At 71.6% G+C, this 224,266-nt stretch carries 232 protein-coding genes, 1 tRNA gene and 1 riboswitch (1 of these 234 cut by a window edge); of the genes, 100 read left to right on the top strand and 133 right to left on the bottom strand.

Going from position 1 to position 224,266, the window contains the following annotated elements:
* Positions 1-102: 102 nt before the first annotated feature.
* The 4 genes from ACAX67_RS12400 to groES all read right to left on the bottom strand — a co-directional run bounded on the left by ACAX67_RS12400 (position 103) and on the right by groES (position 3,889).
* Entirely contained in the window at positions 103-969 is an 867-nt protein-coding gene (locus ACAX67_RS12400; RefSeq protein ID WP_370704154.1) for a GNAT family N-acetyltransferase, read from the bottom strand.
* A gap of 4 nt (positions 970-973) precedes the next feature.
* Positions 974-1,765 (bottom strand): DUF1684 domain-containing protein, encoded by a 792-nt coding sequence (locus tag ACAX67_RS12405; RefSeq protein ID WP_370704155.1) that lies wholly within the window; start codon positions 1,763-1,765, stop codon positions 974-976.
* Between the two features lie 65 nt (positions 1,766-1,830).
* Positions 1,831-3,459, bottom strand: a complete 1,629-nt coding sequence (groL, locus tag ACAX67_RS12410) for a chaperonin GroEL (RefSeq protein WP_370704156.1) — start codon at positions 3,457-3,459, stop codon at positions 1,831-1,833.
* Between the two features lie 136 nt (positions 3,460-3,595).
* Entirely contained in the window at positions 3,596-3,889 is a 294-nt protein-coding gene (gene groES / locus ACAX67_RS12415; protein ID WP_370704157.1) for a co-chaperone GroES, read from the bottom strand.
* 312 nt (positions 3,890-4,201) lie between these two features.
* Here groES and ACAX67_RS12420 point away from each other — a divergent pair, with 312 nt between their 5' ends.
* The 4 genes from ACAX67_RS12420 to ACAX67_RS12435 all read left to right on the top strand — a co-directional run bounded on the left by ACAX67_RS12420 (position 4,202) and on the right by ACAX67_RS12435 (position 8,926).
* On the top strand, positions 4,202-6,346 hold the full coding sequence (locus ACAX67_RS12420; RefSeq protein ID WP_370704158.1) for an MMPL family transporter: 2,145 nt from the start codon (positions 4,202-4,204) through the stop codon (positions 6,344-6,346).
* A 12-nt stretch (positions 6,347-6,358) separates the two neighbouring features.
* Positions 6,359-7,528, top strand: coding sequence for a class I SAM-dependent methyltransferase (locus tag ACAX67_RS12425; protein ID WP_370704159.1), 1,170 nt, complete (start codon positions 6,359-6,361; stop codon positions 7,526-7,528).
* 85 nt (positions 7,529-7,613) lie between these two features.
* Complete coding sequence (locus tag ACAX67_RS12430; RefSeq protein ID WP_370704160.1) at positions 7,614-7,781, top strand: hypothetical protein; 168 nt, start codon at positions 7,614-7,616, stop codon at positions 7,779-7,781.
* A gap of 53 nt (positions 7,782-7,834) precedes the next feature.
* The gene (locus ACAX67_RS12435; RefSeq protein WP_370704161.1) at positions 7,835-8,926 is read left to right on the top strand and encodes a WD40 repeat domain-containing protein; all 1,092 of its coding nucleotides are present in this window, start codon (positions 7,835-7,837) and stop codon (positions 8,924-8,926) included.
* A 76-nt stretch (positions 8,927-9,002) separates the two neighbouring features.
* Here the strand turns inward: ACAX67_RS12435 and ACAX67_RS12440 are convergent, their stop codons facing one another.
* From ACAX67_RS12440 to ACAX67_RS12450, 3 genes are read right to left on the bottom strand one after another with little or no spacing between them, the layout of a single operon-like run.
* Positions 9,003-9,599 (bottom strand): DUF3618 domain-containing protein, encoded by a 597-nt coding sequence (locus tag ACAX67_RS12440; protein ID WP_370704162.1) that lies wholly within the window; start codon positions 9,597-9,599, stop codon positions 9,003-9,005.
* Positions 9,572-10,027, bottom strand: coding sequence for a phage holin family protein (locus ACAX67_RS12445; protein ID WP_370704163.1), 456 nt, complete (start codon positions 10,025-10,027; stop codon positions 9,572-9,574). The genes ACAX67_RS12440 and ACAX67_RS12445 overlap by 28 nt, the downstream gene beginning before the upstream one ends.
* On the bottom strand, positions 10,024-10,791 hold the full coding sequence (locus ACAX67_RS12450) for a hypothetical protein (RefSeq protein WP_370704164.1): 768 nt from the start codon (positions 10,789-10,791) through the stop codon (positions 10,024-10,026). Before ACAX67_RS12450 ends, ACAX67_RS12445 begins: the two co-directional genes overlap by 4 nt.
* Before the next feature lie 138 nt (positions 10,792-10,929).
* Between ACAX67_RS12450 and ACAX67_RS12455 the strand changes: the two genes are divergently transcribed.
* From ACAX67_RS12455 to ACAX67_RS12475, 5 genes are all read left to right on the top strand, one after another.
* Complete coding sequence (locus ACAX67_RS12455) at positions 10,930-11,361, top strand: Fur family transcriptional regulator (RefSeq protein WP_370704165.1); 432 nt, start codon at positions 10,930-10,932, stop codon at positions 11,359-11,361.
* Positions 11,362-11,457: 96 nt separating this feature from the next.
* Positions 11,458-11,997 (top strand): SigE family RNA polymerase sigma factor, encoded by a 540-nt coding sequence (locus tag ACAX67_RS12460; RefSeq protein ID WP_370704166.1) that lies wholly within the window; start codon positions 11,458-11,460, stop codon positions 11,995-11,997.
* Positions 11,994-13,232: a hypothetical protein gene (locus ACAX67_RS12465; RefSeq protein ID WP_370704167.1), complete on the top strand. Its 1,239-nt coding sequence runs from the start codon at positions 11,994-11,996 to the stop codon at positions 13,230-13,232. The genes ACAX67_RS12460 and ACAX67_RS12465 overlap by 4 nt, the downstream gene beginning before the upstream one ends.
* Before the next feature lie 69 nt (positions 13,233-13,301).
* A complete protein-coding gene (locus ACAX67_RS12470) occupies positions 13,302-14,534 on the top strand; it encodes an MFS transporter (RefSeq protein WP_370704168.1) in 1,233 nt (410 codons plus the stop codon).
* 89 nt (positions 14,535-14,623) lie between these two features.
* On the top strand, positions 14,624-15,742 hold the full coding sequence (locus ACAX67_RS12475; RefSeq protein WP_370704169.1) for a hypothetical protein: 1,119 nt from the start codon (positions 14,624-14,626) through the stop codon (positions 15,740-15,742).
* Positions 15,743-15,745: 3 nt separating this feature from the next.
* Here ACAX67_RS12475 and ACAX67_RS12480 read toward each other — a convergent pair whose 3' ends face one another.
* Positions 15,746-16,231, bottom strand: coding sequence for an anthrone oxygenase family protein (locus ACAX67_RS12480; RefSeq protein WP_370704170.1), 486 nt, complete (start codon positions 16,229-16,231; stop codon positions 15,746-15,748).
* A gap of 81 nt (positions 16,232-16,312) precedes the next feature.
* Between ACAX67_RS12480 and ACAX67_RS12485 the strand changes: the two genes are divergently transcribed.
* Positions 16,313-17,245: an AraC family transcriptional regulator gene (locus ACAX67_RS12485; protein ID WP_370704171.1), complete on the top strand. Its 933-nt coding sequence runs from the start codon at positions 16,313-16,315 to the stop codon at positions 17,243-17,245.
* 29 nt (positions 17,246-17,274) lie between these two features.
* Here ACAX67_RS12485 and tsaD read toward each other — a convergent pair whose 3' ends face one another.
* From tsaD to ACAX67_RS12525, 8 genes are all read right to left on the bottom strand, one after another.
* A complete protein-coding gene (gene tsaD, locus ACAX67_RS12490) occupies positions 17,275-18,324 on the bottom strand; it encodes a tRNA (adenosine(37)-N6)-threonylcarbamoyltransferase complex transferase subunit TsaD (RefSeq protein ID WP_370704172.1) in 1,050 nt (349 codons plus the stop codon).
* Positions 18,321-18,779: a ribosomal protein S18-alanine N-acetyltransferase gene (rimI, locus tag ACAX67_RS12495; RefSeq protein WP_370704173.1), complete on the bottom strand. Its 459-nt coding sequence runs from the start codon at positions 18,777-18,779 to the stop codon at positions 18,321-18,323. The genes tsaD and rimI overlap by 4 nt, the downstream gene beginning before the upstream one ends.
* Positions 18,776-19,414, bottom strand: a complete 639-nt coding sequence (gene tsaB, locus ACAX67_RS12500) for a tRNA (adenosine(37)-N6)-threonylcarbamoyltransferase complex dimerization subunit type 1 TsaB (protein WP_370704174.1) — start codon at positions 19,412-19,414, stop codon at positions 18,776-18,778. Before tsaB ends, rimI begins: the two co-directional genes overlap by 4 nt.
* A 41-nt stretch (positions 19,415-19,455) precedes the next feature.
* Positions 19,456-20,379 carry a glycoside hydrolase family 16 protein gene (locus ACAX67_RS12505; protein WP_370704175.1) on the bottom strand — a complete coding sequence of 308 codons (924 nt, stop codon included), beginning with the start codon at positions 20,377-20,379 and terminating at the stop codon, positions 19,456-19,458.
* A gap of 162 nt (positions 20,380-20,541) precedes the next feature.
* A complete protein-coding gene (tsaE, locus tag ACAX67_RS12510; protein ID WP_370704176.1) occupies positions 20,542-21,498 on the bottom strand; it encodes a tRNA (adenosine(37)-N6)-threonylcarbamoyltransferase complex ATPase subunit type 1 TsaE in 957 nt (318 codons plus the stop codon).
* A gap of 8 nt (positions 21,499-21,506) precedes the next feature.
* Positions 21,507-22,592 (bottom strand): alpha/beta fold hydrolase, encoded by a 1,086-nt coding sequence (locus ACAX67_RS12515; RefSeq protein ID WP_370704177.1) that lies wholly within the window; start codon positions 22,590-22,592, stop codon positions 21,507-21,509.
* Positions 22,589-23,770 (bottom strand): alanine racemase, encoded by a 1,182-nt coding sequence (alr, locus tag ACAX67_RS12520; RefSeq protein ID WP_370704178.1) that lies wholly within the window; start codon positions 23,768-23,770, stop codon positions 22,589-22,591. The genes ACAX67_RS12515 and alr overlap by 4 nt, the downstream gene beginning before the upstream one ends.
* Before the next feature lie 16 nt (positions 23,771-23,786).
* Positions 23,787-25,175, bottom strand: coding sequence for a bifunctional ADP-dependent NAD(P)H-hydrate dehydratase/NAD(P)H-hydrate epimerase (locus ACAX67_RS12525; protein ID WP_370704179.1), 1,389 nt, complete (start codon positions 25,173-25,175; stop codon positions 23,787-23,789).
* A 397-nt stretch (positions 25,176-25,572) separates the two neighbouring features.
* On the opposite strand from ACAX67_RS12525, the gene ACAX67_RS12530 reads away from it, so the two are divergent.
* Complete coding sequence (locus ACAX67_RS12530) at positions 25,573-26,499, top strand: hypothetical protein (RefSeq protein WP_370704180.1); 927 nt, start codon at positions 25,573-25,575, stop codon at positions 26,497-26,499.
* A 210-nt stretch (positions 26,500-26,709) separates the two neighbouring features.
* Here ACAX67_RS12530 and ACAX67_RS12535 read toward each other — a convergent pair whose 3' ends face one another.
* Both ACAX67_RS12535 and glmS read right to left on the bottom strand, forming a co-directional pair.
* Positions 26,710-27,063 carry a holo-ACP synthase gene (locus ACAX67_RS12535; protein ID WP_370704181.1) on the bottom strand — a complete coding sequence of 118 codons (354 nt, stop codon included), beginning with the start codon at positions 27,061-27,063 and terminating at the stop codon, positions 26,710-26,712.
* 3 nt (positions 27,064-27,066) lie between these two features.
* Positions 27,067-28,911: a glutamine--fructose-6-phosphate transaminase (isomerizing) gene (gene glmS, locus ACAX67_RS12540; RefSeq protein WP_370704182.1), complete on the bottom strand. Its 1,845-nt coding sequence runs from the start codon at positions 28,909-28,911 to the stop codon at positions 27,067-27,069.
* A 43-nt stretch (positions 28,912-28,954) separates the two neighbouring features.
* Here glmS and coaA point away from each other — a divergent pair, with 43 nt between their 5' ends.
* Positions 28,955-29,914 carry a type I pantothenate kinase gene (gene coaA, locus ACAX67_RS12545; RefSeq protein WP_370704183.1) on the top strand — a complete coding sequence of 320 codons (960 nt, stop codon included), beginning with the start codon at positions 28,955-28,957 and terminating at the stop codon, positions 29,912-29,914.
* A 21-nt stretch (positions 29,915-29,935) separates the two neighbouring features.
* Here the strand turns inward: coaA and glmM are convergent, their stop codons facing one another.
* From glmM to rplM, 3 genes are read right to left on the bottom strand one after another with little or no spacing between them, the layout of a single operon-like run.
* Positions 29,936-31,300, bottom strand: a complete 1,365-nt coding sequence (glmM, locus tag ACAX67_RS12550; RefSeq protein WP_370704184.1) for a phosphoglucosamine mutase — start codon at positions 31,298-31,300, stop codon at positions 29,936-29,938.
* Positions 31,301-31,313: 13 nt separating this feature from the next.
* On the bottom strand, positions 31,314-31,814 hold the full coding sequence (gene rpsI / locus ACAX67_RS12555) for a 30S ribosomal protein S9 (protein ID WP_370704185.1): 501 nt from the start codon (positions 31,812-31,814) through the stop codon (positions 31,314-31,316).
* 35 nt (positions 31,815-31,849) lie between these two features.
* Entirely contained in the window at positions 31,850-32,293 is a 444-nt protein-coding gene (gene rplM, locus ACAX67_RS12560) for a 50S ribosomal protein L13 (RefSeq protein ID WP_370704186.1), read from the bottom strand.
* A gap of 244 nt (positions 32,294-32,537) precedes the next feature.
* Here rplM and ACAX67_RS12565 point away from each other — a divergent pair, with 244 nt between their 5' ends.
* Positions 32,538-33,827, top strand: coding sequence for a citrate synthase (locus ACAX67_RS12565; protein WP_370704187.1), 1,290 nt, complete (start codon positions 32,538-32,540; stop codon positions 33,825-33,827).
* Positions 33,828-33,845: 18 nt separating this feature from the next.
* On the opposite strand, the gene ACAX67_RS12570 is transcribed toward ACAX67_RS12565, so the two are convergent.
* Positions 33,846-34,625, bottom strand: a complete 780-nt coding sequence (locus tag ACAX67_RS12570) for a DUF2127 domain-containing protein (RefSeq protein WP_370704188.1) — start codon at positions 34,623-34,625, stop codon at positions 33,846-33,848.
* Between the two features lie 64 nt (positions 34,626-34,689).
* Between ACAX67_RS12570 and ACAX67_RS12575 the strand changes: the two genes are divergently transcribed.
* The 5 genes from ACAX67_RS12575 (at position 34,690) to ACAX67_RS12595 (ending at position 39,430) form a co-directional block, all read left to right on the top strand.
* The gene (locus ACAX67_RS12575; protein WP_370704189.1) at positions 34,690-35,292 is read left to right on the top strand and encodes an HAD family hydrolase; all 603 of its coding nucleotides are present in this window, start codon (positions 34,690-34,692) and stop codon (positions 35,290-35,292) included.
* A gap of 95 nt (positions 35,293-35,387) precedes the next feature.
* Positions 35,388-37,019: a long-chain-fatty-acid--CoA ligase gene (locus ACAX67_RS12580; protein WP_370704190.1), complete on the top strand. Its 1,632-nt coding sequence runs from the start codon at positions 35,388-35,390 to the stop codon at positions 37,017-37,019.
* A gap of 75 nt (positions 37,020-37,094) precedes the next feature.
* On the top strand, positions 37,095-38,267 hold the full coding sequence (locus ACAX67_RS12585) for a S1C family serine protease (protein ID WP_370704191.1): 1,173 nt from the start codon (positions 37,095-37,097) through the stop codon (positions 38,265-38,267).
* A 210-nt stretch (positions 38,268-38,477) separates the two neighbouring features.
* Complete coding sequence (locus ACAX67_RS12590) at positions 38,478-38,702, top strand: type IV toxin-antitoxin system AbiEi family antitoxin domain-containing protein (protein ID WP_370704192.1); 225 nt, start codon at positions 38,478-38,480, stop codon at positions 38,700-38,702.
* Between the two features lie 59 nt (positions 38,703-38,761).
* Positions 38,762-39,430, top strand: a complete 669-nt coding sequence (locus ACAX67_RS12595) for a putative endonuclease domain-containing protein (protein WP_370704193.1) — start codon at positions 38,762-38,764, stop codon at positions 39,428-39,430.
* A gap of 57 nt (positions 39,431-39,487) precedes the next feature.
* Here the strand turns inward: ACAX67_RS12595 and ACAX67_RS12600 are convergent, their stop codons facing one another.
* The 5 genes from ACAX67_RS12600 to ACAX67_RS12620 are packed head-to-tail and all read right to left on the bottom strand — an operon-like array spanning position 39,488 to position 44,381.
* Positions 39,488-40,522 carry a GNAT family N-acetyltransferase gene (locus tag ACAX67_RS12600; RefSeq protein WP_370704194.1) on the bottom strand — a complete coding sequence of 345 codons (1,035 nt, stop codon included), beginning with the start codon at positions 40,520-40,522 and terminating at the stop codon, positions 39,488-39,490.
* Positions 40,519-42,213, bottom strand: a complete 1,695-nt coding sequence (locus ACAX67_RS12605; RefSeq protein ID WP_370704195.1) for an ABC-F family ATP-binding cassette domain-containing protein — start codon at positions 42,211-42,213, stop codon at positions 40,519-40,521. The genes ACAX67_RS12600 and ACAX67_RS12605 overlap by 4 nt, the downstream gene beginning before the upstream one ends.
* Positions 42,214-42,262: 49 nt before the next feature.
* The gene (locus tag ACAX67_RS12610; protein ID WP_370704196.1) at positions 42,263-43,153 is read right to left on the bottom strand and encodes a hypothetical protein; all 891 of its coding nucleotides are present in this window, start codon (positions 43,151-43,153) and stop codon (positions 42,263-42,265) included.
* The gene (locus ACAX67_RS12615) at positions 43,146-43,661 is read right to left on the bottom strand and encodes a SigE family RNA polymerase sigma factor (protein WP_370704197.1); all 516 of its coding nucleotides are present in this window, start codon (positions 43,659-43,661) and stop codon (positions 43,146-43,148) included. The genes ACAX67_RS12610 and ACAX67_RS12615 overlap by 8 nt, the downstream gene beginning before the upstream one ends.
* A gap of 54 nt (positions 43,662-43,715) precedes the next feature.
* On the bottom strand, positions 43,716-44,381 hold the full coding sequence (locus tag ACAX67_RS12620; RefSeq protein WP_370704198.1) for an SIMPL domain-containing protein: 666 nt from the start codon (positions 44,379-44,381) through the stop codon (positions 43,716-43,718).
* 43 nt (positions 44,382-44,424) lie between these two features.
* On the opposite strand from ACAX67_RS12620, the gene ACAX67_RS12625 reads away from it, so the two are divergent.
* Positions 44,425-45,096 carry a maleylpyruvate isomerase family mycothiol-dependent enzyme gene (locus tag ACAX67_RS12625; RefSeq protein WP_370704199.1) on the top strand — a complete coding sequence of 224 codons (672 nt, stop codon included), beginning with the start codon at positions 44,425-44,427 and terminating at the stop codon, positions 45,094-45,096.
* Here the strand turns inward: ACAX67_RS12625 and ACAX67_RS12630 are convergent.
* From ACAX67_RS12630 to ACAX67_RS12645, 4 genes are read right to left on the bottom strand one after another with little or no spacing between them, the layout of a single operon-like run.
* Positions 45,086-45,688 (bottom strand): class I SAM-dependent methyltransferase, encoded by a 603-nt coding sequence (locus ACAX67_RS12630; protein ID WP_370704200.1) that lies wholly within the window; start codon positions 45,686-45,688, stop codon positions 45,086-45,088. The two genes, ACAX67_RS12625 and ACAX67_RS12630, sit on opposite strands and share 11 nt — an antisense overlap.
* Positions 45,685-46,509, bottom strand: coding sequence for a tRNA pseudouridine(38-40) synthase TruA (gene truA / locus ACAX67_RS12635; protein ID WP_370704201.1), 825 nt, complete (start codon positions 46,507-46,509; stop codon positions 45,685-45,687). The genes ACAX67_RS12630 and truA overlap by 4 nt, the downstream gene beginning before the upstream one ends.
* 4 nt (positions 46,510-46,513) lie before the next feature.
* Positions 46,514-46,879, bottom strand: coding sequence for an MmcQ/YjbR family DNA-binding protein (locus ACAX67_RS12640; RefSeq protein ID WP_370704202.1), 366 nt, complete (start codon positions 46,877-46,879; stop codon positions 46,514-46,516).
* A 9-nt stretch (positions 46,880-46,888) separates the two neighbouring features.
* A complete protein-coding gene (locus tag ACAX67_RS12645; RefSeq protein WP_370704203.1) occupies positions 46,889-47,782 on the bottom strand; it encodes a PfkB family carbohydrate kinase in 894 nt (297 codons plus the stop codon).
* Positions 47,783-47,828: 46 nt separating this feature from the next.
* Between ACAX67_RS12645 and ACAX67_RS12650 the strand changes: the two genes are divergently transcribed.
* The 3 genes from ACAX67_RS12650 to ACAX67_RS12660 all read left to right on the top strand — a co-directional run bounded on the left by ACAX67_RS12650 (position 47,829) and on the right by ACAX67_RS12660 (position 51,094).
* On the top strand, positions 47,829-49,532 hold the full coding sequence (locus ACAX67_RS12650; protein WP_370704204.1) for an NAD(P)/FAD-dependent oxidoreductase: 1,704 nt from the start codon (positions 47,829-47,831) through the stop codon (positions 49,530-49,532).
* Between the two features lie 114 nt (positions 49,533-49,646).
* Positions 49,647-50,879, top strand: a complete 1,233-nt coding sequence (xseA, locus tag ACAX67_RS12655; RefSeq protein ID WP_370704205.1) for an exodeoxyribonuclease VII large subunit — start codon at positions 49,647-49,649, stop codon at positions 50,877-50,879.
* The gene (locus ACAX67_RS12660; RefSeq protein WP_370704206.1) at positions 50,876-51,094 is read left to right on the top strand and encodes an exodeoxyribonuclease VII small subunit; all 219 of its coding nucleotides are present in this window, start codon (positions 50,876-50,878) and stop codon (positions 51,092-51,094) included. Before xseA ends, ACAX67_RS12660 begins: the two co-directional genes overlap by 4 nt.
* A gap of 8 nt (positions 51,095-51,102) precedes the next feature.
* Here the strand turns inward: ACAX67_RS12660 and ACAX67_RS12665 are convergent, their stop codons facing one another.
* Entirely contained in the window at positions 51,103-51,669 is a 567-nt protein-coding gene (locus ACAX67_RS12665; RefSeq protein WP_370704207.1) for a DUF4245 family protein, read from the bottom strand.
* Positions 51,670-51,780: 111 nt separating this feature from the next.
* On the opposite strand from ACAX67_RS12665, the gene ACAX67_RS12670 reads away from it, so the two are divergent.
* The 5 genes from ACAX67_RS12670 (at position 51,781) to glpX (ending at position 55,777) form a co-directional block, all read left to right on the top strand.
* Positions 51,781-52,194: a TOBE domain-containing protein gene (locus ACAX67_RS12670; protein WP_370704208.1), complete on the top strand. Its 414-nt coding sequence runs from the start codon at positions 51,781-51,783 to the stop codon at positions 52,192-52,194.
* Positions 52,191-52,949 carry a molybdate ABC transporter substrate-binding protein gene (modA, locus tag ACAX67_RS12675; protein ID WP_370704209.1) on the top strand — a complete coding sequence of 253 codons (759 nt, stop codon included), beginning with the start codon at positions 52,191-52,193 and terminating at the stop codon, positions 52,947-52,949. The genes ACAX67_RS12670 and modA overlap by 4 nt, the downstream gene beginning before the upstream one ends.
* Positions 52,946-53,740 (top strand): ABC transporter permease, encoded by a 795-nt coding sequence (locus ACAX67_RS12680; protein ID WP_370704210.1) that lies wholly within the window; start codon positions 52,946-52,948, stop codon positions 53,738-53,740. Before modA ends, ACAX67_RS12680 begins: the two co-directional genes overlap by 4 nt.
* Positions 53,737-54,702 (top strand): ABC transporter ATP-binding protein, encoded by a 966-nt coding sequence (locus tag ACAX67_RS12685; RefSeq protein WP_370704211.1) that lies wholly within the window; start codon positions 53,737-53,739, stop codon positions 54,700-54,702. Before ACAX67_RS12680 ends, ACAX67_RS12685 begins: the two co-directional genes overlap by 4 nt.
* Before the next feature lie 64 nt (positions 54,703-54,766).
* Positions 54,767-55,777 (top strand): class II fructose-bisphosphatase, encoded by a 1,011-nt coding sequence (glpX, locus tag ACAX67_RS12690; protein WP_370704212.1) that lies wholly within the window; start codon positions 54,767-54,769, stop codon positions 55,775-55,777.
* Positions 55,778-55,891: 114 nt separating this feature from the next.
* On the opposite strand, the gene ACAX67_RS12695 is transcribed toward glpX, so the two are convergent.
* Positions 55,892-56,725: an esterase/lipase family protein gene (locus ACAX67_RS12695; RefSeq protein ID WP_370704213.1), complete on the bottom strand. Its 834-nt coding sequence runs from the start codon at positions 56,723-56,725 to the stop codon at positions 55,892-55,894.
* 59 nt (positions 56,726-56,784) lie between these two features.
* Here ACAX67_RS12695 and ACAX67_RS12700 point away from each other — a divergent pair, with 59 nt between their 5' ends.
* From ACAX67_RS12700 to ACAX67_RS12720, 5 genes are all read left to right on the top strand, one after another.
* A complete protein-coding gene (locus tag ACAX67_RS12700) occupies positions 56,785-57,720 on the top strand; it encodes an alpha/beta fold hydrolase (protein WP_370704214.1) in 936 nt (311 codons plus the stop codon).
* Between the two features lie 69 nt (positions 57,721-57,789).
* Positions 57,790-59,046: an extracellular solute-binding protein gene (locus ACAX67_RS12705; protein ID WP_370704215.1), complete on the top strand. Its 1,257-nt coding sequence runs from the start codon at positions 57,790-57,792 to the stop codon at positions 59,044-59,046.
* Positions 59,043-59,996, top strand: a complete 954-nt coding sequence (locus ACAX67_RS12710; RefSeq protein ID WP_370704216.1) for a carbohydrate ABC transporter permease — start codon at positions 59,043-59,045, stop codon at positions 59,994-59,996. Before ACAX67_RS12705 ends, ACAX67_RS12710 begins: the two co-directional genes overlap by 4 nt.
* A complete protein-coding gene (locus ACAX67_RS12715) occupies positions 59,996-60,880 on the top strand; it encodes a carbohydrate ABC transporter permease (protein ID WP_370704217.1) in 885 nt (294 codons plus the stop codon). Before ACAX67_RS12710 ends, ACAX67_RS12715 begins: the two co-directional genes overlap by 1 nt.
* 4 nt (positions 60,881-60,884) lie before the next feature.
* A complete protein-coding gene (locus ACAX67_RS12720) occupies positions 60,885-62,084 on the top strand; it encodes an ABC transporter ATP-binding protein (protein WP_370704218.1) in 1,200 nt (399 codons plus the stop codon).
* Positions 62,085-62,232: 148 nt separating this feature from the next.
* Here the strand turns inward: ACAX67_RS12720 and ACAX67_RS12725 are convergent, their stop codons facing one another.
* Positions 62,233-62,823 (bottom strand): TetR/AcrR family transcriptional regulator, encoded by a 591-nt coding sequence (locus tag ACAX67_RS12725; protein ID WP_370704219.1) that lies wholly within the window; start codon positions 62,821-62,823, stop codon positions 62,233-62,235.
* A gap of 87 nt (positions 62,824-62,910) precedes the next feature.
* Between ACAX67_RS12725 and ACAX67_RS12730 the strand changes: the two genes are divergently transcribed.
* A complete protein-coding gene (locus ACAX67_RS12730; protein WP_370704220.1) occupies positions 62,911-63,399 on the top strand; it encodes a glycosyltransferase family protein in 489 nt (162 codons plus the stop codon).
* Positions 63,400-63,405: 6 nt separating this feature from the next.
* Positions 63,406-64,170 (top strand): glycosyltransferase, encoded by a 765-nt coding sequence (locus ACAX67_RS12735; protein WP_370704221.1) that lies wholly within the window; start codon positions 63,406-63,408, stop codon positions 64,168-64,170.
* On the opposite strand, the gene ACAX67_RS12740 is transcribed toward ACAX67_RS12735, so the two are convergent.
* Positions 64,142-64,969, bottom strand: coding sequence for an arylamine N-acetyltransferase family protein (locus ACAX67_RS12740; RefSeq protein WP_370704222.1), 828 nt, complete (start codon positions 64,967-64,969; stop codon positions 64,142-64,144). The genes ACAX67_RS12735 and ACAX67_RS12740 overlap by 29 nt on opposite strands.
* Before the next feature lie 23 nt (positions 64,970-64,992).
* Here ACAX67_RS12740 and ACAX67_RS12745 point away from each other — a divergent pair, with 23 nt between their 5' ends.
* Positions 64,993-65,382, top strand: a complete 390-nt coding sequence (locus tag ACAX67_RS12745) for a VOC family protein (RefSeq protein ID WP_370704223.1) — start codon at positions 64,993-64,995, stop codon at positions 65,380-65,382.
* On the opposite strand, the gene ACAX67_RS12750 is transcribed toward ACAX67_RS12745, so the two are convergent.
* The gene (locus tag ACAX67_RS12750) at positions 65,383-65,706 is read right to left on the bottom strand and encodes a DUF1905 domain-containing protein (RefSeq protein WP_370704224.1); all 324 of its coding nucleotides are present in this window, start codon (positions 65,704-65,706) and stop codon (positions 65,383-65,385) included.
* Positions 65,707-65,770: 64 nt separating this feature from the next.
* Here ACAX67_RS12750 and ACAX67_RS12755 point away from each other — a divergent pair, with 64 nt between their 5' ends.
* Entirely contained in the window at positions 65,771-66,574 is an 804-nt protein-coding gene (locus ACAX67_RS12755; RefSeq protein ID WP_370704225.1) for an enoyl-CoA hydratase, read from the top strand.
* Here the strand turns inward: ACAX67_RS12755 and thiC are convergent.
* The 8 genes from thiC to ACAX67_RS12795 all read right to left on the bottom strand — a co-directional run bounded on the left by thiC (position 66,560) and on the right by ACAX67_RS12795 (position 73,192).
* Entirely contained in the window at positions 66,560-68,230 is a 1,671-nt protein-coding gene (gene thiC / locus ACAX67_RS12760; protein WP_370704226.1) for a phosphomethylpyrimidine synthase ThiC, read from the bottom strand. The two genes, ACAX67_RS12755 and thiC, sit on opposite strands and share 15 nt — an antisense overlap.
* The gene (locus ACAX67_RS12765; RefSeq protein ID WP_370704227.1) at positions 68,227-68,919 is read right to left on the bottom strand and encodes a hydroxymethylpyrimidine/phosphomethylpyrimidine kinase; all 693 of its coding nucleotides are present in this window, start codon (positions 68,917-68,919) and stop codon (positions 68,227-68,229) included. The genes thiC and ACAX67_RS12765 overlap by 4 nt, the downstream gene beginning before the upstream one ends.
* The gene (locus tag ACAX67_RS12770; protein WP_370704228.1) at positions 68,916-69,470 is read right to left on the bottom strand and encodes a thiamine phosphate synthase; all 555 of its coding nucleotides are present in this window, start codon (positions 69,468-69,470) and stop codon (positions 68,916-68,918) included. The genes ACAX67_RS12765 and ACAX67_RS12770 overlap by 4 nt, the downstream gene beginning before the upstream one ends.
* Complete coding sequence (locus tag ACAX67_RS12775; RefSeq protein ID WP_370704229.1) at positions 69,467-70,231, bottom strand: thiazole synthase; 765 nt, start codon at positions 70,229-70,231, stop codon at positions 69,467-69,469. The genes ACAX67_RS12770 and ACAX67_RS12775 overlap by 4 nt, the downstream gene beginning before the upstream one ends.
* On the bottom strand, positions 70,228-70,428 hold the full coding sequence (gene thiS / locus ACAX67_RS12780; protein WP_370704230.1) for a sulfur carrier protein ThiS: 201 nt from the start codon (positions 70,426-70,428) through the stop codon (positions 70,228-70,230). The genes ACAX67_RS12775 and thiS overlap by 4 nt, the downstream gene beginning before the upstream one ends.
* Positions 70,425-71,381 (bottom strand): FAD-dependent oxidoreductase, encoded by a 957-nt coding sequence (locus ACAX67_RS12785; RefSeq protein WP_370704231.1) that lies wholly within the window; start codon positions 71,379-71,381, stop codon positions 70,425-70,427. The genes thiS and ACAX67_RS12785 overlap by 4 nt, the downstream gene beginning before the upstream one ends.
* A gap of 1 nt (position 71,382) precedes the next feature.
* Positions 71,383-71,991 carry a thiamine phosphate synthase gene (gene thiE, locus ACAX67_RS12790; protein WP_370704232.1) on the bottom strand — a complete coding sequence of 203 codons (609 nt, stop codon included), beginning with the start codon at positions 71,989-71,991 and terminating at the stop codon, positions 71,383-71,385.
* A riboswitch (TPP riboswitch) is annotated at positions 71,989-72,100 on the bottom strand. Its footprint overlaps the gene before it by 3 nt.
* An 18-nt stretch (positions 72,101-72,118) precedes the next feature.
* Complete coding sequence (locus ACAX67_RS12795; RefSeq protein WP_370704233.1) at positions 72,119-73,192, bottom strand: NAD(P)-binding domain-containing protein; 1,074 nt, start codon at positions 73,190-73,192, stop codon at positions 72,119-72,121.
* A gap of 65 nt (positions 73,193-73,257) precedes the next feature.
* Between ACAX67_RS12795 and ACAX67_RS12800 the strand changes: the two genes are divergently transcribed.
* The gene (locus ACAX67_RS12800) at positions 73,258-74,943 is read left to right on the top strand and encodes a FumA C-terminus/TtdB family hydratase beta subunit (RefSeq protein WP_527891020.1); all 1,686 of its coding nucleotides are present in this window, start codon (positions 73,258-73,260) and stop codon (positions 74,941-74,943) included.
* 50 nt (positions 74,944-74,993) lie between these two features.
* Here the strand turns inward: ACAX67_RS12800 and ACAX67_RS12805 are convergent, their stop codons facing one another.
* Positions 74,994-75,953: a DUF559 domain-containing protein gene (locus tag ACAX67_RS12805; protein ID WP_370704235.1), complete on the bottom strand. Its 960-nt coding sequence runs from the start codon at positions 75,951-75,953 to the stop codon at positions 74,994-74,996.
* A 135-nt stretch (positions 75,954-76,088) separates the two neighbouring features.
* Here ACAX67_RS12805 and ACAX67_RS12810 point away from each other — a divergent pair, with 135 nt between their 5' ends.
* Both ACAX67_RS12810 and ACAX67_RS12815 read left to right on the top strand, forming a co-directional pair.
* Positions 76,089-76,748, top strand: coding sequence for a spermidine synthase (locus ACAX67_RS12810; RefSeq protein WP_370704236.1), 660 nt, complete (start codon positions 76,089-76,091; stop codon positions 76,746-76,748).
* Between the two features lie 33 nt (positions 76,749-76,781).
* Positions 76,782-78,188: a class II fumarate hydratase gene (locus ACAX67_RS12815; protein ID WP_370704237.1), complete on the top strand. Its 1,407-nt coding sequence runs from the start codon at positions 76,782-76,784 to the stop codon at positions 78,186-78,188.
* On the opposite strand, the gene ACAX67_RS12820 is transcribed toward ACAX67_RS12815, so the two are convergent.
* The 3 genes from ACAX67_RS12820 to phoH2 form a co-directional block, all read right to left on the bottom strand.
* Positions 78,133-78,669 (bottom strand): HIT family protein, encoded by a 537-nt coding sequence (locus ACAX67_RS12820; protein WP_370704238.1) that lies wholly within the window; start codon positions 78,667-78,669, stop codon positions 78,133-78,135. The genes ACAX67_RS12815 and ACAX67_RS12820 overlap by 56 nt on opposite strands.
* A gap of 6 nt (positions 78,670-78,675) precedes the next feature.
* Positions 78,676-79,344 (bottom strand): aggregation-promoting factor C-terminal-like domain-containing protein, encoded by a 669-nt coding sequence (locus ACAX67_RS12825; protein WP_370704239.1) that lies wholly within the window; start codon positions 79,342-79,344, stop codon positions 78,676-78,678.
* 206 nt (positions 79,345-79,550) lie between these two features.
* Complete coding sequence (phoH2, locus tag ACAX67_RS12830; protein ID WP_370704240.1) at positions 79,551-80,909, bottom strand: RNA 5'-3' helicase PhoH2; 1,359 nt, start codon at positions 80,907-80,909, stop codon at positions 79,551-79,553.
* A 193-nt stretch (positions 80,910-81,102) separates the two neighbouring features.
* Here phoH2 and ACAX67_RS12835 point away from each other — a divergent pair, with 193 nt between their 5' ends.
* Positions 81,103-81,855, top strand: coding sequence for a tetratricopeptide repeat protein (locus ACAX67_RS12835; protein WP_370704241.1), 753 nt, complete (start codon positions 81,103-81,105; stop codon positions 81,853-81,855).
* Here the strand turns inward: ACAX67_RS12835 and trmB are convergent.
* The 9 genes from trmB to ACAX67_RS12880 form a co-directional block, all read right to left on the bottom strand.
* A complete protein-coding gene (gene trmB / locus ACAX67_RS12840; protein WP_370704242.1) occupies positions 81,827-82,570 on the bottom strand; it encodes a tRNA (guanosine(46)-N7)-methyltransferase TrmB in 744 nt (247 codons plus the stop codon). The two genes, ACAX67_RS12835 and trmB, sit on opposite strands and share 29 nt — an antisense overlap.
* Positions 82,567-82,935, bottom strand: coding sequence for a hypothetical protein (locus tag ACAX67_RS12845; protein WP_370704243.1), 369 nt, complete (start codon positions 82,933-82,935; stop codon positions 82,567-82,569). The genes trmB and ACAX67_RS12845 overlap by 4 nt, the downstream gene beginning before the upstream one ends.
* A gap of 101 nt (positions 82,936-83,036) precedes the next feature.
* A complete protein-coding gene (tuf, locus tag ACAX67_RS12850; protein ID WP_370704244.1) occupies positions 83,037-84,230 on the bottom strand; it encodes an elongation factor Tu in 1,194 nt (397 codons plus the stop codon).
* Between the two features lie 80 nt (positions 84,231-84,310).
* Positions 84,311-86,425, bottom strand: coding sequence for an elongation factor G (fusA, locus tag ACAX67_RS12855; RefSeq protein ID WP_370704245.1), 2,115 nt, complete (start codon positions 86,423-86,425; stop codon positions 84,311-84,313).
* Between the two features lie 79 nt (positions 86,426-86,504).
* Positions 86,505-86,975 (bottom strand): 30S ribosomal protein S7, encoded by a 471-nt coding sequence (gene rpsG / locus ACAX67_RS12860; protein WP_370704246.1) that lies wholly within the window; start codon positions 86,973-86,975, stop codon positions 86,505-86,507.
* 1 nt (position 86,976) lies between these two features.
* The gene (gene rpsL / locus ACAX67_RS12865) at positions 86,977-87,351 is read right to left on the bottom strand and encodes a 30S ribosomal protein S12 (protein WP_109692297.1); all 375 of its coding nucleotides are present in this window, start codon (positions 87,349-87,351) and stop codon (positions 86,977-86,979) included.
* Between the two features lie 202 nt (positions 87,352-87,553).
* A complete protein-coding gene (locus tag ACAX67_RS12870; RefSeq protein WP_370704247.1) occupies positions 87,554-89,008 on the bottom strand; it encodes an NCS2 family permease in 1,455 nt (484 codons plus the stop codon).
* A complete protein-coding gene (locus ACAX67_RS12875; protein WP_370704543.1) occupies positions 89,005-90,246 on the bottom strand; it encodes an MFS transporter in 1,242 nt (413 codons plus the stop codon). The genes ACAX67_RS12870 and ACAX67_RS12875 overlap by 4 nt, the downstream gene beginning before the upstream one ends.
* Before the next feature lie 48 nt (positions 90,247-90,294).
* On the bottom strand, positions 90,295-90,744 hold the full coding sequence (locus tag ACAX67_RS12880) for a MarR family winged helix-turn-helix transcriptional regulator (protein WP_370704248.1): 450 nt from the start codon (positions 90,742-90,744) through the stop codon (positions 90,295-90,297).
* Positions 90,745-90,813: 69 nt separating this feature from the next.
* On the opposite strand from ACAX67_RS12880, the gene ACAX67_RS12885 reads away from it, so the two are divergent.
* Both ACAX67_RS12885 and ACAX67_RS12890 read left to right on the top strand, forming a co-directional pair.
* Positions 90,814-91,104: a DUF2530 domain-containing protein gene (locus ACAX67_RS12885; RefSeq protein ID WP_370704249.1), complete on the top strand. Its 291-nt coding sequence runs from the start codon at positions 90,814-90,816 to the stop codon at positions 91,102-91,104.
* Positions 91,105-91,108: 4 nt separating this feature from the next.
* On the top strand, positions 91,109-91,717 hold the full coding sequence (locus ACAX67_RS12890) for a SecDF P1 head subdomain-containing protein (protein ID WP_370704250.1): 609 nt from the start codon (positions 91,109-91,111) through the stop codon (positions 91,715-91,717).
* 9 nt (positions 91,718-91,726) lie between these two features.
* On the opposite strand, the gene ACAX67_RS12895 is transcribed toward ACAX67_RS12890, so the two are convergent.
* Positions 91,727-92,503: a DUF3027 domain-containing protein gene (locus ACAX67_RS12895; RefSeq protein WP_370704251.1), complete on the bottom strand. Its 777-nt coding sequence runs from the start codon at positions 92,501-92,503 to the stop codon at positions 91,727-91,729.
* Between the two features lie 63 nt (positions 92,504-92,566).
* On the opposite strand from ACAX67_RS12895, the gene ACAX67_RS12900 reads away from it, so the two are divergent.
* Complete coding sequence (locus ACAX67_RS12900; RefSeq protein ID WP_370704252.1) at positions 92,567-94,024, top strand: MFS transporter; 1,458 nt, start codon at positions 92,567-92,569, stop codon at positions 94,022-94,024.
* Here ACAX67_RS12900 and ACAX67_RS12905 read toward each other — a convergent pair.
* Positions 94,021-94,416, bottom strand: coding sequence for a cold-shock protein (locus ACAX67_RS12905; RefSeq protein ID WP_370704253.1), 396 nt, complete (start codon positions 94,414-94,416; stop codon positions 94,021-94,023). The two genes, ACAX67_RS12900 and ACAX67_RS12905, sit on opposite strands and share 4 nt — an antisense overlap.
* Positions 94,417-94,531: 115 nt before the next feature.
* Here ACAX67_RS12905 and ACAX67_RS12910 point away from each other — a divergent pair, with 115 nt between their 5' ends.
* A complete protein-coding gene (locus ACAX67_RS12910) occupies positions 94,532-95,122 on the top strand; it encodes a GNAT family N-acetyltransferase (RefSeq protein WP_370704254.1) in 591 nt (196 codons plus the stop codon).
* Between the two features lie 31 nt (positions 95,123-95,153).
* On the opposite strand, the gene ACAX67_RS12915 is transcribed toward ACAX67_RS12910, so the two are convergent.
* Positions 95,154-96,680 carry an FHA domain-containing protein gene (locus ACAX67_RS12915; protein WP_370704255.1) on the bottom strand — a complete coding sequence of 509 codons (1,527 nt, stop codon included), beginning with the start codon at positions 96,678-96,680 and terminating at the stop codon, positions 95,154-95,156.
* A gap of 107 nt (positions 96,681-96,787) precedes the next feature.
* On the opposite strand from ACAX67_RS12915, the gene ACAX67_RS12920 reads away from it, so the two are divergent.
* Positions 96,788-99,049: a helicase-associated domain-containing protein gene (locus tag ACAX67_RS12920; RefSeq protein ID WP_370704256.1), complete on the top strand. Its 2,262-nt coding sequence runs from the start codon at positions 96,788-96,790 to the stop codon at positions 99,047-99,049.
* A 35-nt stretch (positions 99,050-99,084) separates the two neighbouring features.
* Complete coding sequence (locus ACAX67_RS12925; protein WP_370704257.1) at positions 99,085-100,743, top strand: DNA repair helicase XPB; 1,659 nt, start codon at positions 99,085-99,087, stop codon at positions 100,741-100,743.
* Between the two features lie 52 nt (positions 100,744-100,795).
* Here ACAX67_RS12925 and ACAX67_RS12930 read toward each other — a convergent pair whose 3' ends face one another.
* Complete coding sequence (locus tag ACAX67_RS12930) at positions 100,796-101,089, bottom strand: chorismate mutase (RefSeq protein WP_370704258.1); 294 nt, start codon at positions 101,087-101,089, stop codon at positions 100,796-100,798.
* A 59-nt stretch (positions 101,090-101,148) separates the two neighbouring features.
* Here ACAX67_RS12930 and ACAX67_RS12935 point away from each other — a divergent pair, with 59 nt between their 5' ends.
* Positions 101,149-101,766, top strand: coding sequence for an HD domain-containing protein (locus ACAX67_RS12935; RefSeq protein WP_370704259.1), 618 nt, complete (start codon positions 101,149-101,151; stop codon positions 101,764-101,766).
* On the opposite strand, the gene ACAX67_RS12940 is transcribed toward ACAX67_RS12935, so the two are convergent.
* The 3 genes from ACAX67_RS12940 to ACAX67_RS12950 are packed head-to-tail and all read right to left on the bottom strand — an operon-like array spanning position 101,749 to position 103,154.
* The gene (locus ACAX67_RS12940; RefSeq protein ID WP_370704260.1) at positions 101,749-102,033 is read right to left on the bottom strand and encodes a DUF4031 domain-containing protein; all 285 of its coding nucleotides are present in this window, start codon (positions 102,031-102,033) and stop codon (positions 101,749-101,751) included. The genes ACAX67_RS12935 and ACAX67_RS12940 overlap by 18 nt on opposite strands.
* Before the next feature lie 25 nt (positions 102,034-102,058).
* Positions 102,059-102,835 (bottom strand): hypothetical protein, encoded by a 777-nt coding sequence (locus tag ACAX67_RS12945; RefSeq protein WP_370704261.1) that lies wholly within the window; start codon positions 102,833-102,835, stop codon positions 102,059-102,061.
* A gap of 1 nt (position 102,836) precedes the next feature.
* The gene (locus ACAX67_RS12950) at positions 102,837-103,154 is read right to left on the bottom strand and encodes a hypothetical protein (RefSeq protein WP_370704262.1); all 318 of its coding nucleotides are present in this window, start codon (positions 103,152-103,154) and stop codon (positions 102,837-102,839) included.
* A 94-nt stretch (positions 103,155-103,248) separates the two neighbouring features.
* Here ACAX67_RS12950 and ACAX67_RS12955 point away from each other — a divergent pair, with 94 nt between their 5' ends.
* The gene (locus tag ACAX67_RS12955; RefSeq protein WP_370704263.1) at positions 103,249-103,623 is read left to right on the top strand and encodes a DUF8819 family protein; all 375 of its coding nucleotides are present in this window, start codon (positions 103,249-103,251) and stop codon (positions 103,621-103,623) included.
* Positions 103,624-103,654: 31 nt separating this feature from the next.
* Here the strand turns inward: ACAX67_RS12955 and ACAX67_RS12960 are convergent, their stop codons facing one another.
* The gene (locus tag ACAX67_RS12960; protein ID WP_370704544.1) at positions 103,655-104,329 is read right to left on the bottom strand and encodes a GntR family transcriptional regulator; all 675 of its coding nucleotides are present in this window, start codon (positions 104,327-104,329) and stop codon (positions 103,655-103,657) included.
* A 171-nt stretch (positions 104,330-104,500) separates the two neighbouring features.
* Here ACAX67_RS12960 and ACAX67_RS12965 point away from each other — a divergent pair, with 171 nt between their 5' ends.
* Entirely contained in the window at positions 104,501-105,124 is a 624-nt protein-coding gene (locus ACAX67_RS12965; protein ID WP_370704264.1) for an alpha-ketoglutarate-dependent dioxygenase AlkB, read from the top strand.
* A gap of 4 nt (positions 105,125-105,128) precedes the next feature.
* Here the strand turns inward: ACAX67_RS12965 and ACAX67_RS12970 are convergent, their stop codons facing one another.
* The 6 genes from ACAX67_RS12970 to ACAX67_RS12995 all read right to left on the bottom strand — a co-directional run bounded on the left by ACAX67_RS12970 (position 105,129) and on the right by ACAX67_RS12995 (position 111,005).
* Complete coding sequence (locus ACAX67_RS12970; RefSeq protein ID WP_370704265.1) at positions 105,129-105,689, bottom strand: LemA family protein; 561 nt, start codon at positions 105,687-105,689, stop codon at positions 105,129-105,131.
* 42 nt (positions 105,690-105,731) lie between these two features.
* Positions 105,732-107,504: a DUF2207 domain-containing protein gene (locus ACAX67_RS12975; RefSeq protein ID WP_370704266.1), complete on the bottom strand. Its 1,773-nt coding sequence runs from the start codon at positions 107,502-107,504 to the stop codon at positions 105,732-105,734.
* Positions 107,505-107,553: 49 nt separating this feature from the next.
* A complete protein-coding gene (locus ACAX67_RS12980) occupies positions 107,554-108,333 on the bottom strand; it encodes a 3'(2'),5'-bisphosphate nucleotidase CysQ (RefSeq protein ID WP_370704267.1) in 780 nt (259 codons plus the stop codon).
* Positions 108,334-108,457: 124 nt separating this feature from the next.
* Entirely contained in the window at positions 108,458-109,054 is a 597-nt protein-coding gene (gene pth / locus ACAX67_RS12985) for an aminoacyl-tRNA hydrolase (RefSeq protein ID WP_370704268.1), read from the bottom strand.
* A gap of 89 nt (positions 109,055-109,143) precedes the next feature.
* Positions 109,144-109,797 (bottom strand): 50S ribosomal protein L25/general stress protein Ctc, encoded by a 654-nt coding sequence (locus ACAX67_RS12990; RefSeq protein WP_370704269.1) that lies wholly within the window; start codon positions 109,795-109,797, stop codon positions 109,144-109,146.
* A 227-nt stretch (positions 109,798-110,024) separates the two neighbouring features.
* Positions 110,025-111,005, bottom strand: a complete 981-nt coding sequence (locus ACAX67_RS12995) for a ribose-phosphate diphosphokinase (RefSeq protein ID WP_370704270.1) — start codon at positions 111,003-111,005, stop codon at positions 110,025-110,027.
* Between the two features lie 201 nt (positions 111,006-111,206).
* Here ACAX67_RS12995 and ACAX67_RS13000 point away from each other — a divergent pair, with 201 nt between their 5' ends.
* Positions 111,207-111,710, top strand: coding sequence for an LppU/SCO3897 family protein (locus ACAX67_RS13000; protein ID WP_370704271.1), 504 nt, complete (start codon positions 111,207-111,209; stop codon positions 111,708-111,710).
* 15 nt (positions 111,711-111,725) lie between these two features.
* Here the strand turns inward: ACAX67_RS13000 and glmU are convergent, their stop codons facing one another.
* Together glmU and ACAX67_RS13010 are read right to left on the bottom strand one after the other, a co-directional pair.
* Positions 111,726-113,165, bottom strand: a complete 1,440-nt coding sequence (gene glmU / locus ACAX67_RS13005; protein ID WP_370704272.1) for a bifunctional UDP-N-acetylglucosamine diphosphorylase/glucosamine-1-phosphate N-acetyltransferase GlmU — start codon at positions 113,163-113,165, stop codon at positions 111,726-111,728.
* Between the two features lie 38 nt (positions 113,166-113,203).
* On the bottom strand, positions 113,204-114,547 hold the full coding sequence (locus tag ACAX67_RS13010) for a lipase family protein (RefSeq protein WP_370704273.1): 1,344 nt from the start codon (positions 114,545-114,547) through the stop codon (positions 113,204-113,206).
* A gap of 138 nt (positions 114,548-114,685) precedes the next feature.
* Between ACAX67_RS13010 and ACAX67_RS13015 the strand changes: the two genes are divergently transcribed.
* Both ACAX67_RS13015 and ACAX67_RS13020 read left to right on the top strand, forming a co-directional pair.
* Positions 114,686-115,795: a saccharopine dehydrogenase family protein gene (locus ACAX67_RS13015; RefSeq protein ID WP_370704274.1), complete on the top strand. Its 1,110-nt coding sequence runs from the start codon at positions 114,686-114,688 to the stop codon at positions 115,793-115,795.
* 79 nt (positions 115,796-115,874) lie between these two features.
* Positions 115,875-116,540, top strand: a complete 666-nt coding sequence (locus tag ACAX67_RS13020) for a Type 1 glutamine amidotransferase-like domain-containing protein (protein WP_370704275.1) — start codon at positions 115,875-115,877, stop codon at positions 116,538-116,540.
* Positions 116,541-116,566: 26 nt separating this feature from the next.
* Here ACAX67_RS13020 and ACAX67_RS13025 read toward each other — a convergent pair whose 3' ends face one another.
* Positions 116,567-117,910: a hypothetical protein gene (locus tag ACAX67_RS13025; RefSeq protein ID WP_370704276.1), complete on the bottom strand. Its 1,344-nt coding sequence runs from the start codon at positions 117,908-117,910 to the stop codon at positions 116,567-116,569.
* A 153-nt stretch (positions 117,911-118,063) separates the two neighbouring features.
* Here ACAX67_RS13025 and ACAX67_RS13030 point away from each other — a divergent pair, with 153 nt between their 5' ends.
* From ACAX67_RS13030 to ACAX67_RS13040, 3 genes are all read left to right on the top strand, one after another.
* Entirely contained in the window at positions 118,064-118,507 is a 444-nt protein-coding gene (locus ACAX67_RS13030) for a hypothetical protein (RefSeq protein ID WP_370704277.1), read from the top strand.
* Positions 118,508-118,668: 161 nt separating this feature from the next.
* Complete coding sequence (locus ACAX67_RS13035) at positions 118,669-121,368, top strand: NIDO-like domain-containing protein (RefSeq protein WP_370704278.1); 2,700 nt, start codon at positions 118,669-118,671, stop codon at positions 121,366-121,368.
* An 82-nt stretch (positions 121,369-121,450) separates the two neighbouring features.
* Positions 121,451-122,896 carry a serine/threonine-protein kinase gene (locus ACAX67_RS13040; RefSeq protein ID WP_370704279.1) on the top strand — a complete coding sequence of 482 codons (1,446 nt, stop codon included), beginning with the start codon at positions 121,451-121,453 and terminating at the stop codon, positions 122,894-122,896.
* Between the two features lie 4 nt (positions 122,897-122,900).
* On the opposite strand, the gene ACAX67_RS13045 is transcribed toward ACAX67_RS13040, so the two are convergent.
* The 3 genes from ACAX67_RS13045 to ACAX67_RS13055 all read right to left on the bottom strand — a co-directional run bounded on the left by ACAX67_RS13045 (position 122,901) and on the right by ACAX67_RS13055 (position 127,836).
* Entirely contained in the window at positions 122,901-124,145 is a 1,245-nt protein-coding gene (locus ACAX67_RS13045) for an HNH endonuclease signature motif containing protein (protein WP_370704280.1), read from the bottom strand.
* A 148-nt stretch (positions 124,146-124,293) separates the two neighbouring features.
* The gene (locus ACAX67_RS13050; protein ID WP_370704281.1) at positions 124,294-126,312 is read right to left on the bottom strand and encodes a sialidase family protein; all 2,019 of its coding nucleotides are present in this window, start codon (positions 126,310-126,312) and stop codon (positions 124,294-124,296) included.
* A 378-nt stretch (positions 126,313-126,690) separates the two neighbouring features.
* Positions 126,691-127,836 carry an IS110 family RNA-guided transposase gene (locus tag ACAX67_RS13055; protein WP_370704545.1) on the bottom strand — a complete coding sequence of 382 codons (1,146 nt, stop codon included), beginning with the start codon at positions 127,834-127,836 and terminating at the stop codon, positions 126,691-126,693.
* Positions 127,837-128,160: 324 nt separating this feature from the next.
* On the opposite strand from ACAX67_RS13055, the gene ACAX67_RS13060 reads away from it, so the two are divergent.
* Together ACAX67_RS13060 and ACAX67_RS13065 are read left to right on the top strand one after the other, a co-directional pair.
* The gene (locus ACAX67_RS13060) at positions 128,161-129,339 is read left to right on the top strand and encodes a calcium-binding protein (protein WP_370704282.1); all 1,179 of its coding nucleotides are present in this window, start codon (positions 128,161-128,163) and stop codon (positions 129,337-129,339) included.
* Positions 129,340-129,459: 120 nt separating this feature from the next.
* Positions 129,460-129,990: a calcium-binding protein gene (locus ACAX67_RS13065; protein ID WP_370704283.1), complete on the top strand. Its 531-nt coding sequence runs from the start codon at positions 129,460-129,462 to the stop codon at positions 129,988-129,990.
* Between the two features lie 80 nt (positions 129,991-130,070).
* Here ACAX67_RS13065 and ACAX67_RS13070 read toward each other — a convergent pair whose 3' ends face one another.
* Both ACAX67_RS13070 and ACAX67_RS13075 read right to left on the bottom strand, forming a co-directional pair.
* A complete protein-coding gene (locus ACAX67_RS13070; protein ID WP_370704284.1) occupies positions 130,071-130,283 on the bottom strand; it encodes a hypothetical protein in 213 nt (70 codons plus the stop codon).
* A gap of 187 nt (positions 130,284-130,470) precedes the next feature.
* Positions 130,471-130,908: an NUDIX hydrolase gene (locus ACAX67_RS13075; protein WP_370704285.1), complete on the bottom strand. Its 438-nt coding sequence runs from the start codon at positions 130,906-130,908 to the stop codon at positions 130,471-130,473.
* 126 nt (positions 130,909-131,034) lie between these two features.
* On the opposite strand from ACAX67_RS13075, the gene ACAX67_RS13080 reads away from it, so the two are divergent.
* Positions 131,035-131,385, top strand: a complete 351-nt coding sequence (locus ACAX67_RS13080; protein WP_370704286.1) for a hypothetical protein — start codon at positions 131,035-131,037, stop codon at positions 131,383-131,385.
* 70 nt (positions 131,386-131,455) lie between these two features.
* Here the strand turns inward: ACAX67_RS13080 and ACAX67_RS13085 are convergent, their stop codons facing one another.
* The 7 genes from ACAX67_RS13085 to cysS form a co-directional block, all read right to left on the bottom strand.
* Complete coding sequence (locus ACAX67_RS13085; protein ID WP_370704287.1) at positions 131,456-132,634, bottom strand: IS110 family RNA-guided transposase; 1,179 nt, start codon at positions 132,632-132,634, stop codon at positions 131,456-131,458.
* 1,101 nt (positions 132,635-133,735) lie between these two features.
* Positions 133,736-133,814 (bottom strand) — tRNA-Gln (locus ACAX67_RS13090).
* A gap of 69 nt (positions 133,815-133,883) precedes the next feature.
* Positions 133,884-135,209 (bottom strand): GDSL-type esterase/lipase family protein, encoded by a 1,326-nt coding sequence (locus ACAX67_RS13095; protein WP_370704288.1) that lies wholly within the window; start codon positions 135,207-135,209, stop codon positions 133,884-133,886.
* Positions 135,210-135,252: 43 nt separating this feature from the next.
* Positions 135,253-136,395, bottom strand: coding sequence for an acyl-CoA dehydrogenase family protein (locus ACAX67_RS13100; protein WP_370704289.1), 1,143 nt, complete (start codon positions 136,393-136,395; stop codon positions 135,253-135,255).
* Between the two features lie 17 nt (positions 136,396-136,412).
* Complete coding sequence (locus ACAX67_RS13105) at positions 136,413-137,924, bottom strand: metallophosphoesterase family protein (RefSeq protein WP_370704290.1); 1,512 nt, start codon at positions 137,922-137,924, stop codon at positions 136,413-136,415.
* 8 nt (positions 137,925-137,932) lie between these two features.
* Positions 137,933-138,907, bottom strand: a complete 975-nt coding sequence (gene rlmB / locus ACAX67_RS13110) for a 23S rRNA (guanosine(2251)-2'-O)-methyltransferase RlmB (protein WP_370704291.1) — start codon at positions 138,905-138,907, stop codon at positions 137,933-137,935.
* Between the two features lie 63 nt (positions 138,908-138,970).
* Positions 138,971-140,395 carry a cysteine--tRNA ligase gene (gene cysS / locus ACAX67_RS13115; RefSeq protein WP_370704292.1) on the bottom strand — a complete coding sequence of 475 codons (1,425 nt, stop codon included), beginning with the start codon at positions 140,393-140,395 and terminating at the stop codon, positions 138,971-138,973.
* Positions 140,396-140,477: 82 nt separating this feature from the next.
* Between cysS and ACAX67_RS13120 the strand changes: the two genes are divergently transcribed.
* Positions 140,478-141,734 carry a C39 family peptidase gene (locus ACAX67_RS13120; protein WP_370704293.1) on the top strand — a complete coding sequence of 419 codons (1,257 nt, stop codon included), beginning with the start codon at positions 140,478-140,480 and terminating at the stop codon, positions 141,732-141,734.
* Positions 141,735-141,736: 2 nt separating this feature from the next.
* On the opposite strand, the gene ACAX67_RS13125 is transcribed toward ACAX67_RS13120, so the two are convergent.
* Positions 141,737-142,492, bottom strand: coding sequence for an SDR family NAD(P)-dependent oxidoreductase (locus ACAX67_RS13125; protein ID WP_370704294.1), 756 nt, complete (start codon positions 142,490-142,492; stop codon positions 141,737-141,739).
* Complete coding sequence (locus ACAX67_RS13130) at positions 142,489-144,024, bottom strand: molybdopterin-dependent oxidoreductase (RefSeq protein WP_370704295.1); 1,536 nt, start codon at positions 144,022-144,024, stop codon at positions 142,489-142,491. The genes ACAX67_RS13125 and ACAX67_RS13130 overlap by 4 nt, the downstream gene beginning before the upstream one ends.
* Positions 144,025-144,055: 31 nt before the next feature.
* On the opposite strand from ACAX67_RS13130, the gene ispF reads away from it, so the two are divergent.
* Both ispF and ACAX67_RS13140 read left to right on the top strand, forming a co-directional pair.
* Positions 144,056-144,586, top strand: a complete 531-nt coding sequence (gene ispF, locus ACAX67_RS13135) for a 2-C-methyl-D-erythritol 2,4-cyclodiphosphate synthase (protein ID WP_370704296.1) — start codon at positions 144,056-144,058, stop codon at positions 144,584-144,586.
* Entirely contained in the window at positions 144,583-145,500 is a 918-nt protein-coding gene (locus tag ACAX67_RS13140) for an alpha/beta fold hydrolase (RefSeq protein ID WP_370704297.1), read from the top strand. Before ispF ends, ACAX67_RS13140 begins: the two co-directional genes overlap by 4 nt.
* Positions 145,501-145,518: 18 nt before the next feature.
* On the opposite strand, the gene nirD is transcribed toward ACAX67_RS13140, so the two are convergent.
* Positions 145,519-145,884 carry a nitrite reductase small subunit NirD gene (gene nirD / locus ACAX67_RS13145; RefSeq protein ID WP_370704298.1) on the bottom strand — a complete coding sequence of 122 codons (366 nt, stop codon included), beginning with the start codon at positions 145,882-145,884 and terminating at the stop codon, positions 145,519-145,521.
* A 93-nt stretch (positions 145,885-145,977) separates the two neighbouring features.
* Between nirD and ACAX67_RS13150 the strand changes: the two genes are divergently transcribed.
* Positions 145,978-146,655 (top strand): IspD/TarI family cytidylyltransferase, encoded by a 678-nt coding sequence (locus tag ACAX67_RS13150; protein WP_370704299.1) that lies wholly within the window; start codon positions 145,978-145,980, stop codon positions 146,653-146,655.
* A gap of 4 nt (positions 146,656-146,659) precedes the next feature.
* On the opposite strand, the gene ACAX67_RS13155 is transcribed toward ACAX67_RS13150, so the two are convergent.
* Both ACAX67_RS13155 and ACAX67_RS13160 read right to left on the bottom strand, forming a co-directional pair.
* Entirely contained in the window at positions 146,660-147,238 is a 579-nt protein-coding gene (locus ACAX67_RS13155; protein ID WP_370704300.1) for a 2-C-methyl-D-erythritol 4-phosphate cytidylyltransferase, read from the bottom strand.
* Between the two features lie 87 nt (positions 147,239-147,325).
* Positions 147,326-147,811 carry a CarD family transcriptional regulator gene (locus ACAX67_RS13160; protein ID WP_109692364.1) on the bottom strand — a complete coding sequence of 162 codons (486 nt, stop codon included), beginning with the start codon at positions 147,809-147,811 and terminating at the stop codon, positions 147,326-147,328.
* Between the two features lie 223 nt (positions 147,812-148,034).
* On the opposite strand from ACAX67_RS13160, the gene ACAX67_RS13165 reads away from it, so the two are divergent.
* The 3 genes from ACAX67_RS13165 to ACAX67_RS13175 all read left to right on the top strand — a co-directional run bounded on the left by ACAX67_RS13165 (position 148,035) and on the right by ACAX67_RS13175 (position 150,413).
* Positions 148,035-148,922: a UbiA family prenyltransferase gene (locus tag ACAX67_RS13165; RefSeq protein WP_370704301.1), complete on the top strand. Its 888-nt coding sequence runs from the start codon at positions 148,035-148,037 to the stop codon at positions 148,920-148,922.
* A gap of 130 nt (positions 148,923-149,052) precedes the next feature.
* Positions 149,053-149,670, top strand: a complete 618-nt coding sequence (locus tag ACAX67_RS13170; protein WP_370704302.1) for a copper chaperone PCu(A)C — start codon at positions 149,053-149,055, stop codon at positions 149,668-149,670.
* Positions 149,667-150,413 carry a phosphoglyceromutase gene (locus tag ACAX67_RS13175; protein WP_370704303.1) on the top strand — a complete coding sequence of 249 codons (747 nt, stop codon included), beginning with the start codon at positions 149,667-149,669 and terminating at the stop codon, positions 150,411-150,413. The genes ACAX67_RS13170 and ACAX67_RS13175 overlap by 4 nt, the downstream gene beginning before the upstream one ends.
* 4 nt (positions 150,414-150,417) lie before the next feature.
* Here the strand turns inward: ACAX67_RS13175 and ACAX67_RS13180 are convergent, their stop codons facing one another.
* A complete protein-coding gene (locus ACAX67_RS13180) occupies positions 150,418-150,972 on the bottom strand; it encodes a TetR/AcrR family transcriptional regulator (protein ID WP_370704304.1) in 555 nt (184 codons plus the stop codon).
* 116 nt (positions 150,973-151,088) lie between these two features.
* Between ACAX67_RS13180 and ACAX67_RS13185 the strand changes: the two genes are divergently transcribed.
* The gene (locus ACAX67_RS13185) at positions 151,089-152,606 is read left to right on the top strand and encodes an MFS transporter (protein WP_370704305.1); all 1,518 of its coding nucleotides are present in this window, start codon (positions 151,089-151,091) and stop codon (positions 152,604-152,606) included.
* Here ACAX67_RS13185 and phoU read toward each other — a convergent pair.
* A complete protein-coding gene (gene phoU, locus ACAX67_RS13190) occupies positions 152,499-153,158 on the bottom strand; it encodes a phosphate signaling complex protein PhoU (protein ID WP_370704306.1) in 660 nt (219 codons plus the stop codon). The two genes, ACAX67_RS13185 and phoU, sit on opposite strands and share 108 nt — an antisense overlap.
* A gap of 123 nt (positions 153,159-153,281) precedes the next feature.
* Between phoU and ACAX67_RS13195 the strand changes: the two genes are divergently transcribed.
* The 5 genes from ACAX67_RS13195 to ACAX67_RS13215 all read left to right on the top strand — a co-directional run bounded on the left by ACAX67_RS13195 (position 153,282) and on the right by ACAX67_RS13215 (position 158,662).
* A complete protein-coding gene (locus ACAX67_RS13195; protein WP_370704307.1) occupies positions 153,282-154,454 on the top strand; it encodes a sensor histidine kinase in 1,173 nt (390 codons plus the stop codon).
* Positions 154,451-155,128: a response regulator gene (locus ACAX67_RS13200; protein ID WP_370704308.1), complete on the top strand. Its 678-nt coding sequence runs from the start codon at positions 154,451-154,453 to the stop codon at positions 155,126-155,128. The genes ACAX67_RS13195 and ACAX67_RS13200 overlap by 4 nt, the downstream gene beginning before the upstream one ends.
* Before the next feature lie 58 nt (positions 155,129-155,186).
* Positions 155,187-156,146: a DMT family transporter gene (locus ACAX67_RS13205; protein ID WP_370704309.1), complete on the top strand. Its 960-nt coding sequence runs from the start codon at positions 155,187-155,189 to the stop codon at positions 156,144-156,146.
* Between the two features lie 158 nt (positions 156,147-156,304).
* Positions 156,305-157,378: a trypsin-like serine peptidase gene (locus tag ACAX67_RS13210; RefSeq protein ID WP_370704310.1), complete on the top strand. Its 1,074-nt coding sequence runs from the start codon at positions 156,305-156,307 to the stop codon at positions 157,376-157,378.
* A gap of 204 nt (positions 157,379-157,582) precedes the next feature.
* Positions 157,583-158,662, top strand: coding sequence for a trypsin-like serine peptidase (locus ACAX67_RS13215; RefSeq protein ID WP_370704311.1), 1,080 nt, complete (start codon positions 157,583-157,585; stop codon positions 158,660-158,662).
* Between the two features lie 39 nt (positions 158,663-158,701).
* Here the strand turns inward: ACAX67_RS13215 and ACAX67_RS13220 are convergent, their stop codons facing one another.
* A complete protein-coding gene (locus tag ACAX67_RS13220; protein WP_370704312.1) occupies positions 158,702-159,220 on the bottom strand; it encodes a type III secretion system chaperone family protein in 519 nt (172 codons plus the stop codon).
* Between the two features lie 4 nt (positions 159,221-159,224).
* Positions 159,225-160,484, bottom strand: a complete 1,260-nt coding sequence (mshA, locus tag ACAX67_RS13225; RefSeq protein ID WP_370704313.1) for a D-inositol-3-phosphate glycosyltransferase — start codon at positions 160,482-160,484, stop codon at positions 159,225-159,227.
* Between the two features lie 89 nt (positions 160,485-160,573).
* Here mshA and ACAX67_RS13230 point away from each other — a divergent pair, with 89 nt between their 5' ends.
* Positions 160,574-161,326 carry an SDR family NAD(P)-dependent oxidoreductase gene (locus ACAX67_RS13230; RefSeq protein WP_370704314.1) on the top strand — a complete coding sequence of 251 codons (753 nt, stop codon included), beginning with the start codon at positions 160,574-160,576 and terminating at the stop codon, positions 161,324-161,326.
* 3 nt (positions 161,327-161,329) lie between these two features.
* On the opposite strand, the gene ACAX67_RS13235 is transcribed toward ACAX67_RS13230, so the two are convergent.
* Positions 161,330-162,019, bottom strand: a complete 690-nt coding sequence (locus ACAX67_RS13235; protein WP_370704315.1) for an aspartate/glutamate racemase family protein — start codon at positions 162,017-162,019, stop codon at positions 161,330-161,332.
* 67 nt (positions 162,020-162,086) lie between these two features.
* On the opposite strand from ACAX67_RS13235, the gene typA reads away from it, so the two are divergent.
* On the top strand, positions 162,087-163,982 hold the full coding sequence (typA, locus tag ACAX67_RS13240; protein ID WP_370704546.1) for a translational GTPase TypA: 1,896 nt from the start codon (positions 162,087-162,089) through the stop codon (positions 163,980-163,982).
* A 22-nt stretch (positions 163,983-164,004) separates the two neighbouring features.
* Here the strand turns inward: typA and ACAX67_RS13245 are convergent, their stop codons facing one another.
* Genes ACAX67_RS13245 through ACAX67_RS13265 form a run of 5 tightly spaced genes read right to left on the bottom strand, consistent with a single transcriptional unit; the run spans position 164,005 to position 167,622 of the window.
* The gene (locus ACAX67_RS13245; RefSeq protein WP_370704316.1) at positions 164,005-164,778 is read right to left on the bottom strand and encodes an enoyl-CoA hydratase-related protein; all 774 of its coding nucleotides are present in this window, start codon (positions 164,776-164,778) and stop codon (positions 164,005-164,007) included.
* On the bottom strand, positions 164,775-165,362 hold the full coding sequence (locus ACAX67_RS13250) for a rhomboid family intramembrane serine protease (protein ID WP_370704317.1): 588 nt from the start codon (positions 165,360-165,362) through the stop codon (positions 164,775-164,777). Before ACAX67_RS13250 ends, ACAX67_RS13245 begins: the two co-directional genes overlap by 4 nt.
* A 27-nt stretch (positions 165,363-165,389) precedes the next feature.
* Positions 165,390-165,878, bottom strand: a complete 489-nt coding sequence (locus tag ACAX67_RS13255) for a class III extradiol ring-cleavage dioxygenase family protein (protein WP_370704318.1) — start codon at positions 165,876-165,878, stop codon at positions 165,390-165,392.
* A complete protein-coding gene (folP, locus tag ACAX67_RS13260; protein ID WP_370704319.1) occupies positions 165,875-166,735 on the bottom strand; it encodes a dihydropteroate synthase in 861 nt (286 codons plus the stop codon). Before folP ends, ACAX67_RS13255 begins: the two co-directional genes overlap by 4 nt.
* A complete protein-coding gene (locus ACAX67_RS13265; protein ID WP_370704320.1) occupies positions 166,735-167,622 on the bottom strand; it encodes a glucosyl-3-phosphoglycerate synthase in 888 nt (295 codons plus the stop codon). Before ACAX67_RS13265 ends, folP begins: the two co-directional genes overlap by 1 nt.
* Positions 167,623-167,846: 224 nt before the next feature.
* Between ACAX67_RS13265 and ACAX67_RS13270 the strand changes: the two genes are divergently transcribed.
* Complete coding sequence (locus ACAX67_RS13270) at positions 167,847-168,008, top strand: hypothetical protein (RefSeq protein WP_370704321.1); 162 nt, start codon at positions 167,847-167,849, stop codon at positions 168,006-168,008.
* Here ACAX67_RS13270 and ACAX67_RS13275 read toward each other — a convergent pair.
* On the bottom strand, positions 167,960-168,796 hold the full coding sequence (locus ACAX67_RS13275) for an N-acetylmuramoyl-L-alanine amidase family protein (RefSeq protein ID WP_370704322.1): 837 nt from the start codon (positions 168,794-168,796) through the stop codon (positions 167,960-167,962). The genes ACAX67_RS13270 and ACAX67_RS13275 overlap by 49 nt on opposite strands.
* Before the next feature lie 259 nt (positions 168,797-169,055).
* On the opposite strand from ACAX67_RS13275, the gene ACAX67_RS13280 reads away from it, so the two are divergent.
* Positions 169,056-170,510: a sugar transferase gene (locus ACAX67_RS13280; protein ID WP_370704323.1), complete on the top strand. Its 1,455-nt coding sequence runs from the start codon at positions 169,056-169,058 to the stop codon at positions 170,508-170,510.
* Between the two features lie 110 nt (positions 170,511-170,620).
* Here ACAX67_RS13280 and galE read toward each other — a convergent pair whose 3' ends face one another.
* From galE to ACAX67_RS13310, 6 genes are all read right to left on the bottom strand, one after another.
* Entirely contained in the window at positions 170,621-171,625 is a 1,005-nt protein-coding gene (gene galE, locus ACAX67_RS13285) for a UDP-glucose 4-epimerase GalE (RefSeq protein WP_370704324.1), read from the bottom strand.
* A 39-nt stretch (positions 171,626-171,664) separates the two neighbouring features.
* On the bottom strand, positions 171,665-173,488 hold the full coding sequence (locus tag ACAX67_RS13290; RefSeq protein ID WP_370704325.1) for a hypothetical protein: 1,824 nt from the start codon (positions 173,486-173,488) through the stop codon (positions 171,665-171,667).
* Between the two features lie 83 nt (positions 173,489-173,571).
* A complete protein-coding gene (locus ACAX67_RS13295; protein WP_370704326.1) occupies positions 173,572-173,931 on the bottom strand; it encodes a phosphomannose isomerase type II C-terminal cupin domain in 360 nt (119 codons plus the stop codon).
* A 121-nt stretch (positions 173,932-174,052) separates the two neighbouring features.
* Positions 174,053-174,352, bottom strand: a complete 300-nt coding sequence (locus tag ACAX67_RS13300) for a DUF2516 family protein (protein WP_370704327.1) — start codon at positions 174,350-174,352, stop codon at positions 174,053-174,055.
* A gap of 77 nt (positions 174,353-174,429) precedes the next feature.
* On the bottom strand, positions 174,430-175,020 hold the full coding sequence (locus ACAX67_RS13305; RefSeq protein WP_370704328.1) for a hypothetical protein: 591 nt from the start codon (positions 175,018-175,020) through the stop codon (positions 174,430-174,432).
* A 44-nt stretch (positions 175,021-175,064) separates the two neighbouring features.
* Positions 175,065-175,496, bottom strand: a complete 432-nt coding sequence (locus ACAX67_RS13310) for a helix-turn-helix domain-containing protein (protein ID WP_370704329.1) — start codon at positions 175,494-175,496, stop codon at positions 175,065-175,067.
* Between the two features lie 118 nt (positions 175,497-175,614).
* Between ACAX67_RS13310 and cysC the strand changes: the two genes are divergently transcribed.
* Positions 175,615-177,501 (top strand): adenylyl-sulfate kinase, encoded by a 1,887-nt coding sequence (cysC, locus tag ACAX67_RS13315; RefSeq protein ID WP_370704330.1) that lies wholly within the window; start codon positions 175,615-175,617, stop codon positions 177,499-177,501.
* Positions 177,498-178,562, top strand: coding sequence for a sulfite exporter TauE/SafE family protein (locus tag ACAX67_RS13320; protein WP_370704331.1), 1,065 nt, complete (start codon positions 177,498-177,500; stop codon positions 178,560-178,562). The genes cysC and ACAX67_RS13320 overlap by 4 nt, the downstream gene beginning before the upstream one ends.
* A gap of 24 nt (positions 178,563-178,586) precedes the next feature.
* On the opposite strand, the gene ACAX67_RS13325 is transcribed toward ACAX67_RS13320, so the two are convergent.
* Complete coding sequence (locus tag ACAX67_RS13325) at positions 178,587-179,363, bottom strand: DUF4143 domain-containing protein (RefSeq protein ID WP_370704332.1); 777 nt, start codon at positions 179,361-179,363, stop codon at positions 178,587-178,589.
* 82 nt (positions 179,364-179,445) lie between these two features.
* Here ACAX67_RS13325 and cysD point away from each other — a divergent pair, with 82 nt between their 5' ends.
* Both cysD and cysN read left to right on the top strand, forming a co-directional pair.
* Positions 179,446-180,360 (top strand): sulfate adenylyltransferase subunit CysD, encoded by a 915-nt coding sequence (gene cysD, locus ACAX67_RS13330; protein ID WP_370704333.1) that lies wholly within the window; start codon positions 179,446-179,448, stop codon positions 180,358-180,360.
* Complete coding sequence (gene cysN, locus ACAX67_RS13335) at positions 180,360-181,640, top strand: sulfate adenylyltransferase subunit CysN (RefSeq protein ID WP_370704334.1); 1,281 nt, start codon at positions 180,360-180,362, stop codon at positions 181,638-181,640. Before cysD ends, cysN begins: the two co-directional genes overlap by 1 nt.
* Positions 181,641-181,696: 56 nt before the next feature.
* Here the strand turns inward: cysN and ACAX67_RS13340 are convergent, their stop codons facing one another.
* The 3 genes from ACAX67_RS13340 to ACAX67_RS13350 are packed head-to-tail and all read right to left on the bottom strand — an operon-like array spanning position 181,697 to position 186,547.
* Entirely contained in the window at positions 181,697-182,380 is a 684-nt protein-coding gene (locus tag ACAX67_RS13340; protein ID WP_370704335.1) for a hypothetical protein, read from the bottom strand.
* A gap of 31 nt (positions 182,381-182,411) precedes the next feature.
* Entirely contained in the window at positions 182,412-183,461 is a 1,050-nt protein-coding gene (locus ACAX67_RS13345) for a class I SAM-dependent methyltransferase (RefSeq protein ID WP_370704336.1), read from the bottom strand.
* Complete coding sequence (locus ACAX67_RS13350; RefSeq protein ID WP_370704337.1) at positions 183,458-186,547, bottom strand: glycosyltransferase family 4 protein; 3,090 nt, start codon at positions 186,545-186,547, stop codon at positions 183,458-183,460. Before ACAX67_RS13350 ends, ACAX67_RS13345 begins: the two co-directional genes overlap by 4 nt.
* A 134-nt stretch (positions 186,548-186,681) precedes the next feature.
* Between ACAX67_RS13350 and ACAX67_RS13355 the strand changes: the two genes are divergently transcribed.
* The 3 genes from ACAX67_RS13355 to ACAX67_RS13365 are packed head-to-tail and all read left to right on the top strand — an operon-like array spanning position 186,682 to position 189,514.
* Complete coding sequence (locus ACAX67_RS13355; protein ID WP_370704338.1) at positions 186,682-187,725, top strand: LCP family protein; 1,044 nt, start codon at positions 186,682-186,684, stop codon at positions 187,723-187,725.
* A 35-nt stretch (positions 187,726-187,760) separates the two neighbouring features.
* A complete protein-coding gene (locus tag ACAX67_RS13360; protein ID WP_370704339.1) occupies positions 187,761-189,260 on the top strand; it encodes an MFS transporter in 1,500 nt (499 codons plus the stop codon).
* Positions 189,261-189,274: 14 nt separating this feature from the next.
* On the top strand, positions 189,275-189,514 hold the full coding sequence (locus tag ACAX67_RS13365) for a hypothetical protein (protein WP_370704340.1): 240 nt from the start codon (positions 189,275-189,277) through the stop codon (positions 189,512-189,514).
* Here ACAX67_RS13365 and ACAX67_RS13370 read toward each other — a convergent pair.
* The 5 genes from ACAX67_RS13370 to ACAX67_RS13390 form a co-directional block, all read right to left on the bottom strand.
* Positions 189,471-190,205: a class I SAM-dependent methyltransferase gene (locus ACAX67_RS13370; protein WP_370704341.1), complete on the bottom strand. Its 735-nt coding sequence runs from the start codon at positions 190,203-190,205 to the stop codon at positions 189,471-189,473. The genes ACAX67_RS13365 and ACAX67_RS13370 overlap by 44 nt on opposite strands.
* Before the next feature lie 160 nt (positions 190,206-190,365).
* Positions 190,366-191,718: an HNH endonuclease signature motif containing protein gene (locus ACAX67_RS13375; RefSeq protein ID WP_370704342.1), complete on the bottom strand. Its 1,353-nt coding sequence runs from the start codon at positions 191,716-191,718 to the stop codon at positions 190,366-190,368.
* 328 nt (positions 191,719-192,046) lie between these two features.
* Positions 192,047-193,009: a CAF17-like 4Fe-4S cluster assembly/insertion protein YgfZ gene (ygfZ, locus tag ACAX67_RS13380; protein ID WP_370704343.1), complete on the bottom strand. Its 963-nt coding sequence runs from the start codon at positions 193,007-193,009 to the stop codon at positions 192,047-192,049.
* Entirely contained in the window at positions 193,009-193,431 is a 423-nt protein-coding gene (locus ACAX67_RS13385; protein WP_370704344.1) for a Fur family transcriptional regulator, read from the bottom strand. The genes ygfZ and ACAX67_RS13385 overlap by 1 nt, the downstream gene beginning before the upstream one ends.
* On the bottom strand, positions 193,424-193,918 hold the full coding sequence (locus ACAX67_RS13390) for a heme-binding beta-barrel domain-containing protein (RefSeq protein WP_370704345.1): 495 nt from the start codon (positions 193,916-193,918) through the stop codon (positions 193,424-193,426). Before ACAX67_RS13390 ends, ACAX67_RS13385 begins: the two co-directional genes overlap by 8 nt.
* Before the next feature lie 57 nt (positions 193,919-193,975).
* Between ACAX67_RS13390 and ACAX67_RS13395 the strand changes: the two genes are divergently transcribed.
* Genes ACAX67_RS13395 through ACAX67_RS13405 form a run of 3 tightly spaced genes read left to right on the top strand, consistent with a single transcriptional unit; the run spans position 193,976 to position 196,172 of the window.
* A complete protein-coding gene (locus tag ACAX67_RS13395) occupies positions 193,976-194,338 on the top strand; it encodes a DsrE family protein (protein WP_370704346.1) in 363 nt (120 codons plus the stop codon).
* 41 nt (positions 194,339-194,379) lie between these two features.
* Positions 194,380-195,276 (top strand): SGNH/GDSL hydrolase family protein, encoded by an 897-nt coding sequence (locus ACAX67_RS13400; protein ID WP_370704347.1) that lies wholly within the window; start codon positions 194,380-194,382, stop codon positions 195,274-195,276.
* Positions 195,277-195,287: 11 nt separating this feature from the next.
* Positions 195,288-196,172: an SGNH/GDSL hydrolase family protein gene (locus tag ACAX67_RS13405; protein ID WP_370704348.1), complete on the top strand. Its 885-nt coding sequence runs from the start codon at positions 195,288-195,290 to the stop codon at positions 196,170-196,172.
* 3 nt (positions 196,173-196,175) lie between these two features.
* Here the strand turns inward: ACAX67_RS13405 and ACAX67_RS13410 are convergent, their stop codons facing one another.
* Positions 196,176-197,360 (bottom strand): glycosyltransferase family 4 protein, encoded by a 1,185-nt coding sequence (locus ACAX67_RS13410; protein ID WP_370704349.1) that lies wholly within the window; start codon positions 197,358-197,360, stop codon positions 196,176-196,178.
* Positions 197,361-197,434: 74 nt separating this feature from the next.
* Positions 197,435-198,295, bottom strand: a complete 861-nt coding sequence (locus tag ACAX67_RS13415; protein WP_370704350.1) for a beta-keto acid cleavage family enzyme — start codon at positions 198,293-198,295, stop codon at positions 197,435-197,437.
* 60 nt (positions 198,296-198,355) lie between these two features.
* On the opposite strand from ACAX67_RS13415, the gene dtd reads away from it, so the two are divergent.
* The 3 genes from dtd to ACAX67_RS13430 are packed head-to-tail and all read left to right on the top strand — an operon-like array spanning position 198,356 to position 201,571.
* Complete coding sequence (dtd, locus tag ACAX67_RS13420) at positions 198,356-198,793, top strand: D-aminoacyl-tRNA deacylase (RefSeq protein WP_370704351.1); 438 nt, start codon at positions 198,356-198,358, stop codon at positions 198,791-198,793.
* A gap of 4 nt (positions 198,794-198,797) precedes the next feature.
* Complete coding sequence (locus tag ACAX67_RS13425) at positions 198,798-199,916, top strand: nucleotidyltransferase family protein (protein WP_370704352.1); 1,119 nt, start codon at positions 198,798-198,800, stop codon at positions 199,914-199,916.
* On the top strand, positions 199,913-201,571 hold the full coding sequence (locus tag ACAX67_RS13430; RefSeq protein ID WP_370704353.1) for an ATP-binding cassette domain-containing protein: 1,659 nt from the start codon (positions 199,913-199,915) through the stop codon (positions 201,569-201,571). The genes ACAX67_RS13425 and ACAX67_RS13430 overlap by 4 nt, the downstream gene beginning before the upstream one ends.
* Here the strand turns inward: ACAX67_RS13430 and ACAX67_RS13435 are convergent.
* From ACAX67_RS13435 to ACAX67_RS13445, 3 genes are read right to left on the bottom strand one after another with little or no spacing between them, the layout of a single operon-like run.
* Entirely contained in the window at positions 201,561-202,409 is an 849-nt protein-coding gene (locus ACAX67_RS13435) for a phosphoenolpyruvate carboxykinase (ATP) (RefSeq protein WP_370704354.1), read from the bottom strand. The two genes, ACAX67_RS13430 and ACAX67_RS13435, sit on opposite strands and share 11 nt — an antisense overlap.
* Positions 202,406-202,678 carry a PqqD family peptide modification chaperone gene (locus ACAX67_RS13440; protein ID WP_370704355.1) on the bottom strand — a complete coding sequence of 91 codons (273 nt, stop codon included), beginning with the start codon at positions 202,676-202,678 and terminating at the stop codon, positions 202,406-202,408. The genes ACAX67_RS13435 and ACAX67_RS13440 overlap by 4 nt, the downstream gene beginning before the upstream one ends.
* A 10-nt stretch (positions 202,679-202,688) precedes the next feature.
* On the bottom strand, positions 202,689-203,108 hold the full coding sequence (locus tag ACAX67_RS13445; RefSeq protein WP_370704356.1) for a lasso peptide biosynthesis B2 protein: 420 nt from the start codon (positions 203,106-203,108) through the stop codon (positions 202,689-202,691).
* 496 nt (positions 203,109-203,604) lie between these two features.
* On the opposite strand from ACAX67_RS13445, the gene ACAX67_RS13450 reads away from it, so the two are divergent.
* Positions 203,605-205,125 carry an asparagine synthase-related protein gene (locus ACAX67_RS13450; RefSeq protein ID WP_370704357.1) on the top strand — a complete coding sequence of 507 codons (1,521 nt, stop codon included), beginning with the start codon at positions 203,605-203,607 and terminating at the stop codon, positions 205,123-205,125.
* Positions 205,126-205,134: 9 nt separating this feature from the next.
* Here the strand turns inward: ACAX67_RS13450 and ACAX67_RS13455 are convergent, their stop codons facing one another.
* The 6 genes from ACAX67_RS13455 to ACAX67_RS13480 all read right to left on the bottom strand — a co-directional run bounded on the left by ACAX67_RS13455 (position 205,135) and on the right by ACAX67_RS13480 (position 209,392).
* Positions 205,135-205,560: a DUF4395 domain-containing protein gene (locus tag ACAX67_RS13455; RefSeq protein ID WP_370704358.1), complete on the bottom strand. Its 426-nt coding sequence runs from the start codon at positions 205,558-205,560 to the stop codon at positions 205,135-205,137.
* The gene (locus tag ACAX67_RS13460) at positions 205,557-205,979 is read right to left on the bottom strand and encodes a thioredoxin family protein (protein ID WP_370704359.1); all 423 of its coding nucleotides are present in this window, start codon (positions 205,977-205,979) and stop codon (positions 205,557-205,559) included. Before ACAX67_RS13460 ends, ACAX67_RS13455 begins: the two co-directional genes overlap by 4 nt.
* A gap of 88 nt (positions 205,980-206,067) precedes the next feature.
* Positions 206,068-206,364, bottom strand: a complete 297-nt coding sequence (locus tag ACAX67_RS13465) for a DUF1416 domain-containing protein (RefSeq protein ID WP_370704360.1) — start codon at positions 206,362-206,364, stop codon at positions 206,068-206,070.
* 1 nt (position 206,365) lies between these two features.
* Positions 206,366-207,226 (bottom strand): sulfurtransferase, encoded by an 861-nt coding sequence (locus ACAX67_RS13470; RefSeq protein ID WP_370704361.1) that lies wholly within the window; start codon positions 207,224-207,226, stop codon positions 206,366-206,368.
* Positions 207,227-207,396: 170 nt separating this feature from the next.
* Positions 207,397-207,543, bottom strand: a complete 147-nt coding sequence (locus tag ACAX67_RS13475) for a putative leader peptide (protein WP_370704362.1) — start codon at positions 207,541-207,543, stop codon at positions 207,397-207,399.
* Positions 207,544-207,571: 28 nt separating this feature from the next.
* Entirely contained in the window at positions 207,572-209,392 is a 1,821-nt protein-coding gene (locus ACAX67_RS13480; RefSeq protein WP_370704547.1) for a DUF4012 domain-containing protein, read from the bottom strand.
* Positions 209,393-209,565: 173 nt separating this feature from the next.
* Here ACAX67_RS13480 and ACAX67_RS13485 point away from each other — a divergent pair, with 173 nt between their 5' ends.
* Complete coding sequence (locus ACAX67_RS13485; protein WP_370704363.1) at positions 209,566-211,059, top strand: tyrosine-protein kinase domain-containing protein; 1,494 nt, start codon at positions 209,566-209,568, stop codon at positions 211,057-211,059.
* A gap of 14 nt (positions 211,060-211,073) precedes the next feature.
* Entirely contained in the window at positions 211,074-211,655 is a 582-nt protein-coding gene (locus tag ACAX67_RS13490) for a serine O-acetyltransferase (RefSeq protein WP_370704364.1), read from the top strand.
* Between the two features lies 1 nt (position 211,656).
* On the opposite strand, the gene ACAX67_RS13495 is transcribed toward ACAX67_RS13490, so the two are convergent.
* The 3 genes from ACAX67_RS13495 to ACAX67_RS13505 are packed head-to-tail and all read right to left on the bottom strand — an operon-like array spanning position 211,657 to position 214,897.
* On the bottom strand, positions 211,657-212,859 hold the full coding sequence (locus ACAX67_RS13495; protein ID WP_370704365.1) for a glycosyltransferase family 61 protein: 1,203 nt from the start codon (positions 212,857-212,859) through the stop codon (positions 211,657-211,659).
* On the bottom strand, positions 212,856-213,875 hold the full coding sequence (locus tag ACAX67_RS13500; protein WP_370704366.1) for a glycosyltransferase family protein: 1,020 nt from the start codon (positions 213,873-213,875) through the stop codon (positions 212,856-212,858). Before ACAX67_RS13500 ends, ACAX67_RS13495 begins: the two co-directional genes overlap by 4 nt.
* A gap of 2 nt (positions 213,876-213,877) precedes the next feature.
* A complete protein-coding gene (locus ACAX67_RS13505) occupies positions 213,878-214,897 on the bottom strand; it encodes a glycosyltransferase family protein (protein ID WP_370704367.1) in 1,020 nt (339 codons plus the stop codon).
* A gap of 86 nt (positions 214,898-214,983) precedes the next feature.
* Here ACAX67_RS13505 and ACAX67_RS13510 point away from each other — a divergent pair, with 86 nt between their 5' ends.
* Positions 214,984-216,060: a class I SAM-dependent methyltransferase gene (locus ACAX67_RS13510; protein ID WP_370704368.1), complete on the top strand. Its 1,077-nt coding sequence runs from the start codon at positions 214,984-214,986 to the stop codon at positions 216,058-216,060.
* Positions 216,057-216,923, top strand: coding sequence for a sulfotransferase domain-containing protein (locus ACAX67_RS13515; RefSeq protein WP_370704369.1), 867 nt, complete (start codon positions 216,057-216,059; stop codon positions 216,921-216,923). The genes ACAX67_RS13510 and ACAX67_RS13515 overlap by 4 nt, the downstream gene beginning before the upstream one ends.
* Here the strand turns inward: ACAX67_RS13515 and ACAX67_RS13520 are convergent.
* Together ACAX67_RS13520 and ACAX67_RS13525 are read right to left on the bottom strand one after the other, a co-directional pair.
* Complete coding sequence (locus ACAX67_RS13520) at positions 216,920-217,555, bottom strand: CatB-related O-acetyltransferase (protein ID WP_370704370.1); 636 nt, start codon at positions 217,553-217,555, stop codon at positions 216,920-216,922. The two genes, ACAX67_RS13515 and ACAX67_RS13520, sit on opposite strands and share 4 nt — an antisense overlap.
* A 61-nt stretch (positions 217,556-217,616) precedes the next feature.
* Positions 217,617-219,011, bottom strand: a complete 1,395-nt coding sequence (locus ACAX67_RS13525) for an MATE family efflux transporter (protein WP_370704371.1) — start codon at positions 219,009-219,011, stop codon at positions 217,617-217,619.
* 106 nt (positions 219,012-219,117) lie between these two features.
* On the opposite strand from ACAX67_RS13525, the gene ACAX67_RS13530 reads away from it, so the two are divergent.
* The 7 genes from ACAX67_RS13530 to ACAX67_RS13560 form a co-directional block, all read left to right on the top strand.
* Positions 219,118-220,044 (top strand): hypothetical protein, encoded by a 927-nt coding sequence (locus tag ACAX67_RS13530; RefSeq protein WP_370704372.1) that lies wholly within the window; start codon positions 219,118-219,120, stop codon positions 220,042-220,044.
* Complete coding sequence (locus tag ACAX67_RS13535) at positions 220,044-220,823, top strand: hypothetical protein (protein ID WP_370704373.1); 780 nt, start codon at positions 220,044-220,046, stop codon at positions 220,821-220,823. The genes ACAX67_RS13530 and ACAX67_RS13535 overlap by 1 nt, the downstream gene beginning before the upstream one ends.
* Positions 220,820-221,725, top strand: a complete 906-nt coding sequence (locus ACAX67_RS13540) for a class I SAM-dependent methyltransferase (RefSeq protein ID WP_370704374.1) — start codon at positions 220,820-220,822, stop codon at positions 221,723-221,725. Before ACAX67_RS13535 ends, ACAX67_RS13540 begins: the two co-directional genes overlap by 4 nt.
* 9 nt (positions 221,726-221,734) lie before the next feature.
* Positions 221,735-222,397 (top strand): acyltransferase, encoded by a 663-nt coding sequence (locus ACAX67_RS13545; protein ID WP_370704375.1) that lies wholly within the window; start codon positions 221,735-221,737, stop codon positions 222,395-222,397.
* Positions 222,398-222,460: 63 nt separating this feature from the next.
* Positions 222,461-222,715 carry a phosphopantetheine-binding protein gene (locus tag ACAX67_RS13550; protein WP_370704376.1) on the top strand — a complete coding sequence of 85 codons (255 nt, stop codon included), beginning with the start codon at positions 222,461-222,463 and terminating at the stop codon, positions 222,713-222,715.
* Positions 222,712-223,446, top strand: a complete 735-nt coding sequence (locus ACAX67_RS13555; RefSeq protein ID WP_370704377.1) for a 3-oxoacyl-ACP reductase family protein — start codon at positions 222,712-222,714, stop codon at positions 223,444-223,446. The genes ACAX67_RS13550 and ACAX67_RS13555 overlap by 4 nt, the downstream gene beginning before the upstream one ends.
* A gap of 7 nt (positions 223,447-223,453) precedes the next feature.
* A protein-coding gene (locus ACAX67_RS13560; RefSeq protein WP_370704378.1) for a phthiocerol/phthiodiolone dimycocerosyl transferase family protein crosses the window boundary here: on the top strand, positions 223,454-224,266 show its 5' portion. Its footprint extends 471 nt past the window's final position; only the first 813 of its 1,284 coding nucleotides appear in the window; the start codon lies at positions 223,454-223,456; the stop codon falls past the right edge of the window.

The raw sequence follows: 224,266 nt of genomic DNA on the forward strand, positions 1-224,266 counted from the left end.
ATCGCTCATGGGGGAGCCTTCCGGGGAGCTGAAAGGTGAGGACCGATGCTCTCTCCGGCTGCGCTGGAGCGTCAATGACGCGAAATGACTAGCGAAAGACCCCTACACCCTGAGCTCGCCCACCGCGATCCGCACGGTGAGTGAGTCTCCCGCCATCCGGATGCGACCGCGCAGACCCGCGGAGAGCACCATGGGGAGCACGGACTGGCTGTCGGCGGGGGCGGTCAGCACGATCTCGTCCGCACCGCGGGCGCGCGCCATCCGGGCGACGTCGGAGAGCAGCTTGGTGCCGAGCCCGCGGCGCTGCCAGGCCGGCTCGACCCACATGTCGACCGGCCAGGGGGCGTCGGACTCGGCCGGCGTCTCGTGCCAGGCGCGGCCGACGACCCGGCCGCCGACGAGGCAGGACACCTCGGCCTCGCCCGTGACGTAGGTCGGCTCGGAGGCGTCGGCCGTGGCCGGCGCGGCGGGCGCCTGCCGGCTCAGCACGTCACCGACGAGCTCGGCCAGCGCCGAGCCGCGGGCGCGCTCGGCGGGGGTGAAGGGCGCGTCGCGCCGGACCTGGATGACCGCGGTGCCGACCGTCATCTCCAGAACGTCCTCCGAGCCGTGGCTCGGCTCGATGTCGGCGTCGAAGAGGTGGGCGACCACGTCGGGGAAGGAGGCGGGGTGGTCGAGGATCTTCTGCGCCGCACGCACGTAGCGGGTCGGTTGGTCGTCGAGCGCATGCTCGTTGACCGACTGCGCCACGACGGACTCGCCACCGGAGCGACTGACGACGTCGACGACCTCGGCCTCGCCCCAGTCCGCTGGGCTGTCGAGCACCACCTCGACGGTCGCGATGCTCGGATCGTCACCGCCGAAGACCTGGATCGCGCCGATGTTCACCCCCGCGGTGCCGCACTCCTGCGCCAGGGCAGCGAACTTGCCCGGGCGGTTCGGCAGGTCGGCGCGCACCCTCCACAGCATGGGTTCAGCATGCCTCATCGGACGGGACCTGTTCGCCCGCCGCGACCGGGATCTTCATCCGGTTCTGAGGCGGCGGGATCGGGCACGTCGTGAAGGCGGTGTAGGCGCACGGCAGGTTGGTGGCCCGGTTGAAGTCGAGCACGACAGTCCCGTCAGGCCCCGGCGGCGGGGCGGAGAGCTGGCGCCCGGCGCCGTACGTCGTGCGGCCCGATGTCGCGTCGGAGAAGAGCAGCCACAACCCGCCCTCGTCGTCGAGGGCCACGAGGCGCTGCTCCTCCCCGTCGATCCGGAAGGTCACCTCCCCGACCGCGTCCTCGACGACGGCGTCGGGAAGGTTCTGGATCTCGATGTCGGTGGGCGCCACCGCCGCGTAGGGGTGGAACGTCGCGGCCACCTGCCAGTGCCGGGAGGGCGGGTAGGTCGGGGTCTCCCGGTGCTCCGTGCGCAGCGCGTGCGCGGGATCGCGGGGCCGGAGCAGCACGGCACCGCCGCGGCGCGCGACCTCGATCCGCAGGTCACCCGACTCCGCGAGGATCCCGCTCTCGTCCACCTCTCCGATCACGGCCCGGCCCGCCAGGTCACGCCCGTCGAGGCTCAGCCGCTCGTCCTCGCCGAGCTCGACGACGACGCCGTCCGGCCCGAAGGACCACGCGCCGGGCACGCCGGGGATCCGTGCTGGTGCGTCGTCGAGCCAGTGCAGGCCGGTGATGGCCAGGAAGCCGTGCGGCGAGACCAGCCGCTGCTCGCGGGCCTCGTGCCAGTCGCGCCACTCCCCGAGAAAGGTCGCATCGTCCACCGGGGAAAAAATGCACCGAGTCGGCTCCTTTGACAAGAGCCGACCCGGTGGACGTGCGGGATCGATCAGTGACCGTGGCCGTGACCGTGCCCGTGGCCGGTGCCTGCGTCGGGCTCCTCCTCCTCGGGCTTGTCGACCACGAGGGTCTCGGTCGTCAGCAGCATCGCGGCGATCGAGGCCGCATTGACCAGCGCCGAGCGGGTCACCTTGACCGGGTCGAGGACGCCCTGGGCGACCAGGTCGCCGTACTCGCCGGTGGCGGCGTTGTAGCCGTTGCCGACACCGAGCTCGCGGACCTTGGTGGTGACGACGTAGCCGTTCTCACCGCCGTTCTCGGCGATCCAGCGCAGGGGCTCCTCGGCGGACTTGCGCACGATGCGCACGCCGATCGCCTCGTCGCCCGTGAGGCCGAGGTCCTTGTCGAGCACCGACACCGCGTGGATGAGCGCGGAGCCACCGCCGGGGACGATGCCCTCCTCGATCGCGGCGCGCGTCGCGGAGACGGCGTCCTCGATGCGGTGCTTCCGCTCCTTGAGCTCCACCTCGGTGGCCGCGCCGACCTTGATCACGCAGACGCCGCCGGCGAGCTTGGCGAGACGCTCCTGGAGCTTCTCCTCGTCCCAGTCGCTGTCGGCGGCCTCGATCTCCTTGCGGATCTGCGCCACCCGGCCCTCGACCTGCGCGGAGTCACCGGCGCCGTCGACGATCGTGGTGCTGTCCTTGGTGACGACGACGCGACGGGCCTGGCCGAGCGACTCGAGACCGATCTGGTCGAGCTTGAGGCCGACCTCGGGCGCGATGACCTGACCACCGGTCAGGATCGCGATGTCCTGCATCATCGCCTTGCGGCGGTCGCCGAAGGCAGGGCTCTTGACCGCGACGGCGGTGAAGGTGCCGCGGATCTTGTTGACGACGAGCGTCGAGAGGGCCTCACCGTCGACGTCCTCGGCGAGGATGAAGAGCGACTTGCCGGCCTGGATGACCTTCTCCAGCAGGGGCAGCAGGTCGGCGATCGCCGAGATCTTGCCCTGGTGCAGGAGGATGTACGGGTCTTCGAGGACGGCCTCCATGCGCTCCGTGTCGGTCACGAAGTAGGCGGAGATGTAGCCCTTGTCGAACTGCATGCCCTCCGTGAACTCGAGCTCGGTGCCCATGGTGTTGGACTCCTCGACGGTGATGACACCGTCCTTGCCCACCTTGTCGAACGCCTCGGCGAGCAGGTCGCCGATGTGGCTGTCGCGGCTGGAGATCGTGGCCACGTTGGCCATGTCGTCCTTCGACTCCACCTCGCGGGCCGACGCGAGCAGCGCGTCGGACACGGCCTGCGCCGCGGCGTCCATGCCGCGCTTGATGCCCATCGGGTTGACACCCGCGGCCACGGCGCGCAGGCCCTCGTGGACCATCGCTTGCGCCAGCACGGTGGCGGTCGTCGTACCGTCGCCGGCGACGTCGTTGGTCTTGGTCGCGACCTCCTTGGTGAGCTGCGCACCGAGGTTCTCGAACGGGTCGTCGAGCTCGATCTCACGCGCGACCGTCACGCCGTCGTTGGTGATGGTGGGGGCTCCCCACTTCTTGTCGAGGACGACGTAGCGGCCCTTCGGGCCCAGCGTCACCTTGACCGCGTTGGCGAGGGCGTCAACGCCCCGCTCGAGGGCGCGGCGGGCGCCCTCGTCGAACTCCAGGATCTTCGGCATTCGTCTACTCCTAGTAGAGAGGGTCCGAGCCCGGGAGCGGCGAGCTTGCGAGCCGGTCCCGAAAGGCGAGGAGATTGAGGAGGCCGAGGCACACCGGCGCGTCAGCGCCGGTGTGCCTCGGCCGTCTCGAAATCAATCAGGAAACGACGGCGAGGATGTCGCGCGCCGAGAGGATGAGCAGCTCCTGGCCGGAGTACTTCACCTCGGTGCCGCCGTACTTGCTGTAGATGACCTTGTCACCGACAGCGACGTCGAGCGGGACGCGGTTGCCGTTGTCGTCCACCCGGCCGGGGCCGATCGCGAGGACCTCGCCCTCCTGGGGCTTCTCCTTCGCGGTGTCCGGGATGACCAGGCCGGAGGCGGTGGTCTGCTCGGCCTCGAGCGGCTTGACGACGATGCGGTCCTCGAGCGGCTTGATGTTGATCGACACGTCGATCGACCTCTTTCTCACTTCGATATCTGGTGTGCAGGTCCGACGGGCTGACGCCCGCCCACGTTTGGTGCTTGCCTCCAGGAGTACGCCGTCGCGGGGGTCGCACTCTCATCGGCAAGCGCTGGCACACTCATGACGAGAGTGCCAACGCCGAAACTAGCACTCACGGCCAACGAGTGCCAGAGGGACCCCTGGGTCCTCGGCCCCGCACGCTGCCCGGCGCTGACGACGGAGGACCCGCCGGCGCCGCGACAACACCGACCAAAGTCGGTTGACCGTGCCGCACCGTCAACCACTAGCGTCGGGGCCATGTTCGGTGCGCTCGGAGCTTTCGTCACCCGTTTCCGCTGGTACGTCATCGCCGCGTGGGTCGTGATCGCCGTCCTCGTCGGCGCGTTCGCGCCCGCCCTGGAGTCGACGCAGGACAACTCGGAGTTCCTGCCCGACCACTACGAGTCGATCAAGGCGATGAACCTCCAGAGCGACGAGTTCGCCCAGGCATCGGCGCCCGGCGCGATCCTCATCGTCGAGCGCGACGGTGGCGGCAAGCTGTCGGGCGACGACCAGAAGGCCGCGATGGACATCGCCGGCAAGCTCGGGCCCGAGCTGTCGAAGAAGACCTTCCAGCAGACCGTCGTGATGACCGACGAGAAGGGCAACCCGAACCTGTCGGCGGACGGGACGGTCCTCCTGGGTGTCATCCCGCTGGCCGAGGACGCGAGCGGCTACGACCCGCAGAACATCGACGACGGCAAGGACCTGCGCGACGACATCGAGAGCCTGACCGACGGCACCGACCTCGAGATCCGCACGACGGGCACCGTCCCGCAGAGCCTCGACTCCCAGGAGTCCGGCGACAAGACCCTGCTCATCGTCGGCATCGCGACCGTCGTCCTCATCATCGGCCTGCTCGCGCTCATCTTCCGCAGCGTGCTGATCTGCCTCCTGCCGATCGTGACGGTCGCACTCGTGTCGGTGATCGCGACGGGTGCGATCGGGTGGGCCAACAAGGTCTTCGACCTCAAGGCCGACTCGTCGGTCGAGCAGATCCTCGTCGTGGTCCTCTACGGCGTCGGCACCGACTACATCCTCTTCTTCCTCTTCCGGCACCGGGAGCGGCTGCGCCAGGGAGCGGCCGTGAAGGACTCGGTGATCCACAGCCTCGACCGCGCCGGCGAGGCGATCGCCTCCGCCGGTGGCGCGGTGATCGTGTCGTTCATGGCGCTGATCCTCAGCTCGCTCAGCATCTTCCGGGCGATCGGCCCGGCCCTCGCGATCGCCGTCTTCGTCACGCTGCTCGCGGCGCTGACGCTGGTGCCCGCGATCGTCTCGCTGCTCGGCAAGGCGCTCTTCTGGCCCTCGAAGTCCTGGCAGCGCGAGCCGCAGCACGGCACGTTCAAGAAGTTCGGCGACACGGTCGGGAAGCGGCCCGGCATGATCGCCCTCGCCTCCGGTGGCGTCATGACCGTGATCGCGCTGGCGGCGCTCGGCTTCAACCCGTCCTTCGACTTCGCCTCCAGCCTGCCCAAGGGCGTGGAGTCGACCGAGGCGCAGCACACCCTCGAGGACCACTTCTCGAAGGGCGCCGCCGATCCCGTCCCGGTGCTGGTCGACACCCAGGGCGAGGACGTGACCGCGGAGGACCTCGCACCGCTCAAGACCGCGCTCGGCGAGGCCGATGGCGTCGACAAGGTGAGCGACCCGGTCGCCTCGAAGGACGGATCGGCCTACCAGCTCTACGTGACCCTGACCGACGACCCGACGTCCGACGCGGCCCAGGACAACGTCGCGGGCCCGATCCGCGACGCGGCCCACAAGTACACGCCCGACGGCACCGAGGCGTACGTCGGCGGCACGCCCGGCATCTTCGCCGACATGTCGAAGGCGATGGCACGCGACTACAAGGTCGTCTTCCCGGTCGCGGCGATCGTCATCATGCTGATCCTCGCGCTGCTGCTGCGCAGCCTCGTGGCCCCGTGGTACCTCATGGCCGCGGTCGGTCTCGGCTTCGCGGCGACCCTCGGCGCCACGGTGATCGCGTTCCAGCACATCGGCGGCGAGCCCGGCCTGATCTTCATGCTGCCGATCTACATCTACCTGTTCGTCACGGCCCTCGGCACCGACTACAACATCTTGATGATCGCGCGACTACGCGAGGAGGCCCGCGAGGGCCGGGAGCCCCGCGCCGCTGCCGCGTTCGCGGTCAAGGAGGCCGGCCCCACCATCGCGTCGGCCGGTGTCATCCTCGCCGGCACGTTCGGCTCGCTGATGCTCGGCGGCAACACGCTGATCGTCTCGATGGGCTTCGCCCTCGCCATCGGCATCCTGCTCGCCGCCTTCGTGATGGCGATGTTCTTCACGCCGTCGCTGACCGCGCTCATCGGGCACGCCGCCTGGTGGCCCGGCCACGGCGACGAGGAGCGCCCGCACCGCGAGGTCGAGACCACCACCTGACAGGATCGGCGGGTGGACCTGGAGTCTTTCCGCTGGCTGCTCACCGACGAGGGGCAGGCGCTCCTCGCTCGGGCGACCGAGCTCGTGGACGTCCCCGAGCTCCGGGCGCAGGCCGAGCTCCGTCGTACTGCTCCGCCGGAGGCGGTGGCGACCGCCCTGACCCAGGTCGAGCTGCGCGCCAAGGCGGAGGCGAAGTTCGGCGACCTTGCCGCCCGGCTCTACTTCACCCCTGACGCGTTGGAGCAGGCGACCCGCCTCCCGGTGTCCACGCACCGCGCGGGGCGCTACGGCGCCTTCGGCGCGACCACGTTGATCGACCTCGGGTGCGGGATCGGCGGCGACCTGATCGCCGCGGCGCGCACCGGGATGGTCTGCGCCGGTGTCGACCGCGACCCCGTGCGGGTCGCCGTCGCCGAGGCCAACCTCGCGGCGCTCGGACTTCCCGGCGCGGTCCAGGTCGCCGACGCGACGACCGTCAACCACGCCCCCTTCGACATCGCCTTCGCCGACCCTGCGCGCCGCACCGGAGCCGGCCGCAGCTTCGACGTCGACGACTGGGTGCCGCCGTGGTCGTGGGTCACCGAGCTGCTGCGCCGCGACGCCTGCGTCAAGGTCGCCCCCGGCATCCCCCACGACCTGGTGCCCGCCGGCGTCGAGGCCGAGTGGGTCAGCGACGGCGGCGAGGTCAAGGAGGCCGCGCTCTGGTCCGGGCGTACGGCGACCGCCGACCGTCGCGCCACCGTGATCGGCCCCGGCGGGCTGGCATCGATCACCGACGAGGACGACCCGGGCGTCGACGAGGTCGGGGTCGGTCCCGTCGGCGACTACCTCTACGAGCCGGACGGCGCGGTCATCCGCGCCGGCCTGGTCACCGCGGTCGCTGCCGGGGTGGCGGGCCGCCTCCTCGACGCGAAGATCGCCTACGTCACCTCCGACCAGTCCTTCCGCACCCCGTTCGCGCGCGGCTACCGGGTGGTCGAGCACCTCCCCTACCGCGAGAAGCAGCTCAAGGCGGCGCTGCGCGAGCGCGGGATCGGCCGGCTGACGATCAAGAAGCGCGGCGTGGACGTGACCCCGGAGGCGCTGCGCAAGCGGCTGGCGCTGGTGGGCGACGAGGAGGCGACCCTCGTGCTGACCCGGGTCGAGGGGCACGGCACCGCGCTCCTCGTGACGCCCTTCTGAGCCTTTTCTCCGAAATCGCGTGATGTTCGGGCAGGGTGCCTCGTCCGGATCGGTGTAAGGATCCCGATCTCGGAGGTATCCACCGATGAGCACCACCAAGAAGCACCGCGCGACCGAGCCCGTCACGGCCGGCGCCCGCACCGACGGCGCAGGCGGAGCCCACCGCTCCTCACGCACCGGCGAGACCGTGCTGCTGCTGTCGCTCGGCACGGTCCTGATCGTCATCGCGATGGTGATGACGGTGCACAGCTGACCGGCCCGCATCCGGGGCGCCAACCTGCAGCCGGGGTCGTGCGTCCTACGGGCATGGCCCCGTCCCGACAGCTCCTTGCCGCCGCGGTCGCTGCCGCCGTACTCCTGAGCGGGTGCGGTGGCGGCGGCCCGTCGGCGGGACCGTCGTCACCCACCACGCCGTCGAGCCCGACGACCGCGGTGACGACCGCGGCGCCCACGGGCCTCGACGCCACCGCCTGGCTCGCGGGACTGCGGGTCGGCCGCCCGCCGGCGATCGGCTACGTCATCGGGCACCGCTACCACGCTCCCGACGGCCACATCGTCCGCGTGCTGCCCGATCACGGCACCACCTCGATCGCCCGGCTCGGTGACGACTTCCTCGCCACCAGCGACCAGTACTTCGAGGGCACGACCGCGATCTACCGGCTCGACCGGAGCGGACGCGTCCTTGCGTCCGGGACGGTCAGCTCGCCCCCTGTCCTGAGCGCGGACGGGCGGACCCTCCACTGGCTGACGTTCACGCCGCCGGAGACCGGTCTGGAGCGCCCCACCCGCCTGCACCGGGCCGACGTCACGACGGGCGGGACGTCGTGGGTCGCACTGCACGTCGCGCCGGCCTTCCTGACCTCCGTCGTCGGCGTGGTCGACGGCACCGCGGTGCTGACGACCGGCTGGGGCGGACGCACCGACACCTGGCTCGCGCCGGCTTCTGGCGCCCCGCGCAGGGTCCGATCCCTCGACGGGGCCACCGCGGTCGCCCCGAGCGCCCGCCTGGTCGCGCTCCGCACTGGCAAGGACCACAACGCGCTCGAGGTCGTCGACCTCGCCAGCCGCGACCCGTTGTGGCACGCGGAGGGCACCTATCCCGTCGCCTTCAGCCCGTCGGGACGCCGGCTGCTCGCCTTCGAGGGGCGCCGGCTCGTGGTGCTCGACGCGCGGACCGGCGACCTCAGCCGAGTGCTCCCGCGGCCGTCGTACCGGCGCGGCGCCTGGCTCTCCGAGCAGCTCGCCTGGGAGGACGAGCGCCACCTGCTGGCCGGGGTCGACCTGCCGCACCGCACCGCCGTCGTGCGCATCGACGTGGCGACCGGCGAGCTCTCCACCGCCATCGACTGGACCCCGTCGGAGGGCACCTACGGGGTGGCGTTCGAGACGTCCCGCTGATCAGCCGGAGCGCTCCGGGAGCACGACGATGCCGCCCACCGGTGACCGGTGGACGGCGTCGCTCGTGGACCTGCCGTCAGGTGCCGGGCGCCTCTTCCTTGACGGCCTGCACGGCCGACTGGCCCTCGTCCTTGAGGTTCGCTGCGCTGTCCTCGGCGCTTGCACGCACCTCCTGCACCGCATCGGTGGCGGACTCCTTGAGGTGCTGACCGACCTCCTGCCCGACGGCCTTCGCCTGGTCCGCGATCGGTGAGTCCTTCACCGCCTCGGTGAGCAGCTGAGCGGCCTGCGCCTCCTTCTCGGAGGCGGGGAGCAGCGCCGAGATCACCATGCCGGCACCGAACGCCACGAGGCCGGCCGCGAGCGGCGACCCCTGGGTCTGCCGTTCGATCACGTCGACCGCCGACTGGGCGCCGTCCGTGACCGTGCCGACGGCGCCGGAGGCGGCGTCCCTGGCCGAGCCCGCAGCGCCCTGCGTCGTACCGCTGGCGCTCTGCGCGGTGCCCATGACCGAGCCCTTGAGGGACGACAGCCGACCGCGCACCGCTTCCTTGCGCCGTTCGACGATCCGCCCGGGGCTGACCTTGTCGTAGAGCGCGTCGACGTCACGGGTCAGGTGCTCCCGTGTGTCGGCGATCCCCGTCGTCATCCGTTCTTCAGCTGCTTGGCCCATGCCGCGTCCTCCTTGAGGGTCCTCTGCGTTGTCTCGAGCTTGGGGTTCATCGACTTCAGCTCCTTGCGCCCGACGACCGCCATCAGGGCTGCTGCACCCAGCCACAGCACCGTCACGATCAGTGCCGCGAGCGCGGTGTGCATCCACTCGTCGAGCAGGAACATCACCGTCAGGGACAGGAAGATCAGGGCCAGGTGCCCGGCGATGCCGGCGCCGCCGAAGAGGCCGGCGCCCTTGCCCGCCTTCGCCGCCTCGGCCTTCGCCTCGGTCTTGGCGAGCTCGATCTCCTGCTTCACCAAGGTGGTCAGGTCGTTGGCGATGTCGCCGACGATCTCGCCCAGGGAGCGCCCGTCCGCGGTGGTCGTGGTGCCACCGGGCCCGGTCTGCTGACCACCGGGGGCGTACGTCGTTCCCGGCTGCTCGGTCACAGTGCGCCTCCGGGCGTCGGACCGTCAGCGGGGTAGACCGGCGTCCCGGTCGGCGAACCGGTGCCGGCGAGCGGGTCGTCGGTGGCGGTGCCCGACGGCCAGGCCGCGGGTGCCGGGGAGGCCGGGACCTCCTGGGTCGGCGGGGCGGGCGGCGCGGGCGGGGCGGGCGACATCGAGGCCGTGCTCGTCCCGACGGGGTCGGGCGCAGGGCTGCCCGCCGCGGTCGATGGCGCAGGCGTCGTACCCGGGTCGCCCTGGGCGTCCTTCGCCCCGCGCGCCAGTCGGCCGGCCACCACTCCCGCCGCCAGGGCGCCGAGGAGGAACGTCCCGGGACGCCGTCGCGCGAAGGAACGCGCCTGGTCGAGCAGCTCGGCCGGCTCCCGGCCCTCGAGGTGCGAGGTCAGCGTCCGTGCGTGGTCGCCCACCTGGCTCACCAGGTCCTGCGCGAGCCCGCCCTCGACGGCCTCGCCCCGCGTCATCCGCGCCAGGTCGTCGGCGAAGGACTGCAAGGTCGAGCGCAGGCTGTCGAGCTGGCCGCGGGACTGCTCCTCGAGCTGGGTCCTCGCGTCGTCGAGGAGGTTGCGCGCCTGCTCCTGCGCGTCGCTCGCGACGGACCTCGCCTCGTCCTTGGCGACGTCGGCCACCCTCGTGCCCTCGTCGGCCGCGGTGCTCGCGGCCTGCTGGGCCTGTTGCTGGACGTGCTCCCGCGTGCCTTCCGGGCCGGTCTGCGGCGGGGCGCCTGTTCCGTAGTCGTAGGTCGTCATCGAAATCCCTTCCGTGGAGAGGGAGCGCAATACCCCGACCTCCTCCCCCGACCCCCGACCTGCGCGAAGTGCGCATGATCTGCGCGCCCTGCGGGCGTGTTCGCGAATCGTTCGCGTTCGTGGGGGTACTTCCCGCGCGTGCTGGACCTGGGGGCGTTGGAGGCTCGGCTGCGGCGGGCCGGGCTCCGGGTGACGCAGCCGCGGCTCGGCGTGCTCCTGGTCCTCGAGCGGGCGCGGAGCGACCAGGCTCACCTGTCGGTGGCCGAGACGGTCGAGCGCACCCGGGAGATCGTGGCCGGCCTGTCACCGCAGACCGTGTACCGCTGCCTCGACGCGCTCGTCTCGGCCGGCCTCGCGCGCCGGGTCGACCTCCCCGGGGCGCCGGCGCGCTTCGAGACGGGCGGCGACCACCACGACCACCTGGTCTGCGACCGGTGCGGCTCGATCACCAACGTCGCGCGCACCGAGCCCGCGGGCGAGCGGCTCGAGGTCGCGGAGCGGCACCGCTTCCAGGTGCTCCAGACGGAGGTCGTCTTCCACGGCCTGTGCGCCGCCTGCAGCACCGCCTGAGAGCGACACGAGGGCAATTGCAACCATTCTCCGACGGGTTGCGTCCTCCACCCGACAGAGTTCCACCCGGGGACCAGGATCGAAGGAGGGCAGCCGATGAGCCGGAGGACCCGCGAAGCAGAGCGGGACGCCGAGTTCACCGAGTACCTCGCGGTCCGGCAGCCCAGCCTGCTGCGCACGGCGTACCTGCTCACCGGCGATCGCCACCAGGCCGAGGACGTCCTCCAGACGTCGCTCGCCAAGCTGTACCTGGCGTGGGACAAGGTCCATGACCGCGGCGCCGTCGACGCGTACGTGCGCCGCATCATGGTCAACGAGAACAACTCGCTGTGGCGCCGCGCGTGGAAGAAGCGCGAGTGGGCCACCGACGAGGTCCCCGAGGGTGCTCCGCACCACGACCAGTACGACGACGGCACCAACGACCAGCTGTGGGCCGTCGTCCAGACCCTGCCTCCGAAGGCGCGGTCGGTGGTCGTGCTCCGCTACTACGAGCAGATGTCCGAGGCCGAGGTCGCCGACGCACTCGGCATCTCCGTCGGCACCGTCAAGTCCCAGTGCAGCCGGGCGTTGTCCGCTCTCCGCGAGCGGGTGCCCGCCGAGCTCCACCCCCGCTACGGCGAGGAGTCCACGTCATGAACCAGACCCCGAACGACCCCACCAGCTCCAGCAGCTCCGACACCCCTTGGGAGGAAGCGATGTCCCGCGACTTCGACGCGCGCGTCCGCGACCTCCACGAGGCTCCGCTCGACTTCGACTCCGTCAAGGGCAAGGCGCACAAGATCCGCCGCAACCGGCGCGCCGCCGTCGCCGGCGGCGTCCTCGGCGTCGCCGCCGTGATCACGCCGATCGCGGTGATCGCGGGCGGCCACGGGACCGGCAAGGCCGACCAGCAGCCGTACGTCGGCCGCAGCGACCAGCCGACGTCCCAGACGTCCGATCCGGCGAACGACGACGTGGCGGTCGACTACCTGTCCCGCGGCGAGTGGCACCAGGCCGACGGTGACACCGTGGAGCTGCCGAAGAACGACCAGCCCTACCGGGCCGCCGTGCTCTGGGACGGCCAGCTGGTCGCCACGCGCTACGACGGCGAGGTCTACGACGTCGCCGACGTCATCGCGGACGACGGCACGGTGGTCGACTCGTTCTCCACCACGAGTCCTGTCGCCGTCAACGACGGCGGCACGACGATCGCGTGGATCGGTACCGACGGCAAGGTCATGACGGCGTGGGACGGCGACGAGGTCGACCTCGGCACCGTGGACCTCGCGGCCGCGGGCGAAGGCGTCGCGTGGACGGTGGCCGCCGTCACCGGGGGGCCCGACTGCCACGAGGCGGTCGACGGCTGCATGGTCTTCGCCAACAGCAACCTCGGCGACGAACCGACGACGTACTCCTCCCACGGGATCGTCGACAACCCCATCCCCGGCGCGAAGAGCTATGCGGACGCCGGCACGGTCGGCGGGTTCCGTGCGACCTACATCGACACCTACAACCAGGACACCTCGGTCTGCGGTGGCCTGTACGACCTCGAGAAGGGCAAGCCCGCCTGGCAGACCTGCGACTTCGACCCAGGGGCGATCTCGCCCGACGGCAAGTACGTCGCCGGCGCTCCGTCGTACGGCGACGGGCTGGGCGACTCCCAGGTCAACATCCTGAAGGCCACCGACGGGGCCTCGACCGGCCAGTTCGCTCCCGAGGGAGGCTTCGTGTCCACGGACTACGCCTGGTCGGAGTCGAACACCCTGGTCTTCTCGACCTACGACGGCGCGACGTGGCACCTGATGTCCATGGAGCCCAGCGGCTCGCTCACCGAGCTGACCGACGCCAAGGGGCCGGCCGAGGACAGCCCGTTCGTCATCGTCCAGCACTGATGCCGCGGTCCGTCCGGGCGCGGAGGAGCTCGCCCGACACTGGGGACGCCCACCGGTAGCCTCCGGCGGGTGAGGTCCCGCGGTCACCTGTCCCCCCTGCGGGTCGCGAACTTCCGCTGGTTCTTCCTCGGGGAGACCATCAACAGCGCGGGGTCCTCGATGTCGGGGATCGCGCTGGCCTTCGCCGTGCTGGCGATCAGCGACTCGGTGTCGGCGCTCGGGTGGGTCGTGGCGGCGTGGACGGTGCCGATGGTGGCGCTCATGCTGCTGGGCGGCGCGATCGCCGACCGCCTGCCGCGGGCGCTGGTGCTGCGCGGGTGCAACCTGGTCCAGGGCATCGTCCAGGCCTGCACGGCCGCGCTCGTGCTGACCGGCACCGCCGAGATCTGGCACCTCGTGGTGCTGCAGCTCGTCAGCGGCACGGTGTTCGCGGTGAGCTATCCCGCGTTCCACGGGATGGTGCCCGTGCTGCTGCCGAAGGAGGAGCGCAAGGCGGCGTTCCTGCTGATGGGCCAGGCCGAGAGCGGCCTGAGCATCATCGGCCCCGCACTCTCGGGCGTGCTCGTCGCGACCGTGGGGCCCGGCTGGGCGCTGGCAGCCGACGCGGCGACGTACGTCGTCGCAGCCGGGTTCCTCTCCGCCGTACGACTGCCGCTCGGTGCGCGGCCCGACCGCCAGCAGAGCGTGCTCGGCGACTTCGCGGCGGGGTGGTCCTACGTGCGGTCGCTGGGGTGGGTGATCCCCGTCGCCTCCTGCTCGCTCGTCTTCAACGCGCTGATCAGCGGATCACTCGGCGTGCTCGGTCCGTCGATCGCCAACGACACGATCGGCGGCGACGGCTGGGGCTTCGCGCGGGCCGGGCAGGCCGTCGGGGTGTTCGTGTCGGCCTTCTTCCTCGCCCGCCTCACGATGCGGCGCTCCCTGCGCGCGTGCGTGCTCGGCTTCACCGCCTCGGCCGTGCCCATGCTGCTGCTCGGCACCTGGGTCAACACCGTCGCGCTCGCCGTGGGCTTCCTCATCGCCGGTGCGGGACTGGCGGTCGTCAACCTCTCCTGGAGCCTGACGGTGCAGGAGAAGGTTCCTGAGCACATGCTGTCGCGGGTGATGGCGATCGACGGGTTCTTCTCGTTCGTGGCGATGCCGATCGGGCAGCTCGTCGTCGGTCCGCTCGCGATCGCGTTCGGCACCCGTGACGTGATGCTCGGGAGCGCTGTCCTCTGCGTCGTGGTCGGCGCGATCGGCGCCACCAGGCCCGCGATCCGCAACCTCGAGCTCGACGGCTCGAGCCCGGATCCCCCCTAGGGATCGACGGATTGCAACCGTTCGGCCCCGATCGGCGTCCTCCTGCCAGACGGGCGCACCAGCGCCTCGACCATCGGGCAAGGACCATCATGACCATCAAGCTGCACTCCCGGATCGCCGTCGCGGCGGTGATCGCCCCTCTCGCCGTGCTCGCGACCGCGTGCGGCAACGGCGACGACTCGCCCGCCAAGGCGGCCGACGACTCGACCACCTCGTCCTCCGCGACGACCACGCCGGCCGCCGACGACACCACCACCACGACCGACCCGACCGACACCTCGGACACGCCGGCCGACCCCGCCGGCATCGACTACGTCGAGGGCGGCACCTGGCACCGGGCCGACGGCACCACCGTCGAGCTCCCGGCCAAGGACTACGACGGCGCGGTCATCTGGGACGGCCGGCTCGTCGTCACCAAGTGGGACGGCGAGATCTACTCCGATGCCGACGTGATCGCGGCCGACGGCACCGTCGTCGACACGTTCCGCACGACGGCCCCCGTGGTCGTCAACGACGCCGGCACCACCATCGCCTGGATCGACCCCGAGAGCGGCGACGTGATGACCGCCTGGGAGGGCGGCCAGGTCCAGCTGGGCCACGTCGACCTCGCCGCCCCCGGCGAGACGATCGCCTACTCCGCCGTGGCCGTCATCGGCGGTCCCAACTGCTACGAGGTGCACGACGGCTGCCAGGTCTTCGTCAACTCCGGCGTCGGCCAGCCGCAGGAGTTCGACTCCCACGGCGTCAACGACAACCCGATCCCCTCGGCGATCGACTTCAACGACGTCACCGCCGACGGCCTGGTCACCTACGTCGACAGGGTCGAGGACGACGGCTCCTGCAGTGCGCTCGTCGACCTCACGAAGAACAGCACCAAGCCCAGGTGGCGGACCTGCGACTTCGAGGCCAACCTGATCGCGCCCGACGGCCAGCACGTGCTCGCTCTGCCGGCGTACTACGACGGGCTCGGCGTCTCCGACCTCGCGATCGTCGACGCGCAGACCATGGAGGAGACGGGTCGCTACGGCGTCGAGGGCGGCTTCAGCTCCAACTGGGCCTGGTCGGCCGACGGCCGCCTCGTCCTCGACTCGTACGACGGCGCGCAGTGGCACCTCTTCGCGATGACGACCGACGGGGCCACCGAGGAGATCGCCGACCCGGTGAAGGGCTCGGAGGAGAACAGCCCCTACACGATGATCCTGCACTGATCCTCAACGCTCCGTGACCACCAGCGCCCACGCCAGCAGGCCGAAGGCGCCGGTGGTCAAGATCGTGCGGACGACGTTCGACACGACCCACCGGGTCTCGTGGAAGGCCGCTCGGGCGGCTGCCACGTCGATCCTGCCGGGGTCGCCGGCGGCCTTGAGGGCGTCGTTGAGCGGCACGTTGACCGCGACCGTCAGCACCACCGCCACCAGGTAGAGGCCGAAGGCGACGGCGATCCAGACGAAGGCGCCGGTCCGCAGGGCCGCCACCCCGGCCAGCGCCGTCAGCAGCAGCGCACCGAAGAAGCAGCAGCCGATGAACCACGGGTTCATGATCGCCCGGTCCATCGCCTGGAAGGACCCGACGAACGTCCGGTCGTCGGTCCTCCCCAGTCCCGGCATGATCGTGTGGGCGTAGAGGGCGAAAGCGCCCGCGGTCAGGCCCATCGTGAGGGTCGCGGCCATCAGGGTGAGGATGCGGAGTGCGGTCATGGCTCCATCCCATCCGCTCCGGGCGAGACGCGACATCGCCGAGACGCTCGATCCCATACGCGATCGTCTTAGGCTTCCGCCATGGACGCACTCGGTGCACTGCTCAGCGGGCCACGGGCCCAGGACGCCTTCCTGCTCCGCGCCGTGCTCGAGCCGCCCTGGTCGATCCGCATCGAGGACGAGGCCCCGCTCACGGTCGTGACCATGGTCAGCGGCACCGCCTGGCTCGCTCCCGAGGGTGGGGAGCCGACCTCGCTCGGCCCCGGCGACGTGCTCGTCGCGCTCGGGCCCGAGCCCTACACGATGGCCGACTCCCCGGACACGCCCGTGCAGACGATCATCCATCCCGACCAGCGCTGCACCACGTTGTACGGCGAGGAGCTGGCCGACAAGCTGAGCCTCGGCGTCCGCAGCTGGGGCAACGGTGCGGACGGCGGCACGGTGATGCTGATCGGCACCTACCAGCTGGCCGGGGAGGTGAGCCGGCGGCTGCTCGCGGCACTCCCGCGCTGCCTCGTGCTCCACGCCGACGAGTGGGACTGTCCCGTCACCGGACTGCTCACGAGCGAGATCGGCCGTGACGAGCCGGGCCAGGAGGCGGTGCTCGACCGGATGCTCGACCTGCTGCTGATCTCAGCCCTGCGCGCGTGGTTCGCGCGCCCCGGCACCGCGGCGCCGAGCTGGTACCGCGCCAACGCCGACCCCGTCGTCGGCCGCGCCCTCCGGCTGATCCACAACAACCCCGAGCACCCGTGGACGGTCGCCGAGCTCGCCGCGACCACCGGCCTGTCGCGGGCAGCGCTCGCGCGCCGGTTCGCCGCCTTGGTCGGCGAGCCACCGATGGCGTACCTGACCGGCTGGCGCATCGCCCTCGCCGCCGACCTGCTCCACGAGCCGGGCGCGACGCTCGAGTCCGTCGCCCGCCAGGTCGGCTACAGCACGCCGTTCGCCCTCAGCACCGCCTTCAAGCGGATCCGCGGCGTCTCCCCCGCCGAGCACCGCAGGGCGTCCTAGGGAGCGGACGGTCCTGGCGCGTCACCCGGTCAGGTGGCGAGGACGGAGGTGACGGGGAGGCTGGAGTCGGCGGGGAGGTCGTACGACGACGGGGGCAGCCCCTTGGCGACGATGGTCGAGCCGAGGGCGGCCACCATGGCGCCGTTGTCGGTGCAGAGGCCGGGGCGGGGCACGCGCACGCGGATGCCGAGCTTCGAGGCGCGCTCCTCGGCGAGCGCCCGCAGACGCGAGTTGGCGGCGACGCCGCCGCCGATGAGCAGGTCCTCGATGCCCTCGCTGGACGCGGCGTCGAGCGCCTTGCGCACGAGCACGTCGCACACGGCCTCCTGGAACGAGGCCGCGACGTCGGCGACGGGCACCGGCTCGCCGGAGCGCTCCCGCGCCTCGACCCACCGGGCGACCGAGGTCTTCAGGCCCGAGAAGGAGAAGTCGAAGCGGTGCCGCTCGAGGTCGCGCCTGCTCGACAGGCCACGCGGGAAGTCGATGGCGACCGACGAGCCGGAGCGCGCCTGCCGGTCGATGTGGGGACCGCCGGGGAACGGCAGTCCGAGGAGCCGCGCCACCTTGTCGAAGGCCTCCCCTGCGGCGTCGTCGATCGTGGCGCCGAGCGGGTCGATCGAGCCCGTCACGTCCTCCACGCGCAGCAGGCTCGAGTGCCCGCCGGAGACGAGCAGCGCCAGGCACGGCTCGGGCAGCGGCCCGTGCTCGAGCTGGTCGACGGCGACGTGGGCGGCGAGGTGGTTGACGCCGTACAACGGCTTGCCGAGCGAGAGGGCGAGCGACTTCGCCGCGGCGACGCCGACGAGCAGCGCGCCGGCGAGGCCCGGGCCGCTCGTCACGGCCACCGCGTCGACGTCGTGCAGCGCGATGCCGGCCGTCTCGCAGGCACGCTCGATCGTCGGCACCATCGCCTCGAGGTGCGCGCGACTGGCGACCTCCGGCACGACCCCGCCGAAGCGGGCGTGCTCCTCGACGCTGCTCGCGACCGCGTCGGCCAGCAGCGTGTGCCCGCGGACGATGCCGACACCCGTCTCGTCGCAGGAGGTCTCGATGCCGAGCACGAGCGGTTCGTCGGTCACGGCGTCATTCTCACAAATCGTTCCAGGACGACGGCGTCGGTCCCGTCGCGGTAGTAGCGCGCCCGGCGCGAGATCTCGGTGAACCCGGTGCCGGCGTAGAAGGCCCGCGCCGGCGCGTTGTCCTCCCGCACCTCGAGCAGGATCCGCTCCGCTCCCCCCGCCCGCGCGTGCGCGTCGACCGCGTCGAGCAACGCGGACGCGACCCCGGTGCGCCGCTCGTCCGCCTCGGTCGCGATCCGCTGCAGCTCGGCGAGGTCCTGCACGACGCAGACCACGGCATAGCCGACGACGCGGGAGTCGCGGTCGGCGACGAGGTACGACGTCGTCGGCACCAGTCCGGCGACCGCCTCCTCCACGAGCACCGGCGACCACGGGTCGGCCGGGAAGGAGACGGTCTCCAGGTCGCAGATCGCGTCGACGTCGCCCAGGCGCGCCGCCCGGACCGTCACGCTCACGAGACCGGCTTGGGCGCGCGCGGGATCTCGGCGTCCGGGCGGCGCAGGTAGAGCGGCTCCGGGTCGCGCAGCTCGGCCCGCTCCTCGACGACGCAGCGCGCGAGCCAGCCGGCCGAGGGCCGCAGCGGCGCGCGTCCCGACGGGAACGCGTCGGGGTAGAGCGAGCCGCCCTCCCCCACGACGGCCACCTCGGTGGCCACGTCCGCGGGTCGCTGGACGTCGGGTCCGGAGGTGCGTGCGCCCCCGTCGTCGTACGTCGCCAGGTAGACCTCCCGGCGGCGCGCGTCGCTCGCCACCACGAACGGTCCCTCGACGGTGCCGGTCTCCACCGCCTCGACGGCGAGCACGTCGAGGGAGCAGACGCCGTAGACCGGGATCTCCAACACGTAGGCCATGGTGCGGGCCGAGACGAGCCCCACGCGCAGACCGGTGAACGGGCCGGGGCCGACGCCGACGGCGATCGCGGTCAGGTCCCGCGGGCTGATGCCGGCCCGGCGCAGGGCCTGGTCGACGAGCGGGGTCAGCTGCTCGCCGTGACGCATCGTCTCCGAGGAGGTCAGCTCGACCACCACGTCGCTGCCGTCGTGGACGGCCACGGTGACGGTCGGCGAGGACGTGTCGAAGGCGAGCAGCACGTGCCCGAGGCTAGCGCGCGCCGCACTGCCCGCGGCAGCCGCTACTGCCAGACCTTCACCCAGTCGACGAGCAGCGTGAACCGGTCGGGGGTGTCGGCGGTGGCGGCGTTCCAGAGCCCGCCCCACGCCTGGGTGAGCACCACGTTGAAGGGCTGGTCGAACGGTTGCGAGGCGACGAGCGGCGCCAGCGGCGACCAGGAGTGCTGGTAGGTGAGGACGTCGTCGTAGTAGAAGCGCATCGTGGTCGGCGTCCACTCGACCGCGTAGGTGTGGAACCGGTCGGCCGCGGCGAACGCGGTGTCCTCGCCGGTCTGCACGTTCCTGAGACCGTCGACGTAGTGCAGCGACGGGTAGACCTGGTCCGACAGCGCGCTGTACCACTCGGCGACGTCGATCTCCCCCGACTGCGGCCACGCCCCGTAGGTGTTGCGGTTCGGGTAGAGCCACAGCGCGGCGTGGGCGCCCGACACGGTGACGTCGGGCATCCGGGCGCGGAAGGCGAACCGGCCGTAGGCCTGGGCGAACTTCCCTCGTGTCGACACCGTCGCCGCGGCGAGGTTCGTGCGGAAGTCGCCGAGCGGGTTGCGGCACAGGAACGTGTGGAGTGTGCGCTTCGCGCTGAGCCGCAGCAGGCCGCCGTCCACCGCGAGCGTCCAGGGCTTGCGGAGGTAGCAGCTCGCGCCGCCGTTCGTCACACCGCTGACCGCGGTCTCCCCTGCCGACCACTTGGTGCCGTCGAGCTCGGTGCCGTCGAAGTCGTCGACGAAGCTGCACTCCCACCATCCGCCCTCGGCCTTGCGCAGCCGTCGACCGCAGTCGTCCGGCCCGCTCACCAGAGGAGCCGCGGCAGCGGCCCGGCCGGCGACCGCGACCGTCGCCGCGTCGGACGCCGGCACCGGGACGACCACGGCCGCCACCACGGCGAGCGAGGCCAGCAGCAGGAAAAAAGCGCGCGCGAACCGCATGTGCGGAGATCCCCTCCCAAGGACTTCCCGAGATCTCCGCGGCCACCCTCATAGCCGCGGAGCAAGGTCAAGACTTGAACTACTCAGGAGACTACGGAACCCCGCGCCACGACCCATCGGTCGAAGGTGGGCCGGTGCGATGACCCGAACAGGCCATGCCGGTCAGCGACCGGCAGCGGGGGATCCCGGAAGCGGGACACCCAGCCACCGCAGGCCCAGCGGGTCGAGCTCGACCGTGCGCGGATCGGTGTCGTCGGCCTCGGGATCGGTGCCGACCGCGCGCGTGATCCGGATCTCCAGCGGAGACTCGGCCAGGTCCTCGGCGAGCCCCTCGCCCCACTCCACCACGGTGACGGCGCGGTCGAGGTCGGTGTCGAGGTCGAGGTCGTCGAGCTCGGCGGCACCCCCCAGCCGATAGGCGTCGACGTGCACGAGGTCCGGTCCCCCGACGAGCGAGGGGTGCACCCGCGAGATGACGAACGTCGGCGAGGTGATCCCGCCGCGCACCTGCAGGGCGGCGCCCAGTCCCTGGGTGAACGTCGTCTTCCCCGCACCGAGGTCGCCGCTCAGGACGAGCACGTCGCCGGCCTCGACCACCGCGGCGATGCCGGTCGCGAGCGCCCGCATGTCGTCGGGGGTCGGCACGTCGAGCCGGCGCGGAAGCGCACGGGCCAGCTCGACGTACGGCGGCGTGCGGCCGGTCTCCGCGAAGCCCTGCTGCCGCCAGAAGCGCGCCGTGTGCGGGAGCTCCTCGCGGGAGAACACCACCGCCCGCTCCGCGCGCCCGTCACCGAGGTCGGCCGCGGCGTGCAGCGCCTCCCGGACCAGCGCCACGGCGACCCCGCGCCCGCGCGCGGCCGGCGTCAGGCCGAAGCGGCGCAGGTGGACGGTGCGTCCGTCCGCCTCCGCGTCCAGGAGCACGGCGCCCGCGAGCTCCCCGTCGACGTGCGCGACCAGGCCGGCGCCCCCTGCCAGGCGCGCGGCGATGGTCTCCTCGGTCTCGGCGAGGGCGTCGGTCGGCGGGTCGAGGGGGGCGCGGTCCGCGAAGGCGGCGCGCACGACCTCCAGGACGGCGCCGGCCGCCTCCGGCCCGACGACCTCGATCGTCGGTGCGCTCACATCGGTCTTCACCGGCTGCGCGCTCCCGTGGTGGCCGCGGTGATCAGCTGGTCGAGCTCGGCGTTGACCTGGTCGTGCCGCTCGAAGGTGACCATGTGTCCGGCGCCGTCGCACTCGAGGAGGCGGGAGCCCGGGATCCGCTCGTGCAGCTTGCGGGAGTGGCCGATCGAGGTGAGCCGGTCGTGGGTGCCGCAGATGATCGACGTCGGGATCGCACCGAGTGCCTCGACGGTGTGGAACTTGTCGAGGGTCGCGAAGTGCGGGAAGAAGTCGGCCACCACCTCGAACGGGGTCGAGGAGAGCATCTGGTCGACGAACTCGACGTAGCCCTTCGGCACCTCTCCCCCGAAGGCGTAGCGGTCGGTGGCGACCGTGGCGAACGTGCGACCGAGCCGGCGCACGCCGTCGACGGCCCGGTGCCCGCGGTGCAGGGTGCGCACCGCGCGGCTGGTGATCGGCCCGCCGAGCCGGGCCGGCAGCATGGGGAGCAGCATCCGGCCGACGTCGAGGCCGCCCGCGGTCGTGGAGATCAGCCCGGCGCCGATCACCTTGCCGCCCACGAGGTCGGGGTACTGCTCGACGAGCGCGACGATCGACATCCCGCCCATCGAGTGGCCGACGAGGACCACCGGGCCGTCGGTCGTCGCGTCGATGACCGCGCGGAGGTCGCGGCCCAGCTGGTCGATCGTGGAGTGCTCACGGTCGGACCGACCCGATCGCCCGTGGGAGCGCTGGTCGTAGAAGACGGTGCGCACCAGGTTGCGGTAGGCCGCGCGCTGGAAGTGCCAGCAGTCGAGCTCGAGGCAGAAGCCGTGCACGAAGACCACGGTCACATCGGGGCTGGCTGCGCGGGCGAAGGCCCGGCTGCCGAGAAGCTTGGCGTCGACGACGTCGTCGATCTCCACGTGCAGCGGCACGCCGTCGTCGGCGACCACGGTCACCGCGTGGGAACGCAGCGAGCCGAAGGCGACCTCCTCGCCCGCGCGGCGGCTGATCGACCGCTGCTGGCGCAGCAACCCGACCGCTCCGCTGGCAGCGGCCAGGCCGAGCGCCCCGGCGACCGATCCGACGACGCGGCGACGCGTGCGGCTCACGACGGCTCCTCGCCGGCCGGGGCCTCGCTGTCGACGTACGTCCGGGTCATCCGGCCTCCGATCCTGGTGACGATCTCGTAGTTGATGGTGCCGCACGCCTCGGCCCAGTCCTGGGCGGTCGGCGTGTCGGCGCCCGGGCCGAAGAGCACCACCTCGTCGCCGATCTCCGCCCGGTCGCCGTCGAGGTCGACCACGAACTGGTCCATGCACACGGTGCCGCGGATCGGGCGCCGCTTGCCGCCCACCGCGACCTCGGCGCTCCCGCCCTCGTGGAACGCGTGGCGCGGGATGCCGTCGCCGTAGCCCACCGGGACCAGCCCGACCGTGGTCGGCCGGTCGGCGGTCCAGCGCTGGCCGTAGGACACCGCGTCGCCCGGCGCGAGCTCCTTCACCATCGCGAGCTCGCTGCGCACGGTCATCGCCGGCACCAGCCCGATGTCGGGCGTGCGGCCCGGGGCGGGGTCGAGCCCGTAGATCGCGATGCCGCACCGGACGGCGTCGAAGCGCGCCGAGGGCCGCAGCACCGCCGCCGCCGAGTTGGCCAGGTGCACCAGTCCCGGCTGCAGGCCGTTGTCGGCCGCGAGGGCGAGCGCCGCCCGGAACGCCTGCTCCTGGCGGTCGTTCGCCGGATGCTCCGGCTCGTCGCTGCAGGCGAAGTGCGACCACAGGCCGGTGATCTTCCAGCTCCCGGCCAGCTCACCGGCCCGGGCCCGGGCGAACACCTCCGCCCAGGTCGCCCGCGGTGCCCCGCCCCGGTGCAGGCCGGTGTCGACCTTGATCTGCACCCGGGCCCGGCGTCCGACGGCCTCGGCCGCCGCGGCGATGTCGTCGAGCTCGGCGACGGAGTACGCCGTCAGGTCGATGCCCTCCTCGACGGCTCGCCCGAGGTCGACGCCGGGCAGCGTCAACCAGCAGAGCAGCGGGCCGTCGTACTCCGCCGAGCGGAGCTCGAGCGCCTCCTGGACCGTGACGACCGCGATCCACGTCGCGCCGCCGGCGCGCGCGGCCCGGGCCGACTCGACCATGCCGTGGCCGTAGCCGTCGGCCTTGACCACTGCGATGACCGGGACGCCGGTCAGCTCGCGGAGCGTGCGCACGTTGTGCCGGATCGCCGCGACGTCGACGACGATCTCAGCGAGATCGCCGCGATGGTCCGAGGCTGCGGGCGGCGCGGGCACGGGATCGATTGTCCCATCAGGACGTCAGCGCGGCGACGACCCCCGGCACTGCGCGCGCCACCTCGGTGGCCACGACCGGTCCGCCGCGCGAGGCGGAGGTCGCCGCCGCGCCGTGCAGCCAGGACCCCACCGAGGCGGCGTCGTACGGCGTCAGGCCCGCCGCGAGGAGCGCCCCGACGAGCCCGCCGAGCACGTCGCCGGCACCCGCGGTCGCGAGCCACGGCGTGCCCGTCGTGGTCACGCGCACGGCACGGCCGGCCTCGGCGACGAGCGTGCGGCGGCCCTTGAGGAGCACGGTGGTGCGGTAGGCGTCGGCGGCGACACGGGCGAAGTGGAGCGGCCGGGCCTCGACCTCGTGACGGTCGACGCCGAGCATCCCGGCGAGCTCGCCCGCGTGCGGGGTCAGCACCGCAGGGCGGCCGGCGACCATGTCGGCGTGCTCGAGCGCGTCGGCGTCGACCACGACCGGCACGCCGTCGTCGAGCGTGGCCGCGAGCTGCGCCTCGGCGGTGTCGGCGCTGCCCGACCCGATCACCCACGCCTGGACCCGTCCGTCGCCGACGACCTCGGGATGGGCTTCGCGGACGCGGTCGGCCACCGCAGCGTCACCCACGTAGCGGACCATGCCCGCGAGCCCGCACGCAGCGCCGGCGACGCTGAGCAGGGCTGCCCCGGGATAGGTGGTCGAGCCGGCCCTCACCCCCACCACGCCCCGCGTGTACTTGTGCGCGTCCGGGGTCGGTCGCGGGAGCAGACGGGCGACATCGTCCGGCTGCAGCGCCTCGAGAGCCGGTGCGGGCAGGTCGAGCCCGATGTCGACGAGGTGCACGGCGCCGCTGGCCCGCGCGGCGGGGTCGACCAGGTGCGCGACCTTGTGCGTGCCGAAGGTGACCGTGACGTCGGCCGTAACGTGCGCACCGGCGAGCTCGCCGGTGTCCACGTCGACCCCCGACGGCGTGTCGACCGCGACGACCGGGACGCCCGACAGCGCCTCGAGCGCAGCCGCGGCGTCGGCCCGCAGCGGCGGTCGTCCGCCGATCCCCACGATCCCGTCGACCACCACGTCGAACCGGCCGCCCGTCGGCGGCGCGTCGGGACGCCGCGCCCGGCCCCCGGCCTCCCGCAGCGCCGCCAGCCCGCCCTCGTGGACCCGGTCCGAGAGCAGCCACGCCTCGACCTGCACGCCGCGCCGGGCGAGCACCACGCCGGCGTACAACGCATCACCGCCGTTGTCCCCCGAGCCGACGAGCAGCAGCACCCGCCGTCCGTAGCCGCCACCGAGGAGGTCCAGCACGGCGTGCGCCAGCCCGTACGCCGCCCGCTGCATCAGCGCGCCCTCGGGGAGCGTCGCCATCAGCGCCGCCTCGGCTGCCCGCACCTGCTCGACGGTGTGCGCCCGGATCATGTGTCCACGCTATCGGCACCCCTCCCTCCCCCCGCCCACCCCGAGTCGCGCGCCCACTCGAGTCGTGTGCCTGACAACGCGCCATGGGCCGGTCTCAGGCACACGACTCCACGCGACCCCTGCGCCCACTCGAGTCGTGTGCCTGACAACCCGCCCTAGGTCGGTCTCAGGCACACGACTCCATGCCACCCATGCCCCCACTCGACTCGTGTGCCTGACAACCCGCCCTAGGTCGGTCTCAGACACACGACTCCGTGCGACGTGGTCACGTCTGAGGCACACGACTCCGTGCGACGTGGCCAGGCCTCAGGCACACGACCTCATGGACGGCGGGACAGTGCTGTGGAGAACTCAGGAGGCTGATGCGCGAGGGGTGCGACCGAGCACACGATCAGGCATGGACCAACGCATCCGCGAGCTCATCGGTGCACAGGAGGGCGTCCTCGCGCGACGGCAGCTGACCGCGCTGGGAGTCAGCTGGGACCACGTGCACCACCACGTGGTGGCCGGGCGCTGGGCCGTCCGGACGCCGCGGGTGGTCAGCACCTTCACGGGCGCACTCACCATCGAGCAGCGGCGCTGGGTCGCTGTGCTCCACGCCGGCCCGCGCAGCATGCTCGGCGGGCTCACCGCAGGTGCCCGGCACGGTCTCATCGGCTGGGAGCGTCCGGAAGTCACCGTCCTGGTCGATGACGAGCTCAGCTTCGAGCCGGTCGCCGGCGTGCGGTTCTTCCGCTCGCGACGGCCGTTCCACCTGCTCCTGAGCCCGAAGGCCGGCATCCCGTCCTGCCGGCTCGAATCCGCCCTCCTCCTCTGGGCCGGGTACGACGCTGCGCTGCGTCCGGCCCACGGTGTCCTCGCCGCTGCCGCCCAGCAACGCCTCACGACGCCCGCACTCCTCCGCGAGTCGCTCGACGGTCTCAAGCCGCTGCGCCGGGCGGCTGGCTTCCGTCGGCTGCTCGGCGACCTCGACGGAGGCACCCATTCCGGGGCCGAGCGCGACGTCGCCGCCATGTGCCGCAGCTTCGGGATGCCCCTGCCTGACCGACAGGTCGTCCGGCTGGACGCCGGCGGCCGACGACGGTGGACCGATTGCGAGTGGCCGCTTCCCGGGGGCCGGGTCCTGGTGCTCGAGGTCGACGGCTCCTTCCACATGGAGGTCTCCCACTGGGCCGCGGACAAGCGGCGCGCTCGGCGCATCGCCGCACCGGACCGCATCGTCGTCGGCGCGACCGCCGTCGAGCTACGTCACGAACCAGCGGAGGTCGCCCGGGACCTCATCGCCCTCGGCGTCCGCGGTCGGCTGCCGAGGTCTGCCGCCTGACGGCCCGCTCGTCGACGCACCCGAGTCGTGTGCCTGACGACCGGCCATGCGTCGTACTCAGGCACACGACTCCACGCCTCCCACCCACCGACCCGAGTCGTGTGCCCGACAACGAGCCATGGGTCGGTCTCAGGCACACGACCCCCGTTGCGCCGGGCGCGCCGGGCGGGGCGGGGCGGCCCCGGGGCGGGGCGGGATTGCACGAGGGGCTCAGCCCTCGAGGACCACCATGGCCGAGGCGATGCCGGCGTCGTGGGAGAGCGAGAGGTGGACGTGGCGCACCCCGAGCGCGTCCGCCTGGGCGAGCACGGTGCCGCGGATCTCGAAGACCGGGCGACCGGACTCCTCGCGGATCACCTCGGCGTCGTGCCAGTCCATGCCTCGCGGCGCGCCGAGGGCCTTGGCGAGCGCCTCCTTGGCCGCGAACCGGGCCGCGAGGGAGGCGACGGGGAGCGTCCGCTCGGCCTCGGTGAAGAGGCGTACGGCGAGTGCCGGCGTGCGCTCGATCGACGCCGCGAAGCGGTCGAGCTCGCAGACGTCGATGCCGACGCCGATCACGGCCATCGCCTACTCGACCGTGACCGACTTGGCGAGGTTGCGCGGTTGGTCGACGTCGTGGCCCAGCGCGGTGGCCAGCTCGCAGGCGAAGAGCTGCAGCGGCACGATCGCGACGAGGGGCTGGAGCAGCACCGGCACCCGTGGGAGGCGCACCAGGTCGTCGGCGTACGGGGCGATGGCCTCGTCGCCCTCCTCGGCGAGGCAGATCGTGCGGGCCCCGCGCGCCCGGACCTCCTGGATGCCGCTCAGCATCTTGCCGTGCAGCTGGTCGCGACCGCGGGGAGGTACGACGCACAGCACGGGCAGCCCTTCCTCGATGAGCGCGATCGGTCCGTGCTTCAGCTCGCCGGCGGCGAAGCCCTCGGCGTGCAGGTAGGCCAGCTCCTTGAGCTTCAGCGCTCCCTCGAGGGCCACGGGATAGCCGGCATGGCGGCCGAGGAAGAGCACCGAGCGGGTCCCGGTGAGCGAGCGCGCGAGCGCGTAGACCTGCTCGGCCGACTCCAGCACGGTGTCGATCTGGTCCGGGATGGCCTCGAGCTGGCCCATGATCTCGTCGATCTCGTCGCCGAAGCGGGTGCCCTTGACCTGCGCGACGTAGAGGGCGAGCAGGTAGCAGGCGACCAGCTGGGTCAGGAAGCCCTTGGTCGACGCGACGCCGATCTCCGGTCCGGCGTGCGTGTAGATGACGGCGTCTGACTCGCGGGGGATCGAGGAGCCGTTGGTGTTGCAGATGGCGAGCACCTTCGCGCCCTGGCTCTTGGCGTGGCGGATCGCCTGGAGCGTGTCCGCGGTCTCCCCCGACTGGCTGATCGCGACCACCAGGGTGGTGTTGTCGACGATCGGGTCGCGGTAGCGGAACTCCGAGGCGAGCTCGACCTCGACCGGGGTGCGGGTCCAGTGCTCGACGGCGTACTTGGCCACCATGCCGGCGTAGAACGACGTGCCGCACGCGATCACGATGATCTTGTCGAGGTCGCGGATCTCCTCGTCGGCCAGCCGCATCTCGTCGAGGTGGAGCAGCCCCCCGACGCCGCGCCGGCCGATCAGCGAGTCGGCGACGGCGCGCGGCTGCTCGAAGATCTCCTTGCGCATGAACCAGTCGTGGCCGTCCTTCTCGGCGGCCGAGAGGTCCCAGTCGACGTGGAAGCGCTCCGCCTCGGCCGGGTTTCCCCAGAAGTCGGTGACCGTGACCGCGTCGCGGGTGATCGTGACGATCTGGTCCTGCCCGAGCTCGAGCGCCTCGCGGGTGTGCTCGATGAACGCGGCGACGTCGGAGCCGAGGAAGTTCTCCCCCTCGCCGAGCCCGACCACGAGCGGGCTGTTGCGACGCGCCGCGACGACCCGGTCGGGGTCCTCGGCGTCGACCGCGACGAGGGTGAAGGCCCCGTCGAGCTGCTGGCAGACGCGCTGCATCGCCGTGGGCAGGTCGACCCCGGACTGCACCTGCAGCTCGACGAGGTGCGCGGCGATCTCCGTGTCGGTCTCGGAGAGGAAGACGTGGTCGTCGGCCTCGATCCGCGCGCGCAGCTCCGCGAAGTTCTCGATGATCCCGTTGTGCACGAGTGCGATCCGCCGGGCACCGCCGGTGTGGGGATGCGCGTTGGCGTCGTTGGGCGGTCCGTGGGTGGCCCACCGGGTGTGGCCGATGCCGGTGTGGGCGGACGGCAGCGGATGGTCGGCGAGGACCTTCTCGAGGTTCGCCAGCTTGCCCGAGCGCTTGGCGACGGCGAGCTCGCCGTCGTGGACGATCGCCACGCCTGCGGAGTCGTAGCCGCGGTACTCCAGCCGCCGGAGGCCGTCGATCACGACGTCCTGAGCGCGCTGGGGTCCGACGTAACCGACGATCCCGCACATAGCCGGCAACTCTAGTGCCCGGCGCGGATGGAACAATCGCGCCATGCAGGTCGACGAGTCACCGCGCGAGTCCTCGCCGTACCTCGAGCTCGACCGCTCCACCTGGGCCGCGCTCGCCTCGGAGACGGAGAGCCCGCTCACCCTCAGCGAGATCCTCGCGCTGCGTGGACTGGGCGACCAGCTCGACATCGACGAGGTGGTGCAGGTCTACCTGCCGCTCTCCCGCTTGCTGAGCCTCCGGGTCGAGGCGGCCGGGGCGCTGCACCGCACCCAGGAGGAGTTCCTCCACCGCACCACGCCGCCGCGCACGCCGTTCGTCATCGGCCTCGCTGGGTCGGTCGCCGCCGGCAAGTCGACGGCGGCCCGCGTCCTGCAGCAGATGCTCGCCCGCTGGCCCGCGCACCCCAACGTGGCGCTCGTGACCACCGACGGGTTCCTCTACCCCAACGCCGAGCTGGAGCGCCGCGGCCTGCTGGAGCGCAAGGGCTTCCCGGAGTCCTACGACCGCCGTGCGCTGATGAAGTTCGTCGTCGACATCAAGTCCGGCAAGGACGAGGTCCTCGCGCCGAAGTACTCCCACCTCATCTACGACGTCGTGCCCGACGAGAAGATCGCGGTGAAGCGGCCCGACATCCTCATCCTCGAGGGACTCAACGTCCTGCAGCCCGCGCGGGTGCGCCCCGACGGTCGCACCAGCCTGGGCCTGTCGGACTTCTTCGACTTCTCGATCTTCGTCGACGCGGCGGTGGCCCACATCCGGCACTGGTACGTCGACCGCTTCCTCCGCCTCCGCGAGACCGCCTTCCGCGACCCCGACAGCTACTTCGCGAAGTACGCCCAGCTCACCCACGACGTGGCCGTCGACGAGGCGCGCCGGATCTGGGACACGATCAACGGCCCGAACCTGGAGCAGAACGTGCTTCCCACGCGCTCCCGGGCGACCCTCGTGCTCCGCAAGGACGCCGACCACTCGGTCCGCTACGTGCGGCTCAGGAAGATCTGAGCGCGCCGGCACCGAGCTTGCCTACAGGGCCAGCCGAGCGCGTACGACGTCCGCCAGCCCGCCGGCGACCGACTCGGCCTGCTGGGCCGTGGGGGCCTCGACCATGACGCGCACGAGCGGCTCGGTGCCGGACGGCCGCAGCAGCACCCGGCCGGCGTCGCCGAGCTCGGCCTCGGCGACCGCGACGGCCGCCAGCAGCTCGGGGTCGTCGCAGCGGTCCTTGTCGACGCCGGGCACGTTGACGAGCACCTGCGGGAGGCGGGTCATGACGCCGGCCAGCTCGCGGAGGGTGCTGCCGGTGCGCACCATCCGCTGCATCACGTGCAGGGCGGTCAACACCCCGTCGCCGGTGGTGGCGTGGTCGCGCATGATGACGTGGCCGGACTGCTCACCGCCGAGGGAGTAGCCGCCCGCGCGCATGTCCTCCAGGACGTAGCGATCGCCCACGGCCGTCTGCCGCACGGTGATGCCGGCGGCGGTCAGTGCCTGCACGAGACCGAGGTTGCTCATCACCGTGGCGACGAGGGTGTCGTCGGCGAGCGTGCCCTCGTCCTTCATGGCGAGCGCGAGGATCGCCATGATCTGGTCGCCGTCGACGACGGCGCCGGTGTGGTCGACGGCCAGGCAGCGGTCGGCGTCGCCGTCGAGCGCGAAGCCGGCGTCGGCGCCGTGCTCCACGACCGCGCGCTGCAGGGGCTCGAGGTGGGTCGACCCGCAGCCGTCGTTGATGTTGAGCCCGTCGGGTTCGGCGCCGATCGCGATCACCTCGGCGCCGGCGTCGGTCAGCGCCTTCGGACCGACCTCGCTGGCTGCGCCGTTGGCGCAGTCGAGCACGACCTTGAGACCGACCAGGGGCTTGTCGAGCGTCGCGACGAGGTGGGCGGCGTACTCCTTCACCGTCGGTCCGTACGGCGTCACCCGGCCCACGTCGGCACCGACGGGGCGGACCCACTCGCGCCCCAGGTGGTCCTCGATCTCCCGCTCGATCGCGTCGTCGAGCTTCACGCCGCCGCGCGCGAGGAACTTGATGCCGTTGTCGGGCATCGGGTTGTGCGAGGCGGAGATGACCACGCCGACGTCAGCACCGAGGGCGTCGGTGAAGTAGGCGACGCCGGGGGTCGGCAGGACCCGCAGCCGGAGCACGTCGACCCCGGCCGACGCGAGCCCCGCCACGACGGCGTGCTCGAGGAACTGGCCGGAGATCCGGGTGTCGCGCCCCACGACCGCGAGCGGTCGGGCGCGACCGCTGCCGAGCCCGCCGTGCTCGACGAGCACCTGGGCAGCAGCAGCACCGAGGCCCAGGGCCAGCTCCCCCGTCAGTGACGAGTTCGCCAGGCCCCGGACCCCGTCCGTGCCGAAGATCCGGGTCTCGACTGGCTCGACCAACGGATCGCTCGAATCAGCGCTTCGAGTACTGCGGCGCCTTGCGCGCCTTCTTGAGACCGGCCTTCTTGCGCTCGGTGGCCCGCGCGTCGCGGGTGAGCAGACCGGCCTTCTTCAGGGTCGGGCGGTTGGCGTCGATGTCGATCGCGTTGAGCGAGCGGGCCACACCGAGGCGCAGCGCACCGGCCTGGCCGGTGATGCCGCCGCCGTGGATGCGGGCGATGACGTCGAAGCGGCCCTCGAGGCCGAGAGCCGCGAAGGGCTCGTTGACGACCTGCTGGTGCAGCTTGTTGGGGAAGTACGACTCGAGCGTGCGGCCGTTGATCGTCCAGACGCCGGTGCCCGGGACGATCCGGACGCGGGCCACGGCCTCCTTGCGACGGCCGGTGGCCGCGCCGGGGGCGATGGTGGCGGGGGCGCTCGAAACGGCGGCCGACGGGGAGGTCTCGCTGGTGTAGGCGAGGCCCTGCTCGTCGGACTCGAAGGTCTCCTCGACCTCGGTGTTCTCGGTGGTCATGTCAGCCACGGTGTTCCTCAGATCCTTCGCGTCAGTCACTGGGAGATCTTGGTGATCTCGTAGGGCACGGCCTGCTGGGCCTGGTGCGGGTGGGCCGGGCCGGAGTAGACCTTCAGCTTCTTCAGGATCTGACGGCCGAGCTTGTTCTTCGGGAGCATGCCCCAGACGGCCTTCTCGATGGCCTTGCGGGAGTCCTTGTCGATGACCTCGCCGATGGGCGTGGCGGTGAGACCGCCCGGGAAGCCCGAGTGGCGGTAGACCATCTTGTTGGTCCGCTTGTTGCCGCTGAGCGCGATCTTGTCGGCGTTGACGATGATGACGTAGTCACCGGTGTCGGCGTTGGGCGCGAAGATCGGCTTGTGCTTGCCGCGCAGCAGGTTGGCCGTGGTGGTCGCGAGGCGACCGAGCACGACGTCGGTCGCGTCGATCACGAGCCACTGGCGCTCGATGTCGCCGGGCTTCGGAGCATAGGTGCGCATGGCTGCGTCACTTTCTGTTCGTGTGGACACGGCCGAAGGCTCCGGCCGCGGCGCCTTCTGACGAACACTGGACCCCCCGTCGGCGTACCTCCGGGTGAGCCTCTGCCTCCGCATGCGGAAGCGGCAGAAGACGCGATCGACAAGGTTACGGGCAGGGCGGGAGGGGGTCAAAACGCCGGGGCACCGCGCCAGTGACCGGACACTGCCTTACGTGCGCGTGGGCGCGAGGGCTACGGTGCAGGACGTGACTGACTCTCTCACCGTACGCGACAACCGCACCGGCGCGGAGTACGAGATCCCGATCACCGACGGCACCATCAAGGCCGCGGACCTCGGGCAGATCAAGCTCGACGACGACACCCCGGGCCTCGCCACCTACGACCCCGGCTTCGTCAACACCGCCTCGTGCCGCAGCTCCGTGACCTACATCGACGGAGAGGCCGGGATCCTCGAGTACCGCGGCTATCCCATCGAGCAGCTGGCGGAGAAGTCCAGCTTCCTCGAGGTCTCCTACCTGCTGGTCCACGGCGAGCTGCCGACCAAGGAGCAGTACGACAGCTGGGTCCACCACATCACGTACCACACGTTCGTCCACGAGAACGTGAAGGCCTTCATGCAGGGCTTCCGCTACGACGCCCACCCGATGGGGATGCTGATGGCCTCCATCGGCGCGCTGTCGACGTTCTACCCCGAGGCCGCGAACATCTCCGACCCGGACAACCGGCAGATCCAGATCGTCCGGATGATCGCGAAGATGCCGACCCTCGGCGCGTGGGCGTTCCGGCACGCCCAGGGCAAGCCGTACGTCTACCCCGACAACGACCTGTCCTACTCCGAGAACTTCCTCTCGATGCTCTTCAAGATGAGCGAGGTGAAGTACGAGCCCGACCCGCGCATCGCCAAGGCGCTCGACACCCTCTTCATCCTGCACGCCGACCACGAGCAGAACTGCTCCACCAACGCGGTGCGGTCGGTGGGCTCCTCGCAGGTCGACCCCTACTCGGCCGTCGCCGCGGGCATCGGCGCGCTCTTCGGCCCCCTGCACGGCGGCGCCAACGAGGCCGTGCTGAAGATGCTGCGCCGGATCGGCAGCAAGTCCGAGATCCCCGCGTTCATCGAGGGCGTCAAGAACGGCAACGAGCGCCTCATGGGCTTCGGCCACCGGGTCTACAAGAACTACGACCCGCGGGCGAAGATCATCAAGAAGGCGTGCGACGACGTCTTCGAGGTCACCGGCGTCAACCCGCTCCTCGAGGTCGCGCAGGAGCTGGAGAAGATCGCGCTCGAGGACGAGTACTTCGTCAAGCGCAAGCTCTACCCCAACGTCGACTTCTACTCCGGCCTCATCTACGAGGCGCTGGAGTTCCCGCCCGAGATGTTCACGGTCCTCTTCGCGATCGGCCGCACCCCGGGCTGGCTGGCCCAGTGGCTGGAGCTGACCCAGGACAAGGAGCAGAAGATCGCCCGGCCCAAGCAGATCTACACCGGCGACCGCAAGCTCACCTTCGTGCCTGCCGAGGAGCGCTGGGCCTGAGCCGGTGGCGGCGCTGGCTCAGGCCAGCGCCGCGGCGTGCTCGACCGCGAGCAGCGACTCCGCGTGACGTTCGGCCTCGAACGCGGCGTGGCCACCCCGGATCCCGAAGAGCCGCTTGGACCACACCAGGTAGACGACGGCCGCGAGGTTGACCACGAGGGCGCCGACCTTCAGCCAGGTGAAGCCCTCGACGAGCTCGTAGACCTCCAGCGGCACGAAGATCGACGTGCCCACCACGGCGACGTACTCCCCCCACCGCTTCATCAGCCAGAGGCCGACGGCCTCGGTGAGCTGCAGGATCCCGTAGGCCAGCACGCCGGCGGAGACGAGCAGCAGGGTGCTGTGCTTGAGCGTGAGGGCGTGCTCGATGAGCCGCACCGGCCCGGCGTGCTCGAGATCCACGCCGGCCTTCATGGCGGCCGGCTTCAGCAGCGGTAGGTAGTCGTCGAGCGTCTTGCGGAGCGCCTGGCGCGACCCGTCGAACCGGTAGATGCCGTAGGCGAGCAGGAGCAGCAGCAGGCCGCGGATCCCGCGCTCGGCGGCCAGGAGCCGCAGGATCACGGCGTCGCGCAGGGCCCGGCCGCGCAGCACCAGGGGTGCCTCGTCGGCGGGTCCGGCCGCGGCAGGAGCGCCCAGGGCGAAGGTGCCGCAGCGCAGGCAGCGCCAGGCCTCCCCCACGGGCGTCGACGTGTGGAGCCGCTCGGCGAGCGGCTCCTCGTCGGGCCGGTAGGTGACGTGCCCGTGCAACCCGCAGGAGCGGAGGTTCCAGTCGAAGGCGCGGAACGGCGTGAGTCTCACGGGCGCCAGTGTGACGGCCGGGCGGGGTGCAGGCGAGCGAAATGGGATCAGGCAGGATCGGGTCGTGCGCAACGGAGTCGTCTGGGACCTGGGCAACGTGCTCATCGACTGGGACCCGCGCGCGGCCGTGGCCGCCGGGCTGGGCGAGGCGGAGGCCGACCGGTTCTTCGCCGGCTTCGACTTCGGCACCTGGAACCACGCGTGCGACGCGGGGCGGACCTGGGCCGAGGCGCTCGCGGAGCTCGAGCGCGACCACCCGGGCTGGGCCGCCCACGGGCACGCCTACCACGACCACTTCGCCGCGTCGCTCGTCGGCGACCACCCCGGCACGGTCGCGCTCGTGCGCGAGCTGCACGCGGCCGGCGTACGGCAGGTCGGGCTCACCAACTTCTCCGCCGAGCTCTACCCGCACGCCCCGGCACTCTTCCCGTTCCTCGACCTGCTCGACGACGTCGTCGTCTCCGGCCGCGAGCGGATCGCGAAGCCCGACCCTGCCATCTACCGGCTCGCCGCGGAGCGCGCCGGCCTCCACCCCGCCGAGCTGGTGTTCGTCGACGACAAGCAGGTCAACGTCGATGCCGCCGCGGCGGTGGGCATGCACGGCATCCGGTACGACGACGCCGACCGCCTCCGGCTCGACCTGCGCGGCGCCGGCCTCCCCGTCTGACGCACCACGGCATCCCGCTCCGGATCCCCGCTCGCACGACGAGATTCCCGGTGCGTCCGTTGTGCCGAGGTGTGGCGTAGGACACAATCCCGCGAATGAGCACCTCCGCCGGCACCGTCACAGACGCACCCCACCGCCGCTCCTGGCCGCCGGCCACGCCCCCCGAGCCGACCTACGTCCACGACCGCCTCAACTACTGGGCCGACGCCAACCCGGACGGCGAGGCGATGACCTACCTGGAGCGCACCTGGACCTGGGCGCAGCTCCACGACCGGGTGCACCGCGCCGCCTGTGGGCTGCGCGAGCTCGGTGTCGCGCGCGGCGACGTCGTGGGCTTCCTCGACAAGAACCACCCGGCGTGCGTCGAGATCAGCATGGCCGCCGGGTCGATCGGCGCGGCCAACGCGGTCGTCAACTGGCGGATGGCCGGCGACGAGGTCGACTACGTCGTCAACGACTCGGGGGCGAAGGTGCTCTTCGTCGGCGCGGAGCTGATGCCGACCATCGAGGCGATCCGCGACCGGCTGCCGAACGTCGAGCGGATCATCTCGGTGACGCCCGACGGCGCGGAGGGCGACGAGTACGAAGCCTTCCTCGCGGCCTCGGGGTCGTGCGAGGACGGGCCCGACGTGCTCGAGGACGACGTCTGCCTGATCCTCTACTCCTCCGGCACGACCGGGCATCCCAAGGGCGTGATGCTCACCCACCGCAACATGGTCAGCCACACCGTGTTGTCGCACGACGGCTGGGACTTCGGCGAGGGCAACAAGTCGCTGGTGGCCATGCCGCTCTTCCACGTGGGCGGGTCGTCGTACGTCCTCTTCGGCATCCACGACGGCGTCCCCAGCGTGATGACCCGCGAGCCCGACGCGGCCTCGCTGGCCGGGGCGATCCTCGCCGGTGCCAACTGCACCTTCCTGGTGCCGGCCGTGCTCGCCCAGGTGCTGCAGGCGGGACCGGACGCGGTGAAGCTGTTCGGCGCGCTGAAGGTCTACACGTACGGCGCCTCGCCGATGCCGCCGCCGCTCCTGCGTGCCGCGATGGAGGCCTGGCCCGACACCGACTTCATGCAGGTCTACGGCCTCACCGAGGTCTCCGGCGTGGCCACCCACCTGCTGCCGGAGGAGCACCGCGAGGCGGAGGCGCAGGGCCACCCCGAGCGGCTGCTCTCCGCCGGACGCGCCATCCCCGGCTGCGAGCTGCGCATCGTCGGCAGCGACGGCGCGGACCTGCCCACCGGCGAGGCGGGCGAGATCTGGATGCGGACGCCGCAGCTGATGAAGGGCTACCTCAACAAGCCCGAGGCGACCGCCGAGGTGATCACCGAGGACGGCTGGTTCCGCACCGGCGACATCGGGCACCTGGACGCCGACGGCTTCCTCTACGTCTCCGACCGGCTCAAGGACATGATCATCAGCGGCGGCGAGAACATCTACTCCCCCGAGGTCGAGCGGGTGCTCGCCGAGCACCCCGCGGTGCTGGAGGTCGCGATCGTCGGCGTGCCCGACGAGAGGTGGGGCGAGTCGGTCAAGGCGTTCGTCGCGCTGAAGGAGGGCGCCGACGCGACGCCGGAGGAGATCATCGAGTACGCGCGGCAGCGGCTCGCCCACTACAAGTGCCCCAAGAGCGTCGACATCGTGGCGGCGCTGCCGCGCAACCCGACGGGCAAGGTGCTCAAGCGCGAGCTGCGGGCGCCGTACTGGGAAGGACGCGACCGCCAGGTCTGAGCAGCTCCTCGAGGTCTGAGGAAATCTCAATCTCCGTCTCAGCCCTCTCACAGGGACGGGTCGCACGCTAGGGGCATGTCGAGCTCCGCACCGCCGCCGTACAACCAGTGGCCGCCGCCTTCGAGCCCACCGCCGCCGCCCCCGGGAGCCCCGCGTCCGCGTCGCGGCGGGTTCGCGGCAGCGGTGCTCGCGGGCGCCCTGGTGGTCGGCGGCGGTGCGGGTCTGGGCGGCGCCGCGCTGTGGTCGGCCCTCGACGACAGCGGCAGCGCCCCCGGGAGCAGCACGTCGTCCGCCCCCCTGCAGGTGTCGAGCAACGCCGACACCCCCGCCCCCGACGGCAGCGTCGAGGCGGTCGCGAAGAAGGTGCTGCCCTCCGTGGTGGCCCTCGACGTGACCGCCGGCCAGGCGGGCGGCAGTGGGTCGGGCGTCGTGCTGACCCAGGACGGGCTGATCCTCACCAACAACCACGTGGTGACGCTGGCGGGCGAGACCGACGCCGGCTCGGCCCAGATCACGGTGTCGTTCTCCGACGGCACCCGCGTCAAGGGCACCGTCGTCGGCACCGACCCGTTGACCGACAGCGCCCTCGTGCAGGCGCAGGGCGTGACGGGCCGGACGCCGATCACGATCGGCAAGTCGGGCGTCCTCGACGTCGGCGAGCAGGTCGTGGCGATCGGCTCGCCCTACGGCCTCGACTCCACCGTGACCAGCGGCATCGTGAGCGCGCTCGACCGTCCCGTCGAGGTCGGCCGCGACAGCCAGGGCAACACCACCGCCTACCCGGCCATCCAGACTGACGCGGCGATCAACCACGGCAACAGCGGGGGCGCCCTGGTCGACATGGACGGTCAGCTGGTCGGCATCAACGCCTCGATCCAGACGGCCGACGACGGCAACCCCGAGAGCGGCTCCATCGGCATCGGCTTCGCCATCCCGATCGACGAGCTGGTCCCGATCATCCAGCAGCTCCGCGACGGCGACACCCCGACCCACGCCCGTCTCGGCATCGAGGTCGGCGACGCCCAGGACGGCGCCGTCGTCCGCACCGTCGACGACGGCTCGGCCGCGGCCGACGCCGGGCTGCAGGAGGGCGACGTGATCACCAAGGTCGACGACCACCTCGTCGACAGCTCCGGCTCGCTGGTCGCCACCGTGCGGTCCTACCGTCCCAACGACAAGGTCACCGTGACCTACCTCCGTGACGGCCAGACCAAGACGACCGAGCTCGAGCTCGGCTCCGACGCCTGAGCATCCCCTGACGGGGCGCCGCGCATCCAGCCGCGCGGACGCCCGCCCCGGCCGCCGACCCCACAGAGGCAGCCGGGACCCGGGGCGAAGTGGGGAGGATCCGATGCACCAGGGGCGTCAGATCCTCCCCACTTCGTCATCCTGGGCGGTTGTCCACAGCGGCGAGGAGACCTCTGCCCACGGGTCGCCCCCACGAGGCACGATCACGGCGTGGACGAGGTCTCGGCTCAGCTGTCGCTCCAGGACGGCGTGATCTCCCGCCAGCAGGCCCTGGCCGCCGGGCTTGCGCCGCATGCCATCGCGCGCCTGCTGCGCCGCCGCGAGTGGGCCCCTGTGCACCCGGGGGTCTACGTCGACCACACCGGCCCGCTCTCGTGGAGACAACGGGCCTGGGCCGCCGTCCTGGCGTGCTGGCCGGCCGCGCTCGACGGATAGTCAGCGCTCCGTGCGCACGAGGTCCCGGTCGCCGGGGTCGTGCTGACGAGCCGATCGCGGTGCTGGTCGCCCACCACCGCCGCGTCGCGGCTCCCGCGGGGGTGATCGCGAGGCGGAGCCGGCGGTTCGACGAGCAGGTGTCGTGGAACCTGAGCCCGCCGCGGATGACGTACGACGACACCGTCATCGAGATCGCCGACACGGCCGAGCGCGAGCTGGACCTGATCGCCGCGCTCGCCGATGCGTGCGGAGGCCGCCGTACGACGGCCGCCCGGCTGCGCGCCCGGATCGACACGATCCCGCGCCTCCACCGGCGCGCGTTGCTGACGAGCGTGCTCGACGACGTCGCCGTCGGGACGTGCTCGGTGCTCGAGCACCGTTACCTCACCGACGTCGAGCGCCGGCACGGCCTGCCGCGCGGCACTCGTCAGGACCGCGTCGTCCGGTCGGACCGCCGGATGTTTCGCGACGTGGTCTACCGCGACCCGCGCCGGTCATGGGTCCAGGTCGTCGAGCTCGACGGGAGGCTCGACCACGACAGCGCGACCGCGCGCGACCGGGACATGGAGCGCGACCTCGACGCTGCCATCGAGCGCGAGCACACGGTTCGTCTCGGCTACGGGCAGGTCCTCGGCCGGCCGTGCCGGACGGCGGCCAAGATCGGGCGGTTGCTCAACCTCCGCGGCTGGAACGGGACCGTCCAACGGTGTCCGGACTGCCCGGACTGAGGCAGTGGGGAGGATCCGATGCACCAGGGGCGTCAGATCCTCCCCACTTCGCTCGCCTCACACCTTCTTCTGGAGCTCCCCCGCGCGCGCGACGGGCACGAACCCCATCCGCTCGTTGATGCCGATCATGTGCTCGTTGACCTCGGCGTTCCAGGTGACCAGGCGGCGGCCGTCGTACTGGTGGGTCGCCTGGAGGGCGCGGAGGTTCGCGATCTTCACCGCGAGACCGAGCCGGTGACCGCGATGGGCGCGGCCGGCGAGCGTGCCCCACTGGTAGACGCACCGGGTGTCGTGGGAGGGCGCCATCAGGTCGGTGTAGGCAGCCACCGTGCCGTCGGGCGCGAGCGCGACGGTCGTGAAGGTGGTGCGGCCCTGGCGCTCGACCATCTGCTCGTGGACGCGATGAGCCTCGACGTCGACAGCCTCGTCCTCGTAGTCGTTGTCGCCCATGGGCGCCTCGGTCATCAGCTTCGAGGCGAGCTCGAGGTAGCTGAGCAGCAGGTCGTCGTCGGGGAACGGACCCGCCCACGAGCGCAGCTCGTAGCTGCCGGCACGCTCGGCGGCCTCGGCGGCGAGCTCGGCCAGGACGGCGTCGTCCACCGGCAGCACCACCTCCCGCTGCACGTCGCCGAGCCCGAAGACGTAGCCGTGGACCTTCCCGAACTCGACACCCGAGGTGCCGGCGCCGTCGGGCGGGCCGTCGTACGTCCACGACGTCATCGCGTCGAAGCGGGTGCGGCCGTGCTCCCGGGCGAGACCCTCGCACCGCGCGAGGACCTGCGAGCCGAGGCCGCGGCGGCGGTGCTCGGGGAGCACGGAGACCTCGAGGTCCACCGCGGACAGGTTGTCGAGCAGGGGCAGCCGCACCTGGCCGGCGGCGACGGGCGCACCGTCGACGGTGCCGAGCAGCCGGACCACCAGCTGGTGCTTGGACGGGTGCCGCGCTCCGGCGACCAGCTCGGGCAGGGTCCACGTGGTCGACGCCGCGCCGCGCTCGTGCTCGTCGACGGTGTTCATGACCTCCAGCCACGCCGCCAGGTCGTCGTCGACGAACGGGTCGACCTCGGTGATCTCCATCGAGCTGAGGCTCATCGGACTCGCGCCACCCTTCCCTCGTCCCAGACGGGATCGTCGGACTCATAGACTTCACCATCGGCGCCGAACACCATGAAGCGGTCGAAGCCGCGCGCGAACCACCGGTCGTGGGTCACCGCGAGCACCGTGCCGGCAAACGCCTCGAGCCCCTCCTCGAGCGCCTCGGCGGACGCGACGTCGAGGTTGTCGGTCGGCTCGTCGAGGAGCAGCAGCGTCGCCCCCGACAGCTCCAGCAGCAGGATCTGGAAGCGCGCCTGCTGCCCGCCGCTCAGTGACTCGAAGCGCTGCTCGGAGGCCGCGCTGAGCTCGTAGCGGTCGAGCACGCGGCTCGCCTGCTCGCGGCCCATCCCCTGCCGTCCGTTGGGGCCGCCGTCGCCACGGTGCAGGATCTCCAGCAGCGTGCGGCCGATCAGCTCGGGGTGCTCGTGGGTCTGCACGAACCAGCCGGGCCGCACCCGCGCCCCGAGCTTGGCGAGGCCCGTGTGCCGTACCGGTCGTACGACGACCTCACCCACCGGTCGGTGCTCGACATCGGGATCGCTGCCTCCCGCAGCCAGCAGGCGCAGGAAGTGCGACTTGCCGGAGCCGTTGGACCCGAGGACGGCGACGCGCTCGCCGTACCAGACCTCGAGGTCGAAGGGGCGCATCAGCCCCGTGAGCTCGAGCCCCTCGCAGACGACCGCGCGCTTGCCGGTGCGGCCGCCGGAGAGTCGCATGGTGACCGACTGCTCGCGCGGCTGCTCGGTCGGCGGACCGGCCTCCTCGAACTTCCGCAGACGGGTCTGGGCGGCCTTGTACTGGCTGGCCAGGCCGTCGTTGTACTCCGCCTTGATCTTGTAGCGCAGCACGAGGGCCTTGAGCTTCGCGTGCTCCTCGTCCCACCGCCGACGCATCTCCTCGAACCGGAGGAAGCGGTCGCGGCGGGCCTCGTGATAGCTGGCGAAGCCGCCCGGATGGGTCCACGCGGAGTTGCCCGCCGCTCCGAGCTCGACCGTCACGACGCGGGTCGCGGTGTTGGCGAGCAGCTCCCGGTCGTGGCTGATGAACAGGATCGTCTTGTCCGAGCTCGCGATGCGCTCCTCGAGCCAGATCTTGCCGGGCACGTCGAGGTAGTTGTCGGGCTCGTCCAGCAGCAGCACCTCGTCGGGGCCGGCGAGGAGGTACTCCAGCACGATCCGCTTCTGCTCACCGCCGGAGAGGGTGCTGAGCTCGCGATACTTCGCCCGGTCGTAGGGAAGGGCCAGCGCCTTGACCGTGCACACGTCCCAGGTGACCTCGAGGTCGTAGCCGCCGGCGTCGGAGTAGTCCGACAGCGCATGGGCGTAGGCGAGCTGGGTCGCCTCGTCGTCGACGTCCATCAGCGCCCGCTCCCAGCGGTCGACCTCGGCCGCCGCCGCGCGGACCCGCTCGGGGCTGATCGAGAGCAGCAGGTCGCCGACGGTCGGCTCGGCGCCGAGCCCCGCGCCCACCATCTGGCGCATGATGCCCAGCCCGCCGGACCGCGTGACCGCTCCCGCGTGCGGCACCAGCTCGCCGGTGATGATCTTAAGCACGGTCGTCTTCCCGGCGCCGTTCGCACCGACGAGCGCGACCTTCGCGCCGTCGCCCACCCGGAACGAGATGTCGTCGAGCAGCACCCGTCCGTCGGGGAGCTCGAAACGCACACCGGCGACCTCTACGTGACCCACGAGGGTCGATTCTCGGTGCTGGGCGCGAGATCCGCAGCCGGTTTACGGCTCAGCCGGCCACCTGGGGAGCGCACTCCGACTCGTCGCGGTGCCCGGGGGCCGAGTTCGCGGAGGCGACGACGAGGTCCGCGAGCGCCTGGGTCGGGGCCGAGACCTTGATCCAGCGGCCGCCGTCGTACCTCAGCGACTGGAAGACCGTGGTGGCGTTGCCGGGCAGGATCGCGTGCGGCGGGTCGTCCTCGTCGCCGGGCGTCGCGCAGACCCGGTAGTCCCCCAGGTCGGCACCGACCCCGAGGCCCCAGCGGGCCGGGATCTCGGCGCGCAGGCCGTCGCCCTCGAGCCCCCACCACTCGGTGACGTCGATGGACGGCTGCCCCGCGACCCGAGCGGTGGCGAGGACGTGCCGGGTGAGGTCCTGGTCAACGGTCGCGACCGAGACGGCGTACTCACCGGCGTAGACGTAGCCCTGTGCCCGAGCGGCCGCGCCACCGGTGCCGGCGGTGACGAACCCCGGCGAGCTCACGGCGTCGTAGGTCGCGCTGCCGTAGAACGCCAGGTAGGTCCTGAACGAGCACGCGTCGTGCTCGGTCGGGCCGTAGACGTCGGAGGTGAAGCCGTCGAAGTCGCAGGTGAACCTCTGCCAGTCGCCCGGCATCTCGACGCGGACGTCGTCGCGCTCGACCGTGCGCCAACCGCCGGGGTCGACGGTCGTCGTGGGGTCGCCGGCGCTCCGGTCGACGTCCGCCCCGCCCCCACCGGCGGCCACGGCCAGGCCGACCGGTACCGCGAGGACGATCGCGGCCGCCGTACCGACCGCGACCCGGGCCGTGCGGCGGCGCGCGTGCCGGTGGCGGGCCGCGTCGGCAAGACCGGTCGCAACCGGTGCGGTGTCGGCCTGCTCGGTGAGCACCGCGCTCAGCCGCTCGTCGAAATCACTCATCACGCTCACCCATCTTCTCCCGCAGCACGGCGATCCCGCGGGACACCCGCGACCGCACCGTGCCCTCGCGGACACCGGTCAGCGCCGCGATCTCGTCGTAGTCGAGCTGTTCGTAGTAGCGGAGCACCACCGCGGTGCGTTGGTCGGCGGGCAGGTCCTGGCAGGCCGCCCAGAGGCGGCGACGCTCGTCGGAGGGCATCCCCTCGTCGGGGCCGGCGACGACCCCGTCGGGCCGCACCTCGGCGGCCGGCGACTCGCGGCGGCGGAACTTCCGCCACCACGAGGTGTGCGCGTTGACGACCATCCGCCGCACGTAGGCATCGACGTCGTCGGCCCGGGAGATGCGCTCCCACCGCGGCAGCGCGCGCGACAGTGCGTCCTGCACCACGTCCTCCGCGTCGGCTGCGTTGCCGGTCAGCACGTAGGCCAACCGCAGCAGCGCAGGTCCCCGGGCTGCGACCCAGTCGTCGAACGACACCGGCCCGGCCCTGCGACCCACCGCGTCCATCGTTGTCTCCACGCCCTACAGACGCTCGCCGCCCGGATCCTGTTGCGAGCGGCCTCAGCCGGCCACGAAGCGGGCATCGACGACCGCGGCGACCTCGATGTCCTCGGGCGACAGGACCAGCTCGCCCCCGCTGTCCTTGGCCATGGCGCGGGCGAAGGCGACCTCGCCGCGCGCGGTGGGCTGCAGACCCTCGCCGAGCATGCCGGCGTCGGCCAGGGCGACGGGCCGCACGGGGCCCAGGCCGAGCGCGTCGGCGTACTCCTGGGCGCGCGTGGCGGCGTCGCGGACCGCGCGCGTCCGGGCGTCGGCCGCGAGCTGGGCGCGTCGGGCCTCGGTCAGGGCCCACTCGACGCCGTCGAGCGTGAAGCCCTGCGTCGACTCGACGTGGCGCCCCACCCACCGGCCGAGCGCGCCGAAGTCGCGGAACTTCACCTCGATCCCGACGCCGGCGTGGTGCACGAGCGGGAGCTGCTTGCCGTCCTGGTTCCACGGCCGGCGCGACCACGTCGCGACGTGCTGGGTGGACCACCAGGTGACCGGGCCACGCTCGGGGTCGTGCAGCTCGGCGATCGACGCCTTCACCGTCTCCAGGTCGCGGACGACGCGCTCGTAGACCGGCTGCATCTTCGGACCCTCGAAGCCCAGCGTGGCGCGGACCGTGCCGCGCTCGGGCGGCTGGAAGGCGGAGAAGGAGCCACGCACGGTGATCTCGGTGGTCATGCAGCGACGGTAGCGGGCATGCGGGACTGGGACGATGGCGCGCATGGACTGGATCTCCCTGCTGCGCACCTCGACGGGAGGTGTCGCAGACCTGCTCGCCGAGGGCGATCTCGAGGCGCCCGTCCCGGCCTGTCCCGGCTGGACGCTCGCCGACCTCGCGGACCACCTCGGCGGCGTCCACCAGTGGGCGACCCACGCCGTCGTCGTCGGCGACGCGAAGGGCGCCCCGACCTCGGCTCCGCGGGAGCGCAGCGACCTCGTGCGGTGGTACCGCGAGTCCGCGCGCAACCTCGTCGACGTGCTCGCCGGCACCCCGCCGGAGGCCACCGCGTGGACCTTCGGCCCCGAGCAGGTCGCGGGCTTCTGGCACCGGCGGCAGGTGCACGAGACCCTCGTCCACCTGTACGACGGCCTCGCCTCCCAGCAGCGCGGACGGGAGTGGGTCGTCGCCCCCGACCTCGCCTGGGACGGCGTCGACGAGGTGGCGACGGTCTTCTACCCGCGGCAGGTGCGCATGCGACGGACCTCGCCCCTCGACGGCACCCTCCGGCTCGTCGCGTCGGACCTCGACGCCGACCCCGTGGAGATCGGGACTCAGGAGCCGGTGACGGAGCTGGCCGGCTCGTCGGCGTACCTGCTGCTGGCGCTGTGGAAGCGCGTCGTCGTCGACGACCCTGCGGCCGCCGGCCTGCTGGCGACCGCGATCACGCCGTAGGGCGGGACTCCAGGACGCGGAAGCCCTTGGCGCTCGCGAGTCGCTCGGTCGGGTAGCCCTGCTCGCCGAGCCAGCGCTGGAGCGAGTCGGCGCCGAGGTTCTTGCCGACGACCAGCACGGCGCGGCCGCCCGGCGCGAGGCGCGGCAGCCAGGTGAGCAAGAGCTCGTGCAGCGCCGCCTTGCCGATGCGGATCGGCGGGTTGGACCAGATCTCGTCGAACGTCGCGTCAGCCGGCACCTCCTCGGGCGTCAGCGCGCGGTAGCGGTCGGCGACGCCGATCGACGCGGCGTTCTCGCCGGCCAGGAGGACCGCGCGCCGGTTCACGTCGACCGCGGTCACCCGGGCGTCGGGGGCTGCCGCGCAGATCGCGAGGCCGATCACGCCGTAGCCGCAGCCGAGGTCGAGGATCCGCCCACCCGTGGGCGGCTCGGTCTCGCGGAAGAGCACCGAGGTGCCGATGTCGACCCGGCCCTGGGCGAAGACACCCGACCCGCTGGACAGCTCGAGCCGGTGTCCCCAGACGTCCGCGCTGACGGCCGCCCGCTGGAACGGGGCGGCCGGGTCGGCGGTGAAGTAGTGGTCGTCGCTCATCCCTCGACCTCGATCGCCTGTCTGCGGGCGGAGGTCTGCTCGACCCTCGCGGCGAGCTCGGCGTCGGGCGGGTAGCCGACCTCCTCGAGGGTGAGGCCGTGCGCGTGCAGCACGACCACGCCGGGGTCGCGGCGTCGTCCCTCCAGCATCTCCAGCGCCCACTCCGGCGACTTGCGACCCTCGCCGACCGCCACCAGGCAGCCGACGAGCGCACGCACCATCGAGTGGCAGAACGCGTCGGCGACGACGCGCCCGACGAGCACCCCGTCGGGGTCGCGCGCCCACGACAGCTCCTGCAGGGTGCGGATCGTGGTGGCGCCGGGACGCTGCTTGCAGAACGCCGCGAAGTCGTGCAGACCCACCAGGTGGAGCGACGCCGCGTTCATCGCGTCGAGGTCGAGGGCTCGCGGCCAGGCCAGGACGTGGCGCCGGTGCAACGGGTCCACCAGCGTCGGGTCGTCGGCGATCCGGTAGGCGTAGCGGCGCCACAGCGCGGCGAACCGCGCGTCGAAGCCCGGCGCCGCCGCGACCACCCGGTGCAGACGTACGTCGGCCGGCAGCACCCCGTTGACCCGCCGGGCCAGCCTCGCGAGGTCGCCGGGGTCGAGATCGTCGGGGAGGTCGAGGTGGGCGACCTGGCCGCGCGCATGGACGCCCGCGTCGGTGCGGCCCGCACAGACCACCTGCAGCTCGCCGTCCGGTCGGCGCAGCACCGTCGTCAGGGCCGCCGTGAGCTCCCCCTGGACCGTCCGCAGCGCCGGCTGTGCCGCCCACCCGTGGAAGTCGGTGCCGTCGTAGGCGAGGTCGATCCGGAGCCGCACGGGATCAATCCTCCCAGCCCTCCGGCCGCAGCTTCTTGGGGAGCCCCTCCACCACGAGCCGGTAGGACTCGTCGACCGCCTCCAGCAGCTCCTCGTCGGGGATCGCGCCACCGAAGGCGAGGTCGTTCCAGCCCGAGCGGCCGATGTAGCGCATCACCGAGGCGTCGTCGGGGAATCGCTGCAACCACTCGTCAGCCACCTCCCGGGTGCGGCCGGCCTTCACGCCGACGCCGGTCTCGCCGAGGAAGGCGAAGATCTTGCCGCGCTCCCCCGGTCCGACCTTGATGACCGGGTGCTGGTGGTCCCACGGGTTGTCCGCCCACGCCCCGGGCTTGGCGAGGCAGTGGGCCCGCATGCGCTCGACGTCCACGCCCCTAACCTAGAGCTCGGAGCGCCACGGCGGGTCGGCTCCCTCGCGGGACACCGTGATCGCGGCGCAGCGGGCGGCGTGCGCCAGGACGCGGTCCCACTCGTCGTCGGGGACGGCTGCCAGGTCGCGGTCGCGCAGCCGCTCCCAGAGCCCGTCCAGCAGGGCGGCGCCGAAGGTGTCCCCGGCGCCGATCGTGTCGACGACGTGGACCGGTTCGGCCGGTACGGCGCCCGCCCGCCCGTCCGACAGGTGCCAGGTCGCGCCCGCCCCACCCCGGGTGACGACGACCGCGCCCGCGCCGGTCGCCAGCAGGTGGTCGACCGCGTGGTCGAGGTCGAGCGCCGGCCAGACCGCGGCGAGGTCCTCGTCGGAGGCCTTCACGAGGTCGGCCCGGGCGACCGTCCGCTCGACCCGCTCGACGACATCGGGCCCGGTGCCGGTGATGGCCGGACGGATGTTGAGGTCGTAGCTCACTGCCGCGGTCGGCGCGAGCCGGCCGACCAGCTCGTCGACGACGAGGGCCCCAGGAGCCAGCAGCGGGGCGAGCGAGCAGACGTGGAGCACGTGCACGTCGGTGACGGCGACCGGCCCCAGCTCCCACCGCACGTCGAACTCGTAGGTCGCGGCGCCGTCACCGCCGATCCGGGCGCGCGCCACCGAGGTGTGCTGCACGACGTGCGGGTCGCGCGCGAGCGGCACCTCGCTCGCGGCGAGGTGCTCGGCGATCAGGCGACCGTGGGCGTCCGGCCCGTAGGATGTCGCGAGCAGGACCGGCCGCACGAGGCGGCTCAGCGCGACCGCGGCGTTGGCGGCCGATCCGCCGGGCAGCGAGTCGACCTCGCCGTCCGCTCGCTCAACCACGTCGACGAGCGACTCCCCCACCACGAGCGCGACACCGTCCACGGCCAACACTGTGCCCGGTCAGCCGTGGCCGGGCCATACTTCACGCGTGTCCGAGCCGTCCGTGCACCCGCACCCCGCGATCATCCTCGTCTCCGCGTCGCGTGCCGACTTCCTGCTCGACGAGTTCGGCCGCTACACCCGCGACTACACCGTGCTCTGCGCGTCCTCGGCCGCCGAGGCCGAGGCGATCGCGCAGAAGATCGTCGACGACGGCGCCCAGGTCGCCCTCTTCGTGAGCGAGGCCCGGCTCCCCGACGCGCCCATGCTGGTGGCGCTGCACCGCTGGCGGGTCGTGGTGCCGACGGCGCGGCGGATGATCGCCGCCCACTGGGAGGACTTCCTCGTCGAGGCCGAGGCGCTGCGGCCGGGCCTGGCGACGGGCAAGTACGACGCCTTCCTGCTCATGCCGCGCGGGGCGCGCGACGAGGAGTTCCACACGGCGGTGTGCGAGCTGCTCTCCGACTGGGGCTCGACCGTCGCCGCACCGGAGGTCACCACGGCCGAGGTCATCGCCGAGCCCGGCAACCCGTTGGCCGTCGCGGTCCGGGAGTTCTTCTCCCGGATGGGCATGCCCAGCGCCACCTTCGCGCCCGACTCGCCCACCGGGCAGGCCGCGCTCGCCGAGTGGCGGGCCGACCACCCGGAGCCGGCCGACCCGCCGTCGTACCCGCTCGTGCGGAGCATGCGCGGCGGCGTCATCGCGCCGAGCACCGTGCGCGAGGTGGCGGCCGAGATCTACGGCCGGCCGGACTCGATCGACCCCGAGGGCGCCAACGCGATCGTCGACCTCTGCATCGTCGGCGCCGGGCCGGCGGGCCTCGCGGCAGCGGTGTACGGCGCCTCCGAGGGACTCTCGACGGTCGCCGTCGAGGCCGAGGCGATCGGCGGCCAGGCCGGCACCAGCTCGATGATCCGCAACTACCTCGGCTTCCCCCGCGGCGTCTCCGGGATGCGGCTGGCGCAGCGCGCGCGGAGCCAGGCGATCCGGTTCGGCACGCGCTTCTTCACCGGCTGGGAGGTCAGCGGCCTCACGCCGGGCGTCGATGGCGCCCCGCACGTGCTGCACACCGACGGGGGCGACCTCCACGCGCGCAGCGTGGTCCTCGCGACCGGGGTGACCTACCGCAAGCTCGGCGTCGAGGCGATCGAGGCGCTGGTCGGCCTCGGTGTCCACTACGGCAGCGCGATGTCGGTCGCCCGCGAGATGGAGGGTGCCGACGTCGTGGTCGTCGGCGGCGGCAACTCCGCCGGCCAGGCCGCGCTGCACCTCGCGCGGTTCGCCCGGTCCGTCACCATCGTGGTGCGGCGCGAGAGCCTCGAGGCCACCATGTCGTCGTACCTCATCAAGGAGATCAGCTACCACCACCGGCTGACCGTGCGGCCCTTCACCGAGGTCGTCGACGGCGGGGGCGGCGGGCGGCTCGAGTGGCTGACCCTGCGCGACAGCCGCGACGGCACCACCGACACGGTCCCTGCGGGCGGTCTCTTCCTGCTGCTCGGCGCCGAGCCGCACAGCGGCTGGTTGCCGGAGGCGATCGCGCGCGACGACAAAGGTTTCCTCCTCACCGGCCGTGACGTGCCGGCGCAGACGTGGAGCGACGGGGTGCCGCCACCCAGCCTCGGTACGACGGTGCCTGGCATCTTCGCCGTCGGTGACATCCGCTCCGGGTCGATGAAGCGGGTCGCGGCCGCGAGCGGCGAGGGGTCGTCCGTCGTACCGCTCGTGCACGCTTACCTCGGCGGTCTCTGACCTCCTCAGCCGACCACCACGTTCGGCGACTGCCGGCGACGGTACGCCGACTGCACGGCGCCGTCCCGGGGTTCGGTCGACCTCTTCGTCGGCCCCATGAAATAGGGTCGGGCCGTGGCCCTGGAGACGTCGTTGGAGAAGCCGGCTCCGGTCCGGTCGATCGCCAACGCGGTCGCGGGCTGGATCGACCGGCTCGGCGTGGTGTGGGTGGAGGGCCAGGTGGCCCAGGTGAGCCGCCGACCGGGCGTCGGCACCGTCTTCCTGACCCTGCGCGACTCGGTCGCCGACATCTCCGTGCCAGTGACCTGCTCGCGGGTGCTCTTCGACGGGCTGCAGCCACCCCTGGTCGAGGGCGCGAGCGTGGTGATCCAGGCGAAGCCGTCCTACTACGCCAACCGCGGCACGTTCTCCCTCTACGCGCGCGACATCCGGATGGTCGGCCTCGGCGAGCTGCTCGCGCGGCTCGAGCAGCGCCGCCAGCTGCTGGCCGCCGAGGGCCTCTTCGCCCTGGAGCGCAAGCGCCGACTGCCCTTCCTTCCGGGCCGGGTCGGGTTGGTCACCGCGCCGCGGTCGGCCGCGGAGAAGGACGTCCTCGAGCACGCCACCCGGCGCTGGCCCGGCGTGCAGTTCGAGACGGTCTACGCCGCCATGCAGGGCCCGCGGTCGGCGCTGGAGGTCATCGAGGCCGTCGAGCGGCTCGACGCGCGGACCGACGTCGACGTGATCGTGATCGCGCGCGGCGGGGGGTCGGTCGAGGACCTGCTCCCCTTCTCCGACGAGGGTCTCGTCCGCGCGGTGGCGAAGGCCCGCACCCCTGTCGTCTCCGCCATCGGGCACGAGCCCGACACGCCGTTGCTCGACCTGGTCGCCGACGTGCGCGCCTCCACCCCGACCGACGCGGCCAAGCTCGTCGTGCCCGACGTGGCGACGGAGGCCACCGGCATCGCGCACGCCCGCGACCGGCTGCGCCGTGGCCTCGACACCCGCCTCGCGCGCGAGCAGTCCGCGCTCGACGCGCTGCGCTCCCGGCCGGCGCTCGCCGACCCGCGCTCACTGGTCGACCAGCGCATCGACGAGCTCGACGGCCTGCGCGAGCGGATCCGGCGCTGTCTCGACAACCGGCTCGACCGGGCGGCCGACGACATCGGCCACCACCGCGCGCGGGCCCGGGCGCTCTCGCCGCTCGCGACCCTGGAGCGCGGCTACTCCGTGCTCCAGGACGAGGCGGGCCACGTCGTCACCTCTGCAGCGCACGTCGCCGACGGCGTGCCGATGAGCGTCCGCGTCGCCGACGGCCGCATCCACGTGACCACCACCAGCACCGAGCTGCTCGAGGAGAGCCCATGACCGACGATGCCGGCACCGATGACCGCCCCTCCTACGAGGAGGCGCGCGAGGAGCTCGTCGAGGTGGTCCGCCGCCTCGAGGCCGGCGGCACCACGCTCGAGGAGTCGCTCGCCCTCTGGGAGCGGGGGGAGGCGCTCGCCACGATCTGCCAGGAGTGGCTCGACGGTGCGCGGGCCCGGCTCGACGCCGTGCTCGAGGCCGACGACGAGGAGTAGCGGCCCGGCTACCGCGTGACCGGCGCGGTCGTGAGCCGGTCGATCACGTCCTGCAGCACTCCGGGCGCGACATCGCCGTACACGAGCACGGTCTGGCCGTGCACGGTCGAGGCGTACGCCGCGTCGCCGCCGGCGTCCTCGTAGCCCTGCCAGGCGTCGGCGACCGACCCGTCGGCGCGGAAGATGTCGGTGGTGGTGGCGTCCTTGTCGACATAGCTGTCGAGCAGGCTGTCCACGGTGGCGGTCTGTTGCTCGATGCCGACGAACTTCTCGTCGTCGGTGAACAGCCCGGTCGCGAAGGCGGAGTCCTCGCCGGCCGGCTCGACGTCGAACTTCGTGGCGATCCAGCCATCGGGGAGGGAGCCGAGGTACACCGGGTCGAGCCTGCCCTCCTGCGCGTCGTCGATGCTCGACCGGTAGTCGATCGGCTCGGGCCGGTTGTCGACGTCGGCCCGGAAGAGTCCGAGGAACCACAGCAGACCCCCGACGGCGACCACCGTGATCACCAGGGCGGCGATCAGGCCGCCGGCCGATCGCTGGTACTTGCCCGGGCGGCCCACGCTCGTCGTACTCATAGCGGACCCATCCTCCCAGCCCGCTCCTCCGACCACGGAGGGCGGCCAGGCATGTTCCGCATCTGCGGACCAAATATGTCGATATCCCCGCAGATGCGGAATACTCCTCGCGTGACCACTTACCGGATCGCGGAGGCCGCCGAGGTGCTCGGCCTCAGCGACGACACCGTGCGCAGGTGGATCGACGCCGGCCGGCTGCCGGGCTCGACCGAGGCCGGACCGACGGTGATCCCCGGCCCCGCCCTCGCCGCGCTCGCGGCGACGCTCGTCGACGACGCCGAGCGCGACCGCACCCGCGCGGGCTCGGTGAGCGCCCGCAACCGGATGACGGGGATCGTCACGCGCGTCGTGAAGGACGCCGTCATGGCGCAGATCGAGATGGTCTGCGGCCCCTACCGCGTGGTCTCCCTGATGAGTGCCGAGGCGGCCACCGAGCTCGGCCTCGAGCCGGGCGTGCGCGCCATCGCGTCGGTCAAGTCCACCAACGTGGTCGTCGAGAGGCCCGTCGCCAGGAGGGACGCGTGAGCCGCACCCGTCGTCGTACGGCGACCCTCCCCCTCCTGCTCGCCCTCACCCTTCCGCTCGCGGCGTGCGGCGACGACGGCGACGGCGGCGACCAGAAGCTGCAGGTGCTGGCCGCCTCCTCGCTGACCGACGTCTTCACCGAGCTGGGCCGGCAGTTCGAGGCCGACCACGACGGCGTCGACGTCGCGTTCTCCTTCGGGTCGAGCACCGACCTCGCCGAGCAAGCCGCCGACGGCGCACCGGGCGACGTGCTGGCCACCGCCGACCGGACGTCGATGTCGGTGGCGCAGGACGCCGGCGCCGTCACCGACCCGGCGACCTTCGCGACCAACGTGCTCGTCATCGTGACGCCACCCGACAACCCTGCGGGGATCACGTCGCTGGCCGACCTCGACGGCGCGACGTGGGTGCGCTGCGCCGACGAGGTGCCGTGCGGCCGGGTCGCGCTCGCGGTCCTCGACGACGCGGGCATCGACGCCCAGCCCGCCAGCCTCGAGGAGGACGTGCGGTCCACCCTCGACAAGGTCACCTCGGGCGAGGCGGACGCCGGCCTGGTCTACGCCAGCGACGCGGTGGCGGCCGGCGACGCCGTCGAGACGATCCCGATCGACGGCGCGGAGAGCGAGCCGACGTCGTACTCCATCGCGGCGCTCGACCAGTCCGAGGACGCCTCCCTCGCGCAGGAGTGGGTCGACCTCGTCACGGGCGCCGAGGGCCGGGCCGCGTTGAAGGACGCCGGGTTCTCCCTGCCATGACGCGCGACCCGCTCGGCCGCGCGCCGCTGGCACTGCTCGTGCCGGCGGCGGTGGCCGTGCTGCTCCTCCTCGTGCCGATCGGGGCGATGGTCGTCGCGACCGATCCGGGGAGCCTCGTCGACGCGCTCGGCACCGAGGCCCTGCAGCAGGCGCTGTGGCTCTCGCTGCTGACCTCCACGATCGCCATGGTCGTCTGCCTCGTGCTCGGCCTCCCGCTCGCCTGGCTCCTGGCGCGCGTCGACTTCCGCGGCCGGCGCGCGGTCCGCGCGCTGGTGACGGTGCCGATGGTGCTGCCCCCGGTCGTCGCCGGCATCGCCCTGCGCTCGGCCTTCGGCCGCAGCGGGCTGCTCGGTGAGCCGCTGCTCCACGCGACCGGGTTCGCGTTCCCCTACACGACCTGGGGCGTCGTGCTCGCGCACGTCTTCGTCTCGCTCCCGTTCGTCACGATCGCGATCGAGGGCGGGCTGCGCACCGCCGGGACGGCGTACGACGACGCGGCCGCCACCCTCGGCGCGACCCGCTGGACCACCTTCCGGCGGGTCACCGTGCCGTTGGCCCTGCCCGGGATCGCCGCCGGCATGGTGCTGGGCTGGGCGCGGTCCCTGGGCGAGTTCGGCGCGACCATCACCTTCAACGGCAACTACCCCGGCACGACCCAGACGATGCCCACCCTGATCTACGTGGCGCGGCAGTCCGACGCCGACGCCGCCCTCGCGCTCAGCCTGGTGATGCTGGCGGTGTCGATCACCGTGCTGGTCGCGCTGCGCGACCGCTGGCTGGTGCCGGCGTGAACGACCTCGAGGCGCACCTGGTCGTGCCGGGGCGGCTCGACGCGTCGCTCACCGCCCAGCGGGGCGACGTCGTCGCCGTCGTCGGGCCCAACGGCGCGGGCAAGAGCACGCTGGTGCACGCCCTCTCCGGGCTGGTGGCCGCCGGCGGGCACGCCACGCTCGTCGGCGACGACCTCCTCGCCCGCACCCCGCGCGACCGCGACGTCGGGGTGGTCTTCCAGGACCAGCGCCTCTTCCCGCACCTCTCCGCGCTCGACAACGTCGCCTTCGGGCTCGTGGCCCGCGGCACCGCGAAGGCTGCCGCGCGGTCGGCAGCCCGCGACTGGCTCGAGCGCCTCGGGATCGCCGACCTGGCCGGGCGGCGGCCCGCGAAGCTGTCCGGCGGGCAGGCGCAGCGGGTGGCGATCGCGCGGGCGCTCGTCACCGCACCCGACCTGCTGCTCCTCGACGAGCCGTTCACCGGTCTCGACGTCGGGGTCGCCGCGACGCTGCGCATCGAGCTCGGGCGCCACCTCGCGGACTTCCGCGGCATCACCGTCCTCGTCACGCACGACGCGCTCGACGCCCTGACCCTCGCGACCACCGTCGCCGTCCTCGACGCGGGCCGGGTCGCCCAGGTCGGGCCGCCGGCCGAGGTAGCGGCCCGCCCCCTGACCGAGCACGTGGCGCGCCTCGTCGGCCTCAACGTGATCCGCGAGGGCGACCGGCTCCGCGCGTTCTCGCCGGCCGCGGTCACCGTGTCGGTGCACGCGCCCGACGACTCCGCGCGCAACCGGTGGCAGGGCGTCGTACGCGGTGCCGCGCCGCACGGCGACGCGATCCGGCTGCAGGTCGAGGGCGAGCGCCCCCTCATCGCCGACGTCACCCCGGCGGCGTCCCGCGAGCTGGCCCTGGCGCCCGGCCGCGAGGTGTGGCTGTCGGTGAAGGAGACCGCGGTGACGACGTACGACGCCCGCGGCTGAATTCACCGTCCGGGCCCTGTTCCCGTGACACGGGCGTCACGCGGCGGACGATAAGGTTCGGCTCATGAGCTCCCTCGCCGTGCCGCCGCCGGCCCCCGACCGCAACCTCGCGCTCGAGCTGGTGCGCGTGACCGAAGCCGCCGCGATGGCCGCCGGCCGCTGGGTGGGCCGTGGCGACAAGAACGGCGCCGACGGCGTGGCCGTCAACGCCATGCGCGTGATGATCTCGACCATCGGCATGAACGGCGTCGTCGTGATCGGCGAGGGCGAGAAGGACCAGGCGCCGATGCTCTACAACGGCGAGGCGGTCGGTGACGGCACCGGCCCCGAGTGCGACGTCGCGGTCGACCCGATCGACGGCACCACGCTGACGGCCAAGGGCATGAGCAACGCGATCTCCGTGCTCGCTGTCGCCCCGCGCGGGTCCATGTACGACCCGTCGGCCGTCTTCTACATGGAGAAGCTCGTCACCGGGCCCGAGGCCGCCGACGTCGTCGACATCCGCAACCCCGTCGCCGAGAACATCAACCAGGTCGCCAAGGCCAAGGGCGCCACCGCCTCCGACGTCACCGTCGTGCTGCTCGACCGGCCCCGCCACGCCTCGCTCGTCGACGAGATCCGGGCGACGGGCGCGCGCATCAAGTTCATCACCGACGGCGACGTGGCCGGCGCCATCTCCGCCGCACGTCCGAACTCCGGCGTCGACCTCCTGCTCGGCATCGGCGGCACCCCCGAGGGCATCATCACCGCCTGCGCGATCAAGGCGATGGGCGGCACGATCCAGGGACGGCTGTGGCCGACCGACGACGAGGAGCGCCAGCGCGCCATCGACGCCGGCCACAACCTCGACCCCGACCACGTGCTCGGCACCGACACCCTGGTCACCGGCGACGACTGCTTCTTCGTCGCCACCGGCATCACCGACGGCGAGCTCCTGCGCGGCGTCCGCTACCGCGCCGGCGGTTGCACCACCGAGTCCCTGGTCATGCGCTCCCGGTCCGGCACGATCCGCACGATCACCTCCGAGCACCAGCTCCAGAAGCTCCGCAAGTTCAGCTCCATCGACTTCGACTGAGTCACACGGGTCACAGGAATCCCCGGTCGACCGGGGATTCCCTCACTTGTCGGGGTTTGCAAACCCCGACAAGTGGCAGTTTCCCCGGTCGACCGGGGATTCCTGACGCGCCGACTACGCCGTGCCGGCGATCGAGAGGGTCGCGACGCCGGCGGAGGACTGACGCAGGAGCGCGTCGCCCACGACCCGGATGACGCGCGGGTCGAGGGCCAGGCCGATGTGGGAGGCACGCATCTCGACGGCGACGCCCTGCGGGTCGATGCAGGCCTTCCAGTCGACGATGCCGTCGCGGCGCGAGTAGACGTTGGTCATCGCGACGCCGGCGGGCAGCGGCTGGCACACCTCGTTGAAGCTGGTCTCGGCGCACGGGCCCGCGACGCAGTCGACGGACATGACGCCGGGCAGACCGGCCCGCGAGAGCCGGTTGAGCACGGTCACGCCGCCGCTGAGCAGGCGGTGGTGGGCACCGGGCGCGAGCATCGGGCTGCCCATCGTGACGATGCCGGCGACCAGGTCGGGGCGGCGCACGGCGATGCCGCGCGCGATCATGCCGCCCAGGCTGTGGCCGACGATCTGCACGCGTGAGCCGCGACGCTCGGCGATCCGCTCCAGCCGGGCCTCGACGAGTGCGGCGGCGGTGAGCGTGCAGCCGACGTTGGCGTGGATCGAGGAGCGGTAGGTGCGGAAGCCGCGCTCCCTCAGGCCCGCGGCCATCTGGGTGAGCGTCCAGTCGCCGGCGAGGAAGCCCGGCACCAGGAGCACCGGCTCGGCTGCGCGCACGGCCGAGCGGCCGGCGTACGGCGTCCTCCTGCGCGTACGGCGGGCAGCGGACCGGTGCACGGCCAGCCGGCCGGCCTCGGTGACGACGCTGCCCTCACGCAGCAGGGACGCGAGCGGCGGACGGCCGAAGCCGTCCGGCATCAGGTAGGGCGCCAGCACGCTGCTCATATCACCGACCCTAACTTGGTTGAAACCTGAACTGGTGGCCATTCGGCAGACTGGGATCCATGAGCGCGTCACCCGACCAGACCAACGTCGCGGTCTCCGAAGAGTTATTCGCCCCCCTCCCCGGTGGGGTCGAGCTGTGCTACCAGACGTTCGGCGAGCGCGACGACGACCCGCTGCTGCTCGTGATGGGCCTCGGGGGGCCGATGACCTGGTGGGACGCGGAGCTCTGCGTCCTGCTGGCGCAGCAGGGCTTCTTCGTGATCCGCTACGACAACCGCGACACCGGGCGCTCGTCGCGCGACCCTCACCGGGTACGCAGGATCGACCTGGTGCGCGCGTTCCTCGGGCGGCCGGTCACGCCGCCGTACACGCTCGGCGACCTCGCCGGCGACGGGTTCGGCCTCCTGGACCACCTCGACATCCCCGCGGCGCACGTCGCCGGCGTGTCGATGGGCGGCATGATCGCCCAGACGATGGCGCTCGACGCCCCGGAGCGGGTGCTCTCCTTGACGAGCATCATGTCGACGACGGGGCAGCGCACGGCAGGGTGGCAGAGCCCGACCCTCATCCCGACCCTGCTGTCGGGCCGCGGCCCGACGCGCGAGGACTACCTCGCCGGCGCTCTCAAGGTGTGGGCACTCATCGGCTCCCCCGGCTACCCGCCCGCCGAGGGCACGCTGGAGAGCCGCGCCGGTGAGACCTTCGACCGGGGCGTGAGCCGGTCGGGGGTGCTGCGGCAGATGATGGCGGTCATCACCCAGCCCGACCGCACCGCTGACCTGGCCCGGATCTCCGTGCCGACCACCGTGATCCACGGGCTGCGGGACCGGATGGTCCACGTGTCCGGCGGCCGCGCGACCGCAGCGGCGATCCCGGGGGCCGAGCTGCTGCTCATCGACGGCATGGGCCACGACCTCCCACCCGTCCTCTTCGAGACCTTCGCAGCCGCGATCCGCAGGACGGCCACAAGTGCTACCCGGAAACGAAAGGCTTAATCGGTCTAGACAAGAACCTCCCTCCCGGTGGAATGTGTGTCGGGGGTCACACATCGGGAGGGCTCAATGGTGAAACGCTCGGGAGTGCTCGCTACCGCTGCATCGCTAGGTCTCGTCGCCACGCTGCTGTCGTCCTGCGGCGGGTCCGACGACGCGCTCGTCTGGTACACCAACCCGGACACCGGCGGCCAGGCGGCGGTCGCGGCGGCCTGCAGCAAGAAGCTCGGGTTCGAGATCGACACCCAGGTCCTCCCCCAGGACGCCGGCCAGCAGCGGATCCAGCTCGCCCGACGACTGGCGGCCGAGGACCCGGCGATCGACCTCATGAGCATCGACCCGCCCTACACCGCGGAGTTCGCCAACGCCGGCTACCTGGCCCCGATCCCCGACGACATGCAGCAGCGCTTCCGCGACCAGGCTTTCGACGGAGCGGTCGAGGCGGCCACGTGGGACGACCAGCTGGTCGTCGCGCCCTTCTGGTCCAACACCCAGGTGCTCTGGTACCGCAAGTCGTTCGCGGACAAGGCCGGGATCGACATGTCGCAGCCCGTCACCTGGGACCAGATCATCCAAGCCGCCTCCAAGAACGGCGGCACGGTCGCCGTCCAGTCCAACAAGTACGAGGGGTACGCCGTCTGGATCAACGCCCTGATCTCAGGAGCGGGAGGAGAGATCGCGACGGACACGGAGAAGGGGGCCGACGCCACCATCGAGGTGGACTCCCCGGCGGGCGAGGACGCTGCGGGCGTCATCGCCGAGCTCGCCAGGTCGAAGGCAGCGCCGCCGGACATGTCGATCGCCCAGGAGGGCCAGGCCGGCACCACCTTCGGGGGCGACACCGGTGCGTTCATGGTCAACTGGACCTACGTGCTGACCGGCGCCGGCTACCCGGAGGACGTCGTCAAGGACATCGGCTACACCCGCTACCCGCAGACGGTGGCCGGCGAGGAGTCGCGGCCGCCGTACGGCGGGATCGGGATCGGGGTGAGCGCGTACTCCGACCACGAGGACGAGGCGATCAAGGCCCTCGAGTGCATCACCAGCCCTGACAACCAGGGCCTCAACGCGGAGCTGACCGGCAACATGCCGTCGAGCCCGGAGGGCTACAAGTGGCCCGCGCTGAAGAAGATCTACCCTCAGGACCTGCTCGACCTCTTCCAGCAGAGCCTCGACGCAGCGGCGCCGCGCACCGTGACGCCGTACTGGAGCGACATCTCCGGTGCTCTGATCAGCCGCTTCCACCCACCGTCCTCGGTCGACAAGGACACACCGGCTGACGCGCAGAAGTTCATCGAGGACGTGCTGCAGCAAAGGAGCCTCCTGTGACAACGACTGCGCAGGCCCCCGTCGGCGCCCCCGTGCCGGCCAAGAAGGCCGTCGCGAGCGACCGCTCGTCGGCTGAGAACAAGCTGGGCATCAGACTCGTGGCGCCAGCCGTGGTCGTCATGCTCCTGGTCACGGCGTGGCCGATGATCCAGGCCCTCTACCTGTCGCTCTTCCGCTACCGGCTCACGACTCCCGACGAGAAGGAGTTCGTCGGCATCGGCAACTACGCGACGGTGCTCGGTGACGGCCTGTTCTGGAAGGACACCGTCAACACGGTCATCATCATGGTGGTCACCGTCGCGGTCGAGCTCGTCATCGGCTTCGTCTTCGCGATGGTGATGCACAAGGTGATCTTCGCCCGCGGTGCGATCCGCACGTCGATCCTCATCCCCTACGGGATCATCACCGTCGTCTCTGCCTTCGCCTGGCAGTTCACCTTCAGCCTCAACAACGGATGGGTGAACAGCTGGTTCTCCTGGTTGCCGTGGATCAGCGACAACACGAACTGGTTCGGCGACCACTGGCCCGCGATGTTCGCGATCATGGTGTCCGAGATCTGGAAGACGACGCCGTTCATGTCGCTGCTGCTCCTCGCCGGGCTCTCCCAGGTCAGCGAGGACATGCTCGAGGCGGCCCAGGTCGACGGCGCGACCTGGTGGCAACGGCTGTTCAAGGTGATCCTCCCGAACATGCGGGCCGCGATCATGGTCGCCGTGCTGTTCCGGGCACTCGACGCCTTCCGGATCTTCGACAACATCTTCGTGATGACCCGCGGCGCCCAGGACACCGAGTCGTCGTCGTTCCTGACCTATCGGCAGGTGATCGAGCAGTTCCAGCTCGGGTTGGGCTCGGCGCTGTCGGTCCTGCTGTTCCTCACGGTGCTGCTGCTGGCTTTCCTGATCGTCAAGCTGTTCCGGGTCGACCTGGCCCAGGCAAGGGGTGAGGGCTGATGTCGAGCAAGTCCCGAGCCGGCTCCCTGGCCGGCACGTCGGTCGGCTTCGTGGTGATCCTGGTGTGGTGCCTGCTGCCGGTCGCATGGATCATCTCGCTGTCCTTCAAGTCGGCAGCGGAGACCGGGGCCGGAAGTCCGCACTTCCTGCCGCAGGACGCGACGCTGGACAACTACAAGACCATCCTCGGCTTCGGCACCCTCAGCGACGGGTCGACGCCCGACCCGACGGTGTCCGACGCGTTCCTCCGCGCGCTGCTGAACTCGTTCGGCGTCGCGCTGATCGCCACCGCGCTGAGCGTCGTCTTCGCCACGCTCGCCGCCTATGCCATCGCCCGCCTGGAGTTCCGGGGCAAGCGTCTCGTGCTCTCGCTCGCGCTGGCGATCGCGATGTTCCCCGTGGTGTCGCTGGTCGGGCCGCTCTTCGACATGTGGCGCACGTTCCACCTGTTCAACACCTGGCCGGGCCTGATCATCCCCTACATGACGTTCACGCTGCCGTTGGCGATCTGGACGCTGTCCGCCTTCTTCCGCGAGATCCCGTGGGAGATGGAGCAGGCCGCGCAGGTCGACGGGGCGACGTCGTGGCAGGCCTTCCGCAAGGTGATCGTGCCGCTCGCCGCTCCCGGTGTCTTCACCGCGGCGATCCTGACCTTCTTCTTCGCGTGGAACGAGTTCGTCCTCGCCATCTCGCTGACCTCGACGACCAGCTCGCGCACGGTGCCGGCCCAGATGTCGTTCTTCGTCGGCGCCGACCCGTTCAACCCACCCTACGGACAGCTCGCGACCGCGTCGGTCGTGGTCACCGTCCCGATCATCGTCATCGTGCTGCTGTTCCAGCGAAAGATCGTCGCAGGGCTCACCTCCGGCGCAGTGAAGGGATAGACCCATGGCCTCGATCACCATCAACCACCTCGTCAAGAAGTACGGCGACGGCTTCCCCGCCGTCAACGACGTGTCGATCGACATCGCCGACGGCGAGTTCATGATCCTCGTCGGCCCATCAGGCTGCGGGAAGTCGACGCTGCTGCGGATGATCGTCGGCCTCGAGGACATCACCTCCGGCGATCTCAAGATCGGCGACCGACGGGTCAACGACCTCGCGCCGCGCGACCGCAACCTGGCGATGGTCTTCCAGAACTACGCGCTCTACCCGCACCTCACCGTCTACGAGAACATCGCCTTCCCGCTGCGCCTGGCCAAGATGGACAACGCCGAGGTCGACCGCCTGGTGAAGGACGCGGCCTCGACGCTGGAGCTCGAGGAGCACCTGCAGCGCAAGCCGGGCAACCTCTCCGGCGGCCAGCGCCAGAGGGTCGCGATGGGGCGCGCGATCGTGCGCCAGGCGGACGCGTTCCTCTTCGACGAGCCGCTGTCCAACCTCGACGCCAAGCTGCGCGGGCAGATGCGCACCGAGATCGCCCGCCTGCAGAAGCGGCTCGGCATCACGACCGTCTACGTCACGCACGACCAGACCGAGGCGATGACGCTCGGCGACCGGGTGGCCGTGCTCAAGCGCGGTGTGCTGCAGCAGCTCGCCACCCCGCGCGAGCTCTACGAGAACCCCGGCAACCTGTTCGTCGCCGGCTTCATCGGGTCACCGCCGATGAACTTCCTGCCGGCCGAGGTGTCCGGCAACCAGGTGAAGCTGCCGTTCGGCACCGTCGAGCTGCCCGACTCGTCCCGACTCGCGCGCGCAGCCGACCGCGGTCTCCTGATCGCCGGCATCCGTCCCGAGCACTTCGAGGACGCCACCATCGCCGGCAAGAGCGGCTCCGGGTCGACCTTCCGGGCGACCGTCGACGTGGTGGAGTGGCTCGGCAACGAGACCTACGCCTACCTGCCGTTCGAGGCGCCGCCCGAGGTCGCCGCGCAGCTGCAGCAGCTCGAGAAGGACCTCGACGGCGAGGCGATGCGCACCCAGCTCGTCATCAACCTCGACGGTGCCAGCCGGATCACCGAGGGCTCGGAGGCCGAGATCTGGATCGACGCCAGCAAGATGCACCTCTTCGACCCCAGCACCGGCGAGAACCTCACCGTCGACCACGACAACGCAGGCGAGATCCCGGGAGCGGTCGCGACGGTCTGAGGCGACGTACGGCCGCGATCGCGAGCGAGTGAGTCGTTTCCCCTTACCTACCGGTCGAGAATTCGCGATTTCTCGACCCGTAGGTCAGGGGAAACGCGTCAAGCGAGCTCGCGAGCGCCGGCCGGGTCTTCTCGCCGCCCGACAGCGGTCATCCCGCCTGCAGCACCCCTTCGACCAGCACGCGCAGGTGGTCGGCGGCAGCGCCGGCATCGAGCCCCTGGTCCCGGCGCAGGTGCTTCCAGGTGGTGACGTCGAGGACCGTCGCGAGGAGCACGGCGAGCCGCTCGCGCCGCGCGCCCCGGCGTCGCGCCAACGCAGGGGCGAACGCCCTCTCGACCCAGGCGCGGTGCCAGGCGCGCCCGCCCTCGGCGGTGTCCGCGAGGTCGGGCTCGCGCGCGGCGACCACCAGCATCCGCCAGGTGCCGTCGCCGGTCAGCTCGTAGTCGCGCAGGACGGCGGCCACCGCCTGGCTGACGTCGCCGGGGTCCACCTCCCCGCGGAGCTCCGTGAGCCGGGGCACCACGCGCTCGGCCAGGCCGGCGCGGTAGAGGCCGATCTTGCTGCCGAAGTGGTTGACGACCGTCTGCTGCGAGACGCCGGCGGCACGAGCGACGTCACCCAGGGTCACCTCGTCGAACCATGCGGGCGTGAACATCTCAGCCGCCGCGTCGAGGATCGACTCCCGGGTCCGCTGCATCGCTGCGGAGCGGCCGGACATCTCGTAACGTCGTGGTGACACCCGCCCATCCTTTCATTTGGACTTGACACAAACGATTTGGCTCCCATACTAACCAATATCAGTTCCCCCGCACCACCGGAGCCCCCCATGTCCCGATTCCTCGCCTACCTGACCCCCGCCGTCGGCCACACGCTGCCCTACGTGCCCGGGCTGCTGGAGCTCCAGCGGCGCGGGCACGAGGTGCACGTCCGCGCGCTGCCGTCCCTGGTCGAGGCGCTCCGCGCCGCCGGCCTCACCACCGAGCCGCTGCCCGCCGAGGTGCTCGAGGTGGAGGTGACCGACTACCTCGCGACCACCGACAGCGACCGGCTCCACGCCGGCCAGGTCGACCTCATGCGTCGCGGTCGGTTCAACGGACCCGACCTCGCGAGGGCCGTGGCGGACCTCGCACCGGACGCCCTCCTCGTCGACTCGATCGCGTACGGCGCGATGGCCCGTGCCGCTGCGTCCGGCCTGCCGTGGGCCATGCTGATCCCGTCGGTGCTGCCGTGGCCCGGGCGGGGCGTGCCGCCGTACGGGCTCGGCCTGCCGCCGCGGCGCGGACCGGTCGGCCGGTTGCGCGACGCCGTGCTGTAGAAGGCCGTGGAACGGGCCTTCGGCAAGGCGATGATGCCCGGCTTCAACGAGCTGCGTCGCGACGCCGGGCTGCCCGAGCAGCGCTCGGTGCTCGAGGTCTACACCGAGGCGACGGCGGTCATCACGCTGACGGCCGAGCCGCTCGAGTACCCGCGGACCGACCTCCCGCCCCACATGCACCTCGTCGGCACCCAGCCCTGGGACGTCCCGACCGCCCGGCCCGACTACCTCGACGAGCCCGGCGACCCCTGGGTGCTGGTCACCTGCTCGACCGAGTACCAGGGTGACCAGGACCTCGCCCGGGTGGCGGTCGAGGCGCTGCGCGACGAGCCGGTGCGGGTGCTGGTCACCCTCGCCGACGCCTTCGAGGACACGACGCTCCCCGACGCGGCGAACGTGCGGGTCGAGCGGTTCGTGCCGCACGGGCACGTGCTGCCCGAGGCCGCCGTCGTCGTGTGCCACGGCGGCATGGGCATCGTGACGAAGGCGGCCTCGGCGGGCGTGCCGATGGTCGTCGTGCCGTTCGGTCGCGACCAGCCCGAGGTCGCGAGGCGCGTCACGGAGGCCGGGGCCGGCATCAGCCTGAAGCCGAAGCAGCTCACCGCGGAACGGTTGCGCGACGCCGTACGGCAGGCGCGGGCCCTCGCGCCCGCGGCGCGTGCCGTCGCCGAGCAGCTCGACCCGGCCGGCTCGCCGGCGCGGTTCGCCGATGCCGCGGAGACGCTGCTGCCCGTCGAGCGGCTCAGGCCGACAGGCCGGCCACGCGGCTGAGGAGCCGCTGCTCCTCGTCCTCCGTGAGCGGTACGGCGAGCGCTGCCAGCCACACGCGCAGCTCACCGGGGCGCAGGTCCCTGTGCTCGGTGGGGGCGCCCGGCCGTCGTACGGTCACGTGGGTGGCGGTCACCGTGACGTGCCGGCCCTCCTCGTGCCGGGTGATCATCAAGGTGCTGCGGAAGTGCGAGGCCGGGAAGGTGCTCGTGTAGTGGTGGCCGATGACCACGTCGACCGGTCGCACGGGCAGCTCGTCGGTGGTGTGGGTGACCTCCCAGTCGCCGTCGCGCAGCCGCAGCAGCTGCCAGCCGCCCTCCTCGTCGAGACGCACGCGGTAGGGCCAACCGCGCTGGTCGCTCTCGGCGCCGTCGACCAGCGGCACGGGACGCAGCAGGCTCATGCCGAAGCCCGGGTCGCAGAGCAGCCGCTCGCCGTCGAGGAGCACCTCGACGGTCATGTGGGTGCGACCCTGCACGCTGCCCGTGGCGGGGTCGCCGACCCGGCCCAGGTGACGGCGCACCTCGTAGCCGAGTCGCTCGAGCGCCGCCGCGAACACCGTCGAGTGCTCGAAGCAGTAGCCGCCGCGCCCCCGGCCGACGAACTTCTCGTTCAGCACGGCGAGGGTGACGCCGGGATGGGCGTCCAGCAGCACGTCGATGTTGTCGAAGGTGAAGGTGCGCACGTGAGCCTCGTGCAACGCGTCGAGCCCGGCCCGGCCCGGCGGCTCGGCGGCCACGCCGAGCCGGGCCAGGTAGCCGTCGAGGTCGAGCTCGTCGATCTGCCACGGGCTCTCGGTCATGCGGCGATCGTAGGGTGCGGTGCATGACTGTCCGCCAGCTCCGCCTCGTCGTCCACGCCTCCGACTACGAAGGCGCCCTCGCCTTCTTCCGCGACTCCCTCGGCATGCCGCAGGCCGAGGCCTTCTCCGGCCCCGGCGGCGCCGAGGTCACGATCCTCGACGCCGGACGCGCGACGCTGGAGCTCTGCAACGACGCCCAGATCGACTACATCGACGAGGTCGAGGTCGGCAGCCGGGTCGCTCCGCACTTCCGGGTCGCCCTGGAGGTCGACGACTGCGAGGCCGCGACCGCGGCGGCGCTCGAGGGTGGGGCGATGCCGGTAGCGCCGCCCACCCTCACGCCGTGGCAGTCGCTCAACGCCCGCTTCGACGCACCCGGAGAGGTGCACCTGACGCTCTTCCAGGGCGACTGATCAGCCCAGGTTGCGGCGGGTCACGTCGGGGCGGGTGCCCTCGCGGTTGAGGTCCATCCCCACCTCGACCGTCATCCCGAGCTCGATGCCCTCGGCCCGCCGTACGTCCGTGCGGAGCGGCAGCAGGTAGCGGCCGTCCTTCGGGAAGAGCGCGGTCGTGAAGCGCGTGTCGCCGATGACGACGACGACCGGCACCTGGCCCCAGTACTCCAGGCCCTTCGCGGCGTCCTTGACGTCGTCGCTGTCGTCGGCCGGGATGTCGGCGTAGAAGAACGGCGCGGGCCCCCGCCACTCGATCACGCTCGCCGAGAACTCGAACTCCACGCGCCGAGCGTAGTTGACCGCGCCGACGGTGACACGCGACCGTGACAGCACTACTGTCACGGTCATGACCGACCTCGTCCTGGCCGAGACCGCTGAGCGCATCGCGACCATCACCCTCAACCGACCCGAGGCGCGCAACGCCATCGACGGCGACCTCCTCGAGCAGCTCGTGGCCGCCGCCGCGTCCGCCGAGGCCGACGACGAGGTGGACGTGCTGGTGCTCACCGGCGCCGACCCGGCCTTCTGCGCCGGCCTCGACCTCAAGGCCGTGGGCTCCGGCGACCCCCGCCTCTTCGACACCCGGCCGCGACCGGACCAGGCCGTGCGCGACCGCGGACCGCTCCCGCGCCTCACCAAGCCGGTCATCGGCGCGATCAACGGTGCGGCGATCACCGGCGGCTTCGAGCTCGCGCTGGCCTGCGACTTCCTCGTCGCCTCGGAGCGGGCGCGCTTCGCCGACACCCACGCCCGGGTCGGGCTGCAGCCCTGGTGGGGCCTGAGCGTGCTGCTGCCCCAGGCGGTGGGAGTACGGCGGGCCCGCGAGCTCAGCGCGACCGGCAACTTCCTCGACGCGCAGACCGCGCAGGCCTGGGGCCTGGTCAACCACGTGGTGCCGCACGACGACCTCCTGCCCGCGGCGCGCCGGCTGGCCGCCGACATCGTGTCGAGCGACCAGTCGGCCGTGCGCCGCCTCTTCGACACCTACGCCGACGGTGCCCTGCTCGCCGGCGGCGACGCATGGCTCCTCGAGGCGCAGGTGGCCGAGTCGTGGAGCGCCGGCGTCGACCCGTCCGGCTTCGAGCAGCGCCGGCAGGCCGTCACCGACCGCGGCCGCACCCAGGCGCAGGCCGCCTCACCGCGGGACTGACGCCTCCTCGACGTAGACCGTGCCCCCGAGGGCGAGGAACTCCGCCGACTTCTGCTCCATCTCCGCCCCGAACCGCTCGCGCACATCCTGGCTGATCCGCATCGAGCAGAACTTCGGGCCGCACATCGAGCAGAAGTGCGCCGTCTTGGCCCCCTCCGCCGGCAGCGTCTCGTCGTGGAACGACTCCGCCGTCACGGGGTCGAGGGAGAGCGCGAACTGGTCGTGCCAGCGGAACTCGAACCGCGCCCGCGACAGTGCGTCGTCCCAGTCGCGCGCGCCCGGGTGGCCCTTGGCGACGTCGGCCGCGTGGGCAGCGAGCTTGTAGGTGATCACGCCCGTCTTCACGTCGTCGCGGTCGGGCAGGCCGAGGTGCTCCTTGGGCGTGACGTAGCAGAGCATCGCGGTGCCGTGCATCGCGATCGTCGCCGCACCGATGGCGCTGGTGATGTGGTCGTAGCCGGGCGCGACGTCGGTCGCGAGCGGGCCGAGCGTGTAGAACGGCGCACCGTGGCACCAGTCCTGCTGGAGCCGGACGTTCTCCTCGACCAGGTGCAGCGGCACGTGGCCGGGCCCCTCGACCATCACCTGCACGTCGTGATCCCAGGCGCGACCGGTCAGCTCGGCGAGGGTGCGCAGCTCGGCGAGCTGCGCGGCGTCGTTGGCGTCGGCGGTGCTGCCCGGACGGAGCCCGTCGCCGAGGGAGAAGCTGACGTCGTACTGCCGGAAGATCGCGCACAGGTCGTCGAAGTGCGTGTAGAGGAAGTTCTCCTCGTGGTGCGCGAGGCACCACCCGGCCATGATCGAGCCGCCACGGGAGACGATGCCCGTGACGCGGTTCGCGGTGAGCGGCACGTGCGCGAGGAGCACGCCGGCATGGATCGTCATGTAGTCGACCCCCTGCTCGCACTGCTCGATCACGGTGTCACGGAAGATCTCCCAGGTGAGCCGGTCGGCCTCGCCGTCGACCTTCTCGAGCGCCTGGTAGATCGGAACGGTGCCGATCGGGACCGGGCTGTTGCGCACGATCCACTCGCGCGTGGTGTGGATGTCGTCGCCGGTGCTGAGGTCCATGACGGTGTCGGCGCCCCAGGTGATCGCGTGGGTGAGCTTGTCGACCTCCTCGGCGATGGAGGAGGTGACGGCGCTGTTGCCGATGTTGGCGTTGATCTTCACCAGGAAGCGCCGGCCGATCACCATCGGCTCGCACTCCGGGTGGTTGACGTTGGCCGGGATGATCGCGCGCCCGGCGGCCACCTCGCTGCGCACCAGCTCCACGTCGCAGCACTCGCGAGCGGCGACGTAGCGCATCTCCTCGGTGACGATGCCGGCGCGCGCGTAGGCGAGCTGGGTGACCGCCCGCCCGGTGGACCGGCGGGGCGGGCGCTGCGCGCCGCGCCACTCACCGCGGGCCTCGCCGCGGCGGACGGCCGCGCGGCCGTTGTCGACGAGGCGGGTCTCCCGGCCGTCGTACTCCTCGGTGTCGGCGCGGCCCGCGATCCACGGGGCCCGCAGCGGCGGGAGGCCCTGCTGGGGATCGCTGCCCGGGCCCTCGGTGCAGTAGCGGTCGAACGTCTCACCGTTGGTGAGCGCGACCCGCGTGAACGGGACGCGCAGGTCGCCGACCTCGATGCGGGTGTGGGCGGGGTGGACGGTCACGGGCGTGCTCCTTCGGGGATGGTGTGGGCGACGGGCCCTCGGCCACGGCCGAGCTGCCAGTCCTGGCTGACGAGCAGCTGCTGGGCGACGAAGGCCGCCGCCGCGTCAGCTGCGGTGCCGAGGTCGGCACCGTGGGCGAGGTGGGCCGCGAGGGCGCTGCTGTAGGTGCAGCCGGTGCCGTGGTCGTTGGTGGTCACGACGGCACCGCCGCGGGTGACGAGCAGGCCGGGGTGGTCCGGGCGACCGAGCGCCTCGAGCTCGTCCTCGTTGGGCGTGACCACGTCGGCGATCGGAAACAGGTGCTCCTCGTAGGCGGCGATCATCGCCGGGCCGGCGAGGGTGGCGCCGGTGGAGGCGCGGAGCACCGGGTCCACCACGAGGAGGGGTCGTGTGCCTGAGCACGACCTCAGGCGGGTGCTCAGGCACACGACCGCGGCGGGGGTGGCCAGCACCCCCGTCTTGACCACCGCGACCGGCAGGTCGTCGAGCACCGCGTCGAGCTGGGCCGCCACCACCTCCGCCGGCACCGGGTGGATCGCCCGGATGCCGCGGGTGTCCTGGGCGGTCACGGCCGTGACCACGCACGCGCCGTGCACGCCGAGCGCGGCGAACGTGGCCAGGTCGGCGGCGATCCCTGCCCCGCCCCCGGAGTCGGTCGCGGCGACGGTGAGCACCACGGGCGGGGTCACCGGAGCACCTCGAGGAGCCGTCGCACGACGCCGGCCGGATCGGGCGCGCGCATGACCTCACCCATCACGGCGACCCCGCGGGCGCCGGCGCCGACCGCCTCCGCTGCGTTGGCAGCGGTGACGCCGCCGAGCGCGTAGGTCGGCAGGGGCAGGCCGGCGTACTCCTCGATCGGGAGGGGTGGGCCGTAGCCGGGCTTGCTCCCGCTGAGGGCGTACGGCGACAGCGTGGCCCAGCGCGCGCCCTCCTCCGCCGCGCGGGCGACCTCGGCCCGGCTGTGGCAGGAGCGCCCGAACCGGCCGACGACCACCGGCTGGTGCGCCGCGAGGTGGACGCCGTGCGCGGCGGGGTCGTCGAGACGGCTCGAGACCACGGTCAGGCCCTCGATCGCGGCCAGCGCCGCCACCAGCGCGTGCCGCCGCGCTGGCGGGAGGTCGTGCTCGCGCACGAGGACCGCCCCCAGCCCGGCTTCGACACACTCGCGGACGGTCCGCAGCAGACCTCGCCCGAGGGCCAGCTGGGCCCGGTCGGTCACCACCACGAGGCGGGTCACGAGATCCGCCCGGACATCGGGGAGGAGGCACGGGCGGTGGAACGGCGCGGGATCCGGCCGGCCCCACGGGCGGCGTGGCCCGCAGCCACCGCCAGCCGCAGGGCGCCGGCCATCGCCACCGGGTCGTCGGCACGGGTGATCGCCGTGGCGACCAGGACCGCGTCGCAGCCCAGCTCCATCGCGAGCGCGGCGTCGCTGGCGGTGCCGACGCCGGCGTCGAGCACGACCGGCACCGCGACCGCGGCCCGGACCGTCTCGATGGCGTGCGGGTTGAGGACCCCGAGCCCGGACCCGATCGGCGACCCGAGCGGCATGACGGCCGCACAGCCGACGTCCGCCAGCCGGCGGGCCAGCACCGGGTCGTCGGTGGTGTAGGGCAGCACGGTGAACCCGCGTCGGACCAGCTGGTCGGCCGCGTCCAGCAGGCCGACCGCGTCGGGGAGCAACGACGCCTCGTCGCCGACCACCTCGAGCTTGACCCAGTCGGTCTCCAGCGCCTCGCGCGCCAGCTCGGCGGTCAGCACCGCCTCACGTGCGGAGAGACACCCGGCGGTGTTGGGCAGGACCGGCACGCCGTAGCGCCGGAGCACCGAGAGCAAGCCGCCGTCACGGGTCGACGAGGTGCGGCGCACCGAGACGGTGACCAGCCCGGGCTCGGCCGCCGCGAGCACCGGCTCCAGGAGCGCGAGGCTCGGCAGCCCGCCCGTGCCCAGGAGGAGCCGCGAGGAGAGGGCGCGCCCGGCGATCGTGAGCGGCGTCATCCTCCTTGCACCGCCGTCACGACCTCGACGACGTCGCCCTCCACGAGCCGCCGCCGCGGCCAGTCGGCGCGCGGGACGACCACCCCGCCGACGGCCACGGCGACGCCGCGCGGGCACGGGTCGGCGAGACGGGTGGCGAGCAGGTCGGCGATCGTCCCGCGGTGGGTCTCGGTCTCGCCGTTGACGGTGATGCTCATCGGGCTCCTTCCAGGAGTCGGCGGGGGTCGAGCGGCGCCCGGACGGCGCCGGTCTCGAGGTGGTCGGCCACGAGCCGTGCGGTGAGCGGCGCGAGCAGGACGCCGTGGCGGTAGTGGCCGGCAGCGAGCACGACGCCGTCGGCGACCGGTCCGACGAGCGGCAGGTTGTCCGGCGTCCCCGGCCGGTCGCGGGCGACCGCCTCGACCAGCTCGGCGCGGTCGAGCGCCGGCCAGAGCAGCCGGGCCGCCGCGAGCAGCCGCGCCACCCCTCCCGCCGTGACGACCGGCGCCGCGTCGTGCTCCTCGCTGGTCGCGCCGACGACGACCTCACCCGTCGGCCGCGGCACCAGGTAGACCGGTTCGCCGTAGACCCAGCCGCGCACGGTGCGCCGCGGCGGGTCGTCGGAGCGCAGCCGCAGGATCTCGCCGCGGACACCCCGCACCATCGAGGAGTACGGCGGCGGCAGCCACGCGCCCGTCGCGAGGACCGTGACGTCGTGGTGGCCCCCGGGGTCGGCCGGGACGACCGGCACCCGGTCCAGGAGCGCGGCCACCACGGCACGCGCGTCGACGCTGGCCTCGTCGGGGAGCAGCGCCACACCCTCCTCGCGCCACTCGACCGCGGCACCGTGCCGCTCGAGCAGCGCGACCTGCCGGGCGACCTGCTGGCGGTCGCCGGCGTCATGACCGACGAGCAGGGTGCCGGTGGCGTGCAGGGGCACGCCGAGGGCGTCGGCGAGGTCCGGCCAGAGCGCGAGGGACTCCCGTCCCAGCTCCAGCAGCGCCGCCTCGCCGTGCCACAGCTCGGCCGACGGGCTGAGCATCCCCGCCGCGGCGAAGGAGGCACCGCTCCCCGGCGCGGGGTCGATCACGGTCACCTCGTGCCCGCGGCGCCGCAGCTCGGCGGCGACCGCCAGGCCCACGATCCCGGCGCCCAGGATCCTGGCGCGCACCTCAGGCTCCGAGGGCCGCGGCCAGCTCCTTCGCTGCTGCGACCGGGTCCGGATGTCGCCAGATCCCGCCGATGACGGCGACCCCGTGCGCGCCCGCGAGGAGGACCCGCGGCGCACGCTCCGCATCGATGCCACCGATGGCGACCAGCGGCAGGACGCCGGCCGCGGCGGCGACCGCGGCCGGGCCGATCGGCGCGGGCAGGCCGGCCTTGCTCGTCGTCGCGAAGACCGGCCCGATCCCGGCGTAGTCGGCGCCGTCGAGCGCCGCGCGCACGACCGCTTCACGCGTCCGGCAGGTCGCGCCCACGATCAGGTCGGGTGCGACCCGCCGCGCGTCGGCGACGGGCAGGTCGGTCGCGCCGAGGTGCACGCCGTGCGCCCCCGATGCAAGCGCCACGTCGAGGCGGTCGTTGACGATCACGCGCGCGCCGCTGCCGGCGACGGCCCCGAGCACCCGTTCGGTCAGGGCGAGGAGGGCGCGGCCGCCGTACTCCTTGGCGCGCACCTGGAAGCCGTCGACCCCGGCCTCCGCCAACGCCGACAGCAACGAGTGGTCGTCCTTGTCGGAGACCAGGCAGGTGAGGCGCGGGACCTCGACGACACGACGCATGGGACTGCTCCTTCGCTTCCTGCGCCGGCATGACCCGGATCAGGTTCGACGGTCGGAGCGGCTCCAGCTCCCTCTCAGCCCGCTGCCGCGGACTCCCGTGGTGGATGTGCCTCCACGCTAGCGCAGGTCATGCGGAGAGCGTCGACCGCTCCCGGAGGTGACGCCGTACGGCGAGCGCCGCGGCCCGTCCCGCGCGGTTGCCGCCGATCGTGCTCGCGGACGGTCCGTAACCGACCAGCTGGACACGCGGGTCGACCACGGAGGTGACCGCGGTCTGCACGTCCTTGCCGACCATCTCCAGCGCGATCCCGCCGAGCGGGCTCCGCAGGCGGAGCGGCGCCAGGTGCGTCACGGCCGGGCGGAAGCCCGTCGCCCAGAGGATCACGTCGACGGGTTCGAACGACCCATCGGCCCAGCGCACCCCGTCCGGCTCGATCCGCTCGAACATCGGCCGCCGGGCGTCGTACACCCCGAGGCGCGCGGCCTCCTGCTCCTGCGGGCGCAGGCCCAGCCCGGTCACGCTGACGACGCTCGCGGGCGGCAGGCCGGCGGCGACCCGTTGCTGCACCAGGGTGATCGCGTCACGACCCGCGTGCTCGCCCCACTCCTCGCGCCACACGGGCGGGCGGCGGGTCACCCAGAGCACGTCGGTCAGCGGCGCGAGCTCGCCGAGGAACTGCACGGCCGACGCGCCTCCGCCGACGACCAGGACCCGCTTGCCCGCGAAGTGCTCCGGGCCCGGGTAGTCGACCGTGTGGAGCTGCTCGCCGAGGAACGTCTCCGCGCCCGGGTACGACGGCACGAAGGGCCGCGTCCAGGTGCCGGTCGCGTTGACGAGGGTGCGCGTGGTCCAGGTGCGCGCGTCCGCCCGGACGACGAGGAGGTCGCCCGCGCTCTCGACGCGGTCGACCCGGACCGGCCGCAGGACCGGCAGGTCGAACGCACGCTCGTAGGCGCCGAACCAGCCGGGGATCACGACGTTGGCCCGGTCGCCGCCGCGGCCGGGGGCGGGACCGTCGGGCAGGTCGGCCACGCCGTGCACGTCGTCCATCGACAGCGAGTCCCAGCGGTGCTGCCACGCGCCGCCCGGCCCCTCGTCGGCGTCGAGCACGACGTGGTCGATGCCGAGGCGACGGAGGTGGAAGGACGCCGACAGGCCGGCCTGCCCTGCGCCGATCACGAGGGAGTCGGACACGTGCATGACACGTCAACCAACGCCGGACGCGGCGTATGCCCGACCCGCGGGCGCGCGTATCCTCGCTGACCGTGGCTGAAGCAGAGTTCCGTTACTCCGACCTCCTCCCGACCGGCAAGGACGACACCCCTTACCGCCTCGTGACCACCGAGGGCGTCTCGACGTTCGAGGCCGACGGGCAGACGTTCCTGAAGGTCGACCCGGCGGCGATCCAGCGGCTCACCGCCGAGGCGATGCACGACATCAGCCATTACCTGCGGCCCGCGCACCTGGCGCAGCTGCGCAAGATCATCGACGACCCGGAGGCGTCCGGAAACGACCGCTTCGTCGCTCTCGACCTGCTCAAGAACGTCAACATCTCGGCCGGCGGCGTGCTGCCCATGTGCCAGGACACCGGCACCGCGATCGTGATGGGCAAGAAGTCCGAGGGCGTGCTCACCGGCGCCGACGACGCCGAGGCGATCAGCCGGGGCGTGTTCGACGCCTACACCCGGCTCAACCTCCGCTACAGCCAGCTCGCACCGCTGACCACCTACGAGGAGAAGAACACCGGCACCAACCTGCCGGCGCAGATCGAGCTCTACTCGACCGCGCAGGGCGAGAAGGGACCGGAGTACAAGTTCCTCTTCATGGCCAAGGGCGGCGGCTCGGCCAACAAGTCCTTCCTCTTCCAGGAGACCAAGGCGATCCTCAATCCGAAGCGGATGCTGAGCTTCCTCGACGAGAAGATCCGCTCCCTCGGCACAGCGGCCTGCCCGCCGTACCACCTCGCGATCGTGATCGGCGGCACCAGCGCGGAGTTCGCCCTCAAGACCGCCAAGTACGCCAGCGCGCACTACCTCGACAACCTCCCCACCGAAGGCTCCATGAGCGCCCACGGGTTCCGCGACAAGGAGCTCGAGGAGGAGGTCTTCAAGCTGACCCAGTCCTTCGGCATCGGCGCGCAGTTCGGCGGCAAGTACTTCTGCCACGACGTCCGCGTGGTGCGCCTGCCCCGCCACGGCGCGAGCTGCCCGGTCGCCATCGCCGTCTCGTGCTCCGCCGACCGCCAGGCGCTCGGCAAGATCACCGCCGAGGGCGTCTTCCTCGAGCAGCTCGAGACCGACCCGGCGCAGTACCTCCCCGACACCGAGGAGCAGCACCTCATCCAGGGCGGCGAGGTCGTGAAGATCGACCTCACCCAGCCGATGAGCGACATCCTCGCGACGCTCGCGCAGCACCCGGTCAAGACCCGGCTCTCGCTGACCGGCCCGCTCGTCGTCGCGCGCGACATCGCGCACGCCAAGATCCAGGAGCGCCTCGACGCGGGCGAGGACATGCCGCAGTACCTCAAGGACCACCCGGTCTACTACGCCGGCCCTGCCAAGACGCCCGAGGGCTTCGCGTCCGGATCGTTCGGCCCGACCACGGCCGGCCGGATGGACTCCTACGTGAAGTCCTTCCAGGCCGCGGGAGGCTCGATGGTGATGCTCGCCAAGGGCAACCGGAGCAAGCAGGTCACCGAGGCGTGCGCCGAGTACGGCGGCTTCTACCTCGGCTCCATCGGCGGCCCCGCCGCGCGGCTGGCCCAGGACTGCATCAAGTCGGTCGAGGTGCTGGAGTATCCCGAGCTCGGCATGGAGGCCGTCTGGAAGATCGAGGTCGAGGACTTCCCCGCCTTCATCGTCGTCGACGACAAGGGCAACGACTTCTTCACCGATCCCTCCGGCGCCGTCACCGTCCCCATCAGCGGCATCCGAGTGCGCTCCGCGGAGTAGCCCGGACGTCATACGCCCGTCGACCTGTACGTCGATGCACGTATGACGTCTCACGCGGCCAACCCGGGTGCCCAGCCTGCGCGCCGCAACGCGTCCTCGATCTGCTGGAAGAACGCGTCCGGGCACAGCCGCAGCCCGAGGACCGGGAGCCGCAGCACGGTGTCGCCGTCGAGGGCGACGGTGTTGTGGCGCAGCGCGTCCGCGACGAGGTGCTGCGCCCAGGCGTGGTGTATGCCGTCGACCTCGACCACGGTCCTCCACCGCCGCCACCGGAAGTCGAGGTAGTAGGAGCCGCCGGGAGTGCGCCGCAGCGCCTGCTGCCCGGGCTCGGGGAGCCCGCGCTCACGGCAGCCCCGGAGCACGTCGAGCTCGCCGAGCGATCCGGCACCTCCCGACAGGTCGACGAGCACCGTCCCGAGCAGCGTCCGTCGCCGGTCGCGCTTGACGAGCATCGCCGCCTCGGCGATCTCCTCCACCCGCGCGAGCCCCTGCTGCACGGTCATGGTGACCAGCAACTGTGCCTGCCGGTCGGAGCGCGCCCAGAGGCACGCGCGCACGGCCGCCACCGGTGTGCGCGAGCGTGGCACGGGCGTGAGCACGACGTCCTGCGGGTCCCACCGCCGCGTCTGGCGGATGTCGATGCCTGTCCCACGGTGCCGCACGCGGGCGCCGCGCGGCACGCTCAGCCGGATCGCATGCGGCGTGTAGTGCTGCAGGCCGGCAGCGACGAGCGACGACTCACCGTCGACGTACGCCCTCGGGCCCGCCTCGAGCACCGCGGCCCAGAGACGGGTGAGGTCGGACAGCGGTCCGGTGTGGAGCACGACGCAGTGCACGCCCAACGACTGCCATCGCCGGGCGTCGAGGTTGGCGCCGATGTGTGCCGCGGTCAGTCCGAGCGCGTGCAGCTGCTCGCGGGTGACGACGTGGCCCTGCTCCGCGGCCTTCTCGGCAGCACTCCGGGCCACGGCCAGACGGCGCTCGCGGGTGCCCCTCCTCGCCTCTTCCATGCGCTCACGATCCGCGAAGCGGTCGACGATCGACCCCGCGTCGTACCTCTGCTGTGGACGGCGGGGCTCACGAGCCGGCCCTGTGGACGTCCGACGGCCCCGCCCGCTCAGGACGGACCGTGGTTGGGTGACCCCATGGAGCCCGTCGCCCGAGACGTCACCGACCGCGGCGAGCTGGTGCTGCGACGCCGCGACGACGGGCACCTCGAGCTGCGGGCCAACGGGGTGTTCGTGATGGACACCCTCGAGCACACCTCCGAGGACGCCCTCGCCGCACGTGCCCTCGCTGTGGCGGGTCCCGGGTCGCTCTCCGTCCTCGTCGGCGGGCTCGGCCTCGGCTACACCCTGGCCGCCACGCTGGCGAACGACCGCGTGACCCGCTGCGTCGTCGCGGAGATCGAGCCCGCCCTGGTCGGGTGGCTCCGCGACGGCACCGTCCCCCACGGACCCGGCCTCCTGGCCGACCCGCGCGTCGAGGTGGTCGTCGGCGACGTGGCCGACGCGCTGCGCTCGGCGCGCGAGGAGTACGACGTCGTGCTGCTCGACGTCGACAACGGCCCCGCTTTCCTGGTGCACGACGACAACGCGAGGCTCTACGGCGTGCCGTTGCTCACCGCCGCCCGGGACGCCTTGCGACCCGGCGGCACCCTCGTCGTGTGGTCGGCCGCAGCAGCGCCCGATCTCGAGGCTGCCCTGCGGCACGTGCTCGGCAACGCGGCCGAGGAGCGCTGTCCCGTGCCCGCGCACGGCCGGGTCGGCGACTACTTCCTCTACCTGGCCCGTCGTCCGGCCTGAGAGGGAGGCCCGCCCCTGGGTACTGTCGAGCGCATGAGCGACCCCGACAGCAGTGACGGCAGCGACTTCCGCGTCGAGCACGACTCCATGGGCGAGGTCCGGGTGCCGGCCGCGGCACTCTGGAAGGCGCAGACCCAGCGCGCGGTGGAGAACTTCCCCATCAGCGGCACGCCGATCGAGCCGGCGCTCGTCCACGCGCTGGGCGAGGTCAAAGCCGCGGCAGCCGTCGCCAACGGGCGGCTCGGGGTGCTGCCGGCCGAGACCGCCCATGCGATCGCGTCCGCGGCGCGGGAGGTCGCCGAAGGACGCCACGACGCCCAGTTCCCCATCGACGTCTTCCAGACCGGCTCGGGCACGAGCTCCAACATGAACGCCAACGAGGTGATCGCCTCGCTCTGCGCGGCGGCCGGTGTCGAGGTGCACCCCAACGACCACGTCAACGCGAGCCAGTCGAGCAACGACACGTTCCCGACGGCGATCCACGTGGCCGCGACGCTCGCCGTCGCCGACGACCTGCAGCCCGCCCTCGACGTGCTCGCGACGTCACTGGAGGCGAAGGCCGAGGAGTTCGCCGGGCTCGTGAAGTCGGGCCGCACCCACCTGATGGACGCCACCCCGGTGATGCTGGGCCAGGAGCTCGGCGGCTACGCCGCCACGATCCGGTACGCCGGCGAGCGGCTCGACGCCGTACTCCCCCGGGTGCGGGAGCTCCCCCTGGGCGGCACGGCGGTCGGCACCGGGATCAACACCCCCGACGGCTTCCCGCAGGCCGCGATCGAGGCGCTGGGCGAGGCGACGGGGCAGCCCTTCACCGAGGCGCGCAACCACTTCGAGGCGCAGGGCACGCGCGACTCGCTCGTCGAGCTGAGCGGTGTGTTGAGGACGATCGCCGTCGGCCTCACGAAGATCTGCAACGACCTGCGCTGGCTGAGCTCCGGCCCGACGACGGGCCTGGCCGAGATCCACCTGCCCGACCTGCAGCCGGGCTCCTCGATCATGCCGGGCAAGGTCAACCCGGTGCTGCCCGAGGCCACGCTGATGGTCTGCATGCAGGTGATCGGCAACGACGCGGCCGTGACCGCGGCGGGCGCCAGCGGCAGCTTCGAGCTCAACGTCGCCATGCCCGTGCTGGCCCGCAACCTGCTGGAGTCGGTGCGGCTCCTCGCCGCGTCCACGCGCACGCTGGCGGCCCGCTGCGTCGACGGCATCACGGCCGACGCCGACCGGATGCGCCGCTACGCGGAGTCCTCGCCCTCGGTCGTCACGCCCCTCAACCGGCACCTCGGCTACGAGACGGCCGCCAAGATCGCCAAACAGGCCCTCGCCGACGGCGCCACCATCCGGGAGACCGTCGTCGCGATGGGGTTCGTCGAGCGCGGCGAGATCACCGAGGAGCAGCTGGACGCGGCGCTCGACGTGGAGTCGATGACGCATCCCTGACCTGGCGGTCGATCTCCTCGCCGAGGTCGCGGCGCAGCTGGTCGTGCTCGGGGCCGAGCGGCACCGGCGACCCACCCGTCATCAGCCCCGTCCAGTGGTGCAGGGCGGCCGGCCAGCCCACGATCTCCGCCGGCTCCCACTCGTAGCGCGGGGTCACGTGCGCGTGCAGGAAGGCGTCGGTGTTGCCCTGGATCTCCAGGTTGATCCGACGGAACCGCGGGTCGCGCGCCGAGCACACCGCCGAGACGGCGCGTCCGAGGATCGCCATGTCCTCGAGGAACTCCATCTGCCGCGCCGGCGGGAGGTCGGTGAGCTGGTCGATGCCCGGGGTGTCGGTGATGAGCACGCAGTAGCCCGGCAGGTGCTGCACGTCGCCGATCACGGCGAAGCCGGCGCGCATCCGGCGCAGCACGGTCGGGTTGGTGCCCGCGAGGGCGGTGCCGACCCGGTCGGCCCGGAAGTCGTCCGGGTCAGGAGCCACGGGCACTCAGTACCAACCGGTGCCCTGGGAGTGACCCCAGGCCGAGCACGGGCTGCCGTAGCGGTCCTGGATGTAGCCCAGTCCCCACGTGATCTGGGTGACCGGGTTGGAGTACCAGTCCGGGCCGGCCGAGGCCATCTTCGAGCCCGGCAGCGACTGCGGGATGCCGTGGGCGCCGGAGGATGCGTTGTGGGCGAGCGGGTTCCAGTTGGACTCCCGCGTCCAGAGCAGGTCGAGGCAGCCGAACTGGTCCTGGCTCCACCCGTAGTCGCCGAGGAGCGCCCGGGCGATGTCCTTCGGGTCGGAGTCGGAGAGCCGCTCGGACTCGGTGACCGCCGACGTCCGGGCCGGCGCCATCACGGCCTGCTTGGTCGGGTCGGCCGCGCCGCGGCGGTCGTTGCGCGAGACGACGGGCAGCCGCGCGGGCGTGCCGCCGGTGTCGGCCTGGGCCCGGAGGCTGCCGATCGTGCTGTCGAGGTCGGCGCTCGCGTCCGCAGCTGCCGGCTGCGGGGCGTGCTTGCCGAGGAGTCCTCCGCCGATGGTGATGCCGGTGACGGCGACCGCGACACCGGAGAGCACGACGGTGTTGCGGACCGCCTTCTTCGGGGCTTCGGCGAGGTGGGCATGTCGGGGGGCGCCGCGGTGCTTGGGGGCAGCCTTCGCGTTTTTCGACAAGTCAGAGTTCCGTGATCGACAACAGATGAGGTCGCCCTCCGAGGCGGTCCGCGACCGAGCTCGCGAACCAGGGCAACCTCGGACACCCTGCCTGACTTCACTCCCCCTCGCAAACCGAACCGCGCATGTCGTGGAGGAAGTCCCGGCAACCTTCGCCCCATCCGTCACACCAGACCCAGGCATCCCGGTGCGGTGTGTTCAATTCCCTACACGACGACGTTCTCCAGCATCTCCGTCACCAGCGCGGCGATCGGCGAGCGCTCCGAGCGGGTCAGGGTCACGTGCGCGAAGAGCGGGTGGCCCTTGAGCTTCTCGACGACCGCGACGACACCGTCGTGGCGCCCGACCCGCAGGTTGTCGCGCTGGGCGACGTCGTGGGTCAGCACCACCTTGGAGTTGGCCCCGATCCGCGAGAGCACGGTCAGCAGCACGTTGCGCTCCAGCGACTGCGCCTCGTCGACGATCACGAAGGAGTCGTGCAGCGAGCGCCCGCGGATGTGGGTGAGCGGGAGCACCTCGAGCATGCCGCGGTCGAGGACCTCCTCGATCACGTCGCGCGAGGTGAGCGCGCCGAGGGTGTCGAAGACGGCCTGCGCCCAGGGCGACATCTTCTCCGACTCCGAGCCCGGCAGGTAGCCGAGCTCCTGGCCACCGACGGCGAAGAGCGGACGGAAGACGACGACCTTCTTGTGCTGCCGCCGCTCCATGACCGCCTCGAGGCCCGCACACAGCGCGAGCGCCGACTTGCCCGTGCCGGCGCGGCCGCCGAGCGAGACGATGCCGACCTCGGGGTCGAGCAGCATCTCCAGGGCGATCCGCTGCTCGGCGGAGCGCCCGTGGATCCCGAAGGCCTCCCGGTCGCCGCGCACGAGGTGCACCTGCTTGTCTGCGCCGACACGACCGAGCGCCGTGCCGCGGTCGGAGAGCAGCACCAGGCCCTGGTGGCAGGGCAGGTCGCGAGCCTCCTCGAGGTCGAGCGTGCCGTCGTCGTACAGCTCGTCGAGGTCCTCGGCGGCCACCTCCAGCTCGGCCATCCCGGAGTAGCCGGTGTCGGAGTCGCCGATGCGCTCGCCGCGGTACTCCTCGGCCTGCAGGCCGACCGCCGATGCCTTGATCCGCAGCGGCAGGTCCTTGGAGACGAGCGTGACGTCGTGGCCCTCGTCCGCCAGGTTGCGCGCGACGGCGAGGATGCGGGTGTCGTTATCGCCCAGCCGGAAGCCCGACGGGAGCGACGCGACGTCGGTGTGGTTGAGCTCGACCCGGACCGACCCACCCTCCTCGCCCACGGGGACGGGCGTGTCGAGGCGGCCGTGGCTGATGCGCATCTCGTCGAGCATGCGCAGCGCGCTGCGCGCGAAGTACCCGAGCTCGGGATGGTGCCGTTTCCCCTCCAGCTCGGTGATGACGACCACCGGGAGGACGACCTCGTGCTCGGCGAACCTGCGCAGGGCCGTCGGATCGGCCAGCAGGACGCTCGTGTCGAGCACGTAGGTACGGCGACCCGGGACGGGCTCGACCTTGGCGCGATCGGGGCTGGAAGCGGCGCGCGACTTCGGATTGGGCACTTCGCACCTCACCGGACCGCACGCGTCTGTCGCGCCCGGCCCTATTCGTTGAAGAGGGACCGGGTTGCGCAACCGTGGTGGATCACGTCGAGCCTCCCGATGTGGCGGGCTTCCCCACCCGCCACTGCTGCGAAAGTACGCCCGCCGCACGTCTCCGGCAGGCGACACGCCCTAACGGGTGCATGAACCTTGCGTGTCGCGCCAGACTGGCTCCGTGCACCCGCTCGACCTCTGGGACTTCGACGACCCGAGCGGCTCCGAGGCCCGCTTCCGCGAGGCGGCGGGACGCGCCGAGGGCATGCAGCAGGCCGTCCTGATGACCCAGGTCGCCCGCGCGCTCGGCCTCCAGCAGGAGTACGACGCCGCGCACGACGTGCTCGACGAGCTCATGCCCGACGGCGCCCCCGAGGTCGAGGCCCGGCTGCTGCTCGAGCGGGGCAGGATCTACCGCTCCTCCGGCGACGCCGGGCACGCGCGGCCCTTCTTCGAGACGGCCGCCACCGTCGCCCGGGGCGCGGGGCTCGAGGAGCTGTGGGTCGACGCGCTGCACATGGTCGCACTCGTCGCACCTCCGGAGGAGCAGCTCGACGCCCAGCTCGCCGCACTGGCGGGCGCGGAGTCGGCGACCGACCCGCGAGCACGCCGCTGGCGGGCGTCGCTGCTCAACAACATCGGCATGGTGCACGCCGACGCGGAGCGCTGGGAGGAGGCACTGACGGCGTTCGAGGACGCCCGCGCGGCCCGCGAGGCGACCGACGGCACCCCGGGCGAGATCGGCGTCGCGCGCTGGATGATCGCCTGGGCGCTGCGCAACCTCGGTCGCGCCGACGAGGCCCTCGCGATGCAGCGAGCGCTCAAGGCCGACCTCGAGGCGCGGGGCGCGGAGGACCCCTACGTCGACGAGGAGATCGCGATCCTCACGTCCGGAGGTAGCGCAGGTCGGTGATCTCGCGGCCGGCGGCGATGCCCTTGCGCTCGAACTTCGTGACCGGCCGCTCCGCCCAGCGCTCGACGATGCCGCCCTCCAGCCCGGGCGCGGCGTCGAGCACCTCGACCATCTGCTCCGCGTAGTCGCCCCAGTCCGTCGCGAGCCGCCAGACGCCTCCCGGTCGCAGCCTCCCGGCCACCAGCGCCGCGAAGTCCGGGTTCACCAGGCGCCGTTTGTGGTGCCGGGTCTTGTGCCACGGGTCCGGGAAGAACGTCCACAGCTCCGCGATGCTGGCGGGTGCCAGCAGGTGCTCGACCGACCAGACCGCGTCGACGCCGCACAGCCGCACGTTGCGGGCGCCGGCCTCCTCGAGCCGCGCGAGCGTCGAGGCCACGCCCGGCTTCCAGACCTCGAACGCCACGACGTCGTACGACGGCCTGGTCGCCGCCAGCGCCGCCGTCGCCTCCCCCACGCCCGAACCGATCTCCACCACCAGGCCGTCGCGCTCGTCCGGGCCCCGGCCGAACCAGGTGTCGAAGGAGAACCCCTGCTGGTCGACCGCCTCGTCGGGCACCACCCACTCCTGGGCATGCGCCTCCCACGCGAGCGCCTGCTGGGGGGTGAAGCGGCTCCCTCGGCGGCTGTAGGTCAGCACCTCCCGCATCCGCCGCCCGTCCTCGGTCAGCTTCTGGTGCGGTCGCGCGGGGCTGACGCCCGAGCGGTCGTCGGTCACGCGGTGCCCGCCGCGACGAGGATGACCACGAACACGATGTAGAGCACGAAGCCCACGACGTAGAGCCCGAGGATGCAGCTGCCGACGATGCCGAGGACGTAGCCGATCTGCACCTGGCTGGAGCCGCCGTAGCGACCTCCGGCCGCCGCCATCTCCTGCTTCACGCGCCGGCCCTTGACCCACGCGAACGGAGCGACGAGCTGGCAGACGGCGAGCCCCACGATCCCCAGGATGAGCACCATCGTGGCGTCCGGGTGGTCCGGCGCCCACTGCGGCGCCCCGCCCGGTCCGTAGCCCGGTCCGTAGCCCGGCCCGGGAGCGCCGTAGGGCTGGTAGGGGTTGTGCGGAGGCTGCTGCTCGCTCATGCCCGGAATCCTCCCATCCCGGGGACGGGGGAAGACCACGACGGCCCCGGACCTTGCGGTCCGGGGCCGTCGAGTGACTGTCAGGTCAGATCAGAAGTGGTTCACTTCGTGATCTTGGTGACCCGGCCGGCGCCGACGGTGCGGCCACCCTCACGGATGGCGAACCGCAGGCCCTCGTCCATGGCGATGGGCTGGATCAGCTCAACGGCCATCTCGGTGTTGTCGCCCGGCATGACCATCTCGGTGCCCTCGGGGAGGGTCACGACGCCGGTCACGTCCGTGGTACGGAAGTAGAACTGCGGGCGGTAGTTGTTGAAGAACGGCGTGTGACGGCCGCCCTCCTCCTTCGAGAGGATGTAGACCGAGGCCTCGAAGTTGGTGTGCGGGGTCGTCGTGCCGGGCTTGATCACGACCATGCCGCGCTCGACGTCCTCGCGCTTGGTGCCACGGAGGAGCAGACCGACGTTCTCACCGGCCTGGCCCTCGTCGAGCAGCTTGCGGAACATCTCGACACCGGTGACGGTGCTCTTCTGCGAGCCCTCGCGGATGCCGATGATCTCGACCTCCTCGTTGACCTTCACGATGCCCCGCTCGATGCGGCCGGTGATGACCGTGCCGCGACCGGTGATGGTGAAGACGTCCTCGACGGGCATGAGGAACGGCTTGTCCGTGTCACGCGCCGGGGTCGGGATGTACTCGTCGACCGCGGACATGAGCTCGGCAACCGACTCGGCCCACTTGGCGTCGCCGTTGAGGGCCGGGAAGGCCGCAACGCGCACGACCGGAACGTCGTCGCCCGGGAACTCGTACTCGGAGAGGAGCTCGCGCACCTCCATCTCGACGAGCTCGATGAGCTCCTCGTCGTCGACCATGTCGCACTTGTTGAGCGCCACGACCAGGGCCGGCACGCCGACCTGGCGGGCGAGCAGCACGTGCTCACGCGTCTGCGGCATCGGGCCGTCGGTGGCGGCGACCACGAGGATCGCGCCGTCCATCTGCGCCGCGCCGGTGATCATGTTCTTGATGTAGTCGGCGTGACCGGGGCAGTCGACGTGGGCGTAGTGACGCGCCTCGGTCTGGTACTCGATGTGCGCGATCGAGATCGTGATGCCGCGCTGCCGCTCCTCGGGAGCCTTGTCGATCTGGTCGAACGGCGAGGCCTCGTTGAGGTCCGGGTACTTGTCGTGCAGCACCTTCGAGATCGCCGCGGTCAGCGTCGTCTTCCCGTGGTCGATGTGACCGATCGTGCCGATGTTCACGTGCGGCTTGGTCCGCTCGAACTTCGCCTTAGCCACTGGGGGCTCCTCCTGGTTTGTTTGTTACTTGACTCGTACTAATGGGTGGTGCCGAGGGCCGGGTCTGCAGTTCTGACGAACTACTCGCCACGAGCCTTCTTGATGATCTCGTCGGCGATGTTCGTGGGAACCTCGGCGTACGAGTCGAACTCCATCGAGTACGAAGCCTGGCCGGAGGTCTTGGACCTCAGGTCGCCAACGTACCCGAACATCTCGGACAGCGGCACGAGGGCGCTCACGACGATGTCGCCGTGACGCTCCTCCTGCGCGCGGATCTGGCCGCGACGGCTGTTGATGTCACCGATCACCGTGCCGAGGAAGCTCTCGGGCGTGGTGACCTCGACGGCGAACATCGGCTCGAGCAGGCAGGGACGCGCCTGGCGCGCGGCCTCCTTGAACGCCTGCAGACCGGCGATCTTGAACGCCAGCTCGGAGGAGTCGACGTCGTGGTAGGCGCCGTCCTCGAGGGTGAACTTCACGTCGACCATCGGGTAGCCGGCGAGCACGCCGAACTCCATGGCCTCCTGGCCACCGTGGTCGACCGAGGGGATGTACTCCTTCGGCACGCGACCACCGGACACGTTGTTCACGAACTCGTAGCCAGCACCGAGGCCCGTCTCCGGGTCGGTGTTGGGCTCCATCGAGATGACGACCTTCGCGAACTGTCCCGAGCCACCCGTCTGCTTCTTGTGGGTGTAGGAGTGGTTCGTGACGGCGCTGCGGATGGTCTCGCGGTAGGCGACCTGGGGCTTGCCGACGGTCGCCTCGACCTTGAACTCGCGCTTCATCCGGTCGACCAGGATCTCCAGGTGGAGCTCGCCCATGCCGGCGATGATGGTCTGGCCGGTCTCCTCGTCGGTCTTGACGACGAAGGTCGGGTCCTCGTCGGACAGCCGCTGGATCGCGGTGCCGAGCTTCTCCTGGTCGCTCTTGGTCTTCGGCTCGATGGCGACCTCGATCACCGGGGCCGGGAACGTCATCGACTCCAGGACGACCTGGTTGTTGGGGTCGCTCAGCGTGTGGCCGGTCTTGGTGTCCTTCAGACCCATGACCGCCACGATCTGGCCGGCGCCGACCGACGCGATCTCCTCACGCTTGTTGGCGTGCATCTGGTAGACCTTGCCGATCCGCTCCTTGCGGCCGTTGACCGAGTTGACCACGGTCGAGCCCGCCTCGAGCTTGCCCGAGTAGACGCGGACGTAGATCAGCTTGCCGAGGTGCGGGTCCGTGGCGATCTTGTAGGCCAGGCCGGAGAACGGCTCGTCGTCGGACGGCTGACGGGTGATCTCCTTCTCCTCGTTGCGCGGGTCGTGACCCACGATGCCGTCGATGTCGAGCGGCGAGGGGAGGTAGTCGACGACCGCGTCGAGCAGGGGCTGGACGCCCTTGTTCTTGAACGCGGTGCCGCAGAGGACCGGGTTGAGCTTGTCGGCGAGCGTCGCACGACGGATGGCGGCCTTCAGGGTCGGCACGTCGAAGACGTCACCGTCCTCGAGGTAGACCTCCATGATGTCGTCGTCGGCCTCGGCGAGGGTCTCCACGAGCTTCTCGCGGTACTCCTCGGCCTGCGCCTGCAGCTCGGCCGGGATCTCCTCGACGGCGTAGTCCTCGCCCATCTGGGTCTCGCCGCGCCAGACCTTGGCCTTCATCTCGACCAGGTCGACGACGCCGATGAAGTCGGACTCGGCACCGATCGGCAGCTGGAGGACCAGGGTGGTGGAGTTGAGGCGCTCGACCATCATGTCGACGCAGCGGAAGAAGTCGGCACCCGTGCGGTCGAGCTTGTTGACGAAGCACATCCGGGGCACGGAGTACTTGTTGGCCTGACGCCACACCGTCATGGTCTGGGGCTCGACACCGGCGACACCGTCGAAGACCGCGACCGCACCGTCGAGCACGCGCAGCGAGCGCTCCACCTCGGCCGTGAAGTCCACGTGGCCGGGGGTGTCGATGATGTTGATCTGGTGCTTCTTCCACCAGCAGGTCGTCGCGGCGGACGTGATGGTGATGCCGCGCTCCTGCTCCTGCTCCATCCAGTCCATCGTCGCGGCACCCTCGTGGACCTCACCGATCTTGTAGGTGATGCCGGTGTAGAAGAGGATGCGCTCGGTGGTGGTGGTCTTGCCGGCGTCGATGTGCGCCATGATGCCGATGTTGCGGACGACGTTCAGGTCCGTCGTGATGTCGACTGCCACGTGAGTCAGCGTTCCTTAGGAAGTAGTGGGCAGGTGAGTGCGGGACGGGCCTCCCTGTGGGGCGCCCGTCCCGACCACGTCACCAGCGGTAGTGGGCGAAGGCCTTGTTGGACTCGGCCATCTTGTGCGTGTCCTCGCGCTTCTTCACCGCGGCACCGAGGCCGTTGGAGGCGTCGAGGATCTCGTTCATGAGGCGCTCGCTCATCGTCTTCTCGCGACGGTCCTGGGCGTAGCCCACGAGCCAGCGCAGCGCGAGCGTGGTGCCGCGGGTGCCCTTGACCTCGATCGGGACCTGGTAGGTCGCACCACCGACACGGCGGGACTTGACCTCGATGGCGGGGCGCACGTTGTCGAGCGCACGCTTCAGCGTGATGACCGGGTCGACGCCCGTCTTCTCACGCGTGCCCTCGAGAGCGGTGTAGACGATGCGCTGCGCAACCTGCTTCTTGCCGTCCATCAGCACCTTCGACACGAGCTGGGTGACCAGCTGCGAGCCGTAGACGGGGTCGACGTCGAGGGGACGCTTCGGCGCGGGGCCCTTGCGCGGCATGTCAGCTCTTCTCCTTCTTGGCACCGTAGCGGCTGCGAGCCTGCTTACGGTTCTTCACGGCCTGGGTGTCCAGGGCGCCACGGATGACCTTGTAACGGACACCGGGCAGGTCCTTCACACGACCGCCGCGGACGAGCACGATCGAGTGCTCCTGCAGGTTGTGACCCTCACCCGGGATGTAGGCGGTGACCTCGACGCCGCTGCTCAGGCGCACACGGGCGACCTTGCGGAGGGCGGAGTTCGGCTTCTTCGGGGTGGTGGTGTAGACGCGGGTGCACACACCGCGTCGCTGGGGCGAACCCTTCAGGGCAGGCGTCTTGTTCTTCGACACCTTGTCCTGGCGGCCCTTGCGGACCAACTGGTTGATGGTGGGCACCTGGTGGTTCCCTTTCCTTGTCTGCTGTCACGGTCCGGCGACCTGCCGGGCACGGGAGTACTGCGTTGCTGCTCGTGCCGTTGAGACGGTCCTCGGATCCGATGGAGTGAGGGCACGCTCGACGCGTCTGGGCGTGCCAGACACAAGGAACGAGATTACCGGCCGCCCCTGACCGGCGCAAAATGCGGAACGGACCCTGCGATCAGGTGAGCCAGCCGGTGATCGGGTCGATCGCGAAGTAGACCACGAACAGCAGCGCGACGACCGCCAGCAGCGGGTGCACCTCGGCGGCCTTGCCGCGCACCAGCTTGAGGAACACGTAGGCGATGAAGCCGGCGCCGATCCCGACCGAGATCGAGTAGGTGAACGGCATCAGCACGATGGTCAGGAACGCCGGGAGCGCGATCTCGATGTCGTCCCAGGCGATGCCCTTGACCTGCTGCATCATCAGGAAGCCGACGAGGACCAGCGCCGGCACGGCGGCCTCGCTCGGGATCACCTCGACCACCGGCGCGATGAACATCGCGATCAGGAAGAGCAGGCCCGTCACCACGCTCGCCAGCCCGGTGCGCGCGCCCTCCGCCACGCCCGACGCCGACTCGATGTAGGAGGTGTTCGACGAGATGCCCGCGGCGCCGCCCGCAGCGGCGGCGAGCGAGTCGACGACCAGGATCCGCTGCATGTTCGGCGGGACGCCCTCCTCGTCGAGCAGGCCGGCCTCCTCGCCGATCGCCGTCATCGTGCCGACCGTGTCGAAGAAGTCGGAGATGAGGAGGGTGAAGATCAGCAGGCAGACCGCGACGACGCCGGCCTCGCCCCACGACCCGAAGAGGTTGAACTCACCGAGCAGCCCGAGGTCGGGCTTGGCGAAGACGTCGTCGGGCCACGCCGGGACGTTCAGGTTCCACCCCACCGGGTTGACCGTGTCGGGATCGACGAAGGTGGCACCGACGTCGGCGACCGACTCCACGATGATCGCGATCACCGTGGTCACCAGGATCGCGATGAGGATCGCACCCGGGATCCGGCGCGCGTAGAGCGCGACCATCAGCGCCAGCCCGATGCAGAAGACGAGGACCGGCCAGCCCTGCAGCTTGTTGTCGATGCCGATCTGCACGGGCGGTGCGGCGATGCCGGTGCTGCGCACGAAGCCGGCGTCGACCAGGCCGATGAGGGTCAGGAAGAGCCCGATGCCGACGGCGATGGCGACCTTCAGCTGCGCGGGGACCGCGTTGAACACGGCCTTGCGGAAGCCGGTGAGGACGAGCACCAGGATGATCAGGCCCTCGATGACGACCAGACCCATGGCGTCGGCCCAGGTCATCTGGCTCGCCACGGAGTAGGTGACGAACGCGTTGAGCCCGAGACCGGTCGCCAGCGCGATCGGGAAGTTGGCGACGACACCCATCAGGATCGTGATGACGCCCGCGACCAGAGCCGTGGCGGCGGCGATCTGCGCCCCGTCACCGCCGGCCAGCTGCTTCCCGTCGACGTCGATGCCGCCGAGCAGGATGATCGGGTTCAGCACGATGATGTAGGCCATCGTGAGGAAGGTGACGACGCCACCGCGGATCTCGCGCCCGACGCTGGAGCCGCGCTCGGAGATGTGGAAGAAACGGTCGATGCCAGATGTGCCCGAGGCCAGCTCAGTGCTCATGAGGGCAGCATGGCAGAACTGCGACCTCCTGGAGCGGCAACGGCTCGGCGTGGTGCCGTGCGCAGGACGACCAGCGCGAGCCCGACACCGACCAGCACCAGGACCCCTCCGACGATGAGGGTCCAGCGGGCGCCGTACGTCTCCCCGATCCAGCCGATCACCGGAGCACCGAGCGGAGTGCCGCCCATGACGATGGTCATGTAGAGCGCCATCACCCGACCGCGGAACTCGGGGTCGGACTCGACCTGCAGGGTCGCGTTGGCCGAGTTGAGCAGGGTGATGGTCGAGAGGCCGATGAGCGGGGCGAACAGCGCGAACGAGGCGTACGACGGCAGCGACCCCGCGATGATCTCCGCGACGCCGAAGCCGACCGCTGCCAGGACCAGGAGGCGGATCCGGATCCGCGGCCGTCGCGCCGCGAGCAGCGCGCCGCTCAGGGAGCCGACCGCGAGGGCCGACCCGAGCAGGCCGAACTCCCCCGCGCCCTTGCCGAAGACCTCGGTCGCCATCAGGGCGGAGGTCATCTGGAAGTTCATGCCGAACGTGCCGGCGAAGAAGACCAGCACCATGATCATCAGCATCTTGGGCTGGTCACGCAGGTAGCGCACGCCCTCGAGCAGCATCCCCGGCCGCCGGGCGGCCGGCTTGGGCGAGTGCAGGGCGCGGGTGTCCATGCGCTCCAGCTGCCAGATCACCGCGAGGTAGGACGCGGCGTTGACCAGGATGACCCACCCGGTCGCCCGCATGCCGCCCCCCAGCAGGCCGATCAGCACGCCGGCGAGGGCCGGGCCCACGATGCGCGCGGTGTTGAAGGCGGCGGAGTTGAGCCCCACCGCGTTAGTGACGTCGTCGGGGCCGACCATCTCGGAGACGAAGGCCTGGCGCGCGGGCGCGTCGAACGCGGCGCCGACACCGAACGCGACGGCGATGACGTAGACGTGCCAGGTCTCCGCGACCCCGCACGCGGCGATCACGCCGAGCATCAGCGCGGCCACGGCCATCGTGGCCTGGGTGATCTGCAGGAGGCGGCGCTTCGGGAAGCGGTCGGCGATCACGCCGGCGTACGGCGAGAGCAGGAGGACCGGCAGGAACTGCAGGCCGGTCGTGATGCCGAGCGCGGCACCGCCGTTGCCCGGGATGCTCAGCACCAGCCAGTCCTGGGCGACCCGCTGCATCCAGGTGCCGGTGTTGGAGACGACGCTGCCGGCGAGGTAGCGGCGGTAGTTCTGGTGGGACAGGGAGCGGAACGTGGGACTCGTGGGGTCCTCCTTCGAGGTGGATCGGGGTCAGTCGGCCTGGGCCAGGCGCTGGAGGATCGGCGTGGCGCGGCGCAAGGCGTCGCGCTCGTCGGGGGTGAGCTCCGCCAGGCGCCGGTTGAGCCACTCGTCGCGCCGGGCCCGGTCGGCGAGGAGGACGGTGCGGCCGGTCTCGGTGAGCGCCACGACCACCTGGCGGCCGTCGGACTCGTGCGGACGCCGGACGACGTAGCCACCGTCGGCGAGGCAGTTGACCGTGCGGGTCATGCTCGGCGGCTGCACCCGCTCGTGGACGGCCAGCGCGCCGACGCTCAGGTCACCGTTGCGGTGGAGCGCGCCGAGCACCGCCATCTGGCCCACGCTCAGCGGGTTGCTGGGGTGCCGCTCGTTGGCCAGTCGGCGGCGCAGGCGCATGACGGAGATCCGGAGCTCGCTGGCGAGCCCGGCGTCGGTGCGGACGACCTTCTCAGCGGTGGGCATGTCCTTAGCATAAGTCATTACCCTTGCTAACCATTCCTCGGGCTCGGCGCGGCCGTCTACGATCGAGCCGTGGACCTGCGCGACGAGCAACCGACCCAGCACGAGATCGGAAGCCGCACCTACCTGATCGCTCCCGTCGAACCCCTCGACGTCGACGGCGTGCGGACGGTCCAGGTGGGCACGGGGCTGTTCCTGCTGGGCTTTCTGGGACTGATCCCGTTCTGGGCCCGCCTGCAGGAGTCCGACGACACCTGGCTGCTCTGGATGTGCCTGACGGGGGTCGGGCTCGGCCTGCTCGGCATGGAGTACTGCAAGCGACGTCGCCGCTTCCGCACCGAGCGCGACGCGGGCGAGGCCTGATCGCGTGGGCGCATCACTCCGGCTCCCCGCGGCCCTCGTCGCGCTGGTCGCCGCCACCACCCTGACCGCGTGCTCGGGCGACGACGAGCCGAAGAGCAAGGACGACCCCGCCGCGGCGGCCGCCGCCGACTCCTCCGTCGAGTTCCGGCGGGTGGTCTCCACGACCATCAGCGAGCAGGGCTGCACGTCGGCGCCCGAGAAGCCCGCGGCCGACGACTGCGCCGCGCTCACCGCCTTCACGTGCCCTGCGGACGCCCAGGACCTCGCCGACAGCTTCGTGATCGCCTGCGGCACCGGCGCCTACCAGCACGAGGCCTACCTGCTCGGCGAGCCCGAGATCACCCACGGGATCGCCTCCGCCGAGGCGGGCCGGCCGGAGAGCGCCGGCGGCTGGGTGATCGACCTCCAGCTGACCGACGACGCCGGCGACAAGCTCGCCTCCCTCACCAAGGAGCTGTCCGGCACCGGCCGGCAGATCGCGCTGGTGCAGGACGGTCAGGTGGTCACGGCCGTGGCGCCGTACGCCACCATCGAGGGCGGCCGGCTCCAGATCAGCCTCGGCGACACGACCGCGAAGGCGGCCGCAGCCCTGGCCGACCGACTGGCCGGGTAGCGCGCCGGATCAGAACTGCTCGAGGTCGGTGCGCGACAGGGTGTCGACCACCGGAGGCGCCGGCGGCACCGGTGCGTGGCGCTTGCTGAGGTGCACCTCGGAGTGCGCGCCGCAGCCGTGGTTGAAGGTGACCACCCGGCCGTCGTCGTTGGCGTCGCCGTTGGCGCAGACACCGAAGGTGTCGGCCAGAGGGCCGGCCAGCCGCACGAGGAAGCCGCAGCTGTAGCAGCTGTCGGGAGCCGACTTGGCCAGCGGGGAGTCGGGGCCGCCGTCGCCGTCGTACCACCGCTCGGCGGCCGCGTCGCGGCCCTCCGGCGAGAGCGTGCGCACCCGCCCCAGGCCGAGGTCCTTGGCGACCTGACGGATCTGCGCCTTCTCGTCGGTGTCGAGCGGGTCGTCGCCGAAGGAGTACGTCGGCACCAGTCGGGGGTCGTCGTCGGAGACCGGGAGGAGGTCGCCGGGCGAGAGGTCGCCGGGCTGGATGCGCTCGCGGTAGGGCACCCACGCAGGCGCGACGATCGCGTCGGAGCCCGGCAGGAGCACGACCTCGTCGACCGTGACGCGCTTCTGTCGCGACGCGCGGGTGAGCGTGACGGCCCAGTGCCAGCCGACGTAGCCGCGGCGGGTGCAGGCGAAGAGGTGGGTGACGACACGCTGCCCGTCGACCTGGTGACCGAGGTGGTCGCCGACATCGGCGGCGTCGACGTCGTCGAGCAGCGCGGCACGCGCCAGGTCGACGGCACCGGCCGTGACGGCGTCGTTGGCCTTGCGCTCCAGAGTGGTCACCGGGCAAGTGTTGCTCATCGGGGAGGCGGGCGTCACGTCGGGGGGAACGGGCAAGATAGGCCCATGACGTCGCGGCCCCCGGAGCACCTGCCCCCGCGCGACCCCGGCGCGCCCGGCCACGACACCACCCGCTCGGTCGGTCAGAACGTCAGCACCGGTGCGCGAGCGACCGCTCGCGGCCTGCGCGGGTTCGCCCGTGGTACCGGCCGGTTCGGCCGGGCGACGTTCCGGCGGGCGCGCCGGGCGGCCGGCGCGCAGGGCGCCGAGAAGTCCGGCCTCAACCGGCTGATCGAGCTGGCCGCCTGCAACGCGGCGGGCGACTCCGCCTTCGCGATCGCGCTGGCCGGCACCATCTTCTTCGCCGGCGCCACCAGCGGCGAGCGGGGCCCGGTCCTGCTGTTCCTCGGCCTGACCATGGTGCCGTTCGCGATCGTCGCGCCCCTGATCGGACCGTTCCTCGACCGGTTCAGCCACGGCCGCCGGTGGGCGATCGGCGGCACCTTCGCGATGCGCGCGTTCCTCTGCTGGGTCCTGGCCGGGACCCTGACCAGCGGGTCGCCCTGGTTCTACGTCGCCGCGCTCGGCGTCCTCGTGTCCTCGAAGGCCTACGGCGTGGCCAAGGCCGCGGCGGTGCCCCGCCTCCTCCCGCCCGAGATCACGCTCGTGAAGGCGAACGGCCGGGTCTCGCTCGCCGGTGTCGTCGGTGCCGCGGTCTCGGCCCCGCTGGCGGGCTTCTCCTACTGGCTCGGTCCGGAGTGGGCCTGCCGCTACGCCTTCCTCGTGTTCGTGCTCGGCACCGTCGCCGCGATCATGCTGCCGGCTAAGGTCGACTCCACCGAGGGCGAGGCCGCGATCCAGAGCAGCCGCGGCGGGCCGCCCAGCGCCCGACCGGGCTCCGGCGTGCCGCCGCGGGTCGCCTTCGCGCTCCGGGCCAACTGCGGCCCGCGCCTGCTGTCGGGGTTTATGGTCATGTTCCTGACCTTCGTGCTGTCCTCCGAGCCGCTCGACGGCTGGGAGAGCACGACCCGGGCGACCCTGCTGGTCGGCCTGGTGGTCGGCGCGGCCGGGCTCGGCAACACCCTCGGCATCGTCGTCGCGTCGGTCGCCCGCAAGATCAACCCTGCGGCGATGGTGGTGGTCGCGCTGTTCGCCGACATCGCCGCCGTCGTCTTCGCGGCGGTCGCCTACAGCCTGGTGCCCTTGATCGTGCTCGGCCTCACCGCCGGCCTGATGCAGTTCCTCGCCAAGGTGTCGCTCGACTCCACGATCCAGAGCGACGTCCCGGTGCGGGCCCACTCCAGCGCCTTCGCGAAGGGTGACACCACCCTCCAGCTGGCATGGGTGGTCGGCGGCTTCCTCGGCGTGGTGCTCTCCTACCCCGCCGTCAACGGCATCGGGCTGCCCTTCGCGGCGGTGGTGCTCGCCGCCTGGACGTTCTTCGTGTTCACCAGCCGGTCCGACAAGGCCAGGCCTGGGAGCCCCCGCGCGGCCGGCGGCCCGGTGCCGCGCACCGTCGGCTAGCCCTCGAGCTCGTCGGCGAGGGCACGCAGCAGCTTGGCGACCGGCTGCGCCGTCCGGCGGTCGGGGTGCCGGCCGTGGCGGTAGGCCTCGCCGACGCCGTCGAGCAGCCGGATGAGGTCCTCGACGATCGGGACCATCTCCTCGGGCTTGCGCCGCTTGGCCTCCGACTGGTTGCGCGTGACGGAGGCGGGCGCGTCGAGCACCTTGACCTGCAGCGCCTGGTCGCCGCGGCGGCCCTGCGCGATGCCGAACTCGACACGCGTCCCGGCCTTGAGGGTCGTGATGCCTTCGGGCAGCGCGTCGGAACGGACGTAGACGTCCGGCCCGTCGGACTGGGAGAGGAAGCCGAAGCCCTTCTCCGCGTCGTACCACTTCACCTTGCCAGTCGGCACGGTCTCGACCCTTCTCTCACGGCACGCTGCGGCGATTTCCGGAGCGCGGCCCGAAATCGTAGGACATCGGGCCCGGCGGCCTCGAACGGATACTCCCGCTTGCGATGATCGGCAGGTGACCGAGACGAGCGCACCCCGCCTCCCCGCTCCCCCGCTGCCCCTCATCACCGAGCGCCTCGTGCTGCGCCACGTGCGCGCCGAAGACCTCGACGCGCTGCGCTACTACACCGATCCGGAGGTGTGCCGCTACCTGCCGTTCGACGCCCTCGACGACGCCGGCCTCGCGAAGCGGGTGACCACGATGACCGAGCGGCTGGCACCCTCCCTGCCCGACGAGGTGCTCGCCCTGGCGGTCGAGCACGAGGGCGAGGTCGTCGGCGACGTGATGCTCCGGCTCGGCGCGCGCGCCGACGACACCAGCGCGCCGTCGGTGGGCGAGATCGGCTGGGCGTTCGGGCCGTCGTACGCCGGCCGCGGCTTCGCCACCGAGGCCGCGACCGCCCTCGTCGGCCTGGCCTTCGACCACTACCCGCTGCACCGGCTCATCGCGCACCTCGACCCGCGCAACACGCGGTCGGCGGCCCTGTGCGAACGGCTCGGGATGACCCGCGAGGCCCTCCTGCGCCGCAACTGGCCCGAGCGCGACGGCACCTGGACCGACGACGCGATCTACGGCCTGCTCCGCGAGGAGTGGCCGCCGTCCTGAGGGGTCTGCCCGGGTCGGCCCGGGGCGCGGCTCAGGGCCGGGTCACCTGGATGGTGATGCCGTCGCCGAGGTTGATGATCGCGCCCGGTTGCAGCTGCACCGCGATGCCCGGCTTGAGGTCCTCCGGCTGGAGGCCGGGCTGCACGAGCACCGTGCCGTTGGTGGAGCCCATGTCGGTCACCACCGCGGCGCCCTGGTCGGCTCCACTGCCGGGACGGATCTCGATGTGGGTCGAGGAGATCTCGTGGAGCCTGCTCGGCACGGTGATCAGGGTGGGCTGCTCGGTGGTGTCGAACCGCCGCGCTTCGGGCGCCCGGCCGATCAGGATCACGCCGTCGACGAGGAGCTGCTGGCCGTCGCTGATCATCAGCTTGGCGACCGCGTCGGATCCGGTCGTGCCGGTGCCGCCGGCGTCGGAGGACTGCTCGAACGCGGGTGCCGGAGGAGCCGGCGGCGGCGGGGGTACGGCGCCACCGATCGGCTCCCACGACCCGATGCCGAGCGGCGGGGGCGGCAGGTCGACCGAGGGCGCGTCGATCGGCGGCGGCGGGGGCGCGAACGCGGGCGGTGCGTACTCGGTCTCCGGGGTCGGCGCGCTCAGCGGGTTCACCGGGGTCGACTCCGGGGCGAGCTCGCCGCTCATGTCCATGACCTCGGTCGCAGGGCCGTCCTCGGCCGCGGGGGCCTCGTCCGCGGCGGGCTGCTCGTCCGGGGCAGGGACCTCGTCGACCGCGGGCACCGGCGGCGGGGAGTCCCAAGGGGTCACCCAGTCGCTGGGGGCGGGTGTCGGGGGCATCGGGTCGGTCAGCGGGTCGCCCAGGGGCGGCGGATCGAGTGGCGCGGGCTCCTCGAGCGGCGCGGGCTCCTCCAACGGCGCGGGCTCCTCCAACGGAGCGGGCTCGTCGAAGGGAGCGGGCTCGTCGAGGGAGGCGGCGGCGAGGTCGCCGCCCGGCGGCACCTCCTCGGACGGCACCTCCTCGAACGGCACCTCCTCGGACGGGGCCTCCTCGGTCGGCACGTCCTCGACCTCGTCGACCGGAGTGGGCACGACGGACGCGTCCTCGGGCGCCTCGTCGGCGGCGGCGACCGGCTCGACGTACGGCGGCCGGTCGATCCGGGACACCCTCACGAGCCCGGTGACGATCCCGAAGTCGCGCTGGGCCTCCGTGTCCTCGGGGTCGGGCTCGGCGAGCAGGACCGTCAAGGTGGTGACGTCATCGATGGTGCGCTCGACCCAGGTGCCGCTCGCGCTGCCGTCGAGGGTGACGTCCTCACCGCCGGCCGAGAGGGTCGCGCTGACCCCGGCGCCGCGCAGCAGCACGCGGGTCGGGCCTTCGTCGGTGCTGACCAGCACGAAGCCGGGCAGCTTGCTCAGACCCGACGCCAGCAGGGCGTCGAGCACCTCGTCGAAGGCGGCGCCGCCGTCGACCAGCGACCAGACGCCGATGACGTGCCCTCGCTGCGACTCGGGCAGCAGCACCGCGACCCTCGGGCCGAAGGCCGCGAACCAGGGCCCGGTGCGGTAGGACCACGCGCCAGCCGTGCCGTCAAAGCTCATCGCACTCACGTCTCCTGCTCCGTCATCGACTGCTGCACGCGAGGCCGTGCGGCTCCTGCGGGACCCATCCCACCACATCACCACCGGCCGCGGTTAGCGTTGCCCGGGTGGGTAGTCCAGCAGGAGGATCGGCGGGGCACCGGTCGCTCGCCGACCAGCTGCGGTCGTGGTCCGACGACGAGGTGAGCCGGCTGCTCGCCGACCGTCCGGACCTCACCACACCCGCCCCCCACGACTTCTCCCAGCTGGCCTCACGGGCTGCGGTGCGCAGCTCCCTCGCACGGGCCCTCGACTCGCTCACCCGCGGTGAGCTCTCGGTCATCGATGCCCTCGTCGTCGCCGGCCAAACCACCGACAGCGAGCTGATCGCGATGGTCCGGGCGGAGCCGTCGTACGTCGTCTCCGCGCTCGCTCGGCTGCGCGCCCTCGCCCTCGCCTGGGACTCCCCCGAGGGCCTGCGGCCGCTCTCCGGCGTCGCGGACTGCCTGACCGGCGGGCCGGAGACCGGGCGCAGCGGGCTGCGGCCGCGTTCGGCGGACGCCCCGCCGCTCGACGTGCTGCGCACCCGCATCGACGAGCTGTCGGAGCCGGCCCGCGCGATGCTCGAGCACGTGCTGGAGCAGGGTGGGGAGGCGACGGCCGGCTCGGCGCGACGGACGGTGCGCCCCGAGGACGCGGCCACCCCGGCCGAGGAGCTGCTCTCGCGGGCCCTGCTGGTGCCCGGTCGCGACGACGTCCTCGTGCTGCCGGGCGAGGTCGGCGTGGCCCTGCGCGACGGGTGTACGACGACCGAGCCCGTCGACGCCGAGCCGACGCTCGCCACCGCGGAGCGCCCGACGCGGCTGACGGAGGGCGCGGCTGCCGGCGCGGCGCTGGAGTTCTGCCGGCGCACCGAGCTGCTCCTGGAGTGGTGGAGCACCCGCCCGGCGGCCGCCCTGCGGACCGGCGGCCTCGGCGTGCGGGAGCTGAAGGCCGCCTCGGCGCACCTGCAGCTGAGCGAGGTCGAGACCGCACTGGTGGTCGAGACCGCCCACGCCGCCGGCCTGATCGCCACCCGGGCCGACGGCGACGGCAACCCCGTGTGGGTGCCGACGGATGCGTTCGACGCCTGGCTCGCCACCGACGTCGCGGCGCGGTGGGTCGTGCTCGCGCGCGCCTGGGCGGCCAGCGCCCGGCTGCCCTCGCTCGTCGGCGGACGCGGCGCGGACGACAAGCCCTGGGCCGCGCTCGGCCCGGAGCTGGCCTCGGCCCTGATGCCCGAGACGCGGGCGATGACGCTCGCCGCCCTCGGCGAGGTCCCGCCCGGCCATGCCCTCGCCTCCGGCACCGGGCTGCCCTCGCTCGTCGCGCTGCTGGCCTGGCGACGACCGCGCCGGCCGCGCTCGCGGGCCGACCAGGTCGCCTGGACGGTGGCCGAGGCGGCGGCGATCGGCGTCACGGGGCTGGACGCCCTGTCGCCGTACGGCCGGGCGCTGGCCGCCGGCGAGGACCCGGTTCCGCTGCTGGCCGCGCTGCTCCCCGAGCCCGTCGACCACGTGCTGATCCAGGCCGACCTGACGGCCGTCGCACCCGGGCCGCTCGAGCCCGACGTGGCCCGTTCGCTCCAGCTGGTCGCCGACGTCGAGTCGCGGGGCGCGGCGACCGTCTACCGGTTCAGCGCCTCGTCGCTCCGTCGCGCGCTCGACGCCGGGTGGACGGCGAGGGAGGTGCACGCCTTCCTGGCCGCGGTGTCGCGCACCCCGGTGCCGCAGCCGCTGACCTACCTGGTCGACGACGCGGTGCGGACGTTCGGCCAGGTGCGGGTCGGCTTCGCGGAGGCGTTCGTGCGGTCCGACGACGAGGCGGCGCTCGCCGCGCTCGTGCACCACCCGAAGGCCGCGTCGCTCGGGCTGCGGCTGATCGCCCCGACCGTGCTGGTCAGCACGACGCCCGTCGACCTGTTGCTGGTCCGGCTCCGCGAGCTCGGCGTCGCCCCCGTCGTCGAGGGCCCCGACGGCACGGTCCGGGTCGGGCGGCCCGACGAGTTGCGGGCCCGCACGCCGAAGCCGCGGGGGGCCGGCCAGCAGGAGGCGCGGCTCGCGGTGCAGGTGGCGGCCGCCGTACGCGCCCTGCGGGCGGGGGACCAGGCCGCCCAGGTGCGTCCCGCCGCCGCCGTCTCCCCCGCCGGCGCCCTCTCGGCGCTGCGCGACGCCATCGAGCGCCGCGCCGCCGTCGTCATCGGCTTCACCGACAACCAGGGCGTCGTCGGTGAGCGGGTCGTCGAGCCGCTCTCGGTCGAGGGCGGTCAGCTCACCGCCCACGACCGCACCGCCGACGACGTGCGCACGTTCGCCGTCCACCGGATCTCGCGGGTCACTCCCCTGCCCTGACGCCCCCCGTAAACTCGTGCGGTGGTGTGTGAGCGATGAACGGCCCCCTGATCGTGCAGTCCGACAAGTCGCTGCTGCTCGAGGTGGACCACGAGCAGGCGGCGGAGTGTCGCCGGGCGATCGCCCCGTTCGCCGAGCTCGAGCGCAGCCCGGAGCACATCCACACCTACCGCCTGACGCCGCTCGGCCTGTGGAACGCGCGCGCGGCCGGGCACGACGCCGAGCAGGTCGTCGACACGCTGCTGGCCTACAGCCGCTACGCGGTGCCGCACTCGCTGCTCGTCGACGTCGCCGAGACGATGGCGCGCTACGGGCGGCTGCGGCTGGAGAAGCATCCCGTCCACGGCCTGGTGCTGGCGACCACCGACCGGCCCGTGCTCGAGGAGGTGCTGCGCGCCAAGAAGATCGCCGGCATGCTCGGCAGCCGCATCGACGAGGACACGGTCGCCGTGCATCCCTCCGAGCGCGGCAACCTCAAGCAGGCGCTCCTCAAGCTGGGCTGGCCGGCCGAGGACTTCGCGGGCTACGTCGACGGCGAGGCGCACGCGATCGACCTGACCCCCGACGGCTGGGAGCTGCGGACCTACCAGGAGGAGGCCGCGGAGTCCTTCTGGCACGGCGGGTCCGGCGTCGTCGTCCTCCCCTGCGGCGCCGGCAAGACGATCGTCGGCGCGGCCGCCATGGCGCACGCCCGGGCGACCACGCTGATCCTGGTCACCAACACCGTCAGCGCGCGGCAGTGGAAGGACGAGCTCGTACGACGGACGTCCCTGACCGCCGACGAGATCGGTGAGTACTCGGGGGCCGTCAAGGAGATCAGGCCGGTCACCATCGCGACCTACCAGGTCATGACGACCCGCAGGAAGGGCGTCTACCCCCACCTGGAGCTCTTCGACGCCCGCGACTGGGGGCTCATCGTCTACGACGAGGTGCACCTCCTGCCGGCCCCGATCTTCCGGATGACCGCCGACCTCCAGGCCCGGCGCCGCATCGGCCTCACCGCCACCCTGGTCCGCGAGGACGGCCGCGAGGGCGACGTCTTCTCACTCATCGGCCCGAAGCGCTACGACGCGCCGTGGAAGGACATCGAGGCGCAGGGCTGGATCGCGCCCGCGGACTGCGTCGAGGTGCGCGTGACGCTGCCCGACGCCGTACGCCTGGCCTATGCGACCGCCGAGCCGGAGGAGCGCTACCGGCTCGCGGCGTGCACACGGGAGAAGGTCGCCGTCACGCGCGAGCTCGTCGAGCGGCACCGCGGGCAGCCGACGCTGGTGATCGGGCAGTACCTCGAGCAGCTCGAGGAGCTCGCGGAGGCGCTCGACGCGCCCGTCATCACCGGTGCCACCACCGTCAAGGAGCGCCAGCGGCTCTACGCGGCCTTCCGCCACGGCGAGATCGACCTGCTGGTCGTCTCCAAGGTCGCCAACTTCTCGATCGACCTGCCCTCCGCGGAGGTCGCGATCCAGGTGTCGGGCTCGTTCGGCTCGCGCCAGGAGGAGGCCCAGCGCCTCGGACGGCTGCTCCGGCCCGGCGACCCGGGTCCGCACGGCGAGCGCAAGGTCGCGCGGTTCTACACGCTCGTCTCGCGCGACACCGTCGACGCCGAGTTCGCCCAGAACCGCCAGCGCTTCCTCGCCGAGCAGGGCTACGCCTACCGGATCGTCGATGCCGACGACATCGGCGCCCTGAGCTAGAGCGCGAACGTCCCGACGCAGCGTCTCGGCGGGGTCGGGCTCGCTCATCGGCTCACTCGTCGAGGAACTGCCGGTGGTTGCGGATCACCTCGGCGATGATCACGTTGAGGAACTTCTCGGCGAAGTGCGGGTCGAGCCCGGAGCTCTCCGAGAGCGCGCGCAGCCGCTCGATCTGCACGGCCTCGCGATCGGGGTCGGCGGGCGGCATGCCGGCGTGGGCCTTGAGCCGGCCGACCTGCTCGGTGCACTTGAACCGCTCCGCCAGCAGGTGCACCAGCGCGGCGTCGAGATTGTCGATGCTGGAGCGCAGCCGGAGCAGCTCCTCGTGGGCCTCGTCGGGTGTCACGAGGTCCATCCTCTCCGACCCCTCCCGATCCGCGGGAACTTGGACCACAATCGGGGACGATGCCTGACAGACCGAGTGACCCGACCACCCCGACGTGGCCCCTGACGGACGGCCTGGCCCTGCGCGACGCGCTCCTCGCGGCCTACGCCGAGCCGACCCGTGGCTACCACGACGAGCGGCACCTCGCCGAGGTGCTCGACCGCCTGGCCGAGCTCGCCTCGTCGGGCGCGACCTTCGACCGCACGTCCGTCGTGCTCGCGGCGTGGTTCCACGACGCGGTCTACGACGGGGAGCGCGACGCCGAGGAGCGCTCGGCCGCCTGGGCCGAGGAGGCGCTGCCGGGCCTGGTCGACGCCGCGACCGTGGCCGAGGTGGCGCGTCTGGTGCGGCTGACCGAGTCGCACCGCCCCGAGGAGGGCGACGCCAACGGGTGCGCCCTCTCCGACGCCGACCTCGGCGTGCTCGCGGCGCCCGAGGCGCGCTACGACGAGTACGTCGCCGCGGTCCGCACCGAGTACGCCCACCTGCCCGACGAGGTCTTCGCCGCCGGACGCGCCGACGTGCTGCGGGAGCTGACGTCCAAGCCGCGCCTCTTCCACACCGCCTTCGCGCTCGCCCACTGGGAGGAGCCGGCCCGGCGCAACGTCGAGCGCGAGCTGTCAGTCCTCGCCGCCTGAGCGCGCCGGGCGGCGGGCACGACGGCGGCGGAGACCCGCGGCCCTCAGCCGCCCGACGAGCTCGCGCGAGCTGACCGGCTCGGCCCCCAGAGCGACCACGTCGTCGTACCACTCCGACGGGACGTCGTAGTGGTCCCGGTCGAAGCCCCGCTCGGGGATCCCTGCGGTCCGCGCGAAGGCGTGCAGCTCGTCGTACGACGCATCGCTCGCCAGGTGGGACCACAACCGCCCGTGCCCGGCGGCGTTGGGCGGGTCGATGAGGATCACCCGGCGAGCGTACGACGTCACCTGCTCACCACGTCCCGCCACCGCCGTGCCCGGCGAGCTCGCGGTGGGCGAGGTCGACGAGCTCCTTCAGCGAGGAGAGCCGCTCACGCTGCTCGGCGACCCACGAGGTGACCTCGCCCTTCATGTCGAGCAGCCGGTCGATGATCCAGAGGATCCGCTCGACGTCCTCGATGATGTCGGTGACGGCGTCGAAGCCCTTGAGGGCGAGCTCGGCGCCCCAGGCCGCCCACCCGGCGGGACCGGAGACCCGCTCGAGGAGCTTGCGCACCAGGTGCTCGCCGCGCTCGACCAACTCCATGATCAGCTTCTCCACCTCGACCGCGAGGTGCTCGCACTGGTCGGCGACGAGGTCGAAGGCGGGGGCGGCCTCGGCGACGAGCAGCCCGAGCCCGCGCGCGGCGAGGGCGTGGCCGTTGAGACGCAGCAGGAAGGCCGCAGCCGCCTCCCCGCCCCACTGCGGCGAGGTGGCGAGCGAGAGCCGGCTGGCATTGCCGGCGTAGACGTCGAGCGCGTCGCGCACCCGGCCCGTCGCGGTCGCGTTCTGGCGGATCCGCCGGTAGTCGCCGGTCAGCGGGATGACGAGCAGCTCCTCGAGGCTGCCCTCGGGCAGCTTGCGCAGCCCCAGGCCGGCGTGGTTGAGCGCGTCGATGCCCTTGTTCACCACGTCGCGGATGCGGCACAGGGTGTCGTCGAGCGCCTCGAACTCCTCGTCGTGCTCGATCGTCTCCCCGCCGAGGTCGGGGGCGGCCAGGTCGAGGGGCTCGGCCTGCAGGAGCGCCATCTCAGGCCACCTCGGGCATCTGCTCGGCGACGCGGTCGTCGGCGGACCGGAGGTCGGCGGTCGCGGCGACCACCGCCGAGCGGATCGACGCCCAGTCCTGCACGGCCAGTCGCTCGACCTCGTCGAAGCCCTGGGCGAAGACGTCCATCAGGTCCGCCAGCGGCGAGAGCAGGCAGAGCGGGCTGGGCTCGAACCCCGCCCGCTGGCACACCCAGGTCCGGGCGTAGTCGAAGACCTGGTGCGCCTCCCCCGCCAGCTCGTCGAGGTCCCCCGGCAACCCCTCCAGATCGGCCCACGCCCTGATGTCGATGTCGGTCATGTGCGGCTCCTTCCGCTCCGCCCCGCGCGGGTGGCGGGGTCGGCGAGCGGGTGCCCGGGGCGTCGCAGTTGCCAAACCCCCGCACAATGGGGCTGTGGATGACCGCGTGATCTACGACGCCCGCGCGGCGGTCCTGGCCGACCTCGAGGCTCGCGGGGTAGCGACGGCCGGCACCGTCTCGGTGCTCGACGAGGCCTGCTCGCAGCGCCGCTGGTGGATCGAGCAGTGGCCCGAGGGAGCGGCGTACGTCGCCGGGCTGATCGCCCAGGACGTGCAGGACGCCCTCGTCGACGAGCACGGCCGCACCGACCGCACGGGCCTGTGGCCGCTGTGCCGGCACTGCGGGGACCTGCCGCTGCATGCCCTGCACATCGAGCCCGACCTCGGCGGACCGGACCCGGCCTGGGTGTGCGACGAGTCGGGCACGGCCGTGGCGGCCCTGGGCCGGCTCGGCGGAGAGCCGGGCTAGCCGGCGCCGGTCGGTGCCCGCCGGTGAGCTGTCAGCTGCCGACCTGGAACGACAGCGTGTGCTGGTCGGCGCGATAGACGCTCCGCGCGACCTCCACCGGCCGGTCCTCCCAGAGCGCGCGCCGGGTCAGGCGGATGACGACGGCGCCCGCGCTGCACTCCAGCAACGTCGCCTCCTCCTCGGTGGCGATCCCGGCCGAGAGCGAGTCCTCCGCCCAGGTGGGGCGACGGCCGCGCGCGGCGAGCTCGTCGTACAGGCTCGCCGGCAGGTCGGGGCCGTCGAGCAGTCCCGGCGCGAGCGCGGCGTTGATGTAGGCGTCGGAGAGACAGACGGGGCTGCCGTCGGCCAGGCGCAGCCGGCGCCAGCGCAGCACCGGCTCCCGCGGCCCGAGGCCGAGGGCCCGGGCGACGCCCGCCGGCGCCCGGACCTTCTCGGCTGCCAGGGTGCGGCTCTCCGCGACGGTGCCGCGGGTCGCCATGTCCTCGGTGAAGCTGGCGACACGGCTGGGTTTGCGCCGGGGCGGCGCGACGAAGGTGCCGCGGCCCGGGAAGCGCTGCAGCACGCCCTCCGCGACCAGGGCGTCGAGTGCCTGGCGCACGGTCATCCGTGCCACGCCGAAGCGCTCGACCAGGTCTCTCTCGGAGGGGGCGGCCGTACCGGGCGCGCATCCCGAGACCAGGTCCCGCACGTACTCCCGGATCGCCACGTGCTTCAATGCGCGACGGTCAGCCGTCCCCCTGTCGACTGTCTCCACAGGGGAAGGTTAGGGCCGCATACACCACCCGTCCCGGGAACGCCGAAACCTGCCGTGCACCGGACGTGCCACACCGTCACGCGATCCGAACAGATGTTCGAAGATTCGGGTATCCTCGTCGTCGTGGACTTCCAGAGCGCGCTCTTCGCCCCGGCTGCGGGCGGCGACCTGGACCTCACCCGGCTCGAGCGCCACGAGCTCAGCGCCGGCGCGTGGGTCGACGTCGCCCGAGGCTGGCTGACCGACCCCGACGACGTCTTCAGCACCCTCGTCGGCGAGGTGCCGTGGCGCGCCGAGCGCCGCAAGATGTACGACCGCGTCGTCGACGTGCCCCGGCTCGTCTACACCTACATGATCGGCGAGGACCTCCCCCACCCTGTGCTGACCGCTGCCCGCGACGCGCTCAGCGCGCACTACCTGCCGACGCTCGGCGAGCCGTTCCGGACGGCCGGCTGCTGCTACTACCGCGACGGCCGCGACAGCGTCGCCTGGCACGGCGACACGATCGGGCGCGGCTCCACCGACGACACCATGGTCGCGATCGTGTCGATCGGCGACCCGCGGCGGCTGGCGCTGCGCCCGCGCGACCGGTCCGACGGCACGGGGTCGCTCTCCTTCGAGATGGGCCACGGCGACCTGCTCGTCATGGGCGGCAGCTGCCAGCGCACGTGGGAGCATGCCGTGCCGAAGGTCGCCTCGGCCGGCCCGAGGATCTCGGTCCAGTTCCGGCCGTTGAACGTCTTCTGACCGGTCAGAACTCCACGCCCGGCGCGGCCGTGTGCGCCTCAGGTGCGTCGTAGAAGTCGCGCTGCCTCACCCCGGCCACGCCGGAGAAGAACATCCACGGGATGGTGCGGACCGACTGGTTGAGCTGGGCGGTGGCGTCGTTGTAGTACTGCCGGGCGAAGGCGATCTGGTCCTCGGTCTTGGCCAGCTGGGCCTGCAGGTCGCGGAAGTTGGCGTCGGCCTTGAGGTCCGGGTAGGCCTCCGCCACCGCGTTCACCTTCACCAGCGCCTGCTGCAGGGCCGCGTCGGCGGCGGCCTTCGCCGGTACGTCGTCGCCGGCCGCGGCGGCCGTCACCCCCGCGCGCGCCCGGGTCACCTCGTCGAAGACGCCGGACTCGTGGGCGGCGTACCCCTTGACCGTCTGCACGAGGTTGGGGATGAGCTCCGCCCGCCGGGTGAGCTGCACGTCGATCCCGCCGAGCGCCTCCTGGGCACCGACGTCCTGCTTGCGCAGCCGGTTGAAGCCGACCACGAAGAACACGACGAGGAGCACGAGCACGACGACGGCGATGATGGCGAAGAGCATGCTGAGGATCCTTCGGTCGGAGTTGCTGGCGAATCTAGGCGGTCACCACGAGCCGCCGCCACCACCGCCACCGCCGCCACCGCCGGAGAAGCCGCCGCCCCCGCCCGAGGACGACGAGCTCTGCGTGGCCTCGTAGGAGGAGATGGCGCTGCTGAGGGTGCTGTCGAAGTCGCCGACCATGGTGTCGACGAAACCGGTGGCGCCGTAGGTGTAGCCGTAGCCGGCGAAGTACGACGGAGCCGGCGGTTCGGCGCCCACCTCGACCCGGTACTTCTCCGCCCATGCATCGGCGCAGTCGAAGGCCACTGCGTAGGGAAGGTAGGCGGTGTAGAGCTCCTGGCGGCCCGAGAAGTCGAACCGGTCCTTGGCCGAGGGCGTCGACAGGATCCGCTTGAACCCGCCGATCCGCGACCACAGCTCGCGACCCGCCGGGGTGCGCTTGGTGGACGCCCCGGGCTGCATCAGGACGATCGCGGCGGCTGCGAAGGCCGCGAACGGCAGGCCCAGCACCGAGGCGTTCAGCGGCCTCCAGAACGTGAGGACACCGGTGACGACGATCGCGCCGAGCACGAGCAGCCCGCCCATGCCCCCGACGCCCGCCCGCGTGAGCAGCCCGTTGGCGACGGCCCAGGTCTTGGTGTCGGTGGTGAACCTGGACAGCTGCGACTGGAGCAGCTTGCCGGCCCCGACGTCCTTGCGGCTCGCGACGAAGTGGGAGCCCGGCCCCGACAGCAGGCCCGCGACGCTCGTGGTGACCGGGTCGAGCCCGGCCCAGCCCTGGGGACCGGCCTTGTCGCTGATCGTCCAGCTGTTCTCACCGCGCTGGAGGTCGATCGCGCCGTGCTCGGCGGCGTGCATCAGGCTCGCGACGAACGCGCGCCGGTCCACCGACTCGTTGAGGATGAACTGCGCCTGGGCCGGGCCGATGCCCTCCGGCGGTCCGTACATCAGCGGGAATCGAGGTTCGCGCTCGAAGGCGAGCCAGTTGAGCAGCAGGCCGAGTGCACCGAGGACCACCGCGAGCAGCACGAAGATGCCGAGTCGCGAGGTGTCGGTGCCGAGCACGTTGTCCAGGCGCGGCGCCCACGGCAGGGTCGCCTGGTCGGGCGGGGACACGTCCTGGCCGGCGATGAGCGTCACCGGGGTGTGCGGCCCGAGGTCACGGGCCCTGATCGTGAGGTCGGTGGTGCCGGCGCCCTTGACGTCGCAGGGTTCCGCGCCGCTCTCGTCGGTGCCCGACCCGACCAGGCACTGCACGTCCTGCGCCGGCTCCGGCAGGTGCACCGTGAGCAGCGCCTTGTCGATGTCCTGCTGCCAGCCCTGGGGGATCAGGTTCCAGTAGAACTGCGAGTCGGTCGAGACGTCCTTGCCGCCGGGCGTGAGCGCGGCGTCCATGTGGTACTTCAGCACGTAGACGTGCTCGCCGTACGACAGCGTCACGTCGGCGTCGCCGATGCGGTAGTTGTCGTAGCGGCCCTGCTCCACCGTGTGCTTGACGTCCACGTCCACCCCGTCGGCGGTGACCTCGAGGTCCTCGGGGATGCGCCGGACGTCGGGATCGGTGGGGTCGACGCGGTCGAAGAAGCGGTAGATCCCGTGCCGGTCGCTCACCGGGAAGTCGACGGTGAGGGTCTCGACGACGTCGAGGTCGCCGTCGTCGTCGACGGTGAAGTCGGCCCGGTAGTCGGTGATCGTCGTCGGGTCGGACGTGGTCATGTCGGACGACTCGAAGTCGACGTCGTAGAACAGGGCCGGGATGCAGAGGATCCCGACCAGCACCAGGAAGGTGATGACCGACGCCAGCAGACGCTTCATGGCCGCCACGCTAGGGGTTGGCGGGCCCCCAGCGCGTCATCCCTACGGGTTAGTCGGTGCCGTGCTCCGCGATGAAGGCCAGGATGTCCTCGGCGAGCTCGGGACGGCACACGATCACGTCGGGGAGGTAGACGTCGTCCTGGTTGTAGACCAGCTCGCTCCCGTCGACCCGGCTGGTGAACAGGCCGGCCGCCCGGGCGACCGCGACGGGTGCCGCGGAGTCCCACTCGTACTGGCCGCCCGCGTGCACGTAGGCGTCGGCGACGTCGCGCACGACCGACATCATCTTCACGCCGGCCGAGCCCATCGGCACCAGCTCGGCGTCGAGGCTCTCGGCGAGCGCGGACACGAAGGCCGGCGGCCGGCTGCGGCTGACGGCGATGCGGGGGCGCTCCGACGTGCGCGGCGGTACGACGGGCGGGTTGCCCGTGTTGAAGGTCTCGCCGAGCTCGGGCTGCGCCACGGCGCCGGCAGTGAGGGTGCCGCCCTCCCAGACCGCGACGTGGACGGCCCAGTCGTCGCGCGGGACCTCGCTGAACTCACGGGTGCCGTCGAGCGGGTCGACGATCCACACCTTGGCCGCCTCCAGACGCGCCTTGTCGTCCTTCCCCTCCTCGGAGAGGACCGCGTCGTCGGGCCGGTACTCGGCCAGCAGCGTCATCAGCAGCTCGTGGGCGGCGGCGTCGCCGGCGTCCTTGAGCTCCTTGCCCTCCAGTCCCTCCCCGCGCACCTGCAGCAGCCGGCGGCCGGCGGCCTCGGCGAGCCAGGCGGCGAGCAGGTGGTCGTCCGCGACGACCTCGGGAGCGGGGGTACCGGCATCGAAAGTCACGGCGTCAGGGTAGTGGGCGCCGCCGGAGCGCCGTTCATCACGGTCTGCAGGCGAACGATTGCTTCCCCGTGCGAATCGGAGCTGGGAAGCAGTCGTCCGGCTCCATCGCTTGGGAAGCGAACGCCTACGAGTTGAACTTCTGCTGGGCGCGCTCGAGGCCCTCGACGACGAGCGTCTCGACGGCATCGGCGGCGGTGTCGACCTGGAACGGGAGCTCCTTGCGCTCGACCGTGGAGTAGTTCGACAGCACGAAGTCGGCGACCTCCTGGCGGCCGGGCGGACGGCCGATGCCGGCCCGCACGCGGTGGAAGTCGCCGGTGCCGAAGGAGGAGCGCATCGACTTCAGGCCGTTGTGGCCGTTGTCGCCACCGCCGAGCTTCGCCCGCAGGGTGCCGAACGGGATGTCGAGCTCGTCGTGGATCGCGACGACCCGCTCGGGCGGCACCTTGTAGAAGGTGGCGAGGGCCTTGACCGGCCCGCCGACCTCGTTCATGTAGGACCGCGCCTTCGCGAGGACCACCCGCGGTCCGGGCGTGCCCGGGGCGCCGAAGCGACCCTCGACCACGTCGGCTCGGCCGGACTTGTGGGCACGGAAGCCGCTGCCCATCCGCCGCGCCAGCTCGTCGACGACGAGGTAGCCGATGTTGTGCCGGTGCCCGGCGTACGACGGCCCGGGGTTGCCGAGGCCGACGACCAGCCACACCTCGGTCGGTTCGGCCATCGGATCCTCCGCGGGGTTCGTGCTCCCCGGCGCGACACCGCGCACCGGGGAGATCAGCCGGCCCAGGAACCACCTGAGCCGAGTGAAGGTCACTCCTCGTCGCCGCCCTCGGCGGCGTCGTCGCCCGCGCCCTCGCCCGAGTCGGCGTCGCCCTCGGCGGCCTCGTCGCCCTCAGCGGCCTCGGGCTCCTCGCCCAGGTCCTGCTCGACCTGAGCGGTCACGTTGACCAGCAGGGTCTCGGGGTCGGTGAGCAGCGTGGTGCCCTTCGGGAGGTCGAGCCCGCCCGCGAGGAACTGGGTGCCGGCCTCGGCGTCGGTGACGTCGACCTCGAAGGACTCGGGGATGTGGGTGGCCTCGGCCTCGACCTGGACGGTGGAGGTGTCGCTGACGACGAGGGTCTCGCGGGCGGCCTCGCCGACCACCAGCACGGGGACGTCCACGGTGACCTTCTCGCCGCGACGCACCGCGACGAAGTCGACGTGCTCGAGGACGCGGCGGATCGGGTCGACCTGGACCTGCTTGGTCAGCGCGAGCTGCGACGTGCCGTCGATGTCGAGCTCGAGCAGCGCGTTGGCGCCGAGGTGCTTGATCGCCATCATCGTGTCGTGGCCCGGGAGGGTGAGGTGGATCGGGTCGTTGCCGTGGCCGTAGACGACCGCGGGGACCTTGTCGGCACGACGGATGCGACGCGCGGCGCCCTTGCCGAACTCGGTGCGCAGCTCAGCGGTGATCTTCTCGCTCATGGGTGTCTCCTCTGGTGGTGGCATGGACCCCAGCGAGAGCGAGAGCCGCCTGCCCGGGAATCGGGCACTGTGCTCACCCGGTGACCGGTGGGCGCGCGGCGTCGTGGAACGTGCCGGCCCAGTCGATCACGGAGTCACAGAAGCGGGTGCTCCCTCGCCGAGGCAACCTGACGATGCTAGACGGCGGGCGGGCCGTCGTACAAAACGAGGCGGCGTGGGCGGGACGCTCAGGCGTGGCCGTCGAACATCGAGGTGACCGAGCCGTCCTCGAAGACCTCGCGGATGGCGCGGGCGAGCATGGGCGCGATCGAGAGCGTGGTGAGCTTGTCGAACTGCTTCTCCGGGCCCACAGGCAGGGTGTTGGTGACCACGATCTCGACGGCGCTGCAGTTCTTGAGCCGGTCGACCGCGGGGTCGGAGAGGATCGCGTGGGTCGCGGCGATGACGACGCCGGACGCACCGTCGGCCATGAGGGCCTCGGCGGCCTTCACGATCGTGCCGCCGGTGTCGATCATGTCGTCGGTCAGCACGCACACCCGGCCGGCGACGTCGCCGACGACCCGGTTGGCGACGACCTCGTTGGCGACGTCGGTGCGACGGGTCTTGTGGATGAACGCCAGGGGTGCACCGCCGAGGCGGGCCGACCAGCGCTCGGCGACCTTGATGCGACCGGCATCGGGCGACACGATGGCGAGGGGCTGGCCGCCGTACTGCGCCTTGATGTAGTCGGTGAGGATCGGCAGCGCCATCAGGTGGTCGACCGGGCCGTTGAAGAAGCCCTGCAGCTGGTCGGCGTGGAGGTCGACGGTGATGATCCGGTCGGCCCCGGCCGTCTTGAACATGTCGGCCATCAGTCGCGCGGAGATCGGCTCGCGGCCGCGGTGCTTCTTGTCCTGCCGGCTGTAGCCCCAGAACGGCATGACCACGGTGATCCGCTTGGCCGAGGCGCGCTTGAGCGCGTCGACCATGATCAGCTGCTCCATGATCCACTCGTTGATCGGAGCGGTGTGGCTCTGGATCACGAACGCGTCGCAGCCGCGGACGCTCTCCTCGAACCGGACGTAGATCTCGCCGTTGGCGAACTCGTAGGCCTGCGTCGGCACGAGCGAGATCCCCAGGATCTCGGCGACCTCCTCGGAGAGCTCCAGGTGCGCCCGACCGCTGAAGACCATCAGGTTCTTCTCAGTGGTCTTCTGGATTCCGGTCACGCGCAACTCCTGTGGGTCGCCAGCGGCAGATGCTCCGATTGTGCCGGTTCCGCGTAGCCAGCCCCAAGTCCCCACCCGTTTTCGGACAGTTCACGTTGCCGGATCTGGTCATTCGGCTGAGGGCGACCTCTTGTATGCCCTACCTTGACGCCCACCCGGCAGGCTCTTCGACGTCCTGCCCGCTCCTGGGGGGACGTTCCCATGCTCAAGAAATTCGGCGGTCTCGGCGTGGCCCTGGTGGTCGGTCTCGTCATCCTGGCGCTCAAGCTCGGCGCCGGCTTCGGGATCGGCTTCCTGTCGGCGAAGGCGTCCGCCCCGGACGTGGGCGACTGCGTGACCGTCGGCGGCACCGCCACCGACGCCGACGTCGACAAGGCCGACTGCGACGACGACGACGTCCTCTACAAGGTGGTCGGTGACGACGGCGACTGCGACAGCTACGAGGTCGAGTACACCGTCGAGGTGACCGGCGCCGATGCCGCCGACCTCTGCCTCTACCTCAACGTCGAGGCGGGCGACTGCATCCGCGTGCCGACCGACGACATCATCGATGCCGAGCTGGTCGACTGCACCTCGACCAAGGGCGAGAAGCGGGTCCTGAGGATCGACTCCTTCGGCAAGAGCGCCGATGCGACGTGCAAGCCGCGCCAGGCGCTGGTCGACAAGAAGCGCGACCTCGCGCTCTGCGCCAGCCCGAACGCCTGACCCCGAACGGCGGGCTCAGTCCTCGTCGTCGGCCGCCTCGGCGGCCGCGGCCTGGGGCGTGCCCGACCGCCTCGTCTGCGCCCAGCCCGGAAGGTTGCGCTGCGGGCCGGCGCTGACGGCGAGCGCGCCGGGCGGCACGTCCTTGCGTACGACGGTCCCCGCGCCGGTGCCCGCACCGTCGCCGACGTGGACGGGAGCGACGAAGGTGTTGTTGGAGCCGGTGCGCGCGTGGCGGCCGACGACCGAGCGGTGCTTCTCCACGCCGTCGTAGTTGGCGAAGATCGTGCCGGCGCCGATGTTGGTGCCCTCACCGATCTCGGCGTCGCCGACGTAGGACAGGTGCGGCACCTTCGCGCCGTGGCCGATCTGCGCGTTCTTGGTCTCGACGAACGCGCCGATCTTCCCGTCGGCCCCGAGTGCGGTGCCGGGCCGGAGGTAGGAGAAGGGTCCGACCGTCGCGCCGTCGCCGATGACGGCGAGCTGGCCGTGCGTGCGGACGACGCGCGCACCCGCCCCGATCTCGCAGTCCTCCAGCGTGGTGTCCGGGCCGATCACGGCGTCCTCGGCGACCACGGTGGCGCCCAGGAGCTGGGTGCCGGCGAGGATCGTGACGTCGGGTGCGAGCACCACGTCGGCGTCGATCCAGGTGGTCTCGGGGTCCATCACCGTGACGCCGTCCTTCATCCACCGCGTGAGCGTGCGGCGGTTGAGCTCGCGGCCGAGCACGGCGAGCTGGGCGCGGTCGTTGGCGCCCTCGGTCTGCCAGACGTCGTCGACGGGGAAGGCGGTCACCGTCAGCCCGGCGTCGCGCGCCAGCTGCACGGTGTCGGTCAGGTAGTACTCGCCCTTGGCGTTGTCGTTGCCGATCCGGCCGACCGCGTCGGTCAGGAAGTCGGCGTCGAAGGCGAGGATCCCGGAGTTGATCTCCTGGATCTCGCGCTGCTCGGCGCTCGCGTCCTTCTCCTCCACGATGGCTAGCACGTCACCCTCGTCGTCGCGGACGATGCGGCCGTAGCCGGCCGGCGTCTCCACCACGCCGGACAGGATGCTCACGGCCGCCTGGGCCGCCTGGTGCTCGGCGGCGAACCACCGCAGCGTGCGGCCCTCGAGCAGGGGCGTGTCGCCGTACGCGATCAGGACGGTGCCCCCGTCGGGAGCCTGCCCGTCGCCGGCCATCGTCTCGAGCGCGACGCGCACCGCGTGGCCGGTGCCGAGCTGCTGGTCCTGCACGGCGAGCACCGCCTCGGGCAGCAGCTCCTGGATGTGCGGGCCGACCTGCTCGCGCTGGTGGCCGACGACGGCGCACACGCGGGTCGGCTCGAGCGCACCCACCGCGCCCAGCACGTGACCGATCATGCTGCGCCCACCGATGCGGTGGAGCACCTTCATCGTCTTGGACTTCATCCGGGTGCCGCCACCGGCGGCGAGGACGATCACGGTGAGCTGGTCGGCCATGGGCCCGAGCCTACGGGTGTTCGTGCGCGTCGGCCCCGTCAGCCGACGTACTTCAGCGGCGCCAGCGAGTTGCCCGGCTTGATGTCACCGCAGCTGCTCGGCGCCTCGGTGTCGCCGAAACGACCCAGCAGCCACGCGTAGGCCTGCGGCGCCCAGACGGCGGCGGCGGTGACGTGGGAGAGCGGGTACTGCTTGTAGGACACGGACACCCCGCGCCGGCAGTAGCGCCGGGCGAGCGCCCGCACGTCGCCGGCGACCATGACACCGTCGCCGTTGCCGAGCTTCTCGTCCGGGCTGGTGCCCTCGAGCACGCCGCCGGTGCCCTGGCCGATGAACATCGGCGCGGTCGGCGTGTGGAAGCGCCCCATGATCAGCTTGTTGGCGATCGTCACCAACGGCCGCACCGACTCAGGTGTGGAGTAGCGCGGCTTCACGATGCTCGCCCAGGTCAGCCCTGGGTGCGTGCCCAGCGCCGACGTGATCGACGCCGACCGCATCTTCTGTAGGAGGGCCTTGCCCTTGGCGTTCGCGTACCGCGCCAGGTCGACGTGGTAGCTCCTGGAGAGCCCGATCAGCGCCATCGGCAGGACGCCGGCCCACACCAGGGACCCGTCGACGTAGTGCAGGTTGTGGCCGGGGTGGACGAACACCCCGCCGATCGCAGTGCCGACGATGCGTCGGGCCACGTCGGGCGCGTAGTCGTGGGCCAGCTCGGCCGCCCACTCGCTCGCGATGGCGCCTCCGGAGTAGCCGATCAGGCCGACGGGGGCACGCCGCCCGACGCCGGTCGCGGGAGCCTGCGCGATCGCGCGCAGCGAGTCGAGCGTGGTGTAGCCGTACTCGGTGCTGGAGGCGAAGTCGGCCCGCTGACCCTCGGTGTCGGCGATGTTGATCGTGTAGCCCGCCAGGAGCATCGGCGCGAAGAGCGCCGTCTCGACGTTCGCGATGGACGGCCCGATGCCGGACCCCCCGGCGATCGCCGCGGACGGCTGGTCCGCAGGGTTCAGCGAGTCGTAGAACGACTGGTAGGAGATCACCTTCGGATCGCCGAGCGGCACCACCGGGCGGACCACGGAGGTGACGTTGACAGCCGGCCGGCCGATCGTGTTGCGGGTGCGGTAGAGGATCTGGACCGCCTCGAGCGGCAGGTCGACTCCCTGCACGCTGTAGGGCACGGTGCGGGTCTTGAGCACCGTGCCGGGCGGGACGTCGCGCAGCGGGGTGGCCCCGCTGTAGTCGTAGAACGGGTCGTCGAGCGGGCCGGCCTGGGCGACGGCGGTCGCCGCCGTCGTACTCACTGCCTCGGCGGGTACGACGGCCGTGCCCGCGCCGAGCGCGGTGACGGCGAGTGCGCTGACGAGCGCTCCCAGGCGACGGTTCATCGGCTCCCTCTCGTCGGTGGTCCCGAGTCATTCAACGCCACGTGAGGCACACCGTCACCAGACGGCCCCGGACGTCCGGATGCCGGTCTCGTTGACAGCGGTACTGTCATGGTCGTCCCTCAGCGAAAGCGAGTTCCCGTGCCCGACCCCACCGACCCCCGCCGCATCCTGGTCTTCGGCGCCACCGGCTACACCGGCGACCTCACCGCCCGCGCCCTCGTGGCTCGAGGCGCCCGGCCGGTCCTGGTGGCGCGGAACCGTGAACGGGTCACCGCGCTCGCCGACGAGCTCGGCGGGCTCGAGGTCGCGGTCGCGGACGCGACCGACGCCGGCGCCCTGCGCTCGGTCGTCCGGAAGGGGGACGTGCTCGTGAGCACCGTCGGGCCCTTTCTCAAGTACGGCGAGGCCGCCGTGCGCGTCGCCGCCGAGACCGGTGCGCACTACCTCGACTCGACCGGGGAGGGCACGTTCCTCCGGTCGGTCTTCGAGCGGTGGGGTCCCGTCGCAGCCGGCAACGACGCAGCGCTGATGACGGCCTTCGGCTTCGACTTCGTGCCCGGCAGCCTGGCCGGCGCCCTCGCCCTCGAGGAGGCCGGACCGACCGCGACGAGGCTCGACGTGGCCTACTTCGTCAAGGGCTTCGGCACCAGCGGGGGCACCAAGGCGTCCATCGCCGGGATGACGATGGAGGAGGGCTTCGCGTACGTCGACGGCGCCGTGCGCCGGGTGCGCGCCGGCCGCCGGACCGAGACGTTCGAGGTCGGCGGCCGACGACTCACGGCCGCCTCCGTGCCGGGCTCCGAGCACTTCGCGCTGCCGGCCGCCTACCCGCAGCTGCGCGACGTCGACTCCTTCCTCGGCGTGCCGCCCGGGATCGCGCGTGGCATGTCCGCGACCACGTTGCTGACCACGCCCGTACGGCGGGTCGCCCCCGCCAAGAGGGCCGCCCTCGCGGTGGCCGGTCGCCTGGTGAAGGGCTCGACCGGCGGGCCGTCCGCGGAGCTGCGCGCGCGGGCCCGCTGCACGATCGTGGCCGTGGCGCGGGCCGCCACGGGCGAGGCGCTGGCGACCGTCACGCTCGCCGGGCCCGACCCCTACGACTTCACCGCCGACATCCTCGCGTGGGGCGCGGTCTCCGCCGCGGAGGGCGACCTCCTGGGCGTCGGCGCCCTGGGTCCGGTCGGCGCCTTCGGCCTCGACCGGCTCACCGCGGGCTGCGCGGCCGCAGGACTCGCGCCGCTCGCGTAGCCCGGACGCCGATGAGTCTCACCGAGACGCCGGGTCTGCATGCCCGAACGATCCGTCGCGACCCCGTCCGGGAGGAACCTTGAAGCTGCTGCTCACATCCGGAGGCGTCACCAACCCCAGCATCCGCGACGCGCTCGTGGGCCTGCTCGGCAAGCCGATCGCCGAGTCGAGCGCGCTCTGCATCCCCACCGCGATGTACGGGCACCCGGCGGTGGGTCCCGGCGGACGGGCATGGCAGTTCATCAGCGGCACCTCCGAGAACCCCATGGTCGAGCTCGGCTGGAGGTCGGTCGGGGTGCTCGAGCTCACCGCGCTGCCCAGCATCGACGCCGAGCGCTGGGTGCCGCTCGTGCAGGAGACCGACGTGCTCCTCGCGGCCGGGGGCGACGTCCTCTACCTGTGCCACTGGATGCGGCGGTCCGGACTTGCCGACCTGCTCCCGTCGCTGAGCGAGACGGTGTGGGTGGGGCTGAGCGCCGGGAGCATGGTGATGACGCCCGAGGTGGGCGAGGACTTCATCCAGTGGAGGTCACCGGAGGGTGATGACTCCACGCTGGGGCTCGTCGACTTCTCGATCTGCCCGCACCTGGCGTCCGAGGGCCGGCCCGGCAACTCGATGGCCGAGGCGATGCAGTGGGCGGCGAGCATCAGCCACCCCGCTTACGCCATCGACGACCAGACCGCCATCACGGTGGTGGACGGCACCGTGGAGGTCGTCTCCGAGGGGAGCTGGGAGCTGCTCTGACGCAGCGGCCCGCACCCTCGTCGGTCTCAGCGGCCGGAGCGCGGAGGGGTGCCGCAGCCTGTCGGCCACGCCGCCTGGATCGTCTTGTCGAAGAGGTTCTGTGTGCCGAGGTCCGCCGACAGCCCGAAGAAGCTGGCACTGGCGCCGGTCGTGCCGAGGATGCGCATCTTGCGGGTGTCGCAGCCGGGACCGGTGGTCGAGATCTGGGTGGTCCCGACCAGCGTGACGTTGCCCGCGACGTTGAAGCCCTTGATCCCCATGCCGAGCTGCAGCTGGGGCATCTGGGCACCGAAGACGAAGCTGAGGGGACCCTGGTTCACCGCGTTCGCCGCGCCGAGGATGATCTTCGCCAGCCCGTCGAGGGCGCCCGCCGGTGAGGTGGCGCCGTCGCTGCTCGTGGTGATGCCACCGGCGCCGTCGTACTTCATCGTCCACTCGCCGCTGAGCTCCTGGTCGAAGTTCGAGAAGCCGGCGCTCGCGAAGAACGCGACCCGCACCCCGACGAAGAACGGCACCGGACCGACGGTGAACGGCACCAGGATCTCGGCGGGCAGCTCGACCTTGATGCCACCTGCGTCGCCCAGGCCGAACTGGTTGAGGGGCTTGGCGGCGTACTTCAGGGAGAACGAGCCCTGGATGTTCTTCGCGACCATCGACGCCTTGGAGAGCTCGCCGCCGTCGACCGCGATGCTGCCACCGGTCTTCAGGTCGTCGAGCGTGCCCTTGATGGTCACCGACAGCTCGACGTCGCTGGAGCGGGTGATGGTCACCTCGACCCCGACGCCCGTCTTCGACGGCGTGAAGACGGCCTTCCAGGCGTAGCCCTTCACCTTGCCCTTGACCGTGAGGGCGGCGCGATGCTCGAGGGGCTGGAGCCCGAACCGTTCCGGCAGCGACCGACGGAGGGCGCTGCGCTCGGGCGGTACGGCGGCCCCACCTGCCACGAGGCCCTTGCTGAAGTCGATCGAGTGCGCGAGGGAGAGCGTGCCGTCCTTGACGACGTCCGTCAGCTGCGCCGGCGTCGTGACCACGGTCAGGTGGCCGCGCTTCTTGGTGACCTTGGTGACGTCACGGGCGGCCAGGCCGGTGATGAGCAGGACCTTGCCCGCGCGCAGCTTGCCCAGCGGCCCGACCGCCGACCGGAACTTGTAGGTGCCCCCGTCCTTCGACACCGACGTCAGCTGCTGGCGGGCCACCTTGCGGGAGACCACCACTGTCTTCGACGTCAGGTGCACCGTCGACCCACGCGTGGACACGTGCTCCGCGGTGGCGCTCCGGTCCGGCGCGGCGTGAGCGCTCGGGTCCATCGCGGTCGCTCCGAGAGCGACCGCTGCGCAGAGGGAGGCGACCGCCAGCTTGCGTGCCCGCATGATGTTCTTCCTTTACCTTGGCAGCAGCCCGACGTTAGCCCGGTCGCGGCCCCCGCGCAGGACAATCCGTTCCATTCACGGCCCACGCGGGCGCTGACCGTGTGATGATTTCTCGCGAATCGACGAGGGATAGAACTGAGGGACCTGAGTCCAATGGCCGACTACCGGACGCGCAAGTTTCAGAAGCAGCAGAACGCCTATGCGGCACAGTCCGCAGCGGCTGCCGTGGCCTCCGCCGCTACTGCCGCCTCTCAAGCGTTCCACGCATCGCTGACGCCCCTCCCGCCGGGCCTGGCGCTCAGCCCGTCGGGCCAGCACGCCTACATCCAGGGCGAGTGGCGGCCCTTCGCCAGGAACCAGATGGGCAACTTCTGGTACGACGGGTCCGCGTGGGTGACCGCGGCGGGGCAGACGCCCGAGGTCGTGGTGAACGTGTCGGCGTCCTCCGAGGACGCCACCGCCGAGCAGGTCAAGGCCGTCGCCAGCGGGAGCCTCGCCGACGCGCTCCGCGAGCTGAACAAGCTCCGCTACGACCGTCTCCTCAGTGACGAGGAGTTCACGGTGCTCAAGTCCAAGCTGATGACCGACTACTCCTAGGCAGGACCGGCCCCTCCCCCGGCTGGAGCCCGGCTGACGTCGCGACCACCTACTTCGCCGATTCCGCTCCGTCGGAGCGCACCCGCGTGGTAAGCAGAGCCCGAAGTGCCCCGGGCGCTGGATGACCCTCCCCGGGGAGCGAGCACCGGATGGAGCAGACAATGGCTCGCCTTCGCAAGCTCTCCGCGGCCTGGGCCGCCATCGTCATCGCCGCACTGTTCACCCCGTCCGGCGGAGCTCACGGCTCTCCCGCCGACACCGCCCCGGCCGTCGTCACGCCGATCGTGCGGCAGGCGGCTGCGTTCGGCGAGACCCCGAGGCTGCGTCGTCTCCACGTGGATCCCGACGAGGCGAGCAGGACGGCGCACCCCGCCCGCCCGACCCGCGACCGGCCGGCCCGACCGGACGCGCCTGGCTCGCGCGCGCCGGACGGTGCGCTGGTGACCGCGACGGGGCCTGCCGCTCTCACGGGGCCGGCGACCAGCTTCGACGGGCTCGACAGCACGGATGGCGGAGGCATCTACCCGCCGGACAGCAACATCGCCGTCGGCCCCCATCACGTCGTGGAGATGGTCAACGCAGCGCTCCGGGTCTGGGACAAGGCGGGCGCCCCGCTCACCGGACCGACGAAGCCGTCGGACCTGTTCAGCTCCCTGCCCGCCGGGAACCTCTGCCGCACGCACAACGACGGTGACCCGCAGGTCCTCTACGACCAACTCGCGGACCGATGGCTGATCAGCCAGTTCGCGTTCGTGAGCGAGTTCTCGCCGCCGTACCACCAGTGCGTCGCGGTCTCCAGGAGCGGCGATCCCACCGGCGGCTACTACGCCTACGACTTCGTGATGCCCGGCAACAACTTCAACGACTACGCGAAGTTCGGCGTCTGGCCGGACGGCTACTACATGACCGACCAGCAGTTCGTGAACGGGAGCTCCTGGGGCGGCGACGGGGCGTTCGCGTTCGACCGGTTCAAGCTGCTGACCGGCGACCCGACTGCCGCCTACCTCTACTTCAACCTCGCGGGCCACGCCGAGGTCCGCGGCATGCTGCCGTCGGACCTCGAAGGGCGGCCGCCCGCCGTCGGGACGCCCAACACGTTCGCGAGCTTCACAGCGACCGAGAAGGGGGACCCGGCCGACGCGCTGGAGACCTGGGCGTTCCATGCCGACTTCGCCAGCCCGGCGAGCTCGACGTTCACGCCCACCTCCACCGTGGCCGTCGCCCCGTTCGACCCGATCGACACCAACGACGTGCCGCAACCCGGCACGACCGTCGGGCTCGACGTCCTCAGCGACCGGCTGATGCAGCACCTGCAGTACCGCGTCGTGGGCGGCATCGCGCACCTGACCACCAACCACACCGTCAACGTGTCCGGGAGCCCGGACCCGGCGGCCTTCCGGGCCGGCGTCCGGGTGGAGGAGCTCACGAGCAGCGGGTCGGGTTGGGTCGTCAAGAACAGCATGTCGTTCGCCCCGGACGCGACCAACCGCTGGATGGGCAGCGCGGCGCTCGACCGGCAGGGCAACCTCGCCGTCGGCTACAGCGTGTCCTCCTCCTCGACCTTCCCGTCGATCCGGTACACCGGTCGGGCGGCCGGCGCCCCGGCGAACACGCTCGGCGCCGAGCAGACGATCTTCAACGGCTCGGGGTCCCAGACCGCGGACGAGTCGCGCTGGGGCGACTACACCGGGATGGTCGTTGACCCGAGCGACAACTGCACCTTCTGGTACGTCAACGAGTACTACCCGACGACTGCCTCCATCGGCTGGCACACCCGGATCGCGAAGTTCAAGTTCAGCCAGTGCACGGCCGCTCAGACGGTCCAGGCGATCACCGGCACGGTGACCGGTGCCAGCACCAGCGCGCCGGTCGCCGGCGCGATGGTGCGCACCACCAACGGGTATGCGGCCGTGACCGACGCCGCAGGTCACTACACGCTGCCGACGACCGCCGGCACCTACGCCCTCAGGGCGGGTGCTCCCGGCTACCTGACCACGACCCGGACCGGCGTCACGGCACCCTCGACGCAGGACTTCATCCTCACTCCGGGCCGCCACCACTCCGTGAGCGGCACGGTCACCCAGGGCGGCGGGCCCGCGCAGGGCTCGACGGTGACGATCGGCACGCTGACCACGACCACTGACGCCGCCGGCCACTACGCGTTCCCCGTCGTGCCGGTCGGGCAGCAGACGGTCGAGGCGACGGCCCTGGACCTCTGTCACGACGACGCGTCCCGGACGGTCGGCGTCAACGTCGACAAGACCGTCGACCTGGTGCTGCCGGCCAGGAAGGACGGCTTCGGCCACACCTGCCAGGTCGTCAGCGCGCCGTACCTCCAGGGCACGACCGTGTTCCCGCTCACGGGCGACGACAACGACACGAGCGTCGCGCTGCCCTTCGCGTTCTCCTTCTACGGCACGAGCTACAGCACCGCGAACGTCGACACGAACGGGTACCTCAGCTTCGCGACCACCTCGTCGCGCGGCAGCAACACAGCCCTCCCGAACGCCGTCGAACCGAACGGCGCCGTCTACGCCTTCTGGGACGACCTGTACGTCGACAGCCCGACCGCGCAGATCCTCACCCGGACCCTGGGCACCGCCCCGAACCGCTCCTTCGTCGTCGAGTGGCGCAACGTCCGCCTCTACAGCGACGCCACCAAGCGGATGGACGTCGAGGTGGTCCTGAAGGAGAGCGGGCAGCTCGACCTCCGCTACCGCCACCTCGATCCCGCCCTGCCCCTCGAGCAAGGCTCGGGTGCGACCGTCGGCATCGAGAACGCGACCGGCGACGACGCGCTGCAGTACTCCGTCGATGCGGCGACGCTGTCCGACGCCGCCACGATCCGCTTCATCCCCTGACTCCCGCGGTCTCGGCTCGGCCGCGGGTCGCGTGAGGGCCCCGTTCGCGGGTAACGCCCCTCGGGCGATGCGAGGAGGAGACATGTCACCCGAGGTGATCGCGGGCCGTTACGAGGTGCTGCGGGAGATCGGCCGCGGCGGCATGGGCGCCGTCTGGCTCTGCCGCGACAAGGTCCTCGGCCGGGAGGTCGCGGTCAAGCAGGTCGGCGGCCTGCCGGGTGAGTCGGCGCCTCACCTGGCGCGAGCCCTGCGGGAGGCCCGAGCCTCCGCTGCGCTCAACCTCCCCCAGGTGGTCTCGATCTACGACGCCGTGGAAGACGGCGAGCACGTGTGGCTGGTGATGGAGTACGTCCCGTCGAGGACGCTCTCCACCCTCCTGGCCGACGAGGGGCCGCTCCCCGCCCGGCGAGCGGCGTTCGTCGGAGCCCAGGTCGCCGACGGGCTCGCGGCCGCTCACGCCGGTGGCACGGTCCACCGCGACGTCAAGCCGGGCAACATCCTCGTCGGCGACGGCGACCTCGCGAAGATCTCCGACTTCGGCATCGCGCGGCACGACAGCGACGACACGCTGACCCAGACCGGCATGGTCACGGGAACGCCGATGTTCTTCTCACCCCAGCTCGCGCGCGGTGTCCGGGCGACACCGGCGGACGACGTCTGGGCGCTCGGCGCGACGCTCTTCACCGCGGTCGAGGGGCGACCGCCGTGGCCGCCCGAGCCGAACGCTCTCGCCATGCTGGTCCACATCGCGGAGAACGCTCCGCCGCGACCGGCTTCCGCCGGCCCCCTCACCACCCTCATCGGCCAGATGATGGACCCCGATCCGGCGGCGCGGCCGGACATGGCTGCCGTGGCGAGCGTCCTGCACACCGTCGCGGCCGGCGATGTCGAGGACCCCGACGAGACCGAGCACCCGACCGTCGCCTTCACCAACGGTCCGCCGACCGTGGAGCGGGAGATCCGCGCCGCGGACCCACCACCCGTGCCGGTCCAGCGGAGGTGGTTGCTCCCGGCCGCCATCGTCCTCGTGCTCGTCCTCGTCGCGGTCGGCGCACTGCTGCTCCTCAGCGACGGCGGCGACGACTCCTCCACGACGGCCGGCGACAGCCCCAGCGGGTCGGCCGACGGCAAGGGGGCCGAACCGGCCGCCTCCAGCGCAGCGCCGGACCAGCAGTCGACGGCATCCACGCCGACCCCGACGGAGACGACGGAGACGACGGACGAGTCGTCGACGGACGCCGCACAGTTCGTGACCGACTACTACGCACTCCTCCCGACCGACACCAAGTCGGCCTGGGCGCTGCTCTCCGACGACCTGCAGGACCAGGTGGGCAGCTACGGCTCCTACCGGGGCTTCTGGAGCACCATCGACTCCGTGTCGGTCGACAGCGCGACCGAGAGCAGCGACGGCGCCGTGACCGTCGACCTCACCTACGTCTCCGACGCCGGCACGGAGTCCGAGACGCGGCTGATCACGGTCGAGGACACCGGCGAGGGGATGCAGATCGTGGGCGATCAGGTCACCTGACGGCCTATCTCTTGCGGTGGAAGCGGATGGTGCCGTTGGGCAGGGTGTGGTGGGTGTAGGTGGGGTCGTGGATGAGGTGGTGGTGGTGGTTGCAGGCGGGTCGGGCGTCTTTGAGGTCGGTGTGGCCGCCTTGTGACCAGGGTTTGAGGTGGTGGGCTTCGCACTCTCGTGCTGGGACGGCGCAGTGTTCTTCGATGCAGGTGGGGTGGAGGAGTGCCATGGCTCGGCGCTGGGCGGTGGTGAAGAGTCTGCGTCGGCGGCCGAGGTCGAGGACCTCGCCGTTGCCGCCGAGGACGGCGGGGATGATGTCGGCGGTGCAGGCCAGGCGGCGGATCGCGGTGGCGGAGAGGGGTTGGCCGCCGAGGATGGTGCCGGTGCCGAGGTCCTTGACCAGGCAGGCGAGCGGGATGGTGACCAACAGCGTGGTGGTGTCGCCGCCGTGGGTGGGGAGCTGGGTGGGGTCGAGGTGCTCCAGGAGCGCGCAGAAGGCGTGGGCGAGCCGACGGCGGTAGGGGATCCGGTCCTCCTCCCCACCGACCGCGGAAGCGTGTTTGCGGGGGTTGGTGTAGGCGTGCAGATAGGCCAGGAGCCGCTGCGCTGACTCGTCGGGAAGCACGCCGGTGATGCGGGTGGTGCCATCACCCAGAGGCTTCAGGGAGAGACGGGCGTCCTCGCGGGCGCGTCTCTCTTCTTCTTCGAGGCGGCGGGCTTCTTCGTCCTCGGCGATCTCGGGTGCGGCGACCTCCAGGATCCGTCGGGCCAGGATGCGCAGCTCTTGGGGGTTGTGGTCGGCGGCGAGGTCGACCAGGTGCGCTTCGGCGGCGTGGAGGACCTCGGCGCCGATCCGGTCGGGCAGGTCTTCCAGGCCACGCACGATCACCTGTGCCTGCTCCATTGAGCACCGGCCTTCGGTGATGGCGGCGGCGACCTGCAGCCACCGTTCGTCCAACGCGGTCGCGAGCCTCTGCTGGGCGCGCAGGGGTGCGGGCTCGGCCTGGGTGCGCGCCGCGATCCACGCCGCGACATCGCGGGCACCGTCCTCATCGGCCACATCGGCTGCGGCCGGCAGCACCCGCAGCTTCAACCCCGCCACCCGGCGTTCGAGCTGGGCGATCGCCAACAGCGCAGCACGCTTGTCGCCCGTCGACATGAACACCGGCTCATAGGCGGCGGAGTCCTCCAACACTGCGATCGCCCGTTCGGCGCAGGAGGTGATCGGGTGCGGCTGCTGGACGAGCTCTGCGACCACGATCCGACCTTCCCCCGAGTTGATAGCTCAATCGTACATGTGTTCGATCCCAAATGCAACACTCTGGCGCCGGTTCGGCATTCGCCGCGCGATGCCGTTCGGCCGCTCAGCGTCGAGGGGCAGACCTTCGGAGCGAGCCTTCAGCAGCTCACGGCGCCGGCGGGTTGACGACCTTCGCGGACTTGTCCGACAACACCGTCTCCGTGCGGTTCTGGAACTCGTCGGTCACGGTCGCGGTGACCTCCACCTTGAAGGTGTAGCCGCGGTCGGCGCTCGTCACCTTGTAGGTCGAGGTCGTGACGACCGGGCTCGTGAGGTTGCACTGCGTGCCGTCGGCGGCGCACCGGAACCAGCGGCGCGTGTACGTCGGGTTGGTGCCGGTCCACGTCCCTGACGTCGACTGGAGGGTCGTGCCGACGTACGCCGAACCGATGATCTTGGGCTTCGCGGTGTTGACCGGCTTGCGCTCGTAGACGGAGCCCGAGATGCCGGCCAGGCGCTCCGGCGACTTAGTGGTCCCGATCTTCCCGACGACCGTGGCCTGGATGACCGACCCGACGTCGTCGACCGTGCTGGTGTAGGAGATCCCGGTCTCGTCCGTCAGCTGCACGCAGGGGCTCAGGTCCTGGTCGCAGCGGTACCAGCGGTACTCGAACGTCGTCGGCATGGGCGTGCCGTTGGCCTTCCACTGGTCCGAGGGGAGGTCGCTCGGATCGATCGTGAAGGTCGCGCCCCACGGGGCCGAGGCGCCGTTGAGCAGCTTCGGGTAGTTCGTCGGCGGAGTCGGCACCGGTCCCGAAGGCGCGGTGATCGGTCCGACCGGGCCGGACAGCACCTCGCTGGAGTACACCGGTGTCACCAGGTTGATGGCGCGCACGCCGACCCGGACGTACTTGCCGACGTCCGCAGCGGTCGTGAGGTAGGCGCGGCCCGTCTTGCCCCCGATGTTGGCGCAGCTGCCGGGCGCCGTGGTGGTGCAGCGCTTCCACTGGTAGCGGTAGCGGAACGGCCCGGTGCCGGCCCAGACACCGGTACGGGCGGTCAGCGTGTTGCCCCTCACGCTGCTGCCGGTCGGCGCGGCGATGGCACTCGGTGCCTGCAGCGCGGAGAGCGGGAGCGCGAAGATGCCGTGCCCCTGCGTGCCGGCGATGAGGCTGCCGGGCGCGCCGAAGCCGATGTTGAGCGACCAGACCGACTCGCTCCCCATGCCGATCTCCCCCGGCGCGTTGACCTTGGTGTCGGACATCTTGCTCCAGTGCTCACCACCGTCCACGGTGGCCCACACCCCGTTGTTGGTGCCCACGACGATGCGCGGCTCGCCACCACCCCAGTAGGCGGACGGGACCAGCTGGAACGCACGGACCTGCGTCGCGAGGAGGGCGCCGGAACCCGAGCCGGTGGCGTCGTACCAGGTCACGCCGCCGTTGTCCGAACGGTAGACGCTGCCCGTCGTCGCAGCGATCAGCTCGGTCGGGTCGAGCGGGGACACGGCGAGCCGCAGCGCCGACTCGCCGGGCGGGATGCCGTCGGACGACAACGTCCAGCTCTTGCCGGCGTCCGTGGAGATGTAGAAGCCGGTGGCAGACGCTGCGTACATCAGGCTGCCGGCACCCTTGGTCAGGGAGAACGCCCCGCCGACGACGCCGGTCGCCGCGGTCCACTTCACGCCGCCGTCGGAGGAGTAGAAGATGCCGTCACGACCCGACCCAGCGGTGCTCACCACGATCTGGGTGGTGCCGGCGCTCGGGAAGACCACGGACTGCACGCCACCCTGGTCGAGCCGCATCGGCTGCGGGGTCGACGCGGCGACGCCGAGCTTGGTCCATGTGCCGTTGCCGGTGCCGCGGTAGAGGCCGTCGCTCGTCGCCAGGAAGATCTGACCGGCCTGGCCCTTGGCCTGGTGCACCTGCTTGCCGAGCGTGCTCAGGTTGCCGCTGATGTCGGTCCACGGACCCACGGCATTGGAGGAGGTGAAGACACCGTCGGTCTCCGAGCCGGCGACGAGCTGCCCGGGCGTCACGTAGTCGAGCGACCGGATCCAGTGGTCACCCAGGTTCCACTTCACCCACTTGTCCGGCACCGCCGCTCGCGCGGGCGACACCGTGGAGGCGACGAGCACCATGGGCAAGAGGGTCAGTGGCAGCAGGAAGAGCAGGATGCGTCGCACGCTCGGGACACTAGGTGAACCGGCCGCCCCGCGAGGCGAGTCGCGGAAATTGGTTGGAGCTGCCCACGACTCGCGACCCTGCTCCCCGGGTAGGAGTCGAACCTACGTCGCTTGTCCTGATTCAAAGGCGAGAGCGAGGGTGCTGCTCGGTGATCGGAGGTGACGCCCCGTCCGCCTGAGAGCGGGAGATCCCGGCCAACGGTGCCGGGGCGTGTCGGCTGGCTTCAGGCCGTCTGTGAGAACGACGGCCCCCGGTCACCCGATTCCCCGGCACGCCGCCTCGCGCGGTTCGCTAGGCGTGGTCGCAGATGGACCGCACGGATGTGCAGCGTTTTCGTGAACCGTCTCGGCCCCATCCGCTAATGGCTCCCTTCTGTGTCAAGACACCTTCGGGAGCGCGGGTTTAGGGTGCTGGGTGGCGGGTCCGTGGAGTGGCTTGTCCGAAGAGCCGGCGTTGGGATGTAGGCCGGTCGCGCTGGAGTCAGAGTCGCGTCCCTGTTGCCCTCCCGGGCCCGTCGCTGTGTGCGCGGCGAGGTCGGCGATGAGGGTTCGGTAGATGGTGTCGGAGAGTCGTCGTTTGAGGCAGCGCATGGCCTCACCGGAGGTCTTGCCGGCTGCTTTCTTGCGGTCGTAGTAGGCGCGGCCTTCGGTGGGGTTGCGGAGCTGGACCGTGGCCATGATGTGCAGTGCTCTGTTGATCTGCCGGTTCCCGCCGCGAGACAGCCGGTGCCGGACGTTGTCGCCAGAAGAGGCGTCGATCGGGGCGGTGCCGGTCCAGGAAGCGAAGTGGTTGCGGTCGGGAAAGCGGGTCACGTCGCCAACCTCGACCAGCAACCGAGCCGCGCCGGCGGGGCCGATGCCGTGCAGATCGAGCAGTCCGGTGCGGGTTGCTCGGACCAGCTCGGCGAGTTCCTTATCTGCGGCCTTCTTGCGCTGATAGATCCGCTCCAGGTCAGTGACCAGCTCGGCGGCCACGCGCTTGCGGGTCTTGCCGACGATGTCGCGGGGTCGCACACCGGTGAGGAGTCGCCTGGCTTGAGCTGCGGAGAGATCCTTCTTCGCGCCGCCGGGGATCAGTTCGAGCAGCAGAGCGTGCAACTGGCTGATCTTGCGCGTGTGTTCCTCGCCGAGGGATCGTCGGCGATCCACGAGCAGGCGGAGGACCTCGAGCTCTTCGTTACGCACGACGGGTCGCAGTCCGCTCATCCTGGTGCCGACCAGTGCGACGGAGTGGGCGTCGGTGGCGTCGGTCTTGCGTCCCTGACCGGTCGCGAACACGCGTGTGCGGGCCGAGAGCTTGGGTGGCACGTCGATGACTTTTTCACCGTCGGCGACCAGCCGCATGGCGATGTGGCGGCCGATCCCGTTGCAGCCCTCGATCGCCCAGACCCTGTCTTTCCACTGGCTGACCGCGGCCAGCATCGAGCGGTAGCCGGTCGTGTCGGTGGCGAACCGTTCACCGCCAACAACGGCCTCATCGGCCGTCATCACCTCGATGGTCACCGACCGTTTGTGCGGGTCCATCCCGATCACGACCCGCTGCTCAACTTCCGACATTAATGTCCTCCGTCCTGAGATCCGACTAGGTCGGGTCAGGAGGGCACCGCTGCTTCGAGCAGAGCAATCCCTTCTTGAGCCACTCCCGCCCTTGCGGTGGTCGGGGATGCGCAGGCCATTAGAGAGCCACACCCCGAAGGTGGGCAGCCGAATAGAGAGCGACAAGCCCGACCACCTCGACCGAGCCTCGTCAGCCCCGGTCGTGCGGTCAATGAAACAAGCAGCCGAGTAGCGGTCGCGTCGATCAGCTGAAACCGGGGCGCTGAGTTCGATGGCGCCTATCGTTGGGACATGGTGCGCCTCCTGGTTGTCCTCATGTTGACCGCCGCTGGGTCGCTCGTTCCGGCGCTCGCTGCGCCCACCGCCGAGGCCGGCACGGCGATGTGCGGAGGCGCCGTCGTGACCATTGACCTGAACCAGCCGGGAGCGCCCGATCCGGAGCGGGACGCACGTGACGTCGTGCTGGGCACCCCGGGCGGCGACCGCATCGAAACCGGTGCGGGGGCGGACGTGGTCTGTGCTGGTGCCGGCGGGGACGTGGTGCGGGGCGGCCGCGGCAACGACACGCTGTACGGAGAGGCTGGCGCCGACCTGATCGACGGGGCGGCTGGCTTCGACCACCTTTACGGGAACGCGGGGGCGGACACACTGCGAGGCGGCCGTCTTCAGGACGACCTCTATCCCGGCGGAGGAGCGCCGAGCGGTCGGCGGGACAGATCCTACGGCGGCGCTGACATCGACCTCCTCCACAGCAGCAGCGGCAACGACCTACTCGCGGGCGGCAGCGGCCCGGACGTCGTCTTGTACGACCTGGTCAGTGACGCGACCGAAGGTGTCATCGTCGACCTCATGGTGGCTGGACGACAGGACACCGGAGCTGGCGGGCTGGATGAGATCGTCGATATCACCAATCTCGACGGCGGCGCGGGCGACGACATCCTGTCCGGGGACAGGAGGCGCAACAGGATTCACAGCGGGGGCGGGGCCGACGTGCTCAAGGGCCGAGACGGCAACGACGTCCTCGAGGGCGGCGCCGTTGCTCGCGGCGGCAAGGGCACAGACTGGATCGCCGGCGCAGAGCGCGCCTATGGCGGACCGGGCGCGGATCAGCTCACCTCCAGCGCCGCCGACCAGGTCCTGGTCGGTGGCCCCGGCAGCGATACCGTCAGATTCCCCGGCGACGGGTGCCGGTGCACCGACCCAGCGGACGGCGTGATGATCGACCTCGCGCTGGACGGACCTCAAGACACTCAAAGCGCGGGCTGGGACGAGGTCGTCGGCATCGAGAACGTGCTCACCGCCCGCGGCGACGACGTCGTGTCAGGCAACAGCGCATCCAACCGGCTGGAGAGCCAGTCGGGGGACGACATCCTCAACGGTCGCGAAGGCACCGACTGGCTAGACGGCGGGTCGGACCACGACACCTGCAACGGCGGCCCCGGCCACGACCACATCGAAGACTGCGAATAATGCGCGGTGCCGCCCGCTGCTGCCGCGCGGTGGGCGCACTCATGCCGAGTAAAGGGTATGAGCAGGGCAGGTGCCGGGAACGGGTGCGCGTGACGGCCTTGTGGAGCGATGCTAGGGCGCGTGAGAACTCTCTCGTTGGCCATGCTGTGCCTCGTCTTAACGGTCGCCGCGCTTAGTCCGTCGATGAGCGCCGCGCCGGTTGCACACGCCCGTGGCGACGTAGCGGAGTGTCTCGGGTATCCGGTGTCGATCTTCTGGGGTCCTGATGCGGTGGCAACTGAGGGCGACGACGTGATCATGGGCACCCCGGGTCCCGATGTGATCCACGGCCTCGGTCAGGACGACGTGATCTGCGGGGCTGGGGGCGACGATGTCATCTACGGCGACCGTGGATATGAGTCCATCAAGGGAGGGGCAGGTCGCGACCGCATCTACGGCGGCAAGGGCAACGACGGCGCGTATGGAGGCCCCGGCCGGGACGTGCTCGTGGGCGGTCCGATGTATGACTACCTCCTGGGGCAGGGAGGGAACGATCGTCTGCGCGGTGGGGCCAGGCCCGATCATCTGTATGGCGGTCCGGGCCACGACGTCTGTGATGGCGGTAAGGCCAGAGACGACAGACGGAGCTGCGAGGTGTGGCGGCCTCGCTGAACGCGGTTTCGCACGCTGCCGCATCGTGCGCGGCTCGGGGTGCGGACGGGCAAGATGACAGGTGAGGTCCAAGAGTTGGCCTAACGGCGGCGTCGCAGCATCCACAGACGCACTTCCCAAGCGCTGGCGGCGAGCACGCACAGCACGAAGGCGTAGAAACTCCATATGATTAAGGCGAGCCCTGCCATGTCGTTCCGCCCGGTGTCGCCGATCAGCTCCACTGGGAAAAAGGCTTCGCCGGTGATGCCGGCTAGCGCACAGATCCCAAGAGTGCCGATGCCGTAGAGCGCCACTCGCACACCTAAGGGCGAGGGGGTCTTCGACGCTCTCATTGCCACGTATCGATGGTAGAGCGACGTCAAGGTTCATCCCGCGGGTTCGCTCAACGCTCGCAAGTGCCGCCGCTGCGTGCTCGCTACTTCCGCTCGGTGGCGCGCTCATGCCGATAAGCGTGTGCACGGCAATTCTTGCGGGCGGCTCTCAAGGGACCAGATGAGTGCTTGCGATATCCCTAAGCCATGGAATGAGCGGAAGATCGCAGACGTGCTCGATCGCGACCCACAGCACGGCGTCCGTGGAGCCACCGACTTCTGGGCGAGCGGAGCCGGTCGAGACCTCCACCTCAAAAATCAGCCGGATGGAGTGAAGGCGCACTGGCTCGTGAACCATGTCGCTGACGTCTGAAACAACATCTAGGACGCCACCCACTCGCGCGTGTAGGCCCGTCTCTTCCAGGAACTCCCGCGCCAAACAATCTCTGGGGTTCTCACCGAACTCGACGCCACCACCCGGTAGCCACCATGTGCCGGGGACACCTGAATCAAGTGAAGCTTGCGTGAGAAGGACTGTTCCCTCCCGCCGCGCCACGCCGTAGGCAGCAACCCGTTGCCGGACACTCGTTGCACCCATGCAGTGCATCTTGCCGTGACTGCGAAACGCACGCTTTGGCGCGACCGGTGCGTGGTGTGCCGATGAGCGGTCTCCCTGCCTCACGATCTTTGTCGGGCGTCGTACCCAGCGCCGTTTCGTGATGGGATCTCGCTCATGGACGTGCTCGAGGCCGTGTTGAGTCCGCTGGCGGTGCTCGTGTATCCGTTTCTGTTCCCCATGCCCGGGCTCCTCGTGCTCGGCGGGCTGGCGTGGCGCATGTTGCGATGGTCACGGCGCCGACGTATCGAGAAGTTGCCACCGCCAATGTTCACGCAGCCTTGGGCGTGGATCGGCTGGAGCCTGGTCGGCGTCTACACGTTCCTCATCGGCGGACTGGCCGTCCTCGCGTGGCAACCTGCACTGCTTCTACTCGCGGTGCTTGTCGTTCCGCTGGGCACGATGACCTACGCACTCGTGCGCGCCCACGCGGCGTCGGAAGCACCTGAACGACTTACGATCCCCTAGGTGGCGGCGGTGAGGGCGCATGTCCTCGGGCTTGCTAGGGGCGGACGTCCGCTACTGGCTCCCCTCTGTGTCAAGACGCAGCGGGAAGTGCGGGTCTAGGCTCGGTGGTGGCGGGTTCGGGAAGTGACTGATCCGAAGAGCCGGTGTGGGGTTGTGAGCCGGTCGCGCTGGAGTCAGAGACGTTGCCCCGGTGTCCTCCCGGACCCGTCGCTTTCGCGGTGACGAGGTCGTCGAGCATGGTCTTGAACACGACGTCGGACAGCCTGCGTTTCAGGCAGCGCATCGCTTCGGTGTTGCTCTTCCCGGCAGCGGTCTTGCGGTCGAAGTAGGACCTGCCTTCGCTGGGTCGGCGCAGCTGCACGGTAGCCATGATGTGCAGCGTCTTGTTGATCTGGCGGTTCCCTGCCCGCGACAGCCGATGGCGCACGTGGTCACCGGAGGAGGCGTCGATGGGTGCGGTGCCGTTCCAGGAGGCGAAGTGGCCGCGGTCGGGGAACCGGGTGATGTCGCCGACCTCGACCAGCAGCCGAGCAGCGCCCGAGGGGCCGATCCCGGGAAGGTCGAGCAGACTGCTCCCGCTGGCTCGCACCAGCTCGATGAGCTCCTTGTCCGCGGCCTTCTTCCGCGTGTGGATCCGCTCCAGGTCGCCGACCAGCTCCGCGGCCACGCGGCGTCGGGTCTTTCCGGCCACATCTCGCGGGCGGACCTTGGCCAGCAGAGCTTTGGCCTGGGCGGCGGACAGGTCCTTCTTCGCCCCACCGGGGATGAGTTCCAGCAACAAAGCGTGCAGTTGGCTGACCTTGCGGGTGTGCTCCTCACCCAATGAGCGCCGGCGGTCGACAAGCAGCCGCAGCACCGCCAGGTCCTCGTCGTTGACCACGGGCCGCAGGCCAGTCATCCGGGTCCCGACCAGCGCGATCGAGTGGGCGTCGGTGGCGTCGGTCTTGCGTCCCTGGCCGGTAGCGAAGACCCTCGCCCGGGCGCTGAGCTTGGGCGGAACATCGACCACGTCCTCACCGCGGTCGACCAACCGCACAGCGATATGCCGGCCGATCCCGTTGCAGCCCTCGATCGCCCAGACGCGGTCGTCGAACCGGCTGACGTAATCCATCAACGCGGCGAAACCGGCCTCATCGGTGCCGAACCGGCCACCGTCCAACACCGCCTCATCAGCGGCCATCACCTCGATCGTGACCGACCGTTTGTGCGGGTCCATCCCGATCACGACCCGCCGCGACGTCTTCTGCATTGCTTGTCTCCGATGCTCGAACCGTTGGGTTGTCGAGCCGGGAGGGCAACGCTACTTCGAGCAGGGCAGACCCCTCTTGAGCCTCTCCTGGCCCTGGCGACGCCCGGCCCGCGCATGCCAGTAGAGAGCCACACGACGAATCGTGGGCAGCCGCACAGAGAGCAACGGACCGGACGCCTGGACCGAGCCTGGCCAGACACCGGTCCTAGAGCAATGGAACAAGTAGGCTCGGTGTGCGCGGTGTCGCACGCTGCTGCCGCACGGCGTGCGAGGTTGCCGAGTTGCGGATCTTCAAATCGATGCCACGTCTGGGCATCAACCGTCATTCTTGAGCGATGAGATCGGTCCTCATGCTGCTCGCGCTGACTGCCCCGCTCGCCGCTTGCGACTCGACCGACGCTCCTAGCCCAACAGGTGACGGGCCGCGGCCGTCCGGCAGCATCACCCTCACCTGGACGCAGCGACAGGGGCCGATCGACTACATAGACGGGGCAGTCGCTGACTTTGTTCTTGAGTCGGCTGACGGCACCCGCTTCGAGCCAGAGGGGCGCCACAACCAGCCGCGACGGTGGAGGACCCTGAGGCCAGGACCCTACACACTGACGGCGGGCCTCCGGCCATGTAGCAGTTGGTGCGACGACTCGGACCCGCTGAGAGACACATGCGCGGCGCACCTCGATATCGACGACGCGACTGACGTCAAGGTCCACGTGCGACTCGCCGGGGGACGGCACTGCTCGCTGTCCGTCAGCTGAACCTCCGGACAGTCGCACGCCACTGCCGCGGCGTGGGCGGGATCAGGTCGGCCTGACCAGCACGTCGGCGTTGAGCCCCGCGCTCTTTAACTCTGCGCTCGTGACGTCTGCCTCGAGAACGCTCGGAGGGTACGCACAGGCGTCTATCAGGGCGGCGTAGAGGCCCACGGAGGAGCGGTGCCGAGAGGGCAGATGCCAAGGTCGGCGAGGTGCTGTCCGCAGCCCTGTAGCGGGGCTACCGCGGTGCACCTGGTGAGAGTCCTGCAAGACCGAGGAGAGGAGGGTGGCCGTGATGACCGGTATTCACCGCGGCCACACACTCGCTGAAGCGGATTCCGCGATCTCGCTCCCCGGGTAGGAGTCGAACCTACGTCGCTTGTCCTGATTCAAAGTCAGGCGGGCCCTGCCGGCAGACCAACCGGGGAATGTAGGGAAAGCCTAGAGGCCGCGAGCCGGAGCCGCCGAACAGCACCACCCGAACATCGGCAGCCTGTTCAGCGGCACGCGGGACGCGCCAGCAGGCGCAGGGGTACGGCGGCCGCCATCGCCTTGTAGCCGGCGGGACTGAAGTGCAGGTGGTCGCCGCCGTCGTACGCCGGGCGGATCCGTGACGGGTCCGCGGGGTCGCGGACGGCGCGGTCGAAGTCGACGACGCCGTCGGCGACGTGCTGGCCGCGGATCCACCGGTTGACCTCGACCCGGGTCGGCTCGCCGGGCGCGCCGTAACGGGGCGGCTGGATCGTGCCGTTCTGCGGGGTGAGGGTGCCGAGGAGGACGCGGAGGCCCCGCTCGTGGGCGGCCGCGATCGTCGCGCGGTAGCCGGCGACCAGGTCATCGCGCGAGGCCAGGCCCTGGCCGATGTCGTTGATGCCCTCGAGCAGGATCACGGTGGTCGCACCGGAGCGGGCGAGCGCGTCCACCGGGAAGCGCGACAGGCCGGCCGGGCCGAAGACCGGCACCGCCGCGTCCTTCAGCAGCATGTTGCCCGACAGCCCGGCGTTGGCGACGGCGAACGGCAGGCCGCGGCGCAGGATCCGGCGCGCGAGGTGCTCTGGATAGCTCTGGAACTCGTCGACGTTCGTCGGCGTCAGCAGGACCGGCACGAACGACGCCTGGGTGCCGTCGGTGATCGAGTCGCCGAACGTCACCACGGACCCGACCCGCCGCGGCGCGCGCACGTCCATGCCGGCCAGGTAGGGGATGTTCTCGGGAAGCGACGGCGTCACGCCGGGGAGCGGGAGCGCCACGAACCCATGGGTGCCGTCGTCGGCGGTGTGGTCACCCGAGAGCGGCGGCGTCTGCCACGTCGTCTGCTCGGCGATCGCGTGCTGCGTCGGCGGGCCCGGCGATCCGACGACGTGCACGCTGACCAGCAGCACGTGGAAGGGCCGCACCCGCAGACGAACGGGGTCGCTGACCACCTCCCGGCCCTTCGGGACGGTGACGCTGCGGCTCCCCGCGAAGGTCAGCTGGCGCAGCGTGCCGTCCTCGACGACCGGGCCACCGGCCACCGGGTCCTGCTGGCCGACGGTCGCGGCGCCGAACGTGACCGGCCCGTGCCCGAACCGGTTGGAGAGCCGGAAGCGCGCCACCGACCCACCGTGCGTCGGCGCGACCTGGATCCGGAAGGTCTGCTCGACGGTCGGCTGCGCCAGCAGGGCGTCGCCGGGCGGTGCGTACCAGTCCGCCACCCAGTGGCTGCCGTTGCACCGCGCGCCCTCCGTCGAGGCGGCGGCGGTCGGGGCCGCCGTACGCGACGGAGCGACAGCGCCGAGCGCGGCGACCAGGATCCCGAGGACGATCAGCAGCAGGCGGCGCACGATGACCTCAACGACGCCCGCGGCGACCGGCTACTGCGAGCCGTCAGCGCAACAGGTCGCGCGCGATGACCATCCGCTGGATCTGGTTGGTGCCCTCGAAGATCTGGGTCACCTTGGCGTCGCGGAACAGCCGCTCGACGGGATACTCCCGCGTGTAGCCGTTGCCGCCGAGCACCTGCACCGCGTCGGTCGTGACCCGCATGGCCGCGTCGGTCGCGGTCAGCTTGGCGATCGACGCCTGCCGGGAGAAGGGCAGGCCGGCGTCCTTGAGCCGGGCGGCGTGGAGGTACGACGCCCGCGACCGCTCCACTGCTGCAGCCATGTCCGCGAGCATGAACTGCACGCCCTGGTTGGCGGCGATCGGCCGGTCGAACTGCACCCGCTCCTTGGCGTAGGCGACCGCGTGGTCCAGCGCGGCCTGCCCGATGCCGGTCGCGACCGCGGCGATGCCGAGCCGGCCGGCGTCGAGCGCGGACAGGGCGACCTGCATCCCGCGCCCCTCCTCGCCGATCAGCTGCGCCGCAGGGATCCGGGCGCCGTCGAAGAGCACCTGCGTGGTGACGTCGCAGGCCAGCCCCATCTTCTTCTCAGGAGCGCCGAACCCCATCCCCTCGGTGCCGTCGGGCACGACGAACGCCGACAGCCCCCGCTTCGGGTCGGGGGCGGTGCGCGCGAAGAGGATGTAGTAGTCGGCGCAGGACCCGTTGGAGATCCACTGCTTGGTGCCGTTGACGACGTAGCTGTCGCCATCGAGGACCGCAGCGGTCCGGATCGCGCTCACGTCGGAGCCCGCCTGCGGCTCGGACAGGCAGTACGCACCGAGCCAGTCGCCGCCGAGCATCCGTGGCAGCCACTCCTGCCGGAGCTCCTCGGAGCCGTTGGCGTGCAGCACCGTCGCGGTAAGGCTGTGCACGCTGGTGCCGACGCCGACACTGGGCCACGCCGCGGCGATCTCCTCCACGACCTGGAGGTAGACCTCGTAGGGCTGTCCCCCGCCGCCGTACTCCTCGGGGAAGGGCAGGCTGAGCAGGCCCGAGCGGCCGAGCAGTCGGTAGGCGGCCTCGGGGAAGACCGCAGCCTCCTCCGCCTCGTGCACCTGCGGCGCGAGCTCCTTCGTCGCGATCTCGCGGGTCAGCTCCAGGAGCTCCCGGGCCTCGTCACTGGGCAGCAGCCGCACCACGCTCACCCGGCCACTCTAGGGAGTCAGTAGGTGAGCTCCTGATAGGGGCTGACCGTGAAGCGGCCCGTGGTCTGGATGTCGATCGTCTGGATGCCGACCGGCTCCCCGCCGCGGTAGGTGATCACGGCGAACCCGGCCGGCCGACGCAGCTTGGTGCCGAGCGCGATGGCGTAGGCAGCGCCGCCCGCCGTGCCGACGGTGTAGGTGTAGCCGCGCTGGCCGTCCGGCCCCACGACGAGGGTCGGACCGGACTGCGTGTGGGTGTGACCACCGACCACCAGGTCCACGCAGCCGCGCTCGAGCGCCTCCTTGCCGAGGTTGGTGTCGTGCACGAGCAGGGTGTCGACCCTCTCGCCGTCCTGCTCGGCGTCGCACGCCGCGTCGGCGAGCCGGGAGCGCACCTCGTCGAAGGACAGGCCGGTCTCGTCGCGCCAGTCGCCCAGGCCGCTCGCGCGAGGGTCGTCGACGCCCAGGATGCGGGTGTCGCCCGGACCGTCGACCACGTCGCCGGCGTCGAAGTAGGTCCAGCCGAGGTCGCTCAGGTAGGACCGCACGAACGTGCCGTGGTCGTGGTTGCCGGCCACCGCCCAGCGCCGTCCGTCGAAGCCGTCGTCGAAGGCCTCGGCCAGCGAGTCGAGCGAGAACGCCTCCCACTTCTCCCCGGTCGAGGTGTCGTCGCCGGTGTCGAAGACCGCCGTGGCCCCGCCGGCGTCGGCGATCGCCCGAGCCACCTGGTCCATGCCGACGTTGTCGTGCCGGTCCGACAGCAGGAGTACGGCGGTCTCCCCGTCCTCGGGCTGACGCAGGTCGAGCGTGGAGGCGGTCGCGGCAGCCTCGGCGTAGAACTGCCGGCCCTCCTGGTAGGCGTGGACGGCACTCGCCACCATCTTCTGGGTCCCGCCGGCGTCGCCGCCGAGCACGTCGACACCGGCGAGCTCGTCCGGTAGGTCGATCGAGGGACCGAGGAACTCGGCGAGCGGCACCCAGTGCTCGGGCGGGCCCTTCGACCCGCCCAGACCGCGCCAGGGTGCCGTCAGCCCGACCACCACCAGCGCGACGACGAGCAGACCGGCGACCCCCTTGCGGGTCGGAAGCGCATCCACGACCTCGCGGCGCCGCCGGGCGCCGAGGAGCAGCCAGACGAGCACCGGCACCGCACCCGCGGCGAGGCCCCGCAGCACCGCGTCGATCGCCATGTCGCGGACCGCGTCCTTCACCTTGGCGATCGGCGGGTCCGGGTTGCTGCCGATCGCCGCGTACCGGCTGGCCAGCTGCTCGACGGATTCTGCGTCGGTGTGACCGAGCTCGATCTCGACGCCGATCACGGAGCCCGAGTCGGTCCGCACGTCGGGCAGCACCGGCCCGGTGCGGACGACGACCTGCCCGCTGAAGCTGGGCTGGACCCGAGCCTCGTGGCTCGCCAGCTCGATCGTGCGCTCGCCCGTCAGGAAGAACCCGGTCGCCGCGAGGGCGGACGCAACCAGCCACACGACGACGCAGGTCGCCGCCGGCAGCCAGGCGCGGAGCCGCTCCACGGCCCCGACTACTGCCTCGCGCGGAAGTCGGCGATCGCGTAGAGCGCGACCGAGGCCGCCACACCGGCGTTGAGGGACTCGAGCACCCCGGCCATCGGGATCGACACCAGCCGGTCGCACGTCTCGGCCACGAGACGGTGCAGGCCGTCACCCTCCGAGCCGACCACCACCACGAGCGGGCCGCCCGCGAGGTCGGCGTCGGCGACGAGCTCCGGGAGGGTCAGGTCGCCGTCGGCCGCCAGCCCGACGACGAAGCACCCGGCGTCCTGGTAGGCCTTGAGCTGACGGGTCAGGTTGACCGTCTGCGCCACCGGGATGCGGGCCGCGGCGCCGGCGGAGGTCTTCCAGGCCGACGCCGTCATCGAGGCCGCGCGCCGCTCGGGGATGACCACGCCGTGCGCGCCGAACCCGGCCGCGCTGCGCACGACCGCACCCAGGTTGCGCGGGTCGGTCACCGCGTCGAGCACCACGATCAGTGGCTTCTCGCCCATCTCCTCGGCCGCGGCGATCAGGTCGTCGGGGTGGGCGTACTCGTAGGGCGGGATCTTGGCCGCGAGCCCCTGGTGCACCGCACCCTGGGTCTGCCGGTCGAGCTCGCTGCGGCTCACCTCGAGCAGCGCGACACCGTGGTCGGCGCAGAGCTTGAACGCCTCGCGCAGGCGGCCGTCGCGATCGGTCCCCTCAGCCACGTAGACGGCGCTGATCGGGACCCGTTCGCGCAGCGCCTCGACCACCGAGTTGCGTCCGGCGATCCACTCCGCGTCGCCCGGCCGACGACGGGGGCCCCCGCGTCGGGCGGCGGTCTTCTTGGCCGCCGCCTCCTTGGCCTGCTTGGCCTTGTGCGCCTTGTGGTACTCCCGGTCCTCGGCCCGAGGGGTCGCCTTCTTGCCCTCGAGGCCGCGTCGCACCCGCCCGCCGGAGCCGGCCGTGGGCTTCTTGCTGGTCTTGCGGATCGCGCCCTTGCGGGACGAATTTCCGGGCACGTCAGTGTCCTCTTCCTCGTTGGTCGAGGAGGTCGCGCAGCGACCGTCTCGAGACGCCTGGCATCAGCTCACTGTCCACTTCGGACCGTCGGGGGTGTCCTCCACCTCGATGCCAGCCTGCTTGATCTGGTCGCGGATCGCGTCCGCGCGCGCCCAGTCCTTCGCCTCGCGCGCGGCGGCGCGCTCCTCGAGGAGGCCGGCGACGAGGACGTCGACGGCTCCCTTCAGCTTGTCGTCGCCCGACCCGGCGCCGCCGTCGGTCCAGGCGGGGTCGCTCGGGTCGAGCCCGAGCACGTCGAGCATCCGGCGCACCTCTGCGCGACGTACGAACGCCTCTTCGGCGTCGCCGGCGTCCAGCAAGCGATTGCCCTCGCGCACGGTGTCGTGCAGGACAGCGACGGCTCCCGGGGTGCCGAGGTCGTCGTCCATCGCATCCGCGAACGCCCGCGGCAGGGCGTAGCTGACGCCGTGCTCGCCCGGCGTCATCGCGCGCGCCGAGCGCTCCAGGAAGTTCTCGATCCGCCGGAACCCGACGGCCGCCTCGTCGAGCGCGTCGAAGGAGAACTCCACGTGGCTGCGGTAGTGCGCGGCCACGAGGTAGTAGCGCAGCTCGATGCCGCGGTACTTCTCCAGCACGTTGGGGATGGTCAGCGAGTTGCCGAGCGACTTGCTCATCTTCTCGCCGGCGGTGGTGATCCAGGCGTTGTGCATCCAGTACGTCGCGAACGGGCGCCCTGCTGCGCGCGACTGGGCCTGCTCGTTCTCGTGGTGGGGGAAGCGCAGGTCGACGCCGCCGCCGTGGATGTCGAACGCCGGACCAAGGTACTTGCCGGCCATCGCGGAGCACTCGATGTGCCAGCCGGGACGACCCGGACCCCACGGGGACGGCCAGGCCGCGGTCTCCGGCTCGGAGTCCTTCTTCCAGCCCTTCCATAGCGCGAAGTCGCGCGGGTCCCGCTTGCCGCGCGGGTCGGCGTCGCCGGCGGGCTCCATGTCGTCGATGCCCTGGTGGGTCAGCTCGCCGTACGACGGCCACGACCTCACGTCGAAGTAGACGTCGCCGGAGCCGTCCTCGGCCGGGTAGGCGTGGCCCTTGCCGATCAGGTCGCTGATCAGCTCGACCATCTCCGGCACGTGCCCGGTCGCGGCCGGCTCGTAGGTCGGCGGCGCGACGTTGAGCGCGGCGTAGGCCTTGTCCAGCTCCCGGTGCATCGCGTAGGCGAGGTTGTACCAGGGACGTCCCTGCTCGGCCGACTTCGTCAGGATCTTGTCGTCGATGTCGGTCACGTTGCGGATGAACGTGACGTCGTACCCCTGGTGGCGCAGCCAGCGCTGGAGCACGTCGAAGTTCACACCGGAGCGCACGTGGCCCACGTGCGGCTCGCTCTGGACCGTCAGACCGCAGACGTAGAGACCCGCTTTGCCCTCCTCGAGGGGCACGAAGTCACGGACTTCGCGGGTCGCGGTGTCGTAGAGCCTGAAGGTCACCCGGCCAGTCTAGGGACGAGCGGCCGGTCCACCCGAATCCAGCGTGTGACAGGAGTGACGGGTGTGACTTACCGTGGAGCTCATGCGCCGTTCCCTCGCCGCGGGCCTCGCCAGCGTCCTCCCCCTTGCCGGGCTGACCGCCTGCAGTGCGACCGACGCGCCCGACGGCTCCGCGGTGGTCCTGGCCGCCACCAGCGACCGGCAGATCGAGCTCTCGCGCTGGGACACCGCACGCCAGTGGCGCAAGGGCGAGACGGCGGGCACCGCCGTCGACGGGGGCGACCTCGTCTTCGACTCGGCGGTCAGGAGCGCGACGGCCGCCGGGCGCAGCTACGACGTCGCCCGCTGGACCTCGCCGTGGGTGACGACGGGCTTCGACTACACCGAGCTGGTCGCGTCGTGGTCGGCGACCACGCCGAAGGACAGCTGGATCGAGATCGAGGTCCGCGGCCGCGACGGCAGCGACCGGACCACGTGGGACACGATCGGTCGCTGGGCCTCCGGCGACCGCTACCTCCAGCGCTCGACCGACTCCGGCCAGGGCGACGACGGCACCAGCGTCGCGGTCGACACCTGGCGTACGCCGGGACTGCCGGCCTTCCAGCTCCGGGTCCGGCTCGCGCGGCGGGCCGGTGCGTCGTACCGCCCGCGCCTCGACCTCGCGACCGTGATGACCTCGCGTGTCCCGAGCACCGCCGGGCCGACGTCCCAGGCCGGGCCGGCGCGCGGCGTCGTGCTGCCGGTGCCGCGCTTCTCCCAGATGGCGCACCGCGGCCACTACCCGCAGTGGGGCGGCGGCGGTGAGGCCTGGTGCTCCCCCACGTCGACCTCGATGGTGCTGGCCTACTACGACGCGCTGCCGCCGGCCCGGCGCTACGCCTGGGTGCCCGCCGGCCACGTCGACCCGTGGGTCGACCACGCGGCGCGGATGACCTACGACCACGCCTACGACGGCACCGGCAACTGGCCGTTCAACACCGCGTACGCCGCCCCGCTGGCCGGCAAGGCGTTCGTCACCCGGCTGCGGTCGGTGCGCGAGGCCGAGGAGCTCCTCGCAGCCGGCATCCCGGTCGTCGCGTCGATCGCCTTCGGGCCCGGCGAGCTCGACGGCGCCCCGATCAGCGCCTCCGACGGCCACCTCCTCGTGATCGTCGGCGTGCGCGACAACGGCAACGTGGTCGTCAACGACCCGGCCTCCAGCGACCGCCGCCACGTCCGCCGCACCTACGACCGCGCCCAGTTCGAGCGCGTGTGGCTGGACGCCTCCGGCGGCCTCGCCTACGTCATCACCGACGCCGCCCACCCGCTCCCCGATCCGCGGGCCGCCACCAACTGGTGAGGTCAGACGGCGTAGCCGCCGTCGACGTCGAGCTTCTGGCCGGTGATGAACCCGGCGCGCGGGGAGGCGAGGAAGCAGACCGCCTCGGCGATGTCGCCGGCGTTGCCGAACCGGCGCAGCGGGATGTTGTTGCGGGTGATCTCGAGCGCCGCGTCGTCGAGCTCACCGGAGGAGATCAGCCGCTCGGCCATGCCGTCGGTGAGCATGCCCGGTCCGACCGCGTTCACCCGCACGCCGAACCGTCCCTCCTCCGCCGCGAGCCCGCGCACCATCGCCTCGACCGCCGCCTTCGGCGCGGACGACAGCCCGTCGCGCACCGGGAAGCGCGCCGTCGCCGCCGTGGTGACCGCGACCAGCGATCCGGCCGAGGACCGCAGCGCCGGCAGCGCTGCGTGCGCGACGGCGAAGAACCCGGCCGCGTCGACTGCGAGCTGCTCGGCCATCGTGTCCGGCTCCACCCGCGAGAGGTGGACCATCGGCACGTGCGGCCCCGCCGCGTAGACCACCGTGTGCAGGCCGCGGAGGTCGGCCACCGCCTGGTCGACGACGCGGCCCACCTCGCGACGGTCGGTCAGGTCGACGGCGTACGACGCCTCGCCCACCTGCGACGGACGCGTCCGATGCGTCACCGCCACCCGCGCACCGCGGGCGATCAGCATCTCGGCGATGGCGTGGCCGAGTCCGCCCGACCCGCCCACGACGAGGGCGCCGCCCCCCAGCCCGGCGAAGTCGGCCGGGCCACTGCTCGTCGCGCTCATCGGGCGCTGAACTCGACCGTGTGCCAGCCCGTGGCACCGTCGGGCAGGACGTCGTGCTCCACGCCCGTCTGCACGTCACCGTCCTTGCCGATCGCCCGGACCCGCAGCTGGTGGTCCCCGTCGTCGACGTCGACCTCGGCCCGCCACTGGACCCAGGTGTCGTCGCTGGGCACCCGCCCGAGGGTGGCCGAGGTCCAGGCACCGCCGTCGAGGGAGACCTCGACGCGCTCGATGCCGGTGTGCTGCTTCCACGCCGAGCCCGCGCAGACGAGGGTGCCGGTCTCGACGTCGGCCCCGCCGTCGGGCACGTCGATCCGCGAGGCGATCTTGACCGGCCCCTGCTCCGACCAGCCGCGGTCGGTCCAGTAGGCGTCGATCCGGTCGAACTTCGTGACCTCCATGTCGACCACCCACTTGCACGCGGACACGTAGCCGTAGAGCCCGGGGACGATCGTGCGCACCGGGAAGCCGTGCTCGATCGTGAGCGGCTCGCCGTTCATGTAGACGGCCAGCATCGCGCTGCGCTCGTCCGTCAGCGCCTCCAGCGGGGTGCCGCAGGTCCAGCCGTCGTCGGAGGTCTGCAGCACGGCGTCGGCACCGTCCTGGATGCCGAGCTGGGCGAGGATCCCCGCGAGCCGCACTCCGCTCCACCACGCGTTGCCGATGAGGTTGCCGCCGACCTCGTTGGACACGCAGTTGAGCGTGATCCAGTCCTCGGTGATCTCCATCCCGATGAGGTCGTCGAAGCTGAGCGTCAGCTCGCGGTCGACCATGCCGTGGATGCGCAGCTGCCAGTCGCGCGGCCGGATGGCGGGCTTCACGAAGGCGGTGTCGATCAGGTAGAAGTCGTCGGCCGAGGTCTGCCAGGCGGGCACGCCGTCGACGTCGACCTTCACGCCGCGCGGCTGCACGGGCTTCGTCGCGTCCTCCACGCGCAGCAGGCGCCGGTCGCGGTCGACGGCCGCGCGCTGGAAGCCCGCCAGCTTGCCGAGCACACCCGACAGCACGGCGATCCCGGCGACGGCACCGGCGGCGAGGAAGAAGCTGCGACGGCTGTGCGTGGGGTCGCCGGCCGCGTCGTCGGAGGCTTCCACGAGCTCCCAGCGCCGCAGCCAGCCGGCCATCACGGCCAGGCCGATCAGCCAGGTGACGAACCCGGCGACGACCGGCACCATCTCCGTCGTCGTCGAGGCGGGCTCGGACATCACCGCGACCGACGCGACGACGCCGAGCACGACGTAGCCGGTGACCGTCAACCACCAGCGGGTGCGCGCCAGCCAGCCGAGCCCGGCGAAGACCAGGGTCAGGATCACGAACATCCCGACGAACAGCGCCAGCTTGTCGTGGCTCCGGAAGGTCTCGATCGCCCAGTGCACGATGCCGTCGGGCGTCAGGTCGCGCACGCCCTCGCCGACGGCGACCGCCGGCGACGCCCGCACGCGGAGCAGGCCGGCGACCAGATAGCTCACCCCGAGACCGAGGGCGCCGACGATCACGCCGGACAGCCACCACCAGGTTCGGGACGTCCTCACGCACTGATTGTGACTCAGGCATGATCGGCGCGTGAACCAACCGCCCCAACCGGGCTCGATCCGCACCGGCATCGGCACCGACGTGCACCGTCTCGTGCCGCGCCCGACGGACGCTCCCCCGCTGCAGCTGGCGGGCCTGAGCTGGCCCGACGAGAGCGAGACGCTGGAGGGTCACTCCGACGCCGACGTCGCCGCCCACGCGGCGTGCGACGCCCTGCTGTCGGCGGCGGGGCTGGGCGATCTCGGCAGCAACTTCGGCACGTCCGATCCTGCCTGGGCCGGCGCCGCCGGCGTCGCCCTGCTCGCGGAGACCGTACGCCGGGTGCGGGCCGCCGGCTTCGAGGTCGGCAACGTCGCCGTGCAGGTGATCGGCAACCGGCCGCGTCTCGGTGCACGCCGCACCGACGCGGAGGCGGCCCTCTCCGCGGCGGTCGGCGCGCCGGTCTCGGTGTCGGCGACCACCACCGACGGCCTCGGCCTCACCGGGCGGGGCGAGGGCGTGGCCGCGATCGCGACGGCGCTCGTGCACGCCGTACCCACCGGACAGGAGGAGACCCGATGACCACCACCTCGCTCACGACGTACGACGGCCTGCGACTCCACGTGACCGTGCACGGCCCCGACGACGCCCCTGTCAGCGTGCTGCTGTCGCACTGCTGGACGGCCGACGAGTCCGACTGGCACTACCAGGTCGCCGACCTGCTGTCCCGCTTCGGCCACCGGGTGCGGGTGATCACCTGGGACCACCGCGGCCACGGGCAGAGCGACCCGACGCCCGAGCGGGACTGCACGATCCCCAACCTGGCGCGCGACCTCGGCGCCGTCGCGGAGACCTTCGCCCCTGACGGCCTGCTCGTCATCGCCGGCCACTCGGTCGGCGGCATGACGATCACGGCGATCCCCGAGGAGTGTCCCGAGCTCCTCGACCGGCTCGCCGGCATCGCCCTCGTGTCGACGTCGTGCGGCGACCTGCGCACGGTGACGCTCGGCCTGCCCGAGATGGGGCCGCTCCTGCGCGACCGGCTGCCGTTCGTGCTCGCGACGCGCGCCCGGATGCTGAGCAGGTCGCGCCGCCAGCGGTTCCCCATCATCGAGCGGTCGATCGCGCGGCGCTTCCTCTTCGGCGACCCGAAGCGCCCGCGCGACGTCGGGCACGTGGTCGACCAGATGATCCACTGCGCACCGGAGACCTGGTCGGGCTTCTTCCGCGACATGATGACCCACGACCGCGTGGGCAACCTCGCTCGCTTCGCCGACATCCCCACCGTGGTCCTCGTCGGCTCCCGCGACCTGCTCACTCCGCCCAGCCACGCCCGTGCACTGGCCAACGGCATCAGCGGGGCGCACCTCGTGGTCGCGCCCGACGCCGGCCACTACCTGCCCTTCGAGCGACGCGAGGTGGTCAGCGAGGAGCTGTGCGCGCTGGTCGACGGCGCCCTCGCACGGGCGGGCCACGAGGAGCGCGCGGCGGGCTAGGACCGGCCTCGGCGGAGGCTAGGCGGCGTCGACCTTCCGCGACCCGACCATCACGACGCCCTCGACGACCTGGACGGCGTAGGCAGGCACCGCGATGTGGCTGTCGTCGAGGCAGCGGCCGGTGCGCAGGTCGAAGCCGTGTCGATGGGCCGGCGACGCCACGAAGGGCACTTCGCCGCGACGCCCCACGATGCCCTTGGCGATGCCTCCCGCGGCGGCCCGCCCGAACGGGTCGTGGTTGCCGAGGGCGTACACCGCGTCGTCGGGCGTGCGGAAGATCGCGATCGCCTGCCCGTGCACCAGCGCCGTCACGCCGCGGTCGACCTCGAGCTCGACCAGCCGGCACACCGGCTGCCACTCCTCGCCCGAGGACCCGATCACCATGGCCGCGACGCTAGGCGCGGGGAGTTCACGCGGCCGTTTCGTCGTGTTACAGCGGTGAAAACCCTCGCTCACCCCGCCGGTACGCTGCGCAGCATGTCCGCCGCCGTGGTGATCCTGGGAGCCGGCAGCGGGTCGCGCGTCGGCGCCCACGTCAACAAGGTCCTGCTCGACCTCGACGGGCTCCCCGTGCTCGCCCACTCCGTCCTCACGGCGCTCGCGCTCGGCGACGTCGAGGCCGTGGTCGTCGTCCACCGACCCGGGGAGGAGGACGCGGTCGCCGCCGCGGTCGGGCCCCACCTGGGCGATCGCGACGTGCTGCTCGTCGCGGGCGGCGCCACGCGGCACGCGTCGGAGCAGGCGGCCCTGCAGGTGCTCGCGCCCCGCATCGAGGCCGGCGAGGTCGACGTCGTGGTGATCCACGACGGAGCGCGCGCCCTCGCCCCCGCGGACCTCTTCGAGCGCACGATCGCCGCGGCGCGCGAGCACGGCGGCGCCGTACCCGTGGTGGCGCTGCCGGGGCTGATCCCCCGTGACGCCGACACGGCTCTCTCCCCTGGCCTGGTCGGGGTGCAGACGCCCCAGGCGTTCCGGGCCGGCCCGCTCCTCGAGGCCTACCGCGCGGCCGCGGACGAGGGCTTCGAGGGCACCGACACGGCGGCCTGCCTGGAGCGCTACCGCGCCGAGACGGTCATCGAGGCGGTGCCGTCGACGCCGGCCAATCTCAAGATCACCTACGCCGAGGACCTCGTCACGGCCTCGCGCCTGCGCTGAGCCGTCAGCGCGGGTCGGTGAGCGCCTCGAGGACCCGGAGGTCCTCGTCCGAGGCGACCCGGCGTGCCGCCGGCGGTGCCTCGACCAGCTCGACCGGACCCGACGAGCGGAGCCGCTCGACGAGCGCGAGGAGATCCGGCTCGGGCCGCGAGCCCAGGGCGGCGACCACCCGGGCCGGAAGGACGACCGGTGAGGCCAGGGCGGCCAGGCGGTCACGGTCGACGGTCGCGCCGAGCCGGCCGTCCGCCGCCTCCTTGACGGTGTCGGTCACGGGCCGCACGCCCACGACCACCACGTCGCGGGCCGCCGCGGCCCGCACGCAGGAGGCGATGAAGTCCGGCGGTGTCATCGGGCACAGCGGGTCGTGGAGCACGACGGGCCGCCCGAGGTCGGCGACGACGTGCCAGGGCACGGTCACGTCGACCAGGTCGATCCCTGCCTCGCCCATCGCCCAGGCAGCGGCCGCGACCAGCGCCTCACCGTGGACGAGCCGGTAGGGAAGCGACCCACGGTCCTCGTCGACCACGTAGCCGACGGCGCGCATCGGCTCGCCGGCCTCGTCGTCCCACGTCTCCACGTCCACGACGCCACCGTAGAGGGCGGGATCGGGGTCGCCGAAATGCGACGGTGCCCCGGCCCGGAGGGCAGGGGCACCGTCAAGCGATCGAGATCAGCTCGCGAGGACCTCGTCGAGGATCGTCTCGGCCTTGTCCTCGTTGGTGTGCTCGGCGAGCGCCAGCTCGGAGACCAGGATCTGCCGCGCCTTGGCGAGCATCCGCTTCTCGCCGGCCGACAGGCCGCGGTCGCGCTCGCGGCGCCACAGGTCGCGCACGACCTCGGCGACCTTCATGACGTCGCCGCTGTGCAGCTTCTCGAGGTTGGCCTTGTAGCGGCGCGACCAGTTGGTCGGCTCCTCGACGTGCTCGGCACGGAGGACGCCGAACACACGGTCCAGACCCTCCTTGTCGACGACGTCACGCACTCCGACCAGGTCCAGGTTGCAGGCCGGGACCCGAACCACCAGGTCCTGCTGGGCTACGATCCGAAGAACGAGGTACTGCCGCTCCTCTCCCTTGATTGTCCGCATCTCGATGTCCTCGATGACAGCGGCCCCGTGATTGGGATAGACGACCGTTTCGCCGACGGTGAAAGTCATATGTGATGAACCCCTTCCTAGGCCTTCATCTTATCACGTCTCAGGCTGCCCTCAGAAAGCGTTTGCGCAGGTCAGGGCGGCAATCGCGGGCTTGACAGACCGCAGATCGTGTGGTGGGCAACCTCACATGGAGGCCAGGAACGCCGTGGTTGAGCGGGATTCGCCGACACGACACTCAGCGGTGCGGCTGCACGGCGACGGCAGGTGGTCAATACTGCTGGCCATGGGAGAGCAGCGTGAGGAGCAGGCTCCGGGGGACCTGGTGGAGGAGCCGGCGCTCGACGAGGACCCCGCCGACGACGCCGAGGACGACCACGAGGACGACCTCGAGGACGACCTCGAGGACGACCTCGAGGACGAGGAGGACGAGGCGTACGCCGACGCGCCCCCGCGGCGCCTGGTCGACCGGGTCCGGTGGACCCCCGTCCTGCTGTTGCAGGCCGCGCACACCAAGCAGGCGCTGGTCACCGCGCTCGCCATGGGCGGCGTCGCGATCCTGACCGACCGGCCGGCCCGCGAGGTCGGCGTGATCGCGCTGACCGTGCTCGTCGGCCAGGCGATCCTCGGCTGGCACAACGACATCGTCGACCGGGAGCGCGACGCGGCCCACCACGCGACCGGCAAGCCGATCGCCGACGGCCGGCTCGATCCCGGGTCGGCCTGGTACGCCATCGTCGTCGCCGCGCTGATCCTCGTGCCGCTGTCGATCACCACCGGCATCACGGCGGGTGGCATCTACCTGGTCTCCGTCTGCATCGGCATGCTCGGCAACGTCATGCTGCGCACGGGCTTCCTCTCGTGGGTGACCTGGGCGGCGTCGTTCGCCATGCTCCCCGCCTACCTGTCCTACGGAGGATGGGGCGGCCAGACCGTCGGCGACCCGCCCCAGACCTCCATCACGGTGCTGGCCGCGCTGCTCGGCATCGGCGTGCACTTCATGCGCGCGGTGTGGGGCCTGGTCTCCGACCACGAGGACGGGTGGACCTACCTGCCGCTCAAGCTGGGCCTCAAGCTCGGCGCCACCCGACTGCTCGCCCTCGCGACCTTCTACACGGTCGTCATCGTCGTCCTCCTGGGCGTCTTCGGCGCCCGCGACGGCCTCACCCGGTGAGCTGCCGGGTGCCGTGCGGCGGACGGTGTCCGGACCGCGGCGCAGCCCGGTGACGAGGAGGCACTAGAGTGCTGCCCGCTCCCTGTGAGCACCCGACCGTGTCCTGATGATTGTGCGGAGGCCCGCCGAAATGCACCACCGACGCTCGACCGCGACCGCTCTCGTCGCGGTGCTGCTGCCCCTGGCCGCCACCCTGACGTCCTGCGGGTTCGACGCCCCGACCGACCGGGTGAACACCATCGCGGCCGGCGTGAACAACCGGGACAACCAGGTCGACGTCCTCGGCGCCCGGGTGGTCGCGTGGAGCGACGGCCAGGGCCGCCTGATCGGGTCGCTGGTCTACAACGACAACGACGCCGACAAGCCCGCACAGCTGACGAAGGTGACCGGCGCCGACCTGTCGCACGACGTCACCGTGTCGGACATCGAGGTGGCCCAGGGCGAGGGCATCAACCTCGCAGGCGACGACGTCACTCCGATCGCCCTCGAGGGCGACTTCACCGCGGGCGACGTCATCCCCCTGGTCCTGACCTTCAGCACCGGCGAGTCCGCCGCGGTCGACGTGCCCGTGGTCAAGCCCTGCCGGCAGTACTCCGAGATCATCGCGCCCGAGTTCGAGGTCGCCGCCGGCAGCGAGAGCGCCTCGCCCTCGGCCGACGCGACCGCCGAGTCGGACTCGGCGGAGTCCGAGACCGACGACACCTACCTGTGCGACCACCCGACGCCGTCGCCCGAGGGCGAGGAATGAGCCACACGCTCGTCCTGCTCCGTCACGGCGAGAGCGAGTGGAACGCGAAGAACCTCTTCACCGGCTGGGTCGACGTCCAGCTGACCGACAAGGGCCGCGCCGAGGCGGTCCGCGGCGGTGAGCAGCTCGTCGCCGCCGGGCTGCTGCCCACGGTGGTGCACACGAGCCTGCAGCGGCGCGCGATCAACACCGCCGCGCTCGCCCTCGACGCCGCCGACCGGCACTGGATCCCGGTCCGCCGCTCGTGGCGCCTCAACGAGCGCCACTACGGCGCGCTGCAGGGCAAGGACAAGGCCCAGGTCCGCGAGGAGTACGGCGAGGAGCAGTTCATGCTCTGGCGGCGGTCCTTCGACGTACCCCCGCCGCCGCTGGCCGACGACGACCCGAACTCCCAGGTCGGCGACCCGCGCTACGCGGACCTCGGCGAGGAGATGCCGCGCACGGAGTGCCTGAAGGACGTCATCGCGAGGCTGCTCCCCTACTGGGAGTCCGACATCGTCGCCGACCTGAAGGGCGGCCACACCGTCCTGGTCGCCGCCCACGGCAACAGCCTGCGCGCGATCGTGAAGCACCTCGACGGCATCAGCGACGAGGACATCGCGGCGCTCAACATCCCCACCGGCATGCCACTGGTCTACGAGCTCGACGAGGACACGCTGCAGCCGGTCACCGCCGGCGGTCGCTACCTCGACCCCGAGGCCGCCGCGGCCGCTGCAGCCGCCGTGGCCAACCAGGGCCGGTGAGCCGCTAGCCCGCCAGCACGCCGTCGGCCACGACGGTGAGCATCGAGCGCGCCGCCTCGGGCTCCAGCTCGCTGTTGTCCACCACCGCCGCCACGCCGCCGACCAGGCGGCACAGCTGCATCGCGTCGACGTCGGAGCGCATCGCGCCCTCGGCGGCCAGCGTGTCGATGACGCGCTGGTTGGCCGTGAGGTAGGTCCGGCACTTCGCGGCGAACGGCGAACCCTCGTCGCCGAGGGCGGAGGTGATCCGCCAGGCCGCGCCCTTGTGCCGGGTCAGGAACTCGACGTACGCATCGAACCAGGCGAGCAGCCGGTCGCGGGGGCTGCCCTCGCCGGCGAGGGCCTTCTCGGCAGCCGCGGTCACCGTCTCGACCCACGCCTGGATGGCGGCGTCGTAGAGCGACTCCTTCGTCGGGAAGTGGCGGTAGAGCGTGCCCACGCCGACGCCCGCGGTCTTGGCGACCTCGTCCATCGTCACGGCGTCGTAGCCCTTCTCGCGGAAGAGCTGGCGCGCGATGTCGGCGAGCCGCTCGCGGTTGCGCACAGCGTCAGCCCGCACCGAAATCACCTTTTCCCTTGCTAAACGGAGACACCCTCCGTATCGTTGAGACTAACCGGAGTCATCCTCCGCTCATCGTACCTCGGCCGACCCGGCCAGAACAGGACCGATCGCTCTTGACCACTCAGACCACCCCCTCCACCCTCGCCACCGAGCCGCGGACCACCGTCCGCACGGTGACGACCGGGACCACCGGCCTCTACATCGTGCTGCTGGCGCAGCTGATGCTGGTGCTCGACTCCGCCGTGATGAACGTCGGGCTTCCCCACATCGCCGCCGACCTCCACTTCGGTCCCGCGTCGCTCTCGTGGGTCCTCAACAGCTACGCCCTCACCTTCGGCGGGCTGCTCCTGCTCGGCGGACGGCTCGGCGACGTGCTCGGCCGGCTCACCGTCTTCTGGATCGGCCTCGCCGTCTTCACCGTCTTCTCCCTGCTCGGCGGCCTGGCCACCGAGCCCTGGATGCTGATCGGCGCCCGCGCCCTCCAGGGCGTCGGCGCCGCCATCGCGGCGCCGTCCGTGCTCGCGCTCATCACCACCAGCGCGCCCGACGAGGCGGCCCGCAACCGCGGGCTCGCCCTCTTCACGGCCGTCTCCTCCGGCGGCGCTGCGCTCGGCATGCTGCTCGGCGGCGTCCTCACGGACCTGCTGTCGTGGCGCTGGACGCTCTTCATCAACGTCCCGATCGGACTCGCGGTGCTCCTCACCGTCCGGCAGTACGTCGCCGACACCCCCCGCCGACCCGGCCGCTTCGACGTCGTCGGCGCCGTCACCGCCACCGGCGCTGCGGTCGCTCTCGTCTGGACCCTGATCAAGGCTCCGGAGCACGGCTGGGCATCGGCCCCGACCGTGCTGGGGCTCGTGCTCGCGGCCACGCTGGTCGTCGTGCTCCTCGTCACCGAGGCGCGACACAGCCACCCGCTCCTGCGCCTGGGCCTGCTCCGCAGCCGCACCCGGATGGCGACGCTCGTGACGATGGCCGGCCTGTACGGCGGCATGCTCGCCACGTTCTTCCTGATGGTCCAGTACTTCGAGGACTACCTCGGCTACGGGCCCCTGCAGACCGGCTTCGCGTTCCTCCCGATCCCGCTGAGCGTGTTCACGATGTCGCGGATCACCCCGCGCCTGGTGGCCCGCTTCCAGCAGGCGCCCATCATCCTGGTCGGGGCGACCGGCGTGGTGGCCAGCTTCGTGTGGCTCAGCCGCATCGAGCCCGGCACCGGCTACTGGACGGTCTTCCCGGCCCTGCTGGTGATGGGCCTGAGCATGGGTGGCAGCTTCATGCCGATCACCTCGCTGGCCCTCAAGGACGTCGAGCCCGAGCATGCCGGAGCCGCCTCCGGCCTGCTGCAGACCATGCAGCAGCTGGGTGGCGCCGTCGGCCTCGCCGTGATCGCGTCGGTCTACGCCTCGCACTCGGTGCCCGGCGACTTCCTGGCCGGCGCCCACGCGGGACTGGACGCCGCCGTGGTGATCGCCGCCATCGCGCTCCTCAGTGCGGCGACGCTCGTCGTCCGGCGCCCGGGCCTACTGCTCGGCCAGAGCGCTCGCCGGGTGACCCGTGACGACGAACACGATGCGGTTGGCGACGGAGACCGCGTGGTCGGCGATGCGCTCGTAGTAGCGGCCGAGTAGCGCGACGTCGACCGCCGCCTCGACCCCGTGGGTCCAGTCGTCGGACAACAGCTCCGCGAAGCTGCGGCGCCGGAGGCCGTCCATCTCCTCGTCGTCCTTGCCGAGGGCGATGGCGGCCTCCACGTCGCGGTCGACGATCACCTTCGAGACCCGGCTGACCATGTCCTCGGCCACCGCCGCCATCTGGGCGATGGTCGGTCGGATCTCGGCCGGCACGGCGACGTCGGGCACGCGGAGGCGGGCGACCTTCGCGACGTGCACCGAGAGGTCGCCCATCCGCTCGAGCTCGCTCACCATGCGGAGGGCGGCCACGACGGTCCGCAGGTCTCCGGCCACGGGCTGCTGCAGGAGCAGCAGGTTGAAGGCCGTCTCCTCCACGCGCTCGCGCGCGCGGTCGATCTCCGCGTCGTCGCTGATCACGCGCTCCGCGACGGCGGCGTCGCCGTTCATCAGGGCGGCGGTGGCGAGTCCGACGGAGGTCTCCACCCGGCGGCAGATGCCGGCGAGGTCCTCGAGGATCGACTCCAGCTCTTCGGTGTAGGCGTCGCGCATGGGGCCGACCGTAGGACGGCGAGTTGTCCAACTGGTGGGTCCCGGTGAACGTGGGATGAACACTGCGAAGCCCGGTGTCCGCGATTCGCGGGGCGGGGTCCGGGCCGCCGTACGATCACGATCGTGGATCCGACGACGCAGGCGCTCCTCGCCGGGCTGCTCGGTTCCCTCGTGGCGGGCGGCGCGGTGCTGGCGTGGCACCTCTCGGACCGCCAGCAGCACCGCCTGCCGCCCACGGAGGAGCCCCTCGTCCCACCCGGCGTGGCGACCGTGCTCTCGGTGCTGCGCAGCAGCGCGGTGGTCATCGACGACAGCGACGTCGTGGTGAAGGCGTCGGCGCCCGCCTTCGCGATGGGATTCGTGCGCGGCACCACGCTGGTCTCCGAGGAGCTGGGCAACCTCGTGTGCGAGGTGCGTCGCGACGGCCAGATCCGCGAGACCGAGCTGATCGTCACCCGCCCCAACGGTCCGCCCCGCAACGTCAGCGCGCGCGTGGCGCCGCTCGGCAGCCGGCTGGTCCTCGCCCTGGTCGAGGACCGCACCCGGGAGCGCCGGATCGAGGCCGTACGACGCGACTTCGTGGCCAACGTGAGCCACGAGCTGAAGACGCCCGTCGGCGCGATCAAGCTGCTCGCCGAGGCCGTGCAGGACGCCGCCGACGACCCCGAGGCGGTGCACCGCTTCTCCAACCGGATGCTCACCGAGAGCGACCGGCTCACCCACCTGGTGCAACAGGTCATCGAGCTGTCCCGGCTGCAGGGCGACGAGCCGCTGGAGTCACCCGAGACGGTCGACCTCGACCGCGTGATCGCCGGCGCGGTCGACACCAGCGCCATGGACGCCGGCGCCAAGGACATCAAGGTGCTGGTCGAGGGCCAGCCCCGCATCGCCGTGCTGGGCAACGAGGAGCAGGTGACCGCCGCCGTCGCCAACCTCGTGGCCAACGCGGTCCACTACTCCGATCCCGGGTCGAAGGTGCTCGTGACGACGAAGGTCGTCGAGGGGTACGTCGAGATCTCGGTCGTCGACCAGGGCATCGGCATCCCCCAGCAGGAGATCGACCGGATCTTCGAGCGGTTCTACCGCGTCGACCCCGCGCGCCACCGCTCCACGGGCGGCACCGGGCTCGGGCTGTCGATCGTGAAGCACGTCGCCGCCACCCACGGCGGTGACGTCCGCGTGTGGTCGGAGGAGGGACAGGGGTCGACGTTCACCCTCACCCTCCCCCACCATCTTGTCGACGACGAGGGACACGCGTCCCTCGTCGCCCCACCAGACCAGGAGGAACGCCCGTGACCCGGGTACTCGTCGTCGAGGACGAAGAGAGCTACAGCGACGCGCTCGCCTACATGCTCCGCAAGGAAGGCTTCGAGGTGGCCATCGCCGCCGACGGCAACGCCGCGCTGACGGAGTTCGACCGCAACGGTGCCGACATCGTGCTGCTCGACCTCATGCTGCCGGGCATCCCCGGCACCGAGGTCTGCCGCACCATCCGACAGACGTCCAACGTGCCGGTCATCATGGTGAGCGCCAAGGACGACGAGGTCGACAAGGTGGTCGGCCTCGAGCTCGGCGCCGACGACTACGTCACCAAGCCCTACTCCCCGCGGGAGCTGGTCGCCCGCATCCGCGCGGTCCTGCGGCGGGGTTCCGAGGCCGACCTGATGCCCGACACCCTCGAGGCCGGCCCGGTGCGGATGGACGTCGAACGCCACGTCGTCACCGTGGACGGCCAGGAGCAACGGCTGCCGCTGAAGGAGTTCGAGCTCCTCGAGATGTTCCTCCGCAACCCGGGCCGGGTGCTGACCCGTGGCCAGCTCATCGACCGGGTGTGGGGCTCCGACTACGTCGGCGACACGAAGACGCTCGACGTCCACGTGAAGCGGCTGCGCGCGAAGCTCGAGCCCGAGCCGAGCGAGCCGAAGTATCTCGTCACCGTGCGCGGACTCGGCTACAAGCTGGACGTCTAGCCTCCCGCGTCCGAAAACCGCGCGACCGGCGTCGGCGCCGCCCCGTAGCGTCATCCGCGTGACGTCCCCCCGCCCGGCCCTGCCCCTTCTCGCCGTCGCGACGACCCTGGTGCTGTGGGCCTCGGCGTTCGTCGCGATCCGCCACCTCGGCCACGACTTCTCGGCCGGGCCGCTGACCCTCGCGCGCCAGGGCACCGGCGCGGTGGCCCTCGGCGTCTTCGCGCTGCGCTCCGGACTGCCCCGGCCCACCGGTCGCCAGTGGGCCTCGCTGGTCGTGATCGGCGTGCTGTGGTTCGCGATCTACCACCTCGCGCTCAACCAGGGCGAGGTGTGGGTCGATGCCGGCACCGCGGCGATGCTGCTCCAGGTCTCGCCGGTGCTCGTCGCCGTCCTGGCCGCCGCCTTCCTCGGCGAGCGCTTCACGGTGCCGCTGGTGATCGGCCTCCTGGTCGCGTTCGCCGGTGTCGCGCTGATCGGCGTGTCCGGGTCGGGCGACGGCAGCACCGACTCGAGCAAGGTGCTGCTCGGCGCCCTGCTCTGCCTGGTCTCCGCGATCACCTACTCCGTCAGCCTGATCCTGCAGAAGCCGCTGGTCGCCGACCTCTCGGCCGTCCACGTCACATGGCTGGCGTGCGTGATCGGCGCCGCGACCTGCCTGCCGTTCGCCCCCGCACTCGTCGACCAGGCCGCCGACGCGCCCGCCTCCTCGCTGTGGTGGGTGGTCTACCTCGGCGTGTTCCCCACCGCGCTCGCCTTCACGACGTACGCCTATGCCCTGCGGCACATGACGGCCTCCTCGCTCGGCGTGACGACCTACCTGGTGCCGCCGCTGACGATCGTGATGGCGCTGGTCTTCCTCGGCGAGGCACCACCGGCGGTCGCGTACGTCGGCGGCGCACTCGCCCTCGTCGGGGTCGCGATCGCCCGGCGCAGCAGGCCGCGCGCCGCGATGCCCGTCACCGCTGACGGTGACGATCTGGCACCTCCGGCAGCCGTCGGACCCGGCACCCCTCCCTGATACATCCTGACGGAGGGTTTGTTTCATCCAGGAGGCCAATGGCAGCGCCTCCGGACAGGTCCAGTCTGGTTGTCGGGGCACCTGCCCCATCACCACTCGGTAGCGATCGGCCCTCTCTGCGGCCGGTCGTCCTGTCCGACCTCTGAAGGGGGTTAACGATGCATGCCCAGAAGACCCGCACGTTCCGCAAGCGGCTCGTGCCGCTCGCCACGGTGGCACTGACGCTCGGCGCCATGGTCGGCGTCGCGCAGCTCGGCGCGAACTTCAACTCCGGCGCCGCCGCCAAGCCGGCGACGTCGTCCTCGTTGCAGACCACTGCAGCGCCCAGCAAGAACTTCGTCGTGAACACGAACAAGGCCGCGACCAAGGGCTACTGGACGGCGGCGCGCACCGAGCACGCCAAGGCGTTCCTGCCCAACCGCACCGACGCCCAGGACCAGTCCTACGGAACCTCGGGGCTGGACTTCACCCGTTCGCGGATCTCCCCGCAGACCGGCAACACCGCGACGCCGTACAGGGCGACCGGCAAGCTGTTCTTCACCGAGCCCGGCATCGGCGACTTCCAGTGCTCCGCCAGCGTCATCGCCAAGCGGATGATCATCACCGCCGCCCACTGCCTCTACGGCAACGGCGGCTTCTACACCAACTGGACGTTCATCCCCGGCTACGACGGCTCGCGGCCCACGCTCGCCCAGCAGCGTCCGTACGGCACGTGGACGTGGGCCCGCGGCCAGGTCCCGACCAACTGGATCACCACGAACGGCTCGCTGCCCAACGCGACGGACTTCGCCGTCCTGGTCCTCAACGACCAGTCGGTCAGCGGCAGCGTGAAGTCGGTCGCCGACGTCGTCGGCAAGTACGCCTTCGCCACGGGTCACCTCTTCGACACCGCGGTGACGATGCTCGGCTACCCGTGCAACTTCGACAGCTGCAACATCATGCAGCGCGTCGACACCAGCGACCACCGGATCCCGCCGGGCACCTCGGGCGCGAACGCGTACGAGTACGGCTCGGACATGACCGGCGGCTCGAGCGGCGGCCCCTGGCTGGAGAACTTCGGCATCGGCGCCCTTCCGACCGGTGGCTGGAAGGTCCGCAACACCGTCGTCGCGGTGACGTCCTACGGCTACACCGACAGCGGCGCCTCGGAGGTCCAGGGCGCGTCGCAGCTCAACGGCGACTTCACCACCATCTACAACGCCAGCTGCGCCGCGGCGACCGGCAACTGCTGACCGCGCGCTGAACAACCCTGGCGGGGTCGTGACCGGAGGTCACGGCCCCGCTTCGGCGTTTTACTTTTCCCGAACGGCGGACAGATGTCCTCGCCGGAAGGGACGATCGCAGACGACAGGGGGATCTCTCCCGGCCACGCGCCCCCGGACCGTGAGCGCGTTCGAACCGGCCCGTTTCCGCGGGTCGCGAGCCAAGGACAACGCATGTCAGATCCGCAGTCGAGCCCCGCCAAGCGCTGGCTCGTACCTCTCGTGACAGCACTGCTCACCATCGCTACCATCCTCGGCGTCTCCCAGCTGAGCACCAACGTCTCCAGCGGCGCGGCGCCCAAGCCGCAGCCCAAGCACCAGACGCCCGTGGCCTCCGCGCCGGCCAACACGGTCACCACCAACCGCAATCCCGACGCGACCAAGGCCTACTGGACCAGGGCCAAGATGAGCGCGGCCGAGGAGGTGTCACTCGTCCGCACGGACGCCTCCGACATGTCCCATGGCACCTCGAACCTGGACTTCACCCGGTCCCGGATCACGCCCCAGACCGCCAACCTCGCCGCGCCGTACCGCTCGGTCGGAAAGATCTTCTTCACCGAGCCCGGCGTCGGCGACTTCCAGTGCTCCGGCAGCATCATCGCCAAGCGCATCGTCATCACCGCTGCGCACTGCGTCTACGGAGGCGGCTTCTACACCAACTGGGTGTTCATCCCAGGCTACGACGGGTCCAAGCCGACCCTCGCCACCCAGCGGCCGCTCGGCACCTGGACGTGGGCGAGCGCCGAGGTCCCGTTGAACTGGATCGACACGGGCGGATCGCTGCCGAACGACACCGACTTCGCCGCCATCGTCTTCGCCGACCAGTCCTTCAACGGCGCTCCCGCGATCCCGCTCTTCAAGAAGGCGGGCAAGTTCGTCTCGGTCACGAACCACCTCGCTGACACCGCGGTGACGATGCTCGGCTACCCGTGCAACTTCGACTCCTGCAACATCATGCAGCGCGTCGACACGAGCGACCACCGGGTCCCGCCGGGCACCTCGGGCTCCAACGCGGTCGAGTACGGCTCCGACATGACCGGCGGCTCGAGCGGCGGGCCGTGGGTGGAGAACTTCGGCAACCCCCTCAGCGCGGCTCCGACCGGCAGCTCCACGACCCGCAACGCCGTCGTGGCCGTGACGTCCTACGGCTACACCGACGGGGGCTCGGCCCTGGTCCTCGGCGCGTCGAACCTCGACTCCCGGTGGACGACCATCTTCAGCAACAGGTGCGCGGCAGCTGTCGGCAACTGCTGATCGCTCACCGACCGACCAGGCGGGGTCGTGACCACCAGGTCACGGCCCCGTCTCGTCGTCGGTCTCCAGCCACCCGCGGAACGCCTCGAGGTTGCGGGTCGACTCCCCCCGCGAGATCCGCCACTCCCACTCCTTGCGGATCGAGGTCTCGAAGCCGAGCTCGAGGATGGAGTTGAAGGACTCGTCGGCGTAGGTCAGCACCGACCCGAGGAGCCGGTCGAGCTCGTCGGGCGTGATCGCGGCGAGCGGCAGGCGGGCGTCCAGGTAGATGTCGCCGTGCTGGTCGAGGGCGAAGGCGACGGCGTACATCCGCATGTTGCGCTCGAGCAGCCAGCGATAGACGCGCTCGAACTGCTCGTCGGGGCGCCGGCACACGAACGCGTGCACGCCGAGCGCGTGCGGTCCGATGTCGAGGCGGACGGGGGTCTGCTGCTTGCGCTCCCCGGGCAGCGAGAGCGTGAAGACGCCCTCGCGCGGCTCCTCGTGGTCGATCTCGTTGTCGACGAGGTGCTGGCGTACGACGGCAGCGGGGTCGGGGGCGGGGTCGGGAGCGCACACGCTCCTAGCCTGCCATCGCCTCGCGCACGCGGGCCGCGCGGTGGTAGGCGGCGAGGGTCCGGGCCGCGGTCTCGTCCCAGGAGAAGGCCTGGGCCTGCTTGACCGCGCCCTCGGCCAGTTGGTCGCGATAGGCATCGTCGAGCAGCACCGGCTCCAGCGCGCGCGCCCAGTCGCGGGGGTCGTGGGTGTCGACCAGGAGTCCGCTGCGCCCGTGCCGCACGACGGTGGTGAGCCCGCCGACCGCGGCGGCGACCACCGGCGCGCCCGAGGCCTGGGCCTCGACCGCCACCAGCCCGAACGACTCGTTGTAGGACGGTACGGCGACCACGGACGCCGCGGCGTACCACCCCGCCAGCTCGTGCTGCGGCACCGGCGGCACGAACCGCACGACGTCGGTGATGCCGAGCTCGTCGGCCAGGTTGGCCAGCGCGGTCGGCCGCTCGAGGCCGCTGCCCGAAGGACCGCCGACGACCGGCACGACCAGGCGCCGACGGAGCTCGGGGCGCAGCCGGAGCAGCTCGGCGGTCGCGTGGAGCAGCACGTCGGGAGCCTTCAGGGGCTGGATCCGGCCGGCGAAGAGCAGCACGAGCGCGTCGGGGGCGATGCCCCGGGCGGCGCGGGCGGCTGCCTGGTCCTGCGGCCGGAAGACGGTGTCGTCGACGCCGGGGTGGACCACGGCGACGCGGTCGGGGTCGGCGTCGTAGAGGTCGACGAGCTGGCGCGCCTCGAGCGTGGTGTTGGCGATCAGCAGGTCGGAGGCCTCGACGACCTGGTCCTCCCCGATCAGGCGGGCGGTGGGCTCGGGGGTGTCCCCCTCGGCGAGGGCCGCGTTCTTCACCTTCGCCATCGTGTGCATGGAGTGGACGAGCGGGACCCCCCACCGGTCGCTCGCCAGCGCTCCGACCTGCCCGGAGAGCCAGTAGTGGGAGTGGACGACGTCGTAGTGGCCGAGCGGCTGGGCCGCCTCGGCGCGCAGCACCTCGCGGGCGAAGACGCACAGCTGGCCGGGAAGCTCGTCCTTGGTGAGGCCCTCGAACGGGCCGGCGTGGACGTTGCGGACCTCGACGCCGTCGGCCATCCGCACGACCGGCTCCAGCATGCTCGTCGTGGCCCGGGTGAAGATGTCGACCTCGATGCCGCGCTGTGCCAGCCGGCGGGCGACCTCGACGACGTAGACGTTCATGCCGCCCGCGTCCCCGGTGCCGGGCTGGTCGAGCGGCGAGGTGTGCAGGCTGATCATCGCCATCCGGCGGATCTCGGTCATGCACACCTCCACGGCGACGTCGGGACTGCCCCGAAGCGTTGCAACCGGTGCCGATCACGGTGCATTCCCCGGGCTGCCAAACTTTCCCCATGAGCACTACCCAACGGCAGGCGGTCGTGACGGGAGCGTCGAGCGGGATCGGGGCCGCGACGGCGCGGCGCCTCGCCGCGGAGGGCTACGCCGTCGTGTGCGTGGCGCGCCGCCGGGACCGCATCGAGGCCCTCGCCGAGGAGGTCGGCGGCCGGGCCGTCGTCTGCGACGTCACCGACGCCGCCGCGGTCGCCGCGCTGGCCGAGGCCGTGGGCGACCGGCTCGACCTGCTCGTCAACAACGCCGGCGGCGCCTTCGGTGCCTCGCCCGTGGCCCAGGCCGACACCGACGAGTGGCGCCGGATGTACGACGTCAACGTGATCGGCCTGATGCAGGTGACCCGGGCGCTGCTGCCCGCCCTGCTCGCGAGCGGCGCCGGGGTGATCGTCAACGTCGGGTCCACCGCGGGTCGCGTCGCCTACGAGGGCGGCGGGGGCTACACGGCCGCGAAGCACGGCACCAAGGTGGTCACCGAGACGCTCCGCCTGGAGCTCTACGACCAGCCGGTGCGGGTGTGCGAGGTCGCACCGGGCATGGTGCGCACCGACGAGTTCGCGCTGGTCCGGTTCGGGGGCGACCAGGAGCGGGCCGACGCCGTCTACGCGGGCGTGGCCGAGCCCCTCACCGCCGACGACGTCGCCGACGCGATCACGTGGGTCGCGACCCGGCCCGCCCACGTCAACATCGACGAGCTCGTCCTCCGGCCACGCGCCCAGGCCGCCCAGCACAAGGTGCACCGGGTCCAGGAGTAGGCCTCAGGCGAGTGCGCGGTCCAGTGCCGCGCCGACATGCAGGGTCGTGCAGGGGAAGACCGGCAGGTTGGAGTCGGCCTGCTTGACCAGCAGCTCCAGCTCCGAGCAGCCGAGGATGACCCCGCCGGCGCCGTTGTCCCACAGCTCGTCGATCAGGTCGACGACGTACTTCCGGGAGTCGTCGACGACCTTTCCGTGGACGAGCTCCTCGTAGATGATCCGGTTGATCTCGTCGTGGTGCTCGACGCCGGGGACCACCACCTCCAGCCCGTGGCGCGCGATCCGCTCGGTGAAGAACGTGCGGCTCATCGCGAACCGGGTGCCGATCAGGGCGATCACCTCGACGCCCTGGGCCTTCGCGGCCTCGGCGACCACGTCGGCGAGGTGCAGCACCGGGATGTCGATGGCCGCCTCGACCTGCTCGGCGACGCGGTGGAAGGTGGTCGTGCAGAGCATCAGGAATTCCGCGCCCGCCCGCTCGACGGACCGGGCCGCGTCGGCCAGGATCTGGGCGACGCCGTCCCAGTCCTCGGCCTCCTGCAGGGCGGTGACCTGGGCGAACTCCACCGACGCCATCACGGACCTCGCGGAGTGGAGACCCCCCATGCGGGCCTCGACACCACGGTTGAGCAGCTCGTAGTAAGCGGCGCTGCTCTCCCAGCTCATGCCCCCGACGAGGCCGATCGTCTGCATGGCCCGCAGTCTCTCACGATGCTGGGTCCACGGCGTTGCGCGGATAGGCTGACCCCTCGTGTCTGAGATGAAGCGAACCGACCTGCGCAACGTGGCCATCGTGGCCCACGTCGACCACGGGAAGACCACGCTGGTCGACGCGATGCTCCACCAGGCGGGCGCCTTCAGCGCCCACCAGGCCGAGGGCGTGGCAGAGCGGGTCATGGACTCCGGCGACCTGGAGCGCGAGAAGGGCATCACGATCCTCGCGAAGAACACCGCGGTGCACTACCGCGGCCCCTCCGCGCAGGAGCTCGCCGACGGCGACATGACGATCAACATCATCGACACCCCGGGTCACGCCGACTTCGGCGGCGAGGTCGAGCGCGGCCTGTCCATGGTCGACGGCATCGTGCTGCTCGTCGACGCCTCCGAGGGTCCGCTCCCCCAGACCCGGTTCGTGCTCCGCAAGGCGCTCAACGCCGACATGCCCGTGATCCTGGTCGTCAACAAGACCGACCGTGGCGACGCGCGCATCGACGAGGTCGTCGACGAGACCTACGAGCTCTTCATGGACCTCCTCGACGAGAACCACAGCCAGGACGCCCTCGACTTCCCGGTGGTCTTCGCCTCCGGCAAGGCCGGCATCGCCTCGCTGGAGAAGCCCGCCAACGGCACCCTCCCCGAGGGCAGCGACCTCGAGCCGCTCTTCCGGACGATCCTGGAGACCATCCCCGCGCCGGAGTACGACGACCAGGCCCCCCTCCAGGCCCACGTCACGAACCTCGACGCCTCCCCCTTCCTCGGTCGCCTGGCCCTGCTCCGCATCAAGCAGGGCACCCTGAAGAAGGGCCAGCAGGTCGCGTGGATGCAGCGCGACGGCGGCATCAAGAACGTCAAGATCACCGAGCTCCTCATCACCGAGGGCCTCGAGCGCAAGCCCGGCGAGAGCGCCGGTCCGGGCGACATCGTCGCGGTCGCCGGCATCCCGGAGATCACGATCGGCGAGACGCTGGCCGACCCGGACAACCCGGTCGCCCTGCCGCTGATCCACGTCGACGAGCCCGCCATCTCGATGACGATCGGCACCAACACGAGCCCGCTCGTCGGCAAGGGCGGCAAGGGCCACAAGGTCACCGCGCGCCTGGTCAAGGACCGCCTCGACTCCGAGCTCGTCGGCAACGTCTCGCTCCGCGTGCTCCCGACCGAGCGCCCCGACGCGTGGGAGGTCCAGGGCCGCGGCGAGCTGGCGCTGGCCATCCTGGTCGAGCAGATGCGTCGCGAGGGCTACGAGCTCACGGTCGGCAAGCCGCAGGTGGTCACCCGCGAGATCGACGGCAAGCTGCACGAGCCGTTCGAGCGTCTCACCATCGACGCCCCCGAGGAGTTCCTCGGCACCATCACCGAGCTGCTCGCCAACCGCAAGGGCCGGATGGAGGGCATGACCAACCACGGCACCGGCTGGGTGCGGATGGACTTCGTCGTCCCTGCTCGCGGCCTGATCGGCTTCCGCACCGACTTCCTCACCGAGACCCGCGGCACGGGCATCGCCCACCACATCTCCGAGGGCTACCACCCGTGGGCCGGCGAGATCCGCTCGCGCGCGTCGGGCTCCCTCGTCGCCGACCGCTCCGGTGCCGCCACGGCCTACGCCATGACGTCGCTGCAGGAGCGCGGGATCATGTTCGTCGAGCCGAGCACCGAGGTCTACGAGGGCATGATCGTCGGCGAGAACTCCCGCGCCGACGACATGGACGTCAACATCACCAAGGAGAAGCAGCAGACCAACATCCGGTCCGCCACCTCCGACAACTTCGAGAAGCTCATCCCGCCGCGCAAGCTCTCGCTCGAGCAGTGCCTGGAGTTCTGCCGCGAGGACGAGTGCGTCGAGATCACGCCCGAGACCGTGCGGATCCGCAAGGTCGTCCTCGACCAGAACGAGCGCGCGAAGATGGCCAGCCGGGCACGCAAGGGCACCCGCTAGGTCCCACCCCCGCGACGGTCACTCACGTCGCACCGAAGGCCGGCTTCTCCTTCGCGAGGAACGCGCGCACGCCCTCGGCGAAGTCGGGGCCGCCGTAGACCTCGTGGAGGAGCGCCTCCTCCTCCGGTGGGGCGACCTCGGTGAGGCGTGCGCGCGCGGCCAGCTGCTGCTTGGTCGTCCTGAGCGTCGCGGGCGAGGCCTGCAGGATCCCGGCGACGAGGGTCTCGACCTCGGCGTCGAGGGCGTCACGGTCGGACAGCACCGACAGGACCGCCCCGACGGCGTGCGCCCGGTCGGCGTCGACCAGGCGCGAGGCGAGCAGCATCTCGCGGGTCAGCGACTCGCCGAACACCGCCGCGCACCGGTAGAGGACGGGCGAGGACAAGGCGTTGCCGAGCGTGCGCGCGATCGGGTAGCCGAAGCGCGAGCCCGCGGTGGCGACCCGGAGGTCGCAGCTCGTCGCGACCGCGAGGCCACCGCCCACGCACACCCCGTCGACAGCGGCGACCGTCACCTGCGGCAGCCGGAAGAGGCCGTCGAGCATCCCGCGGATCCAGTCCTCGTACTGCACGACGTCCTCGTTGCCGACGAAGTCGGAGATCTCGTTGCCGGCGGCGAACGCCTTGCCCCCTGCGCCCCGCAGCACGACCACGCGGACCGACCGGTCGGCAGCCGTGTCGATCCACAGCTGACGCAGCTCGCCGTACATCGCCCGGGTGAACGCGTTGCGCCGCTCGGGCCGGTTGAACGTGATGTCGAGGACGCCGTCGCGGCGCTCGATGAGCAGGTCGGTCACGTGCGCAGACGGTACAGCCGCTCGTTGGCGAGCAGCAGCGCGGCCAGGCCGCCGCCGACCGCGCCGAAGAGGTGACCCTGCCACGAGACCCCGGGCTGGCCGGGGAGCACGCCCCACAGGGCTCCGCCGTACAGCACGAGGACGAGGATGCCGAGGCCGATCTCCCAGGGCTGCCTGTTGACGATCCCGCGGATCGCGAGGTAGGCGATCCAGCCGAAGATCAGCCCCGAGGCACCGATGTGGTTGGAGTGGCTGCCCGCCGCGAGCCACACGCCCACGCCGCCGACCACCCAGATCACGGCGGTGGCGAGCAGGCCGCGCAGCATCCCGGTCGCGAGGGTGAGGAAGCCGAGCACCAGCACCGGGAGGCTGTTGGCCTCGAGGTGCTCCCAGCCGCCGTGCAGCAGGGGCGCGAACACGATGCCGCGCAGCCCCTCCCCCGAACGCGGTTGGACGCCGTACTGGTCGAGCCGGTGGCCCATCGCCGCGTCCACGATCTCGATGGCCCAGAGCAGCACCGTGAACGCGATCGTGACGACCGCCGCCTGCTGCCAGGCCGGGACCTCGCGCCCCCTGATCTCCACGCGGTCAGTGTGCCGTCTCGACGGCCGTCACGCCCAGCAGATGACCCAGTACTGCACCCCGAACGGGTCGCCGTCGTAGCGCACCTCGGCCGTCGTCCCCGGCCGCAGCAGGTCGCCGAGCTCGCGGATGCCGTCGACGTCGGCCCACAGCTCGTCGGCGAGCTGCGGGTCGAGCCCGGAGAGAGCGGTCGGGAGCGGCTCGAGGAGCGCGCGGCGCAGGTCGTCGTCGAAGACCACCGCCCGCTCGTCGAGGTGGCCGGGCGCCTTCTCCGTGCGCTTGGCCGAGCCGTTGCCGACGACGAGCACGTCCGTCGCGTCCGCCGCGGGCTCGGCGCCGAGCGTCGCCAGCAGGTGCTCGGCGACCCGGGCGCCGAGGTCGGTGGGCGCGACCACCCGCACCCGCGGGCCGAGCGTGCCGACCGCGTCGAGGCAGGCGGCGCGCAGGTCGGCGACCGGGTTGTCGATCGAGGCGTACGACGGCAGCAGGGCCGGGACGCCCGGCACGAGCACGATCACTGCAGCCCCCGGATGGCCCGGCGGGGCGGGCGGCGGCCGGCGATCGACCACACCATGTCGACGACCTGTCTTGTCTCGACGACCTCGTGCACGCGGTAGATCCGGGCGCCGGCCAGGGCGCAGACGGCCGTCGACGCGAGGGTGCCGATCAGCCGCTCACCGACCGGGAGGTCGAGGGTCTCGCCGACGAAGTCCTTGTTGGACAGCGACACCAGCACCGGCCAGCCGGTCTCGACCATCTCGCCGATCCTGCGCGTCACCTCGAGCGAGTGGAAGGTGTTCTTCCCGAAGTCGTGGGCGGGGTCGATGACGATCGACTCGCGCGCCACCCCCGCCGTCAGCGCGCGCTCCGCGTAGCGGGTGGTGTCGTCGATCGCGGCGGCGACCACGTCGTCGTACTCGATGCGGAAGGGTCTGGTGCGCGGGGTCACCCCGCCCGTGTGGGTGCAGATGATGCCCGCGTCGTAGGAGGCCGCGACGTCGACGAGCTCCGGGTCGGCCCCGCCCCATGCGTCGTTGAGCACGTCGGCCCCGGCCTCGCAGACCGCCGCCCCGACCTCGGCGCGCCAGGTGTCGACGGAGATGACGAGGGAGGGGTAGGTCTCGCGCACCCGCGCCACGAAGTCGACGACCCGCGCCCTCTCCTCGGCGGGTGAGATCTCGATGCCGGGGGCAGCCTTGATGCCGCCGATGTCGACGATCTCCGCACCCTGCGCGACGACGGCCGCCACGCGGTCGAAGGCGGCGTCCTCGGCCCAGGTCGAGCCCTTGTCGTAGAACGAGTCGGGCGTGCGGTTGACGATCGCCATCATCAGCGTGGCGTCGTCGGTGAAGGTGTGCGCGCGGAACCGGAGCATCACAGGTACCTCTCCGCGGGCGGTCGCTCGACCGTCCCGACCACCCGGTCCATCGGCTCCGGCCCGGGCAGGAACTGCCGCAGCATCGCGGAGTCGGTGCCGGCTGCGCACCCGGCGCGGGCCAGGGCGGCCGCGACGATCTGGACCGCCATCGCACCCAGGTCGAGGAGGGGCTGGTGCCCGTGCGCGCGGGTGCCGAGGTCGACCTGGGCGATCGCACCCGGGCCGAGGGCGGCTGCCGTGTCGACGAGCGCGGCGAGCTCGACCGCGTAGCCGGTGGGCACCGGGAGCGAGGCGAGGTGCGACCGCCGGACCGCCCACTCGCCGGCGAGGGGCTGCACGAGGTCGCGCAGGTCGGGGAAGAGCAGAGAGATCAGCGGGCGGGCGACGAGCTCGGTGACCCGGCCCCCGTCGAGCGGACCGGTCTCGCCGGGACGCTCGTAGAAGCCCTTCACCAGCCGGACCTCCGGCCAGGTCAGGAGCGGCCCCAGCAGGCCCGGCACGAAGTGGGTGTCCCAGTCGGTGAGGTCGGCGTCCATGAAGACCAGCAGGTCGCCGGACGTGACGAAGAGCGACTTCCACATCGCCTCTCCCTTGCCGGGGTGGGCCCCCAGGTCCGGGCGGATCTCCGAGGCCCGGTGCACGACCGCGCCGGCGGAGGTGGCCACGTCGTAGGTGGCGTCGGTGGAGTCGCTGTCGATCACCACGATCTCGTCGACCAGCGAGACGGTGTCGACGAGGCGCTCGCGGACCCTCCCCACGACGTCGCCCACCGTGCCGGCCTCGTTGCGCGCCGGGACGACGAGGCTGACCCGCGTCGCTCCCTTGGCATCGACCAGGTCAGCGAGCGACCAGTCCGCCCACCGCGCGGTGCGGATGGGACTCACGGGCACCGCCGGGGCACGAGGGACACGCTCGCGACACTACCCACCGCCCGGACCGCGCACCGAGGTGCCCGTTCCTGGGTGAACCTGCTGCGCGGCCGGGTGCATCGGGGCAGACTGGTGGTCACTCGGGACGCGATTCGCGGAATGTTCACCACATGGGGGAGAAAGTTCCGGGTTTCCTGATGCGTGCTCTCCGCAGATGGACGAGGAAGGCCAGGTGCCGCATGAAGTACGGCCGCGCCTGCCCGCACGGCGGTCACTACGGCGGCAAGCGGCGCAGCTCGCTGACCCACGTGCTCCCGGCCACGACCGCGACGTCCGCGACGCACGTGCCGCATCACCGCGCCGAGAAGCGCTCCACGGCCGACGCCAGGGCCGACGCGTAGTCCTCGCGCCCCGCCGCGCTGGTCATGGTCGCGGCATCACCGGCGTCGCGCATGTTGCCGAGCTCCACGAGCACGGTGGGGATGTCCGCCAGGTTGAGCGTGGCGAGGTCGCCGCGGAGCGCGATCCCGTCGGTCGCGGTGTACGTCGACGTGGCGAAGCCGTGGTCGACCAGGCTGTCGCGCACCACCCGCGCCAGGCGGAGCGACGGGCCGGCGATGTCGGTGGTCCACGGCGCGACCTCCGTGGGCGCGATCACGTGGAACCCGTGCGCACCGCTCGCGTAGGAGCCGTCGGCGTGGATGCTGATCTTGAGGTCGGCGGTCGGGCCCGGCGCACCGGGGTTCCCGGCGCGGCCACGCACGTCGACGCACGGTCCCCACGCGCTCGCGGAGTTGCTGTGGCGGGTGAGCTCGACGCGGGCGCCGTCGGCGACGAGCAGCCGGCGCAGCTGTCGGGCCACCTCCCATGCGAACGTCGCCTCCGGGAAGCCGCCGTCGGTGGACGTGCCGGTCGTGTTGCAGGGCTTGGTGAAGCCGCCCGCCTCGACCGGGGCGTCGATCTCGGCATGGAAGGAGCTGTTGCCGAGCTGGTGGCCGGGGTCGATGACGATCACCCGTCCGGCCAGTGGCTGCTCGGGAGACATCGTCGCCCCGGGCTCGGTGGTGGTCCCGGCGGCGCGCGAGGTGGGTGCGGACCGGATCGGTCCGGAGGCCGTGGGGGCATCGGCACCGGACGACCCGTCCGCGCACCCCGTGAGCGCGAGCGCCGGGCCGACCAGGAGGGACATGACGCTCGTCACGGACCACGCGGAACGGCGGCGCCTCGATGGTGCTCTCATCGTCGTCCGAGCCTAGAGTGTCGGTGTTCCTGCGGCACCGGGGCCGCAGGCATCTGCCCCGCGGGCAGGCGTGGTCTAGACAGACGTGCAGTGCAATTCGACACACGGTGTAACTGATCACGGACCATCTCGTTGAGCCCGCGTGTCGAAGTGGGGGATTTCGGCGTGACTCTTCCCCTGCGTTCGTGTGCGAAGTCGAGGTGATCTGGTGACAGCGGTGATCGGGTACGCCGCGCGCACACGTGCGCTCGCCGCGCCGAACAGCCGCATCCGGCGGATCCTGCCGGTCGGCCTGCTCGCGCTCGACGCCGCCATCGCCGCGATCACGACCGGCGCCGCAGCGCTCCTCGACAACGGCATGTCCTTCGACCCCGACAGCGCCGACCTGGCGACCCGGACCTCAGCCCCTCTGCTGGTGCTCGGTTGGGTCGTGGTGATCGGCCTCGGCGGCGGCTACCGCACGCAGGTGCTCGGTGGCGGGGCCGACGAGTACAAGCGGGTGCTCAACGCCACGCTCGCCTACTCCGGCATCGTCGCCTTCGTGCTGTTCATGGCGCAGGCCGACGTCTCGCGCAGCTTCTTCCTCTTCTTCTTCCTCTTCGGGTTGCCGGCACTGCTCCTGGCCCGCTGGGGAGCTCGGAACGTGCTCCACCGGGCGCGCAGCAAGGGTCATCTCGGCGTGCCGGTGCTGATCGCCGGCGACAACCGCCACGTGGACCAGATCCACGGCATCCTCGACCAGGCCCGTTGGCTCGGCTACCGCGTCGTCGGCGCGGTCACCCCGGCCGACGAGATCGGTGCGGCCGTGGGCAACGTGCCCGTCGTCGGCACCACCGACGACGTCACCGAGGCCGCGCTCCGGGCCGACGCGGAAGTGATCCTCTTCGCCGGCGGCTCGTCCACCTCGGCCCAGGACCTCCAAGAGAAGGTCTGGGACGCGGAGGAGCGCGGCATCGGTGTCGTCGTGGCGCAGAGCGCCACCGGCATCACGACCGGCCGGGCGACGTACCGTCCCGTCGGCGGCCTCCCGCTGATGCACCTCGGCGCCCCCGCGTGGGCGCAGGCGACCCGCATCGGCAAGCGCACCTTCGACGTCATCGGCGCGAGCGCGCTGCTGTTCTTCTTCAGCCCGCTGTTCCTCTTCATCGCCCTGCGCATCAAGCTGCACGACGGCGGCCCGGTCTTCTTCCAGCAGTCGCGCGTCGGCCGCCAGGGCGTGCCGTTCCGCTGTGCGAAGTTCCGCACGATGGTGACCGACGCCGAGGACCTGCTCGCGGCACTCCACGTCGCGACCGGCTACGACGGTGGCCTGTTCAAGATGGACGACGACCCGCGCATCACCAAGCCGGGCCGCTGGCTGCGCCGCTACTCCTTCGACGAGCTCCCGCAGCTCTGGAACGTCGTGCGCGGCGACATGAGCCTCGTCGGCCCCCGCCCGCCGCTCCCCATCGAGGTCGCGCAGTACGACGCCGCGGCCCGCCGCCGGCTGCACGTCCGCCCCGGCATGACCGGGCTGTGGCAGGTCTCGGGTCGCTCGGACCTGTCCTACGACCACTCGATCCGGCTCGACCTCTACTACGTCGACAACTGGTCGATGCTGCAGGACCTGCACATCCTGTGGCGCACCGTCGGCGTGGTCTTCAACGCCAAGGGCGCTTACTGAGGCACCCGCGGGCGCTTACTGAGGCACCCGCGGGCGCTTGCTGAGGCACCCGCGGGCGCTTGTCGAGGCACCGCTGGTCAAGGAGGTCGCGCTAGCGACCGTCACGAGACCTACTCGTAGCCGAGGACGTCCTGGCGCTTCTCGCCCCAGGCGAGCGCGGAGGCGATCGCCTCGTCGAGGGTGGCCTCGGTGCGCCAGCCGAGCAGGGCGGCGGCCTTGTCGGCGTTCGCGAACGCACCGACGGCGTCGCCCGGGCGGCCGGGGGCCTCGGCGATCGGCACGGTCCGGCCGACCACCCGCTCGACGGCGGCGACGAGCTCGCGAACCGTCACGCCGTCGCCCTTGCCGAGGTTGAGGTAGGCGTACGGCGCCCCCTCCGCCTCGATGACCGCGTCGAACTCCTCGACCGCGCGCACGTGCGCCTTGGCGAGGTCCCAGGCGTGGATGTAGTCACGGATGCCCGTGCCGTCGCGGGTGGGGAGGTCGGTGCCGGTGATGGTGAACTTGTCGCGGTAGCCGAGGGCGGCCTGCGCGAGGAGCGGCACGACGTGGGTGGCGTCCTTGAGGTGGTAGCCCGTCTCGAGGTCGGGATCGGCACCGATCGGGTTGAAGTAGCGCAGGATGATCGCCCGCAGCGAGGTGGCCCGAGCGATGTCCTCCAGGCACATCTCCATCATCCGCTTGGTGCGGGCGTACGGCGAGGTCGGCTCGACCGGGTCGGTCTCCCGCACCTCGAACGCCGGCTGCAACGCGTAGAGCGACGCGGTGGAGGAGAACAGGATCCGCGGCTTGCCGAGCTTCTCGAGCTGGTCGAAGAGCTCCAGCGACTTCGCGACGTTGTCGCGGTAGTACTCGTAGGGCAGCTCGACCGACTCCGGTACGACGATCCGCGCCGCCATGTGGATGGTCGACTCGATGTCGGGGTGCTCCTCGACGATGCGCGCTACGAGCGCCCGGTCGGCGATGTCGCCCTCGTAGAAGATCCGGTCGCCGACGAACTGCCGCGGACCGCTGAGGAGCGAGTCGAGGATGACCGGCGTGTGGCCGGCCTCCTCGAGGGCCTTCGCGGTGATCGAACCGATGTAGCCGGCGCCGCCGGTGACGAGGACCTTCATGGCACAGCAGGGTACGGGGTCACGCCCAGCGCCCCGGAATCACGGACAGCTGATCGGCGCGGGGTCGACGGCGTCCTTGATCGCCGGCGAGTCGGTGTCGGTACCGCAGTCGATGACCGCATCGGCCGCGTTGTCCTGGGCACGGATCAGGTCCTTGCCCGCGCCGCCGCGCATCGTGTCGGCGCCGCCGTTGCCCCGGATCTGGTTGTTGAGGTCGTTGCCGATCAAGGTGTCGGCACCGTTGCCCCCGGTGACGTTCTCCACCGACCCCTTGACCGTGTCGCGGTCGTCCGCGGCGCCGTCGACCTTGCCGCCGTCCTCCCCTGCCGGACCTCCGAGCGTGACGGTCACCGGCTGCGTGCGGCCGGTGTAGTCGGCGAGGTCCATCGTGCCGGGACCGCCGACGATCAGGTCGGCGTCCTCGCCGCCGATGAGCTGGTCGTCGCCGTCGCCACCGCGCAGCACGTCGTCGCCGGCGTCCCCGGTGAGCTCGTCCGAGCCGTCGTCGCCGAAGACCTCGTCATCGCCCGCCCAGCCGACCAGCAGGTCGTCCCCGCCGCCACCGTGGATGGAGTCGTCGCCGCGGCCGCCGTCGAGGGAGTTGCTGCGGTCGTCGCCGACGAGGTAGTCGGGGCCGGCGCCCCCGGCCAGGTTCTCCACGTCTGCGGCGATCAGGTCGCTCATGCCCGACGCGGGGTCGGTCTCGCCGATCGCCGCCCGCGCCGGAGCGGTCTGGCCCTCGTAGCTGACCCAGTCGTCGCCGGCTCCGCCGCAGATGATGTCCTGGCCCTGCATCCCGATGATGATGTCGTCACCACCCAGGCCGTTGATGACGTCCACGCCACTCGAGCCGCGCAGGGTGTCCGCCCCGGCGGTGCCGCTGATCGTGGTCGGTCGGCCCTGGCAGACGGTCTGGTTCGAGCCCCAGGTCGTCGACTCGACCTCGGCGCCGTAGGTGCTGACCTGCGTCGTCACGCCGCTGAAGACCCCGTAGGTGTAGATCCCGCCCGAGCGGTGGAAGGCGACCTGAAGGCCGTCGGGCGACCACGTCGGCTCGGAGTCGGACACGGTCCCCGTCTGGATGCCCGAGACACCGCTGCCGTCGGGGTTCATCTGGTAGATGTCGTGATCGGTCGACGAGTAGACGTACTCGAACGCGATCCTCGTGCCGTCCGGCTTCCAGGCCGGCGACAGTCCGGCACCCAGGTCGACCAACGGGCCGCCGTCGAGGTCGAGCACGTAGATGTGCTGGGTGGTTCCGTAGCCGCAGCAGTAGCCGGCGAACGCGATCTTCCGACCGTCCGGCGACCACGAGAGGTCCTCGACGTAGCCGTCGCCGTAGATGCGCCGGGGCGTGCCACCGTCGGCATCGACGAGGTAGATGCCGTTGCCGTTGCCCGCCTGCGAGCGGGCGAACGCGATCCGGGTGCCGTCGGGTGACCAGGTGGGGTCGCTGTCGTAGGCGCTCGTCGTCAGCCGCAGCGGCGTCGTGTGCACGTGGAAGGGTTGGCCGACCACCCAGATCCCGGTCCCGCTGGACGACCCGACGGCATAGCCGGCATAGACGATCTGGCTGCCGTCCGGCGACCACTCCGGGTCGCGCGGAGCGATGCCGCTCGGCGGGAAGTAGCTGGATCCGTCGCTCGAGTAGAGCGTACCGCCGCTGACACCGCCGGTCCCGTCGCGAGAGATCGCGGTCCAGGCGATGTCGCCGTTGCTCCCGGAGGTGATCGACGGTGCGACCGGCTTAGTCGGATCTGCGTGCGCGGGCGACGGCGCGGAGGCCGCGGCCAGGGTGCTTCCCACCAGGGCCGTCGTCGCGATCACGGCAGGGAGGAGTCGTCGAGGCCAGAGAGTCGCCATCCCTGCACTCTGCGCCTGCTCCGGCGCCGCGTCACGCCTTCGACGAAAGATTCATCCGAACGAACGACAGGACGCCGAGGACGTCAGGAGGTGACCTCGACCCGCCCGTAGTCGTCCTCGAGGCGGCAGATGTCGTCCTCACCGGTGTAGGTGCCGTGCTGGACCTCGATGATGATCAGCGGCACGTCGTGCTGGTTGGTGATGCGGTGGGGTTCGCCGATGGCCACGTTGACCGACTCGGCGACCTGCAGCACGAGGTCGTGTCCGTCCACCACGCAGGTGGCCGTGCCGGAGACGACGGTCCAGTGCTCGGCCCGGTGCTCGTGGGTCTGGTAGGACAGGCGAGCGCCCGGCTCGACGACGATGCGCTTCACCTTGAAGCCCTCGCCCTCGTCGAGGACCTGCCACGAGCCCCACGGCCGAACTGCACTGTCACCGATCACGACGTCACTCCCACACTTGGTCCCTGCACGCCCCCTCTGGCCCCCCGGCGCAACGTCAACCGTAACGACGCGGGAGATACCGAAGGTACGCAGAAAGGCAAAGAAAAGTTGACCGGCGGGGTCAGCGGCGGCGGAGGCCGGCGAGCGCAGGGCGTACGTCGGCGAGGTAGACCAGTGCCGCGATGGTCATCCCGAAGTTGATGATCGAGAAGAACAGCGGCAGCGGCAACACGAGCTGGGCGAGCTGGAGGAGCAGGGCGACGCCGAGGACCGCGCACCACGTGGTCTTGTTGCGCCGGTCGGCGGCGACGTAGGACTCGGCGGAGTAGAGCAGGGAGTTGGCGAACGCGAAGATCTTGATCACGAGGAGCAAGAAGAAGACCGCGAGGTAGATCCACCCCTCGAGCACGAAGACATCCATGGTGCGGCCGATCCTATCGGGGAGAGCACGAGGCCCCGAGGGATCAACCCTCGGGGCCTCGTCGGCGGAGCGCTACCTCAGTTGGCGGCGGCCTTCTTGGCCGGAGCCTTCTTGGCGGTCGCCTTCTTGGCGGTCGTCTTCTTGGCCGGCGCCTTCTTGGCGGGGGTCTTCTTGGCGGGAGCCTTCTTCGCGACCGAGCCGGGGGTCTTGGCGGGGGCCTTGACCTCGTCACCCTTGCGGATCTTGATCACGACGGACTCGCCGCGCTTGGCGAGGTCGGAGTACTGCTTGGTCGCGGCCGCGACGTTCTCGTCGAGCTTGCTCTGGGCCTTGGCCGGGAGGGCCTTGGCGTCGGCCTGGAACTCGGCCAGCTTGGCCTCGAACTTGGCGCGGGTGTCGGTGAGCTGCGCGACGGCCTTGTCCTGGAGGGACTTGGGCTGCGGGACCTCGAACTCCTTGACGGACTTCTGGACGTCGGCCACGCGGGCGTTGACCTTGGCCTGGACGTCGGTGACGTAGCCACGGACCTTCTCGACGGCCAGGTCGGTCGCGCCGACACCGGCGTAGATCGGGCGCGCCACGGCGGCGGGCACCGGGACGTCGGGCAGGTCGAGAGAGGTCAGGCCGATCTTCGGCACCTCGATCTTGGGAAGCTCAAGCTTCGGCATGCGGATTACACCCTTCTTGTGTGTGTGGAGCTCGTGCGAATCGTTCAGGACAGAGCCGTCGTCGCGTCGTTGTCAGCCGGCTCGTCCGAGACGACAGGCGTCTCGGCGGACGTCCGGTCGGCCTCGTTGAGGGCCAGGAACGACGAGTAGACGTCGAGGAGCGACTGCTTCTGCCGCTCGGTGAGGCCGGTGTCGCCGAGGACGGCGAGCTCGACCGATCCACCCACGCCGTCATCCGGGCTGAGAATGCCCGCCCGGATGTACAGCTGCTCCGCGGAGATGCGCAGCGCCTTCGCGATCTGCTGCAGCACCTCGGCCGACGGCCTGCGGAGCCCGCGCTCGATCTGGCTCAGATAGGGGTTGGAGACGCCGGCCTGCTCGGCGAGCTGCCGCAGGGAGAGGCGCGACTGCGTGCGCTGCTCCTTGAGGTAGTCGCCCAGTGCGCCGACCGTCTCGGTCACCCTTGCCTTCACCATGTCTCCAGTGTGCTTGCTGGAGTTAGCAATTTGCAAGCTGAGAGCAGGTGAACTGGTTCACATGGCCGAGTGATAGACAATTCCTATTGTCTTGCGTGTGTTTGGCAAGATACCCCTCGTGTCGAACCCTCCCCCGCCGCAGCACTGTCCCTCGCCGCGCGAGCTGGACGACCTCGAGCTGCTGACGGCCGGAGCACTCGCACCCACCGTCGGCTTCAACGAGCCCGGCAGTCCGATCACCCTCGCCCTGCCCGGCGAGCTCGCCGAGGAGGTCGCCGCGGGCGGAGCCGTCGAGCTCGTGGATCCCGAGGGCCTCCCGCTGGCCCGGGTGAGCGGTGGCGGTGCCGGCTGGGCGGTCACCCCCCTCACCCACGCGCAGTACGGCCCGTTCCGGCGTCTCTACCTCGCACCCGACACCGTCCGCCAGCAGTACGCTGGCCGGACCGTCGTCCCGGTGACCGATGCCCTGACCTCGGAGCAGCTCACCAGGCTGCGCGGACACGGCGACCTCGTCCTGCTCGCCCTGGTCGGCCGGGGCACGCCCGCGCTCTCCGCCGTCGGGCTGATCCGCGCGACCCTGCGGGCCGCCGAGGCCGTCGGGTCCGGGGGCGCCTCGGTCGACGTGGTCGCCGTACCTCTTGCCTCGCACGGTGACCCGGGCGCGGACGCGACCTTGCGCGCGCAGGTCGTGGCCAACTACGCCGGGCCCGACCAGGTGCTCGACCTGCCCCCGGGCGGCACGCCCGCACCCGAGGTGGCCGACATCGTCCGCACCGACCGTCCCGCACGCGACGAGCAGGGGCTGGTCCTGTTCTTCACGGGCCTCTCCGGCAGCGGCAAGTCCACGCTGGCCCAGGCGCTGATGGACCGCCTGCTCGAGCACGGCGGCCGCTCGCTGACGAGCCTCGACGGCGACGTGGTGCGTCGCAACCTCTCCGCGGGGCTGACCTTCTCCAAGGAGGACCGGGAGACCAACATCCGCCGCATCGGCTGGGTCGCCGCCGAGATCTCCCGGCACGGCGGTGTCGCGGTCTGCAGCCCGATCGCGCCGTTCGACGAGACCCGCAAGCAGGTGCGGCAGTACGTCGCCGACGCTGGCGGCGCGTTCTTCCTCGTCCACGTGGCGACGCCGTTGGAGGAGTGCGAGCGACGCGACCGCAAGGGGCTGTACGCGAAGGCGCGCCGCGGCGAGATCCCCGAGTTCACCGGCATCTCCTCGCCCTACGAGGAGCCTGAGGACGCCGACGTCCGCGTCGACACGACGGGTCGCACGATCGACGAGGCGCTCGACGAGGTGCTGGTCGCGCTGCGCGCCACGGGCTACCTCGACCTCGTCACCGACGACGCCCCGGCGGCCGGTCGCGTCAACACCCCGGCCCCGGTCGCGGCGGCGGTGGACGCGCCGGCCACCGTGCCCCTCGACGCCCCCGACGGCAGCCGCGCCGCCGACGAGCGGCTGAGCGTGCTCTTCGTCTGCACGGCCAACATCTGCCGCTCGCCCTACATGGAGATGCGGGCGGGGTCCTTCGCCGGTGACGGAGCCGTCGCCGTCGAGCTCGCCAGCGCGGGCACGCACGGGTTCACCGCCCGCGCGGTCGACGCGACCATGGCCGCGGTGCTGGCCGCACGCGGCATCGACGACGCTCCGCTCGCCGCCTTCCGCAGCCGTCCGCTGACGCGCGCCCTCGTGGAGTCGGCCGACCTGGTGCTCACGGCGGAGACGACGCACCGCGAGTACGTCCTCGAGGAGGCGCCCAGTGCCTTCCGCAAGGTCTTCACGCTCGGGCAGTTCGCCGAGACCGTCAACCGGATCGACCCCTCGCTCGTGGGACGCCAGCTCGTCGCGCACGCCGGCCACCGGCGCGCCTCAGCCAGTCCGGCCCACGAGATCGGCGACCCTTTCAATCGTGGACGTGCGGCCGCCGAGCTGTGCGCCGACCAGATCGACGGGCTGCTGCGCGTCGTCATGCCCCGTCTGACGGGCGCGGGAAGGACCAACCCATGAGCGACCTGCTCACCCTCACTGCCTTGTCGATCGCGGCGGCCGGCTTCTTCGTCGGCGTCATCGTCGGTCTCACGGGCATGGGGGGCGGAGCGCTGATGACGCCCGCCCTGATCTTCCTCGGCGTCGGCGGCGGCGAGGCGGCCACGGTCGTCACGGCCGACCTCGCGGCCGCCGCGGTCTACAAGAGCGGCGGCGCGGCGGTCCACGCCCGGAGCGGCTCTCCGAACTTCCGGCTCGCGGCCTGGCTGATCGCGGGGTCGGTGCCCATGGCGTTCCTCGGGCCCTGGCTGGTCCACCACTTCACCACCGACGAGGAGCAGCTCGACTTCGTGCTGAAGATGGCGATCGGCTTCGCCCTCCTCCTCGCGGCCACCACCTACGCCCTACGCCTCTACATCAACCTCCGGCGCGTCCGCGGCGGCGCACCTGCGCCCGAGGAGAACCCGCGGATCCGCCCCGTGCCGACGCTCCTCGTCGGCATGCTCGGCGGCCTGCTCGTCGGCATCACCAGCGTCGGCTCCGGCTCGGTCATCATGATCGCGCTGCTGATGCTCTACCCCGGCCTGTCCGCGGTGAAGCTGGTCGGCACCGACCTGGTGCAGGCGGTGCCCCTGGTCCTCTCGGCGGCGCTGTCCAACATCGCGATCAACGGCATCGACTGGACGATCACGATCCCCCTCATCGTCGGCTCGGTGCCCGGCACGATGATCGGCTCGTCGATCGCGCCGAGGGTGCCGCAGAGCTACATCCGTCGCGGCATCGTCGTCGTGCTGACCATGTCCGGGGTCGCGCTGCTCGACAAGGCCGGGTGGGCGCCGCTCGGCAAGGAGGAGACCCACCCGGTCCTCGTGGGCCTCGTCGGCGTCGCGATGCTCGTGCTGGTGCCGCTGGTGTGGGGCCTCATCCGCCGCAGCCACGACCTCCCGTTCATGGGAGCTCCCACGGTCGCGGAGCTGGAGAAGATCCCCGGCGACCGCCGGGCCGCCCGGAAGGCGGCCGTCGCCGCGGGCAGGGCCCAGCCGGGCAGGCGGACGGACCAGAAGCCCCCGTCGCGCCCGTAGCGGGACGCGGGGAGACCGCCGACGTCAGTCGGCGCCGGGCCGTCGGTCGTCCCACTCCCACAGTGCCGAGATCGGCAGGCCCCACATGCCCGGGCGGTACTTGAAGCCCACCGGCGCGGTGTTGAGCACGATGCCACCCCGGAAGCTCGACCCGGCACGGGCGGCGAGGGCCTCCAGGTTGCGGAACTGGTGCGGCCGGAAGCCGGCCGCCGTGCGGACCTCGAGTCCGTAGACCGTCTCGTCCGGGAGCTCGACGAGGAGGTCCACCTCGAGCCCGTTGCGCTCGCGGAGGTGGGTGACGCGGTAGTCCACCTCGCTGGTGGCCTGCTGCCGCAGCAGCTCAGCCGCCGCGATCCCTTCGAGGTACGGCGCCAGCCGGGCCCGGCCGTCCATCTCGGTCAGCCCCGCGGGATCGTCGCCGGCGAGGCGGCGCGCGAGGGCGGGGTCCTCGAAGACCACCCGCGGCCGCGCGATCGCCCGCTTGGCGACGGCAGCCCGGGCCCCCGGGACGAGCCGGACGTGCCCGAGCGTGACCAGGGCGGCGACGTAGGGGGCGATCGTGGTCGGCGGGATGCCGGTCACCGCGGCCAGCCGCGCCCGGTTCAGCTCCGCCGACGGACGGACCGCGAGCGCCCGGAGCAGCGCGTCGAGCGCCGACGGCGACAACCTGCCGTGTCGCAGGTCAGGGAGGGGGCGGTCGTCGCCGACCAGCAGGCCGGCGTACTCCTCGACGCCGAAGCGCGAGCGCACCTCCCCCGGCACCGAGGCCCGGGAGCCCAGCCGGGCGACGAAGTCGGCCATGCCCGCAGCCTAACTCGTAGATTTGTCTACGCGCTTCGCGCAGATGTCACCTTGGAAGGCGCAGCATGGCACGATGCTCCGCATGTCCCAGACCCACGCTGACTACCGGTTGAGCCAGCTCGACCAGCTCGAGGCCGAGTCGATCCACATCTTCCGCGAGGTTGCGGCCGAGTTCGAGAAGCCCGTCCTGATGTTCTCCGGCGGCAAGGACAGCATCGTGATGATGCGCCTCGCCGAGAAGGCCTTCTACCCGGCCAAGATCCCCTTCCCGGTGCTGCAGGTCGACACCGGCTACGACTTCCCCGAGGTCCTCGCGACGCGCGACAACTGGGTCAACCGCCTGGGCGTCCGGCTGATCGTCGCCTCCGTCGAGCAGGCGCTCGCCGACGGCATCGTCGTCGACGACGGCAAGACCAGCCGCAACCGCCACCAGATCGGCACCCTGCTCAACGCCATCGAGGAGAACGGCTTCACCGCCGCCTTCGGTGGCGGCCGCCGCGACGAGGAGAAGGCTCGCGCCAAGGAGCGCGTCTACTCCCACCGCGACGAGTTCGGCCAGTGGGACCCGAAGAACCAGCGCCCCGAGCTCTGGAACCTCTACAACGGCCGCCTCCACGAGGGCGAGCACATGCGGATCTTCCCGATCTCCAACTGGACCGAGCTCGACATCTGGGACTACATCGGTCGCGAGGGCATCGAGATCCCCTCGATCTACTTCTCGCACCAGCGACGCGTGTTCGAGCGCGACGGCATGCTGCTGACCGAGAGCGAGCACAACCCCTGCCGTGAGGGCGAGGTCGCCGAGGAGCGCACCGTCCGCTTCCGCACGGTGGGTGACCTGACCCTGACGGGTTGCGTCGAGAGCACCGCGTCCACGATCGAGGAGATCATCGAGGAGGTCGCCGTCGCCCGGGTCACCGAGCGCGGCGCGACCCGAGGTGACGACCGGTTCTCCGAGGCTGCCATGGAGGACCGCAAGAAGGAGGGCTACTTCTGATGGCTGACAACACCGGGACCACCCAGCCCACCAACATGGACCTGCTGCGGTTCGCGACCGCGGGCTCCGTCGACGACGGCAAGTCCACCCTCATCGGGCGGCTCCTGCTCGACTCGAAGTCGATCTTCGAGGACCAGCTCGAGGCCGTCGAGGCGACGAGCACGTCGAAGGGCTACGACTACACCGACCTCGCGCTGCTGACCGACGGTCTGCGCTCCGAGCGCGAGCAGGGCATCACGATCGACGTGGCCTACCGCTACTTCGCGACGCCCAGCCGCAAGTTCATCATCGCCGACACCCCGGGGCACGTGCAGTACACGCGCAACATGGTGACCGGCGCCTCCACCGCCGACCTCGGCCTGGTGCTCGTCGACGCCCGCCAGGGCCTCACCGAGCAGTCGCGCCGCCACGCCGTGATCCTCTCGCTGCTCCGCGTCCCGCACCTGGTGCTGGCGGTCAACAAGATGGACCTCGTCGACTTCTCGCAGGAGGTCTACGAGAAGATCCACGCCGAGTTCACGCAGTTCGCGACCAAGCTGAACATCCCGGACCTCGAGGTCATCCCGATCTCGGCGCTCAACGGCGACAACGTCGTGAACCGCTCCGAGAACATGGACTGGTACTCCGGCCCGACGCTCATGCACCACCTCGAGCACGTCCACGTCGCCTCCGACCGCGACCTGATCGACGCGCGCTTCCCGGTGCAGTACGTCGTGCGACCCAAGTCCGACGAGTTCCACGACTACCGCGGCTACGCGGGCCAGGTCGCCGGCGGCGTGCTGAAGCCCGGCGACGAGGTCGTCGTGCTGCCCTCGGGCATGACGTCGAAGATCTCGCGGATCGACCTGTTCGACCAGGAGGTCACCGAGGCGTTCCCGCCGATGTCGGTCACCGTCCACCTCGAGGACGACGTCGACGTCTCGCGGGGCGACCTGATCGCCCGGGTGAAGAACGCGCCCGAGCCGCGCCAGGACATCGACGCGATGATCTGCTGGATGACCACGACGCCGCTCAAGCCGCGGCAGAAGCTGGCCATCAAGCACACGACCCGCACCGGTCGCGCGCTGGTCAAGGACATCCAGTACCGCCTCGACGTCAACACCCTGCACCGCGACCAGGAGACCAAGGAGCTCGGCGTCAACGAGATCGGCCGCGTCCAGCTGCGCACCACGGTGCCGCTGCTGAGCGACCCCTACGCGAAGAACCGCGCCACCGGCTCGTTCATCCTGATCGACGAGGCGACCGGCGTGACCGTCGGCGCCGGCATGATCAACAGCTGACCTCGGCCAGCAACGCAAGAACCCCGCACCGGACGGTGCGGGGTTCTTGCATCTGATCAGGGCTGGACGGCCTTCAGCACGTCGCCGCACCAGTCCTCGAAGCTGTCGACGTACTTCTCGTCGGCGTTGGTGTAGCACTGGAGGAGGTCGCCGTTCTTGGCGAAGGTGAACAGGCGGAACTGGGTGCGCTCGGCCTTGCCCAGGGTCTGGTGGAAGCGGACGCCGTAGTCGAAGTCCGCCTTCTTCTTCAGCTTCAGCTCGGTCGTCTCCGAGACCCAGTCGCGGTCGTCGTCGCCGGCCGAGGCGAGGATCGTGTTGAGGTCCTTGGCCTTGAACTTCTTGGGCCAGTCACCGCCACCGCGGACGATGAAGGCCAGCTGGACGGCCACTGGGTCGTCGGCGGAGCCGACCGAGAAGCGGCAGATCTTGCCGGGCGTGCTGTCGCCCTCGACGACGTCCTTGCCCTTGACCACCGATGTCGCGAACTGGCTGCAGTCCGGCATCGCCGCGTAGCCGCCGTTCTCGGTGGGGTCCGCCGAGCTCGTCGACGTCGGCGAGCTGGAGCTGCTGGCCGTGTCGGTCGCGGTGGCCGAGGTGCTGGTGCCGTCGCTCGGGGAGTCGTCATCGCTCTTCTTGTCCCCACCGTCGCTGCTGCACGCGGCGGTGGCACCGACGAGCAGGGTGACGGCGAGGGCGGCGACGCCGTGCCGGAGGGGCTTCCGGATCACTTGCTGGGTCATCTGTTCTCTCTTCTCCCGATGAGTTGAGGGGTCAGGACTTCGGGCGCGCGACGACGAGCACCGTGTTGGTGGAGAGCTCACGCTCGGTGATGTCGGGGACGGTCTCCCGCACCCGGGCGAGGACCTCCGGCGTGAGCCGGTCGAGGGCCTGCTGCCGGGAGGGGATCTCGTCCCACCGCTCGACGTCGAAATGCTGCTCGATCATCGAGCGGAGGTCGTCGAGCCGGATCCGGTTGAGGACCCTGATCATGGGGTGGTCGTCGGCGAGGTCGGGCACCGCGTTGATGTGCCGCCAGTCGTAGACCAGCTGGTGGCGGGGGTCGTCCTCGTCGAGCTGCTCGGGCTGCACCGGTGCCTGGTGGTGCCCGCTCCAGCCGTAGAAGCTGTGGTGGAGCAGCACCAGCCGGGTGTCGCGGTGGCAGAGCTTGGTCAGTCCCACGAGCACGTCGTCGAGGTTGTGCAGGCGCTCGGTGACGTTGTGCATCGCGATGGTGTCGAACGTGCCGTCGACCGCCCCGTCCTCGACCGCGCCCCGCACGGACCGGAGGGCGGGCAGCTGCTCGGAGATCTGCCGCGGGGTGATCCCCATGTCGCCCCACGCGCGGCGCCGCTTGTCGCGGGCGCGCGTGCTGTCGAGGTCGAGCATCGGGTCGACGCCGACGTACGACGTCGCGCCCGCGACCAGGAACCCCATGCCGAACCCGCCGAACCTGCAGCCGACGTCGAGGACCGACCGGCCGCGCACGTGCTCACGGATGCGGCGCGGCCAGGTGAGGTAGCCGAAGCGGGCGGAGAGGTCGACCAGGTGGGGGTCGTAGTTGCGCAGCGCTGCCTCGAGGTCGGGTGCGAAGTGGAAGTAGGCGACCTTGGCCTGCACGACGTCGGAGGTCCAGTCCCCGGCGGGCTCCAGGAGGCTCAGCCGGAAGGCGGCCTCGACCAGCTCGTCGCTGGGCTCGTTGCTGGGCTCGTTGCTGGGGTCCTCGCCGCGCGCCTCGAGGTAACGGGCGTCGACGACCGCGAGCTCCGCGACGGGGTCGATGTCGAGGTCGGCGGCGTCGCCCGCCCGCGCGTCCTTCCTCACCGGCTTCCCCACCACGACCTCTTCTTCCTCGACGGCTCGCCCCGACCGGAGCGGACCGGGGGCGGGTCCTGGTCGGCCTGGACCCGGCGCAGCCGTGGCCCGGCCGTGCCGTCGACCCGGTCGACGTGCAGCCCGCCACGGTACACGGGCGATCCGTCCTCCCAGAGGACGAGGTGCACGTCGTCACCCTCGACGAACGCGGGCAGGACGGGGATGCGGTAGGCGTGCGCCCCGCGCCCGGGGACGTCCTCGAGCGAGCGGTCGACCACGTCGGCGGGCACGACGAGGAGCGTCTCCTCCCCGCGTCGTACGGCGACGTGCAGCACCCGGTCGGGGGCCTGCCGGTCCCACGCCCAGCCCGACAGCCAGTCGCCGACGGCCCAGCCGCCGCGCCGCTCGGGAGAGCGCAGCCCCGACCCCGGCGCGGCCGGCCGCGGACCCGGGCCGGCCGCGACGAGCTCCGCACTGCGGGCCTCGACCTCGGCCGGGTCGGACGGCGCGTTCTCCAAGGACCAGAGGGTCGGTCCGGCCTGCTCGTCGGGCTGCTTCTCCATCAGCTCGGCGAGCAACCGAGCCGACAGCGCCGGCGCCCGGCCGGAGAGCGAGAAGGTGCGGGCGCCGACCTTGTTGACCCGGAGGAAGACCGAGATCAGCTCCTCGTCGCCGTCGTGCAGGCTCCACAGCAGCGGGTAGGAGGTCGCCGGGGTCCAGACCGTCGGGACCGGGAAGACCGACAACGTCGTGTAGTCCTCGGTGCCCTCCACGCCGCGCGTCGCCACCAGCTCGACCGCGACGTCGTCACCGCGCACCCGGAACCGGCGCTCACCGGGGCCGCGTGCGTAGAGCCAGATCTCGCTCTTCGCGGTGTGCACGCCGAAGATCACCCGGCGGTGGGCGGCTGCCCGCTTGCTCTCCGGACCCCACATGGCCGGCATCAGCCACTGCGGCTGCGCGGGGTCGACGGAGTCGGTGCGCAGCATCCACTCGTCGACCGTGCCGACCGGTCTGCCGGCCGCACCGCTCAGTGCGGCCAGCACCACCTTGCGCTGCGCCAGCGGGGAGGCGTCGATGAGCGGCTTGGCCTTGAGGTAGCCGTAGAGCTGGTCGGCAGCGTACGCCGTCGCCTCGAGCTCGGCGGACGGCCAGCTGAGCAGCTGCTCGGGCAGCACGAGGAGGTCGTGTCCGGCCTCGGCCGCGCGCGTGACGTACTCGTGCACGACACCGTGGCGGGCGTCGTACGGCTCGAACGTGCCGATCGTCGCGAAGGTGTCGGCGCGCACCGCGAACAGCTCCGGGCCGTAGCCGCGCGAGGTGAGGAACTGGGTCGCGACGTCGCCGCCGAGCGGCAGGCCGACGGTGGTGCCGTCGGTGGCGAAGAACGTGGTGAACAGGACGCGCGGCCGGTGCGTGAGGGCCTCGCGGACGGCGTCGAAGAAGCCGTCCTGCGGAAGGGCGGACAGCCCGTCGGAGACGACCATCGCGTCGCAGGTCTGCGAGAGCGCGAGGGTGTTGAGCGCCGTGCCCGAGGTCTGCCCGATGCAGTTGACGACGCGGACGGCCGGACACGCCTCGTCGAGGAGCGCGGCCACCTTCTCGATCGCCACACGCACGTGCGGATCGGTGTAGCCCAGGACGAGCTCGTCGGGCGTGGCGGCGTGGCACGCCTTGACGAGGTCCTCGAGCGAGTCGTCGCGGCGGACCAGGGCGACCTGGCTGACGGTCTGCACCCGGCTGCCGGGCTGGTCGACCCCGGTCAGGAGGCTCGCCACCGCCTCCGTGCGGCCGTGCTGCTCGACGAGGTCGGCCAGGTGGGCGTGGTAGCCGTACCAGACCTCGAGGTTGGCCTCGTTGGAGAAGGCCGGGTGGGCGATGGGCTGCCCGTCGCGCAGCGCCGTCTCGAGCCGCTCGGCCAGGGCCTGGGCCGTCGGCTCGACGAGGCAGGCCGCGTGGTCGTCCTCGGCGATCAGCTCGGGCGTCCCGCCGACCGCGGTCGCGATGAACGGCACGCGCTGCTCCAGCGTCTCGTAGACCGCCATCGTGGAGTTCTCGATCAGCGACGGCATGACCGCTATCCGGTCCCGCTCGGTGAGGAACGTCAACGCCTCGGGCTGGTTCTTGTCGTTGATGATCGTGATCGGGCAGCTCCAGGTCTCCGCCTTCTCGCGGATGTACTGCTCGGGGCTCAGCCCGCCCTGCGCCGCCAGCCGACCGCCCCACTTGCCGAGGAAGGTAACCGAGTCGGGCACCTCACCGCGCTCGTGGAGCAGGTCGATCGCGCTGCAGAAGATCTCGATGCCCTTCCGGGCCTCCAGCCGGCCGAAGAAGACCAGGTCGCGGCTGCGCACGACGTCTCCGTGACGGCGTGGCTCGCCGGGCCGCCGGTCGAGGACCGGCACGTTGGAGAAGTCGACGATGTTGGGCTGCACGAACACGTTCGCCGGCGGCAGCCGGTAGCCGATGCGTTCCATGAACGACAGTAGGTGGGCGGATCCGCCGATGACCACGTCGGCGAGCTCGACGCACTTCTGCTCGGCGTAGGCGGCCGCCACCAGGTTGGTGTCGGTGATGGGCAGCATCTGGTAGTGCCGGTTCCAGATGTGGGGCGAGGAGGTCTTGACCAGGAAGAGCGTGTCGCGGAAGGCCAGCCCCAGCCGCTTGGCCATCAACGCGTAGACGAGGCCGCCGCGCCACTCCGAGGTGTGCACCACGTCGAACGGCTCCTGGTCGCGCAGCCACTCGTAGGCCGCGGCGTAGCGGGCCTGCCAGGTCGGGGACGACGCCCACACCTTGGAGTCGGGGACCGAGAGGTAGTGCAGGGTGACCCCGAACTCGGCGTAGCGGTCGACCCAGAACTCGGGTGTCTCGTCCTGCACCACCGCACCCTTGAGGAAGAGCACGTGGACCTCGTGCCCCTCGGCGGCCAGGCCCTTCGCCAGGTGGTAGTACGTCGACGCGATGCCACCGTTGCGAACCGGGCCGATGATCTCCTCGGTCACGATCGCCACGCGGAGCCGGCTCCCGGAGTCGCTCACCCCGACGGACTCGATCCCGGGGAAGCGCTTCACCTCGAAGTCATCGCGTTGCATCTGTCTCCCCGGTGCCTGACGGATATGCGGTGGCCCCTCGGCGACCCGCCCCACTGCTGGGCCGCCATGACACTATATGGGCGACGCCGGGGGCACCGAACGCTTCCCTTCATTGATACCCGGGAGAGACACGCATGGTTGATCTGGGCCACGATGCTCCGCGTGCGGAGGACGCCACGCCGACGAGTCACCGAGCCAAGGTCCCGGGCTTCGTCCGGCGCCACAAGGCACTCACGGTGCTGGTGTCGATCGCCCTGATCCTGCTGATCGCCATCGGCGCCTGGCTGATCGTGCTCAACAACCAGATCAAGGACATCCCGCGGTTCGACGCCGACTTCGACCGGCCCGACCGGCCCGCACGGGTGCAGCCCGAGGGCGCGCTCAACATCCTGCTCGTCGGTGTCGACGGCCGCGGCGAAGACGTGCGCAAGCGGATCCAGGAGGGCCAGACCGGCATCCTCAGCGACACGATGATGATCTGGCACCTCTCCGAGGACCACCAGACCAGCCAGATCGTCTCGGTGCCGCGCGACTCCTGGGTCGACATCCCCGGGCACGGCATGGCGAAGATGAACGCCGCGTTCTCGTGGGGCGGCCCCGATCTCCTCGTGCAGACGCTCGAGGACACGATGAACATCTACATCGACCACGTGGCGATCGTGGACTTCGAGGGCTTCCGCGACATCACCAAGACCCTCGGCGGAGTGCCGGTCGAGATGGCCGACGGCACCACCCAGGACCTGGAGGGCGAGGACGCGCTGGCCTACGTGCGCGAGCGCCACTCCCTCCCCCGCGGCGACTTCGACCGCATCAACCGGCAGCAGAACTTCCTGCGGCAGGTGCTGTGGGAGGTCACCCGCAACGGCACCCGGGCCAACCCGATCAAGATGACCGGCCTCATCGGCGACCTGAGCAAGCTGTTGCTCCTCGACGACGACTGGAGCGACGGCGACCTGCGCGGGCTGGGTCTCGAGCTGGTCCGCAAGGGCGCCGGCCACATCGACTGGATGACCGCGCCGACCAACGGCACCGGCACCTCGTCCGACGGTCAGAGCATCGTCAACCTCGACATCCCGAAGTCGCAGGAGCTCTTCGCGGCGATCTCGAAGGACGACTTCGGCAGCTACAAGAAGGACCACCCGGTGGCCTTCCTGCCGAAGCCCGAGAACGTCCCCTGAGTATGAGCGGGTGTGCGGCCGGGTAACGCCTCCGCATGTCCCATGGTGTAGAGACCGGTCGGATCACGACCAACATCCCGGCTCGGTTGGACCGGCTCCCCTGGAGCCGCTGGCACTGGCTCGTGGTCATCGGGCTCGGCACGGTGTGGATCCTCGACGGGCTCGAGGTGACCATCGTCGGCTCGATGTCCGACGCGCTTGCCAACCCGAAGACCGGGCTCGGCATGAGCAGCTTCGACGTCGGGCTCGCCGGGGCGACGTACGTCGCCGGCGCCTGCGTCGGCGCGCTCTTCTTCGGGCAGCTCACCGACCGCTTCGGCCGGAAGAAGCTGTTCCTCCTCACCCTCGGCGTCTACACCGCGGCCACCGTGCTGACGGCGTTCTCCATGTCGCCGCTGTGGTACTTCGTCGCCCGGTTCTTCACCGGCGCCGGCATCGGCGGCGAGTACGCCGCCATCAACTCCGCGATCGACGAGCTGATCCCCGCCAAGTACCGCGGCCGGGTCGACGTCTCGATCAACGGCTCGTTCTGGATCGGCGCCGCCGGCGGTGCGCTCCTCACCATCCCGCTGCTCGACCCGACGGTCATCGACCAGTCGGTCGGCTGGCGCCTCGCGTTCGGCCTCGGCGCGATCCTCGCCGTCGGCATCCTCATCGTGCGGCGCGCGGTGCCGGAGAGCCCCCGCTGGCTCTTCATCCACGGCCGCGAGGAGGAGGCCGAGGAGATCGTCACCGACATCGAGGGCACGGTGAGCAAGGAGTCCGGCAAGGACCTTCCCGAGGCCTCGGAGACGATCACCGTGCGCCAGCGCAAGACGATCAGCCTCCCGCTCATCGCCAAGACCGTGTTCACGATGTATCCCCGCCGTACGATCCTGTGCTTCTCGCTCTTCGTGGGGCAGGCGTTCCTCTACAACGCGTTCTTCTTCACGTACGGCGACACCCTCACCAACTTCGAGGGCGTCACCCAGACCGGCTACTACATCGCGGTCTTCGCGCTCAGCAACTTCGCCGGGGCCCTGCTCCTCGGGCCGCTCTTCGACTCGATCGGCCGGGTGCGGATGCTCACGGTGACGTACGGCCTGTCGGGGATCCTGCTCGTCATCACCGGGCTGACCCTGGACTCCTACACCGCGACCACGCTCACGCTGATGGGTTGCATCATCTTCTTCATCGCCTCGGCAGGAGCCAGCGCGGCGTACCTGACCGCCAGCGAGGTCTTCCCCATGGAGACCCGCGCGCTGTGCATCGCGTTCTTCTACGCCATCGGCACGGCCGCCGGCGGTATCGCCGGGCCGCTGCTCTTCGGCAAGCTCATCGACGACGCCGTCAAGGCGGGCGGCGGGATCTCCTCGATCGCGCTCGGCTACTACATCGGCGGTGCGCTGATGATCGCCGGTGGCATCGTCGCCGCGTTCCTCGGCGTGAAGGCCGAGGGCCAGTCGCTGGAGAGCATCGCGAAGCCGCTCACCGCCGAGGACGACGACAGCGGCTCGTCCGCCGACCACTCGACCACCACCCCGCAGCACGCCTGAGAAGGGAGACCGACATGCCGATGCCCCCGCCGAAGTCGTCCACGGAGACCAAGCGAGACCGCCAGGTCTTCCACGAGATGGGTCAGATCGTCCGGGCCCTCGAGGACACCGGGCCCTGCGGCCCGGAGACCCTCGCCGACCTCGTCGGCGCGCGCTACTGGGAGGGCGGCCGGTTCGACCGCGCCGTCGCCCTCGCCGTCGCCGACGGGCTCATCGTGCCTGGGCCCGAGGGGATCCTCCAGCCGTCCGGCTGACCGCCCTGAGCGTGACCCGCTCCCCCGTCGAGTAGCCACTGAGGCCCTTGGACCCCGGTGCCCCCGCCAGGAGCCCGGCCCAGTCGAAGCGCTCCTCGACGTCGTACCCGTAGACGTCCAGCATCAGGTCCAGCGCCGCCGGCGACGGATAGCCCGCGAGGGTCAGCCCGTCGCGGGAGTGCTCGTCGTCGGCCGCGTTGGCCTGGCGACCCGTGCGGTTCGACATCAGGGAGATCATCGGCTCGTCGTGGACGAGCACCTTGGTGTCGAGGATGCAGTACGACGCCCCGGTCGCTGCGATCGCGCTGAACAGCTCGCCGTAGCGCAGCGTGTGGTAGATGAAGCCGAGGCACAGGACGACGTCGACGTCGAAGTGCTCCTGGCGCAACGCGGCGAACAGGTCCCCCTGCACGAAGCGGTACTGGTCCTCCGGCACGCGGTAGCTCGCAAAGTTGCTGCGCGCCGACTCGACCAGCTCCGGGCGCGCCTCGATGCCCGTCACGTGCCGCGCCCCCGCCTTGTGGGCCGCGAACGTCCACCGTCCGTCGTGGCTGGCGAGGTCGAGGACACGAGCGCCGGCGAGCACGTCGCGGTTGGCCTCGATCATCGCCTGGTGGCGCAGGTTCAGCCGCCGCGGCGAGGCGGCCGTGCTGCCGGGGGTGCAGAAGGCCGGGTAGTCGTCGAAGAACACCCGACGGATCGTCGCAGACCCTCGCCCTTCGCGCAGACCATCGGAACACGTCGGCGAGTCGGCCGGCACCGGCGCGGACCGACCGAAGCGGTGGGACCTCAGGCTCGAGGCATGCCTGTAGCCCCGCCGACGCTGGGTGGCGGGGTGTGGGGCGGGGTGGTCAGTGGTGGGGCGGGTCGGTGGTGCGGGGGTGGGTGGTGAGGGGGTGGGTGCCGGTGGGGTCGACGAGGTAGCTGGTGGTGGGGAGGGTCCAGTGGTAGGTGCCGGGGTGGAGCATCCGGTAGGTGGCGTGGTGGGCGGTCTTCATGCGGTGGTGGCCTCGACAGAGGGGGGCGAGGTTGCACGGGCAGGTGGGGCCGCCGGTGTGGTGGGGGTGGATGTGGTCGAGGTCGCAGCGTTGGGCGGGTTGGGTGCAGTGGGGGAAGACGCAGTGGGGGTCGCGGAGCTGGACCTGGGTGCGGAGCCGATCGGGGGTCTCGTAGGCGTCGACGGGCTGGTGCCCGGCGAGGTCGAGGACGGGCCGGATCGTCACCTTCCCGGTGGTGGCGGGGGTGCTGGTGAGGATGTCGGTGAGGTGTCCGGGGAGCAGGGGGTGGTTGCCGCAGCGGATGAGGGTGGCGTCGGCGGAGAGGTGGTAGACGATCTCGGTGGTCCGCCCGGGGATGACCCGGGTGATCTCCCCGGTGACCGGGTCGGCGAGGGGTAGGTCGAGCATCAGGTCATCGCGGGCGAGCTCGCCGAGGGCTTTGGCACGACGCACGTCGAGGGTGTCGTGGTCGCCGCACTGGCCCAGGAGCGTGGCGCGGCGCTGGATGGCCTGTTCGAGGTCGAGAGCATCCTCGACGTCCAGGGCGGTGGTTCCGTAGGCGATGCCGGTGGCATCGACGTTGTCCAGACCCAGGTCGACACCGCGGTGCTCGGCGGCGTTCTTCCGCTTCTCCTCCGCGGCCTGGGGGTCGAACCGGATCAGGGCCTCTTCGACGAGGCGCCCGATCTGGATCCAGGTGATGGTGGGGGCGAAGGGTGCGAGGTGCCGGTCGACATGGGCGGCAGCATCCATCGGCAGGCATCTGGTGTGGTCGGCGATGCGGAGGGCTTTCCAGACCGGGACGGCCCCGGACAGGAGGCGGTCCCAGGTGTGGGGCAGGCGGTGGGAGAGCTCGAGGACCTGGCCGATGTAGCTGCGCCCCGAATCCAGAGATCGGCCCAACAACGCGGAGAGCTCCATGACCGCGAAGTCGCTGATCAGGGGTGCACCCGGTCCCGCGACGGGAAGGCCGGTGTCCAGGCCTCGTTCGGTGATCGTGGCGGCAGCGGACTCATCGGACACGATGTGGAGGAGTGCCCAGTCCGCGATCTTCTTGACCTCGGTGACCTGTGCGTTGTCGAGGACCCCACGGTTGTCGCGGATCGCGATCAGCAGCTCATCGTTGGGTGAGGGCGCGGCCGGCTCGTGGGCCTCGACCCGCGCGGTGGCGGGAAGGTCGAAGAGCGAGGCGGTCCCGAGTTCCATGTTCTGTATTCAACACGAGACCTCCGACACTTCGAGGTGGAGCGAGGACGGGCTGTGGACAACGGGTGGGGCGGATGCTCGTCGTACTCCTGCGTCCGTCACCACCAGGAGCACCTCACGCCTCCTCCCACCCGAGGCAGGGCCCGGGGGACCGCACCTCGACCCCGGCGGCGCGCAACCACGCCATCCAAAAATCCGGACCGACCACCCAAGGCGAGACCGTAGGGACGTCACCGCGTCTCGATAACGCCGTCGCTCGTTCCTCGCGATGGCTACTCGACGAGCGGGTGGGGCGGCTACTCGACGAGCGGACGGGGCAGGCGTTGCGTCAACGGCGGAAGTGGAGGCCGATCTCGGGGTCGACGACAACCTCCTGCGCGACGGGCATGCCCTCGACGACGAGGGGCGCGTCGACGGGGACGTTGCGCTTCAGGAGGGCGAGCCCGATGGGACCGAGCTCGTGGTGGCGCGCGGAGGAGCCGACGCGGCCGACGACCTTGCCGGCGCCGTCGACGACGTCGCTGCCGACGGCGGGGAGGCGGTTCTCCGAGCCGTCGAGGTGGAGGAGGGTGAGCCGGCGGGGCGGGCGGCCCAGGTTGTGCACCCGCGCGACCGTCTCCTGTCCGCGGTAGCAGCCCTTGTCCAGGTGCACCGCGGGGCCGATCCATCCGACCTCGTTGGGGATCGTGCGGTGGTCGGTGTCGATGCCGAAGCGCGGCTCGCCCCGCTCGATGCGCAGCGCCTCGTAGGCCCAGAGGCCGGCGGCAGGACCGGCAGCCTCGGCGTAGACGGCGAGCTGCTCGCGCGGGACGAGGTCGTAAGTCGCGGGACGGTCGCCAGGGCGACCTCCTCGACCGTCGGAAGGCGGACGCCAGGCGACGGCCAGGTCGGCGCTGACGTCGGCGACCTCGACGCGCATCATGAAGCGCATCCTGTCGAGGAAGTCCACGAGGGCCGCGGCAGCGCCGGGCTCGGTGTGCGCGGTGAACGCCTCGCCGTCGTCGGCCCCGGCGAACCAGTGCTCGACGTGGCCGTTGGGGCTGAGCACCAGCGCCTCGGTCCAGACGCCGGGCTGCAGGCCCTCGAAGTACTGCGTGGTCAGCGAGTGCAGCCAGGTGAGCCGATCGGGTCCGCTGATCCGGACGACGTCGTGGTGCGAGAGGTCGACGAAGCCCTCCCCCGCGGCGAGCGCGCGCTGCTCGACGTGCAGCGATCCGTAGTGCGCGGCCACGGGAGCGTCGATCCCGTCACCGGCGACCGCGCCGGGCAGGTCGAGCAGGGGGCTCCTCATCAGGACTCCTCACATTCGTGGCACCGACCGAACACGGTCAGGTGACCCAGGTCTGGGGAGAACGCATGACGGGTGCCCAGGGATTCCACGAACGACGCGGCTTCTCCCGCATCGACCGAGACCACCTTGTGGCACTGGCGGCAGACCAGGTGGAAGTGCTCGTGCCCGCGAGTGGAGTGGTACGTCGGAGCGCGGTCGCTCAGGTGGGCGTGGCGCACGAGGCCGAGCTCCTCGAGCACCTCGAGCGTGCGGTAGACGGTCGAGGCGTTCACGGTGGAGACCTGCTGCTGGACGTGGGCCAGCACCTCGTCGGGTGTGGCGTGGCCGAGGTCGTCGACGGCCGCCAGGATCAGCTCGCGCTGGGGCGTGAGGCGGTAGCCCTTCTCGCGAAGGGCCTGCCGCCAGTCCGCCTCGTCAGGCACGCTGCAACCTGGCCCACAGGTGCGGCTGCAGCTCCTGGCCCACGGCCTCCATGTCGAACGCGTAGAGCAGGTCGCCCTCGACGTTGCCGTACATCCGGTGGCCGCCGGTGACCTCCTTGGCCGACTCGGTGAACCCGACGCCGGCGGTGCGGAGCTCGACCTTGCCGCCGTCGGCCTGGCCGTACCAGATCTCGGAGAGGCCGGTGTTGTGGGCGAGCACCATCTCGAGGCGGCCCTCGCCGCGCGCCCGGATGAAGCCGGTCTCCTGGGCGGCGTCGCGCACCTTGTTGCCCTCGTCGTCGACGATCCACGAGCGGGCCATGTAGTGGAAGAACGGCCGGCCGTCCTGCTGGAAGATCAGCTCCTGCCCGAACTGGAACTTCTCGATCGTCGGGTAGTCGCCGTGCCCGTTGCCGCGCCACGTGCCGAGCATCCACGCGATGGGTCCGCAGTCGGGGTGCAGGTTCTCAGGGATCTGGAAGGCCACGATCAGCCATTCTAGGGAGGGCGGCGCCAGGAGCGAGCCCACCTCTAGGGTGGCCGCATGGCACGCGAGCTCGTCGTCAAGGTCACCTGCGGCACCGACGCGCCGGAGCGGGCCAACCAGGGCTTCACCGTGGCGGCCACCGCGGCCGCGTCCGGCGTCCCGGTCTCGCTCTGGTTGACCGGGGAGTCGGTCTGGCTCGCGACGCCCGGGCGCGCCGCGGAGCTGGAGCTCCCGCTCGCGACCCCGGTGCCGGACCTGCTGGCCACGGTCCTCGAGCTGGGCAGCGTCACCGTGTGCTCCCAGTGCGCCGCACGCCGCGGGATCGGGGAGGGTGACGTGCTGGCCGGCGTACGCATCGCCGGCGCGCCGGTCTTCGTCGAGGAGTGCCTGCGCGACGGCGTGCAGGCGCTCGTCTACTGACCGCGCCCGGTCCATCACCGCCTGAGCCGTAGGGTTTGGACGTGCTCAGACCGCTCGCCGCCGCCTGCGCCGGCCTCGTCGTGGCGGGCCTGCTGGCCGCGTGCGACGACGGTGGGAAGAAGAGCGACGAGGCGTCGTACGCCATCGGCAAGGGGGACGAGTACGTCGCCCTGGGCGACTCCTACACGGCCGCGCCCGGCACGGGCACCGTCACCAAGGGCGGCGGCTGCTCCCAGACCGAGGTGAACTACCCCCACCGGATCGCGCAGGCCACCGGCGTCTCGCTGCGCGACAACAGCTGCAACGGTGCGAGCACCGACGACGTCGAGCAGCCGCAGGCGACCCCGAAGGGCCTGCAGGTCAACGACGCGCAGCTCGACGGGCTCAGCGACGACACCGACCTGGTGACCTTCCGGCTCGGCGCCAACGACTTCAGCCTCATCGCCCGGGTCTTCCTGTGCGCCGCCGCGGACGCCCGCGGCACGCTCGGCGGCGGCACGGAGCCCTGCACCGACCTCGACCGCACCTCGCCCCAGGGCGCTGCCGACGAGGTGCTCCCCCAGCTGGAGTCCAAGGTCGAGGCGGCGCTGCAGGCGGTCAGCGACCGTGCGCCCAACGCCCGGATCTTCGTCATCGGCTACCCGCAGATCCTCCCGCCGGAGGGTTCGTGCGACCTGTTCCCCCTCCCGCCCGGCGACGAGGCGTGGGCGCACCGGATCCTCGACGGGCTCAACGACGCGCTGCGCGCCGGCGCGGAGGCGATCGACGCGCCCTACATCGACATGACCGAGGTCAGCGCCGGCCACGACACCTGCTCGGACGAGCCCTGGATGGCCGGCATCGAGCCGGTCCCCGGCGCTGCGGTGGCCTTCCACCCGTTCACGGCCGAGGGTCAGGCCGTGGCCCGCCTGGTGCTGGCACAGCTCGAGCGGCCGTAGGGTTGCGCAGCGTGAAGCCCCGATCGGCCCTGGTCATCGCCCTCCTCGCGGTGGCGACCGCTCTCACGGGCTGCAAGGACGACCCCGGCCCGCCGGCCACGCCGGACTGGAAGTACCAGGTCCACGTCGGCGACCAGTACGTCGCGCTCGGCGACTCCTACACCTCCGCCCCCCGCACCGGCCACAAGGCTCCGGACAGCGGCGAGTGCCAGAACACCGTGGTCAACTACCCGCACCGCATCGCTCGGGCGACCGGCGCCGACCTGGTCGACAACAGCTGCAGCGGCGCCACCACGGGCACCCTGAAGCGCCAGCAGCTCGATGTCGGGCACCCGCCGCAGCTCGCCGACGTCGACGAGGACACGGCGCTGATCACCTTCCGGCTCGGCGCCAACGACAAGTCGCTCTACGCCCACATCATCCAGTGCTCGCTGCTCTCGCTCACCGACAAGGAGGGCGACCCCTGCACCGAGCTCGACAAGGACCAGGGCAAGAAGCGGCTCGCCGTGATCATCCCCGAGGCCCAGGACGCCATCGAGAAGGCGCTCGTCACGGTCCGGGAGCGGGCGCCGGAGGCCCGCATCGTCGTGATCTCCTACCCGCGCGTCGCGCCGGACAAGGGCAGCTGCAAGAAGTTCCCGCTCCCCCACGGTGACTACGCCTACGCGCGCCGGATCATCAAGGGCGTCAACAAGGGCCTGGAGAAGGGCGCGGAGAAGATCGACGCGACCTACATCGACATGTATGCCGCGAGCAAGGGCCACGACGTGTGCTCGAAGCACCCGTGGGTGGCAGGCTTCCCGCGACCCAAGAGTGGCGACGCGGCGGCGTGGCACCCCTACCCGGTGGAGGGCAAGGAGGTCGCCAAGCTGGTGCTGGCGGCCATCAGGTCGTGACCGTCAGCGGGCGACGCGGAGGAGGATCTCCTCGAACCTCGCACCGCACAGGCTGAGCTCGAACTCGCGCTCCGCGAGCTCGCGCGAGCGCTGGCCGAGCTTCTCCCGCTCCTCGTCGTTGGAGAGCACCTCGACCACCCAGTCGGCGGCCGCCGGGATCGAGCCGAGGTCGGGCGAGCCGACGAAGCCGCCAGCCGCGTCGATGAGCTGCGCGGCGAGGTTCTCGTCGGGCATCAGGCCGACGACGGGGCGGGCGGCACAGAGGTAGGACAGCGTCTTCGACGGCACGGAGAACGCACCGGCGGACTTGTCGAGCACGACGACGAGGACGTCACCGGAGCCCAGCACCTCCGAGAGGCGCTCGTAGGGCTGGAACGGCAGGAGCGTGATCGGTACGCCGAGCGTGGTGGCCTCGTCGGCGAGCTCGTCGACCGCCTGCCCCTCGGTGACCACGGTGAGCTGGGCGGGGACACCGCGGTCGCGCACGGCCTTGGTGAGCTGCACGAGCAGCCGCGGGTTGTGCTTGAGGCCGAGGGTGCCGGAGTAGACCAGGTTGGGGGCGTCGACGAGGTCGTGCTCCTGCGCCCACGCGTTGTCGCGCGGGGTCGGCACCAGCTCGCCCAGGGGCGCCCAGTTGGGGATCACGCTCGTCTTCCCGGCGGTGCCCCACTTGCGGTGCACGTCGAGGAAGGCGTTGGAGATGACCACGATCGCGTCGGCGCGGCGGTTGCACCACCGCTCGATCCATCCCGCGATCGTGGCGAAGACGAGGAAGCCCTTGCCCAGCTTGGTGCCCGCGAACGAGCGCATCGCGATGCCCTGGACGTCCTGCTGCCAGGAGACCCACGGCGTGCGCGTCACCACGAGGTAGCAGGTGACGACGGCCATCATCGGCACGGGGACGTTGCCGAAGAGCACCACGTCGGGACGGCGCCGGCGGATCTGGCGGGCGAGCTGGACGCCGTAGCGCAGCTCCTGCCCGAGCCGCTTGCCGAAGCTGAGCTTCTCCACGACCTCGCCCTGGCCGATCGCCTCGAACCGGACGTCGGGGTAGCCGCCGAGGTTGCCCTTTCCGGACACGTGCGCGTCGCACCACGAGTGGGTCACGTCGTGGCCGCGACGGGCCAGCTCACCGCTCAGCTCGACCTGGAACGGATGACCGCTGTAGTCGTGAACAAGGACACGCACCCGGGACGCCCCTCCCTGGAGATGAATAGAACCGGTTCTTCCCCCGATGCGCTAACGAGCCGGTTACCGGTAAGTCACACCGCAGTAGACGGTAGTCCCAGGAACGTGCGCGCTTCCACCGTGGTCATCGGCCGGCGCTGCGCCAGCTCGCCGATCGCGGCCGCCCGCTCGACCAGCTGCCGGTTGCTCTCGACCGGCACGCCGCGGCTGATGGTGACGACGTCCTCCATGCCGACGCGCAGGTGGCCGCCCTTGCTCAGGGCCGCGAGCGCGACGGGGAGCGTGGTGCGGCCGATGCCGGTCGCCGACCAGCTGGTCACCTGCGCCGGGAGCGCGGCGACCGAGGCGACGAGCGCGTCGGCGGTGCCGGGCATGCCGCCGGGCACGCCCATGACGAGGTCGCAGTGCACCCGGCCGCCGTAGGGCAGGCCGAACCTGTCGAGCAGGCGGTGCAGCGCCGCGACCTGGCCGAGGTCGAAGAGCTCGAACTCGGGCACGACCTGGCGCTCCTGGCTGAGCTGGTACAGCTCGCAGACGAACGGCCAGGGGTTGCTGAAGACGTCGTCGCCGAAGTTGGTGGTGCCCATCGTGAGGCTGCAGGAGTCGGGCTGGGCGTCGAGCACCCGGAGGCGGTGGTCGAGCGGGTCGTGCACCGAACCGCCCGTCGAGAGCTGGACCACCAGGTCGGTGCTCTCGCGCAGCGCCTGCACCGTGTCGGTCAGCCGGGCGAGGTCGAGGGTCGGGCGGTGCTCGTCGTCGCGGATGTGGACGTGGATCATCGCCGCCCCGGCCGCCTCGCACTCCTGGGCCGTGCGCACCAGCTCCTCGAGCGTCGTCGGCAGCTGCGGGCAGTCGGCCTTCGCGGTCTCGGCTCCCGTGGGCGCCACCGTGATCAGCAATGCTTGCGGGTCTACGGCGTTCTTCCTCGTCTCCATCCTGTCATCGTGTCAGATCACCGGAGGATTTGTCGCGTCGGGCGCGAGAGAATGGTCGACATGCGAGCAGTCGTGCAGCGGGTCCTGTCGGCATCGGTGACCGTCGACGGAGCCGTGGTCGGCGCGATCGACGAGCCCGGCCTGCTGGTCCTCCTCGGCGTCGCCCACGGCGACGGCACGGACGAGGCCGAGTGGATGGCGCGCAAGATCCGCGACCTGCGCATCCTGCGCGACGAGCGGTCGGTCGCCGACACCGGGGCGGCGGTCCTGGTGGTCAGCCAGTTCACCTTGTACGGCGACGCGCGCAAGGGCCGCCGGCCGTCCTGGACGCGGGCGGCTCCCGGTCCCGTGAGCGAGCCGCTCTACGACGCCGTCTGCGCCGGCCTCGAGCGGCTCGGCACCCGCGTCGAGCGGGGCGTCTTCGGCGCGATGATGGAGGTCGCGTCGGTCAACGACGGCCCGTTCACCGTGCTCCTGGAGCGCGATCCGACAGACTGAGCACGTGTTGTCGCCTGCCGCCGTGTCCCACGTCCGGCGGGCGGTGCGCGCGGCGCTCGCGGTCGAGGGTGGCGCGGAGCCCGCGTGGTCGTGGCAGGGCCAGGTGGCCGACGCCGACTTCGCAGAGGCCGTCGCCCGGCACCGGGTCTCGCTCGTGCTCGCCGACCACGCCGACGCCCTGGGCCTCACCGGTCGCGTCCGCCGGGCCGTGGTCGCCCAGCGCGACGAGGAACGACTGGGCGCGCTGGCCCAGATCCGGCTGCTCGCGAGCGTCGACGAGCTGCTCGCGGACATCCCGCACCTGTTCTTCAAGGGCGCCGCGCTCGCGACGCTCACGACGGGCGACCCCGCCGCGCGCGGCGAGGGCGACGTCGACGTGCTCGTGCCACCCGGCGCGCTCGCAGCGGCCGCGAGCGCGATCGGCGCCGCGGGGTGGGAGGTGCGGCCGACGTACACCGCGGACCAGGGGAGCTGGGCCTGGCGCTACCAGCGGTGGGGCGCCCACGAGATGGCGTTCGACCGCGGCACCGAGACGATCGACCTGCACTGGCGCCTGGGCCCGACGTACGACGGCCTGCCGGCCTTCGACGAGCTGTGGGCGCGCCGCGCGGCGATCAAGGTGGGTCCGGTGGAGGTGGACACGCTCGGCGTCGCCGACACGTTCGCGCACTCGCTGCACCACGCGGCCAAGGACGGGTGGGAGTCGCTGCGCAGCCTGGTCGACGTGCACCGCCTCACCCGCGATCCCGGGGTGCCGCACGAGGTCACCGATCCCGCGGGCGTCGAGACGTTGAGCGCCGTGCAGGCCGCGCTCGGCCTGCCGGCGGGAGCGCCGCGCTTCGACCGCACCCGGACGCCGCTCCCCCGCATGCTCCGCGCGCAGGCCGCTCCCGTGCGCCACGCCGTGGTGCCCGGCCAGCGCACCTGGCGGCAGGCGGCCTTCCGCTGGCGGACCAGCCGCTCGCCGCGGGACCTCGCGCTCAACGCCGTCACCCTGCTGCTCCCCCCGGCGAGCACCGTCACCTCGCACGATCCCGAGCCGGCGAGAGCGATCGCCGCGTCGGTGGGACATCGTCTGCACCAGGTGAGCTGGAAGCTCGCGGGCTGGAGGACCGAGCTGTGATCCCCCGGCTCCGCGCGCACCTCCGCGCGGTGACAGAGGCGTGCGGGCCCTGGGCCGTCGCCCGGCTCGAGGCGCTGCAGCTGCTGGCGGCCGTGCTGGAAGCGGCCGTGCTGGCGCTCCTGGTGCCGTTCGTGCAGCACCTCGCGGGCGTCGACGACGTCCGTCTTCCGGTCGTGGGCACCCGCCTCGAGGCCGGGGCGCTCTACACGGCGGTCGGGGTCGTCGTGCTCCTCCGCGCGGGCACGGGCTGGCTGATCGCGGTCCTCGGCAGCGACCTGCGCATCCGCACCACCGACCGGTTGCGGCTCCAGGCGCTCGAGGGCGTCCTGGGAGCACGGTGGTCCTACGTCGTGCGGCAGCGCCGCAGCGACGTCGTGCAGGCGACCACGACCGAGATCGAGCGCGCCGAGGCGGGCTTCGCGATGCTGCTCGACAGCGGCGTGCAGGCGGCGCTCGTGGTCGCCACCGCGGCGGTCGCCATCGCCATCTCGCCGTTGATCGGGTTGCTCGCGCTGGTGTCGCTCGTGCTCGTCGCCGTCGTCGGCCGGGCCAGTGTCCGGCGCAGCATCGTGCTCGGTGTCGCGTGGAGCGAGCGCAACGCGCTCTTCGGCGCCACGGTCACCGACTCCTTGGCATCGCTGCGCCTGATCCGCGCCCACGACGCCGCAGCCGAGTGGACCGAGCTGCTCCGCACCGGCGCGACGCGCGGACGGGCCGCCCAACACCGGTTCGTGGAGATCTCGGCCGGCCTGTCCGCCGCGCTCAACGCGCTCAGCGTCGCCGCCGCGGTGGTGCTGGTGGTGGTCGGGCGCGAGATCGGGCTGAGCGTCGCGGAGGTGATCGCGCTCGCGGTCGTGGCGACCCGGCTCTCCGCCGCCGCCCGGATGCTGCTCGACACCCTGCAGCTCTTCGCCCACTACGCGCCGGCGCTCGACGAGGTGCACCGCCTGATCGCGGAGACCGCCGTCGACCACGAGGCTGCCGCCACCACGGCGGTCGAGCCGCCGGTGCCCGGCGCCCCTCCGCTGGAGCTGCGTGCCCTCACGGTGGCGTACGACGACGCCCCCGTCCTCGACCGCCTCGACCTGGTCGTGGGCCCCTCCCAGCTGGTCGTGGTCACCGGGCCGAGCGGGGCCGGCAAGTCCACCCTGCTCGACGTCGTCCTCGGCCTGCTCGAACCCGCGTCGGGCGAGGTGCTGGTCGGCGGCCGGCCGCGGGCCGACCTCGCCGCCTGGCGGGCGCGGATCGGCTACGTGCCGCAGGAGACGGTGCTGGTGCCCGGCACCGTCCGCACCAACCTGACCTGGTCGGCCAACCGGCCGACCACCGACGACGACCTCTGGGACGCGCTCGAGACGGCCTGTGCGGCCGAGGTCGTGCGCGGCCTCCCCGACGGGCTCGACACCCCGCTCGGCGACTTCACCCGGCTCTCGGGCGGCGAGCAGCAGCGGCTCTGCATCGCGCGGGCGCTCGTCCGGCGCCCCGAGCTCCTCGTGCTCGACGAGGCGACCAGCGCCCTCGACGCGGCGACCGAGGCCACGGTGATGGACCGGCTGGTGGACCGGCTGGTCGCCACGGGCGGCGCGATCGTCCTCGCCACCCACCGCGCGGCGCTGGTCGAGCGCGCCGACCTGGAGGTCCGGCTCAGCCGTTGAGGGGACCGGTGAGCTCCTCGACCGCGTCGGCCACGGCGGCCACCGAGTCTCCCTCGGCCGGCCGGCGCAGGTCCCACAGCGGCACGGCACGGCACACCGCGGTCGCCCACGTCACGATGGCGGCGCGGTGCTCGGGCAGGTGGAGGATGCCGTAGCGGTCGGCCGAGGCGGCGATCGACGGCACGGCCGCGAGCGGCTCCACGCGCCGGGTCTCGACCACGGACCCCTCGGCGCGCGCGCCGAGCAGCACCATCCCCGCCAGAGGGCGGGGCGTGAGGTCGCCTTCGAGCACGTAGGCCCGCTTCTCGCGCCCCGGGAGCACCTGTCCGACCGCCGGGTCGGCACCGGCCATCCGGGCCGCGGCGTCGGAGAGGTGGACCGGCCGGGCGACGGGGTGGGCGACCACGCCGCCGTCCCCCACCGACACCTCGACGATGTCGTCGCACGCGAACCGCCAACCGCGCCGCAGCAGCTCCATCGTGGTCGTCGACTTGCCCGCCATCGACGTGCCGAGCACGGCGACGGCGCGGTCTCCGGGCGAGATGACGAGCGTGCCGTGCAGGTTGAAGCGGTGCCGGAAGCTGAGCACCGCGCGCACGGCCGTGGCGTAGAGGAGCCAGTCGTGCTCGGCCCGCGAGGCGGAGCCGCGCAGCTCGAAGGTGACGCTGTCGGCGGTGACGTGGACCGCCGCGTCCTCGGCGTCGAGGAGCAGTCGGTCGTGGTCGGCCCAGATCGCGTCGTCCCTCATGATCGCGGCGTCCCACGGCGCCGGCACCGGCCCCTCGACGACCGGCACCCCGAGCACGTCGCGGGTGAGCGGCGGCGCGGAGAGGATCACGAGAGGCGGACCAGCTTGTGCTCGGCCAGCGCGTCGACGTACCTCGACACGTCGGAGACGCACTCGGTCTCGCTCACGTCGTACTCCTCCACCAGCACCGCGACCAGGTCCGCGACGGTGCGCGGCGACTCGAGCAGGTCCCAGATCCGCTGCCCCACGTCGTTGAGGCCGAGGTAGGCCAGGTCCTCGTTGAGGACCACGCGTACGTCGTCGAACTGCGCCTCGACCACCCCGTCGCTGCGCCTGATGGTGCTCCCCGCCTGGACCATGGCGATCACCCTACGACCCCGCGGGCCGTCCGAACTGGCTGACCGGCACGTACCGGTCCATCACCTCCGCACCGACCACCACCCGCCCGGACGGCGCGACCAGCCACGCGTGCGGAGCGGCGGACGGGTCGGCACGGTCCAGCCCGATCACGACCACCCCGCGACGGCCCCGCGCCCGCAGCATCACCGTCGCCGCGAACGCCTGCTCCAGGCAGTTGGACCGCAGCCGGTAGGACCCTGAGACGACCGCCCGGGAGACGTCGGCCTCGGCCCCGGTCGGCGCACCGGGCACGGTCTCGGCCGTGGGCGCGCCGGTCGGACCGAGCACCCGCGACCAGCGGCGCATGGGCACCAGCACCCGCAGCACCCGCGCCACCAGCAGCAGCGCGAGCGCCTCGAGCACCCGCAGCCGGTGTCGGAACCTCCCCACGGCACCAGGGTAGGGGTGCGCGCGGCTGATACCAGATCAGACAACGGCCGGTGTGACCTTTGACCGCGAGCCACGTTGAACGATCAAGAGAGGGGCGCCGCGGCTTGGCAAAGGGGCCCCTGATGACAGAGACTTCAATCTCGCCGGCACCACGGGGTGCCCGAGGGAGGCATGGACATGACGACGAAGAAGACCTGGGCGAAGCCCACCGTCGCCCCACTTGCGACCGCCAAGGACGCGGAGAACGCCAGCGGCATCATCCCCGACGGCGGCTTCCTCAAGGGCAAGACCTCCTGAACCGCTGACCACCCACCCCGCTCCAGCACTCGAGCTCGCGGGGCCTTGGCAACAGGCCCGACCGGGCCTGTTCGTCATTTCTGGGCCGGGACCGCGCGACGACGACGCGCTGCTCCGCTGGCTCGACCGCGGGTGCCGCGGCCCGGCGCCCGTCCGCCAGGGATTCGCCGCGGCCCAGTTGCGCGCCGACGGTTCGGCGGTGGTGGCGTCCGGCAGCCGGGCCGAGCAGTCGGTCCTCCACGCCGACGCGGGCGGCCGCATCGTCGTCGGGATCCACCCGGCCCACGTCATCGGCCGGCTCGCCCGCCCGCCGGCTCTCGACCTGGCCAAGCTCGCCGACTTCGCCGCGCTCCACGACGACGCCGAGCGCACGGTCTACGACGGCGTACGACGCCTGCCCTTCGGCACGGCGCTCCACCTGAGCCCGGGGCGGGCGCCCCGCGTGGAGCGGTGGTGGCGTCCCGCACTCGAGGAGGACCGCTCGATCCGGCCGGAGCAGGCCCCGGGGCTGGTGCGGGACGCCGTGCGGGACGCCGTCGAGGCCTCCCTGCCGGCTGATGGCGACGTCGCGGCGACGCTGTCGGGCGGCCTCGACTCCAGCATGGTCGTCGGTACGGCGGCCGCACTCCTCGGACCGCAGGGACGCCGGGTCCGCGCCCTGACGCACCGGCCGCTCCCGGGCGCCGACGAGCCGGGCGGGATCTGGGAGGCCGACGACGGGCCCTACGCGGCCGCGATGGCAGCGACCGTGCCGGGCATCGACCTCGACGAGGTGGTCAACCTCGACGGCACGACGCCGCTGGCGGCCGACGACTGGATGATCCGCCGCACCTGGCACCCGCCGTTCAACCCGGCCAACCAGGTCTGGCTCAACGAGGTCGTCCGACGGGCGGAGCGGACCGGGTCCCCGGTGCTGCTGACGGGCTCGTCGGGCAACGCCACCTTCTCCCGCGAGGCCGCCGGCATCGTGCGGCACCTCGCGCGCTCCGGTCGCCTGGGCGCCGTCCTGCGGCAGGTGCGCGCGCGGCACGGGGCCGGCCGGCCGTGGGCGGGCGCGGCCCGCGACGTGGCCCGTGAGGCCGCGCCCGAGCGGCTGCTCGCCTGGACCCGGGCCCGCCGGGGCATCGCGCCGGGGCCCGGTCGCCCCCTGGGCACGGCCGACCTGCCCTTCCGGCGCGAGCTCGTGAGCGACGCCGCGATCGCGCAGCTGGCCCTCATCGAGGGGCACCTGCCGGCCACCCGGCAGCGCTGGGTCGACTTCGCGCTCAACGACGAGTCGCGCATCGGCGCCGCCCAGAACCTGTCCGAGACGGTCTGGTGGAGCGACCCGCTGTCCGACCCCGAGGTGGTCGCGCTCGCGCTGCGCCTGCCGGAGGAGTCGTGGATCGCCTCCGGCTGGGACCGGGGCCTCGCCCGGTCGGCCGCGGAGGGCCTCGTGCCCGACCGGATCCGCTGGCGCCGTACGTTCGGCGCCCAGGCGGCCGACGTCGGTCTCTGGGTCGCCGCCGCGGAGCCGGCCTACCGAGCCCTCCTCGAGCAGCTGCGCGCCTCCCCGTCGGTGCCGCAGTTCCTCGACCTCGACGCGCTCGAGGCGGGTCTGCACCGGGGGCTCACCGACCCCGCGACGGCACAGCTGTGGCAGGCCGTCTACGGCCGGGCGTTCTCGCTCGGCGCGTTCGCCGTCTGGTACGAGGACGAGGTGCTCGCCGCCGCCTCCTAGGGTCGGCGGCTACGCCGTCCGGCGGGCGGCGCGCAGGCCGAAGAGGTAGAGCTCGCAGCCCAGGCAGAGGCCGAAGACGGCGTTGAGGAGCGCGGCGACGAGCGCGAAGCCGACGGCGACCTGCGCGACGACCGTCGCGCCGGTGAGGTAGCCGACCAGAGCGACCACCGCGAACACCAGGCCCACGCCCTGCGCGAAGCGGGGCGGCGCCGCGTCCTCCATCGCGGTCGGCGGCGACAGGCGCGGCCGGACGAGGTGCCGGAAGACCAGCCCCGTCGGGGTGTGGGGTACGCCGGCCAGCACCCCGATCGCGAAGAACACCGTCTGCACCGCGATGAGCACCGTGGCGGCGCCATCGGGCACCAGCAGGGTGACGGCGAGCAGCACGGCGGTCACCGAGGCGGTGAAGCGCGGTCCGCGCGGATCGATCTTCACGAGGCGGCTCCCGAGGAGGCGAGCGCAGCGAGCACCTGGCTGCGCTGGGGCGCGCCGGTCGCGCGCAGCACCTCGTGACCGGTGCCGTCGAGGATCAGGGTGGTGGGCGTCCGCCGTACGTCCAGGGCGCGCACCAGGTCGAGGTGCTGCTCCGCGTCGATCTCGACGTGCTCGACGCCCGCCTCGCGTGCGGCGACGTCGGAGAGCACCACCCGGGCGGTGCGGCACGGGGCGCAGAAGGCCGAGGAGAACTGCACGAGCGTGGCGCGCGTGCCCGGCTCGGCCGTGGGCAGCGAGGCCGCGACCTGGCTCCAGGTGGTCGCCTCGGAGGTGACGAAGCGCCCGTCGGTGCGCCGCCGGTGCAGCCCGAAGCCGACCGCGACGAGCGCGGCCACGGCGAGGATCACGATGCCGGTCACATCAGGCTCCAACGCACGCGGCGGCCCCCGGGATTCCGGGAGCCGCCGTGTGCGTGGTCATACCGATCACACTTCCTGCGGAGGTCGATCAGACCGTGATCTCGACCTCGGCGATGCTGCCGACGGCAGCCTGCACCTTGCGGTCGATCGGGTCGGCGCCCGGGACGAGCGTGCGGAGCGTCCACTCACCGTCGCCGGCGAAGAACCGGAAGTGGCCGGTCGCGGAGACCGGGACCTCGGCGGTGAACTCGCCGCTGCGGTCGAGCAGCCGGACGTAGCCGGTGCTGACCGGCGTGCCGGCCTTGGTGACCTGGCCCTGGACGATGGCCTCGATCTTGGTGTTGACGCCGTCGAGCGACAGGCCGCCAGCGGTCGCGCCGCACATGTCAGTTGCTCCCGTCGGCGGAGCCGGGCTCGTCGCCGAGCGCGATCGGGACGCCCACGAGGGAGCCGTACTCGGTCCACGAGCCGTCGTAGTTCTTCACGTTGGCGTGGCCGAGCAGCTCCTTGAGCACGAACCACGTGTGCGAGGAGCGCTCACCGATGCGGCACAGCGCGATGGTGTCCTTGGAGTCGTCGAGGCCGGCCTCGCCGTAGATCTCACGCAGCTCGTCGTCGGACTTGAAGGTGCCGTCGTCGTTGGCAGCCTTGCTCCACGGCACGTTGATCGAGGTCGGCACGTGGCCGGCACGCTGGGCCTGCTCCTGCGGGAGGTGGGCCGGGGCCAGGAGGCGGCCGGCGTACTCGTCGGGCGAACGCACGTCGACCAGGTTCTGCACGCCGATGGCGGCGACGGTCTCGTCGCGGAAGGCGCGGATCGAGCGGTCCTGCTCCTGCGCGGTGTAGGACGTCGCCTCGCGCTGCGGGACCTCGGAGACCAGCTCGCGGGAGTCGAGCTCCCACTTCTTGCGACCACCGTCGAGCAGCTTCACGTCCTGGTGGCCGTAGAGCTTGAAGTACCAGTAGGCGTAGGCCGCGAACCAGTTGTTGTTGCCGCCGTAGAGGACGACCGTGTCGTCGTTGGCGACACCGCGCGAGGACAGGAGCTCCTCGAACTGCGCCTTGTTGACGAAGTCGCGACGCACCTGGTCCTGCAGGTCGGTGGTCCAGTCGAGCTTGATGGCGCCCTTGATGTGGCCCTTGTCGTAGGCGGTGGTGTCCTCGTCGACCTCGACGAGCACCACCTTCGGGTTGTCGAGGTTCTCCTCCACCCACTGGGCGGAGACGAGCGAGTTCTCGCGGGTCATGGTGATTCCTTCTGGAGTGATCGGTGGTGCAGGAGACAGGCAAGACGGTGCTGGAGGGCGCTGACGGGGCACGACGCGGGAAGTCGGGGGCGCAGTCGGCGCGACGGCCGAGGAGAGGAGCTGCACCGAGGGTCAGCGGAGCGGCGGGCGCCGCCGGGATCGAACCCCGCTCAGCGCATTCGACACAGCGCCGAGCTGACGCGGCAGTTGTCCACTGCGCGTCGCTTGGTCAGCCAGGTCGTCGACATGTCGACCACACTACGGGCGCCGGGCGGGGCGACCCAATCCGCGTCCCGGATGACGAGACGGGTGTCCATCTATCGAGACACGGTGCCGCCGACCGGCTCAGCAGGCGCTGCGCAGCGTGCCTGCCGACGAGCCGGGGAACGCGCCCGGGGTGACGTCGAGGTCCACCGGCCCGGTGCCGCCCGGCGCCGAGGTGACGACGAAGTCGATCCGCTGGGTCTCCCCGGGGTCCAGCACGGTGATCACCTGCGCCACGTCGCGCCCGTCGAGGTCCTCGGTGGCGACGGGGTCGAACTCGCGGCCGTCGAGGCCGAGCGAGGTGATCCTGCCGCCCTCCGGGCCCATCACGTAGATCGCGATGCGCTGCTGGCCAGGGTCGATCTCCCGGTAGTACCGGCCCCCGGGGAACAGGCCGGAGACGGTGGGCGGCACCTCGAAGCCGCCCGGCACGGCGTTGGTCAGCTCGATCGTGCCGGCGACCTCCTGGGAGTAGCCGGTGCACTTGCGCGCGACGGCCTGGACGTCGTACTTGAGGTAGTACGTCATCTTCGACTCGAGCGCGTCGTTGACGTAGACGCCGACCTGGGTGCGCTGGTCGCCGGTCGTGAGCTGGCCGGCGATCTCGGTGTCGGCGATGTCGGCCTGGTCGTCCTCGACGAAGCTGTGCATCCGGATCCGGCCCTCGGCCACGGCCCGGACCAGCTGGCGGATCACCGTGACCGGGTCGCCCCGCCCGGCGGCGAAGGCGTTGAAGACGGCGCGCGCGACCGCGTTCTGGAAGTCCTCCTGGGCCGCCCGGTCGGGGGCGTTGAGGTAGATCTGGTTCTCCACCTTGGCCACGACGTCGGCCGAGGACACCGTGCCGTAGCCGGGCACCTCGACCGGGCCGGTCGCCGTCAGCAGGTAGGACACGGCGACGGGGTCGACGAAGAAGACGCCGTCCACCTCGCTGCCCGGGCCGCCGACCTCCTTCTTCCAGCGCGCGGCGGCCAGCTCGGCCGCACGCCCGGCGTCGGGAGTCATGCTCGCGTTCATGAACCACTGTCCGAGGGTGGGGCCGAAGACGGCGTCCTCGCCCTTGGTCAGCTTGATCACGGGGTGCTCCAGGGCGCCGTACTTCGAGGTGCCCTCCTGCTTCACGATGTCGACGTCACCGTCGTCGGCGTGGATCATCGAGATCGAGCCGGCCAGGCCGCCGAGACTGCGCAGCTCGGCGTTGTTCTCGAGGACGAGCAGGTGGTCGCGCGGTCCGTCGGCGCCGAGCAGGCTCGGCATCAGGTCGGCCGCGCGGTAGGCCGAGCCCAGCGCGGCCCGGGCGTCGACGATGAGGCCGCTCAGCTCGTCGTAGCGCTCGCCCAGCGGGCCGCTGAGCCCCGTGGAGTCGACGCTCTGCAACCGGGTGGCGGCGGCGTCGAAGGCGCGCTCGCTCTCCCTCGCCGGCTTGCCGATCGCCTGGATCGTCTCGAGCGGGAAGCGGTGGTCCTTCGGGTTGAACGAGCGCGCCGCGACCAGCTCCGCGGCGTCGACCAGCTGCGGGATGCCGTCGTCGCCCAGGTCGTCGAGCACGACGGCGGCCGTGGCCACGGCCTCGGCGTCGTCACCCACGAACGGCGTGTGCTCGAGCGCCCACCAGGTGGGTCCGTCGGTGCGCCCGCGCGCCCGGTCGGTGCTGTCCTGGTAGTCGGCCAGCGCCTGCTTCGCCTTGTCGGCGTTGCCCTGCTGCAGCTCCGAGCGCAGCACCATGGCGTCGTGCTGCACGTCCTTCAGGGCCTGTACGGCGGACAGCACCGTCCAGCCGGTCCAGATCGCGACCAGCGCGACCACGGCGGCAACGCCGCACCAGACCATGCGGGACCGCTTCTCCCGCACCCACCGGACCGCTCCGCGCCAGCCGTGCGGGCGCCGGCGACGACGGACCATGGGAGACACGCGGCACAGCATGCCACCGACCCACGCGCCGACGTGCGGCGTCTTGTCACTGCCTTGCGTGCCATCTCGTAGGATGCCTGCGGTTGGGAGGGCTCGCGTGACCGAAAGCCGGGTCACGGCGTTCTTCACATGCCTACGCAGCTGGTCACCTGAGATGAGGGTCCGTGGATTTCAAGCAGTTCTTGCTGGTGCTGCGCCGTCGCTGGCGCAGCGTCGTCGCGGTCTTCGTGGTCGCCCTCGTGATCGCCGGCGCCATCTCCTACCTGATCACCCCGAAGTACGAGTCGACCTCCCGCACCATCGTGTCGGTCAACGCCGGCACGGCGGGTGAGGCCTCGCAGGCCACCTACTTCCTCCAGAACCGGGTGACGTCCTACGCCGACCTCGCCAAGAGCACCGAGCTCGCCTCGCGGGTCATCAAGGTGCTCGACCTCGACATGACGGCCGAGGAGCTCTCCGACGAGATCTCCACCGAGGTCGTCGAGTCGACCTCCGTCATCGCGATCACCGTGCAGGACGAGGACCCGCACCAGGCGCAGACCATCGCCGACGTGGTCACCACGGAGTTCAAGTCCTACGCCGAGGAGATCGAGACCATCGGCGAGGGCCGTGAGTCGCAGATCGCCCTCAACGTCATCGACCAGCCCGAGTACAACGGCAGCCCGGTCGAGCCCAACACGCTCCTCAACCTGATCGCCGGAGGCCTGATCGGCCTGCTGCTCGGCGTCGGCCTCGCGGTCGCCCGCGAGCTGCTCGACCGCACGGTCCGCACGGCCGACCACATCGCCGAGGTCACCGACGCGCCGGTCCTGGCGAGCATCGGCTTCGACAACGAGATCCGCTCGGCGCCGCTGCTCACCGACCTGGGCGCGTTCGCCGCGCGCACCGAGGCGTTCCGACTGCTGCGCACCAACCTGCAGTTCATCGACATCGACCAGCGCGCCCGCGTGCTCGTCGTGACCAGCGCCGTGCCCGGTGAGGGCAAGACGATGACGTCGACCAACCTGGCCGTCGCCCTCGCGCAGACCGGTCGCACGGTCCTCGTCATCGACGCCGACCTCCGCCGCCCGCGGGTCGCGAGCACCCTGGGTGTCGACCCGGCCATCGGTCTCACCACCGCTCTCGTCGGCAAGGCCGAGATCGAGGACGCCATCCAGGTCCACGAGCCCAGCGGCCTGCACGTCCTCGCGTCCGGCGCCAAGCCGCCGAACCCGACCGAGATCCTGCAGTCGCGGGTGACCCACGACCTGATCCGCCGGCTGCGTCAGTCCTACGACATGATCATCATCGACGCGCCGCCGCTGCTGCCCGTCGCCGACGCCTCCGTGCTGTCGACGCTGGCCGACGGCTCGATCCTCGTGGTCCGCCACGGTCAGACGACCCGCGACCAGATCACCGAGGCGGTCAACCGGCTCACGCAGGTCGGCGGCCGGCTCTACGGCGTCGTGGTCAACATGGTCGCCAAGCGCGCCATCGGCTCCTATTACTACTACTACTACGAGGAGACCTCGCCGGTGCGCGACGGCGGCAGCGCCAAGAGCCGCCGCGCGACCCCGACGAAGGGCAAGGGCAGCCGCAAGGCCATCGCGCCGCCGAAGGCGGCCAAGGACACGCCGCCCGATGACGACAACGGCAGCCACAAGGCACCCCCTGCCTGAGAGCAGGCCCTGACATGCTCAGCACCATCGAGGCCGACCTCCGGGCCAACGTGGACCACACCAAGCGCACCGGGCTCGGGTTCTGGGCCTGGGTGATCGGCAAGGCCGTGGTGACGCCGCAGGTGCAGGTCGTGGTGCTGCACCGGATCGCCTCGGCGCTCGCGCGCACGCCCCTGCGCCCGCTGGCCTTCGTGCTCCGCTCGATCGGCCTGGTCTGGTCGGGCGCGGAGATCCACCCCGACGCGACGCTGGGCCCCGGCTTCGCGCTGGTCCACTCCAACGGCATCGTGGTCGGCCCCGGGGTCGTCACGGGCGTCGACTGCCGCCTCAACCCCGGCGTCGTGCTGGGCGAGCCGGGCCGCGGCAGCTCCGGCGACTACGGGTTCCCCGTGCTCGGCGACCACGTCACCATCGGCGCGCACGCCGTCGTGCTCGGGTCGGTGCGGATCGGCCATGGATCGGTGGTGGGCGCCAACTCCGTCGTACGCGGGGACGTGCCGGACGACGTCGTCGTCATCGGCTCCCCCGCGAAGGTCGTGCGCCGGCTGGTGCCCTTCGAGGACGACCCGAGCAGGGCGACCGCGATCACCGAGTGACCTACTGGGCGAGCAGCAGGTCCAGCTCGGCGAGCACCACGTCGGCGGGGATGTCGATGTCGTCGACGATGCCCGTGGGCTCCCTGCCCTCGGGGAGGGTGCCGGTACCGACGAGGTAGCGGTAGTGGATGCCCCCGATGGCCTCGGCGATCGTCCACAGGCCCAGGTGCACGTAGGTGCCGGCGAACATCTCCAGCACGCGCACGCCCGGCCGGCTCCAGGTGAGGTTGGTCAGTGCCGCGCCGTGCGGCGCGACGATCACCTCGGCGCCGTGGAACACGTCGATCTGCTCCTGCACGCTCAGCGTGCCGGGGTCGAGCATGACGAACCCCTGCGCCTCCAGGCGCGGCCACAGGTCTGCCTCCTGGAGGTAGCGGCGCGCACCGGGCAGCTGCCCGCGCGAGAGGTACAGCCGCGTCGGCGTGCCCGTGGCCCCGCTCGGGGGCAGCCGCTTCCGCAGCCACTCCGTCGCCGAGCGCGGGGCGTCGAGGTCCTGGTTGGGCGTGCTCGGCACGAGCAGCCGGTCGGCGCGGATCGTGCGGTCGGCGCGCGGCTGGACGTAGGGCCCGGGGATGCCGGCGAGCTCGAGGATCTGCTTCTGGTAGCCCGAGGCGTGGGGTACGACGACGGCGTCGACCCGCTCCCCCGGCATCGCCTCCTCGAAGACGCCGTAGCGCGCGACCGCGTCGTAGAGGAAGTGGTAGTAGTTGCCGGCCGTGCCCCGCGCGGCGAGGCTCAGCAGCGTGCCGTCGTGCTGCTCGACCTGCGGCAGCCGGGGATGCAGGAAGACCGGGTGCTCGCGCCAGCCCTGGAGGCCGAAGTAGCCGGAGGTCTGGTAGTCGAGGATCCCGCCGGGCGTGACCGAGGCGCCGAAGTCGCCGACCAGCCGGCCGTCGCGGATGTCGAGCACGTAGCGCGCCGGGATCTCGGCGTGCCGCCCCCGCTCGAAGACCCAGTGCGCGGGCGGGGAGCCCTGCGCCGGGCCGCGGTCGAGGATCTCGGCCGGTCCGCCGGGGTGCAGCGTGACGTCGGGGTCGCGCTCGACGGTCGCCGCCGACGACGTGGTCGCCGTGCGCGGCAGGCCGCGGACGCCGAGGAACCGGCCGAACGGGCGGTAGACGACCCCCGCGAGCACGGACAGCAACCGGTGCACCCGCTTCAGCAGCGGCCAGGCGGGCTGGAGCCGGGCGGGCAGCCGGCTCACTGGCCGACCAGTCGTCGTACGACCCTCCACACCACCGGCACCTCGAGGACCCTGCGCACCAGAGCCCGCATCCAGAGTGGACGGATCAGCTTGCGGGCCAACCGGGAGAGCCGGCCGTCGGTGCGCAGCAGCACCAGCTCGAGCTCGCGCTCGGCGTCGACGTTGAGCTCGACGACGGGCGGGTGCCGCAGCGGGAGGTCGAGGGAGTCGGCCGGCACCGGGTCCTTCGCGGCGCGGGTGTGCGTGGCGCCCTCGCCGTAGCCGTCGTGCTCGACGAGGTTGACGCACGGCATGATCGAGAGCCCCTGGCGGGACATGATCGTGACCCACCAGTGGTGGTCCCAGCCGTAGCGGTCGCCGTCGGTCTCGGTCGAGACGAAGGTGAAGTGCTTGCGCGCGGCCTCGGTGACGAGGGCGTCCGGATGGGGTACGGCGACGTGGGTGCGGTGGGCGTCGGCCGTGCGGGGGACCTGGTCCACGCGCTCCTCCGCGCCCGCGTGGTCGCGGTCGAACTCGGCGCGGTGGTCCTGCCAGCGGTCGGCCCAGGTGGCCCAGCCCCAGACGCTCGCCCAGGTCGAGAACCCGTAGCTGTAGCCGTGGAACATCTCCTTCGGCACCAGGTGGGTGTCGCCGCCGATCTGCCAGACCCGCTTCTCGTCGGCGTAGCGGGTCAGCAGCTCCTCGGCGTAGCTGAAGAAGCTCGGGTCGGGGATGCAGTCGTCCTCGAGCACGATCGCGCGGTCGACCTGGGAGAAGACCCAGTCGAGGCCGAGCTCGACGTTGGCCTCGAGCCCCAGGTTGCGCTCGGCGAGCTTGCGCTCGACCTTGCACGGCCAGTCGATCTCGTCGATCAGCTCCCGCACGGCGGCGCAGCTCGCCGCCTCGTCGGGGCGGTCGGGGCGCGGACCGTCGGCGACGACGAAGAGCTGCTCGGGTCGCACCTGGCGCAGCACGTCGAGGTTGCGTCGCGTGACGTCCGGTCGCCGGAAGACGATCAGGACCACCGGTGTCTGCACGCTCAGCTCCTCATCCGGGAGGCGACCCGCGCGGCGCTCTTCGCGGGACGACTGTTGACCGCCGCCCGAGCGGCGCGGCGCAGTCTAGGGGACTTGATCAGCCTGCGACCCAGGCGGGCCGCGGGACCGCCGACGCGGTTGAGGTGCAGCTCGAGCTCACGCTCGACGTCGGGGTCGAGCGCGACCTGCGGGGGGTGCCGCAGCGGGAAGCCCATCGGCTCCGCCGGGTCGTCCTCGCGGCCCGGCGAGTAGCCGTGCGTGGCGTCGGCCCCGAAGCCGCCGTTGACGACGAGGTTGCCGGCGGGCGCGATGCACAGGCCGCCCTCGCTCATGATCGTGAGCCACCAGTGCTTGTCCCAGCCGTGGGTCACGACGTCGGTCGAGTCGGCCGCCTCGGCGAAGTGCCGCTGGCCGGCCCGGGTGACGAGGGCGCCCGGGGCGGGGACCGCCCTGCGGGTGCGGACGGGCGCGTCCCCCGCGTCGGTCTCCGAGCGCCGCACGTGGTCGCGCGTGAAGATCGCACGGTGGGCCTGCCACCGGTCGGCCCAGGTGGCCCAGCCCCACACGCTGGCCCACGAGGTGAACGCATAGCTGTGGCCCTTGTAGAGCCTCGTCGGCACTCCGTGGCGGTTGCCCGCGACCTGCCAGACCCGCTCGTCGTCGCGGTAGCGCGCGAGCAGCGCCTCCGCGTAGCGGAAGAACGTGGGGTCGGGGGTGCAGTCGTCCTCGAAGACCATCGCCTCGGGCACCTGGGAGAAGACCCAGTCGAGCCCGAGCTCCACGTTGCCCTCCACGCCGAGGTTGACGTCGGAGAACTTCCGCTCGACCTGGCAGGGCCAGTCGATCTCCTCGAAGACCGCGCGCGTCTCGGCGCACAGGGCGGCGTCGTCGGGCCGGTCGGGGCGCGGGCCGTCGGCGATCAGGAAGACACGCTCGGGGGCCGTCTCGCGGATCGCGGCGAGGGTGCGGCGCGCGAGATGCGGTCGGTTGAACGCGATCAGCACGACAGGGGTCGGGAGCACGGAAGCGGCAGCCTTTCGATCAGCTCATCCGGTCATGGCGTGGAACATTCCACCAGACCCGGCGTCCTGTCTTAGGGTTGCCCACTGTGCCCCCATCTGACAGCCAGTTCATCGCCAAAGTGAAGCGCGCCAACCCGTCGCTCGTCGCCTCGTGGGCGAAGCGCCAGGCGAAGACCGTCGCGGCCCGCGGCGGCTACCTCGTGACCAAGATGGACGACGAGGCACGCCGCTACGCCCGCGTCTCCCACAACGACGCCGTCCCGCTGCCCGCGGGCGCGGAGCAGACCCTGCGGATGGACAACCCGCAGCTCGTGGCGCTCCAGTCGGCGTACGACAGCCTCGACGTGGCGGCGACCGCGCACACGCAGTGGCGGCAGAGCTTCCTCAAGCGCAACCTCTCGCTCGCCTGGTTCCGCGGCGACAACGCCTACGTCTGGCAGTTCCGCCAGCTGCGCAACGCCGCCGAGGCGCGGATGTACCTCACTCTCCTCGACGTCGAGTCGCGCGACCGCCTCGGCCTGCTCAAGCGGCTCGAGGAGGACGGCACGTTCGGTGCCTGGACCTTCACCTACGGCAACCGTCCGCCGGTGAGTCGCGACCTGCTCGACAGCGTCAACGAGATCAGCTACCTCGATGCCCAGATGGGGCTGAGCAGCATCGAGGGACTGCGCGTCCTCGACATCGGTGCCGGCTACGGCCGGATGGCGCACCGCGTCTCCGCCGGCCTGCCCAACCTGGCCCGCTACGACTGCATCGACGGGGTCGCGACCTCCACGTTCCTCTGCGACTACTACCTGAAGTTCCGCGAGGTCCCCGAGTTCGTCCGCGCCGTTCCGTTGCCCGACTACGAGACGCTCGCCGACGAGTACGACATCGCGGTCAACATCCACTCCTTCTCCGAGTGCTCGATGGAGGCCATCGGCTGGTGGCTCGACCGGATCGCCGAGCGCAACATCGAGTGGCTCTACATCGTGCCGAACACCCCGCACCAGCTGCTGAGCACCGAGCTCGACGGCACCATGCAGGACTTCTCCCACCTGGTGAAGGCCGCCGGCTACGAGCAGGTCGACGAGCGCCCGGTCTACGAGAACGACGAGCTGCGCGCGCTCATCGACCTGCACGACACCCACTTCCTCTTCCGGCGGGCGGACGCGTCTCAGTGACCGGTGCCCCGGGCTCACGGATCGTCGGCGACGACGACCGCTCCCCCAGGACGCTCTGGGCCGAGGAGAAGCTGCGGCGCTTCTCCGCGGCCACGACGCACCAGATCCTGAAGCGGCGCGGCCGGAGCCTGGGCATGTGGGTGGGGTGCGGCTTCCCCAAGTCCGGCACCAACTGGCTGTGCGAGCTGATGGGCACCTCGCTCGGGCTGCCGGTGCCCGTGGACTATCAGCTGCCGCTGATGTTCAAGGCGGTGGTGCACTCGCACTACCTCTACGACGAGCGGATGCCGCAGGCGATCTACATCCGGCGCGACGGGCGCGACGTGATGACGTCGTTCTACTTCTACTGGACCCGCGCGCTGCAGCTGAACAAGAACCCGCGCTTCTCCAAGGGGATCGCCGAGATCTTCGACGGGCTCTACGGCTCGTCCTTCGACCCGGCCGACGTGCAGGGCAACCTGCCGAAGTTCATCGACTACCAGATGACCGTGTCACCCACGACCGTCGGCACGCCGTGGCACGTCCACGTGCGCGACTGGTGGGACCGTCCCGGGGTGGGTCACGTGTCCTTCGAGGGGCTGCTCGACGACCCGGTCGCGGAGATGATGAAGGCACTGGCCGCTGCGGGCGCCGCGCCGGAGCAGGAGATGGTGGAGCTCGCCGTACGACGGCACGACTTCTCCCGGTCCGCCGGCCGCAGGTCCGGCCAGGAGGACCGCGGCAGCTTCCGGCGCAAGGGGTCGTCGGGCGACTGGCGCAACCACTTCACCCGCGAGGCCGGCGAGGTGTTCGACGCCTACGCCGGTGACGCCCTGGTCGACTTCGGCTACGAGACCGACAGGGACTGGTACCGCGCGCTCTAGCCCAGCCGGGAGAGCCGCTCCCTCAGCACGGCCGGGTCGACCGTGGTCAGGTCGAGCTCGAAGAGGTCCTTGTTGGCGCGCAGCTTCTCGTCGCTCCAGGTCCACCACTCGACCGGCGCGATCAGCTCGATGACCTCGTCCGGGTAGCGGTAGCGGATCACCCTGGCCGGGTTGCCCACCGCGATCGCGTAGGCCGGGACCGACTTCGTCACGACCGCGCCCGCTCCCACGATCGCCCCGTTGCCGATCTCCACGCCCTCGAGGATCGTGATGTTGTCGCCGACCCAGCAGGCCGCGCCGATCCTGATGGGCCGCTGCATCGGCTTGAGCATCGACCTTCCGCCGATGATCCTGCGTTGGGCCATCTCCTGGATGTTGAGGTACTCGGTGTGGTGGTTGGACGCGCGGATGACCACCCGGCCGATGATCGAGTAGGGCCCGATCTCGCAGGGGTCGATGTAGGCCGGGACGGTGACGCGGACCCGCCTGCCGAGCACCGCGCCCCGCGACACGAACGTCCCGGGTGCGACGTCGACCTCGTCCCGGGCCCACTGGAGTCGTTGCCGCACGACCACGGGGAGTCGGCGGATCGCCCGCAGCAGGGGCGCGAGCAGCAGCCGGAGGAAACCCACGCGCGTCACGTTAGTGCCTGGGCCAGGCGCGCCCCGCAGGTCCGTGGGCGTTTCACCGGGCTCAGGTCCGCTTGTGCCGTCCGGGCGCCAGCACGGGCGCGTTCTCCAGGGCCTCGATCGCCTCGATGCCCTCGATCACCTCGGCCTCGTGCTCGGTGTCACGGTCGACCTCAGGCCAGGTGAAGTCGCTGCGCAGGTGGCTGAGCAGTGCCCACCACCAGCCGGCGACGGTGAGGCTGAGACCCACCAGGGATCCCCAGTAGGCGCCCTCGGCGTCGCCGAGGTAGGCGCCGATGACGAAGCCGATGATCGACAGGACCGTGCCCGCGATGTCGATCTTCATGACCTGGCTGATCTGGCGACGCCCCATGAGCGCAGCGCGCACCCCGCTCTGCCCCGCCATCGCGAGCACGCGCAGCCCGATGACGAGGAGCAGGGGCGTGACCAGGTGCCAGACGTCGCCGAGGATCAGCTTGCCGACGGAGTCGGGGATGACGAAGAGCACCGCGAAGTTGAGCAGCGCGACCACGATGGAGACGAGCATCGCCCGGCGCTGGTGCGCGAGCAGCCCGGCGTTGTCGGGGCGCTCGCGGGCGATGTCGGCGCCGGCCGAGGTGGCCACCGCCATCTGCACGGTCGTGCTGGGCCGCTCGAGGAGCAGGGCGGCGCGGACCGCGGCCACGGCGAGCGGACCGCTGACGACCGCGACCAGGCCCGCGCCGATGAGGGCGACCGTGGCACTGGAGCTGGCGGCGACGAGGGAGCGCCAGGAGAAGTCCCAGCGCTCCTTGAGCCACGTGAGCGAGATGTCGTGCCCGCGCGGGAGGCCCTGCTGCACGAAGACCCAGATCCCGGAGATCGCGCCCGTGCCGCCCCAGCCGATCACCATCCACATCAGGGTCATCTCGTGGAAGAGCGGGATGGCCAGCAACGCCACGACGGTCAGCACCAGCCAGAGCGTGTCGAGCACGATCGCGCGGGACGGACGGCCCTGGGCGAAGGAGACGAACCGGCCGACCTCCTGCACGGCGAGAAGTGGCATCAGGGCGCCGACGACGACGAGCGACGAGCCGAGCCCGCTGTCACCGAGCAGCATCACCCCACCCGCGGCGGCGATGAGCACGGCGGCGCCGACCGCCAGCAGGAGCGCGCTGCCGAGCACGGCGCGTGGCCGGGTGTCGGCGTCCTCCGGGTGCACCATCACGGTCCACGAGACGAGCGAGCGGACCAGGCTGCCCTGGACGAACACGAAGACGAGGAGCACCAGGGCGAAGCGGCCGAAGTCGGCCGGGTCGAGCACGTGGGCGGACCAGATGAAGACGACGAGGCTCGCGACGCTGAAGATGATGTTGTCGATGGTGACGGCGCTCATCCGCCGCCGGGCCCCGGCCGCGTCGCTGGTGTTGCCGACCGGCCCGTCGGTCTCGGCCGCCGCGACCTGTCCGGTTTCCACCATGCCCTGAATCCTCCCAGACGGGTCGGCTATCGTCCGGTGGTCATCCAAGAATCCTGCGTGGAGGTTCCCCGTGCCGTCCGCTCTTGCCTATCGCTCGCTCCGCCGCGTGGCCTCTGCGCCCGTGGCGCGCCAGATCGTGCAGCGCCTGCGCGCCCAGCACGACGAGCTGCTGCTCGCGATCGGCCGCCTCGAGAGCCACGTGCTCGCGTCGAACACCAAGCCCGACAGGCTCGACGACATCGAGTTCAAGGTCTTCTCGCAGTTCGGTGAGGACGGGATCCTGCAGTACCTGATCCGCAGCATCGGCCGGCATCCCGACTCGTTCGTGGAGATCGGCACCGGCGACTACCGCGAGTCCAACACCCGCTTCCTCGTGCAGAACAACAACTGGCGCGGCCTCGTGATCGACGGCGGCGAGGCGCACGTGAAGTTCGTGCTCGGCACCGGCATGAGCTGGCGCCACGACGTCGAGCCGGTGAGCGCCTTCGTCACGCGGGAGAACATCAACTCCCTGATCAAGGACAACGGCTTCGAGGGCGACATCGGCGTGCTGTCGATCGACGTCGACGGCAACGACTACCACCTCTGGAAGGCCGTCGAGGTGGTCAACCCGGCGATCGTGGTGATGGAGTACAACGCGCTCTTCGGCCCGACCGCGACGATCTCGGTGCCCTACGACCCGTCCTTCGTCAACAGCGAGGCCCACTACTCCCAGCTCTACTTCGGTGCCTCGCTCGGCGCGTTCGTGCACCTGGCCGGCGAGCGCGGCTACCGGTTCGTCGGCTGCTCGAGCAACGGCGCCAACTCGTTCTTCGTCCGCGACGACATCGCGGGCGACCTGCCGAGCCTGACCTCGGAGGAGGGCTACCGGGCGAGCCGGTTCCTCACCTCCCGCAACCCCGACGGCACCATGTCGCGGATGCGCAGCGTCGAGGACCGGCTGCGGCTGATCGGCGACCTCGCGGTCCTCGACGTCAGCACCGGCACGACGACGACCGTCGCCGCTGCCTGCCTGCCCGGAGGCACCGACTGATGGCCGCGAAGGACCCGCACCGGATCCCGCTGCACCGGACCCGTCACCTCGTCCGGGTCACCCGCGCCAAGACCCAGTTCACGATCTACTCCCTGCAGCTGTTCTTGGCCGCCTGGCGCGGTCAGCTCAAGGAGATCTGGGTGGGCGACTCCCACGCCGCCCTCACCCCGGCCCGCGAGCTCGGGAAGCCGCTGCGCCACATCGAGGACGGCCGGTGGGTCTGCCACCTCGGGCCGCGCCTGCAGTTCTCGATCGCCCGGCAGGGCCTGCCGCCGGCCGTCCTGCGGATCTTCCGCCTCGTCGGTCGCACGAAGCACGCCAAGGACGTCCTGTGGATCTACAGCTTCGGCGAGATCGACGTGCGTTGCCACCTGGTGCCGCGGATGCACGAGCCCGGCACCTTCGACTTCGTGCCGCTCTACCTGGAGAAGATCCGCGAGGCCGCGCGCGCGACCGGCAGCGACCGCGCACTGGTCTACGTGCCGCCGCCGGAGAGCGACGTGGCCGAGGAGCAGACCGGCTTCCCGGTCGTCGGGACGCTCGAGGAGCGCACCCAGGCGCTGCACCTGATGCGGGACGCGATGCACAAGGCCGTGGCGTCGATGACCGATGACGGACCGGAGATCCTGCTCGTCGACTGCATCGACGAGTTCTCCGACGAGCACGGCATCTGGCAGTGGCGCTACACCTACGACGGCCTCCACACCAACGACGAGGGGCGCGCCGTCGTACGCCGGGAGATCGATCGCGTGCTGGCCGCAGCGGACGCCGGCCGATGACCGGCGTGACGTGCCCGGCCTGCGGGTCGAGCTCGGTCCACGTCGGACCGGCCAGTCGCCGTACGGCCTCCGTGGTGGCGCGCTGCGGCGAGTGCCGCGCGCAGTTCCTCGTCGAGGAGACCACGGCACCGACCGAGGTCGTCTCGACCGACGAGGTGTCGGTGGAGTACGTCGCCGACTGGGTCGAGAAGAAGCGGGAGGGCATCGGCCCCGCGGTCTGGCGGGAGAAGCTCGCGTGGCTGGCCGAGGAGGTCGCCGACATCGAGAAGCCGAAGCTCTACGACGTCGGCGCCGGTGGCGGCGAGTTCCTCGCCGTCGCCCGTGACGAGTACGGCTTCGTCGTCGGCGGCAACGACATCCTCGAGGGCGCGATCGCCGTCGCGCGCGAGCTGAGCGGGGTCGACCTCGACCTGGGCGACCTCTCCGAGCAGGACCACGAGGACGTCTTCGACGTCGTGACGATGTGGTGCGTGCTCGCCCACGTCCGCGACGGCGAGCGGATGATGCGCGACGTCCACCAGATGCTCGCGCCCGGCGGGCTGCTCTTCCTGCAGACGCCGCACAACACGATCGCGGACCGGATGTCCTACGGCGCGCGCGTCGCCAGCGGTGGCCGGGTGGCCCGGATCTCGGACCGGCGGCTCGCCGGCCACCACCGGATCCTGCACACGAAGCAGAGCATCACCACGCTGCTCGAGCGGGTCGGATTCGTCGACGTCCGGGTCGATCCCCAGATCCGCTACCCCATGTCGTCGGAGGCCTACCTCCACTCCCTGCGCGCACCGTCGTGGTCGCTGAAGCCGGTGTCATGGGCCATGGACAAGGCGATCGCCAGCGGGGCAGTCCCGCGGATCACGCTCGACGTGCAAGCACGCAAACCGCAGCAAGCAACCGCGAGATAGGTTCCCCCCGTGCGCCAGCGCCTGATGATGCTCGTCTTCCTGCTGCCCGCGAGCGGTCTCAAGATCAAGATCTTGAACCGGCTCGGGCACCGGATCCACCCGACCGCGCGCATCGGCATCTGCTGGGTGCAGGCCGTCGAGCGGTTCGAGATCGACGAGGGCGTGCAGATCGGCAACTTCAACGCGTTCCGCTACCTGAAGCTGGTCAAGATCGGCAAGGGCTCGCGGATCGTGATGTTCAACTGGTTCCTCGGCGGCTCCGGCTTCGAGCCCGGCGCCGTCGACCACGGCGCGCTGCGCACGCTCCGCATGGGCGAGCACGCGCACATCATCTCGATGCACTACGTCGACTGCGGTGGTGGCGTGATCATGGAGGACCACTCCTGGATCACCGGCATCCGCAGCACCGTGCTCACCCACGCGTTCGACCCGCAGAACGGCGGGCTCATCCTCGAGCCCGTGACCCTGGAGAAGGCGGCCGCGATCGCCACCAACTGCACCGTGCTGCCCGGCGTCACGATCGGCGAGGGCGCGCTGCTCGCCGCGGGCTCCACCGCGTGGACCCGGCAGCAGGTCGCCGCCGCGCACCTGCACGGCGGCGTCCCCGCCCGCCGGCTCGCCCCGATCGAGATCGAGGCCTCGCTCTACGACCGTCACCGCTATCAGGGGTAACGCCGCGGGGACCCCGTCCCACCTGCTAATTTCCGCCCGTTCCCCACAGAGGATTTGAGAGACATGACTGACTACCAAGGCTCGATCCTGGCGATCGTCACCTCGCTGCTCGAGCGGTCCGACAAGGGCGACGTCGCCGTCGCCCTCGACACCGCGATCCACGGCGACGGGCTCGGTCTCGACTCGCTCGAGACCGCCGAGCTGTCCGCGATGCTCGAGGACGAGTTCGGCAACGACCCGTTCGGCGCCGGACTGATGCCGGAGACCGTCGGCGAGATCGTCGACTTCTACACCGAGGGCGAGTCCGTCTCCGCATGAGCGACCAGCCACGCACTGTCGTCATCACCGGCGGCAGCAAGGGGCTCGGCGCGGGCATCGTGCAGTCGTTCCTCGACTCCGGCGACCGGGTCGCGACCTGCTCGCGCTCGGCCACTCCCCAGATCAAGGAGTGGGAGGCCGACTTCGGCGATCGGTTCCTCTTCCGCGAGGCCGACATCAGCGACCGCGAGCAGTCGGGCGCGTTCGTCAAGGCCGTCACCGACCAGTGGGGCGCGGTCGACGTGCTCGTCAACAACGCGGGCGTCGCACGTGACGGCATCCTCGCGCTCTTCTCCGACGAGGACACCGACACGGTCATCGACCTCAACCTCAAGGGCACGATCCACCTGACCCGCGCGGTCGTGCGCAGCATGCTCACCCAGCGTGCCGGGCGGATCGTGAACATCTCCTCGATCACCGGGCTCACCGGCTACCGGGGCCTGACCGTCTACGGCGCCACGAAGGCCGCCCTCGACGGCTTCACGCGCGCGCTGGCGCGCGAGGTCGGGTCGCGCAACATCACCGTCAACAGCATCGCTTCGGGCTACCTGAAGACCGAGATGAGCCACGGGCTCGACGACGGTCAGCTGGGCCAGATCGTGCGGCGTACGCCGGCCGGCCGGCTCGGCGACCCCGACGACATCGCACGTGCGGTGCAGTTCCTCGTCGACGAGCGCAACGACTGGATCACCGGTCAGGTGCTGGTGGTCGACGGCGGGCTGACCTGCTGATCGCCCGGTGAGCACCCGGCCGCTGGACCCCACCGAGGTCTACTACGAGGTCGTCGACCGGATGTGGCCGATGAACGCCCTCGGCGTCATCGAGCTGACCGCGGAGCACACCCCGGCCGAGGTCGATGCCGCCTGGGCGCGGGTGACCACGGCCGTCCCGATCGTCGGGGCCCGGGTGGTGCGCACGTCGCCGCGCGAGGCCCACTTCGACTTCGCCTCGTCGGTGGTGGCGCCGGTGGCGGTGCACGCCGAGCTGCTGGAGATGCTGGCCGCGGTGAGCGGCACCCACGTCTCGCTGGACGGTCCGCTGGTGCGCTGCGCGATGTCGCCGGGCTCGGCGGGCGGCACCGGGCTGGCGCTGACGGCGCACCACTCCGCGCTCGACGGACGGCCGATGGCGCAGCTCCTCTTCCTGCTCGCGCGCGCCCTGGACGGCGACACGCTGTCCGGGCCGCTGTGCGCGCCCACGTCTGGGCTGGGTGCCTTCACCCTGCCCGAGCGGGACTGGACCGGTCGACGGCAGGAGATGGTCGCGGTCGCGCGCGAGATCCGTGACGAGGAGGGGTTCGTCGGCAACGGCGAGGTGCCGGACTGGTACTCCCGCACGCTCGACGGTCCCCGCGACCTCGCCTACACGCTCTTCGACCTCTCCCCCGAGGAGGGGCAGGCACTGATCCGCTGGTCGAAGTCGCAGGGCGCGACCGTCCACGGGGCGCTCACCGTCGCGACGCTGAAGACGATGAGCGCGCTGACCCCGGGCGCCGCGCGGATGCCGCTGTCGACGACCGTGGACCTGCGCGTGCGCGCTCGCGAGGGGGCG

The sequence above is a fragment of the Nocardioides candidus genome, assembly GCF_041321175.1.
In the GTDB taxonomy this organism is placed as follows: domain Bacteria; phylum Actinomycetota; class Actinomycetes; order Propionibacteriales; family Nocardioidaceae; genus Nocardioides.

Bases quoted from the DNA above. Each gene is read 5' to 3' on its own strand.
- thiE (WP_370704232.1), bottom strand. From the start codon at position 71,991: ATGCGTCGTGTCGTCGAGGTCCCGCGCCTCACCTGCCTGGTCTCCGAC.
- ACAX67_RS12535 (WP_370704181.1), bottom strand. From the start codon at position 27,063: ATGGCCGTGATCGGCGTCGGCATCGACGTCTGCGAGCTCGACCGCTTC.
- ACAX67_RS12740 (WP_370704222.1), bottom strand. From the start codon at position 64,969: ATGACCGAGAGCCCGTGGCAGATCGACGAGCTCGACCTCGACGGCTAC.
- ACAX67_RS12925 (WP_370704257.1), top strand. From the start codon at position 99,085: ATGAACGGCCCCCTGATCGTGCAGTCCGACAAGTCGCTGCTGCTCGAG.
- ACAX67_RS12475 (WP_370704169.1), top strand. From the start codon at position 14,624: ATGACCATCAAGCTGCACTCCCGGATCGCCGTCGCGGCGGTGATCGCC.
- ACAX67_RS12435 (WP_370704161.1), top strand. From the start codon at position 7,835: ATGGCCCCGTCCCGACAGCTCCTTGCCGCCGCGGTCGCTGCCGCCGTA.
- ACAX67_RS12720 (WP_370704218.1), top strand. From the start codon at position 60,885: ATGGCCTCGATCACCATCAACCACCTCGTCAAGAAGTACGGCGACGGC.
- dtd (WP_370704351.1), top strand. From the start codon at position 198,356: ATGCGAGCAGTCGTGCAGCGGGTCCTGTCGGCATCGGTGACCGTCGAC.
- ACAX67_RS12845 (WP_370704243.1), bottom strand. From the start codon at position 82,935: ATGAGCGAGCAGCAGCCTCCGCACAACCCCTACCAGCCCTACGGCGCT.
- galE (WP_370704324.1), bottom strand. From the start codon at position 171,625: ATGAAGGTCCTCGTCACCGGCGGCGCCGGCTACATCGGTTCGATCACC.
- ACAX67_RS13210 (WP_370704310.1), top strand. From the start codon at position 156,305: ATGCATGCCCAGAAGACCCGCACGTTCCGCAAGCGGCTCGTGCCGCTC.
- ACAX67_RS12695 (WP_370704213.1), bottom strand. From the start codon at position 56,725: ATGAGCAGCGTGCTGGCGCCCTACCTGATGCCGGACGGCTTCGGCCGT.
- ACAX67_RS12440 (WP_370704162.1), bottom strand. From the start codon at position 9,599: ATGGGCCAAGCAGCTGAAGAACGGATGACGACGGGGATCGCCGACACA.
- ACAX67_RS12900 (WP_370704252.1), top strand. From the start codon at position 92,567: ATGACGTCGCGGCCCCCGGAGCACCTGCCCCCGCGCGACCCCGGCGCG.
- ACAX67_RS12585 (WP_370704191.1), top strand. From the start codon at position 37,095: ATGTCGAGCTCCGCACCGCCGCCGTACAACCAGTGGCCGCCGCCTTCG.
- glmS (WP_370704182.1), bottom strand. From the start codon at position 28,911: ATGTGCGGGATCGTCGGTTACGTCGGACCCCAGCGCGCTCAGGACGTC.
- glpX (WP_370704212.1), top strand. From the start codon at position 54,767: ATGAGCTCCCTCGCCGTGCCGCCGCCGGCCCCCGACCGCAACCTCGCG.
- ACAX67_RS13540 (WP_370704374.1), top strand. From the start codon at position 220,820: ATGACCGGCGTGACGTGCCCGGCCTGCGGGTCGAGCTCGGTCCACGTC.
- ACAX67_RS12480 (WP_370704170.1), bottom strand. From the start codon at position 16,231: ATGACCGCACTCCGCATCCTCACCCTGATGGCCGCGACCCTCACGATG.
- rplM (WP_370704186.1), bottom strand. From the start codon at position 32,293: ATGCGCACCTATGCTCCGAAGCCCGGCGACATCGAGCGCCAGTGGCTC.
- ACAX67_RS13325 (WP_370704332.1), bottom strand. From the start codon at position 179,363: ATGGCCGACTTCGTCGCCCGGCTGGGCTCCCGGGCCTCGGTGCCGGGG.
- ACAX67_RS12630 (WP_370704200.1), bottom strand. From the start codon at position 45,688: ATGAGCGACGACCACTACTTCACCGCCGACCCGGCCGCCCCGTTCCAG.
- ACAX67_RS13175 (WP_370704303.1), top strand. From the start codon at position 149,667: ATGAGCCACACGCTCGTCCTGCTCCGTCACGGCGAGAGCGAGTGGAAC.
- coaA (WP_370704183.1), top strand. From the start codon at position 28,955: ATGCAGGTCGACGAGTCACCGCGCGAGTCCTCGCCGTACCTCGAGCTC.
- ACAX67_RS13350 (WP_370704337.1), bottom strand. From the start codon at position 186,547: ATGCAACGCGATGACTTCGAGGTGAAGCGCTTCCCCGGGATCGAGTCC.
- ACAX67_RS12600 (WP_370704194.1), bottom strand. From the start codon at position 40,522: ATGAGCCTCAGCTCGATGGAGATCACCGAGGTCGACCCGTTCGTCGAC.
- ACAX67_RS12880 (WP_370704248.1), bottom strand. From the start codon at position 90,744: ATGCCCACCGCTGAGAAGGTCGTCCGCACCGACGCCGGGCTCGCCAGC.
- ACAX67_RS12700 (WP_370704214.1), top strand. From the start codon at position 56,785: ATGAGCGCGTCACCCGACCAGACCAACGTCGCGGTCTCCGAAGAGTTA.
- ACAX67_RS12610 (WP_370704196.1), bottom strand. From the start codon at position 43,153: ATGAGTGATTTCGACGAGCGGCTGAGCGCGGTGCTCACCGAGCAGGCC.
- ACAX67_RS12525 (WP_370704179.1), bottom strand. From the start codon at position 25,175: ATGATCCGGGCGCACACCGTCGAGCAGGTGCGGGCAGCCGAGGCGGCG.
- cysD (WP_370704333.1), top strand. From the start codon at position 179,446: ATGTCCCAGACCCACGCTGACTACCGGTTGAGCCAGCTCGACCAGCTC.
- ACAX67_RS13030 (WP_370704277.1), top strand. From the start codon at position 118,064: ATGGCCGACTACCGGACGCGCAAGTTTCAGAAGCAGCAGAACGCCTAT.
- ACAX67_RS13035 (WP_370704278.1), top strand. From the start codon at position 118,669: ATGGCTCGCCTTCGCAAGCTCTCCGCGGCCTGGGCCGCCATCGTCATC.
- ACAX67_RS12505 (WP_370704175.1), bottom strand. From the start codon at position 20,379: ATGCGGTTCGCGCGCGCTTTTTTCCTGCTGCTGGCCTCGCTCGCCGTG.
- ACAX67_RS13440 (WP_370704355.1), bottom strand. From the start codon at position 202,678: ATGGTCCAGGCGGGGAGCACCATCAGGCGCAGCGACGGGGTGGTCGAG.
- ACAX67_RS13085 (WP_370704287.1), bottom strand. From the start codon at position 132,634: ATGCAGAAGACGTCGCGGCGGGTCGTGATCGGGATGGACCCGCACAAA.
- ACAX67_RS12530 (WP_370704180.1), top strand. From the start codon at position 25,573: ATGGACCAACGCATCCGCGAGCTCATCGGTGCACAGGAGGGCGTCCTC.
- ACAX67_RS12680 (WP_370704210.1), top strand. From the start codon at position 52,946: ATGACGCGCGACCCGCTCGGCCGCGCGCCGCTGGCACTGCTCGTGCCG.
- ACAX67_RS12915 (WP_370704255.1), bottom strand. From the start codon at position 96,680: ATGAGCTTTGACGGCACGGCTGGCGCGTGGTCCTACCGCACCGGGCCC.
- ACAX67_RS12450 (WP_370704164.1), bottom strand. From the start codon at position 10,791: ATGACGACCTACGACTACGGAACAGGCGCCCCGCCGCAGACCGGCCCG.
- pth (WP_370704268.1), bottom strand. From the start codon at position 109,054: ATGGCCGAACCGACCGAGGTGTGGCTGGTCGTCGGCCTCGGCAACCCC.
- ACAX67_RS13275 (WP_370704322.1), bottom strand. From the start codon at position 168,796: ATGTCCCTCCTGGTCGGCCCGGCGCTCGCGCTCACGGGGTGCGCGGAC.
- ACAX67_RS12400 (WP_370704154.1), bottom strand. From the start codon at position 969: ATGCTGTGGAGGGTGCGCGCCGACCTGCCGAACCGCCCGGGCAAGTTC.
- ACAX67_RS12795 (WP_370704233.1), bottom strand. From the start codon at position 73,192: ATGCACGTGTCCGACTCCCTCGTGATCGGCGCAGGGCAGGCCGGCCTG.
- ACAX67_RS12745 (WP_370704223.1), top strand. From the start codon at position 64,993: ATGACTGTCCGCCAGCTCCGCCTCGTCGTCCACGCCTCCGACTACGAA.
- ACAX67_RS12970 (WP_370704265.1), bottom strand. From the start codon at position 105,689: ATGCTCTTCGCCATCATCGCCGTCGTCGTGCTCGTGCTCCTCGTCGTG.
- typA (WP_370704546.1), top strand. From the start codon at position 162,087: ATGAAGCGAACCGACCTGCGCAACGTGGCCATCGTGGCCCACGTCGAC.
- ACAX67_RS12815 (WP_370704237.1), top strand. From the start codon at position 76,782: ATGAGCGACCCCGACAGCAGTGACGGCAGCGACTTCCGCGTCGAGCAC.
- ACAX67_RS13395 (WP_370704346.1), top strand. From the start codon at position 193,976: ATGGCACGCGAGCTCGTCGTCAAGGTCACCTGCGGCACCGACGCGCCG.
- ACAX67_RS13360 (WP_370704339.1), top strand. From the start codon at position 187,761: ATGTCCCATGGTGTAGAGACCGGTCGGATCACGACCAACATCCCGGCT.
- ACAX67_RS13055 (WP_370704545.1), bottom strand. From the start codon at position 127,836: ATGGACCCGCACAAACGGTCGGTGACCATCGAGGTGATGACGGCCGAT.
- ACAX67_RS12460 (WP_370704166.1), top strand. From the start codon at position 11,458: ATGAGCCGGAGGACCCGCGAAGCAGAGCGGGACGCCGAGTTCACCGAG.
- ACAX67_RS12975 (WP_370704266.1), bottom strand. From the start codon at position 107,504: ATGAAGCGTCTGCTGGCGTCGGTCATCACCTTCCTGGTGCTGGTCGGG.
- ACAX67_RS13150 (WP_370704299.1), top strand. From the start codon at position 145,978: ATGTCCGCCGCCGTGGTGATCCTGGGAGCCGGCAGCGGGTCGCGCGTC.
- ACAX67_RS13165 (WP_370704301.1), top strand. From the start codon at position 148,035: ATGGGAGAGCAGCGTGAGGAGCAGGCTCCGGGGGACCTGGTGGAGGAG.
- ACAX67_RS12580 (WP_370704190.1), top strand. From the start codon at position 35,388: ATGAGCACCTCCGCCGGCACCGTCACAGACGCACCCCACCGCCGCTCC.
- ACAX67_RS13525 (WP_370704371.1), bottom strand. From the start codon at position 219,011: ATGGTGGAAACCGGACAGGTCGCGGCGGCCGAGACCGACGGGCCGGTC.
- ACAX67_RS13365 (WP_370704340.1), top strand. From the start codon at position 189,275: ATGCCGATGCCCCCGCCGAAGTCGTCCACGGAGACCAAGCGAGACCGC.
- ACAX67_RS13355 (WP_370704338.1), top strand. From the start codon at position 186,682: ATGGTTGATCTGGGCCACGATGCTCCGCGTGCGGAGGACGCCACGCCG.
- ACAX67_RS12715 (WP_370704217.1), top strand. From the start codon at position 59,996: ATGTCGAGCAAGTCCCGAGCCGGCTCCCTGGCCGGCACGTCGGTCGGC.
- glmU (WP_370704272.1), bottom strand. From the start codon at position 113,165: ATGGCCGACCAGCTCACCGTGATCGTCCTCGCCGCCGGTGGCGGCACC.
- ACAX67_RS13270 (WP_370704321.1), top strand. From the start codon at position 167,847: ATGAAGTACGGCCGCGCCTGCCCGCACGGCGGTCACTACGGCGGCAAG.
- mshA (WP_370704313.1), bottom strand. From the start codon at position 160,484: ATGACCGAGATCCGCCGGATGGCGATGATCAGCCTGCACACCTCGCCG.
- ACAX67_RS12420 (WP_370704158.1), top strand. From the start codon at position 4,202: ATGTTCGGTGCGCTCGGAGCTTTCGTCACCCGTTTCCGCTGGTACGTC.
- ACAX67_RS13475 (WP_370704362.1), bottom strand. From the start codon at position 207,543: ATGGACACCCGTCTCGTCATCCGGGACGCGGATTGGGTCGCCCCGCCC.
- cysN (WP_370704334.1), top strand. From the start codon at position 180,360: ATGGCTGACAACACCGGGACCACCCAGCCCACCAACATGGACCTGCTG.
- ACAX67_RS12810 (WP_370704236.1), top strand. From the start codon at position 76,089: ATGGAGCCCGTCGCCCGAGACGTCACCGACCGCGGCGAGCTGGTGCTG.
- ACAX67_RS13310 (WP_370704329.1), bottom strand. From the start codon at position 175,496: ATGGTGAAGGCAAGGGTGACCGAGACGGTCGGCGCACTGGGCGACTAC.
- rpsI (WP_370704185.1), bottom strand. From the start codon at position 31,814: ATGACCACCGAGAACACCGAGGTCGAGGAGACCTTCGAGTCCGACGAG.
- ACAX67_RS13535 (WP_370704373.1), top strand. From the start codon at position 220,044: ATGGCCGCGAAGGACCCGCACCGGATCCCGCTGCACCGGACCCGTCAC.
- ACAX67_RS13320 (WP_370704331.1), top strand. From the start codon at position 177,498: ATGAGCGACCTGCTCACCCTCACTGCCTTGTCGATCGCGGCGGCCGGC.
- ACAX67_RS13480 (WP_370704547.1), bottom strand. From the start codon at position 209,392: ATGGTCCGTCGTCGCCGGCGCCCGCACGGCTGGCGCGGAGCGGTCCGG.
- ACAX67_RS12485 (WP_370704171.1), top strand. From the start codon at position 16,313: ATGGACGCACTCGGTGCACTGCTCAGCGGGCCACGGGCCCAGGACGCC.
- rpsG (WP_370704246.1), bottom strand. From the start codon at position 86,975: ATGCCGCGCAAGGGCCCCGCGCCGAAGCGTCCCCTCGACGTCGACCCC.
- ACAX67_RS12625 (WP_370704199.1), top strand. From the start codon at position 44,425: ATGGACTGGATCTCCCTGCTGCGCACCTCGACGGGAGGTGTCGCAGAC.
- ACAX67_RS13490 (WP_370704364.1), top strand. From the start codon at position 211,074: ATGCTCAGCACCATCGAGGCCGACCTCCGGGCCAACGTGGACCACACC.
- ACAX67_RS12775 (WP_370704229.1), bottom strand. From the start codon at position 70,231: ATGACGCCGCTCACGATCGCCGGGCGCGCCCTCTCCTCGCGGCTCCTC.
- ACAX67_RS13060 (WP_370704282.1), top strand. From the start codon at position 128,161: ATGGTGCGCCTCCTGGTTGTCCTCATGTTGACCGCCGCTGGGTCGCTC.
- ACAX67_RS12730 (WP_370704220.1), top strand. From the start codon at position 62,911: ATGTCCCGATTCCTCGCCTACCTGACCCCCGCCGTCGGCCACACGCTG.
- ACAX67_RS13555 (WP_370704377.1), top strand. From the start codon at position 222,712: ATGAGCGACCAGCCACGCACTGTCGTCATCACCGGCGGCAGCAAGGGG.
- ACAX67_RS13025 (WP_370704276.1), bottom strand. From the start codon at position 117,910: ATGCGGGCACGCAAGCTGGCGGTCGCCTCCCTCTGCGCAGCGGTCGCT.
- ACAX67_RS13040 (WP_370704279.1), top strand. From the start codon at position 121,451: ATGTCACCCGAGGTGATCGCGGGCCGTTACGAGGTGCTGCGGGAGATC.
- phoU (WP_370704306.1), bottom strand. From the start codon at position 153,158: ATGCGCGACGCCTACACCGAAGAGCTGGAGTCGATCCTCGAGGACCTC.
- folP (WP_370704319.1), bottom strand. From the start codon at position 166,735: ATGCTCCGGTTCCGCGCGCACACCTTCACCGACGACGCCACGCTGATG.
- ACAX67_RS13230 (WP_370704314.1), top strand. From the start codon at position 160,574: ATGAGCACTACCCAACGGCAGGCGGTCGTGACGGGAGCGTCGAGCGGG.
- ygfZ (WP_370704343.1), bottom strand. From the start codon at position 193,009: ATGAGGAGCCCCCTGCTCGACCTGCCCGGCGCGGTCGCCGGTGACGGG.
- ACAX67_RS13235 (WP_370704315.1), bottom strand. From the start codon at position 162,019: ATGCAGACGATCGGCCTCGTCGGGGGCATGAGCTGGGAGAGCAGCGCC.
- ACAX67_RS13550 (WP_370704376.1), top strand. From the start codon at position 222,461: ATGACTGACTACCAAGGCTCGATCCTGGCGATCGTCACCTCGCTGCTC.
- ACAX67_RS12430 (WP_370704160.1), top strand. From the start codon at position 7,614: ATGAGCACCACCAAGAAGCACCGCGCGACCGAGCCCGTCACGGCCGGC.
- ACAX67_RS13170 (WP_370704302.1), top strand. From the start codon at position 149,053: ATGCACCACCGACGCTCGACCGCGACCGCTCTCGTCGCGGTGCTGCTG.
- ACAX67_RS13340 (WP_370704335.1), bottom strand. From the start codon at position 182,380: ATGACCCAGCAAGTGATCCGGAAGCCCCTCCGGCACGGCGTCGCCGCC.
- ACAX67_RS13290 (WP_370704325.1), bottom strand. From the start codon at position 173,488: ATGGCGACTCTCTGGCCTCGACGACTCCTCCCTGCCGTGATCGCGACG.
- ACAX67_RS13080 (WP_370704286.1), top strand. From the start codon at position 131,035: ATGGACGTGCTCGAGGCCGTGTTGAGTCCGCTGGCGGTGCTCGTGTAT.
- ACAX67_RS12665 (WP_370704207.1), bottom strand. From the start codon at position 51,669: ATGAGTACGACGAGCGTGGGCCGCCCGGGCAAGTACCAGCGATCGGCC.
- ACAX67_RS13160 (WP_109692364.1), bottom strand. From the start codon at position 147,811: ATGACTTTCACCGTCGGCGAAACGGTCGTCTATCCCAATCACGGGGCC.
- nirD (WP_370704298.1), bottom strand. From the start codon at position 145,884: ATGGTGATCGGGTCCTCGGGCGAGGAGTGGCAGCCGGTGTGCCGGCTG.
- thiS (WP_370704230.1), bottom strand. From the start codon at position 70,428: ATGAGCATCACCGTCAACGGCGAGACCGAGACCCACCGCGGGACGATC.
- ACAX67_RS12935 (WP_370704259.1), top strand. From the start codon at position 101,149: ATGCCTGACAGACCGAGTGACCCGACCACCCCGACGTGGCCCCTGACG.
- ACAX67_RS12615 (WP_370704197.1), bottom strand. From the start codon at position 43,661: ATGGACGCGGTGGGTCGCAGGGCCGGGCCGGTGTCGTTCGACGACTGG.
- ACAX67_RS12805 (WP_370704235.1), bottom strand. From the start codon at position 75,953: ATGGAAGAGGCGAGGAGGGGCACCCGCGAGCGCCGTCTGGCCGTGGCC.
- ACAX67_RS12660 (WP_370704206.1), top strand. From the start codon at position 50,876: ATGACCGACGATGCCGGCACCGATGACCGCCCCTCCTACGAGGAGGCG.
- ACAX67_RS13375 (WP_370704342.1), bottom strand. From the start codon at position 191,718: ATGGAACTCGGGACCGCCTCGCTCTTCGACCTTCCCGCCACCGCGCGG.
- ACAX67_RS12945 (WP_370704261.1), bottom strand. From the start codon at position 102,835: ATGGCGCTCCTGCAGGCCGAGCCCCTCGACCTGGCCGCCCCCGACCTC.
- ACAX67_RS12990 (WP_370704269.1), bottom strand. From the start codon at position 109,797: ATGAGCGAGAAGATCACCGCTGAGCTGCGCACCGAGTTCGGCAAGGGC.
- ACAX67_RS13300 (WP_370704327.1), bottom strand. From the start codon at position 174,352: ATGGATGTCTTCGTGCTCGAGGGGTGGATCTACCTCGCGGTCTTCTTC.
- ACAX67_RS13465 (WP_370704360.1), bottom strand. From the start codon at position 206,364: ATGTGCGGCGCGACCGCTGGCGGCCTGTCGCTCGACGGCGTCAACACC.
- ACAX67_RS13120 (WP_370704293.1), top strand. From the start codon at position 140,478: ATGCGCCGTTCCCTCGCCGCGGGCCTCGCCAGCGTCCTCCCCCTTGCC.
- ACAX67_RS13305 (WP_370704328.1), bottom strand. From the start codon at position 175,020: ATGCCGAAGCTTGAGCTTCCCAAGATCGAGGTGCCGAAGATCGGCCTG.
- ACAX67_RS13140 (WP_370704297.1), top strand. From the start codon at position 144,583: ATGACCACCACCTCGCTCACGACGTACGACGGCCTGCGACTCCACGTG.
- ACAX67_RS12755 (WP_370704225.1), top strand. From the start codon at position 65,771: ATGACCGACCTCGTCCTGGCCGAGACCGCTGAGCGCATCGCGACCATC.
- ACAX67_RS13000 (WP_370704271.1), top strand. From the start codon at position 111,207: ATGCTCAAGAAATTCGGCGGTCTCGGCGTGGCCCTGGTGGTCGGTCTC.
- ACAX67_RS13415 (WP_370704350.1), bottom strand. From the start codon at position 198,295: ATGGAGACGAGGAAGAACGCCGTAGACCCGCAAGCATTGCTGATCACG.
- ACAX67_RS13125 (WP_370704294.1), bottom strand. From the start codon at position 142,492: ATGAGCGCGACGAGCAGTGGCCCGGCCGACTTCGCCGGGCTGGGGGGC.
- ACAX67_RS13075 (WP_370704285.1), bottom strand. From the start codon at position 130,908: ATGCACTGCATGGGTGCAACGAGTGTCCGGCAACGGGTTGCTGCCTAC.
- ACAX67_RS13470 (WP_370704361.1), bottom strand. From the start codon at position 207,226: ATGACCCGCGAGAACTCGCTCGTCTCCGCCCAGTGGGTGGAGGAGAAC.
- ACAX67_RS13215 (WP_370704311.1), top strand. From the start codon at position 157,583: ATGTCAGATCCGCAGTCGAGCCCCGCCAAGCGCTGGCTCGTACCTCTC.
- ACAX67_RS12950 (WP_370704262.1), bottom strand. From the start codon at position 103,154: ATGACCGACATCGACATCAGGGCGTGGGCCGATCTGGAGGGGTTGCCG.
- ACAX67_RS12870 (WP_370704247.1), bottom strand. From the start codon at position 89,008: ATGAGCACTGAGCTGGCCTCGGGCACATCTGGCATCGACCGTTTCTTC.
- ACAX67_RS12620 (WP_370704198.1), bottom strand. From the start codon at position 44,381: ATGACCACCGAGATCACCGTGCGTGGCTCCTTCTCCGCCTTCCAGCCG.
- ACAX67_RS13010 (WP_370704273.1), bottom strand. From the start codon at position 114,547: ATGAACCGTCGCCTGGGAGCGCTCGTCAGCGCACTCGCCGTCACCGCG.
- ACAX67_RS12465 (WP_370704167.1), top strand. From the start codon at position 11,994: ATGAACCAGACCCCGAACGACCCCACCAGCTCCAGCAGCTCCGACACC.
- groL (WP_370704156.1), bottom strand. From the start codon at position 3,459: ATGCCGAAGATCCTGGAGTTCGACGAGGGCGCCCGCCGCGCCCTCGAG.